Raw genomic sequence first — 225,980 nt, forward strand, 5'->3', positions numbered from 1 at the left:
CCAGATCCAGCAGCGCTTCGGCCCGGATGCCTGCCGTCGGTACGTCGTGTCGTTCACCCGCAACGCCGGCGACCTGGCCGCCGTCTACGAGCTGGCTGACGCCGCGCTGGACGGGCGTCCGATCGAGCTGGACGTCGTACCGCTGTTCGAGACCGGTGAGGACCTGCAGAACTCGGTGGAGGTGCTGGACAACGCGATCCAGCTCACCCGGGTGCGGCACCGGCTCACCGCGAACGACCGGCGCTTCGAGGTCATGCTCGGGTACTCCGACTCCGCCAAGGACGTCGGACCCGTCTCGGCCACGCTGGCGCTGTACGACGCGCAGGCGCGGATCACCGCGTGGGCGCAGCGCAACGCGATCCGGCTGACGCTCTTCCACGGTCGTGGTGGTGCGCTGGGTCGTGGCGGCGGTCCGGCGAACCGCGCCGTACTGGCGCAGGCTCCTGGGTCGGTGGCTGGTCGGTTCAAGCTGACTGAGCAGGGTGAGGCGATCCCGGCGCGGTACGGGAACGCACCGATCGCGCAGCGGCACATCGAGCAGGTGACCGCGGCGACGCTGCTGGCATCCACTCCCGCGATCGAGGAGCGGGCCACTGCGGCGGCGGAGCGGTTCGCGGTGATGGAGAAGACGCTCGACGAGGCGGCGCGTACGGCGTACCACGGGCTGGTGAAGGCGGACGGGTTCGCGGAGTGGTTCGGCCGGGTGACTCCGCTGGAGGAGCTCGGTCAGCTGCCGCTCGGGTCGCGGCCTGCTCGTCGCGGGGTGGCGGTGTCGTCGCTGGAGGACCTGCGAGCGATTCCGTGGGTGTTCGCCTGGTCGCAGGCCCGGGTGAACGCACCGGGTTGGTACGGCCTCGGTACTGCGCTGGCAGCCGTCGGGGACGTCGCACTGCTGCAGGACGCGAACCAGAACTGGCCGCTGTTCCAGGTGATGCTGGAGAACGCGGAGATGTCGCTGGCGAAGACGGACCGGCGGATCCTCGGCCGGTACCTGGAGCTGGGCGACCGGCCGGAGCTGACGCAGAAGATGCTCGACGAGCACGCGCTCACCACCGAGTGGGTGCTCAAGGTGCTCGGCGAGGAGCGTTTGCTCCAGGGGCGGCGCGTGCTGGGCCGTGCGGTCGAGCTGCGCAACCCGTACGTCGACGCGCTCAGCTACCTGCAGCTGCGGGCGCTGCGGACGCTCCGTACGGACGACTCGCTGGACGAGGAGCAGATCGTCCGGACCCGACGGCTGCTGTTGCTGACCGTCTCCGGCGTTGCCGCCGGTCTGCAGAACACCGGATGAGATTCAGCGACCTGGAGCGGCCTCCGCTGGACGAGAAGTTCCTGCGGGGCCGCTTGGTGCGTCCCGGTGCGCTGTGGACGCAGATCGACGTACTCGCGGAGACGCCGTCGACCAATGCGGTCGTGGCGGCCGCGGCCGCTGGTGGACAAGCCGAAGGGCTGGTTGTCGCTGCGGAGTACCAGTCGTCCGGTCGGGGGCGGCTGGGGCGGACATGGACGACACCACCTCGCTCTGCGCTGCTGATGTCGGTTTTGCTGCGTCCGGTGAGTGTGGAGGCGGCCCGGTGGCCTTGGCTCGGTTTGCTGGTGCCGCTGGCGGTTGCGGCTGCTGTGCGTGCGGTTGCTGAGGTGCCGGCGCAGGTGAAATGGCCGAACGACGTACTGATCGAGGACCGCAAGCTCGCCGGCATCCTGCTCGAGCGGATCGAGGGCCCGGCCGCGGTGGTCGGCATCGGCCTCAACGTGACGCTCCGCGCCGACGAGAAGCCGCACGAGGCTGCGACGTCACTGGCACTGGAGAAAGCAGTCACCACCGACCGCGCGACGGTCATGGCCGCCGTACTCCGCGAACTCGCGTCTCGCTATCAGGTCTGGGTCGACGCTGGCGGTGATCCGTCTGTGGTGCTTCCGGAGTACCGCGAACTGTCCGCGACCCTCGGGCGATCTGTCCGTGTGGAGCTACCGGACGGCACGTTTCTGGAAGGCGTCGCCCGGGACCTGGCGGACGACGGTCGGCTGATCGTCGACACCCCCGACGGCCCTCGCCCACTGGCCGCCGGCGACGTCACCCACCTGAGGACAGCTGACCAATAGTCCGGCCGTGCTCGGGTTGGTGCACGACCGTGATGCGGTTCCCTTCGCGCACCGAACCTGTCTCCAGCACCTTCAGATAGGCGCCCACGCGACCTGTCTTCGCGAACCGATGATGGAACCGGTGGATCCCCATCCGCCCGGACAAGTTCCCGCACGGCGTCCGCGGCGACCGTACCTCGACCAGGATCCCGTGCTTGGGCCCCCCGATCCGCCACCGCTCTCCAACCACCGCGCCGGTGACATCCAGCCCGACGGTCGTCAGGTTCTCCCCGAACAACCCCGGTGGGATGTCGCGACCCAGTTCACCCGACCACCAGTCGGCATCCTCCTCGGCGTACGCATAGAGCGCCTTGTCCGGCCCGCCGTGGTACCGCGTATCGCACTGCCGATCACCAACCAGCCCGAGCTCGCTGACCTCGATGGACCCGCGCACCGGCCGCTTGTCGATCGCCGTCCACCGTGTCGGCCCACGAATCACCTCGAACACAACGTTGACCGCCACCACCCGCGCCGTCATCGCCCGATCCACCGAATCGGATCGCCGCTGTCCAGGTCGTCGCATCCCGCATCGTGCAGAGCCCCGGCCACCAGCGTCCGCCGGTACGACCCGAACGTCAGCACATGCGCGATCATCCCGCCGGCCGTGTACACCTCGGCGTTCTCACCCGGACACACGATCAACTCATCAAGCCGATTCGCGCCGCACAGCTCGCCGACGTCGGCCGCGAACGCCGTACCCACGTCGGCCAGACGGTGGCGCATGCTCTGGACGCTTTCCCCTTGTTCTACAGAGAAGTCGTACTCCTGTTGTTCTACAGAGAAGTCGTACTCCTGACCGGTCAGGTTCGCATGCCACATACCGAGTTGGCCGACCAGCCGGGACAGCAGCGAGCGCAGCGTCGGGTGGTCATCGATTCCCTCGACCGAGATCTCGATCGGCCGGTCGAGTTGCTCGTCGGTCAGCGTCGCCGCCTGGCCGAGCATCTCGCCGAGCAACCAGACATGGTGATCAACCATCGTCCGCACCAGCTCCATCGAACTCACCTCGTCCCTGGCCGCCACCCGCAGCCCGTTCGGCGGGTGGAAATGGATGCCACTCGACGTCTCCAGCCGGATCCGGTCCGGCCGGCCACGCCACTCCGCAGGCGGTACGCCGTACGCCCGGGTGAAGGCACGCGTGAACGCCTCGTGCGACCCGTAGCCGGCCTCGACCGCGACATCGAGGATGTGCCCGGTCCCGGTCAGCAGTTGGTACGCCGATCGCTCGAGCAGGATCCGCCGTCGGAGCGCGCCCGGACTTTCACCTGCCGCGGCTGCGACCATCCGATCGAGATGCGACCGCGAGAGCTGGAGCCGGGCGGCCAGGTCGGCGCCGTTCGCGGCGTGGTCGTCGAGGGCGTCGGTGAGTACCGAGACGAAGGCGGCGAGCACGTCGGTCATGGGACCATCGTGCTCGCCGCCTTGGTGTTGTGCTTGATCGTTTTCGCTTTACTCGGTGAAGATTTTGACCGCGGTGATCAGGGTCTCGATGACGCCGTAGCCGAGGAGGACGGCGACCAGGAGCCAGGAGATCACCAGGCGTGGGGTCTGATTCATCGGGAAGCCTCCACGGTCGACTCGGACTGCTCGTGGAACCGTTCGGACACTGAGCGGATCAGCAGGTTGGCGATGAAGCCGACCGCCAGTACGCCGACCATCGTGAACAACGCCGGCCGGTACGCCGATGCGGTCAACGTGCCCGGTTTGCCTTCGTGGTCGAGGAATCCGTTGATGATGAGCGGCCCGGCGATACCCGCCGCCGACCACGCGGTCAGCAGTCGGCCGTGGATGGCGCCGACCTGGTACGTGCCGAACAGATCCCGCAGGTACGCCGGAACCGTCGCGAACCCGCCGCCGTAGAACGAGATGATGATCGCGGCGAGCAGCACGAAGACCACCGTGCTGGTGTGGCCGACGGTCGCGAGCAGGGCGTACGCGATGATCCCGACGCCGAGGTACATCGCGTAGATCGGCTTGCGGCCGATCACGTCCGACGTCGTCGACCAGCCGAACCGGCCGGCCATGTTGAAGATCGACAGCAGCCCGACGAATCCGGCTGCCGCCGCGACCGCGACGCTCGACTTGCCGCCGTCACCGCGGAAGAAGTCCTGGATCATCGGGCTCGCCTGCTCGAGGATGCCGATACCCGCGGTCACGTTGCAGAACAGCACCACCCAGAGGAACCAGAACTGCGGCGTCTTGATCGCGTTCGCCGCCGAGACGTTCGCAGTGGTGACAAGCGCCTTCTGCTGCACGGTCTTCGGGTCGAAACCGTCCGGTGTCCAGCCCTCGGCCGGCACCCGGATGTTGAAGACGCCGAACATCATGATGATGAAGTAGCCGATCCCCAGCGTGACGAACAGTCCGACCAGCGCGCTGCCGCCGGCAACCGACGTACTGACGTTGGGGTCGTAGTTGGAGTCGTACGCGCCGAGTAGTTGGCGCGACAGCGGGCTCGCGACGAGCGCGCCGCCGCCGAAGCCCATGATCGCCAGGCCGGTCGCGAGACCCGGGCGGTCCGGGAACCACTTGATCAGCGTGGAGACCGGCGAGATGTAGCCGATCCCGAGACCGATGCCGCCGATCACGCCGTACCCGAGATAGACCAGCCAGAGCTGGCCGGTGCCGATGCCCAGGGCGCCGACGAGGAAGCCGGTGGCCCAGAAACAAGCGGCGACGAACATCGCTTTCCGTGGGCCGTTGCGCTCGACCCAGGTGCCGCCGACCGCGGCGGACAGGCCGAGCATCACGATCGCGATGCTGAACACCACGCCGACGGCGGTCTGACTACTGTCGAAGTGTTTCACCATCGAGGTCTTGTAGACGCTGGTCGCGTACGCCTGCCCGATGCACAGGTGGACGGCCAGCGCGGCCGGCGGGATCAGCCAGCGGCTGTACCCGGGCGGCGCGATCGTGTGCTCCCGATCGAGTATCGACAAGACTGCCATCACGGCTCCTTCTCGTCCCCCAGTTGACTACCCCTCGCGCATCTTGGCTCACTGTATGCACTTTGTGAAGCGTTGAACCACTTTGTCGCCCGATAGGTACCCACCGGTTGCCCTCGGACGTGTCGGGACAGGACATTCGGACCCGGTAGCTGTGAGACTGGGGGTATGGCGATCTCGGCGAAGTTGTTGGGTGAGGACGAGTACGTCGTCGTCAGCACCCGGACGCACTGGAAGGCGCTGATCGGGCCGGTGCTTCTGCTGCTGGTGGTGGCGGGTGCGGGCGGTTTCCTGGCCGCGATCGTGCCGACCGGGTCGTTGCAGACCCCGGCGCGGATCGCGATCCTCGCCGTCGGTGTGGTGATCCTGGCGGCGTTCGCGCTGAAGCCGTTCCTGAACTGGTTCTTCTCGACGTACACGATCACGAACCGCCGGCTGATCACCCGGCACGGCATCCTCACCCGGACCGGCCGCGACATCCCGCTGATGCGGGTCAACGACGTGTCGTACGAACACGGCCTGATCGACCGCATCCTCGGCTGCGGCACCCTCCACATCGAGTCCGCCGGCGAGCGCGGTCAGGTGGTGCTCCCCGACGTACCGCACGTCGAGCACGTCCACCTGCAGATGTCAGACCTGCTGTTCGGCGGCCCCGACGGCAAACCCGGCGACGGCATCCTCGACGACGAGGAGCCGCCGGAGCACATGCGCCGCCGCCCGCAGCAGCAACAACAGCAGCAGTCGCCGCGAACCGACGACGGCGAAACCCTGTTCAGCTCGGACGACGACCGCTAGAAGACCTCGACGCTGACCGGCGCGAGCGGCGACCGGAAGGCTGCTGTGGCTTGGTTGAGCGCGCCTGTGGTGTGCTCGGTGACCCGGCCCGTGGCGGCGAACTCGGCGAGTGGGCGGCCGCCCAGGTAGGCGGCGCTCAACTCGGTGGTCGAGAGAGTCAGATCGGCCGGCGAATCGGTGGGTTCGCAGGTGACGCCTGAGTCGGACGCGGTCAGGCGGAAGGTGCCGGCGTTCTTCTCGATCAGGTCGTCGGTTACCTCCAGGACGACGTCGAGCGGGACGGTGTACTGGCGTTCCTGCAAGGCCCGTTGGACGTCGGTGATGCGGATCCAGAGGGACTCGCTGACTCGGCGGTCCAGCGCCGTCGGAGTGCTGACGAGTTGGAGGAGCGGCTCGTCGACGGCTGCGTAGCCGTAGCCGAGCTTGGCGCTCAGGTCCATCGTGAGCAGGTGCTGCCACAGCACCCGGTACGCCGTAGCCGTCGGCGCAACCAGCTCCTCGAGGTTCACCTCGTACGCCGGACCCGTCGGGCCCCAGATCATCTTGCCGCGCCACAGGGCATAGCCGTCCACGGTCCCGGTCTCGTCGCGGTGGACGGCAATGCGGAGTGCGGTCCGGCCGCCGCGGTCGTCCGGCTTGTCCTCCAGGCGCTTCTGCCAGCGCAGCTCCGAGCGGTCGGACACGCCGGCTCGCACCCGCTGCATCTCGCCGAGGATGCGGGGCAGCTCCTTGAGCGCCTCGTCCTTGGTCAGCTCGCCGAGCTCGCCCGGGCGGATCGGTCCGGTCGGGGGGCCGACGCGGTGCAGATCGACCTCGTACGACGTACCCCAGGCGGCCGCGGCGTACCCGAAGCGGCCGTAGATCGCCGGCTCGCTGGCCCACAGGACCGCGATCGCCTCCGGCACCTCGCGCAGCTGCCGGCTCATCAACCGGGACAGCACTCCGCGCCGCCGATGCGTCGCCCGGACGCCGACCCCGGTCACATGCGCCGCAGGCACGACGGCACCCGGGACGGACAAGTTCCGGGTCAAGGCCAGCGTGGTCCCGATCAACTCCCCGCCGTCGACCGCCACCAACGTCCGCTCCGGCTCGAACAGCTGCTGCGCGAGATCATCCGGCGTCACCTCGAACATCATCGCCGCGCTGAACACCCCCCGGACCGCGTCGAACTCTCCAGCCTCGGCCGCCCGCACCTCGATATCGGTCACGTACGGCATCTTCACATGCCCTTCCGACAACTTCAGCCCCTCCGCGAGCATCGAGCCTGCGAAAGGGGTGGTGCAGATGATCAAGATTCTCGGCACGACGTCAGCAGCATTGCTGATCGCAGCAGGCCTGATGCCTGGAACGGCCGCCGCCAAGCCCAGCGCCGTCGGAGGCTGTTCCGTCGCGGTGGGATCGGTGACGGCGGGCGGCGACCATCGCGAACAGGGCGTCTTCTCGGGCGTTCCGCCGACAGCGCCGGCCAGTCGGATCCTCGGGCTCAAGGTGTATCCCGCCGGAGGGGTTCGAGTCAGCTCGTCGATGTCGCGAGGCGATGACGGGATCAGCGTCGCGTTCGTGTCGGGCTACAGCATCCTGGGCGATGCGTTGTACTTCGCGAACTACTCGACCGGCGAGAACGGCGTCATCGACGGCGGGGTGAAGCGGGTCGGCGGCGGCTGGGGGACGTTCCTCTCCCTCAACGAGACGACGTACTACGACGGGGTGCTCCGGCACAACACGTACGGACTGCGCAACGACGGCACGCTGTTCCGCTGGACCGTCGACAAAGGCGGTGTCTGGCGGAGCAAGGCGTCCGCACCCGGGTTCGCGTCGGTGAAGTCGATGGCGTTGATCAGCTCCACCAAGACGTACGACACGTTCCTCGCGAACACCCGCGGCGGCGCGCTGTACACGATCCACATCCCGGCGAGCGCACCGATGAAACCGATCGTCAAGCAGGTCCGCAGTTCAACCTGGCAGGGTTTCGAGACGTTGCTCGCGCAGCAGTGCGGCCAGTACGGCACGCTCCTGCTCGGCATCGACCGCGACACCCACAACGGCTACCTGTACGCCGTCGGCCACGCCACTGGGACGACCACCGTCATCCAGTCGATCGGCAAGGTGCCCGCCACCTTCACGGACCCGGTCTACTTCCACTGGACCGACGGCAACGCAACCTTCAAACCGCCGTTCGGGGAGTGACCTCAGACAGCCTCGACGTTGTCGACGAGCCACTGGCCGGAGACCGACTGAAGGGTGAGTTGGACCCGGGTGCGCTGCACGCTCGGGGTCGACGCACCCTTCGTCGTGGTCGTGGTGTCGACGAACAGGAGGACGTGAGCCGTGGTGGCGGTCGCGTCCTTGACCGCGGCGTCCGTGACCTCGGCCTTGGCGACGGCCTGCTGGCTCAACTGTTGCGGACGGATTGCAGCCACGGTCTTCGCGAACTCGGCGCCGAACTTCTCCGTGGTGACCTTCTGGGTCGCCGCCGCGTAGTCGTCGAGCTTGCGGTAGTCGTAGCTGAAGAGAACGCCGACATGTGCCCGCGCGGCCGCCAGGACCTCCGTGCGTACCTGCTCGCCCGGCCCGGCGGCGTCGAGCTTGCGCTGCAGGTCGTCGGCGCGCTTCAACTGCGTGTTGGCGTCGGACCGCACGATGGCGACGGCCGCGATCCCGGCGCCGGCAACACCCACCAGCAACACGGCCAGAACGATGCTGACGACAACTGCCGGATGCAGCTTCTGCCGGGGTGGTGAAGGAGGAGTCATCGAGGTGCCGGGTCAGCGGACAGCCGGCAGATCTCCGGTCGAGTCGTCGAGGGCGGCCGGCGAGTCGGGGGCCGGGGTGTGCTCGGCCTCGTCGAGCTCGATCTCTTCCTTGAAGACGAACTTCCGGTACGACCAGAAGCGGAACAGCGTGCCGAGCCCGAGGCCGATGAAGTTCGCGGCGATGTTGTCGGACAGCCAGGTGTGCAGGTCCAGCACGTACCGCGAGAAGGCCAGACAGCCGGCCGCGATCAGCAGACCGATCCCGTTCAGCACGAAGAACAGCACGTACTCACGGTGCAGACCGCTGCGCTCGCGGTGCCGCCACGTCCAGTACCGGTTGCCGAAGTACGTCACGACCGTCGCGACCGTGGTCGAGATCAGCTTCGCGGTCAGCGGCTTGTGGTGCAGCATGCCCTCGCCGGAGTCGGCGAGCACCAGCGGGTTGCTGAACACGAGCCAGTTGTAGATCGGCAGGTCGACGACCAGACCGAGCAGACCGACCAGACCGAACTTGGCCACTTCGTGCACCAGATGCTGGAACTGGCGGTACAGCGTGGTGACGAGCTTCAACGGTCTTCGGAACCTTCTGTGATCGAACAGCGACGGGAGGGTCAGCCTCCCACGGTACCCGGCGACCGGTCCGAGCCCGAAATCGCCAGCGTGCCGCGGTGGCCGCCGACCGGCCGATGTTGTATGGACATTAGGCTCCGGTCTGTGAAGTTCGATCGCAAAGACCTCCCCGTCGGCACCCCGGTGGTCGGCATGGTCGGAGGCGGCCAGTTGGCCCGGATGACGCAGGAAACCGCAGTCGCCCTCGGCATCCAGCTCCGCGTGCTCGCCGAAGGCCCCACGGTGTCCGCCGCGCAGGCGGTCGCGGACGCGCCGGTCGGCGACTACAAGGACCTCGAGACGGTACGGCGGTTCGCCGCCGAGTGCGACGTGGTCACGTTCGACCACGAGCACGTGCCCACCGAGATCCTGCACACCCTCGAGGCGGACGGCCTGAAGGTCCACCCCGGCCCGAATGCGCTTGTGCACGCCCAGGACAAGGCCGTGATGCGCGCCCGGCTCGACACCTTCGACGCCCCGTCGCCGGCGCACCAGGTGGTCGCGACACCGGCCGAGGTCGAGGACTTCGCCAAGCGGGTCGGCGGGTTCCCGATCATCCTCAAGACCACCCGCGGCGGGTACGACGGCAAGGGCGTCTGGTTCGTCGACGGGCCGGACGACCCGCAGATCGCGACGGCGTTCGGCAGCGGCGTACCGATCCTGGCCGAGGAGAAGGTGGATTTCGTCCGCGAGCTGTCCGCGATCGTCGCGCGGTCGCCGCACGGGCAGGCAGTTGCGTACCCGATCGTCGAGTCGGTGCAGAAGGACGGCATCTGCGTGGAGGTCACCGCGCCCGCGCCCGGCCTGGCGCCGGAGAAGGCCGCGCAGGCGCAGCAGACCGCGCTGCGGATCGCCGGTGAGCTCGGCGTGGTCGGCGTACTCGCGGTGGAGATGTTCGAGGCCCGCGACGGGCGGCTGCTGGTCAACGAGCTGGCGATGCGCCCGCACAACACCGGGCACTGGTCGATCGACGGCGCGGTCACGTCCCAGTTCGAGAACCACCTGCGCGCAGTACTCGATCTGCCGCTCGGCTCGCCCGCCGCGCGAGCGCCATACACCGTGATGGTCAACGTGCTCGGCGGCGACGTCGAGGACATGCACCGCGGACTGCTGCACTGCATGGCGCGCGATCCGGGGCTGAAGGTCCACTTCTACGGGAAGTCGGTGAAGCCGGGCCGCAAGATCGGCCATGTCACGGCGTACGGCGACGACCTCGAAGAGACGCGCTCCCGCGCGCGGCACGCGGCCGCGTACCTGACCGGCACCATCGACGAGTAGGGAAGCGCATGATCGGGATTGTGATGGGGTCGGATTCGGACTGGCCGACGATGAAGGCGGCGGCCGAGGTGTGCGTGGAGTTCGATGTGCCTTTTGAGGCAGACGTCGTGTCGGCGCACCGGATGCCGACGGAGATGATCGACTACGGACGGTCAGCGCACGAGCGGGGCCTCAAGGTGCTGATCGCCGGCGCCGGCGGGGCCGCGCACCTGCCCGGCATGCTCGCGTCGGTGACACCGTTGCCGGTGATCGGCGTACCGGTTCCGCTGAAATACCTCGACGGAATGGACTCGCTGCTCTCGATCGTGCAGATGCCGGCCGGTGTCCCGGTTGCAACGGTGTCAATCGGGAACGCTCGGAATGCGGGGCTGCTCGCGGTCCGGATCCTGGCCGCGAGCGACGAGAAGTTGCGGGACAAGATGCTGGCGTTCCAGGAATCGCTGGCGGACGTGGCACGGGGGAAGGGCAGCACTGTGCGTGACGGGGCAGCAGAGTTGCGTAAAGGCTGAGGCAGTCGCTGGTTTCCACAGGATGGGGGCGGGTAGTCGTGAGATCCCATTGGTTGTCGTCTAAGGTCGTCGATCGTGACTCCGCCCACTGATTCGGACACGCAGCGCATACCAGGCCGTTTCTGGGTCTGGTTGTTCGGCGCCGCCGTGTCTCTCCTCGGCGACCTGACGATGGCATTCGCCATCGGCTGGTCCGCCACCCGCCACGGCGGCAGCGTTGCAGGGCTGATCCTGCTCCTCGCTGCTGCTCCGCGGGCCGTCCTGCTCCTGATCGGCGGCGCCATCGGCGACCGGTACGGCGCGCCCCGCGTGCTGCTGGTCAGCTGCACCGCGATGTTCCTGGTGACCGCGGCCCTGGTCCCCACGACGCGCGCCGTGGGGGAGCCCGTCTGGTTGCTGGTGATCCTGGCATTGGTGGTCGGAGTCATCGACGCGTTCTTCCTGCCCTCGTCCCGCTCGATGCCGCGTCTGCTCGTGCCGCCGGAGCAGGTGCCGCGGGCGCTGGCGAGCTTCCAGGTGACGGGAGTCGTCTTCGCTGTCTCCGGTACGGCGGTCGGCGGCGTGCTGGTCAACTGGGCTGGTCTGTCTGCGGCGGCCGCCTTCGATGCGATCACTTTCGGCGTGATGATCGTGGTGCTGTACCTGCTGCGCGGCACCACGGCCCCGCACGGGTCGAGGACGACCACCATGTTCCGATCGATCGTCGACGGTGTTCGCGCGGCGTTCGGCCGGCCGCTCACCCGGGCGCTGCTGATCACGATGACGGTCGCCGCCGGTCTGCTGATGCCGATGGATGCGCTGCTCCTGCCGCTGCTCGCCCGCCATCACCATTGGGACGCGAAGACGGCGGCCCTCCTGATCGCGACCCGGAGCATCGGTGTCGGCGTCGTGTCGATCCGGATCCTGATGCGTGGCGCGTTCCAGCGGCCGGGGATGGTGGCGATGCTCGGCCTGCTGGTCGCCGCGGTCGGGTTCATCGGCCTCTCGCAGGTGACTCCGCTGCCGCTGACCATCGCGTCCGCCGTACTCAGCGGCGTCGGTGTCGGCACCTTCACCGGACACGTGCTGCCGCTGCTGATGAACTCGGTCGAGCGCGAGTATCAGTCGCGGCTGCAGTCGGTCATCGTGCTCTGCCAGAGCCTCGCGCTCGTTGTGATGAACCCGGTCCTCGGCAGCCTGGCCGATGTCCAGAGCATCCAGATCACCGGGGTCTGCCTCGGAATCGGCGTTGCGATCGCGCTGATCGGCTTGGTCGCGCTCAGCCGGCCGGTCCTCCGCAACGCGCGGGTCGCGTAGCCGCTACGGCTTGCCCGGTGCGCGGTACGTCCAGCCTGCGGCGCGCCAGGCCTCGGCGTTCAGGTTGAGGCGGGCGTCGATGACGACCGGGTGGGCGACGAGGCCTCGCAGTGCGGCCGGGTCGAGTTCGCGGAACTCCGGCCACTCGGTGAGGTGCAGTACGGCGTGGGCGTCGCGGCAGGCCTCGACCGCGGTGGGGGCGTAGCGCAGCGTCGGGCGGACGCGGCGGGCGTTCTCCATCGCCTCCGGGTCGAAGACGGTGACGTTCGCGCCGTGCAGCTGGATCCGGCCGGCCACGTCGAGCGCGGGCGAGTCGCGGACGTCGTCAGTACCGGCCTTGAATGCGGCGCCGAGGACGGTGACGTTCTTGCCGACCCACTCGCCGCCGAGCATCTCGTGGGTGATGTCAACGATCCCGGCGCGGCGGCGCTGGTTGATGTCGTCGACCTCACGCAGGAACGTGATCACCTCTTCGACGCCGAGCTCGCCGGCCCGGTGCATGAACGCGCGCAGGTCCTTCGGCAGGCAGCCCCCGCCGTACCCGGGGCCGGCGTTCAGCATGCCGCGGCCGATCCGCTTGTCGTACCCGAGCGCGTCGGCGAGCAGCGTCACGTCCGCGCCGGTCGCGTCGGCCATCTCGGCGAGCGCGTTGATGAACGAGATCTTCGTGGCCAGGAAGGCGTTCGCGCCGCCCTTCACCAGCTCCGCGGTCGGGAGGTTGCACACGACCACCGGCGTACCTTCGCTGATCGGGGTCGCGAACACCTCGCGCAGGCGGGTCTCGGCGGCGTCGGTCTGTACGCCGAACACCAGCCGGTCCGGGTGCAGCGTGTCGTCGACGCCGTGCGCCTCGCGGAGGAACTCGGGCTGCCAGGCGATCTCGACCGCCGTACCGGCCGGGGCTTCGGCGTGGAAGCGGGCCTCGACGATCTTCGACGTACCGACCGGGACCGTGGAGCGGCCGACGATCAGGGCCGGCTTGGTCAGCAGCGGGGCGAGCATGGTGACGACCGAGTGCACCTGGGCCAGATCGGCCGCCTCGCTGCCCTCGAGCTGCGGCGTGCCGACGCAGATGAAGTGCACATCGGCCCAGTCCGCGATCTCGCGGTAGTCCTTGGTGAACCGCAGCCGGCCGGAGTCCACGTGCTTCTTCAGCAGCGGGTCCAGCCCGGGCTCGTACAGCGGCGCCTTGCCGTCGTTTAGCAGCTTCAGCCGGTGTTCGTCGATCTCGACCCCGATGACGTCGAAACCGAACTCGGCCATCCCGGCGGCGGTGTTCGCGCCGAGGTAATTGGTGCCGATCACGGCGATCCGCAGGGGGCGGGAGGTCGCTTCACTCATGTCGGGGACTCTACCCATCGTGGTTATCAGCGGGTGACCGGCTCATGTCTGCCGGTCTTCCATGGCGTGCGGACTTGATCACTTTCGGCGTACGACGCCCTCCTTTCGCGGATTGTTCGTCGTACTGTGTGACTCGTGAGTAACTCATTCGAGCTGTACGCGCTGTCCGAGGAGCACCAGGCGATCCGGGACGCCGTCCGGGACGTCTGCGATGCCAAGGTCGCCCCGCACGCCGGGGACGTGGACGAGCTGGCCGAGTTCCCCAAGGCGTCGTACGACGCGCTGAAGGCCTCGGACTTCCACGCGCCGCACATCCCGGAGCAGTACGGCGGTGCCGGCGCGGACGCGCTCGCGACGGTGATCGTGATCGAGGAGGTCGCGCGGGCCTGCGCCTCGACCTCGCTGATCCCGGCCGTGAACAAGCTCGGCTCGCTGCCGCTGCTGCTGTCCGCGTCCGCCGAGGTCAAGGAGCGGTACCTGCCGCCGGTGGCCGCGGGGGACGCGATGTTCTCGTACTGCTTGTCGGAGCCTGAGGCCGGCTCGGATGCCGCGTCGATGAAGACGCGGGCTGTTGCTGACGGCGACGGTTATGTGTTGAACGGCGTGAAGCGGTGGATCACCAACGCCGGGGTGTCGGACTTCTACACAGTCTTCGCGGTGACGGACCCGGACGCGCGGTCGCGCGGGATCTCGGCGTTCGTGGTCGAGAAGGCGGACGAGGGCGTGTCTTTCGGCGCGCCGGAGAAGAAGCTCGGGATCAAGGGCTCGCCGACGCGCGAGGTGTACTTCGACAACGTGCGCATCCCGGCGTCGCGGATGATCGGGGAGCCGGGGACCGGGTTCTCGACGGCGATGGCGACGCTGGACCACACGCGGGTGACGATCGCGGCGCAGGCGCTCGGGATCGCGCAGGGGGCGCTGGACTATGCGCTCGGGTACGTGAAGGAGCGCAAGCAGTTCGGGAAGGCGATCGCGGAGTTCCAGGGCTTGCAGTTCATGCTCGCCGACATGGGGATGAAGATCGAGGCGGCCCGCCAGTTGACGTACGCCGCAGCCGCACGCTCGGAGCGCGGCGACAGCGACCTCACATACTTCGGCGCCGCCGCCAAGTGCTTCGCCTCCGACGTCGCCATGGCCGTCACCACCGACGCAGTACAACTCCTCGGCGGCTACGGCTACACCCACGACTACCCGGTAGAACGCATGATGCGAGACGCCAAAATCACCCAAATCTACGAAGGCACCAACCAGGTCCAACGCATCGTCATGGCCCGCCAACTCCTGAAGGGTCTGGGCTAAACCACCCCCGCGGGGCTACGCGCGACTCGTCCGTCGCCGTGCTACGCGCCGCACCCACCCACCCCCGGGGCTTATCGCCCGGAGCATCCCTTCCGGCTATCGCCGGGGCTTCCGGCTGCCGCCGGGACCTTCCGGCTTTCGCCGGACTTGCGGGCTATCGCCCGGACCCGTGCGCGCTGCCGCGCGTGTGACTGCCCCGTGGTGCGGCGGGTTCGTGCTTGTGAGCTGGCTGCGGTCAGCCCTCGCGGTGCTACGCGCCCCCAGGCGGCGGCTCCGGAAGGTGACGGCAACCTCCCCCTGGTGGGGGTGTCTGCGGCGAGCGGTCTGTCGGCGGTGCTGCGGGCGAGTTAGCCGCCAACCGTGCAACGCGCTGCCCCCGGCCGGTGGACTTTGGGGTTGCTAACGTCGCCGCGTGGTTGTGCGGCGGCGGGTTTTGTTGGGGGCGGTTGTGGGGGCGCCTTTGTTGGTTGGGTGTGGGAAGACTGCGCGGGATGTGGCGCCGGAGTTGAAGCTTGAAACTGCCTGGCGGGTGCCTGTGCGGACTCGGGTTGAGGGGTTGCCGGGGCGGGTGCGGTTGGTGGGGGACTTGGTGGTGTTGTTTGACGGGACCGGGGTGGAGAAGGTTCGGGTTGCTTGTCTGAAGGCGGCCGACGGGAGCCAGGTCTGGGGGATCGATGACACCAAGCAGCTGTCGGTGCCTGGGCTCGGGGACGTTTGGCTTTGTGTTGTTGGGCGAGGGGTTTATGAGTCGCCTGATGTGATCCAGGAGCCGACCGTCGGTTGCGCCGGCGACATCCTGCCGATCAGTTTTGTTGCTGACCGCAACGCCAGGACGAGCAGCGGCATCGTCGGTGTCGATGTACGCGATGGTCGACCCGTTTGGGGCTTCCGTGCCGTTGCCGACGCATCCGCCGAGCGCACGATGGTCACGGCCGTTGCTGGTTGCGTCGTGCTGGCGACTGTGAGTGCGCCGTACGGTCCGCAGTGGCCGGATCGGGCGACGACGATCGCGCTCGACGCGCGGACCGGGCGCGAGTTGTGGCGTGGAGCCGGGGTGATCGGGCTGGCGGGGGACGGGGAGTCGGTCGTCGTCGCGAGGAAGACGGACGGTGGCTGGCGGCCGGAGGTGCGGGACGCGCAAACGGGTACGCCGCGGTGGACCGGCGAGCATTCGATCGACGGGCCGTATCAGCACGTCGCGACTGTCGCCGATCACACCGTGCTGAGTACCAAGGATCGAAGGGTCACCGACATAGTGCGCCTGTCGACCGGCGACCAGCTCGACTTCGAGGCTGACGCTCCGCCGGGGCTGGTGGGGTCCGAGCCGCCGATGCTCGTGTGGGACAGCGGTGTCGCCTGGTGGGCCAAGGGGCCGAATGGCTTCGTCACCCAGACCCTGCCGAAGGGCTCGCCGACAAAGGGGAAGAAGCGGCCGAAGGGTCTTGAGTTTCACGCCCTCCACGGCGCCGGACCGTACATCTGGGGCACGTACAAGACGACGCAGGAGAGCACCGAGCACGACGACCTCGCCGGGACCATCGCGGTGGACCGCACCGGACAGCCCCGGTCCGCTACCCAGCCCGGCGTCGTTCTTGCCGACGTCTCCGAGAAGTGGCTGGTCGTCGGCAAGAACGGGTACGTCGAGGTTCAGCGCATCAAGCCGTCCTAGGGAAGCGTGTGGCCCGCGGCCGTGTAGAGGTGGTACCACTCCTCGCGGCTGAGACGGATGGCCGCGCCGGCCGCAGATTCGATGACGCGACGAGGATTGGTCGTGCCGATGACGATCTGCATGTTGGCGGGGTGCCGCGCGATCCAGGCGATGGCGATTGCATCGGGAGTCACGGAGTACTTGCCGGCCAGGTCGTCCAGCGCCTCGTTCAGCGGGCCGTAGTTCTCGCGGTCGCCGAGGAAGACACCGCCGGGCGGTGGCTTCTGGACGGAGCCCCAGGTCTGGATCGTCATGTCGTTCAGGCGGCTGTAGTCGAGGACGCCCAGGTCGCGGTCGACGGACTGGTCTAGGCCCATGATGTTCGCGGCCAGACCCTGCGCGACCAGGGCGGCGTTCGCGAGGCTGAACTGCATCTGGTTGGCGACCAGCGGCTGGCGGACGGACCTGGCGAGGAGCTCGATCTGGCCGGGCGTGTGGTTCGAGACGCCGAACGCCGCGACCTTGCCGGCGGAGTGCAGTTCGTCGAAGGCCGCGGCGACCTCGTCGGGCTCCATCAGGGTGTCCGGGCGGTGCAGCAGCAGTACGTCGAGGTGGTCGGTCCGGAGCGCGGCCAGCGACTGCTCGACGCTCGAGACGATGTGCTCACGGGAAAAGTCGAAGTACCCGGGCCGGATCCCGACCTTGGACTGGATCACCACCTGGTCCCGTTCGGAGGCGGGGACCGGCTGCGCGTCGCCGTACCGCTGCTCGCAGCCGTGCGAACCGCCGTAGATGTCGGCGTGGTCGAACATCGTGACGCCGGCGTCGCGCGCCGTACCGACCAGCTCCCGGATCTCGCCGTCGCTGAGGTTCTTGATCCGCATCAGCCCCAGCACAACCCGTGACACGGACATCCCGGCTTTGGTCAACTCAACGGTCTCCATGACAGGTGGTTCTATCACCATGGCGAGTAAGCCAGGCGATTCCTGGGCACTTGACAAGGCAATCGGGGATTCTGTCTTGAGGAGCGGCCGTGACCACAACTGCAGACCCCGTCGCTTCGCCCCAGGACGAGTTCCAGCCCGCCGGTGGCAGGCTCGAGCGCGGGCTCATCTGGGTATTCATCGTGGTGCCCACGCTGGCGCTGCTGCCGGCGATCTACTTCGCCTGGGGCGGCTGGATCAGCTGGCGGGACGTCGTACTGCTGGTCGTGTTCTACGTACTCACCACCACCGGCATCGGCGTTGGCTACCACCGCCTGTTCACGCACAGCGCGTTCAAGAGCAAGCGCGGCCTGAAGATCGCCCTGGCGATCGCCGGCAGCATGGCACTCGAGGGTCCCGTCATCCGCTGGGTGGCCGACCACCGCAAGCACCACAAGTACGCCGACCGGGACGGCGACCCGCATTCGCCGTGGCGCTACGGCACCAGTGCTTGGGCGGTGACCAAAGGGTTCGTCTTCGCGCACGTCGGATGGGTCCTGTGGGGAGAGGAGCGCGCCGACCCGAAGCGCTACGCCCCGGACCTCCTGAACGACCGCGACATGGCGTCGATCTCGGGCATGTTCCGTCAGCTGGCGGTGCTGTCTCTGCTGGCGCCCGCGCTGATCGGTGGACTGTGGGACAGGTCGTGGCACGGTGCCGCGACCGGATTCTTCTGGGGCACGCTGGTCCGGATCGCGCTGATGCACCACGTGACGTTCTCGATCAACTCCATCTGTCACGTCACCGGACGCAAGCCGTTCGCCGCCCGCGACCGGTCCGGGAACGTGTGGTGGCTCGCCGTACTGAGCCAGGGCGAGTCCTGGCACAACCTCCACCACGCCGATCCGACGTGCGCACGCCACGGAGTCCTCCGCGGACAGGTCGACATCAACGCCTGGCTGATCAAACGCTTCGAACGGTTCGGCTGGGCGTACGACGTGAAGTGGCCCGACAAGGAACGGTTGAAGAAGAAGCGCACAGCCCTCGTCTGACGGACAAACCGGCGTACGCTGTAAGGACCTGACTGGTCGGGTCAGGCTGCCCCAGACACCGCGGCAGTGATCGTCGCTGAGATCCGGGGTGTTGTCATGAGTGTTCTACGGCCGGCGCCATGAGCGCCCCTGACGCGGACCGGTCCGCAGCCGCGCTGGCCATGCTCACCGGTGATCTCTACATGGCTCCGGATCTCGACACGCTGCTGGAGCAGACGCTGAGGTTCGTGTCCGTCGCCATCACCTGCGACTGCGCCGCCATCGTGCTGTGGCCGGGTCATGGCGTGGAGCGATGGCGGGTCACCGGTTCGGACTCGCGGGCGGCCAGGGCGGAGTACATCCGGTACGAGCCCGGCGAGGGCATGGCGACAGTTCGTTCCCAGCCGGTGATGGTCGGTGACACCGATGCGGAGGTTGCGACCGAGCTGGGTCTTCACAGCGTGATGAGCAGCGTCATCCGGGCCCGGAATCACGACATCGGAGTACTCGACGTCTACGCCTGCGAGCGCGACGCGTTCCGTCCGTCGGACCAGGCTCTTGCCGGTGCACTGGCCACGCACATCGCGGTCGCGATCAGCACGGTGACAACGGCTGACACCCTGGTCCGAGCGATCGATGCCCATACCGCGATCGGGCAGGCGGTGGGCATCTTGATGGAGCGGTTCGACATCGGGCCCGATGCCGCCATGGTGCTGTTACGGCGTCAGTCGCAGGACCACAACGTCAAGCTGCGGGCCGTTGCGGCGGACGTGGTGTCGGCGCACCGCCCCGCCGTGCGATGGTCGCAGCGCTCAGCCGGGCTGCCCGGCTGAGCAGGAGGCTGCGGTGAGCCCGGTGGACAGGGGACGCTTCGATGGGCAGAGTGGGAGCAGCGACGTCATGACCGGGATCGCCCGGTCGAGCGGCCCAAGGCGCGCGGCGACGTCCGAGGTGAGCTGATCCGTGGCATCACCGCGTGTGCGCCAGATTCTGCTCGAGGTCCTGACCGATCCGCCCGGCAGGGCGAGCACGGCCGCGCAGGTGATGCAGCGATTGGTCGCCGCGACGCTGGCGGCGGTGAAGGTCGACGGCGCGAGCGTTGCCTTGATGACGCCGGCCGGTCACGCCGGCCTGTTGGCCGCGACCGACGGTCCCTCCGCGGAGCTGGAGAACCTGCAACTCACTCTCGGAGAAGGTCCGTGCCTGGACGCGTCGCGCGCGGGCAGACCGGTGCTCCAGCCGGATCTCAGCAGCGGCGGTACTTCGCGCTGGCCGGGATTCACCTCGTCGGCGACCAATGCCGGCATCGCCGCTGTGTTCGCGTTCCCGCTGCAGGTGGGCGCGATCCGGTTGGGAGTGCTCGACCTGTACCGCACGATCACGGGATCGCTGGAGCCTTTGCAGCTCGCCGAGGCGCTCGATTTCGCTGCCGCCGCGACGACGATCCTGCTCGACCTGCAACACAGCGCGCCGATCGGCGAGCTGCACCCGCTCCTCGCCGTCGCCGCCGACGGGCATCGCGAGATCCATCAGGCCACCGGGATGATCTCGGTCCAGGCCGCGATCGGACTGACCGAGGCCCTGCTGCTTCTGCGCGCCCGCGCCTACGCCGCGGAGCGCCCGTTGCTCGAGGTCGCGAACGACGTTCTGAACCGGCGACTCACCTTTTACCCCGAGGACGATCATGATGAATAGGCACGGCGATCCGGAGATCGGACCACCGGCGCGGAAAGGAACCAGGTCATGACCAGGGAGCAACGCCTTGGGCGAGTCTTCGTCGAACTCGCCGACAGTCTCGTCGACGACTTCGATGTCATCGACCTTCTCCATTTGCTCTGCGATCGCAGCGTCGAGCTGCTCCAGGCCGACGCGGCCGGGCTGATCCTGGCTGACCAGCGCGGCCTGCTGCACGTGATGGCATCGACCACCGAGGAAGCCCGGCTGCTCGAACTGTTCGTCCTGCAGAACGACGAGGGCCCGTGTCTGGACTGCTACACCAGCGGGCAGCAGGTCGCGAACGTCGATCTCGACGAGGTCGGTCAGCGCTGGCCCAGTTTCTACGCCGCGGCCACGGCGGCCGGCTACCGGTCGACCCACGCGCTGCCGTTGCGGCTGCGTGGACAGACGATCGGTGCGATCAACCTGTTCTGTGAGCGGCGGTCGACGTTGAGCGAGGAAGACCTCGACCTGGGGCAGGCCCTGTGTGACATCGCCACGGTCGCGCTGCTGCAGGAGCGCGCGATCCGCTCCAGCGAGGTCCTGGCCGAACAGCTGCAGGGCGCGCTGAACAGCCGGATCGGGATCGAACAGGCGAAGGGTGTCCTGGCGGCACGAGCAGACATCCCGCTCGACGTCGCCTACGCCCTGATGCGTGACTACGCGCGCCAGAACCACTTGCGGCTGAGCTCGGTCGCAACGGACGTCACCACAGGCGCGATCCTGCCCGCCGATCTCCAACCCACAAAGAAGTCCTGACCTCGGGTCCGCACCCGCATGGAGTGGTCCGGCGGGGGCACCGGGGGATGAAATACCGGGACGGAAGAGGAGATGGCAATGGGTACGGACGACAAACTCCAGAACGCGGCCGAAGAGGCCAAGGGCAAGCTCAAGGAGAAGGCCGGCGACGCGACCGACGATCGCGACCTGGAAGCCGAAGGCAAGGCGGACCAGACGAAGGCCAACCTGAAGCAGGCCGGCGAGAAGGTCAAGGACGCCTTCAAGGACTGACGCCAGGCCCCTCAGGGGGTCGAACGTGGGGCTATCTGTTCGGCGGCCATCCATTCGGTGGTCTCGGTGTGATCCCGGTCCTGATGCTGGACCAGGCCACGCCAGCCGGACGGGTGGTTCTCGCAGGCGATGAGCCAACCCGGCTGCCAGCGACCGTGGATCCACAGATCCACGTGCGCCGGCAGCTGCAGGTGGTCCAGCCGGTAGTCGTCGAAGGTGTTCATCAGACGGACCGGTTCCAGGCCCGGTGCAGGCCCACGGCGGCGATGAGTTCGCTCGTGTAGGGCTTGGCGACCGTGTCGCCGAGGACGATGCCGGGTGCGGTCGTGTCGATACCGGCAGCTGTGAGTACGTCGACGCCGTCACCCCACGCGGCGATCACCTTGCAGTGCCGGAAGAGTTCGCCGAGCAGGACGGTCAGCCTCCCGTCGGTCAACGTCGGGTTGCCGGCGGCAACGACCACGGCGTCGTACTCGATCGATCGGGTGGTGAGGAACGTGCGCTCGACGGGCTGGGTCGTGCGGGCGCGCTTGATGGTCCCGCCGGACGGCGCGAGGAGTCGCAGTACGGCGCCCTTGGCCTCGACGGCTCGGCGCAGCTTGTTGATACCGGCGAGGTCGGCGCCGTCGGCCGCAACAACTCCGATCACGCGGCCGGCGATCGGCCCAGGCGTGTCGACGAGCTGGGACAGCGCGGGGGAGGGCGTCGGGTCGACCACGGGAGTTCCGCTGGGCGCGGGCATTCCGAGTCCGGCCGCGACCGCCGTACACAGATCTGTTGCGACGTTCGCGAGTACGCCGAGCATCCGTTCGCGGATCGGCTGTTCGTAGCATTTGCTGAGCTCGAAGGTGAAAGCCTCGACGATGTGGGCCTGTTCGATCGCCGTCATGCTCGCCCAGAACAGCGCGGCCTGGGAGAAGTGGTCGGCGAACGACGCCGGATTCGCCCGGACCTTCGGACCGCTGACCTCACGCGGGACATGCACGAAAGCGCCCTCGTCGGCGGGCACCGGCTCGCCTTCCTGGCCGAGGCTGTTCGGCAGGTACGGCGCAATGCCGCGATGTACTGCGGTCTGGTGCATCCCGTCGCGGAGGTTGTCGTTCACCCCGGCGTGCGGGCAGTTGATCGGCAACTGGGTGAAGTTCGGGCCGCCCAGACGGGTCAGCTGCGTGTCGAGGTACGAGAACAGCCGGGCCTGCATCAGCGGATCGTCGGTGACCTCGATCCCGGGCACCAGGTTCCCGGTGTGGAACGCGACCTGCTCGGTCTCGGCGAAGTAGTTCGTCGGATTGCGATCCAGGCTGAGCTTCCCGACCAACTGGACCTCGCACAGCTCCTCGGGAACGATCTTGGTCGGGTCGAGCAGATCGATCCCCTCGAAGGTCTGGTCGTCGGAGTCGGGCATGATCTGCAGCCCCAGCTCGAACTCCAGCGGTACGCCGGCATCGATGCCGTCGGCAAGGTCCCGCCGATGGAAGTCGGGATCGGCGCCGGCCGCGATCTGAGCTTCTTCCCAGACCAGCGAGTGGATCCCGGCGACCGGTTTCCAGTGGAACTTGACCAGACAGGTCTCGTCCTTGGCGTTCACCAGCCGGAACGTGTGGACGCCGAAGCCTTCCATCGTGCGGAATGAGCGCGGAATGCCGCGGTCGGACATCGCCCACATGACGTGGTGGGTCGCCTCGGTGTGCAGCGAGACGAAGTCCCAGAAGGTGTCGTGCGCGGTCTGCGCCTGCGGGATCTCGCGGTCCGGGTGCGGCTTGCCGGCGTGGATGATGTCGGGGAACTTGATCCCGTCCTGGATGAAGAACACCGGCATGTTGTTGCCGACGAGGTCGAAGTTCCCCTCGTCGGTGTAGAACTTCGTCGCGAACCCACGGACGTCGCGGACGGTGTCGGCCGAGCCGCGGGAGCCGAGCACGGTGGAGAACCGGACGAACACCGGCGTCTCCCGGCCGCGCTGCAGGAATCCCGCCCTGGTGACGGAGCCGGCATTCCCGTACGCCGTGAACGTTCCGTGAGCAGCCGCGCCGCGTGCGTGAACGACCCGCTCCGGAATCCGCTCATGGTCGAAGTGCGTGATCTTCTCGCGCAGATGGAAGTCGTCCATCAGACTCGGCCCGCGCGGACCGGCCTTCAATGAATGGTCGGTGTCAGCGAGTCGCACGCCCTGCGCGGTGGTCAGCAGCGAACTGGTCTGAAGCTTGCCCTCCGCCGCGTCGACCGGACGCTCGTCCGGCTGTTGTGCTTTGCGTTTCGGGGGCATGAGACTCCTCAAGAAAGATGCGGTCCACCCCCGGTACCCGCGGCTACGCCTGCTCCAGGTGGGCGATCGCGAGGAGTTCGCCGTCGACGGGACCGAAGTGGGCGAGGGCGTCGCGGTGGATGCTGGTCACCAGCGAGGTCATGGCGGCGGGAACCTCGTGCTGTCCGGCGAAGTCTTCGAGGGACTCGAGTTCCTCGACGATCCGATCCAGGCCGAAGGTCGCGAGCTGGTCACCGGTGAGCAGCCGGGGTACGACGTCCTCGATGAAGGCCGACGCGGCCGGACCGTTCAGCAGCAGCTCTCTCAGGCGCGCGGGGTCCAGACCACCGCTCCGGGCGAGCATCAGGACCTCACCGACGGCGACGACCTGGTTGAACCACAGGAGGTTGACCAGCAGCTTGGTCAGGTACCCGCTGCCGTGTGGACCGGTGTAGTGCACCTGCCGGGCGAACGTGCGCAGGATCGGCTCGACCCGGTCGAGGGTCGCTGATTCGCCGCCGGCATACAGAGTGAGCCCACCTGCTTCGGCCGCGTCCGGACCGCCGCCCACGGGAGTCTCGAGGTAGTCGATGCCATAGCGGCTCGCAGCCGCAGCCAGCTCTGCTCCGAGGGCCGGGGACGCGCTGGTCAGGTCGAGCCAGATCGTTCCTGGGCGGAGGCGTTCGAGCAGTCCGGGAATCGCCGACCGCAGCTCCGGACTCCCGGGTAGGACCGTGACGAGGACAGCGGTCTCCGGCAACGGCTCGCCCCAGGTCGCCCCGAAGCCCGTGACCAGCTGCTCGACTTCGGCACGTACGTCGTGAACCCGGACCGAGTGACCGGCGGCGACGAGATGCCGGGCAACCGGCAGCCCGATCCGGCCCGCACCGGCAAGCGCAATCTCAACCATGACGCCATTGTCAGCGGGGGATTGTGGACGCGCGAACCACGAGCTCCGGTGTGAAGGTCACCTGCCGGTGCGGGCGCGACGGGTCGTCGGCGGTCTCGAACAGGAGCCGAGCGGCGGATTCGCCGATGTCGTGCGCCGGCTGCCGGATCGTGGTCAGCGGTACGACGGCCAGCTGCGCCTCGCCGATGTCGTCGTACCCGACGACCGCGATGTCGCCCGGAACCGACCAGCCGTCCCGGATCAGCTTGTTGACGATCGCGATCGCGATCATGTCGTTGCCGCAGAGAACCGCCGTCGGTCGTGGTTGCATCGCGGTGATGAGGTCGGCCAGCTCGCTGCGTTCACGGATCGTCCGGCCGCCCGCGTCGGCGCGCTGCAGCAAAGCAGGGTCCTCGCCGGCCGCCTCGATCGCGAGCATCGCGCCCTCGTACCGCGCCTTCAGGACGAGATCGCCGCCCGGACCGCCGGCGAACAGCACCCGCCGGTGACCCAGGTCGAGCAGGTGCTTCATCGCCAGGAACCCGCCGCGATGCTGATCGACGATCACCGCGGACGATGTCAGCGCCATCCCCTCGTGCCCGAGTACGACGATCGGCGTGCCGATGGACTCGAGATCGCCCAGGTCCGGCGGCTCCGCGGTCGCCGACGCGATGATCAGCCCGCCGGCCCGCATCTCGGCGAGGTTGCGCACGTACACGCCCTGACGGACCGGATCGCCCGCGGTGTCGCAGTACACGAGTACGAAGCCGCGGCTGCGTGCCACGTCCTCGACCCCGCGGGCGATCTCGGTGAAATAAGGGTTCGCGGCGTCCGGCACGAGCAGCCCGAGCGTGTGCGTGCGGTTCCCCCGCAGCGTGCGTACGGCGCGGTTGGGGACGAACCGGGTCTCCTCGATCGCGCGGTCGATCCGCTCGCGGGTCGCCTCGGCCACCGTCTTGGTGCCGTTGATGTAGTTCGACACCGTGCCGATCGACACGCCCGCGAGCGCGGCGACGTCCTTGATCGTGACGTTCTTCGCCAATTCATCTCCACCTAGCCGAATACAGCCCGGATCATCTCGAGGAACCCGTAGCCATTGTGGCTGTCGGGGAGCAGTGCCGAGCCCTCCGTCCACTCGTTCCACGCGTTCACGGTGATGATCGGATGCGGTTGACCATGCCGTTCGAGGAACGACTTGGCCAGTAGCAGCCCCTCCTTGAACTCCTCGGGCGACGGATCGAACGTCGTAGTCCACGGGTACCGTCCGCGGATGAACTCCCGATCCTGAGCGGTCCGCGGCGACGCGTCCCACCCGACAGTCACATTCGGATAGAACGGTACGTCGAGCTCCGCGGCGTACCGCTCGTACTCCGCGAACGCTGCCGCCCGCAACGGGCCGACCTCCGCCTGCGGGAACTCGAACTTACCGAGATCGGCGTGATGCACCCATACGTACGACGTCGCGGACCGGAAACCGAGCTTCCGCACCAGCTCGGCCGGATCGTCGAGCGTGATCGCCGCGGGCAGTACGCCGACGCCCCAGATGACCGCATCCAGATGGAGCCCCTCGAAGCCCGCCTGACGCGTCTGCTCGTCGAACCACTGCAGCGCGTCCGCCGTCTCCGCGACGCCGCCGAGGCCGACGATGAGGTTGCCCAGCTCGTAGATCGTCAACCAGGGCCGGCCGTCGATGGTGAGGTAGTTCGGGCGTGCGAAGTACGTGTCGATGACGTGGCGGGCCAGCTTCTCGAAGGCGGCGCGATCGATCGCGCCGTTCTTGAGCCGCTGCGGCGATTCGTTGGCCGGATCGTCGTGCGGGAAGATGTTGACCAGTTCATGGTTCGCCCACATCAGCGCGAACTTGATGTCGTCGCTGTTCCGCGCGGCGAGCAGACCGTCGTCGAGGGCACCCTGCAGATACGGACCGTCGTCGTACCAGTAGTAGTCGACGAGAAAGCCGTCGACGCCGTACTCCTTGGCAAGACGGATCTGATGTTCCGCCGCGGCCGGGGTCGCCTCGTCGAAGCGCCCGTCAAGCGGAATGCGTGGTTGCCGGTGCCCGTCGAAGCGCGGCTTCGCGGCCTCGAGGAGTTTCCACTCGTCCCAGTCCTGGCCGAACCACTTCGCGTTCCGCGGATCGGTATGCCAATCCGGGAAGTAGTACGCGAGGATCTTCGGTCGGTCCATCAATGAGGCTCCTTGATTCATTTGACCGCACCGGCGGAGATGCCGGTACGGAAGGTCTTCTGCAGGACGATGAAAACCACCACGACGGGCAGCGAGATCAGAATGTTCGCGGCGAAGATCTTCGGGGTGTCGACCAGCCGCTCGCTCTGGAAGTACGTCGGCACCTGGGTCAGCAGCTGCAGATCGGTCGACTGGATGAACAGCAACGGCAGCAGATACTCGTTCCAGGCGGCGAGGAACGTGAAGATCGCGACGACGGACAGGATCGGCCGGCAGATCGGCACCAGGATCTGCCAGAAGAACTGCCACGAATTCGCGCCGTCGAGACGCCCGGCCTCGTAGAGCTCGGGCGGCAGCCCGCGAATGTAGTTGCTGCTGACAAGCACCCCGAACGGGATCGAGATCACCGTCAACGGGATGATCACCGACCAGTAGGTATCGAGCAGCCCGATCGCCTGGACGACGTAGTACAACGGAACAACGAGCGCGATCGCAGGCAGCGCGAGGCCGGTCAGGATGACGACGGCGCCGACCCTCGAACCACGCGGCCGCAGTACGGCGAAACCGTACGACGCGCTGAGTCCGAGGAACATGACGAGCAGGACGGTCGACACCGAGACGATCAGGCTGTTCGCGAAGAATCGCAGGAACGGTGTCGACGACAGGACGACCGTGTAGTTGGTGAATCCCTCGCCGCCCAGGGATTCCTTGACGATGAGCACGAGCGGGATGACGAGCACCACGAGCGCGATCAGCACGAGGAGCTGGCTGAGCACTCGCCCCGGCAGTCTCTGGAACTGGAACATGTCGCTACTGGCTTTCGCTGGTCGAGAGGCGAACCTGCAGGATCGAGAAGACGAGCGCGATCAGCACGAGCACGATCGACAGTGCGGCGCCGTACCCGGCGTGGAACTGCGCGATCACCTGCTTGTAGATGTAGCCGGTCAGCACCTGCGTCGTCGTACCCGGACCGCCGCCGGTGGTGAGGAAGACGAGATCGAACATCTTCAGCGAGCTGATGAAGCCGAGCACGATCAGGACGAGGTGAGACCCGCGCAGCATCGGCGCGACGACCGTCGTGTTCAGCTGCCAGGTCGTCGCGCCGTCGATGCGCGCGGCCTCGAACAAGCCGCGATCGATCTGCCCGATCGCGGCGTCGTAGATCAAGAAGCTGTAGCCGGTGTACTGCCAGACGTTGATCAGGATGATCGTGCCGAACGCCGTCTTCGGATCGGCCAGCCACGGCTGGTCGAAGCCGTGCAACCCGAGGCTCTGCAGCAGGTGGTTGAACCCGCCGTCCGGCGTGAGCAGGATGCGGTACGACGTGGCGACGACCGCCGGCGCGAGGACGACCGGGACGAAGACGAGCGTCCGGAGCAGGCCGCGCAGCCGTGTCTTCGTACGCACCAGGATCGCCAGCGCGAGGCCGAGGGTCAGCTGGATCGCGACCGTGGCCACCGCGAAGACGAGCGTGTTGCGCAACGCCTGCCAGAAGATCGGATCCTGCAGGAGCTTCGAATAGTTGGCGCCACCCACGAAGTCGGTCGGTGAACCCACACCGGACCAGTCGAACAGCGAGTAGAACGCGTTGGCTGCGATGCCCGCGTGGATCACGCCGACGACGAGGATCAGCGCGGGCAGCGCCCACAGGTAGTCCGACAGCGCCAGCGGGCGGTGACCCCGCACTAGCGGCTCACCGCTTTCGACGCGGACTCGACCTTCTTGAGTGCGTCCTCCGGGGACGACGTACCCGCTGCCACCGCCGACAAGGCGTCGCCGAGGGCCGTGGTCAGGTCGCTGTACGGGATCTGCCGCGCGCCGATCAGCTCGGTCAGCGACTGCTGCTGGCCTTCGATGTCCGCGACCTGTGCCGGGTTGATGACGTCGGTGGTCGCCACCTTCACCGAGGTGACCGCCGGGATGTTTCCGCCCGCCGCCTGGATCTTCTGGCCGTCACCAGCGGTCAGGAACTCGAGGAACTTGAACGCGGCGTCCTGCTTCGACGACTTCGCCGACACCGCGAACCCGTTGTCCGGGCCGCCGAACAGCTTCGTCGGTTGGCCGCCGGTGACCGGCGCGGGGAACGGAGCGGACAGGAACAGACCGTCGATCTTCTTCGTCACGGTCTTCTGCGCGTCGACCTGTCCGGTCTTCGTCATCGTCGCCGGCGTGTTCCAGGTGCCCAGGGCAATGAACGCCGCCTGGTCCGACAGGAACGTGGTCTGCGCATCGGGGTACTCCGTGGCCGCGGTCGCGCCGGCCGGGATGATCCCGCTGGTGAACAGGTCCTTCCAGGCGCTCATGGCCTGCACGAACTCCTGGTCCGTCCACGACGTCTTGCCCTGGATCGCGTCGTACACCTTGCCGGGCGCGATGCTGTTGATCAGCGACAGGTACACGTCGGTGTTGACCCACGCGTCCTTCGCGCCGTGCGCGAGGCACTTCACGTTGTGGGTCTTGAGTGTCGCGCAGACCTTCTTCCACTGCTCGAAGTCGGCCGGTACGCCGAGGCCGTACTGGTCGAGGATCTTCTTGTTGTAGTAGATGAGACCGGCCGCCGACATGTACGCCGGGAGCGCAACCTGCTTCTTGTCCAGCTGCAGCTGGCTGAGCCCCTCGGGGTTGAACTTGCTCGCCCAGTCCTTGCCGAGGTCCTTGGCAGCACGGTCCTCGACCGGGACCGCCAGCGGACCGAAGTTCGTGGTCAGGTCGCCGGGCTGGACCTGGAACACGTCCGGGCCCTTGTCGGAGGACAGCCCCGGCCGGAGCGCGGTGACGTAGTCGTTGTAGGCGTACTGCTTGTAAGTGACCTTGACCTGCGGGTTCGCGGCTTGGAAGTCCTTGATCGCCTGGGTGCTGTTGAAGGCGTTCCAGCCCCACCAGGTCAGCGACACCGGACCGCTCTGGGCCTGCTCCTTCGACCCTGAGCCGCAGGCGGCAAGACCGGCCGCGGCGAGGGCGATGACCGTCAGAACGGTGGCCCTCCTCGTTCCTGAGCGATACATCTCGAGCTCCTTGAGTGAAATGTTTCAATCGCCTGTGATCGTAGCCAGGCGTGATTTCACTGTCCAGAGGTCGACCGGATGCGGCCAATTAATGAATCATTTCACCCGCGGACCGGGTCGGCGCCGGCCGCCTTGCTGACCCGGTCGCCCACCTCGAGCTGCTTCCACAGGTCGCGCGGCACCTTGACCTTCTGCTTCTCGCCGCCGTCGAGCTCGACCTCGAGCCGGCGGTACAGATTCGAGCCGTCGAGCATCGCCCGCGACTTCTTCACGACAACCCCGCTCCACGCATCCTCGTTGGCCATGAGTACTCCTTCGATCACGGTGAGTGGTCGAGTCGAGCCTAGCTCGCGGCGAGGTTCAGGAATCGCTCCGGCCAACCGGGATCGGTGGCCTCGGCGATCGGGTAGCCAGAGGCCCACGGCCCCTCCCAGTGGACCTCGATGCCGGGGTTGTGGACCGAGCTCCCGTCCGGGAGGAACAGGTGCGGACTGCCTTGTACTGCGTCTGTGATCGCGACGGCGTGATCGGCCATGACTGCGCTGCGCGCTCGTCCGTCATCCAGGGCGGTGGCCAGCGCGGCGGCGTCGACGGAATCGACCTCCGCGGCGACCTCGAGGATCACCTGGCGGTGGCCGATCGTCCGGGACTCGAACCAGAACGCCCGCCGAAGCGCGGAGTCCAGATCCTCAGATGCCCGCAATCCTCGGGCTTTGGCCGCATGCACGGCCTCGGCGGCGAGCAGCACGGTGGAAGGGTAGGTCCAGTCCGGCTGCGTCCACAGCCGGAACCCGATCTCCGGCGCGAGCTGCCCGAGCCCGACCGCCTCGCTGTCCGTCCCCGGTCGCGAGTGCGGTCCGTTGAACAGCTCGAGCGCGAAGGTGTGGTGATCGAGCCGCACCACATCGTCCAACCCGAGCTTGGTCCGCGCCGCCCGGAGGCGGTAGATCGCCACATGCGCGAAGGGGCACAGCAGGTCCGACCACACCTGGATCGTGTTAGCCGCGACGTTCACGCGTCCTCCTGGTGGTCGGCGCCGGGTGGGTTGTTCGTGAAGTGCTCCGGGCGGATCAACACCGCCGTACGCCGGTCCGCGACCATCTCGCGGTCGTACTCGTCGAGATCCGGATGTACTCCGCCCGCCGCCGCGTAGATGTCGCGCAGCAACACCCGCAGGCGCTCCGCATCGATCCCAGGCAGCGGATCGTCCGGCCCGGCCAGCTCGACCGATCCGCTGACGCCGATCCACTGCCACCCCGCGCGGAACACCAGCGTCGCCTGCGGGGTCCGCCGCAGATGCTTCAGCTTCGCGGTGTGCCCGCGCGCGACGAACGCCACGATCGGCTCGCCGGTCAAGGGGTGGTCGAGCACGCCGGCGTTGACCACCGAGGCGGCCGGCTCGCCGGACCGTCGCTGCGTGATCGCCACCGCCAGAAAGTGATCCTGCCGTCCAAGCTCGTTGATTCGCTCGAGTCCTCGCATGCCACGAAGCTAACGGACCGCGGTCCGGTTATCAAGTGGCCAGAGCGTCGGCTGGATCGCCGGATCCGTGTAGTCCGGATCGGGATTCCGCCGTACGAGCGTGTCGTTGGGGTGAGCCGAACCGGGACGCCAGCGGTTGCTCGCCGGCTGCAGGTGAATGGCGATCGACCGGCGCGGCGCCGTACTCAGATTCGCCGAACTGCCGTGCACGGTCCGGCAGTGGTGGAAGCTGACCTGCCCCCGCTTCATCCGCGGTACGACGGGAGTCGGGTCGAACCCCTGCGCCGCGATCGACGCCTCCAGGCCGGCGTTGTCCTGCGAGAAGAAGTCCAGCCCGGTCACCGACCACCGATGACTGCCGGGGAGGAACCCGACCGCGCCGTTCACCTCATCCACGTCGTGGAACCCGACCCACGCGGTGAGCATGTCGTCCGACGTACACGACTGCCAGTACTGCCGATCCGTGTGCCACCCCACCCGCGCCGACCCACCCGGCGGCTTGAACAACAACTGGTCGTGCCACAGCCGGATCCCGTCCGCTCCGGAGAGCGCAGCCGCCGTCGCGCCAATTGCCGGGTGTCTTACCAACGTGCCCAGTTCGTCGACGCGCAAGGACGAGTAGTCGTTCTTCCGCAGTACGTCGCCATCCGCGGCCTGCCAGCCTCGTGTCGCGGGCAGATCGGGTAACGCGTGATCGTGGTCGCCGGCGTAGAACCGCTCCATCCCGCGCTCGGCCGCGTCGAGTACGTCGGACGGCACGATCACCGGCGAGATCCAGTAGCCGTGCTCGCGGTAGAAGGCGATGTCGTCTGCTCCAGGTAGCTCCATGCGGACAACCTAGGAATCGAGAGCCCGGTACGGCGTTGCCGATGTTCAGGCAACTGGACACAATCTTCAGGTGTCCTTGCATCGTCCCAGCGGCCTCCGCGCCGGATTCCATGCCGAAGGATTCGCGGGCGACAGCGGCCTCCTGCACGCGGGCGAGCAGTGGGTGCCGGAGCAGTTCCTGATCGAGCCGCACGAGCATCCGGTCTGGGAGGTCTACCTGCAGCAGCACGGCAGTACGCACTGGGTCGCCGGCGGCGAGAGCTACGTCCTCCACCCGGGGCACCTGTTCGCCGTACCGCCCGGTGTCACTCACCACCTGGCCGGCCGTTCCGGCAACCACCACTTCTACTTCGCCGCGATCGACCGCGAACCCGTCGTACGACGTCAGCCCGCGCTCGCGCTGCCCTGGCCGAAGACCGTCGTACATCGTGAGGCTGGTGAGCTCACCCACGCGTTCGCGCAACTGGTCCGCGAGGTCACCACGCGCTACGAGTACGCCGACACCGGGCTGACGCTTGCGGTCGACCATCTGATGCTCGCGGTGTCCCGGTGTCTGGCGCCGGCCGCCGTACCGCAGCTTGCGATGCACCCGGCGGTGCGGACCGTGAAACGCCTGCTGGACCAGGAGTTTCACGAGCGCTGGACCCTGCGGGAGTTTGGCGATCGCACCGGTCTCGCACCGGCGTACCTGGCCGAGCTGTTCACCACCGAGCTCGGCCAGCCGCCACATCGGTATTTGAACGAACGCCGGATCGACCGCGCCCGCCAACTCCTCGAGACCAGCGACATCACCATCACCGCGCTGGCCGTCAGCCTCGGGTTCAGCTCCAGCCAGCACTTCGCCCGCGTGTTCCGTCAGCTGACCGGGACCACTCCGACGGCGTTCAGATCGTCACCAGCGCAGTGACGCCCAACGCGAGCCCGACGAGATAGGTGCCCATGGCACCGACATCGCGCAGCGGGCCGTGGGTGGCGAGGCTGGGCGACCTGAGCATGCCGACCGCGTGAACGTAGCGGACGAACACGGCGGCGATCGCGAGCGCGTCGACCACCCAACTGTCGGACAGCACCGAACAGACGAGCAGCAGGACGATCATCGTCGGGATGTACTCGGCGGCGTTGCCGTGTGCGCGGACCGCGATCATCAGCCGGTCGGTGGGATCGGTGGGGAGTTGGTTCCCGGCGCCGCGGAGTGCGCGGTTCCGGGTGACGTTGGCGCCGAGCAGGAACAGCAGGATGCCCAGCAGCGCGATACAGACGATGGTGATGGTGTCGAGGCTCATACGAGTACTCCTTCGAACAAACGGCTCACGATGGTTTGACTGAGTTGGGTCCCGAGCAGGGCGTCGGTCTTGTGCATGCCGCCCGGGCAGGTGACGTTGACCTCGATCAGCCGGCCGCCGATCACATCGAGACCGGCGATGGCGAGACCGTGCTTCCGCAGTACGGGACCGAGGGCGGTGACGATCGCGCGATCGTCCTCGTCGGGCTCGGCCGGCGCGACCGGCGGTCCGATCCGGAAGTCGTCGACGGCGGGTCGGCGAAGTACGGCGCCGACTATTTCGCCGTCGAGCAGGAACAGGCGTTTGTTGCCGTGCGCAACAGCAGGCAGGTATTGCTGAGCGATCACCTGCTGTTGTCCGCCGTGGCTCGCGGACTCGAGCAGCGCGACCGCGCCCTGGTCGTCGTGCACGAGCCAGACGTCGAGACCTGCGAATCCGTCGACAGGCTTGACCACCGCGGTGCCGACACGTGCGACGAACCCTCGAAGTTCGGTCGGATCCGCGCCGACGTACGTCGGGGGACAGAGCTCGGGGAAGTGCAGCGCGACCAGCTTCTCGTGCATCGCGCGAATGCCTTCCGGGCGGTTGATCACGCGTGTGCCGGCGCACTCCACCAGATCGAGCAGGTACGTCGTGTGCAGGTACCGCGCGTCGACCGGCGGATCGATCCGCAGGTGGACGAGCCCGAGCGAGGCGACGTCGATGACCGCCGACCCGAGCTCGTCCCACCAGGTCGCGTCGACGATCCACCGATGGTCGCCGCCGGGCGCTTGCCGCGGCCGAAGCCGGATCCGCCGGGCATGAGCCCGCACCCGCCCCTCAACAACCGCCAGCTCCTCCGGCCCACAACACCAGACGTCGAGCCCGAGCTCCTGCGTCGCCCACATCAACCCGACACTGGCGTCGATGTCCCCAGCCAGCCCCGTCAGCGGATCAGTAACAAACAGCACGCCCCGCCCACCCCAATCCCTGCCCGCGGCGCTCATGCTGCGACCTCCTGCCAGTTGGATGCCAGTGAGGCTGTGGCGGCGGCTTGCCAGTGTTCCGGCAGGTTGGCTTGCTCGGGTTCCAGTGCGCGGAGGACCGCTCGGCGGTGGGCGTCGTCGTACATCAACTGGCTGAGTGCGGCGATCGCGCGTTCGACCCCGGCTGGTTCCTGCGCGTCGAGGAAGCGGACCTCCAGGTAGGTGCCGCGTGGACGCACCGGCGGGAACAACGTGGTGAGGTGTGCCCCCGCACCTTCCAAGAACTGTGTGGCCCCGAGAGCGAAGGCTGTGTAGGACCTGATCGGGTCGTCGCCCCGGAGCACCCGGTCGTCGAACCCGGTTCGCGTCGGGTCCACGTCCAGCCACGTGCTCAACCGCCCGCCGTCCCGCGCGAACGCCGCAGCGACGAACGGCCCGGCGAGATTCAACACCCGCCACTGCTCCAGACCGGCCGCCCCCGGCCACCAGTCCAGGCAGATCTGAGTCGACGCGGTACGCCGCATCATCCGTCGCCCGGCCGGTCCGATCGAGTCGAAGTGCCGTTGCATCGCGACGTACCGCGAGGACGTCAGCTGCAGCGGCACATCCATCCTCGGATCCACCGGGATCGTCAGCAACGTGATACCGACCTGGCCGAGCCGAGTCCGCAAATCCGCGGTCAGCGCCGCCAGGTCCCCGACCGGGTCGAGTGACGGCGGCAGGCTCAGCTCGAGCTGACCGCCCGGTTCGAACGTGACGTACGGCGCCGCCATCGCCCCCGCGGCCGCCCGCCGTACCCGCTCGATCGGGACCACGCCGCCATCCGCGTCGGCGACCACGTACTCCTGCTCGACCGCGACCCGGACCGTCCGCCGGCGCCCCCGCGCGAACAGGCCCGCAACCACTGGGTGAAGCTCCATGGCATCCATCGGGCCCTCCTGATACCGTAAGGTTTCCTGTCGAAATATTGGAAGGTATCCTTACGACATGTCAAGAGCTGAGGTGCCACGACCTGACGAGAAGCCGTTGATCGCGCTGGTCGAGCGGGCCAATCGCGCGCTGCAGTCCGACATGGTCCGGCGGGCTCATCTCGACGGGCACACCGAGGTGAAGATGGCGCACAACTCGGTCTTCGGCTTTCTGCACACGGATGGCGCCCGGGCCGCGGACATGGCGCTGCGGGCGGGGATCACCCGGCAGTCGATGGGTGAGGTGATCCGCGACATGGTCGCGCTCGACCTGCTCGAGATGCGCTCCGATCCGGACGACGGCCGGGCCAAGGTGGTCACCTACTCCGAGCACGGACTGGCCGTGGCCGGCGACGGCTACCAGTACCTGATCGACCTGGAGAAACGCTTCGCCGAGGAGTTCGGCGAGCAGGAGTACGCCGTTGCCCGCGATGTCCTCGCCCGCATCGTCGACGTCCTCGACCGCGTCTCAGCCGAACACGAGGCTCAGATCTCGTCGTCCGCCGGAGGCAAGGTCGGGTAGTCGACGATCGGGTAGAGACCGACGGTGAAGCCGTACGTCGTGTCGCCCGCCCGCGGGAGCTGGTCGAAGTCGTGGACCAGCGCGGCGACCTGCTGCCAGAACTCCTTCGCGCGGTCCGCCGGGATCCGGGCGTGCCGGATCAGCGAGAACATGTCACCCGCGTCGTACGCCGGTTTGGACTCCTCCGCCGCGACCTCGAAGTCGTTGAAATCATGCGGCAACTCGCCGCCCTGGCGGCCGAGCCCGACGTAGAACATCCGCGCCGCGCGGCCGTAGAAGCGCTCCTCGATCGCCCGCACCCGCCGGGTCCGGACCACCTGCAGGATGCCGGCGTCGGTCAGCACCTTCACGTGATGCGCGACCGTGCTCTTCGGCCGGCCGACCGCGGTGGCCAGCTCGGTCACCGTCGCGGCCCGCTCGTGCAACAGCCCGAGAATCGTCGTCCGCAACGGGTCGCTGATCGCCCGCACCTGCTCCGCGGTGGTCAGCTCGATGGTGTCCGCCAGCTCGTAGTCCGGCACCGACCTGTTGATTGACATGGTTCGAATAGACTAGCATCACGGATTGTTCGAGATATCTGGATCATTGGAGCCAAGATGGCCGAGATCGTGCTGTTCCACCACGCCCAGGGGCTGACCGAGGGGGTGAAGGCGTTCGCCGACGAGCTCCGGCAGGCGGGTCACACCGTGCACACGCCGGACGTCTACGAGGGCAACGCCTTCGCGACCCTCGACGAGGGCATCGGATATGCGAAGAAGACCGGCTTCGGCGTGCTCCTGGAGCGCGGCGTCGAAGCCGCGCAGAGCCTGCCCGAGAACATCGTGTACGCCGGATTCTCGCTCGGCGTGATGCCCGCGCAGCAGCTCACGCAGACCCGTCCGGGTGCCGTCGGTGCGCTCTTCTTCGACTCGTGCCTCCCGGTGGAGGAGTTCGGCACGTGGCCGGACGGTGTGCCGGTGCAGGTGCACGGCATGGACCAGGATCCGTGGTTCGCCGAGGAAGGCGGCGACCTGGACTCTGCCAAAGCCCTGGTCGCCGCCGTCGACACCGCGGAACTGTTCCTCTATCCCGGCAAGGAGCACCTCTTCGCCGACTCGTCGCTCCCCGGGTACGACGAGGGTGCCGCCAAGCTGCTGATGCAGCGCACCCTCGACTTCCTCAGCAAGCTCGCTTAAGCCTCGGCCGCTGCGGACTCCACTGCGACCGCGGCGGCCGGAGCCTCGGTCCGTCGCGTCGGGATGAAGGATGCGATCGCCAGCGCGGCGAGGGCGGCGCCCGCGCCGATGAGCAGGACAGTGCGGAAGCCGCTCTGCGAGGGCAGCGTGTAGCCGCCGAGGCGGATCGTCAGGTTGGCCAGGATCACGCCGGCGACCGCGCTGGAGACCGAGGTCCCGATCGAGCGCATCAGCGTGTTGAAGCTGTTCGCGGCCGCGGTCTCCGAGACCGGTACGGCGGCCATGATCAGCGCCGGCATCGCGCCGTACGCCAGGCCGATGCCGGCGCCGATCAGCAGCGAGACCAGCACGAGCTCCCAGACCGATCCCATCAGCACACTGCCCACGGCGTACCCGGCGGCGACCACGACCGCGCCGAGCATCAGCGTGACCTTCGGGCCGCGGGTCCTGGAGATCTTCGCCGAGAACGGCGCGGCGATCAGCATGACGAGGCCGGACGGGCCCATCACCAGACCGGATGCGAGCATCGACTGGCCGAGCCCGAAACCAGTTGCCTTAGGCATCTGCAGCAGCTGCGGCAGCACCAGCGACATGGCGAACATCGCGAACCCGAACACCATCGACGCCAGGTTGGTCAGCAACACCTGCGGACGAGCCGTCGTCCGCAGATCGACGAGCGGCTCGCTGGTACGGCGTTCCCACCAGCCCCAGGCGAGCAGCGCGACGACCGCAAGTGCGAACAGGCCGAGCGTCCGGCCACCGGTCCAGCCCCAGCTCGCGCCCTGAGAGATTGCCAGCAGCAACGAGATCAGGCCGATCGACAGTCCCAGCCCGCCGAGCAGGTCGAACCGGCCGCCGGAGCGTACGGACGACTCCGGGACGAACCGCAGTACCAACCCGAACACGATCACGCCGAGGCCGGCCGACAGCCAGAACAGCGTGTGCCAGTTGAAGTTCTCCGCGAGCAGCGCCGCGAGTGGCAGGCCGAGTGCGCCGCCGACGCCGAGCGAGGCGCTCATCTGCGCGACCGCGGTACCGACCTTCTCGGGTGGCAGTTCGTCGCGCATGATGCTGATGCCGAGCGGGATCACGCCCGCGGCCATGCCCTGGAGTGCGCGGCCGGCGATCATCGGCACGAGCGAGCTGCTCAGCGCGGCGACGACCGAGCCGGCCACCAGCATGCCGATGCTGATCAGCAGCATCCGGCGCTTGCCGTACATATCGCCGAGGCGGCCCATGATCGGGGTCGCGACCGCGGCCGCGAGCAGGGTCGCGGTGATCGCCCAGGCGGTTCCGGCGGCCGACGCGTTCAGCAGTTTCGGCAGCTCGGGGACCAGCGGGATCACCAGCGTCTGCATCAGCGCGACCGTGATACCGGCCGAGGCGAGCACCGGCACGACAGCGCCGGCCCGCACGGTGGGAGCAGCGGACATCAGCAGCCTCCTGGGCTGAACTAGATAGTTGGTTTCTGCAACCAAAGACTAAGTCAGGCAGTTGACTTAAACAAGTAGGCGAGGCAAGCTGGAAGAGCAACCACGCGGAGGTGATGTCCTGTGACCAAGAGTGATCAGACAGTCAGGGCTGCGCGGGTGAACGCGACCCGGGACCTGATCCTGGCGACGGCCGAGCGGATGTTCGCCGAGCGTGGCGTGCACGAGGTGTCGAACCGGCAGATCAGCGAGGCGGCCGGGCAGGGCAACAACACCGCGGTCGGGTACCACTTCGGGACCAAGACCGACCTGGTCCGGGAGATCGTCCGCAAGCACGCGGTGCCGGTCGAGGAGCGGCGCCGCGAGCTGATCGCGGAGCTCGGCGCGGATCCGTCCGTCCGGGACTGGGTGACGGTGCTGGTCCGGTCGGCGACCGACCACATGAGCAGTCTGGGTCCGCCCAGCTGGCTCGCGCGGTTCAGCGCCCAGCTGATGTACGACCCGTTGCTCCGCGACATCCAGCTCCAGGAGTCGCTGAACTCGCCGACCCTGCAACGCGTGGTCGAAGGGCTCGGCGAACACCTCGCGGACCTGCCGCCGGCGGTCCGGATGGAGCGTGGCGACATGGCCCGGCATCTGATCATCCAGATGACCGCGGAGTTCGAGCGAGCGCAGGCCGAGGGTACGCCGACGGCGCGGGCGACCTGGCAGGAGATGGCCGACGGTCTGATCGACGGAATCGTCGGGCTGCTGACCGCACCGGTGAGTTCGTGAGTGTGCTCGTGGTGGGTGCTTCCGCGGCCGGCCTGACAACCGTGGAAGCCCTGCGACGCAAGGGATATCGCGAGCCGATCACGGTCCTCGGCGCCGAGTGGCACCCGCCGTACGACCGGCCGCCGCTGTCGAAACAGTTCCTCTGCGGCGACTGGGACGAGGCACGGACCCGCCTGCGCCCGGACGCGATGCTGTCCGCGCTCGATGCCGACTTCGTCCTCGGCGATCCCGCAGTTGCCCTGGACGCCGAACGACGCGTTGTCCGAACCGCCGCCGACCGCGCCTTGACAGCTGACGCGGTGGTCATCGCAACCGGCCTGACCCCACGCCGCCTTCTGGGCCCCGAGCTCGAGGGCGTGCATGTACTGCGCACCCTCGATGACGCAGCCGCCCTGCGCAAAGACCTACTGGTAGCTGATCGGGTTGTTGTGGTCGGCGACGGAGTTCTCGGAGCCGAGATCGCCGCCACCGCCCGCAACCTCGGCCGCCAGGTCACGCTGGCCGGCCCGCAGACGTTCCTCCTGGAAAGCCAACTCGGCCCCGTAGTCGGTGCACTGCTAGGGGAACTGCACCGTGCCGAGGGTGTCGACCTTCGACTCGGCACGGCGGTGACCGGGTTGACCGGGTTGACCGGGTTGACCGGGTTGACCGGGTTGACCGGGGTGGATGGGCGTGTGCGCGGCGTGCAGCTGGCGGATGGTGAGGTGTTGCCGGCTGATGTGGTCGTCGTCGCGTTGGGTGCGGCCCCGGCGACCGGGTGGTTGGAGGGGAGTGGGCTCCGGCTCGACAACGGAGTCGTGTGTGATGCGCATTGTCGCGCCGCCGACGGGATCTATGCGGCCGGTGACGTCGCCCGGTGGCAGCATGATGATTCCCTTGTCCGGCTGGAGAATCGGACCAACGCGACCGAGCAGGCGCTGTGTGTCGCCGCCAACATCCTCGGCGACGAGCAGCCGTACCGGCCGATCCCGTACTTCTGGACCGACCAGTTCACCGTGAAGCTCCAGGTCCACGGTCGCCCGACGGCCGACGCCGAGGTGACCGTTGCTGAGGGCAACATCGCCGACGGCCGGTTCGTCGCCCACTACCGCCGCGGCGATCGTCTCGTCGCGGTGCTCGGTTGGAACATGCCGAAACAGACCCGCCTGCACCGGGAGCACCTGGTGTAACTCGAATACCTCTCTGGGGAAGGATTCGTATGACTACTCCGGTCTATCCGATGACCCGGGCACAAGGTTGCCCGTTCGACCCGCCGCCGCAGTTGCGCGAACTGCAGGACGAGGCGCCGTTGGTCAAGGTCCGGATCTTCGACACGACCGCCTGGCTGGTCACGCGGTACGACGACCAGCGCACCCTGCTCGCCGATCCGCGACTGAGCTCCGACGTCAACAAACCCGGCTACCCGAACACCGTCGCCCGGGCGATCCCGACCGGCGAGGACGCCGGGATCGGGTTCATCCTGATGGACGACCCGGAGCACGCGCGGCTGCGGCGGATGGTGACCGCGCCGTTCATGATCAAGCGGATCGAGGCGATGCGGCCGCAGGTGCAGGCGATCGTCGACGGGCTGGTGGACGATCTGCTCGCGGGTCCGAAGCCGGTCGACCTCGTCGAGGCGTTCGCGCTGCCGGTGCCGTCGCTGGTGATCTGCCGGCTGCTCGGGGTCCCGTACGACGACCACGAGTTCTTCCAGCAGAACAGCCGTATCCTGATCCGCACGACCGCGTCGGTCGAGGAGCGGACGCAGGCCCGGAACAACATCGGCCGCTACTTGAACGAGCTGATGGGCGAGAAGCTCGCGAACCCGCAGGACGACCTGCTGTCCGGCCTGGGCGAGCGCGTCAAGGCCGGTGAGCTGACTCGCCGGGACGCGGCCGGCATCGGCGTACTGCTGCTGATCGCCGGGCACGAGACCACCGCGAACATGATTGCCCTCGGCACCCTTGCGCTGCTGGAGCACCCGGAACAGCTGGCCGTACTGCGGGAGACCGACGACCCGAAGGTGGTTGCGGGCGCGGTCGAGGAGCTGTTGCGGTACCTGAACATCACGCACAACGGCCGTCGGCGGGCGGTGCTCGAGGACATCGAGCTGCACGGTCAGGTGATCAAGGTCGGCGAGGGTGTGATCCTTCCGAACGACATCGCGAACCGGGATCCGTCGATGTTCTCCGACCCGGACACGCTGGACGTGCACCGGGACGCGCGGCGGCATGTCGCGTTCGGGTTCGGCGTACATCAGTGCCTTGGGCAACCGTTGGCGCGGATGGAGTTGCAGGTCGTGTACAGCACGCTCTACCGCCGGATCCCGACGCTGCGCCGGGCCGTCGAGCTGGACGAGATCCCGTTCAAGCACGACGGCGCCGTGTACGGCGTCTACTCACTCCCCGTGACGTGGTGAAAGGACGACCTATGAAGATCATCGTTGACCAGGACAGGTGCGTCGCCTCCGGCCAGTGCGTGACCGCGGCCGGTGATGTGTTCGACCAGCGGGACGAGGACGGCATCGTCGTACTGCTCACCGACAACCCGCCGGAGGACCTCGCTGCCGACGTACACCAGGCTGCCGCCGTCTGCCCGGCGCTGGCCATCGTCGTCGAGGACTGATCACGTCTAGAGTGCTGTAGGTGATCAACGGAGCGCATGTGATCATCTACAGCACGGACGCCGAGGCGGACCGTGCGTTCTTCCGCGATGTGCTGGAGTATCCGTCGGTGGATGCCGGGCACGGGTGGCTGATCTTCAAGCTGCCACCGGCCGAGGTGGCTATGCATCCGGCCGAGGCCGCGTCACACGAGTTGCTGCTGATGTGTGACGACCTCGAGCAGACGATGGCCGAGCTGACCTCGCGTGGCGTCGAGTTCTCGCAGCCCGTGCAGCGGCAGCGGTGGGGTGTGCTGACGGCGTTCCGATTGCCGGGTGGGGGCGAGGTCGGGCTGTACGAGCCGCTGCACGAGCGGGCGCATGATCTCTGAGTTCCGCATCCAGGTGCCGGACGCGGACCTGGACGATCTGCGCGCCAGGCTGCAGCGAGTTCGTTGGTCTCGGCAACTACCCGGGGACGGGTGGGAGCGCGGGGTGCCGGTCGAGTATCTGCAGCGGGTCGCGGAGCGGTGGGCGGCGTACGACTGGCGGTTGTGGGAAGCGCGGCTCAACGAGTATCCGCAGTACACGACCGAGATCGACGGGCAGACGATTCATTTCCTGCAGGTGCGATCGCCGGAAGCGGATGCGTTGCCGTTGGTGCTGACGCATGGGTGGCCGGGGTCGGTGGCGGAGTTCCTCGAGGTGCTCGGCCCGCTGACGGATCCGGCGGCGTACGGCGGAGATCCGCGGGACGCCTTCCAGGTCGTCGCGCCGTCCGTGCCGGGGCATGGTTTCTCGCTGCAGTTGCAGGACGGCTGGAATCACGGGCGGATCGCGCGGGCCTGGGCGGAGTTGATGCGCCGGCTCGGATACGAGCGGTACGGCGCACAAGGTGGCGACACGGGATCGGTGGTGTCGCCGCTTCTCGGGCAGCTCGACCCGGACCACGTCGTCGGCGTACATATCAACGGCGGGCTGGCGTTTCCGCCCGTTGAGCCCGGTGATGTCCAGACCGAGGTGGAACGAGAGCGGTTGGCGGCGGCCGAGCGATTGCGTGCAGTCGGGACCGGGTACGCCGACCTGCAGGGGACGCGGCCGCAGACGGTGTCGTACGGGTTGAGCGATTCGCCCGTCGGGCAGTTGGCGTGGATCCTGGAGAAGTTCTGGGAGTGGACCGATCCGGAGCGCGCGCTGCCGGAGGATGCGGTCGACCTGGATCACCTGCTCACTGACGTCTCGATCTACTGGTTCACCAACACCAGCGCGACTTCCGCCAACCTGTACTACGAGAACCGCCGCGCCGCCGACGACATCCGGCCGAGTGTGCCGACCGGCATCGCCGTCTTCCCGACGGATCCAGCGATCCGCCGAGTACTAGACCGCCGGCACCACATCGTCCATTGGTCGGAGTTCACCCGCGGCGGGCATTTCGCGGCTCTCGAGGCTCCCGACCTGCTCGTCGACGACATCCGCGCGTTCTTCCGGCTGGTCCGGTAGCCGCGCCGGCGCGACGAACGTCAGCAGCGTGCCGTCACGTTCGACGGTCGCGTCCGGCCAACGGCGGCGGACCATCCGGATCGAACGTTCGTTGGCCGCACTCACGACGAACAGGAAATGCTTCGCGCCGGCGGCGATCGCATCCGCGGCCGCGATCGCCAGCATCCGGATCCCCAGCCCACGACGCTGATCGTCCTCACCGATGACGGCGGCGAGCTCGGCCGTCGCCTCGCCGGGCGCCCAGGCCCACATCGCGTGGCCGACGATCGTGTCATCGCGCGTTGCCACGAAGGCCGCGCCGGTGGGGCACAGCAGCCGTAGCAGCAACGCCGCTCGCGGCGGAGAACCGATCGCGGTCTGGAAGCGGAAGTAGCGGCTGAGGTCGGTCAGCCCCGACAGCATCGTGGCCAACTCGTCCGCGTCGGGTTCGCCGGCGCGACGGACGAGTGGCGGTCTCGCCTGAGTCTGGTTCACGGATTCAGCGTTCCCTGCTTGGCTGAGTCTGTCAAGCGGACTTATCATGAACCCATGAGTACGGTGATCGGTGAGCAGCTGCCCGAGGCGATGAACTGGTCCACGGAGAACTGCACGATCTCGCGGGTGATGGAGATCCTCGGTGACAAGTGGACTTTTCACGTCCTCCGCGAGATCTTCGTCGGCGTCCGCCGGTTCGAGGACATTCGCGCCCGGGCCGGCATTCCGCGCCAGGTCCTCACCGAGCGACTCGCGGCCCTGATCGAGCGCGGCCTGATCCGCCGCCATCCGTACCGGCTGCCCGGCCAGCGCGAGCGTTCGGAGTACCGGCTGACCGAGGCCGGGCTAGACCTCTACCCGGTGCTGGTGGCAATGATCCAGTGGGGCGACGAGTACCTCCCGCTCGCCGCGGGCGCGCCGATCGAGCCGCGTCACCGCGGCGACTGCGGCGAACGCGTCACCGTCACCATGCACTGCGAGAGCGGCCACGAGCCGACCCCGCGAGAAGTTGCCTTCCGCCCCGGTCCTGGAGCCCAACGACGCTAGACATCCAAACGTTCGATCGCCTGACGGATCAGCTTTTCGGTTTCGCGGGGCTGGGCTGCGGTGATCGAGACGGCGTCCATCGTGACGACGTACGTGTCGAGTTCTTCGCGCTTGTCGAGATAGACCGCACTGGTCAGGTGCTCGATGTAGACGATGTCCGGAAGGTCGGCGTCGTTGAAGCGGAGCAGGGTGAACGCGCCGCCGGTCGCGGTGTAGCCGCCCTTCGAGAACGGGATGATCTGCAGCGTGACGTTGTGCCGCCGGGACGCGTCGATCAGGTGCTCGAGCTGGGCTTTGAGGATTGCCGGGCTGCCGATCGGACGTCGCAGTACGGCCTCGTCGACGACCGCCCAGAGTCGCGCGGGTCGTTGCCGCGTCAGCACGTCCTGGCGGCTCATTCGCAACGAAACAAGGCGATCCTGCTCGGTCCGCGACAACGGAACGTCCTGCCGGCCGAGCTGCATGACGGCCCGCGCGTACTCCGGTGTCTGCAGCAGACCCGGGACGAACTGCAACTCGAACGTACGAATGAGATCCGCTGCCATCTCGAGCCCGAGATAGGAGTGGAACCACTGCGGCGTGAGGTCGTCGAACCGTTGCCACCAGCCCGGGCTGTTGGCCTCGCGGGCCAATGTCAGCAGGCGTTCGCGCTCGTCGTCGTCCTCGACCTTGTAGAGCGTGAGCAGGTCGTCGACGTCGCGCACCTTGAAGCCGACCCGGCCGAGCTCGAGCCGGCTGATCTTGGATTCGGAGCCGCGGATCGCCCAGCCCGCATCGGTCCGGCTGATCTGCGCTTCCTCGCGAAGCCGGCGCAGGTGCACGCCAAGCATGATGCGCAGGGCGGTCGGGCCGCCGTACGCGCCAGGCTCGGTCACCTCATGCCTCCCAGCCGCTGTCCCCGTGGTGTCCCGATGCAACAGCTGATCATTTCACAACAGATAGTGACCTCGTCCACCCCGACGCGCAGATACGGTGTGTCCAACGGGCCCTACGGTCAGTAGAGTCGGCCTCACAGATTTCCGACCACTCTCTGCGAGGTCCACCCGATGCCCGATGCCAAACAGGCACCCAGTTCGATCCCCGTCGGCGTCGACACCAGCCGGGCCAGCATCGCCCGGGTCTACGACGCCTTCTTGGGCGGCAAGGACAACTTCGAGGTCGACCGCGAGGTACTGCGTGGTGTGCAGGCCGCCGCGCCGCAGGCCCAGGACCTGGCCTGGTCGAACCGGAACTTCCTGATCCGCTCGTGCCGGTTCCTGGCCGGTCAGGCCGGTATCACGCAGTACCTGGACTGCGGATCCGGTCTGCCGACCGCCGAGAACACCCACCAGGTCGTGCAGCGGATCCAGCCCGAGGCCAAGGTGCTCTACATCGACAACGACCCGGTGGTGCTCGCGCACGGCCGCGCGCTGCTCGAGGAGAACGAGAACACGCTGTTCGTCAGCGCCGACATCTTCGAGCCGGACGAGGTGCTCAGCAGGCCCGAGGTGCGTGAGTTCCTCGACTTCAGCCAGCCGATCGCCGTGATCCAGGCCGGCACGCTGCACCACTACATCGGCACCGAGGGCGCGCAGATCATGCAGAAGTACGTCGACGCGGTGGTGCCCGGGTCGTACACGGTGATCTCGCACTTCTACGACCCGGAGACTCCGGAGCACACCGCGGTCGCCCAGAAGATGGAGGAGAAGTTCATCCACAGCCCGATGGGCAGCGGCCGGTTCCGCACCCGCAAGGAGCTGATGGAGTTCTTCCCGGACCAGGAGCTGGTGCCGCCGGGCCTGGTGCTCTGCGACGACTGGTGGCCGGACGGCCCGCGGCTCAAGCCGCTGAACCAGGTCGAGGAGTGCATCGTCGGCGGGGTCGGCCGCAAGCTCTGACCCAAGGTCATTGTGACGCCCGGGACCACCTCGGTCCCGGGCGTCATGTTCTTCAGAACGTCCAGCGCTGCGCCGCCGAATTGTTGCATGAGGCAACGGTTACCGGATTGCCGAGGGCACCTGGTGCGGTCAGACACAATCCGTTGGCGCGGATGGTGCCGTCGCCGGGCTGCGTCCACTGCTGGTTGGCGCCGCCGTGGCAGCTGTAGAGGATCACGGCGCCGGCTTGCGTCGCGCTCGAGTCGAGACAGCTGAACTGGGCGTGGAACGTCTTGTTCTCCGCGTGCACCCAGTTCTGGTTGTCGTTGCCGGTGCAGGAGTACAGCAGGATCGTCGTTCCGTCCGAGCCGGAGACGTCGAGGCAGCCGCCGCTGCCGCGGATGTCGCCGGAGGCCGAGTTGCCGATGCCGTTCTCCTGGACGGCTGTCGAACCGTTGAGTGTGACCTGGCTGTCGGCCGCGCAGCCGGTGCTTTCCGAGCTGCCGGTGAAGTGCGCGGTGAGACTCCCGCTGGTCGGCAGGTTCATCGTCAGCTTCGAGTACGGCTCGTCGTCGCAGGTGGCCTTGTCGTTGTTCCAGTCGAAGTACTCGGTCCAGCTGACCATTCCTGACGTACTGATCGTGTTGCCGGCGCCGGTCTGCAGGCTGCCGAGTTTGAACGACGTTCCGGCGGTGAGGTCGCGGACGGTCACGCCGTACCAGCCGCTGCCTTCGCTGGCGACGGCGAACGCATAGGTGTGGCCGGGCGTCGGGGCTCGGTCGAGGCGGCAGCTGCCGCCGGTGCCGTCCTCCTGGAACTTGATGCAGTACGTGCCGGCGTCGCCCACGCGCATGTCGGTCGAGTTCCAGAGCGAGTACAGGAACATGCCGCCGCCGTCGCGGTGGGTCTGCATGCCGGTGTACCCGCCGACGTCGCCGCCGGTGAAGTCGAACTGGTTGGACCAGTAGACGTTCGCGCGTCCGGGCGAGTTGTTGATCGTCATCCGGAACTCGGCCTGGGTGAGCGAGGCGGAGTCGAACGTGTAGTTGACGTACGTGCCGGGCGTGACGCCGATCGCGGACGCACTACCGGGGACGAGGGCGGCTGCGAGGCCGAGAAGGGCGCACAGCAGTAGGGATTTGAGTCTCATCGGGGGTGCTACCTCCAAGCGAAGTGGGGCGGACTTCGACCAGAGAGCTCTCTCGACTTGATGATGCGCAGACGTGCGCGGAGTTGTCCAGAGGTGAGCGGTTAACGTTACACATGCTCGGAAACGAGCGTGGCCGCTGTGCCTTCCTCGAGGGCTTGGAAGACATGCGGGAGGTCGCCGGGGTAGGCGATGTAGTCGCCGGGGAAAAGCTCGACCGGGTCGTCGGTCGGGCCGACGAGGGCGCGGCCGGAGCCGAGCACGACGTGTTCGACGACGCCGGGCATGTGGGGCTCGGACTTCCGGCCCGGGCCGGGGGAGGCGACGATGCGGTAGATGTCGCGGCGCGCGTTCGGTGGGCTGGACGCGACCAGCGTGGCGCTGTAGTCGGCCTGGTCGGAGTAGATGGCAGGGCCTTCGCCGGCACGGATGATCTGCACCTTCGGGCGTGGCGGATCAAGGAGCGCCGCGAACGGGGTATCGAGCGCAACGGCCAACGCCCACAGGGTTTCCACGCTGGGGTTGCCGGTGCCGGACTCCAGTTGCGACAGCGTGGACTTCGCGACGCCGGCGCGTTTCGCCACCTCGGTGAGGGAGAGGCCGGTCCGGGCGCGGTGCCGGCGCAGGGACGCGGCGATCACGTCCAGTGGTGCCCTGTTGTCCATCGCGTGTTCGCTCCATCGGTCTGGTTGTTCGGCTTGACGAACGGGCGGATCGTTGTTCATCATAATGCCCATGCGTTCGATTTGGCGAACACTCGATCGGGGACTCGCCCGCGATATTGCCTTGGTCTGCCTGGCCGACGGTGTCGTGGGCCTTTCGTACGGCGCGATCAGCGTCGGCGGCGGGCTGCCGTTGTGGGTGCCGATCCTGCTCTCGATCGTGGTCTTCGCGGGTGCGTCGCAGTTCCTGTTCGTCGGGATCGTCGCGGCCGGCGGCAGCCCGATCGCGGCGATGATCGCGGGGCTGCTGGTGAACAGCCGGCACGTCGCGTTCGGGCTGGCGGTCAGCGATGTGATCGGCAGCGGGTGGCGGCGGTTCCCCGGCAGTCACGTGATGACGGACGAGAACGTTGCGTTCGCGATGGGGCAGGACGAGTTGGAGCAGAAGCGGGCGGCGTACTGGGCCGGCGGCATCGGCATCTTCGTCTGCTGGAACATCGGCGTCGTGGTCGGTGGGCTGGCCGGGTCGGTGATCACCGATACCGATGTGTTCGGGCTGGACGCGGCGTTCCCCGCGGTCCTGCTTGCACTCGTACTGCCGTCCCTGCGCGACCGGTCGACGCGGACGGCGGCGCTCATCGGTGTCGTGGTGGCGCTGGCGGCAACTCCGTTCCTGCCGGCCGGTCTGCCTGTCCTCTTCGCCTTGGTCGGCCTGCTCTTCTACCGCGCCGAGAAGCCCGCCCTGGAGGTGGCCGGATGACCAACACCCCGCTCCTGCTGGTCGGTATCGGAGTACTTGCCGTAGGCACCTTTTCGCTCAGGTTCGCGGGCCCGGCGTTACGGAGCCGGTTCGAGATACCCGAACGGGCGCAGCAGTTGCTCGCGGCGGCCGCGATCGTCCTGCTGACTGCCCTGGTCGCGACCTCCGCGCTGACCGAAGGCCATGGGCCGGCTGGAATCGCGCGGCCCGCGGGGGTGCTCGTCGGTGGAGTGCTGGCTTGGCGGAAGGCGCCGTTCGTACTGGTCGTGGTCGCCGCCGCGGCAACCGCGGCCGGGCTCAGGCTGCTTGGCGTGCCGTAGCAGGTACCGTGCGGGCATGACCATGCAGCCCGGCATGCCGATGCCAGCGCCGAAGAAGTCGGTTCTTCCGATGATCGCCATCGCCTGTTTCGTCGTCGGCGCTCTGCTGGTCGGGTTCTTCGTCTGGCGGATCGTGGTGACGGCGCCGCACACGCCGCAGCCGATCGAGTCCGGGCGGGTCGAGCTGAAGGAGGAGGGGCTGACGATCTACTCGTCCGTCCCGGTGCTGACCCCGCCGTGCAAGGCGCAGGACGCCGACGGCAACGACGTACCGCTCAAGCGGGAGACGGGATCGGAGACGATCACGATCAACGGCAACAGCTGGTACGTCGTCGCCCGCTCGGCGCAGACCGTACCGGCCGGTGTCTACAGCATCTCGTGCACCGACGACGAGACCAGCGCGACGTACGCCGCCGGCCCGAAGTCCTCGGTCGTCGCGTTCGTGCTCTCGATCCTCGGCGCGATCTTCTCGTTCCTGGTCTTCGCCGGCCTCGGCATCGTCTTCCTGATCATCTGGGCGGTCCGCAGGAGCCGCCGCAACCGCCCCGCCCAACCAGGTGCCCCAGGCAACTATCCGCCACCGGGCCATCCCCAGCAGCCGAACTACAACTTCCCACCGCCCCAGCCGTACAACCCAGGTCCGAACCCCGACCGCCCGGAGGACCGGTGACCGCGATGGATCTCGACTGGGCCGGGTGCCGGAACGCTCGTGATGTCGGCGGGTTGCCGACTGCGGACGGGCGGGTGATTCGCGAAGGGGTGCTGATCCGGTCGGAGAGTTTGCAGTATCTGACCGATGAAGGCGTGGAGGCGGTACGGCGGGCCGGGGTCGGGCGGATCCTTGATCTGCGCGGGGATGGCGAGGTCGCGGCGTTCCCGACGCCGTTCACCGGTACGGCGTTGGCGGTGCGGCAGGCGTTGCAGGATCCCGCGGATCCGGATCACGGGCAGCCGACCATCGTCGAGGCATGTACGTGGATGCTCGATCGGCGGCCGGAGCTGTTCGCGGCCGCGGTGAAGGCGATCGCGGACGAGGAGGACGGCGCGGTGGTCGTGCACTGTCACGGCGGGAAGGACCGGACCGGGATGGTCGTCGCGCTGGCGCTCAGTGTGGCCGGCGTACCGGAGGAAGAGATCGTTGCCGACTACTTCCTGACCCAGGAGCGGCTCGCGCCGTGGCTGGAGGAGCAGCTGGCCGCGGAGCCCGATACGTCCAAGCATCCGGAGATGATCGAGTTCCGCGACACCCGGGCCGAGTCGATCGTCGCGATCCTGCGCCACCTCGACACGAAGTACGGCGGACCCGAGGCATACCTGCTGCATGGTGGTCTTACCGGCGAGGACCTCGCGAAGCTGAGAGCCCGCTTGGTCGACTGACCTGCGTCACGATCGGATCACACAGCGCAGTACATTGGCGCAATGCCGACCGCCGCAGAGCCGACCGGGGTAGACGACCCCGCGGCCTTGGCCGAACGCTACGGACTCTCCAAGAGCTCGATCCGCCCCCCGCTCAGCTCGTATCTCCGTGAGCTGTGGAGCCGTCGCCAGTTCGTCCTCAGTTACGCCACCGCACGCACCTACGCCATGTACGCCGGAGCGCGCCTCGGCTCGATCTGGCAGGTGCTGACGCCGTTGCTCAACGCCGGCGTGTACTACCTCGCCTTCGGTGTCCTGCTCGGCACCAAGAACGGGATCGACAACTACGTCGCGTTCCTGCTCAGCGGGATCTTCGTCTTCACGTTCACGCAGCGCTGCATGACCGAGGGCTCGCGCTCGCTCGCGCTGAACCTCTCGCTGATCCGTACGCTGCACTTCCCGCGTGCGACCCTCCCGCTCGCCTACGTGCTGAACGAGCTGAACCAGATGCTGGTCTCGCTCGCGATCCTGTTCGTGGTGGTCGGGTTCACCGACGGGCCGGCCTGGCGCTGGTTCCTGATCGCGCCGGCGATGGTGCTGCAGATGATGTTCAACATCGGCATCACGCTGGTCTTCGCGCGGATCGGCACGTTCGTCTCCGACATCACCCAGTTGCTGCCGTTCGTCACCCGGACCTGGCTGTACGCGTCCGGGATCTTCTTCTCGCTGCCGTCCAAGCTCGAGGAGTTGAACGCGCCGGCGTGGGTCGTCCAGGTGCTCGCGTTCAACCCGATCTCGGCGTACATCGACATCGTCCGGCGATCGCTGCTCCAGGAGCACAAGCAGAACGAGCTGCCGCACGCCTGGACGATCGCGATCGTCTGGTCGTTCGTGATGCTGGTCGCCGGGTTCTGGTACTTCTGGCAGGCGGAGGACCGTTATGGCCGCGGCTGAACCGACCGTCATCGCCGACAAGCTCGACATCATCTACAAGGTGATCGCCGGCCAGGGCGGCAAGGGTACGGCGGCGACCGCGCTGCGGCGGATCCTGAAACGGCAGGACCGGCCGACGATCCGCGAAGTACACGCGGTCAAGAGCGTCAGCTTCACCGCGAACAAGGGCGACGCGATCGGCGTGATCGGCCGCAACGGCTCGGGCAAGTCGACGCTGCTGCGCGCGATCGCCGGCCTGCTGCCGCCCGCGTCCGGCGCCGTCTACACCGGCGGCCGGCCGTCGCTGCTGGGCGTGAACGCGGCGATGATGAACGACCTCACCGGCGACCGCAACGTGGTCCTCGGCTGCCTCGCGATGGGCATGTCCCCGGCCGAGGTCCAGCGCCGGTACGACGAGATCGTGGAGTTCTCCGGGATCGGTGACTTCATCGACCTGCCGATGTCGACGTACTCGTCCGGGATGGCGGCGCGGCTCAAGTTCGCGATCGCGTCCGCGAAGACGCACGACATCCTGCTCGTCGACGAAGCGCTGGCCACCGGCGACGCCGAGTTCCGGGTGCGGTCCGAACGCAAGATCAAGGAGCTCCGGGACCAGGCCGGCACGGTGTTCCTGGTCAGCCACAGCCTCGAGGTGGTCCAGGAGACGTGCAACCGCGCGATCTGGCTGGACGCCGGCGTACTGCGCCTCGACGGCCCGGTCAACGAGGTCGTCGAGGCCTACATCAAGTCGACCCGGGCCGGCTAGACGGCCTTCGGCTTCTCCCGGAGGCCGATCAGGAAGCCCAGACCCCACGAGACGTGCATGGTCGCGCAGACCAGCGGCATCCAGAACAGGGCCTTCCAGGGCAGGTAGCGGCCTTCCATCGCCGACCCGAAGATCAGCAGCAGCGCGTAGCCCAGCGGCGCGATGAAGCCGAGGTCGAGCCAGCTGACGCCGGTGGCCAGGCCGACGATGCCGAGGATCGTGCCGACGGCCAGCAGGATGACCGCGACCGGCGGCGCCAGGTACCGCTTGTTGGCGGTCTCCGGGTGCCGGCGGATCACCTCGCGGCGCCACTGACCGGTGTGGAAGAACTGCTTCGCCACCGCGGACAGCGACGAGCGCGGCCGGTACGTGACCGAGAGGTCCGGGGTGAACCAGATCAGCCCACCGGTCTTGCGGATCCGGTAGTTGAGCTCCCAGTCCTGGGCCCGGTGCATGGTCTCGTCGAAGCCGCCGACCCGCTCCAGCGCGGCCCGCCGGAACACACCGAGGTACACGGTGTCGGCCGGCCCGGCCTTGCCGCCCTGGTGGAACGTGGACGCACCCAGACCCAGCCGCGATCGGTACGCGCAGGCGACCGCCATCTCGGTCGGGGTCCGGCCCTCGGCGGCCATCACGCCGCCGACGTTGTCCGCGCCGCTCTCGTCCAGCACCTCGACCGCGCGGGTGATGTACCCGTCGGTGAGCGCGCCGTGCCCGTCGACCCGGACCAGGATGTCGTGCTTGGCGTGGGCGATGCCGACGTTCAGCGCGGCCGGGGTCTTGCCGGTCGGGTTCGGCACGATGCTGATCCGGTGATCCTTCTCGGCCAGCTTGTCCGCGATCTCCTGGGTCCGGTCCTTGCTCGGGCCAATCGCGAGGACGACCTCCAGCTCACCGGGGTAGTCCTGCTCGAGGACGCGGCCGACCGCCTCCTCGAGATGGCGTTCCTCGTTCAGCACGGGCATCACGACGGATACGGGTGGCCAGTGGGACAGCGGCATATCAGGTCAGGCCTTACAGATCGATGCGACGTCGTCGACGCCGGTGGCGGGTGTGGTGGGTGAGGTGGTGGGTTTCTTCGTGGTGCCGGTGGTCGGCTTCTTGGTCGTGCCGGTGGTACTACGCGGAGTGGTCGAAGTCTTACCGTCTCCTCCCGAGCCGCCCTTGTCCAGCGATTCGGACTTGGCGATCGCCTCGGCGACCTTCGTCCGGATCAGCGCGAAGTCCGGGTCGCCGGTGTGGATCAACGGCGGGACCGCGGAGAAGCTTGACACCGGGAGCTTCTTCGCGTCCAGCGCGAGATCGGTGAAAGTGCCCAGCTCTCCGGCCGGAATGTCGGTCTTGACCACCTGTTTGCTGGCCGACGCGATGCCCTGGAACTTGGTCAGCACGGTCGACGGCGACAGCTGGTTCAGCATCGCGGACATCACGCACTTCTGCCGCGCCATCCGCTCGTAGTCCGACGACTCGGCCCGGGACCGGGCGAACCAGAGCGCGTGGTACCCGTCCAGGTGCTGGTTCTTGCCGGCCTCGATGTAGCCCTTGATCGGGGAGCTGCCGCCGCCGATCGGGACCCGTTTGCCGATGTCCAGCGTGATCCCGCCGACCGCGTTGAGCAGGTCGCGGAACCCGGCCAGGTCGATCAGCACGAAGTAGTTGATCTTCAGCCCGGTGACGGCCTCGATCGCCTGTGTGGTGGCGGTTTCGCCCGGGTTCGGGTCGCCGGGGAAGAGCGTCTTGTGGTTGGCGGCGTACGTGTAGACGGCGTTGAGCAGGCACTCGGCGGCGCACTTGTTCCACTGGAAGCCGTCGGGGAACTGCTTCGCCATCGCCGTACCGGCCGGGAACGGGACCTTGGCCAGGTTGCGCGGCAGGCCGATCAGCACGGTCCGGCCGGTGTCCGCGTTGATGCTGGCCACCGTCATGCTGTCCGGCCGGGTGCCGATCCGGTCCGCGCCGGAGTCGCCGCCCATCAGCAGCACGTTGTAGCGGCCCTTCTCGGCCTTCGACGACTTCCCGCTGCCGAACACGCTGGCGACGAAGTCCCGCTGGGTGTTCACGATCACACTCGCGTAGACCAGTGCGCCGACCACCACGAAGATCAATGCGCCGTCGAGGATGCTGGTGATCAGCCGGTGGTTGCGCTCCAGCGTCAGCGGCTGCGAGATCCGGTACGCGTCGATGAACAGTGCTGCCCAGCCGACCGCGAGCAGGATCAGGATGATCTGGACCAGCCGCAACGTCCCCGGCCGGGCCAGGAAGTTGATCGTCCCCGAGCGCCAGATCAGGCCGAGGACGACCAGGAACACGATGATCGCGATCAGCCCGAAGACGACCCGCCAGGCCCAGCGGCCCGCGCGCCGGCTGCCCGCGACGATCTGCGCCGACCCGGGCAGGATCAGCGTCATCAGCAACAGTGTCAGCGCCCGCTTGAACCGGACCGGCTCGCGGAGATTGCGCAGGTCTGGCTTCTCCTGCGGCATGACGTCCTTCCGTTCTCCAACCGGGCGGTCTCTTGCCGACCGTACCTTGTCCTCACTTGTCACTCGGTACGACGTGCCGCGCGACGAACTGGTTCGGGCGGAGGCGGATCCGGAGACGAAGAGTAGCAGCCCATTCACACAGCGCAGGAAAACCCGTGCACTCACCCTGCTTGACACAGTTGTGATGGTCGGCGGCGGACGGATGCGTTACGAAGTCCTCTAAGTACAACCAGTGAGGACACCGCCCCATGAAACTGTTCCGTACGTTCCTGGCCGCCACAGCGGTCGCGACTACCACCCTCCTCGGCACCAGTGCGGCCCAAGCCGCCGCACCCGGTACCGACTTCACCGGGATCGCCGCGCTGAGCAACTGCTCCGCATCCCTCGTCCGGTACGCCGAATCCGTCAGCACCGACAAGGCGCTCGTACTCACCAACGGGCACTGCTACGAAGGCGGGTTCCTGCAGCCCGGCCAGGTGCTGGTGAACAAGGCGTCGACGCGCTCGATCACGTTGCTCAAGCCGGACTCCAGCCGGGCCGGTACGGTCCGCGCCGACAAGATCCTGTTCGGCACGATGACCAAGACCGACATGATCGTGTACGAGGTCAACGAGACCTACGCATCGATCAAGAGCAGGCTGAACGTCACCCCGCTCACGCTGGCCAAGCAGGGCCCGGCAAACGGCGCCGGGATGGCGGTCGTGTCCGGTTACTGGAAGCGGATCTACACCTGCTCGGTGCAGGCGACGATCCCGCAGTTGCGCGAGGGCGACTGGACCTGGCAGAACTCGATCAAGTACCAGCAGCCCGGTTGCGAGACGATCGGCGGTACGTCGGGATCACCCGTCGTGAGCACGACGACCGGCGAGATGATCGGCATCAACAACACCGGTAACGAGGACGGCGAGCGCTGCACGGTGAACAACCCGTGCGAGGTCGACGCCAACGGCAACGTCACGGTCGAGCAGGGCGCGGCGTACGGCCAGCAGACCTGGTGGCTCTACACCTGCCTGACCGCGACTCGCAGCATCGATCTGAACAAGTCCGGCTGCGAACTGCCGAAGCCGACCCGCCGCCGCTGACCCTTTGTAACGGTTGCCCGCGGGGTGACGCACGCCACTCCGATATCCGGTAACGTCGCCCCGCATGGCAGTCGACTCCTCCACTGACCACGTCACGACCACCAACTGGCCGAGCCCGTTCGGAGTACGGACGCGGCTGGTTGCGGCCAGTGCGTTGATGCTCTTCACCGAGCTCGCGCTGATCCGGTGGACCGGCTCGAACGTGGTGCACCTGAGCTACTTCTCGAACTTCGTGCTGCTCGGTTCGTTCCTGGGCATCGGGATCGGCGTACTGCGATCCGGCCGCGCGAAGCGGCTGCCGTACTACTCGCCGATCATGCTCGGCCTGCTGGTGCTGGTGATCGCCTGGAAACCGGTGACGGTCAACCGGGGTAGCTCGTCGAGCGTCATCTACTTCACCAGCCTGAACACCACCGGTCCGCCGGTCTGGGTGATCCTGCCGATCATCTTCATCGCCGCCGCGGTGGTGCTGGCCGGTCCGGCCGAGCTGGTCGGTCGCTGCTTCGCCGAGTTGCCGCGGTTGACGGCGTACCGCTTCGACCTGATCGGCAGCCTGGCCGGGATCGTGACGTTCACCGGGCTGTCGTTCCTGGGCGCGCCGCCGATCTGGTGGGGGCTCATCGTCACGATCATGTTCGGGCTGCTGATGATCCCGCGGACGGCGGCGTCCGGTCGCCGGGCCGTGGCGATGGGGTTGAGCGCCGCGATGGTGCTCGCGCCGCTGCTGGTGATGCTCGGGGTGCTGTTCCACGAGTCGACCAAGGCGGACAACAGTTGGTCGCCGTACTACAAGGTGCAGACGAAGCAGTACACGTGGGAGGGCGTGCCGCTGCTGACGATCACGGTGAACGGCGTACCGCATCAGCAGGCGATCCCCGCGGACGCGCGGTTGCAGTGGGAGCCGCAGTACGGACTGCCGTACGAGCGGGCGAACGTCGGGAAGACGCCGAAGAACGTACTGATCATCGGTGCCGGCTCCGGGTCGGACGTCGCGATCGCGTTGAAGAAGGGCGCGACGCATGTGGACGCGGTCGAGATCGACCCGCGGATCCGCGATCTCGGCAAGGCGCTGCACCCGGATCGTCCGTACCAGGACCCGCGGGTGACGTCGCACATCGACGACGGGCGTGCGTACCTGTCGCGGACGGACAAGAAGTACGACCTGATCCTGCTGGCGCTGCCGGACTCGTTGACGCTGGTGAACGGCGCGAGTTCGCTGCGGCTGGAGAGCTACCTGTTCACGAAGCAGGCGTTCGAGAGCGCTCGCGACCACCTCAATCCGGGTGGGGCGTTCGCGATGTACAACTACTACCGCGAGACCTGGCTGATCGACCGGCTCGCGTCGACGGCGCAGCAGGCGTTCGGGCACAAGCCGTGTGTGGACAAGATCGGTGACGGTCTGCAGCAGGCGGTTGTGACGGTCGGTCTGACCGAGCAGGACCAGACGTGTGCGGCCGAGTGGCCCGGCCCGGCCGCGATCACGCCGCCGCCGGCCACGGACAACCGGCCGTTCCTGTATCTGTTCACGGACCGGATCCCTAGCTTGTATCTGGTGACGCTGGGACTGATCCTGGTCGCCGGTCTGGTCGGAGTAGGCATCGCGGGCGGCGGGTCGTCGTACCGGCGGATGCGGCCGTACGCGGACCTGTTCCTGCTGGGCGCGGGCTTCATGTTGCTGGAGACGAAGAGCATCACGGGGTTCGCGTTGCTGTTCGGTACGACGTGGGTCGTGAACGCGATCGTGTTCGCCGGCGTGCTGGTGGCGGTGTTGGCCGCGGTCGAAGTCACCAGACGGTTCAGGACACCACCGGTCAAGGTGATGTTCGCCGTACTGTTCGGCGGGCTCGCGTTGTCGTGGGTCTTCCCGGACAGCTGGCTGCTCAGCATGCCGGTCGGGTTACGCGTGATCGTCGCGGTCCTGATCGCGTTCACGCCGATCTTCGCCGCGAACGTCATCTTCGCCAAACGCTTCACCGACACCGCAGACGGCACAGCCTCCTTCGGCGCCAACCTCCTGGGCGCGATGCTCGGCGGCTGCCTCGAATACGCCGCCCTCATCATCGGCTTCCACGGCCTGCTCATCATCGCGGCGCTCCTGTACGCCGGAGCCTTCCTACTGACACCCAAAGCCCGCTCCCTAGCCCGATGAGCGAGCTGGTACGGGTTCGGCCCGTCTGCGCGGATCCTGCTGGGGTGTGATGGCAGGATCTGAGGTATGACGTGGCTCGTTACTGGTGGTGCCGGGTATATCGGGGCGCATGTGGTGCGTGCGTTCCGCAGCGACGGGATCGATGTGGTTGTGATCGACGACCTGTCGAGCGGGAAGGCGGAGTTCGTACCGGACGGTGTGCCGTTCGTGCGGGCGAATCTGCTCGACGGTACGGCGGTCCGGGAGGCGCTTGACGGCGTCGACGGCGTCGTACATCTCGCCGGGTTCAAGTACGCCGGGGTGTCGGTGGAGCGCCCGCTGCACACGTACACGCAGAACGTGACGGCGATGGTGTCGCTGCTCGAAGCGATGGCGGAGAAGTCGGTGCGCAACATCGTCTTCTCGTCGAGCGCCGGTGTGTACGGGACGCCTCGCGACGAAGAGGTCACCGAGGACACCACGCCGGACCCGCGGTCGCCGTACGGCGAGTCGAAGCTGATCGGTGAGTGGCTGCTCCGCGACCAGGCGGCCGCTACCGAGCTGCACCACACCTCGCTGCGCTACTTCAACGTGGTCGGCTCCGGCGATCCGACCGTGTACGACGCGAGCCCGTACAACCTGTTCCCGATCGTCTGCAACCTGCTGACGCAGGGGAAGGTGCCGCAGATCTACGGCACCGATCACCCGACCCCGGACGGTACGTCGGTCAAGGACTACGTGCACGTCGCCGACCTGGCCCGCGCCCACGTCGCCGCCGCTCGGGCACTCGAGTCCGGCAAGACGCTCGAGCGCGTCTACAACCTGGGCAGCGGCACGGGTACGTCGGTCCGCGAGATCATGGACGCCGCCCGTCGCGTGACCGGGATCGACTTCGCCCCGACCGAGGGACCGCGCCGACCGGGTGACCCGTCCCGCGTCGTCGCGAACGGCGACCTCGCCGCCCGCGACCTTGCCTGGAAGAACACCTACACGGTCGACGAGATGTTCGCGACCGCCTGGGAGGCCTGGCCGAAGGGCTAGTACTCCTTCTTGAAGGCTCCGCTCGTCGTCAGGTTGAGCACACCCGGCCCGGTGAGTACGCCGCCCTCGACCGGGAGGGTGTGGCCGGTGATCCAGGACGCGTCGTCGGAGGCGAGGAACGCGACCGCGGCGGCGATGTCCTCCGGCTCGCCGATGCGGCCGAGCGGGTACATCTTCCCGAACCGCTCGAGCGTGTCCGGCTGGTTGTCCCAGTTCGGCGTCCGGATGGTGCCTGGGGCAACGACATTGAAGCGGACGCCGAGGTTGCCGTACCGCGCTGCGTAGTTGACCGTCATCGCGACCTGGCCGGCCTTGGCGGCGGAGTACTCGATGTTGCCGAAGGCACTGAGTCCGTTGACCGAGCTGATCGTGACGACGTTGCCGCGGTTCTTGACCAGCTGCGGGAGCGCCGCCTGGATGCATCGCGACGCGCCGACCAGGGTCAGGTCGAGCTGGGCGTGCCACTCCTCCGGGGTCGTGTCCTCCGGGACCGTCGACACGATGCAGCCGCCGGCGTTGTTCACGACCACGTCGAGGCGGCCGAACCGCTCGACCGCGGCGGCGACCGCCGCGTCCACGTCGTCGCGGTTCGTCACGTCGACGCGCAGCGGGAGCGCCTGCTCACCGATCTCGGCCGCGACCTCGCCGACTTTCTCCACCTGGAGATCGGTCACCACCACCGACGCGCCCTCGTCGGCCAGCCGCCGCGCGACCGCGGACCCGATGCCCTGCGCCGCCGCCGTGACCAGCGCGACCTTTCCCTCGAATCGCCGCACGCTACCCCTCCAGAATTCGGTCGACCTTCTCGTCCGCGACCCGGCGCTCCAGCTTGGCGGCGTCCAGGTTGCGGCAGAGCACGATCGAACCACCTCCGGAGATCACCCCGACCAGCAGTCCCAGACCGTCCCGGTCCGTGAGCGTCCGCTGGACCAGAATGCGATCGCTGATCGGTTCCGCCGTACCGATCAGGTCCGCGTGCGTGAGATCGTCGTACGCCGGGGAGTCGGGTGTCGGCGGGTCGAACGGGACGAAGACGTCGGGGTGGTTGTAGACCTCGGCGCCGTAGTCCTGGATACCGTCCGGGATCGGCTCGCGGAAGCGGCCGCCGAGCGGGAGCAGGGCGGAGGCGACGGTCTCGCGGTCGCCGCGGACGCCGAAGTCGGGGCCGGTGATCGCGAGGGCGCCGGTCTTGCTGGTCAGGGACGCGCCGACCGACCAGGTGGAGAGCGCCCAGACGACGCCGAGCCAGTGCGGCGGGAGGCCGATCGCGACGGTCTCGCCGGCCTCCAGGTCGTACTCGTCGACCAGCAGGTTCGCGGTCTTCGCGACCCAGTTCGCGGTGGTGACCGCGCTCAGCTCGATCCGTTCGCCGGTCGAGTCGTCGTAGTAGGTCAGGAACGGGGCGCCGCCGTCCCGGCGGACCGCGGCCGCGAACAGCTCGGGGAGGACTCGTGACATATGGCCCACCCTACGGTTCGGTTCCCGGCGTACCGTGGTGGGGGATTTTGTCGAAAGAAGGCTTGTCATGGTGCCACTGCTCGCGCTGCCCGAAGGCGGCGAATGGATCGTCATCCTGGTCATCGTGGTCCTGTTGTTCGGCGCGAAGAAACTGCCCGAACTGACCAAGAACGCCGCCCGCGCAATGAAAGAATTCGAAAAAGTCCGCAACGGCGACGACGACGAGACCCCCGCCCAGGTAACAGCACCCCCACAAGCCCAGCCCCAAGCCCCCGCCCAGCCGGTGCAGACGCAGGCGCCCCAGGCCCCAGCGGCGCCGCCCCAGGCGGCCCCGGCCCAGCCGACCGACGTCCAACCGACCCGCCCCACGGACACCGAGGGCGGCACCGCTCAGTAGCAGACTTGGGTCAGCTTGGTGGGTTGACTTCGAGGGCGGCTGTGCGGAGGGCGGTGGCTAGTACGCGGGTTGGTTCGGGGGGTCGGCCGGGGAGGCGGGCCAGGATGGTGCGGCGGAGTTCTTGGGGGCCGCCGCGGACGGTGACTACTCGGACACCGGGTGGTACTGCGGTCGCCATCGACGCGGAGATTGTGGTGAGGCCGGCGCCGGCTGCGACCAGGTGGAGTTTGGCGAGCCAGTCACGGACCGTGTGGGCGATGACCGGGCGTTCGTCGAGGCCGGGCCAGACGCCCATCCAGAGTTCGGTGGAGGATGCGGGGCCGGCGATCCAGCGTTGGCCGCGGAGGTCAGCCACGTCGACCGAGTCGTGCGCCGCGAGCGGGTGCCCGGTCGGCACGGCCAGGCGGAGGGTTCGCTCGGCGAGGGTCTCGAGCTTCAGCGCGGGCGACTCGGCATCCGGCGGACGGAACGGCGGTGCGGACGCGATCAGCGCGAGATCGATCGTCCCGGCCCGCAGTGCCCGAACCAGGTTGGGTGTCGACCCTTCTCTGGTCGTCACGGTGATCGCCGGGTGCGTACGCCGTACCGCGCTGATTGCTCTCGGCAACAAGACCGCACCGGCACTCGGGAACCAGCCGAGCCGTACGGTCCCGCCGTCGATCGGGAGGCCGGCGAGCTCGCGCGCGGTCGCGTCGAGCTGATCGAGCACGACGGCGGCGTTCCGGAGTACAACCTGACCGGCTGCCGTCAACACAACCCCTTCACGACGCCGCTCCAGCAGTTGGTTGCCAGCAGCCCGCTCGAGCGAGGCGATCTGCCGGGAGACCGCGGACTGCGTGTAGCCGAGCGCGGAGGCGGCTGCGGTGAAGGTCCCCCGCTCAGCCACCTCCCGGAACACGCGCAAAGCAACCAGCGAGACGTCGGAGAAGTCCATGACGTCTACGCATACCACCTGTGCTGAAGTTTCGCTGGAGTCATACCACCCACAGACCTACGTTGGCCGTATGACACAACCACGCGTAGCAGTAGTAACCGGAGCCAACCAAGGCATCGGATATGCCCTAGTAGAAGAGCTCGCACGCAGGATGAACCCACAAGACCTGGTCCTCCTGACCGGCAGAAACCCAGAGCGAGTCGCCGCCGCGGTAGAACAGTTGAACCGCCGCGCCGACGCCTCCGGCGCCGGCGCGGCGGGAGTTGAGACGAGAGCCGACGGCGGTGGTGATGTGAGCGCCGCACCTGATCCGGTTTCCACCGCAGGCGGCGCGGGTGACGTAGCTCAACCTGCGTCCGCCCCAGGCGGCGTACTTCAACCTGCGTCCGCCCCAGGTGGCGTGATCCGCGCACCCCATCAGTCATCCGCCGCAGGCGGGGCTCGGGTTGAGGGGTGGGTTTTGGATGTGACGGATGAGGGGGCTGTTCGGGGGTTGGCTGAGGAGTTGGGGGAGGTGGATTTGGTGGTGTCTAACGCGGTGGGGCCGTTGGAGCCGGGGAAGGGACCGGCGGAGCAGGTGGATGAGTTTGTGGATGTGGCGAATTTGGGGGCGCAGTACGTTCTGCGGGCGTTTGGGCCGCGCGTCCGGGCCGGCGGGCGGTTGGTGGTGGTGGCTAGTTCTTTGGGGACGTTGGGGCAGTTGCCTCAGGAGTTGTGGGGGCGGTTTGACGGCGCTTCGTTGGAGGACGTCGAGAAGGTTGTGGAGGAGTGGCGGGCTGCTGTGCATGACGGGACGGCGGGGGAGCTCGGGTGGCCGGAGTGGGTGAATGTTCCGTCGAAGGTTGCGCAGGTGGCGGCGGTTCGGGCGGTGGCGGCGGAGCGGCGGGAGAAGGATCTGCGGGAGGACACCCTGGTCGCGTCCGTCTGCCCGGGGCTGGTGGATACCCGCGCATCCCGCCCGTGGTTCGACGACTTCAGTGAGGCCAAGTCGCCGCAGGACGCCGTCCAACCGATCGTCGACCTGCTGCTGGCCGAGCACGTCGACCCGGCGCTGTACGGCGAACTGATCCGCGACGGCAAGGTCGTCGAGTGGAAGCCGTCCACCCCTCGGTAGACCCCTCGCCCACGAAGAGTAGTTAGGTTAGCCTAACTTCGTGAGGGGTACGACGATACGCGGTGAGATCAGGCGCTTGACGCGATCCGGCGACTCCCGGGTGATCTGCCCGGTGCGGGTGGAGGCGATCGAGCAGCTGACACCACGGTTCAGCCGGGTGATCATGCAGGGCGACGGACTCGCGGCGTACCGCACGATCCGGCCGGCGGACGCGTTCAAGCTGGTCATCCCGCCGGACGGCATCGGCAGCGTGCGGATGCCGAAGATCAGCCCGGCCGGCGCGCCCGTCTGGTCCGAGGACCGCCCGACGCCCCTCACGCGCGGGTTCACGGTCCGCACGTTCGACCCGGACACCCGGCGGCTCGCGTTCGACGTCGCGCTCCACGGCGACGGTCCGGCGATCAACTGGCTGACGCACACCCGCCCCGGCGAGACCGCCGTACTGCTCGGCATGCGGCGCGAATTCCACGCCGGAGACGTCGACCACCACCTGCTGATCGGCGACTCCACCTCCCTGCCGGCGATCGCGAGCATCGTCGAGAGCCTCGACGTACCGTCGACCGTCTATCTGCAGTCCGAGACGCCGGCCGAGCGGGCGCTGGTGAAGGGCGACGTGCAGTGGATCCACTCACCGCCCGTGATCGGCCCGGACAGCGCGCTGGAGCAGGCGGTCCGGGCCTTTCGGCGCCCGCCCGGTCGGCTACAGGCCTGGTGCGCGGCCGAGGCGGGCGTGGTTCGGGCGATCCGTCCGTACCTCGTCAACGAGCTCGGGGTGCATCGCGACGATCTGCACACGGTCGCCTACTGGATCGCCGGTGAGACCTCGGAGCGCGGGGACGCCGTGCGGATGCAGGCATTCGCGAAGGCCAGTGAGAAAGGCCTCGACGTCACGGACCCCGCAGTACTGCAATCGCTGGAGTTCTCATAAGGTCGTCCCATGCTGATTCTGGTCGGCCTGGGCCTGATCCTGGTGCTGACCGTTGCCACCGGCTACTTCGTCTCCCAGGAATTCGCGTACGTCGCCGTCGACCGGAGCCGCCTGCGCACGCTGGCCGAGGACGGTGACGCGGCCGCCGCGCGGGCGCTGAAGGTCACCTCGCGGCTGTCGTTCGTACTGTCCGGGGCACAGGTCGGCATCACGATCACCGCGTTGCTGGCCGGGTACTTCGCTGAGCCGTACCTCGGCCGGGGCCTGCAGCAGCTGCTCGGTTCGGCCGGCGTACCGAATGCCGTCAGCATGTCGATCTCGGTCATCCTGGCGTTGCTATTGGCAACAATCATCCAGATGGTGCTCGGCGAGCTGGCACCGAAGAACCTCGCGATCGCGAAGGCCGAGGCGATCGCGCTGCGGCTGTCCTGGTCGACGCTGTGGTACCTGCGGCTCGCCGGTCCGGTCATCCACCTGTTCGACTCGGCCTCGAACCGGATCCTGCGCCGGGTCGGGATCGAGCCGGTCGAGGAGCTGCCGCAGGGCGCGACGCCGAAGGAGCTCGACCGGATCATCGAGACGTCGTACGAGCAGGGCCTGCTCGACCAGGACACCATGCGGCTGCTCGATCGCGGCCTCGACTTCCGCGGCCGGACCGCGGGCGAGGCGATGGTCCCGCGGGTCGATGTGGTGACGATGCATCGCGACGAGCCGCTGACCCGCGTGGTCGAGCTGCAGGACACCGGCCACAGCCGGTTCCCGGTGATCGGCGACTCGGTCGACGAGGTGGTCGGCGTGGTCGCGATCGGCGATGTCGTCGAGCTGGAGCCGGCCGACCGGGCCGCGATCGCCGTCGGATCGTTGGCGTCACCCGCGGTCGCGGTACCGACGACGCTGCCGCTGCCCGGCGTACTCGAGCGGCTCCGGGTCGCGCGCCGCCAGCTCGCGATCGTCGTCGACGAGTACGGCGGGTTCGCCGGGATCGTGTCGCTCGAGGACATAGCCGAGGAACTGGTCGGCGAGATCCGCGACGAGGACGACCTGCCGGAGACCGGGCTGGTGCAGGGCGGTGACGGGTCGTGGGTCGTGCCGGCCCGCTGGCGGCTCGATCAGGTCGAGGAGGCAACCGGGGTACAACTGCCTGAGGGCGACGACTACGAGACGGTCTCCGGTCTGGTGATGGCGCGGCTCGGTCGCATCCCGCTGGTCGGCGATGAGGTTGCGGTCGAGCTGCCGCAGCGGATCGATCACGACGGCCGGCCGATCCCGGCGGAGTACGTTCGGCTGACCGTGCAGACGATCGAACGTCGCGTGCCCGGCATCGTCGTGATGGAGCGAATGGCATGAGTACGACGTGGGCGCTGATCATCTCCGCCGTACTGCTCGCGTTGAACGGGTTCTTCGTCGCCGCCGAATTCTCCCTGGTCGCGTCGAAGCGGCACCGGCTCGAGGAAGCGGCCGCGTCCGGCAGCCTGGCTGCCCGGGCTGCGCTCGCCGGGATCAGCGAGCTGTCATTGATGCTTGCGGGCGCGCAGCTCGGGATCACCTTGTGCACGTTGGGGCTCGGTTCGCTGAGTGAGCCGGCGGTCGCGCATCTGCTGCACCCGCTGTTCGAACTGGCGAACGTCCCCGAGGGCGTCGGGCATGTGATCGCGTTGATCATTGCGGTCGGCGGGATCGGTCTGCTGCACGTGCTACTTGGCGAGATGGCACCGAAGTCGTGGGCGATCAGCGATCCCGAGCGGTCGGCGCTGGTGCTGGCGATGCCGTTCCGCGCGTTCACGTGGGTCTTCCGGCCGCTGCTGATCGCGCTCAACTGGCTCGCCAACCTGTGCCTGCGGCTGGTCAAGGTCACGCCGCAGAACGAGATCGCCAACGCCCACGGCCCGGACGAGCTCCGGCTGCTGATCGAGTCATCGCGCGAGCACGGCACGCTCGAGGAACCCGAGCACGAGTTGCTGACCGCGATGCTCGCGCTGCAGAACACGACGGTCGGGCAGGTGATGACACCGATCGCCGAGCTGTCGACGGTTCCCGCGTCCGCGACGGCCCGCGAGGTGGAGCTGACCAGCCGGCGTGAGGGCCATTCCCGGCTTGCGGTGGTCAGTTCCGGTACGACGATCTGCGGCATCGTGCACGTCCGCGACGCCGCCCGCGCGACCACAGCGGGCGACACGAACGCGCGTGCATCGGACCTGATGATGGCGGCGCTCGAGCTCGGTGACCGTACGCCGGTCGCGAAGGCGATCCGCACGATGCGCGACGAACGCTCCCAGCTGGCGGTCGTCTGCGGCGGCGACGTGGCGATCGGCGTGGTCGCGCTCGAGGACCTCCTGGAAGAGGTCATCGGCGAGTTCGACGACGAGACCGACCCGATCATCAACGCGGCCAAGCGTGACTAGTACGGCTACCTTGTAGGCAGAAACTGTCCGGAGGAGGGGTGGCGTGGCGATCAGCCGGATTGGGCTTGTGGTTCACCAGGGTCGGCCGGTTGCGGTGGAGACTGCCGGGACCGTGCGGAAATGGGCGGCCGACCACGGGATCGGCTGCACCGACATCGACGTCTGGAAGGACCACCAGGAGCGGCGCAGCGGTACGGACGAGCTGCACCACGCCGGCGACCCGGATCTCGTTGTCACGCTCGGCGGCGACGGGACGTTCCTGCGCGGGGCGCGGATCGCGGCGAAGAACAACGCCGCCGTACTCGGGGTCGATCTCGGCAAGGTCGGGTTCCTGACCGAGGTGGCGTGCCGCGACGTCGAGGCCGCGCTGGAGGCGGTACATCACGGCGGAGCGACGTACGAGGAACGGATGACGCTGACCATGCGCGCGTCGCGGCCGCTGGAGATCCCGCAGGGGATCGAGTCGTTGCTGCGGTACGGGCACGGGCCGGCGCTGCCGCCACCGCCGGTACGGCACGAGATGGCCGAGGGCGACGGCTGGGGGATGGCGCTCGACGTGACCGCATTGAACGACGTGGTGGTGGAGAAGCTGGCGCGCGACCATCAGGTGGCGCTCGGCGTGTACCTGTCTGGGCGGCTGCTGGCGTCGTACTCCGCAGATGCGGTGATCGTGGCGACGCCGACCGGGTCGACGGCGTACAGCTTCGCCGCCGGCGGGCCGATCCTGTCGCCGAACACCGAGGCGATCGTGTTCACACCGGTCGCACCGCACATGACCTTCAACCGAACGGTTATCGCAGCGCCGGACGAGCCGATCGCGCTGCGCGTACTGCCGCATTCGGGGCAGGCCGCGGTGAGCATCGACGGGCAGCTGCGCGGCGTACTCGACCCGGGGGACTGGATCGGCGTGTACGGCTCGCCGCAGCGACTGCGGCTCGTGCGGCTCCGGCCGACCGACTTCTACGGGCGGCTGCGCGACCGCTTCAACCTCACCGACGCACCGGCGACCGCCCTCGACGGAGAGGCCGAGCTGTTCTGGCAGCCCGCGGATTCACCGATCCCACCCGACCTGAAGCACCTACGGATTCCGCTAGCACCTGGTGACGACCGGTAGGGTCTTTCCTCATGCGAAACGTGGTGATCCTGGCGGGTGGTTCAGGGACGCGGTTGTGGCCGATGTCCAGAGACGACAGGCCGAAGCAGGTACTGCCGTTGGCAGCGGGACAATCGCTGCTGCGGGTGGCGTTCAACCGGCTCCATGGACTGGTCGAGCCGGAGAACATCTACGTCTGCACGGTCGGTGCGTACACGGACGTCGTACGCCAGGAGTTGCCGGAGCTCGGTCCGCACAACATCATCGGCGAGCCGGCGCGGCGCGACACCGCGAACGCTGTCGGGCTCGCGTCTGCTGTGGTGGCGCGGAATGATCCCGATGCGGTGGTCGCCTTTGTCGGTTCGGATCACCTGATCAGCCCGGAGGACGAGTTCCGGGCCGCGATCGAGCACGGGTTCGAGGTCGTCGAGGCACGTGGGCGGTCGTTGGTGACGTTCGGGATCGAGCCGACGCATCCGCACACCGGGCTCGGGTACATCGAGCGGGGCGAGGCGATCGAGGGGACGCGCGCGTTCGTGGTCGATCGGTTCCGGGAGAAGCCGGACCGGGCGACGGCGGAGGAGTACCTGGCGACCGGGCGGTTCTGGTGGAACTCCGGGATGTTCGTGTGGCAGGCGTCGACGGTGCTCTCCGTACTCGATGCACTGTTGCCTGAGTCAGCCGCTCGGTTGCGCGAAGTCGCCGCGGTGTGGGACACGCCTGCGCGGGACGAAACGCTCGCGGAGATCTACCCGAACCTGCAGAAGATCTCGGTCGACTACGCCGTGATGGAGCCGGCCTCGCAAGGCAAGGTCGACGCGGACGTGGTCGTCGTACCGATGCCTGTGCATTGGTTGGACGTGGGCTCGTGGGCGGCACTGGCCGACACGTACGAAGCCGACGCCAACGGAAACAGGACCGACAGCATCACGTTGAGCTGCCTGCTGGATTCCCACGACAACATTATCGTCACGGACGACCCGGATCATTTGGTCGCGGCGGTGGGCCTGCAGGGCCACATCATCGTCCACACCCAGGACGTGACGATGGTGTGCCCGTTGTCGGATGGCGAGCGCGTGAAGGATTTGGTGGCACGGGTGCAGTCGGACCACGCCAACTACATCTGAGTACAGCCCATCGCGGTGCTACGCGCGGCTCCTTCGTCGCCGTGCTACGCGCCGCACCCACCCACCCCCGGGCTTATCGCCCGGAGCATCCTTTCCGGCTATCGCCGGAGTTGCGGGCTGTCGCCCGGACCCGTGCGCGCTGCCGCGCGAGCGACCGCCCCGTGGTGACGCCCGGTCCGCGTTCGTCGAGGCGGATCGTGGGGCGGCGTTCCGTCGTGGGCGATCGAGGCCATCGCCGCAGCACGCTTCAGTTGCCGCACCACGAGCCGTACACGAGCACAGCTCGCCCCGTTGCCCGTGCTGCGCCTAACACCCGCCTGCAGGCGAGTAGCGCGCCGCGTGGCCTACAACCACATCCACCCACCACCACAGCTCGCTCAAACCCACGGGCCCGCGCCTAGCACTCACCCGCGGGCGGCAGCCCGCCACCCCCGGCGACAGCCGGAAGGTCCCGGCGGAAGCCGGAAGTCCCCGGCGATAGCCGGAAGGTCCCGGCGGTAGCCGGAAGGGTTGCTCCGGGCGATAAGCCCCGGGGGTGGGCGGGTGCGGCGCGGAGCACGGCGAGGAACGAGCCGCGCGTAGCCCCGCGATGGGCTGACCACATCCACCCACCACCACAGCTCGCCCCGACCCACAGGCCCCGCCTAGTACTCACCCGCGGGCGGCAGCCCGCCACTCCCGGCGGAAGCCGGAAACCCCCGGCGAGAGCCGGAAGCCCCGGCGGTAGCCGGAAGATCCCGGCGATAGCCGGAATGGATGCTCCGGGCGATAAGCCCGGGGGTGGGCGGGTGCGGCGCGGAGCACGGCGAGGAACGAGCCGCGCGTAGCCCCGCGATGGGCTGACCACACCCGCACGAGCACCGCGATGGGCTTACGGCATCAGCCGCCGTTGGGCTCCTGGGCGTCGGTGGCTGGGTACTTCTCCATGAACTGCTTCAGGGCATCTCCGCTGACAGACCCGCAGAACTGCCGATGGCCGAAGGACTTCTGGTCGGCGCCGGGGCCGCTCCAGTGGGCGAAGGCGAGGTTCTTGCCGTCGGGCCAGCCCTTGCCCTCCGACTGCTTGTACGGGGCCGCGATGAACTTGCCGATCGAGCTGTCGGGGAGCTTCGACTTCGACAGCTTCTCGATCTGGTCGATCTGGTCCTTGGGCATGGTGTCGCGGTACCAGAGGATCGTGTAGCCGTGCTCCAGGTTGTGGACCAGGTTCTCCACCGGCGGGCGGTCGCTGCTCGAGTAGAACTTCTTGTCGAACGGCGCCCAGACCGCGTAGTGCGGGCCGGAGGAGGGCGGGGAGACGGAGTACAGGATCTTCTCGCCGTCGGGGCGGTGGTCCTGGGTGCCGCCGGCCGCGTCGTTGGTGGCCGGGTCGCAGGAGGCCGCGGAGGCGGCCACGCCGAAGTCGGTGAGGGCCTGGTTCTTGGTCCGAGAGTCCTGCACCAGCTTGATCGCCGGGTAGGCGATGATCGCCAGGCCGACCACGATCGAGCACACCACGATGATGATGGTGCGGCGGCGGTCCGACCGGGACTGCTCGCGCTGCATCCTCTCGATCATCTCGCGGCGCGACTGCTTCTGCGACGACGCTTTACCCACAGTGTTGGTCTTCCCGGCTAAGGGCGGCCACCGCGCCGCCATGCGAAGGCAGTGTACGAGGCAACCCTAAGAAGTTGCCTAGAAAACTAGCGCGACCGTGAGCCGAACGTGACCGTCGCCTCAGCGCCCGGCCCCGGCCGCACCGTCACGCCGTACCCCTCCGCGTGCAGCAGTACGGCGAGCTTCTCCGCGATCACCCCGACCGTCACCGGCTCCGCACCAAAGATCGTGACAGCGTTGTCACCCAACTCGAGCCGTACGTCGTCGACGTCGCGCAGCAACCCGGCCCACACCGCCGGATCCACCTCGCGTGGACCGGACGGCTCCTGCCGGGACAGTACGGCGGCCCGCGCCGCCTCCCGCGTACCCAGGCTGAACATGTCGAACTCGGCGTCCCGCACCAGCGCCCGCGCGCCCGGCCCGTGCTCGCCGACCGGCAGTACGACGTCCTCCAGCCCACGCAGTACGGCGACGGGCACCCCGTCCGCCTTGCCCTTGACCAGCTCACCCGCACTGGCGATCTCGTCCGCCAGCGCCGGTTCCGTCACAGCCAGGACGTTGCCGTGGCTGTCGGTGGTACCGCGCAGGTCCTCGATGACCCGCACACCCGCGGCACCGATGGCCAGGTCGATCTGTCCGTTGCGCCACGGGCGGCCCAGTGTGTCGGTGATCACGATGCCGACGTTGACGTCGTACCGCTCCTTCAACGCGGTCCGCAGTACCCGCGCCGACTCGTCCGGGTCGACCGGGAGCAGCAGGACCGTGCCGGGTGCTGTGTTCGACGTGTCAGTGCCCGCGGCGGCCATAACGAGGCCGTGCCGGGTCTGCACGATCCGGGTCTCGCCGCGTTGCGCGACGACCCGCACCAGCTCGGCGTCAATGGCCTCCTGGCGGGTGCCGTGCGTGAGCCGGCCCTCCGCCTTGCTGACGATCTTCGACGTGACCGCGACGACGTCGCCGTCGCGCAGGTCGGTGCCGTCGGCGATCAGCGCCGCCAGGTCCGCCCCGGCCGCCACCTCCGGCAGTCCGGTCACCGGGAAGATCTCCAGGTGCTTCCTCATTGCCGCACGGCCTCCGCGAGGTTCAGTGCCGCGTCAGCCATCGCGGCGGTCTTGGTCTCGTCCGTCATCCACAACGGCACGGCCTGGACATGAATTCCGGCGCCGGCGATCGAATCCGCCTGCATCGCGTCCGACGTGTCGATCAGCCAGCCGTCGAGTACGCCGCCGGTCGCGCGCGAACCGTAGTACCGCGCGACTGCCGACGCTGTGGACGCTACACCGACCGTGGCGAGCACCTTGTCGGCCATTCCGCGGACCGGACCGCTGCCGATGATCGGCGACAGCCCGATGACCGGGGCCTTGGTCTCCCGGACCGCGTCCCGGACACCGGGTACGCCGAGGATCGTGCCGACCGACACCACCGGGTTGGACGGCGGGATGATCAGTACGTCGCAGTCCGCGATCGCCTCGAGTACGCCGGGCGCCGGCTTGGCCTTGTCCGCGCCGACCGCGACGATCTGGTGCGCGGTGATCTCCGCCTGCCAGCGGACCCAGTACTCCTGGAAGTGGATGGCCTTGCGCCGCCCCGGCTGGTCCGGGTCCTCCACCACCACATGCGTCTCGATCCGGTCGTCACTCATCGGCAGCAGCCGCACCGGAAGCTTCCAGCGCGTGCACAGCGCCTCGGTGACCGCACTGAGGGTGTAGCCGGCGTCCAGCATCTGCGTCCGCACCAGGTGCGTCGCGACGTCCCGGTCGCCGAGCCCGAACCAGGTGGGCTCGACGCCGTACGCCGCGAGCTCCTCCTTGATCACCCAGGTCTCGTCCTCGCGGCCCCACTTACGTTCCTCCGAGATGCCACCGCCGAGCGTGTACATCACGGTGTCCAGGTCGGGGCAGACCCGCAGCCCGAACAGGGTGATGTCGTCCGCGGTGTTCCCCACGACGGTGATCTCGGCGTCCGGCCGGGCCTGGAGCAGCCCGCGCAGGAAGGTGGAACCGCCGATGCCACCGGCCAGCACTGTCAATCGCATGGGAAGAGTCTGCACGAGTCGTCAATCGGTCGAACCACCGCGGGACTATGCTGCGGGGGGTCCGAACCATCCGCACAGCTCAGTTGTACGGCCCCCCAACATCCGAGGAGCCCTCGTGGTCACCGACGCAACCAAGAAGCTCAGAGAGCCGGTCGCGTACATCCTGCTCGCATTCGCCGGCCTGCTCGCGCTGGCCTCGCTGATCCGGCTGTTCGTCGGCGGAGCCGGCTTCACGGCCGCCGCAGGCACAGTGCAAGGCGTAGTCACCCCACCCTCGATCTCCGGGCTGGTGATTCTCCTCGTCCTGGTCGGTGCCGTCTGGCTGGTCAACGAAGATGAGCGGACCCCGAACGCGCGCACCGTCGCTCTCGCGGCGCTCGTCATCATCGGCGTCACCGGGCTGATCGGTCTGATCACCGCGTTCGCCGGTTTCAACGAGACCAGCACGGCCGGCATGAAGATCGTCGGCTTCATCTACGCGCTCGGCGGCCTGGCGCTGTACGGCGCTGCCGGTCTCTACATCCTGAAGACCTTCCAGTCGCTGCCCGCGCCGGTGCGGGCGCCGAAGCCGGGCCAGTTCCAGCAGCAGGGCCAGCAGTACGGCCAGACCGCGCCGTACGGCCAGCAGGGCTATCCGCAGCAGGGCCAGCCGGGCTACCCCCAGCAGGGCCAGCAGTACGGCGGACAGTACGACCAGAGCCAGGGCCAGTACGGCGGATACGCCGCTGCCGGTGCCGCCGGTGGGTACGCCGCGGGCCAGGGCGAGCAGCAGCAGTGGCCGCAGGAGCAGGGCTGGAACCAGGGCGAGCAGCAGGCGTGGTCGGCCGGTGAGGCCGAGGCGCAGCACTCCGCGCAGCACGCTGCCGGTCAGCCGCAGGGCGAGCAGCAAGCCTGGTCCGCTGAGGGCCAGGGCGCCGAGCCGACGCAGCCGTGGAGCGCCGAAGGCCAGCAGCAGTGGGGCGGCCAGGACCAGGCCCAGCAGGGCCAGCAGTGGCCGCAGGAGCAGCAGTGGGGCGGCGCAGAGGCCGGCCAGCAGCAGTGGGCCGGTCAGGAGTACGGGCAGGCCCAGCCGGCTCAGCCTGGTCAGCAGGAGTGGGGCCAGCCGGAGCACCCGGTGGCCGAGGAAGGGTCGCACGAGCAGTCCGACGCCCAGCCGCAGGCGTGGCAGCAGGAGCAGGCCTGGCAGGCCGACGAGACCCCGGCCGCCGAGCAGCAGCCGGCCGCGTCGGAGCCCGCGCAGACGGAGCCCGCCGACGAGACCCGGGTCGACCCGCGCGTCGAGCCGGACAAGAACGACCCGAACCAGCAGGGCCAGGGCCAGCAGGGCTGGTGGTCCCAGCCTTCCTGACAGGGAAGGGATCTGGGCGGCAAGCCCTTGCCCAGCTAGTAGAAAAATCCCGGCGCGACGAGGTTTGAGCCCGGGCACACAGCGCGAGAGGCCTGTATCCACAGGCCTCTCGTTCTTTTGCGGCCATGTTGCGGATGATCCCAATAGCAGAGCACGGCTTGACTTTCGTGGATTGCAGGAATGTAATTTCAACCGTGTCGTTCGTTGGACACTCGGTATCGGGGACCGTTGCAGAGCGCAGGACGGACGAGGTCAGGCATGTGGACCGCAAACCCACATGTACAGGGGAACGAACAGGGTCGAGGAGGTCGTACCGTGACAGAGCTGATGGCGATTGTCGACGGTGAGGCGATCGAGGAGGAGCCGAACTGGCAGGAAAGGGCGCTGTGCGCCCAGACCGATCCAGAGGCTTTCTTCCCGGAGAAGGGCGGTTCCACCCGCGAAGCCAAGAAGGTGTGCCTCGGCTGCGACGTCCGGGGCGAATGCCTCGAGTACGCGCTGCAGAACGACGAGCGCTTCGGGATCTGGGGCGGCCTGTCGGAGCGGGAACGCCGCAAGCTGAAGAAGAAGGCCGTCTGACCGTCGGTAACCAGAGCACAACAACATCAGGACTTCCGCGAGGCCCCGGGCGAACGTCGCCCGGGGCCCGCGGCTTTCCGTGCACTCGATCGGCGGCTGTATGGTGAGTCCTCGCCGGGACCTGCGGGTCACGGTGACCGTCCGCAAGCATCGAGGTGTCACAGCTCCGCATGGAACAAGAAGCTCCGGCCGGCTGGGAATTCTTCGACTCCGTCGACTTCCCGACCGATCACATCGACGACCCGATGGGTCGACCGCGGGTCCGGCATGTCGTCACCGCGGTGGTGGTGGGTCACGAGGGCGCGGCCTGGCTGCCGCGACTGTCCGAGGCACTGTGGGCGCTCAACCCGCGGCCGGACCGGCTGATCGCGGTCGACACCGGATCCACCGACGAGACCGCTGAACTGCTCGCCGCGATGCCCGGCGTCGAGCCGGTCGTCAGCGTCTCGGCCCGCACCGGTTTCGGTATGGCGGTTGCCCGCGGCCTCGAGGCACACGGCTTCGCGCCGATCCCGAGCGCCGTCGGTCCGTACGGCGATGACGGGCACATGCCCGTGGTCGAGTGGCTGTGGCTGTTGCACGACGACTGCGCGCCGGCCCCGAAGGCCCTGGAGAAATTGTTGCTTCAGGCCACAATGTCGCCGGCCACCGGCGTCTGGGGCCCGAAGCTGCGACTGTGGCCGCGGGATCGCGAGCTGCTCGAGGTCGGCGTCACCACGTCGCTCGGCGGCCGCCGCGACACCGGCATCGAGGCCGGCGAGCTCGACCAGGGCCAGCACGACCAGCCCCGCAACGTGCTCGCGGTCAGCTCGGCCGGCATGCTCGTCCGTCGCGACGTCTGGGAGGCGCTGCACGGGTTCGACCCGCGGCTGCCGATGTTCCGCGACGACATCGACTTCGGCTGGCGCGCCAGCCGCGCGGGGTACCACGTCGGCGTCGCGCCCGACGCGGTCATCTACCACGCACAGGCCGCTGCGACCGGCGAGCGTGCGCTGGCCGGCACCAGGCGGCACGCGTACCAGCTGGACCGCGCGCATGCCTACTACACCGTTCTCGCGAACGCACCGGGCAAGCTGCTGCCGCTGCTGATCCTGCGGTTCCTGTTCGGCACTGTGCTTCGCTCGATCTGGTTCCTGATCGGCAAGACGCCGTCAGGTGCTGTCGACGAGTGGACTGCGTTGCTGGGCACGCTGCTCGCCGGTGGCTGGACGCAGGCCCGCAAGAGCAGGCGAAATCTCGACCAGGTCCCGTACGACAGCATCAAGAGCCTGTTCTCCCGGTCGGTGCACGCATTGCGGCACAACCTGGAGGAAACGACCAGCACGATCTCCGAGCGGATCCGCGAAGCCTGGGCGGACGAGCCGGAAGAGCAGGTCGTCACCACTGCCCGGCGAGCGAAGTCCACGGCCCGCGTGGCGGTCGACCAGCCGCGCTGGCGCCGTCAGCTGATTCGCAGGCCGTTCCTCGTCGCGTGGGTCGTGTTGGCGATCGGTGCGTTGATTGCTGCGCGCGATCTGATCGGCGGCGGGTTCCTCAGGTCCAACCTGTTGCTCCCGGCCCACGAGAACATCGCAGCGCTGTGGCATGCCGCAGCTTCTGCTCCGCCCGGTGTGACTCCGCCTGCTTGGCTGGCTCAGCTCTGGGCGTTCTCGACGGTGATGTTCGGTCCGTCCGGCGCGACCAACCTGCTTCTGCTGGGCGCGGTTCCGCTGGCCGGTCTGGCTGCGTGGGCGATGCTGCGGTCGTTCGTCGTCGACCGCGTCGCACGTGCCTGGGGCGCAACGGCGTACGGGCTGGCGGTGTTCACGAACGGCGCTATCTCGCAGGGGCGGCTCGGGACGTGTGTGGCGGCGATCGTGCTGCCGCTGCTCGGTGCCGCCGTACACACTGTTGCTCGGCGTCGGCGTGTCTACGTTCAGGGCAGCTGGCGGGCCGCGTGGTTCGCGGGTATCTGCCTGGCCGTGCTGTTCGCGTTCACGCCGGCTCTTGGTCTGCTGATTGCGATCATCCTCGTGCTCGGCGCAGTGTTCGGGCTCGGCTGGCGTCGACAGGGCCGGCAGCTGGTGTTCTCCGTCGTACTGGGTCTGCTGCTCGTTCTGCCGTGGACGATCGACCTGATCCAGCACCCGTCCAAGCTGGGGCAGGAGGCGGGCGGTCCGCCGACCGCTGCGGTCGGTCCGGGCGACAGCCTGCAGCATCTGCTGACCGGTACGCCGGTTGGTGCGCCGGCGCCGTGGTGGTTCGCCGTACCGCTGATTCTGGTGGCGTTGGTCAGTCTGCTGCGTGAGTCTCGCCAGCGGTACGAGCTGCTCGGTTGGTTTGCCGCACTGGCCGGTCTGGCCGGGACGCTGGTTGCCAGCCGGCTCGGCGGTGGCAGTGGGCCGTTGATGTTCCTGATGACTGCCGGCTGGATCATCGCCGTGACGGTCGCCTGGGACTCGGTCGGCAAGTCCACCGAGATCATCGTGCAAGGCGTGCTCGGCATCGTGTTGCTGACGACCGTCGTGACAGCAGGCTTCTGGCTGGTGCGTGGGACCGACGGTCCGTTGTGGAGCGGGCCTGCTCAGGACCTCCCGGCGTACCTGGTGTCCTCGCAGGATCCGCCGGAAAACCAGTCGATCCTGGTGGTGCGGAAGGCGCCGGCCGGCCAGATGCGGTTCTCGCTGGTCAAGGACGGCGGACCGCGGATGGGTGCGCTGGAGGCGGCGCCGACCGCTGCGCAGACCAAGCCGATCACTGATGTGCTGGCGACCCTCGGCGGTGGCGGCAGTGGTGAGGAAGGTCGGCAGTTGGCCGGCCTTGCGATCGACTACGTGTACCTGCCCGGTCCGGTGGATCCGACGCTGGCGTCCACACTCGACTCGTTGCCCGGCCTGACCAGGGCCAGCGCGAACGACGGTGACGCGTCGTGGCTGGTGGACCGGTCGAAGATCGAGGGCAAGACGCCGTTGAACGACCAGACGCACACGGTCTGGCGCATCCTCGGTCTGATCGGCTGGATCATCGCACTGGTGTTCTGCCTGCCGACAGTTCGCCGGACGGTCGCCGTGCCGCATGGCACGCACGCAAGGAGGGACCCGCGGTGAGCCGGTTGCTGTCCGACCCGCGTCTCCGGCTCGGGGCCGTCATCCTTGCGATGGCGGTGCTGGCCGGGCTCGCCGTGGTCACGCATCCCAAGCAGCCGGACACCAGTCCGGCGGCCGCTACGACCGAGCCGGCCCGCACAGTGGTGAACCGTACGGCGCTGTCGTGCCCGGTGCTCGCAGCCGGCGGCAAGATGGCCAGCGTGGTGAACGGTGTGTCGCCGACGCTGCCCGAAGGTACGCCGACCGCGGCCGGCAGTGCACAACCCTTGACGATCGCGCCGCTCCCGGCCACGTCCAACCCGGTCGGCTCGATCCTCAGGCGCGGCTTCATCGGTTCGAGCGCTGTGGTGGTGAAGCCGGAACCGCTGTCGATCCAGGGCGCCGGCCCACTCGCCGCCGGTACGGTCGGCACGAGCACGACGACCTCTGAGGACGGTGTGAACGCCGGTATGGCGAGCGTGCCGTGCCAGCAGCCCGGATCGGACTTCTGGTTCGTCGGTGCGTCCGGTGCGAGTGATCGACGCGACGTATTGGTGCTGACGAACCTGGACAGTGTCAACGCCGAGGTGAACGTCACCGTGTACGCGCGGTCCGGTCAGCAGGACCTGCCTGCCGCGCGCGGCATCGTTGTACCTGCCCGCGGCACGTTCCCGTTGTTCCTCAAGCAGATCGCTCCGAACCTTCGCGACATCGCCATGCACGTGGAGTCGACCGGTGGTCGCGTGTCGGCCGCCGTACGCTCCAATGCCTTGACCGGGGACAACGTGCCTGCCGGAGTGGACTGGCTGAACACGTCGGCCGCGCCCGCAACCAAGGTCTTCGTGCCTGCGGTCGCGCCCGGTGGCGGACTGCGGATTCTGTCGATCGCCAACCCGTCGGACCTCCAGGCGACCGCAAGCCTCAGCATCAACGGGCCGAACGGGTCGTTCAAGCCGGCTGGTCTGGAGACCGTGCAGGTCGCGGCCGGCTCTGTGAAGACGATCATGCTTGACCCGGTGCTGCACGGTGACCCCAGTGCGATCACCGTGACGTCGGATCAGCCGGTGACCGCGTCGATGCGGATGACGGATGCGGCGCGGACCGAGTTCGCGTCGATCGGGTCGGCCGATGCGCTGACCGGTCCGGCGTACCTCGTGCTGCCGGCGCACAAGCAGCCGGCCGTGCTGCAGGTGACCGCGCCGGGGAAGACCGGGAGCGTGAAGTTCGAGCTGCGCGATGTGGCCGGGCGGGCGCTGATGACGCGGGCGCTCGATGTGGTCGGGGGTGCGACGACGCAGGTGTCGCTCCCGGCGCAACCGCGACCGACGTACCTGATGGTGCAGCAGACGCGGGGGACTGTTGTCGCCGGCGTCACGCTGATGCCGGCAGCAAAGCCGGCGAAGGATGACGTGGCGCAGGTGGCTGCGTGGCCGTTGACGACCTCGCTGGTGTTCCGGGCTCAGCTGGGTGCGCAGCCGGACATCAGCGCCGCGCTGCGGTAGGTCAGCCTTCGGAGGTGTTGGCGCCGGGGTCCTGCAGCATTCGCAGGTGGCCTCGGCGGGCTACCTCGACAGGTGCTCCCGGAGTACCCGCGCCTGGCTCACGACGCGGCAACGGACGCGCTGCTTCCCGTACTGCGTTCGCCAGCGCTTCCAGGTCGTCGGACGACGGGCCGGCGGCCGCGGGGTCCGGAGCGAGCCGGATGACTTCCCAGCCGTTCGGGGCGGTCAGACGGTCGGCGTGGTCGGCGCAGAGGTCGTAGCAGTGCGGCTCGGCGTACGTGGCCAGTGGACCGATGACGCAGGTCGAGTCGGCGTACACGTAGGTGAGCGTCGATACGGCAGGCTTCTGGCACCCGGCGCGCGAACAGATCCTGGCGATGCTCACGACCAGACATTACGCCCACTAGGCTGAGGGTGTGACCGAGGCTCGCCGTCATCGCAGGCACATCGACCGCCACGGACGTGGAATGCTCGGCCCGATCAGCCGGCCGAGCAAGTTCGCGCCGCGCGGTCTGCCCTTGCAGCGGTCCGGCTCGGCCCAGTTCGACGAGGTGGTCGCGATCGAGGTGACCCGGCTGGAGAAGCGGCTGCCGCAGGTGGTCGCGCGGGTCGAGTTCGCGATCGAGGACGTGCCGAACCTGGAGCTCGACGCCACCGAGATCCCGCTCACCCACGCCACCGGCGGGACGTCGCACGAGCCGTACCGGATCGTCGTCTTCCGCCGCCCGATCGAGCTCCGCGCCGAACGCTCCGGCTCCGCCCTGTCCTGGCTGGTCCGCAGCGCCCTCGTCCTCGAACTGGCCGACGTACTGGCCCTCTCCCCGGAACAGATCGACCCGGACTTCGACGCCGACGACGACTAGGACACCCCGCTCCCGGCGGTGTTCGAACGTGTTCCGTACTGTGGGAAGGGGTTTGTGTCCGTCGTTGTCATCGGGAGAGGATCGTAGTTGTGAACGATCAAAGACTGCGGGTCGGAGTTGTCGGGCTGGGCTTCGCCGGGCGGACGGCGCTGGAGGCGTTCTCCGAGCTGCCCGATGTCGAGGTGGTCGCGCTGGCGGGCCTCGAGAAGGACATCCTGACCAGCCTGGGCGAGAAGCACGGCGTACCGCATCTCTACGAGAAGTGGGAGGACCTGCTCGAGACCGAGGGCCTGGAAGCGGTCAGCATCGGTACGCCGACGCAGCTGCACGCCCCGATCGCGCTGAAGGCGCTCGAGAAGGGCCTGCATGTCCTGTCCGAGAAGCCGCTGGCGCGGACGGTTGCCGAAGGTACGGCGATGGTCGAGGCCTCGAAGAAGGCCGGCCGGGTGCTGAAGGTCGTGTTCAACCACCGCGAGCGCGGTGACGTCGCGGCGCTGAAGCACCAGATCGACGAGGGCCAGCTCGGCCGGATCTACTACGCGAAGGCGCACTGGATGCGCCGCAACGGCATCCCGGGCATGGGCGGCTGGTTCACCAACCGCGAGCTGTCCGGTGGCGGTCCGCTGATCGACCTCGGCGTCCACATCCTCGACATGGCGCTGCACCTGCTGGGCGAGCCGCAGGTGACGACGGTGTCGGCGAATACGTTCGCCGAGCTCGGTCCGCGCGGCAAGGGCAGCTCGAGCACCCCGGACCGGCCGACCGTCGACACGCTCGGCTCGAAGTTCGAGGTCGAGGACCTGGCGACGGCGTACCTGCGGCTGAAGGGCGGCGGCGCGCTGCAGCTGGAGACCAGCTGGGCGACGTTCCGGGCACCGGGCGACAACTTCGGCATCGAGCTGTTCGGCACCGAGGGCGGCGCGAAGATCGACGTACAGAACTACACCACCGTGGACACGCTGCGGATCTTCACCGATGTGGCCGGGGTGCCGGCCGAGGTGAAGCCCGCGACCGGGGCCGGGCTCGGCCACCGTGCGGTGGTGCGGGAGTTCGTCCGGATCGTCAAGAGCGGCGACTGGGACGGTCAGAACGGGTCCGAGGCGCTGCTGCGGACCGAGGTCATCGACGCCTGCTACGCCTCGGCGAAGGCGGGACGAGAGGTTGTGCTGCATGACTGATCCGATTCGCGTCACCGTCTGGGGCGAGAACGTCCACGAAGGCCGGGACGAGTCCGTCCGCAAGGTGTACCCGGACACGATGCACGGGACGATCGCCGCCGCGCTGCGCGCCAAGCTGGGCGAGGACGTCGTCGTACGGACCGCCACGTTGCAGGACCCGGAGCACGGCCTGACCGAGGAGGTGCTCGCGGACACCGACGTACTCACCTGGTGGGGGCACGCCGCACACGGTGACGTCGACGACGCGATCGTCGAGCGGGTCCAGCAGCACGTGCTGTCCGGCATGGGCCTGATCGCGCTGCACTCCGCGCACTTCAGCAAGATCTTCATCAAGCTGATGGGTACGACGTGCTCGCTCGACTGGCGCGCCGAGAACGACCGCGAGCTGATCTGGACGGTCGCGGCCGGCCACCCGATCGCGCAGGGCATCCCGCACCCGCTGGTGATCGAGCGGGAGGAGATGTACGGCGAGCTGTTCGACATCCCGCAGCCGGACGAACTGGTCTTCGTCAGCTCGTTCACCGGCGGCGAGGTGTTCCGCTCCGGCTGCTGCTACCGCCGCGGCCAGGGCCGGGTCTTCTACTTCCGCCCCGGCGACCAGGAGTACCCGACGTACCACCAGCCCGAGGTCCAGCAGATCCTCGCCAACGCCGCGAAGTGGGCCGCCCCGGTCGTCCCGCGCCAGCTGCCGACGGTGCACCACCGCAAGGACATCGGCTGGTTCGAGAAGGCCTGAAATACAGGATCGTGCGTGGGCCGGATAGGGTCCACGCATGGTTGACGTTGCGGCGATCTTCAAGGCGTACGACGTGCGTGGGGTCGTCCCGGACCAGTTGGACGAATCAGTGGCCCGGGCGACCGGCGCCGCGTTCGTCGAGGTCCTGGACGTCCTCGCGGGTCCGGGGGCGGTCGTGATCGGGTACGACATGCGACCGTCCAGCCCGGGCCTGGCAGCTGCCTTCGCCGAGGGGGTGACCAGCACCGGAGCGGATGTGATCGACATCGGCCTGGCCTCCACCGACCAGCTGTACTTCGCGTCCGGCCGGCTCGACCTGCCCGGCGCGATGTTCACCGCGAGCCACAACCCGGCGAAGTACAACGGCATCAAGATGTGCCGCCCGGGTGCCGCGCCGGTCGGTGCCGACTCGGGTCTGCGGGATATCGCCGACCTGGTCGCGAAGGCCCTGACCGAAGGCCCGGCAACGAGCTCGGCAACGGGACATGTCACCCACAAGGACCTGCTCACGGCGTACGCCGACCACTTGCACGACCTGGTCGACCTGAACGGCATCCGCCCGCTCACCGTGGTCGTCGACGCGGGTAACGGCATGGGCGGTCACACCGTCCCGGCCGTGTTCGCCAAGGGCCCGGTGACGATCATCCCGATGTACTTCGAGCTCGACGGCAACTTCCCGAACCACGAGGCCAACCCGCTCGACCCGAAGAACCTGGTCGACCTGCAGGCCAAGGTCCGCGAGACCGGCGCCGACCTCGGGCTCGCGTTCGACGGCGACGCCGACCGCTGCTTCGTGGTCGACGAGAAGGGCGACCCGATCTCGCCCAGCGCGATCACCGGCGCGGTCGCCGTACGGGAGCTGGCCAAGCACCCCGGCTCGACGATCCTGCACAACCTGATCACCTCCAAGGCGGTCCCGGAGCTGATCACCGAGCACGGCGGCGTCCCGGTCCGGACCCGGGTCGGGCACTCGAACATCAAGCAGAAGATGGCCGAGACCGACGCGGTGTTCGGCGGCGAGCACTCCGCGCACTACTACTTCCGCGACTTCTGGCGGGCCGACACCGGCATGCTGGCCGCGCTGCACGTGCTGGCCGCGCTGGGTGAGCAGGACAAGCCGGCCAGCGAGCTGTTCGCCGAGTACGAGCGGTACGTCGCGTCCGGCGAGATCAACAACAAGGTCGCGGACGCGGCGGCGACGGTCGCGGCGATCGAAGATACGTATTCTGGCGGCAGCAACATGGACGGCGTGACCGTCGACCATCTGGACGGGTTGACCGTGTCGGCGGGACAGTGGTGGTTCAACGTCCGTGCGTCGAACACGGAACCGTTGCTGCGGCTGAACGTCGAGGCCGCGGACCGGTCCGAGATGGAGCGTGTCCGTGACGAAGTACTGGCCCTGATCACCGGCGCATCGGTGGAGGAGAACTGAATGGCAGTCAATCTGGACCCGGACCTGTTGAGCATCCTGGTCTGCCCGAAGTGCCGGTCGGAGTTCCGCGTGGACGACGAGGCGAACGAGCTGGTCTGCACCAACGCCGGCTGCGCGCTGGCCTACCCGGTGCGTGACGACATCCCGGTGCTGCTGATCGACGAAGCCCGGGACACCAGGGAAACGGCCGCGACAGAGAGCTGACGGAGAGCTATGAGCGTCTTCGACGACACCCGACTGGACGACCCGGCCACCCTCCGGGCGGCCGACCACCTGCTCCGCCGCCTGGCCATGGCCGGTGCTCGCGTCCGCGCCGAGCTGGAAGCGTCCGAGGACGTGCTGTCCAACCTGACGTCGGACGGCTTCCGCCCGCGCGCGGTGGTGGCCGCCGGTCGCGACGCCCGCCTGGTCCGCGCCGTGCTGGAGCCGGTCTGCCCGGTCCCGTTCCTCGCCTGGCCCGGTCCGGGGCTGCCCGGCTGGGCCGGTCCGCTCGACATGGTCGTCGTACTCGGCGGAGCCAACGAGGACGCTGACGCGGTCTCGGCGGCAGCCGAAGCGGTACGGCGTGGTTGTGGCCTGCTGGTGGCTGCGCCGGAGGACTCGCCGGTGGCGATCGCCTCGGCCGGTCTGCGGCACGCGATCCGGCTGCCGTCCCAGTCCGACGACCAGCTCGCGTCGGCGGTCGCGGTACTGCAGGCGCTGCACCAGCTGGAGCTCGGTCCGGAGGTGGACCACAAGTCCGTCGCGTCGATGCTGGACGACGTCGCGATCGAATGCTCGCCGAACAACGACGTAGCCTCCAACCCCGCCAAGGACCTCGCGCTGATCCTCGCGGACGCGCTGCCGCTGGTGTGGGGCGGTTCTGTCCTCGCAGCGCGTGCAGCTCGTCGCGTGGTCGAGGCGCTGCGGCTGGCGAGCGGCCGGCCCGCACTGGCCGCTGACACAGGCCATCTGCTGCCGGTGCTCAACCAGCCGCCGCGGGATCTGTTCGCGGACCCGTTCGACAAGCCTGCGGAGCTTCGGCCCGCGCTGGTCATCCTGGACGACGGCGTGGAGGACGAAGGCGTCGCCGAGCACCACCGCAAGCTCGAGCGGAAGGCCGAGGCGCACGACGTCCGCGTGTTCACGGTGCGGCAGGCCAGCGGCACGGACATCGCGCGGTACGCCGCTCTGACCCAGCACGGTCGCTACGCCGCGGCGTACCTCGGCATCGGCCTCGGCCGCTACGGTACGGCGACCGACACCGACCCGGTCGAGCCAGGGATCCCCTCGGAGGACCCGGCGTGGTAGTCCCGCTGCAGAACACGATCCGCGACTACGCCTGGGGCTCGGCGACCGCGCTCCCCGAGCTGCTCGGCGTGGCGCCGGACGGCAACCCGCAGGCCGAGATGTGGATGGGCGCGCACGAATCCGCGCCGTCGGTCCTGCCGAACGGCGACACGCTGTACGACGTGGTGTCGGACGACCCGGCCGCGGTGCTGGGCGAGGAGACGGCCGAGCGGTTCGAGGGCCGGTTCCCGTTCCTGGCCAAGCTGCTGGCGGCCGGGCAGCCGTTGTCGATCCAGGCGCATCCCTCGCGGGACCAGGCCATCGACGGGTACGAGCGGGACGAGGCGGCCGGGATTCCGCGCGACGCCGGAGACCGCAACTACAAGGACGCCTGGCCGAAGCCGGAGATCCTGATCGCTCTCGAGCCGTTCGACGCGCTGGTGGGCTTCCGTCCGCTGGACCGGACGATCGCGTTGCTCGAGGCGCTGGGGCCGGCCGGCTTCGGTGAGCTGACCGACCGGCTGCGGGACGGGAAGCTGCGGGAGGCGTTCACCGATTTCATGAGCGCCGACCGGGACGCGATCCGTCCGCTGGTCGGTGCGCTCGGCGAGGCGGTTGCGCAGTACGACGGGGAAGCCTTCCCGCTGGAGCGGGAGACGCTGTCGAAGTTGTGCGCGGACTTCCCGGACGATCCCGGCGTACTCGCGGCGTTGCTGCTGAACCGGGTTCGTCTGGAGCGGTTCGACGCGGTGTACCTGCCGGCCGGGAATGTGCACGCGTACCTGCACGGCCTCGGGTTCGAGGTGATGGCGAACTCCGACAACGTGTTGCGTGGTGGACTGACGAGCAAGCACGTCGACGTACCGGAGCTCGTCTCGGTGGTCGACTTCGAGCCGCTGGCGGACCCGGTGCTGACCGCTGACGGCGAGGGTGTCTACGAGACAGGGTGCGAGTACTTCGCGGTCCACCGGGTCGAGCTGGATGGTGGCGAGCAGACCGTCGAGGGTGTCGGGCCGCGGATCATCTGCTGTGTCGCGGGCACGATCGATGCTGCGGGCAAAGAATCCGTTGTGACCCCGGTGACACTGTCCGCGGGGCAGTCCGCGTTCGCCGCGGGACCCGAAGGACCCTGTATCTTGCGTGGTTCTGGCACGGCGTTCGTCGTGTCGGCCCGCTGATCTCTGCAGTTTTCCTTGGGAGGACCTGAACACCATGGCTGGTGGCGGAAACAAGGCCGTTGTCGCGGCTTTGCTGGCGAACACCGGGATCGCGGTCACCAAGTTCGCCGCCTGGGCCCTGACCCAGTCGGCGTCGATGCTGGCCGAGGCGATCCACTCGCTCGCCGACGCGGGCAACCAGGTGTTGCTGCTGGTCGGCGGCCAACGCGCCAAGCGGGCCGCGGACGAGCTGCACCAGTTCGGGTTCGGCCGGGAGCGGTACGTCTACTCGTTCATCGTGTCGATCGTGCTGTTCAGCGTCGGTGGTCTGTTCGCGCTGTACGAGGGCTACCACAAGGTGCACGACCCGCACGGGATCGACAACTGGAAGTGGGTCCCGGTCGCGGTGCTGGTGCTCGCGATCGCGATGGAGAGCTTCTCGTTCCGGACCGCGATCGTCGAGGCGAACAAGCTGCGCGGGAAGGTTCCGTGGGTCCGGTTCGTCCGCAACGCGCGGGCGCCGGAGCTGCCGGTCATCCTGCTGGAGGACTTCGCCGCGCTCACCGGTCTGGTGCTGGCGCTGATCGGCGTCGTACTGACCCTTGTCACCGGCAACGGTGTGTTCGACGGTCTGGGCTCGATGGCGATCGGCGCGCTGCTGGTCTGTGTGGCGATCTTCCTCGCGATCGAGATGAAGTCGCTGCTGCTCGGTGAGTCCGCGACCCGCGAGTCCCAGGACCGCATCGTCGCCGCGATCGAGAACACGCCCGGCGTCCAGCGGCTGATCCACATCAAGACGCTGCACCTCGGCCCGGAGGAGGTGCTGGTCGCTGCCAAGGTCGGGGTCGAGCCGACCACCGACGCGGCCGTCGTCGCCGAGACCATCGACGCCGCCGAGCGCGCCATCCGCGCGGCCGAGCCGATGAGCCAGCACATCTACCTCGAGCCCGACGTCTTCGACGAGAACCACGTCCCCGACGAACGCCCCGCCGTACCCGAGGCTCCCTCGCACTAGCGCTGCTTGGGTGGGAGCACACCCGACCTACCAAGCCATCTGAGGGCGCGGTCGCGGTCGATCTGGGCCTGGGTCGGGGGTGCGGTGAGGCGGCCGGTGCGGTAGCCGAGGTTGCGGATGTCGGCGGCCACGGACGGCTCGGCGAGGGCCCGGAGCGCGAACGCCAGCGCCGCCGGCGTCACGTCGTACCGGCGTTCGAGGTCGAGCGCGAGCTGCACGGCGGCCAGGTCGCGGTCGTCGTACTGGCGCTGGGCCGTGTGTTCGGACCGGGACCGCGGGAGCAGCCCGAGCGCCTCCCGGTAGCGCAGCATGCGTGGAGTGGTACCCAGCTGGCGAGCGGCCTCGGTGATGCGCATATCTCAATCTTGACATTTCGGTGTCAAAATCGCGCCCGGAGCGATCAAACCGCGTGCCTCGCCCCTCTAGGCTCGTGCGAGTACCAATCACAGTCTTCAGGGGAGCGGCATGACCTTCGACTACAAGGTGGCGGATCTCGGCCTGGCCGAGTTCGGGCGCAAGGAGATCCGGCTGGCCGAGCACGAGATGCCCGGCCTGATGGCGATGCGCGAGCAGTACGGCGACAGCAAGCCGCTGTCCGGGGCCCGGATCATGGGTTCGTTGCACATGACGATCCAGACCGCGGTGCTGATCGAGACGCTGGTGGCGCTCGGCGCCCAGGTGCGCTGGGTCTCCTGCAACATCTTCTCCACCCAGGACCACGCCGCGGCCGCGGTCGTCGTCGGCCCGGACGGTTCGGCCGACGCCCCCGCCGGTGTCCCGGTGTTCGCCTGGAAGGGCGAGACGCTGGAGGAGTACTGGTGGTGCACCGAGCAGGCGCTGAAGTGGCCCGGTGAAGAGGGTCCGAACATGATCCTCGACGACGGCGGCGACGCCACGATGCTCGTCCACAAGGGCACCGAGTTCGAGAAGGCCGGCGCCGTACCGGACCCGTCGACCGCGGACTCCGAGGAGTACGCCGTCGTGCTGTCGCTGCTGACCCGCACGCTGCGCGAGGAGCCGCAGCTGTGGACCACCATCGGCCAGGGCATCAAGGGTGTCACCGAGGAGACCACCACCGGCGTGCACCGGCTGTACGAGATGCACAAGGCCGGCGCGCTGCTGTTCCCGGCGATCAACGTGAACGACTCGGTGACCAAGTCGAAGTTCGACAACAAGTACGGCTGCCGGCACTCGCTGATCGACGGCATCAACCGCGCCACCGACGTACTGATCGGCGGCAAGGTCGCGGTCGTCTGCGGATACGGCGATGTCGGCAAGGGCTGCTCGGAGTCGCTGCGCGGCCAGGGCGCCCGGGTGATCGTGACCGAGATCGACCCGATCTGCGCGCTGCAGGCCGCGATGGACGGCTACCAGGTGAGCACGATGGACGACGTCGTCGGCATCGGTGACATCTTCGTCACCACCACCGGCAACAAGGACGTCATCACCGCCGACCACATGGCCGCGATGAAGCACCAGGCGATCGTCGGCAACATCGGCCACTTCGACAACGAGATCGACATGGCCGGCCTGTACAAGACCGCCGGTGTCGAGCGGGTCAACATCAAGCCGCAGGTCGACGAGTTCCGGTTCCCGGACGGCCACACGATCATCGTCCTGTCCGAGGGCCGCCTGCTGAACCTGGGCAACGCGACCGGCCACCCGTCGTTCGTGATGTCGAACTCGTTCACCAACCAGGTCCTGGCCCAGATCGAGCTCTTCGTGAAGACCGCGGAGTACCCGACCGACGTCTACGTCCTGCCGAAGCACCTGGACGAGATGGTCGCCCGCCTCCACCTCGACGCCCTCGGCGTCAAGCTGACCGAACTCTCCAAGGAGCAGGCCGCCTACCTCGGCGTCCCGGTCGAAGGCCCGTACAAGTCCGAGCACTACCGCTACTGATTCCCCCCACAGCAAACGCCCCGCAGGTTCCTGCGGGGCGTTTTGCTGTTCTCAGGACCACTGGGATTCGTTGCTGCCGGGGGTGGCCCAGCCTTGGGGGTTGAGGGTGGGCGGGCGGGGGCCTGGGGGTGGTGGGGGTGGGATGAACGGGGTCGGCGCGGGGACGGGGGCCTGGGCGCCGTACGGGCTGGGTGGGGTGAAGGGGCCGGCGGGGATCGCGTAGGACGGGGCGAACGGGCCGGTGGGGGTGGGGCGGTGGGTGGAGAGGCGGATGAGTTCTCGGCGGCGGCGTTCGGCGAGGATGGCGGAGAGGTACGCGGGGGCGATGATCGGGGTCGGCGGGGCCGGGGCCGTGACGGCGGCCATCTTGGCGGCGAGGGCTTCGCCGAGGGCGATCTGCGGGCCGGGGAGGAGATCGGTGTAGCGGGCGAGGTAGTCGCGGGCCGCGTTGGCCAGGTCGTCGGACAGGCGCGAGAGCTCCAGCGACTGGGCCCACTGGACCAGGTGGCCGGGGACGAACAGCGGCGGTGACGCCATCGCCTGGTGCCGCTCGCGGATGACGACCGTACCGGCGACCATGTCACCGATCCGCTTGCCCTGTTTGTTCATCAGGCTCGCCACGATCCCCGGACACGCCGCGAACCACGGCGCGAAGTCGACGAAGAACCACATCAGCGTCCGCACCAGCGCGTGCCGGAACCGGATCGAGCTGCCGTCGTCGCGCACCACCTTCAGCCCGAGCACCATCTTGCCGACGGTCCGCCCGCGGGTCAGCGTCTCCATCACGACCCGGTAGCCGACCGCCACCAGCAGTACGACGATGAAGATCAGCGCGAACGCCAGCGCCTCACTGGACTCGCTCCCGAGCAGGAATCCGGCCAGCAACGAGATCAGCACGACCAGTACGACGCCCTGCAGCGCCACGTCGATCGCGCACGCCAGCGCCCGCGTCGGCATCCGCGCGATCCGCACCTGGAGGACGACCGCTTCGCCGGTGACCAGCTGAGACACGTCGTCGCCCCCTCCTGACTAGACACTGCGTCCGGCTAGTCTGCCAGCAGTCGGGTGGAGGAAGGGGGTAGCTGTGGACGTCGAAGCGTTCGTATCGGTGCACCAGCCGCAGTGGGACCGCCTCGCCTACCTGACCCGTCGCCAGCGCCGCCTGTCCGGTGCAGAGGCCGAAGAGCTCGTGGTCCTCTACCAGCGCGTCGGCACACACCTGGCCGCGCTGCGAGCCGCCGGCGCCGATCCGGTGTCGATCGGTCGCCTGTCCGGCCTGATCGCCGACGCCCGCGGTGCGGTGACCGGTGCGCAGGCACCCGTCTGGCGCGACATCTCGAAGTACTTCCTGGTGAGCTTCCCGGCCGCGCTGTATGCCTCCAGACGTTGGTGGCTCACTATCGGTCTGCTGTTCTATCTGGTCGCGGCCTGGACGGCGTGGCGAGTGCTGGCTCACCCAGAGGTGATCGACTCGATCGGTACGCCGGACCAGGTCAAGCAGCTGGTCGAGCACGATTTCGAGTCGTACTACTCGGACAACCCGGCACAGGACTTCGCACTCCGTGTCTGGATCAACAACGCGACTATCAGTGCCGCCGTGCTGGCACTGGGGATCCTGCTGGTGCCGTCTGTCTTCATCCTGTGGGACAACGCGGTCAACCTCGGTCTGAGCGCCGGTCTGATGATCGGCCACGACAGAGGCGGCCTGTTCTTCAGCCTGATCACGCCGCACGGTCTGCTCGAGCTGACCGCGGTATTCGTCGCCACCGCGGCCGGACTGCGCCTCGGCTGGTCCTGGATCGCTCCTGGCCCCCGCACTCGTATGCAGGCCATCGCCCAGACCGGACGCGCCACGATCGGCATGGCGATCGGACTGGCCGCAGTACTCCTGGTGACCGGCCTGATCGAGGGCTTCGTGACACCGTTCCTGCCGGCACCGGTCCGCGTGACGATCGGCATCCTCGCCGAGCTGGCCTTCTTCACCTACGTCTGGACTCTCGGTCGCCGCGCCTACCGTCACGGTGAGTACGGCGACATCGACGAGGCGGACCGGGAAGCCAGCGCACCTGTCTCCGCCTGATCGGTTTCCGGTGTGGGAACCGGGTCAGGGTGAGGATGGACCAGGAAGTGAGGCACAGCCGTGCGTACGGCGTGGCGATCACTGTCGGCCTGATGGCCTACGGAGTCGTCTATCTGCTGATCGCATGGATCGCTCTGCAGCTCGCCTGGGGGAAGTCGTCCCAGGAAGCGTCGCAGAAGGGCGCGCTGGAGGAGCTGGCGAGCAAACCGCTCGGCGGCGTCCTGCTGTGGGTCGTCGCGATCGGGTTGTTCGCGCTGGTGATCTGGCGCGCCCTGCAGCTCATCTACGGGCACCTGGACATGGAGCACAAGCTCTCCGCGATCGGCCGCGCCGCGGTCTACCTCGTGGTCGGCATCAGCGCGGTCAAGATCGCCGTCGGATCCGGCGGCGGTTCCAGCACCAGCCAGCAGCAGTCGATGTCCGGCCGGGTCATGCAACACGGAGCGGGCCGGGTGCTGATCATCGTGGTCGGCATCGCGATCATCGCCATCGGTGCACGCCAGATCCACAAGGGCATCACGAAGAAGTTCACCGAGGACCTGGTCGGCGGCGTCTCCGAGACGACGATCCTGTTGGGCCGGATCGGGTACGTCGCGAAGGGGATCGCGTTCGCCGTGGTCGGCGTGCTGTTCGCGTGGGCCGCGATCAGCTATGACCCGAAGAAGGCCGGCGGACTCGACACTGCGCTGCGCACGATCAAGGACCAGCCGTTCGGTTCCGTCCTGCTGACCGTGCTGGCGCTCGGCGTCGCCGCGTTCGGCCTGTACTGCTTCAGCTGGTCGCGCAACGCTAAGAAGTGAGGCGTCCCGCTTCGATTCGTGACCACTGGGCGATCGGCCGACCGTCGATGACCTTCGGGAGTACTGGGTCCTCCGTCGCCCACTGCTTCGGCCAACCGTCCGGTGAGTCCTCGAACGGCTCCTGCCGTCCGTAGACGGTGAGGTCCATCAGCGCGTAGTTGTTGTCCATCACCTCGACGCCGCGCATGGTCGTCCAGTACGTCTCGAAGACGCGGTCGCCCTGGCGCACATACGAGATCAGGTACATCTGGCCGATGTTGCGTCCGACGAGCAAGCGCTCGAGTGACCCGACACCGGAGTACCACGGCATCGTCCAACCCATGAAGTCGCGGTACGCACGGCTCTCGGCGTACGGGCCCTGGGCGAAGACGGCGAAGGTGATGTCGCGCGAGTGCAGGTACGAGATCTCCTGCACCTGACCTGTGCACCAGGTGCAGCCCTGGCATTGTTCTTCTGCTGGGTGTCCGGTGTGCCACATGTAGTAGTAGGCGAGGAGTTGCGTGCGCCCTTCGAAGGCTTCGAGCAGGGTGACCGGACCGTCAGGTCCGGTCACCGGGATGCTCGCGTCGACCTCGACCATCGGCAACCTCTTGCGCTGTGCCGTGATCTCGTCACCCTCGCGGGTGTGGGCTTTCTCCCTGGCGCGCAGGTGATTCAGATCCGCGTCGAACGTTGCCCGATCGACCACCGGCGGGAGGGCAGTTCTTTCCGGTACGGCTCGTTCGTGCTTTCTCATACTGGCCACGTCGGAGCCGGTACCCCGTTCTCGACATCGTCAGGCAGGAAGATCGCGCCTGCGCAGTCCCACCAGGCCTGCGAAGCCGACGACCACGGCGATCGCGAGCAGGGCGATCAGTGGACCTGCGGACACCGTCCCGCCTGGTAGTGAGGGGAGATGGCTGAACGGCGAGATGTCGCGGATCCAGCCCGCCGTCGCGACCCCGGCGCTCACCAGGCCGATCAGAATGCAGACAGTTGGTCCGGCCCACGAGATCATCGAGGCCTGCGGGAAGAATCCGAAGATCGCGATCGCAATCGCGGCCAGCACCCATACCGCCGGGAGTTGCGCCAGCGCTGCACCGATGAGTCTCGGGACCTGTCCGCCCACATCGCCGATCGCGACGCCGTACGCAAGCCCTTCGGCCACACCAGCCGCCAGCAACGCGACCGCCGGCCCGAGCAGGCTGAAGACGAGATGGCTCGCGGCCCACTGCCAACGACTCGTCGCGGTCGCCAGCACGGGCTCGGCCCGCCCGCTGCTCTCCTCCACGCGCATCCGCAGTGTTGCCTGTACGGCGTACGCCGAGGCGACCCGACCAGTGTCATGACTCCGGCCAGGAACGAGTCGATCAGCCCGGCCGATCCGCCCATTCGCTGGAACATCTCCTGGATGGTCGGATCGTCCTTCATCATGTCGCCGACGCCCTTGGCGACGCCGCCGAACAGTAAGCCCAGCAAGGCGAATCCGACTGTCCACGCTAGGAGCAGACCACGGTGCAACCGCCAGGCCAGCGCGAATGGCGAGCCGAGCGTCCCGTCCGCCGGGCCGAGCTTGTCGGGTAGCAGTCCGGCGCCGATGTCCCGTTTGGTAGCGAGAATGACGGCGGTGACGACCAAGCCGATGGTTGCTACCAGCAACACGGCGGCGAGCCACCAGCGGTTCTCGGCGTACGGGTGGATCTGTTGTGCCCAGCCGATCGGCGAGAGGTAAGACAACCAGGCGAGCGGGCCGTCCGTGTGTGCGCTGGTGTCGCCTGCGGCGCGCAGTACGTAGGACGCACCGAGAACGCCGATCGCGATCCCGCGCGCGGTGCCGGCGCTCGCGGTCAACTGCGCCGCGACTGCGCCTACTGCTGCGAAGAACCAGCCGGTGCCGGCGTAAACCATGCCGATGGCAACGGATCCTGCTACCGGGAGATCTTGGCTGTGCATGCCCAAGGCAAGGAGAACGGCCAGTGTCAGGTTGGCGCCGAAGACTGTGATCAGCGCCGCCGCCAGTTGTGCGTGCCGGCCGATGACGGTTGCCCCGAGCAACTCACGACGGCCGGTCTCTTCCTCGACCCGGGTGTGCCGGATCACCGTGAGCAGGCTGATCAGTCCGACCATCACCGGCACGAACCCGAGTCGCCAGGTGACGAATTCGCCCAGGCTGGAGCCGGACAGTTCGCCGTACAAGGTGATGAAGCCGGCGTTGCTCGCGTACTTGATGCGGGAGTCCGGCGTCGGGAACAGATCGCCGTACTCCTTCACGTAGCTGACCGAGATCGCCACCAGCAGCACGATCCACAACGGCAGGACGATCCGGTCGCGGCGCAGGATCAGCCGGATCAGCCCGCCGGTCCCCGCGAGGCTTTTCATTTCACCGCCTCGGGTTCGTACAGCCGCAGGAACAACTCCTCCAACGAGGGCGGCTGGCTCACGAGACTCCGTACGCCGATCTCCGTCAACCGTCGCAGGACCGGGTTGATCTCGTCGGTGTCGACGTCGAACTGGACGCGCCCGTCGGCCTCCTTGAGATCGTGTACGCCGGACAGCTGGGCCAGGCCGTTCATCGGTCCGACCAGCTCGGCCTGGATCGACGTACGCGTGAGGTGCCGCAGCTCGGACAGTGTGCCGCTCTCGACCGCACGGCCGGCCCGGATGATCGTGACGCGATCGCACAGCGCTTCGACCTCGGACAGGATGTGGCTGGACAGCAGCACGGTCCGGCCGTCGCGGTCGCTGATCTCCTGCACGACCTCGCGGAAGACCTCTTCCATCAACGGGTCAAGGCCGCTCGTCGGCTCGTCGAGCAGCAGGAGCTCGACGTCGGAGGCGAACGCGGCGACCAGCGCGACCTTCTGGCGGTTGCCCTTCGAGTACGCACGGGCCTTCTTGCGCGGGTCGAGATCGAACCGCTCGAGCAGCTCGGCCTTGCGCTTCTTGTCGATACCGCCGCGCATCCGACCGAGCAGGTCGATCGCCTCGCCGCCGGACAGATTCGGCCAGAGCGTCACGTCACCGGGGACGTAGGCCAGGCGGCGATGCAGGTCGGTCGCGTCCGACCAGGGGTCGCCGTCGAGGACCCGCGCGGTGCCCTCGTCCGCGCGCGTCAGTCCCAACAGGATGCGAATGGTGGTGGTCTTCCCCGCGCCGTTCGGGCCGAGGAACCCGTGCACCTCACCGGTTCGCACCGTGAGGTCGAGACCGTCCAGGGCAAAGGTCCGCCCGAACGACTTGACCAGACCTTCCGTGCTGATCGCAGCCGGCATGATCACTTCTCCTCAGAGCGTTGCTGGAGTTTTTCGATTTGTTCGGGGGAGATGAGCGGGATCGTGAAGACCTCCATCAAGGCCTGGCCGATCCGGTTGTAGCCCGCCGGGGTGGTGATGTCCTCGCCGAGCGCCTTCGAGACCTGGTCCCGCAGGATGAAGACGCTCAGCTTGATCGCGGCCAGCGCGGCGGCGTACCCGCGGGGGTCCTTCGGTTTGATGCCGTAACCACTGGCCCATTCCTCGACCGCGTCGACCCCTTCCAGGAACAGCGCGGTCGCGGTCTCGGAGCCGTCCATCATCGAGCGAACGATGTACAACTGCAGCGGAAACGCGATCGGATGCAGCACCAGCGGATCGAGCCCGGTGAGATCACCGTCCTGCGTCAGCTCGGCCCCGATCTGCAGCATCCGATCCTTCGCGTACCGGTCGCAGGCGTCCCGCAACGCCTCCTTCGACCCGAAGTGATGCCGGACAAGCCCCGACGACACCCCCGCCTCGGCAGCAATATCCCGGATCGAGGCCCCCTCGATCCCACGCTCCCCGAACAACCTGATCGCCGCATCCCGAATCCGAGCCCGCGCCGTCAGGTCCTCTGCCGCTCGATCCATCACCCACTCCTCTCCCTACACACAAAAGCAAACTACTACACGATCGTGTAGTCAAGTGCTTTGAGGTGGGTACTGCGGTCAGCCCCGCGTTCTCCGCAGCTGCTTTCTTCGTCGCTACGCTCCTCAGCGCACCCGCTCCGCCCGCACCCGCCCACCCCCGGCTCATCGCCGTACATCCCCTTCCGGCTATCGCCGGGTCTTCCGGCTATCGCCGGACCGTGCCGGCTATCGCCGGAGTGGGCGGCTGCCGCCGCGAGTCGCTCGCTGCGCTCGCGGTGACTGCTGGCCGGGTCAATCGATGACTGGACCGTGGAGGCTGGCGGGTGTCGACTCCTGCTGTCATGACGCGAATGGGTGCGATCGGCCCCGGCGTGCTACGCAGCTGCTTTCTTCGTCGCTTCGCTCCTCAGCGCAGCTGCTCCGCGCGCACCCCCACCCACCCCCGGCTCAGCGCCGGAGCATCCCTTGCGGCTATCGCCGGAGTGGCGGCTGCCGCCGCGGATCGCTCGCCGTGACCGCTCAGGCCGGGACTGGCCGATGACATGGACCGTGGAGGCGGCGGGTGTCGACTCGTGCTGTCCCGACGCGGGCGAGTGTGAGCCGCCCGCGCGCCGGGGCTCAGCGTCGCGCATCCTTTCCGGCTATCACCATATCTGCCAGACGCCGCTGGCGATTTGCGCGGCCGATTGCGCATTCGGGCTGTCCGGCGCGCTTTGCGGCGGGCCGTGGTGGACCTCATTCTGCTCTGGCCGAGACGACCTAGTGTTAGCTCCTCCGAACGCGAAATCACCTGATCGAGTGCTCGGGCCTCGTGATGTGAGACCGGTCACTAGACGCCAGTCGCGCACGGCCTGGGATGCTTCTCGAATGAGATCAAACGGCGCATTAGGTCGCGCGCGGAGCGTCCTCCGCGACGGAGCCAGATTTGAACAGCCGCTTCTGAATCAACCGGCACGCTGGCTTTTGCGAGCTATCTTGATGGGCGCGTGGTCCGCCGTTTGCGGTGCGCTAGCCTTCCTCATCCTGCTCGGCATGACGGTCGGTCGGTTCCTGTTCCACGGCTCTGAGCGCTTAGGCCATCTACTTGAGGTCGGGGCGCTAGCACTCGGCATCTTGGCGCTTGTGACCCTCGTTCTGGTGGTGTGGAAGGTGGACCGACCAACGCCGATGTCGGCTGTATCCACGAGCGAGGTAGGACGGGAGCAGTGAAGCACTCTGCCCTAGTCGTCCTCGTAGTCATCTTGTTCGCAGTCCTCGTGGCATCGGCCTTCTGGGCCGGTCGAGAGTCAGTCCGGGCGATCCGCAGGTGGCGTGCAGGACTCCGGCAGCCGCTGATTTCTCTCGATCGAGTTACCGCCGCGACTCTTCCGCCTCATTGGCCAGTGAACGCCACGAGGTGGCCGAAACCATTTGCCGACGGCGAACGGCAGTTGACGCGCGACATCTGTGCAATCTACGCGCATGAGGCGTGGCGTATGCATGGAAGGACCCGAGCTACTTCGGAGATGGCGCTGGTGGTCGGCGGCGCCTGGCTCGGCACGACTCTGCCTAACACGCTTCAGACGTTGTTTGCAGGGGAGCGGACCTTGCTGCTCGGATTCTTTTCGAGCGTGTTCCTCGATCCTCACTGGTGGAACGTGGTGTTGCCCGGAGCAGTCATCGCCGTAGGTCTGAATCTGCAAAGCGAGGCAGACGGCATTGAACTCGTGAAGGCTGCATACGCTGACGCAGCTCAGGTGCCGGTCAGGCCGCCAGGGACTGCGCAAAAACTGAGTGAGCAACCGTTGGCCGCTCGTCCGAGACTCGGTCTTCTGGATCGAGTTCGGCAGGCCTGGAGTAATCGGAGATGATCCCCGAACGCCCCGCCGATCACCAGATGCTCGTGACGCCGGTCCCGCGTTCCGGACAGCGCTGTGCCGCTGCCGCGGTCGGACTTTCCCGCTCCTGCATGAGAAGCGGAGGGCTGTGGCCAGCGATTGGCCGGGAATAGTTGGCGACAAGGCATCGACGGCGCCGTGACTGGGGCTGTCGCCTCCGCAGGCGAGATCGTCACTCGGCTCTGAGCCAGGGGCGGCGGAGTCGGGCGAGTCTCGCGCAGCACATGCCTGGGCGGATCGTGAGACACCTGACGCCACGGCTCGCCTGGACGACCACGGCACGCCGTGGACCGCGGGCGGCAGCCCGCAGATTCCGGCGATAGCCGGAAAAGTCCGGCGATAGCCGGATGACCCGGCGATAGCCGGAAGGGGATGCACCGCGCTGAGCGGGGGTGGGCGGGTGCGGGCGGAGCGGGTGCGCTGAGGAGCGTAGCGACGAAGAAAGCGGCCGCGTAGCCCGCGGGGTAGACCGCATTCCGACCGGTAAGAAGGTTACTTCAGTGTGACAAAGGGTCGTAGTTTGTTGACAGAGGGGTGTCTGCTGGTGTGGGTTCTTCCCCAAACACCAACACCAGCTGGGGAAGGTTGGCGGCCATGAGGAAGTTGTTGGCGGTGCTGGGGGCCTTGTGTTTGGCGGTGGTTCCGGGTGCGGCGTACGCGGCTGATCCGGTGAAGGATCCGGCCAAGAAGGTGATCAAGATCGGGGTGACCCAGTCGGTCGACTCGATGAATCCGTTCTTGGCTGTGCGGCTGGTGACCGGGTCGATCCAGCGGATGATCTACGGCTTCCTCACGGTGCCGGACTCGAAGACCCTGCAACCCAGTCCGGATCTCGCCGAGTCCTGGACAACGTCGCCGGACGGGCTGACGTGGACGTTCAAGATCCGGCAGGCGAAGTGGTCGGACGGGCAGCCGATCACGGCGGACGATGCGGCTTGGACGTTCAACAAGATGATCACCGACGACGGCGCCAAGACCGGCAACGGTCCGGCCGTCGCGAACTTCCAGAGCGTCACCGCGAACGGCCAGGAGCTGACCATCAAGCTCAAGACCCCGCAGGCGTCGATGCTCGACAACCCCGTCCCGATCATGCCCAAGCACGTCTGGGAGAAGGTCAAGAACATCTCGGAGTACGACGCTGAGGTGTACCCGACCGTCGGCAGCGGACCGTACGTCGCGGTCGAGCACAAGAAGGACCAGTTCGTGCGGCTCGAGGCGAACCCGCAGTACTGGCGTGGGCGGCCGAAGGTCGACGAACTGCAGGTGATCTTCTACGACAACCCGGCCGCCTCGATCGTCGGGCTGAAGAAGGGTGACATCGACCTGATCGGGCGGCTGAACCCGCCGGACTTCGAGTCACTGAAGGGCGATGACAACATCGTCCAGTGGAACACGCAGGGCCGGCGGGCGGCGTACCTGCAGATCAACCACGGCGCGACGACCAGCGACAACAAGCCGATCGGCGACGGCCACCCGGCCCTGAAGGATCCGAAGGTACGGACCGCGCTGCACTACGCGATCGACAAGCAGAAGCTGGTCGACGAGGTCCAGGGCGGGCTCGCGAAACCGGCCGACGGATCGATCATTCCGCCGCTGTACAAGGACTTCTTCTGGGAGGCGAGCGGCGCCGAGAAGGTGACGTTCGACCTCGCGAAGGCCAACAAGATCCTCGACGACGCCGGGTACAAGAAGGGACCTGACGGCGTACGGACGATGCCGGACGGGTCGCGGAAGCTGCAGTTCCGGTTCAGCATCCACACGGACACGCCGATCGAGGACAAGCTCGCGGAGTACCTGACCGGCTGGTTCAAGGAGATCGGCATCACGCTGACGACCAAGCGGCTCGACTCGAGCAAGTTCACCGAGGAGACCGGTACGACGGCGCTCTTCGACATCGCGATCAGCGGCTGGTCGGTGAACCCGGACCCGGAGGAGGTGCTCGGCACGCATCTCTGCAGCCGGCGTCCGACCGCGTCCGGGCAGGGCGGCGGGACCGAGTCGTTCTACTGCGACCCGCAGTACGAAAGCCTGTATCTGCAGCAGCAGAAGGAGCTCGACCGGACCAAGCGCGCCGACACCATCAAGAAGATGGAGGAGCGGCTCTACACCGACGCGCCGGTGATCGCGTTGTACTACCCGAACGATCTCGAGGGCTACCGCAAGGACCGGATCGCCAGCATCACGCCGATCCCGGAGGACAAGGGCCTGCTGTACGGCGGGTCCGGGTACTGGCCGTTCTACACGCTCGAGGCGGTGTCGAAGGACGGAGTCACGGCCGAGAGCGGTGGGATGAGCGGCGGCGTGATCGCGGGCATCGCGGCGGCCGTGGTCGTCGTACTGATCGGTGGGTTCTTCGTACTGCGACGCCGTCAGGGCGCGGCCGATGAGCGCGAATGACGGTCACGGTCGAAGCTCCTGAGCAGAGCCCTGCTCGCCACGGTCTGCTGCGCTATGCGGCGACCAAGGCGGGCGGGGCCCTGCTCAGCATCGCGATGGTGATCGTCGCGACGTTCTTCCTGTTCCGCCTGCTGCCCGGCGATCCGGTCCGCGCGCTGGCGCAGGGGCGGAACATGACGCCGGAACAGCTCGACCTGGAGCGGGCCCGGCTCGGTCTCGACAAGCCGATCCCTGAACAGTTCCTGCACTTCGTGAAGCAGACGCTGCAGTTCGATCTCGGCGTGTCGTACGAGTACAAGCGGCCGGTGGTCGACCTGATCGGCGAGCGGATCGGGTCGACGCTGTTGCTCACCGGTACGGCGTTGGTGATCGCGGTCAGTCTCGGCCTCTGGCAGGGTGCGCGCGCCGGGTGGAAGCCGGGCAGCCGGTTCGACAAGGTGTCGACCGCGATCTCGCTGGTGCTGTGGTCGGTGCCGACGTTCTGGCTCGGGCTGTTGCTGCTGATGGTGTTCGCGGCCGGGATCGGGCCGATTCCGGGGATCTTCCCGACGCGTGGCAGCTCGAGCGTCGACAAGCCGGACGGGTTCGCCGGCGTGCTGGATGTCGGCGTACACATGGTGCTGCCGTGTCTGACGCTCGTCGCGGTGGTCTATGCGCAGTACCTGCTGGTGATGCGGTCGTCCGTGCTCGACGAGGTCGGGCAGGACTACATCACGACGGCTCGGGCGAAGGGTTTGCGCGATGACGACGTACGGCGGAAGCACGCCGTACCGAACGCGCTGCTGCCGACGGTGACGCTGGTGTTCATGCGGATCGGGTTCGTGGTCGGGGGTGCCGTGACGGTCGAGGCGATCTTCAGCTGGCCGGGGCTCGGGCAGCTGTTCTACGAGGCGATCCGGGTGCCGGACTTCACGTTGATGCAGGGGACGTTCCTGCTGATCACGGTGTCGGTGATCCTGATGAACACGTTGGCGGACGTCATCTATCACCTCTTGGACCCGCGGGTGAGGTCGGCATGAGCAACGTGACCTGGGTACGCCGTCGTCGTGCCGCCGGGCGGTTCTGGGCGGATTTCCGGACGCACCGGGCCGGCGTTGCCGGCTTGGTGATTCTCGCGGTTGCCGTCGTACTGGCGTTGATCGCACCGTTGTTCATCGACGCCGGCGTGACGAACGTGGTGTCCGGCACCGGCGCGAAGCTGGCGCCGCCGAGCCTCGACGATCCGCTCGGGACCGACGAGTCGGGACGGTCGGTGCTGCTGATGATCTGGTGGGGTTCGCGGACGTCGCTGCTGATCGGATTCCTGGCGGCGCTGCTCAGCATGGTGATCGGGACGGTGCTCGGGATCGCGGCCGGGCACTTCCGGGGGTGGGTCGGTGCGGTGATCCTGCGGGTGACCGACTGGTTCCTGGTGCTGCCGTCGCTGGTGACCGCGTTGGTGCTGGCGGCGATCCTGGGTGGTTCGACGGCGACGATCATCGTGGCGATCGGGGTGACGTCCTGGCCGTCGACGGCGCGATTGATCCGCGCGCAGACGCTGGCCGTCGAGGCACGCCCGTACATCGAGAGATCGCTGGCGCTCGGCGGCGGCCACTGGCACATCACGACGCGCCACGTGCTGCCGAACGTCGCGCCGTTGCTGTTGGCAAGTACGACGCTGGAGGTCGCGAGCGCGATCGTGACGGAGTCGACGCTGGCGTTCCTCGGCGTGAGTGCGAACAAGACGTCGTGGGGGACGATGCTGCGCGGGGCTTATGACTGGGGTGCGGCGACGGCCGGCGCCTGGTGGTACATCTTGTTGCCGGGTCTCTGCATCGTCATCGTGGTGATGGCTTTCACCTTGTGTGGAAGGGCTTTGGAGTCGGTCTTGAATCCTCGCCTGCGGACCGGGGGTGCCTGATGCTTGAACTCGACAACTTGTCCGTGACCTATAAGGCAGGTGGCGACATCCCTGCCGTCCGCGGCGTGTCCTTGTCGTTGGCGGCCGGGGAGGCGGTTGGTCTGGCCGGCGAGTCGGGCTCGGGCAAGTCCTCGGTCGCGCTTGCTTTGTTGCGGCTGCTGCCCCGGTCGGCTGTCGTGGGTGGACGGGTCCTGCTCGACGGCGAGGACGTGCTGACGATGAAGTGGGGCCGGTTACGCGCCGTACGCTGGTCGTCGGCATCGATCGTGTTCCAGGGCGCGCAGCACGGGTTGAATCCTGTGCAGCGGATCGGGGAGCAGATCGCAGAGCCTCTCGTCGTACATCGACAGGCATCGGGATCTGCTGCTGACGCGCGGGTGCGGGAGCTGCTCGAACAGGTCGGACTGCCGGCCTGGCGAGCCCGGAGCTATCCGCATGAGCTGAGTGGTGGCCAACGGCAACGAGTAATGATCGCGATGGCACTTGCTTGCTCACCGCAACTGATCATCGCCGACGAACCGACGACAGCACTCGACCTGATGGTCCAGGCGCAAGTGCTCACGCTCATCCGCGACCTGATCGCCTTGCACGGGATCTCGCTGCTGATGATCTCGCACGACCTGTCGGTCCTGGCCGACGTGTGCGATCGCCTCGCTGTCATGTACGCCGGACGCTTGGTGGAGCTCGGTCCGTCGTCGGGGGACTTTCGCCACCCGTACAGCCAGGCGCTCGCGGCGGCGTTCCCGACCGTCGGCGATCCCGCTTCACGGCTGGCGCCACGCGGTCTGGCCGGTGATCCGCCGGATCCGCAGCAGCTTCCAGGTGGGTGTTCGTTCCATCCGCGTTGCCCGGTCGCGATCGAGTCGTGCGCGACGTCCGACGTACAACTGCGTCCGGTCGGCGATCGAACCGCCGCCTGCATCCTGGTAGGGGAGTGACTCTTGCTAGAGGCAACTGATCTGCACGTCGAGTTCTCCGGCCGCGGCGGACGGCGAGCCCGGGCCGTCGACGGCGTCAACCTCGCCATCGGCGCCGGCGAGATCGTCGCCCTCGTTGGCGAGTCCGGCTGCGGCAAGACCACCCTTGCGCGCACCCTGCTCGGTCTGGAACGCCCCACCGCGGGTCAGATCGTGTACGACGGCACGCCGCTGAGCTACTCGGGCCGCGCCCTGAAGGCCTTCCGCCGTCAGGTCCAGCTCGTCCTCCAGGACCCGATGGGCTCCCTCAATCCCCGCCACACCGTCCACGAAGCGGTTGCCGAAGGCCCCAGAATCCACAACCTTCCCGACGAGGAATCCGTCGTCTCCTCGGCCCTCTCGCGCGCCGGCCTGCGCCCACCCGAGCGATTCCTCCATCGCTACCCCCACGAACTCTCCGGCGGCCAACGCCAACGCGTCGTCATCGCCGGCGCACTCGCCCTCGACCCCAAGGTCCTCATCGCCGACGAACCCGTCGCCTCCCTGGACGCCTCGGTCCGCGGCGAGATCCTCTCCCTAATCCTCCGCCTCCGCGACGACCTGGGCCTGTCCGCCCTCGTCGTCACCCACGACCTGGGCCTCGCCTGGAACATCGCCGACCGAGTAGCCGTCATGTACCTGGGCCGCATCGTCGAATCCGGCCCCACCGAAGCCATCCTCACCAACCCCCAACACCCCTACACCCAAGCCCTGCTCTCCGTCCTCCCCGATTCCCCCCAACGCATCATCCTCACCGGCGAACCCCCCGACCCCACCCAAATCCCCACCGGCTGCCGCTTCCACCCCCGCTGCCAACTCATCCCCACCACCCCAGACACCACCGCCTGCACCTCAAAGCCCCTCCCAATCCTCCCCACCACAACCCACCCCCAGGTCGCCTGCCACCTGGCCACCTCCTAACTCGGTTCCACGCACAGTCACCCGGTACACGACCTTGTGGCCCTCGCGCACCCCGACGATCAGCCCGGCGTCGCGAAGGATCCGCAGATGGCGCCCGACCGTGCCCAGCGACAACCCCAGCTCTTCGGCCAATTCACTCGCCGTCCCCGGACGGGACAGACGCAACAACAACTCGGCGCGGCCGCGTCCGATCAGCCGCTCGAGCGCGACCCGACCGTCGGCTGGGAACTCGACTGCAACACGACGGGCGGGGTACACCAACGCATAGCCCGCCGTCTCGCTCTCACACAGCCAGGTGCCGCCTTGCAACGTCACCGGGACGAACTGGAGCCCTTCGTCCCCGACGTGCCGATCAACGCCCGGACGATTGCTGAATTGGATGCTGTCGGCACCAATCCACCGGCTTCGTCGGCTCATCCCCTCCAGTGCCTTCGGCCAGCCGAACGCTGCGAGCAGACCGGCCCGGTATATCACCTCACGCTCAAGGGCCTCACGCCGACGCGGCCAATCCGGCGCCACATGACGCGACCAGACCGTGCGTACGGCGGAAGCCAGCGACCGCCCCAGGTCGGAGCTCTCCAGCCACCGAAGATCGTGTTCGAGCCAGCTGTGCTGCAGCGATACCTTGAAAGCAGCCCGGATCTCGGCGTCGTTCATCGCGGCGACTTGCTCGAGCTCGGCCGATAACGACGTACCCATCCCTCCGGTCGGTGGTAGGGCGACCACATCGGGAAGCCATTTGGTCGAGCTGAGCAGGTCGGCCAGGCCGCGCAGGAACGGGTCGCGGCGGAGGCGCCGGTCGAACGACTTCTGGTGGTTTGCGTACCACGCCGACATCCACGGATCCGGTCGCGCCCGGCGGAGGCTGATGATCGCGCCGACCGTCTCCGCGAGCGGCGACAACGCGAATCTCGACCTCGAGAGCGCCAGCGGACTGAGCTTGAGGAGTGTCAACTTTCGCCTCCTCGCGAAAGACTTCGCCGTGCGGATGAGCTGCCCGCATTGTCGCGCAGTGAATTCTCCCCTTCGTCGCCCGGCCTTCCGCTACTTCATGGCCGGCCGACTGGTCTCGCTGCTGGGCAGTTCGATGGCGCCTGTCGCCCTTGCCTTCGCAGTCCTGGATGCGTCCGGCGATCCGTCGCAGCTCGGGGTCGTGCTGACTGCGCGGATGGTTCCTATGTTGTGCTTCGTCCTGGTCGGTGGTGCGGTCGCCGATCGGGTTTCCCGGCGTACGGTGCTAGACGCCACGAACGCGGGCGGGGCGGCGGCGCAGGGTGCGGTCGCAGTACTGCTGCTGACGCACAACTACAGCTTGCTGCTGATCAGCGTGCTGAGTGCGGCGAACGGGATCTTGGATGCGTTCACCTCGCCGGCCCTTCGCGGGCTGGTGCCCGAGCTGGTCGAGAAGGATGAGCTTCGGAGGGCCAACGCGCTGCTCAGCTCGGTTCGCAACGGCACGAAGATCGTCGGGCCGGCCGTGGCGGGCGTACTCGTCGCGGTCGTTGGCAGCGGACCGACCATTGCTGTCGACGCGGTCAGTTATCTGGCGGCCGCAGTACTGCTCGGTCGGTTGCGGGCTGGGTCGCCGACGGCCCTCGTCGTACGCCGTGGCTGGCGGGAGTTCCGGAGCATCCGCTGGGTGTGGGCGGTGACGCTTTCGTCTGCGCTGATGAACCTCGCCCAGACGGGCGCGTGGCAGGTGCTTGGACCGCCGCTGGCTGGCGCGAAGCTGTGGGGTTTCGCGCTCAGCGTTCGCGGGCTGGGGCTGCTGGTGATGAGCGCGCTGATGTATCGCCTGGTAGTCCGTCACCTTCTGCGGACTGGCCAGCTCCTCAGTGCCCTCGGTGCGTTGCCTCTCCTCGCACTCGGCGTCGGCTGGGAGCCGATCTGGCTACTGCTCGCTGCCTTCGCTGCCGGGGTCGGTTTCTCCATCTCCGGCATCAGCTGGGACACCTCGCTGCAGGAGCACATCGACCGCGGCGTACTGTCGCGGCTCGCGTCGATCGACGACCTCCTCTCGTACGTCGCCATCCCGGTCGGCCTGCTCGTTGCCGGGCCGTTGGCTGACCGCTTCGGAGCGCGGCTGGTCACCCTCGTTGCCGCGATCGTCTACACGGCTGCCGCGTGGAGCGCTCTGCTCTTCAAGGAGGTTCGCGAGCTTCCGCATGGTTCGGGTGGTTGACAATAGTTAACAGGAAGTAGAACTATTGCGGCATGGTGGAAGATGCGGTGGATCGGTTTTTTGAGGTGTTGGCGGATCCGACGCGGCGGCAGGTGGTGCGGTTGTTGGGGGAGGGGCCGCGGCGGGCGGGGCAGTTGGCGGTGGCGACGGGGGCGTCTTCGCCGGCGATGAGTCGGCATCTGCGGATCCTGTTGGAGGCCGGGCTGGTTGCCGATGAGCGGGTGCCGGACGATGCCCGCGTTCGTGTCTTCCGGCTCAATCCCGAGCCCGTGGTCGCCGTACAAGCCTGGCTGGATCAGGTCCAGGCGCACTGGCGTGACCAGTTGGGCGCGTTCAAACGCCACGTCGAGCAGAAGGAGTCCTGATGACCGAGCAGTCCGTCGAGGTCGCAGTCGAGGTCCCCGTTGCGCCGCCCACGGCGTTCAAGATCTTCACCGAGGAGATCGACCTGTGGTGGGTACGCGGGCCGATCAACTTCTGGGACTCGGCCCGCGCGATCGAGGTGCGCATCGAGCCGGGCGTCGGTGGTCGGATCCTGGAGGTGTACGCCGATGACGCGCTCGAGCGTGGCGTGATCACGGCCTGGGAGCCGGGCGAGCGTCTCGAGTACCGCAGTTCGGTCGACGACACCGAAACGACGATCACGTTCGATCCGATCGACGGCGGTACTCGCGTCACCGTGGTCGAAGCGCTGATCGAGGGCGGCACCAGGGCCGACTACGCGTGGCAGAACGTCCTGTACTGGTTCCCGGCCTGGGTCACCCGCCGCGACTCGGCGCCGTCGACGCCGCGCGAGGTCGGGCGGCTCGCGATCGCCTTGTACTACGAGGATCCGGCCGCTGCGGCCCGGTGGCTGCACTCGGTGTTTGGCCTCGAGACATGGGACCGCATCCCGGAGGAAGGCCGCCAGCCGAGCTGGATCGAGCTGCATGCCGGCGCGTCGTCGATCATCCTCCTCAAGCGGACGGAGCCGGGCGCGCCGGCCGCGGATCACGCTGCCTGGGTGTACGTCGATGATCTCGACGCGCACTTCGCGCACAGCCAGGAGAACGGCGCGAAGATCTTGCAGGAGATCCATCAGTACGGCTTCCGCTCCTACGAAGTCGAGGATGTCGAGGGCCACCGCTGGACCTTCCTTCAAGCCCGGCCCACGCAGCCATGACCGAACTGTCAGCCACCGCATCCATCGAGGTCGCGGTCGATCCGGCGACCGCATTCAAGGTCTTCACCGAGGAGATCGACCTGTGGTGGGTCCGCGGCCCCATCAACTTCTTCGACGCGTCCCGCGCGACTGCGATGCAGATCGAGCCCGGGGTCGGCGGACGGATCCTCGAGGTCTACTCGCCGCCCGACGACGTACTCGAAATCGGCAAGATCACTGACTGGCAACCCGGCGCCCGGTTCGCGTACCGCAGTTCGGTAGACGACACCGAGACCCGGATCGCCTTCGACGCAACCAGCGCGGGCTGCCGCGTCACCGTCGTACAGTCCCTGCTCCCCGGCGGCTCCCAGGCCTTCTACTTCTGGCGAAACGTCATCCACTGGATCCCCGAGTGGCTCAGCCGGCGGTGAGCGCGGTGGGGACGCTGCGGCCGCGAGGTAGGGCGACGGTGTGCTGAGAACGTCGCGGGGTGGGGTGGCGGACGCCGGTAGTCGACGCACCATCCCGCGACCACGGTCCGCCTCGGCGACGGCGGTACGCACTCAACCGGGCGATAAGCCCGCACCCGTCGACGGCAGCCGACAGATCCCGGCGATAGCCGGAAGACTCTCCGGCGATAGCCGGCAACGCCCGGCGGCGGCCGGCACACCCCGGCGATAGCCGGCAAACCCGGCGATAGCCGGAAGAGCCCGGCGGTAGCCGGATGGGATGCTCCGGTGGTAGCCGGGGGTGGGTGGGGTGCGGGCGTAGTGGGCGCGGGGAGGAGCGGAGCGACGAGGGTAGCGACCGCGTAGCACGCGGGGTGGACCACACTCGTCCGCATCGCGGGCTTCTACAGGCGGCCGGCTTTCTTTAGGGATAGGTAGGTGTCGGCTAGGGCGGGGGCTATTTGGTCGGGGTTTTCGTCGACTACGGTGACGCCGGCTCGGGTGAGGGTGGCGGTTAGGCGGTCTCGGTCTAGGCGGGTGCGGGCGGCGGAGGCGGCGGCGTAGACCTCGACGAGGTCGGATCTGGTGGACTCGAGTTCGGTTAGACGGGGGTCGGCGACGGAGGCCAAGACGACGACGTGGCGGCGGAGGAGGGGGCCGATGACGGGGAGGAGGGACTCCTCGATGACGGCGGGATCCAGGCCGGTCAGCAGCACGACCAGAGAGCGTTGGCCAAGGCGCTCCAGGACCTGGGAGACGACGATGCGGAAGTCCGTCTGGACCAGCTCGGCCTCGACGTTCGCCAGGGCGTTCACGAATGACGGCAGCACATCCTGCGGCGCAGGGCGTCGTACGTCGGCACGTACTGCCGAATCGCAAGCCAGCAAGGAAACCCGGTCCCCGGCCCGCGTGGCCAACGCAGCCAGCAACAACGCAGCGTCCATCGCATGGTCCAGCCGCGGCGCATCGCCGACCCGGCCGGCGGACAGCCGCCCGGAGTCGATCACGATGACTACCTGGCGATCCCGCTCCGGGCGCCAGGTCCGCAGTACGACGTTCCCGCGGCGAGCCGTCGCCCGCCAGTCGATGCTGCGTACGTCGTCCCCAGGCACGTAGTCCCGCAGCGAGTCGAACTCCGTCCCCTGCCCGCGCACCAGCAGCGCCGTCCGCCCGTCGAGCTCGCGCAACCGCGCCAACCGCGACGGCAGGTGCTTGCGGCTCTTGAACGGCGGCAGAGCCCGCACCGTCCACGGCACCTGGTGGGAGCTCTGGCGGCCAGCGAAGCCCAGCGGACCGACAGAGCGGACTGTGACCCGAGAGGCGTGCCTGTCGCCGCGGCGGGTTGGGATCAAGTGTGTTGTCACGCGGCGGCGTTCGCCTGACGGGATGTCCAGTCGGTGCGGTGAGTCTTGTACACCAGCTGACGGGGGCCACGCATCACGCAAGAGCCCGCGGATCCGCCGGCCAGGGTTGGCGACGACCATCTGCACCACAGCCTGCTCACCAAGCCGTACGGCGTTGTCCCCGTCCCGGCTGAACTGCAGCCGCCGTGGCGACCCAGCCAGCAGCATGTCGACCATACACATCACCAGCACAACAGCCACGACCACGCCGACCCCGGCCCACGACGGCATCACCAGGGCAACGAACACCACGCCGGCCGCAGCCAGCACCCCAGCCCGTCCGGTGAGCACCATCAGCGCGGTACCGGCACCGTAGCGAGCACGCTCTCCAGTACGGCGTCCGCACTCACACCCTCGAGCTCCGCCTCCGGCCGTACCTGGACTCGATGCCGAAGGCAAGGACGCGCCATCGCCTTCACATCATCCGGAATCACGTAGTCCCGCCCGGAAAGCCAAGCCCACGCCCGCGACACCGCCAGCAACGCCGTAGCCCCACGAGGCGAAACCCCGAGCTGCAACGAAGGAGACTGCCGCGTAGCCCGGCACAGGTCCACGACATACGCCAGTACGTCGTCCCGCACCGCCACTCGCCGTACTGCGTTCTGCCCAGCCAGCAAGTCCTCCGGCCCAGCAACCGGCCGCAGCCCAGCTGCCTCCAGATCGCGCGGATCGAACCCCTGTGCATGCCGGGCGAGTACTGCGATCTCAGCGTCCCGCGGCGGGATGTCCAGCGTCACCTTCAACAGGAACCGGTCCAGCTGGGCCTCCGGCAACGGATAGGTGCCCTCGTACTCCACCGGGTTCTGCGTCGCCGCCACGACAAACGGAACCGGCAGCTTCCGCGGCTCACCATCCACGGTCACCTGCCGCTCTTCCATTGCCTCGAGCAACGCCGCCTGTGTCTTCGGCGGCGTCCGGTTGATCTCGTCCGCCAGCAGGATGTTCGTGAACACAGGGCCAGGACGGAACTCGAACTCCGACGTCTTCGCGTCGTACACCAGCGACCCGGTGACATCACCAGGCATCAGATCCGGCGTGAACTGCACCCGCTTGGTGTTCAGCCGCATCGCCGTCGACAGCGCCCGGACCATCAGCGTCTTCGCCGTACCAGGTACGCCTTCCAGCAGTACGTGGCCGCGGCAGAGCAGGGCGAGCACCAAGGCGGTCACCGCGGTGTCCTGGCCGACCACCGCCTTGCCGATCTCGGTCCGCAGCGCAACCAGCGCCTGCCGGGCCTGTTCGGCGGTGACTTCGGTAGTCGTCACGGGTGTCGTACCTCCTGGGTCAGTACGTCGAGCTCGAAAGACAAGGACATCAGAGCGGCGTCAGACAGTGGCGGCATGCCGTAGAGCAGTTCGTACAGCATGACCGGGTCCCTGCCGGTACGTGCAGCCACAGTCGCGACCACCGCCGACGGCTCGGCCCGCCGCGGGATGCCGTGCGCCTTGTGCAGCTGGCCGAGCGCCGACTCCCGCAGCGCCGCCGCAGCGCGGTCCCGGGCACGTGAACGTCGGTAGAGCCTCGCCCGGCCCTCAGTGGTCTCGGCCGCATGCACGATCACCGGCAACCGCTCAGCCACGACCGGACCGAGCCGCCGCCCACGCCAGATCGCCACAACGAGTACGGCGAACGCCAGCGCCCACCCGATGTAGCGAACATCCGGCGGAATCAGCGGCGCACCACCGGTGCTCTCCGTGCCGGTATCGGTCGACTCGAACTGCGGCAGGTACCAGGTCAGGTCCTGATGCGTACCGATCAGGTTGAGCGCCAGCGCCGCGTTGCCGTCGTCAGCCAGCTGCGCATTGGTGAACGACGCCGGCGTACCGACGACATCGACGATCCGGTCGCCGACCTCCAGCCGGATCACCGTGTTGTTGATGCCATCGCCGTAGCAGGCGACAGCCGCAGACGGTGCGCTGTACGTCGGCCCGCTGACAGTCACCGTGCCCGCTCGAACCGCAGCCGGCAGGTCGCACTGGGCCTCCCGGCTACGGGAGGACAACACATCGCCAGTCTGTTGCACACCGGGCGCCAGGATCTCCAGCGCCCGGCTGCCGGGCCGGATGAGCACCAGGTGGCTCCAGCGAGCCTGAGCGATCCGCTCCAAGTCAGGGCGACCGAGTGATCCGGCCGGGCCGATGATGAGCGCCTTACCCTCACCCGGCTGTACGGCGTCGTCCAGCGTCTCCGTGCTGTGCACAGAAACCCCATGGTTCTTCAGCAACGCAGCCAGCGCCCGTGCCCCGTCCGAGTCCGTGGAGTCCGGGCTGAACGGCCCTGACGTCCGCGCCGAGGTAGCGATCAGGATGACGATCGCAGCCAGCACAATCAGCCCAGTGACGAGCAGCGGCGTCCGCAGTGCCCGCCAGCTCTCACCAGCGCTCCGCCCGAGCGGCGTACTCATACAGCCACCCGTGCAGTCCGTGCAGCGTCATCAGCAGCCACTACAGCGGCGTACCGTTCCGGCGTCCCAGGACGGTTGCCGTAGACAACCTCTGTGAACACCAGTGCGGCCGGCTGCAGCGGTTCACGCAGTACTGGCGCGATCCGCGAGGCATCGGCAACCACCTCGTACGCCGTACGCCCTGGCCGCTCGTCCAGCACGGTCCGCTCGGTCAGCTCCGAGACGCACGCCCGGAACCGGCTGCGGATCGCGAGCGCGTGGTCGCCGGACGCAGCCTCCCGCTCCGCCAACGCGCGGTACTCCGCCGCGCTGGCGGGCCGGGCGGTGTCGAAAACGGCCTGCGACTTCACCCTGCGGCTCGTCCGCAGTACTCCGGCTCGCCAGAGGACCACGAGCACGACCAGCACGAGCAGGGCGATCAGCATGGCCAGACCGGCGTGGCCGTTGGGAGACGAGCCGGTCAGGCTGTTCAGGAGGTCGCCGATCCAGTCCAGCACCTTGCCGATCGCCTTCTCGATCAGCGAACCGCCCGAGTCCCGGTACGTCGACTTGGACAGCTCCTCGGCGGCCTCGCGAGCGGCCTGCTCCCGGTCGATGTCGACGGGAGGCTCCTGCAGGAAGAGGATCACGCAGTCTCCTCGTAGCGCAGGGCCGGACGCATCCAGAGGTCGAGACCTTCCCGCCGTACCCGGAGGTCCAGGTAGATCAGGGCCTGTACGGCGGACATGAAGGCCAGGCTCGCGATCAGCGTCATCACCGTGAAGATCCCCACGGCGACACTGACGACGACGGCCACCACCGTGGCCCCGTTGCTGTCGGCCCACGAGCCGAGCGTGAGCACCAGCGCGGTGATCCCGAACTGCAGCGCGTACCCGATGATCTGCACGACCAGCCCGCCGAACAGCAGAATCCCGAACACCCGCCAGAACTTGCCCTTCACCAGCTGCCAGGACCGCCGCAGCGCTCCCCAGACCCCGACCCGGACCGGTATGTAGAGCCCGATGTCCGGCGCGTGCCGGCCCTCCATCAGGACGACGGTCCCGGCCAGCACCAGCCTGATCCCGAAGATCAGCACGAGTACGCCGCCGACCAGCATCATCACCACGGCCACCGCACCGGCCGCGTCGGAGGAGATGGCAGCGTCCGTACCGGCGCCGATCCCGAGTACTGCGAGCCCCCAGCCGCCGATCAGCAGCATGAACGACAGCGACTGCAACAGACCGACAACAGCCAGTGCAGGCAGCGCAGGTCGTACCAGCCGCATCAGCTCACGCGGACCGACCCGATGCGCCAGCTGACTCCGGACCGCGGCCAGAGCGATGATCCCGGACAGCATGCTCGACACGACCGAGAACAGCACCACCTGGACGCCGTACGTGAGCAACAGCGCCGCACCGGCCTGCTCGAACGGGTCGTTCGCGCCGAAGAACCCAGGAATTCCACCCGGTACGGCGACCTCGGTCAGCACGGCCTGCACCGCGACCAGGGCGATTCCGGCCAGCACCGGTAGGCCCAGCATGATCGTCTTGTTGTCGGAGATCGTCCGGGCGGCGTTGTCGAGCAGATCCGCCGGCAGCCACGGCCGCAGCGGCTCAGTAGCCACGTCGTCGTGCAGCTGCATGTTCTGGTCGGCCACTGCGCGCCCCCTCCTCCCCGAAGCCCGGTCTGAACAGTCTGAACCGCCGTGCGGTCAGGCACGTGAGTTGTGGTGAACCCTCGAAGTGCACCATGATCCCGGATGATCACAGCCCAACTCGGGGTCACACGGCGATCCGGCGTGTGCACTACCGGGGGAATGGGACACTATCCGTAGTGCGTACGGCCTGCACCCGCCGGCCGCACACCGATCGGACGGCAAGGAGTAGGGCGTGGCAGACGGTAACCGGACGATGCGGGGCCGCATCCTCATCGTCGACGACGACACCGCGTTGTCGGAGATGCTCAGCATCGTGCTGCGCAACGAGGGCTACGACACCTATCTGGTCGCAACCGGTGACAAGGCGGTGCCGGCCTTCCGGGAGTTCAAACCCGATCTGCTGCTGCTCGACCTGATGCTGCCCGGGATGGACGGGATCGACGTCTGCCGGGCGATCCGGGCCGAGTCCGGTGTGCCGATCGTGATGCTGACCGCCAAGAGCGACACCGTCGACGTGGTGCTCGGCCTGGAGTCGGGTGCCGACGACTACGTCGTGAAGCCGTTCAAGCCGAAGGAGCTGGTGGCCCGGATCCGGGCCCGGCTGCGCCGGATGGACGAGCCCGGTCCGGAGTCGCTGACGATCGGCGACCTGACCATCGACGTGGCCGGCCACTCGGTGAAGCGGGCCGGCGAGACGATCCAGCTGACGCCGCTGGAGTTCGACCTGCTGGTCTGCCTGGCGTCGAAGCCCTGGCAGGTGTTCACCCGCGAGGTGCTGCTGGAGCAGGTCTGGGGCTACCGCCACGCGGCCGACACCCGGCTGGTGAACGTGCATGTCCAGCGGCTGCGCTCCAAGATCGAGAAGGACCCTGAGCACCCGGAGATCGTGGTCACGGTCCGTGGGGTCGGATACAAGGCGGGTGCGGACTGATCGAGTACGGACGCGGCCAAGAGTCGCAGGCTGCCTCTGGTGACCCGGCAACCGACCCGGTAGCCGAGGAGCACACCGGGCAACACTCCGGGCAGCAGACCGGTCGTCAGACCGGGCAACAGCAGGGGCAGTCGACGGCACCTCCGGAGCAGGAGGTGCCGGAGTCCCGCGGGACGGAGCTGGAACTGACCGTCACCGCGGCGGACTGGTCTGCCCAGCCGCAGCCGATCTGGCGGACGCACCCCAAGCACTGGCCGGACATCTGGCGTCGCTCCATCCAGGCCCGGATCGTCACCGGGACCCTGCTGATGTCGACGCTGGTCCTGATCCTGGTCGGCTGGGTGATGATGAGCCAGGTCACCGACGGCGTCCTGGAGTCCCGTCGTACCAGCGCGCAGGCCGAGGTGCGGGCCCAGCTGGCCCAGCTGTCGATCACGATCGATGCCGCGAACCGCAACACGATCAACCAGCAGCTGTCCGAGCTGGTCCTCGGCTCCAACCGCCCTGGCCTGTACGACGTCCTGCTGGTGCCGACCGACCAGGCGGCGTCGAACGCGATCCGCTACACCGGTCTGGTCGACAGCGACTCGATCCCGGAGGCGCTGGCGTCCTCGGTGATGAGCGACGACTCCAAGCTGTGGGACACCTATACCGAGATCAACTACCGCGACGCCCCCGGTGTGCCAGGGCTGGTGATCGGGTCGCAGATCCGGATCAACTCCACCGGCGACCGGTACGCAATCTACTTCCTGTTCCCGCTCACAGCGCAGCAGGAGACGCTCGACGTCGTACAGCGTGCTCTGGTGACCGCAGGTCTGTTGCTGATCGTTCTGCTCGGTGCTGTGGCCTGGCTGGTCACGCGACAGGTCGTCACGCCGGTCCGGATGGCACGGCGGATCGCCGAGCGGCTAGCTGCCGGCAAGCTCGAGGAGCGGATGCAGGTCCGGGGTACGGACGACCTGGCCCGCCTGGCGGTGTCGTTCAACAAGATGGCCTCCAACCTGCAGCGCCAGATCCGTCGGCTGGAGGAGCTGTCCCGGCTGCAGCGCCGGTTCGTCTCGGACGTCTCCCACGAGCTACGTACGCCGCTGACCACCGTCCGCATGGCCGCTGACCTGCTGCACGAGAGCCGCGACCAGTTCGACCCGATTAGCCGCCGCTCCGTGGAACTGCTGCAGAACGAGCTCAACCGGTTCGAAGAGCTGCTCGCCGACCTGCTGGAGATCAGCCGGTTCGACGCCGGAGCTGCTGCGCTCGACCTGGAGGACGTCGACCTCCGCGACATCGTCAGCCGGGTACTGGAGAACCACGAGACTCTGCTGCACCGCAAGGGCTGCGAGGTCCAGCTGGACATGCCGGAGCCCTGCCGCGCCAAGGTCGACTCACGCCGCATCGAGCGGATCCTGCGCAACCTGATCGGCAACGCCATCGAGCACAGCGAGGGCCTGCCGATCCGGATCAGCACGGCGTACGACGAGGACGCTGCCGCCGTGGCCGTCCGCGACCACGGCGTCGGGTTCCGCGCCGAGGAAGCCGAGATGGTGTTCAGCCGGTTCTGGCGGGCCGACCCGGCCCGGGCCCGGACCACCGGTGGCACCGGCCTCGGCTTGTCGATCGCGCTCGAGGACGCCCGGCTGCACGGCGGCCGGCTGGACGCCTGGGGTTCGCCCGGCGACGGTGCGTACTTCCGGCTCACACTGCCGCGCCGGCCGGACACGGCGCTGACTGGTTCGCCGCTGCCGCCCCGCCCGCCCGACGCGTCCCGGGTCGTCACCGAGCTCGTCGACGTCGGGGCGCCGTACCAGAAGCTGAGCGGCGGTGAGGACCGGTGAAGCGCAGGTTGCTTGTGGTCCTGCTGGCTGCCGTAGTACTGCTCGCCGGCTGCGCCGCCGTACCGACCAAGGGCACCATCCGCAGCGGGGAGCGGCAGGGGCGTGCGCAGGACCTGGGCGGTGTCGGTGTCGAGGCGAAGCCGCCGCGGGCGAACGTCGGCGAGATGGCCATCGTCAGCGGGTTCCTGGAGGCCATGTCGGACTCGCAGGCGTTCGACGTCGCCCGGCAGTACATGACGCCGGAGGCCGCGGCGAAGTGGCAGCCCGAGGCGCGGACCGTGGTGTACGACCAGAGTCCCGAGTCACTCACCCGCGTGGGCGACGGGGTCCAGCTGACCGCCCTGAAGATCGCCACCATCGGGGAGCGTGGAGAGTGGATCCCCGCCGCGGCGACCGAGCGGGCCGACTTCTTCTTCAAGCTGAAGAGGATCGACGGGCAGTTCCGGGTCGACTCGGTCCCGCCCGGTGCGTACCTCGGCAGCAACCAGGTCGACCTGAAGCTCGCGCCGCGCGACCTGTACTTCTTCAACCAGAGCCGCAACATCCTGGTGCCGGACCCGGTCTACCTGCCGCAGAACCTCTCACCGGGCCAGGGCGCGACGCAGCTGATCCAGGAGCTGCTGAAGGGCCCGACCACCCGCCTTGGCAACGGCGTGGTCACCCTGGCCCCACCGGGCACCGAAGTACAGGTGTCTGTGCCGGTCGACTTCGGCGTGGCCACAGTGGCGCTCAACGACAGCGCAGGTGCATTGCGAGATCCGGACCGGCGGCTGCTGGCCGCACAGATCGTGTGGACGCTCAACCAGCTCAATCTCCGGGCCAAGATCACCGTCGGCGGCGCACCGCTGCTGCCGGACGACCCGGACGTGCTGCCGTTCGCGAACTTCAGCCAGTTCGACCCGCAGGTGTCGGCCGGATCCCAGACCAAGCTCTACGGCCTGCAGCACCAGAAGGTGCAGCGGATCGCCGGCCTTGACGGGGCCACGGAGATCGCCGCCCAGCCGCTCAACTCCAGTCCGCTCTGGGCACACAAGGCCCAGTCGTTCGCGGTCAGCCTGCGCGGCGAGGCGGGAGCGATCGTCACTGCCGCCGGGAACGAGGTGCTGTACGGGCCGCTGGACACGACGGACAAGGACGCTGACGCCGTCCCGATCAAGGTCGAGGGGACGACGCGGCAGCCGAGCTTCGACAACCAGGACAACCTGTGGATCCTGGACCGGGCCGACACTCCTCATCCGCGGCTGCGGGTCCGCGATCACGACGGCCGGCTGACCCTGGTGGCCGTCGACTTCAAGGGCGACATCCCGCTCGACCTGCGGATGGCGCCTGACGGTGTCCGGGCACTGCTGGTGATGAAGCCGAAGTCCGGCGGCCAGACGTACGTGCAGACCGGCACGATCCAGACCACCGGCAGTGGTAAGCAGCTGGTGCTCGCACAGCTCCGTCCGCTCCGACTGGCGCTGAACAACATCACCGACGCGGCCTGGAACAAACAAGGCATCGTGGTCATCGGCGCGAGCAGCGCGGTCAGCAACTCGGCCCGGCAGGCCTGGCTGGTCAACACCGACGGTTCCAGCCTGCAGTTGCTGCCCGGATCGACGCCCGACTTCCGGCCGCAGTACGTCGCCTCGAACCCGAACAAGGACACCCTGCCGGTGATCGAGGACGACGCCGGCCGCATCCACTGGCTCAGCCGGGACCTGATCTGGGTCTCGCCGGACTCTGTCGGCGGCGGCCCGGCGGCGATCACCCCGACGTACCCCGGCTGACAGTTGTCCACAGGCCGGCGACCGGGTGGTTGCGGTCGGCGGCCGGTTCGCGGATGGTGGTGCGGTGCCGGTCCGGGACGCGTTCGTGGATCTCGTCCTGGGCGGCCGGTGCGCGGGCTGCGACCGGCCCGGCGTAACTCTCTGTGATGGTTGCCGGGGGCTACTGACGACGCTGACTCCGTTCCGTGCATGGCCCGACCCGCGCCCGCCCGGACTCCGTACGCCGACCGCCGCCGCGCCGTACGCCGGGGAGCTCCGTGCGCTGATCCTGGCCCACAAGGAGCACGCCCGGTACGCCCTCGCGAAGCCGCTCGGCCGGCTGCTGGCAAGCGTCGTCCGGACCGCGCTGGAGGACCGGCGGGCGGCGTGGTTGTGCCCGGTGCCGTCGTCGCCGGCAACGGTCCGGCAGCGCGGGCACGATCCGCTCCGGCGGATTACGAAGGCTGCCGTCAGATCCCTGCGCAGACAGGGAATCGACGCCCGGCCGGCCGACGCGCTGCGCGTCGTACGGCGTCCCGAGGACCAGGCCGGGCTGTCCGCGGAACGCCGTACCGCCAACCTGGACGGGGCTTTCGGGCTGCGTTCGCGCTGGGCTGAAACCCTGATCGATCAACCGGTCCTGCTGGTCGACGACGTGATCACCACCGGTTCCACGCTCAGCGAAGCCTGCCGTGCCTTGGAATCCCGGGGGATTCCGGTGCTCGGCTGTGCCGTTCTGGCCGCGACGCAACGGCTTTCGGCGTCTGGTTCATGAGAACTTCCCTACCGGTTTTCGCCGAAGCCGACTAGCGTTGGCCTATGACACCCGCAGGGGCTTGTCGGGCAGTGGAGTGGCGCAGGACCGGATCAGCCGGATTCCTGGCCGCGGAGTCCGACCGGCTCGTCCGCGGGTGTTCTCGTTTCGGGCGCCCCAATCGCCACCGACAGAGCGAGGACACGAAAGATGGGGGCCCGCTGACGTAACAGAGAGTCGCCGATCGATGGAGGTTTCCGTGGACGTCGTTGTCAAGGGTCATCACTGCGAGGTCAGTGACCGCTTCCGGCAGTACGTCGAGGAAAAACTCGAGCGGATCGAGAAGGTCGATCACCGGGTACTGCGTTGCGAGGTGGAAGTCAGCCAGGAAAAGAACCCGCGACAGCACGATCGAGCGATGCGTGTCGAGCTCACCATGTACACCAAGGGTCCGGTGGTCCGCGCAGAAGCCTGCGGCGAGACCAAGCAGGCGGCGTTCGACGTCTGCCTGGACCGACTCCGGTCCCAGGTCCGCAAGGCGGCCGATCGCCGCCGGGTGCACCGCGGTGAGCGTGGTCCGGAAGGCCTGCGACACGTGAACGCGAAGCAGCCGCTCAACGGCAATGCACCCGTAGTGGAGGAACCAGTCGCCGAGGAAGAGGTGGCGACACACAAGTACGGATCTGTCCTCGTGACCGGCGACGGACCGCTGGTGATGCGGGAGAAGACCCACACCGCCAAGCCGATGACCCTGGACCAGGCGCTCTACGAGCTCGAACTGGTCGGGCACGACTTCTACCTGTTCGTCGACGCGGACGAGAACCAGCCGAGTGTCGTCTACCGCCGCCGCGGCTACGACTACGGCGTGATCCGTCTGGCCAACTAGACCTCGGGAGGAACGACGGAGGGGCCGGGCGATCGCCCGGCCCCTCCGCTGTTCCCCGATGGATCAGCTGTCGATCTGTGCCTGCAGCTCAGAGGCGTACGTCGCGACCTCCGCGTACACGCCGGGGTTGCCGGCGTCCGCGCAGCCGACACCCCAGGAGACGACGCCGAACAGGCGGCCGTTGAGGACCAGCGGGCCGCCGGAGTCGCCCTGGCAGGAGTCCTTGCCGCCGTCCTCGTAACCGGCGCAGATCTCGCCGTCGGGGGTGTAGCCCTCGCTCGCGTAGACGTCGGAGCAGTACGAGTCACCGAGCACCGGCACGTCGACCTTCTGGAAGGTGTCCGCCGGACCGGTGTCCTCCGTGTCGCCCCAGCCGTAGACGATCGAGGCCGCGCCCACCGCATCCGCGGCCTTGTCGGTCTCCAGCGGCAGCGTCGGTACGCCGTCGAACGGCGTGGCCAGCGTCAGTACGGCGACGTCGTGGCCCGGCGACTTGCCGTACTCCGGGTCCACCCAGATGTTGCTGATCTTGGATTCCTTGCCGGTGGACTTGTCGCTCAGCACATCCCGGCCCTGGATCGCGGTGTAGGTCGACGCCGGCTCGGTGGTGCAGTGTGCCGCGGTGACGATCTTGTTCGCCGCCACCAGCGTCGACCCGCAGTACTCACCGGTCGGGTCGGGGGAGCCGCTGTTCGAGAGCTGGATGGCCCAGGGGGTGTCTGCGGTGTGGGCGATGGTGCCGCCGACGATCCGGGTCTTGGGTCCGTCGGGCAACTGCGCGGCCGATGCGGAGCCGGCTACGGCTACCGCACCGAGGGACGCCGCGGTCAGTACGCCGGCCGCCAGGGCAGCGCGGACCACATGCTTCTTTCCTGTCATGCCTCACTCCAGGGAGATAGGGGCCACGCGGGCGGGTGGCCTGCTCGCAGGTTCTCCCGAACACCATCCGTAGCGCACCTCCCACTTTCGGTAACTTCAGAGTTATGTCGGTGCCCTCCGGCAGAATTCCGCGTATGACGACGCAGTTACAGCTCTCGACCGCTCAGGCGCGCCGGGTGGCGCTTGCGGCGCAGGGGTTCATCGATCCCCGGCCGAAGGGCGTTCCGGACATGCGAGCCTTGGGCCGGGTGCTGGGTCGCATCGGGCTGATCCAGATCGACTCGGTCAACGTGCTGAGCCGGACGCAGTACCTGCCGCTCTACTCCCGCCTCGGGCCGTATCCGCGCGACCTGCTCGATCGGGCAGCGGGGAAGGCCCCGCGCCGCCTGGTGGAGTACTGGGCGCACGAGGCGTCGCTGATCCCGGTCGACACCCACCCGCTGATGCGCTGGCGGATGGCGCGTGCGACGACCGAGGCCTGGGGCGGCCCGCGGTCGATCGCGAAGGAGCGGCCGGATCTGGTCAAGCAGGTGCTGGCCGACGTCCGCGACCACGGGCCGTTGACCGCCCGCGAGATCGACGACGACGTCGAGCGCACCAAGGACAACTGGGGCTGGAACTGGTCCGATGTGAAGCGGGCGCTCGAGTTCCTGTTCTTCGCGGGCGAGATCACCGTCGCGCGCCGCAACCAGCAGTTCGAGCGGATGTACGACGTACCCGAGCGGGTGCTGCCCCGCGATGTCGTGGAGACGCCGACCCCGTCGTTCGACGAGGCGCACCGCGGGCTGATCTCGATCGCGGCCCGGGCGCACGGCGTCGCGACGGCGCAGTGCCTGCGGGACTACTTCCGGACCGCGGTGGAGCCGACCCAGCAGGCGATCTCCGAGCTGGTCGAGGAGGGCGAGCTGGTCCCGGTCCGGATCGACGGCTGGAAGCGCCCGGCGTACCTGCACAAGGACGCACGGCTGCCGCGCCGGGTGAACACTCGGGCACTGGTCAGCCCGTTCGACTCGCTGGTGTTCGAGCGCACCCGGACCGAGGCGCTGTTCGACTTCCGGTACCGGATCGAGATCTACGTCCCGGCCGAGAAGCGCCTCTACGGGTACTACGTGCTGCCGTTCCTGCTCGGTGATCGACTCGTCGCCCGCGTGGACCTCAAGGCCGACCGCACCGGCGGCGTACTGCTGGTCCAGTCGGCGCACGCGGAGCCGAAGGCGCCGGTGGAGACCGCCGAGGAGCTGGCCGCCGAGCTCGTCCAGCTGGCCGGCTGGCTCGGGCTGGACCAGGTCCGGGTGGCCGGTGGTGGTGACCTGTCGCCAGCGCTCAGTGACGCGCTGCGAGGTTTCTGAAAGACTGCTGGGAACTTTCCGGCCCGCCCGAGCGTGGGTCGGATAACGCTGCGGGCGTGGCTTGGCACACCCGGCCCCGTACGATGGGGGACGCACGCCTTCCCACTGGGTCGGCCGTGCCATGCGGCGTCGCCCGCTTCCAGGCAGCAGCAGCAAGGAGAGAACTCCCCACCATGAAGGTTGTCGACAAGGTCCTGCGGATCGGCGAGGGCAAGATCCTCCGCCAGCTCCAAGGCATCGCGAAGATGGTCAACTCCATCGAGGACGACTTCGTCGCCATGTCCGACGAGGAGCTGCGCGGCCAGACCGCGGACTTCAAGCAACGCCACGAGAACGGGGAGTCCCTCGACGCGCTGCTGCCGGAGGCCTTCGCGGTGGTCCGGGAGGCGGCGAAGCGGACGCTGCACCAGCGCCACTACGACGTCCAGATCATGGGTGGCGCGGCGCTCCACCTGGGCAACATCGCGGAGATGAAGACCGGTGAGGGCAAGACCCTGGTCGGCACCCTCCCGACGTACCTGAACGCGCTGTCCGGCAAGGGCGTGCACGTGGTCACGGTGAACGACTACCTGGCCAAGTACCAGGCCGAGTGGATGGGCCGGGTGTACCACTTCCTCGGCCTCGACTACGGCGTGATCCTGCCGGAGATGACGCCGGCCGAGCGCCGGATCGCGTACAACAAGGACATCACCTACGGCACCAACAACGAGTTCGGCTTCGACTACCTGCGCGACAACATGGCGCAGAGCATCGAGGACTGCGTCCAGCGCGAGTACAACTACGCGATCGTGGACGAGGTGGACTCGATCCTGGTCGACGAGGCGCGGACCCCGCTGATCATCTCCGGCCCGGCCGAGGACTCCAAGCGCTGGTACGTCGAGATGGCCCGGATCGCGAACCAGCTGAAGGCCTGGACGCTGGCCGACGAGGCGGAGCTGAAGCGGAAGAACCCCCGCGTCACCGACCTGGAGATCGACGAGACCAAGCGCCGGGTCGCCGACTACGACGTCGACGAGAAGAAGCGCACGGTCGCCATCCTCGAGCGCGGTATCGAGAAGGTCGAGGACCGGCTCGGTATCGACAACCTGTACGAATCGGCGAACACCCCGCTGATCAGCTACCTGAACAACGCGCTGAAGGCGAAGGACCTGTTCCACCGGGACAAGGACTACGTGGTGGTCGGCGGCCAGGGCGAGGAAGAGGTCCTGATCGTCGACGAGCACACCGGCCGCACGCTGCACGGCCGCCGCTACAACGAGGGTCTCCACCAGGCGATCGAGGCCAAGGAAGACGTCGACATCAAAGAGGAGTACCAGACCCTCGCGACGATCACCCTGCAGAACTTCTTCCGGCTGTACGACAAGCTCGCCGGCATGACCGGTACGGCGATGACCGAGGCGAACGAGTTCTCCAAGGTCTACAAGCTCGGCGTGGTGCCGATCCCGACCAACAAGCCGATGATCCGGGTCGAGGAGCGGGACCTGATCTACCGCACCGAGGACGCCAAGTTCGACGCCGTGGTCAAGGACATCGTCGAGGTGCACGCCTCCGGTCAGCCGATCCTGGTCGGCACCACCTCGGTGGAGAAGTCCGAGCGCCTGTCCCGGCAGCTGCTCAAGGAGAACGTCAAGCACGAGGTGCTGAACGCGAAGCAGCACGCGCGTGAGGCGGCGATCGTCGCCGAGGCCGGTCGCAAGGGTGCGGTCACGGTGGCCACCAACATGGCCGGCCGTGGTACGGACATCATCCTCGGCGGCAACCCGGAGTTCCTGGCCGACAAGGAGCTGCGCGCCCGCGGCATCGACCCGGTCGAGGACATCGAGCTGTACGAGTCGGAGTACCCGGCGCTGCTGGAGCGGTTCGAGAAGCAGGTGAAGGAGGAGCAGGAAGAGGTCCGCGAGCTCGGCGGCCTCTACGTCCTCGGCACCGAGCGGCACGAGTCCCGCCGGATCGACAACCAGCTGCGTGGTCGCGCCGGCCGCCAGGGCGACCCGGGCAAGTCCCGGTTCTACCTGTCGCTCGAGGACGACCTGATGCGGCTGTTCAAGCGCGAGATGGTCGACTGGGCGATGTCGCGCAACAACGACGACACCCAGCCGCTGGAGAACAAGGTCGTCACCAAGGCGATCGCGTCCGCGCAGGGCCAGGTCGAGGCGCAGAACTTCGAGACCCGGAAGAACATCCTCAAGTACGACGACGTGATGAACCGTCAGCGCCACGTGGTGTACGACGAGCGCCGTCGCGTGCTCGAGGGCGCCGATCTGCGCGACCAGGTGCAGGACATGCTCGAGGAGACCGTCACCGGGTACGTGCAGGGTGCGACCGCGGACGGCTTCGCCGAGGACTGGGACCTCGACGCGCTGTTCACCGCGATGCGGACGCTGTACCAGACCGAGCTGACAGAGGAAGACCTGATCGAGGAGGCCGGCGGCGAGAAGGCCGGTCTGACCCAGGACTTCCTGATCGAGCGGTTCATCGAGGACGCGACCGCGGCGTACGAACGGCGCGAGGAGCTGCTCGGCGAGGAGGCGATGCGTGAGCTGGAGCGGCGCGTCGTGCTGAGCGTGCTGGACCGCAAGTGGCGCGAGCACCTGTACGAGATGGACTACCTGCGCGAGGGCATCGGCCTGCGCGCGATGGCGCAGCGCGACCCGCTGGTCGAGTACCAGCGCGAGGGCTACGACATGTTCGCGTCGATGATGGAGTCGATCAAGGAAGAGTCGGTCGGGTTCATCTTCAACGTCGAGGTCGACATCGAGGCGATGCGTGCCGAGATCGAGCTCGCCAACGAGGCCCAGCTGGCCGACGAGGAGAACCTGACCGGCCGCCGGATCGAGGACATCCTCACCCCGGGTGCGCCGGTCGCGGAGTTCCCCGGCCGGACCGAGGGCGAGGAGCGGCCGCAGGATGCGCCGCGTCCGCGGGACACGCCGCGTCTGCGCGCGAAGGGTCTGACCACCGAGAGCCGCCCGCAGCGGCTGTCGTACTCCGCGCCGACGATCGACGGTGACGACGAGGTCGCGATGCACGAGGACGCGGTCGAGAACGGCAAGCTCGAGTACGCCGGGACTCCGCGCAACGCGGCCTGCCCGTGCGGCTCGGGCAAGAAGTACAAGCGCTGCCACGGCGACCCGCAGTCGGACGTCTACAAGTTCTGAAGCACCAGATAGCCAAGGCCCGGTCCGCAAGGACCGGGCCTTGGTCTTTCAGAGCGTCTTGAGATCGACGGCGTCGGCCATCACTCGGTAGCCGGCCTCGTTGGGGTGCAGGTGATCGCCGCTGTCGTACTTCGGCGCCAGCCGAGTCGGATCGGCCGGGTCAGCGAGTGCCGCGGCGAAGTCGGCGACCGCGTCGAACTCGCCGCTCGTCGCGATCCACGTGTTGACCGCCGTCCGGAGTTGCGCGCTGTGTGCGGTGTAGACCGAGGCGCCGCGGAACGGCGTCAGCGTCACTCCGACGATGCGGATCCCGCGCGAGTGCGCCGCCTGGATCAGCGTGCGGTAGCCCGCGATGAGCTGAGCAGGCGTGATCGGCGGGTTCGGCGTCGTACAGGAGGTCGGTGCGATCTCGGGGTACCCGAGGTCGTTGATGCCGATGAGGACGATCGCGGTCCTGACACCGGGCTGGTCCAGCACGTCGCGATCGAACCGGGTCAGACCGCTCTCGCCGTAGCAGGCGGAGTCGTTCAGCAGCCGGTTGCCGCCGAGCCCGGCGTTGAGGACCGGCCGGCCAGAGCGTGCGGCCAGCAGATCCGGGTACCGCTGCCCGGGCGGCGCGGCATAGCCGTTGGTGATCGAGTCCCCGAAAGCGACCACCGAACCAGTCCCCGCCGGGGTCACGTCCACGCCCGCCAGGAAGTACCAGCCGCCACTCGTCTCCCGGTACGCCGCCCCACCAGCCTCGAGCTGGTCACCGACCGCCCGGTACGACGCCCCAGCCGCGCCGAACTCGTGGAAAGTAGCCGGACCGGTCGAGTGAGCGAAGTACAGCGTGACCGCGAGCTGCGTTCCACTCGTCAGCCCAGGCAAAGCCACCGCGTCGCCCACGACCTGCCCGCCTGCCGGCACACTGACCGTCGAAGCGCCTCCGAATCGCACCGACTGAACCGATCCCGGAACGACCGCCGAGCCCTTAGCAGCCCTAGCGACGGTCGCCCCGGTCAGCTCGAGCGGCTGTACGCCGTACTGGTTGCTGATCCTGATCCGTACCTCAGCCCCGCCCGCGCTCAGCCGGATCACCTGACGCACCGACTGGTTGGTGAATCCCTGCCGGGACCAGTTCTGGTTCGCGTTGGGCGGCTGCAGCGCCGTCATCCACGCCGTACGCCACGCCGGTGCCGCAGGGGGTGTCTGCCGAGCCGTGGCCGGCACGAGCGAGGTATGCGCCGCTACCACCAGCAGCACAGCCAGCACTCCCGCGAGAGCACACCAACTCCGCAAAAACCGCACGTCAGGTTCCTTTCGTCACTCCCTCGATGCGCAGAGCAGTGCCGAGGTTGTGATGGGTGATGATGAGCACATGTGGCTGACGGAGACGTTCGGGCTGTCCGTGCCGGCGATCGGCGCGCCGATGGCGAATGTGAGTGGTGGCCGACTGACCGCGGCGATCTCGACTGCGGGCGGGCTCGGGATGCTCGGCGCCGGCTCGGCGGTGACGGCCGACTGGATCCGGACCGAGGGCGCGATCGCAGCGGCGAGCGGGACGCCGTACGGGATCGGTCTGATGGCGTGGTCCGTGCAGGAGCGCCCGGACCACCTCGAAGCTGTCCTGGAATTGAAGCCCGCGCTCGTCTCGCTCAGCTTCGGCGACTACAAGCCGTATGTCGCACCCCTCCAACAGGCCGGCATCGTCGTCGCGACCCAGGCCGGGACGGTCGCGGACGCACGCGAGGCGATCGACGCCGGCGTTGACGTGATCGTCGCCCGCGGCGCCGAGGCAGGTGGCCACGGGCGGAACGCAGTCGGCACGCTGCCGCTCCTCCAGGCGATCCTCGAGCTGACGGATCTGCCCGTACTCGCCGGCGGCGGGATCTCCGGCCCGCGCGGCCTGGCCGCTGTCATGGCGGCGGGTGCGGCCGGCGGCTGGATCGGTACGGCGTTCCTCACCTGCGTCGAGGCGCAGACCAAGGAGCCGGCGCGGCAGGCGATCATCGCGGCCGACGAGACGGCCACCGTCTACGGCACCGTCTTCGACGCGGCGTCGCGGGCCGGCTGGCCGGACGAGTTCGGCGGCCGGGCGCTCCGCAACGCGTACTTCGACGCGTGGGAGGGCCGTGAGCAGGAGCTCAAGTCCGACGACGACGGGCATGCGGAGTACGTGGAAGGCAGCAAGGCCGCCGACCCCGCCCGCGCGTCGATCTACGCGGGCGAGGGCGTTGGCGCCTTGACCGGTGAGTCGACCGCGGCCGAGGTGCTGGCCGGCTTCGCGTCGTACCGCGACTACTTGAGGGCCGCCCTCAGCGACGGGTCCAAGTAGTTGTTGTGAGCAACGACCAGGTCGTTGCACAGGGCCCAGATCTGTTCGACCGGTAGCGTCCCGGCCGTCGCCGGGTCGACCATGACAGCCTGGCGGATCGCGCGGGGATCCTGGTTGATCGCGGCGTGGACGGTGAGTTCGGCGACGTTGAGGTACGAGCGGTTGAGGGCGGCGCACTGCGGTGGAAGTTCGCCGACCGCGGTCGGCTGGACGCCCGAGGCGTCGACCAGGCTGGGGACCTCGACGGTGGCTCCGGACTGCAGGTTGGGGATCAGGCCGGTGTTGGGGACGTTCGCGTAGACAGTGCGCGGGGTGCCCGTGACCATGCTGTGGATGATTTGCGGGGCGTACTCCATCGTGGGGTCGACCTCGAGAGGCTCGCCGGCTTTCAGGGCGCTGCGGGTCTGTTCGTAGGACGCGAGGTTCTCCGCGACGATCTCCAGGTACGCGCCGATCGGTAGCCGCAGGCGGTCGACTTCCGAGGCGTGGCCGAGGTACCACGGCACGTACTCCGAGGAATGCTCACTCGTCTCGGTCGGGTAGAACCCGAGCCGCCGGTACATGTCGACGCGGACCCGCCGCAGCAGCTCCGGGTCCCCCGCGATCGCCTCGTCCAGCCGGTCGTACAGGTTCTCGCCGCCGCGTTCGAAACGCAGTACCCAGGACTGGTGGTTCACGCCGGCCGCCTGGTACGTGACCTCCTCGTAGGGAACGCCGACGAGCTCGGACAGGCCCTGCATCGTCCAGTAGACCGAGTGGCAGAGGCCGACGACGTTCTTCACGCCGAGCGCCTTCAGGTACCAGACGTTCATCACCATCGGGTTGGTGTAGTTCAGCAGCCACGCGTCCGGGCAGACCTCGGCGATGTCCTGCGCGAGCCCGCGCAGTACGGGGAAGGTCCGGAGCGCGCGGAACACGCCGCCGACGCCGAGCGTGTCGCCGATCGTCTGCCGGATCCCGTACCGCGCGGGGAGCTCGAAGTCGATCTTCGTCGCCTCGCTCATCCCGACCTGGACGATGTTGATCACGAAGTCGGCTCCGTCGAGCGCGGCCCGCCGCTCGAGGTGTGCGGTGATCTCCACCGGCCGGTCCTGAGCGAGGTACGACGCGGCCGCTGCCGCCGTGTCGAGCCGCTCGGGGTCGATGTCGTGCAGCGCGATCTGCAGCGGACCCAGGTCGAGCCCGAACAGATCGGAGAGCAGTCCTTGGGTGAAGACGACACTGCCTGCACCGATGAAAGCGATCTTCGTCATGCTGTGGCTTCTTCCCAGGTCGGTTGGGCCGCGGTGCCGCCGGCGGCTCTCGTGGACAGCGAGCCGCAGGCCGCCGCGATGGTCAGTGCGCGGTCCGGTTTCATGCCGTTGAGTACGGCGGCGACCCAGCCCGCGTCGAAGCTGTCACCCGCGCCGATCGCGTCGACTGTCTCGACCTTCAGCGCCGGCGCGGTGATGACTTTGGAGCCGTTGTGAGCGAGCGCGCCCTCAGCACCGTTCTTCACCACGACCAGCGGGCCGCGACGGGCGAGGATGCCGGCGGCGTCGACGACCGAATGGTGGCCGGTCAACGCGAGCGCTTCTGCCGCATTGGGGAGGAAGTAGTCGGTGACGCGGAGGATCGGGTCGAGCGTGACCCGGTCCCACTTGCCGGCCGGGTCGTCGTTCGGATCCAGCGAAGTGGTCGCCTTGGCGGCCTTCGCCTCCTTGAACAGTCCGGCAAGCCCGATCGCCAACTCCGGCAGGAGGTAGAACGACCCCGCATGCACATGCCGCACCGACCGCAGCAACGAACGGGGCACATCCTCCGCAGCGGTGCTGGGCATGCATCCCGGTGACGTCAGGATCGCGCGATCGTCCCCCGAGGTGAGGATCGTGGTGAGCGGCGTGGGGAGCGTGGGATCGGTGACCAGAGCATCAACGTTGACGCCCCGGTCCGACAGCGCCGTACGCACGAACGCCCCGGCCGGATCGTCACCGACCCGGCCGGCGAAGGCGACCCGCAGCCCGAGCCGCGCGGCGCCGCACGCCATGATCGAGGCCGAACCGCCGAGCACGAGCGAGCCGGAAGGAACGAGCCGCTCCTTCTGCCCGAAGAGGATCGGCTGAGCGACCGGCCCGACGACGACGTCGGGGTTCGCATCACCGATCACGAGAAGATCGAAAGTCATATCAGCCCTTGAGTCCGGTGGAGGCCAGAGAGCGGATGAACGCCTTCTGGGCAAGGAGGAAACCGAGCAGTACGGGCAGCACAGTGATCACGTTGCCGGCCATCACCGCGGCCCATTGCGTGTGGTGCTGGCCCTGGAACGTGGTCAGGCCGAGCTGGAGGGTGTACGTCGAGTCGCTGTTGATCGCGATCAGCGGCCAGGTCAGGTCGTTCCAGGTCGCGAGGAACGTCAGTACGGCGACCGTGCTCAACGCTGGCCGCGCCAACGGCAGCACGATCGAGATCAGGATCCGCAGCCGACCGCAGCCGTCGATCCACGCCGCCTCCTCGAGCTCGCGCGGGAGCGAGACGAAGAACTGGCGGAACAGGAACACCGACAGCGGCGTGACCAGCGACGGCACGATCAGCGCGCCGAGCGTGTCGATCAGCCCGAGCTCCTTCATCACCAGGAACGTCGGGATCATCGTCAGCTGGAACGGGATCACCATCGTCGTCAGCATCAGCCCGAGCACGACCTTCGACCCGGCGAACCGGATCCGCGCGAACGCGTACCCGCCGAGCGACCCGAGCACCAGGTTCGCCGTCACCGCGACCGCCGAGACGATGAACGAGTTCAGGAACCACCGCGGGAACAACGCGTTCCCGAGCACGTACCGGTACCCGCCGAGGTTGATCCCGTGCGGCCACAACGCCGGCGGGAACCGGTTGATCTCGGCGTTGCTCATCACCGAGCTCACCAGCAGCCACATCAACGGCAACGCGAACAGCAACGCCAGCGGCGCAAGGACGAAATGCCAAGCACTGAAGGGCAAACGCTTCATCGGGAAGCCACCCTCCGCCGATAGATCTGCAAGGCAACGCCGATCACCAGCAAGGCGACCGCCAAGGTGTACGCCGCCGCCGCGCTGTAGCCGGCCGTGAACGTCTTGAACGCCTTCTCCCAGATGAAGTACACAATCACCGTCGTCGAGCCCAGCGGTCCGCCCTTGGTGGTCACGAAGACCAGGTCGAACACCTGCAAGGCGTTGATCGTCTGGAACAGCACCAGGAAGATCGTCACCGGCGTCAACGCGGGCAGCGTGACGTGCCGCAGTACGCCCCACCGTCCGGCGCCGTCGATCCGCGCCGCCTCGACCAGCTCGCTCGAAACCCCTTGCAGGCCGGCCAGATAGACGATCACGCAGAACCCGGTACCGCTCCACAACGAGATCGCGACCAGCAGGTACAGCGCCTGACCCGGATCGCTGAAGAATCCCTGCGCCGGCAGCCCGAGCTTGTGCAGCACCGAGTTCGCGACGCCGAACTCCGGGTCGAGTACGAACGAGAACAGCACGCCCTGCGCCGCCGCCGACACCACGAACGGCACGAACACCAGCGTCCGGTACAACCCGATGAACGCGATCTTCCGATCCAGCGCGATCGCGATCGCCAACCCCGCGACCACACTCAACGGCACATACAGAACCGTGTAGATGAGCGTGTGCGACACCGCCGACCCGAACGTCGGATCCTTCAGCAACGCCTTGTAGTTGGCCAGCCCGACCCACTCCGACGGCGACACCAGATCGTTGACCTGGAACGACAACAGCAACGACCACAACACCGGTACGACGCTGAGCCCGAGGATGATCACCACCGACGGGCTGACGAACGCCCACCCGGTCGCCCCCTCGTTCCGGGCCCGCCGTTTCGCGGCCGCCCGGCTCCGCGGGTCGACCGTGAACGTGCCGACCACGCTGGCCATCAGTTCGGCACCGCCAGTACCTGGTTGCACTGATCAACGGCCTGCTTCAACGCGTCCGCCGGGCTCAGCTTCCCGAGCAGTACGGCGGCGATCGCCTCGCCGACGTGCTGCGAGATCTGCGGGTACGTCGTGATCGTCGGCCGCACCTTCGCCGTGTCGAGCGCCTTGACGAACACGTCCAGCCCGTTCGTCTCGGTCGAATGCTTCTTCCACTGCGGCAGGTCCGCGGTGGCCTTCGTGATCGGCAGGCTGCCACCCTTCATGTCCCACTGGATGTCCTGCGCCGGCTCAGCCAGCCAGGCGACGAACTCGGTCGCCGCCTTCACCTTCGCCTTGCCGTTGTCGAAGATCGTCCAGGTGTCCGGCCCCGAGATCGTCAGCGGCTTCCCGGAGTACGACGGCAGCGGTACGACGCCGTAGTCGAGGCCGGCATCCTTCAGCTCCGGGAGCTGCCAGGGGCCGGTGGCAACCATTCCCATCCGTCCGCCGAGGAAGACCTGGTACAGCTGCTCGCTGCCGGGCTTCGGGTCGACGTACAGCGACTTGTCGGTGCGGAGCTTGTCCAGTGTGCCCAGCGCCTGTGCGCCGACCGAGTCGAAGCCGACCTTCTTGCCGTCGCCGCTGACGACGTCGCCGCCGAGATCCCAGATCATCGGCCAGATCCGCCAGACGGTGTCCTCGTCGCCGACGCCCGGCCAGCCGGTGCCGAAGATGCCCTTCGCCGGGTTCGTCAGTTGCTTCGAGGTGGCAACGAAGTCGTCCCAGGTCCAGCCGTCCTTGGGCGCTGCGACGCCGGCCGCGGCGAACAGTTTCTTGTTGTAGACCACGCAGAGCGAGTCGAGCAGGGCCGGCGCGGCCCGGACCTTGCCCTTCACGCTGACCGCGTCCTTCGCGGCCGGCCAGTAGTCGTCGATCTTCAGCTGGCCGGTGAGGTCGGCGACCTTCGGGCTCTTGGTCAGGCTGGCGAGGTCCGATCCGAAGATGTACGCGATATCCGGGTAGGACCCCGCCGCCAGACCGGCGGTGACCTTCTGCAGCATGCTGTCCGCGGTGACCCCACCACCGCCGCCGACCACCTTGATCTTCGGGTGACTGCTGTTGAACGCGGTGATCAAGGAGTCGATCGCGGCCTTGCCGGTGTCGACCTGACCGTGCCAGAGGTCGAGCGTGACGACGCCGTTCGCGTCGGCTCCCTCGTCGTCGTTCTTGCCGCACGCGGCGAGGGAGCCGGCCAGGGTGGCGGCGGCCGCGGCCCGGAGGACGTCGCGGCGGGACAGGTTACGAGCATGCATGAGGGTCTCCAGAGCGATGGAGGAGGGATTCAGCAGGTCTTACGGACGTATCCGGACTGACCCGGAGTCGAGACGTCGACGTCGCGCTGCACGATCGTCAACGTCCCGCCGTACTGCGAGCAGGCCGTGGCGCGGCCGCTGTTGGTGTACTCGATCACGATCACGTTGTTGCCAAAGGCATCGACGTAGTCGCCGCACTCGTCGTACTGGCCGCACTCCTCGGCGACCGCGAAGTCCAGGCCGACCGCCTGCCGGGAACCGGCCAGCTCGACCGTGTTCTTCTGCGCGATGGCCAGGTTCTTCGAGTGCGCATGCGTGGCGAGCAGTGTCAGGTACGCCTTCGCGTTGGCCGCCGTGAGCAGCTTCTTCGAGCGGGTGTAGCTGTCGTAGTTGTCCGGCTCGATCGCCTGGTACCCCTTGGCGGCACAGCCGTCGATCCAGCCGTTGACCTTGGCGGCGATCCGGTTCCGCTTGTCCGCCGTACGGAGGTCGAGCAGCGGTTCGCTCCAGTCCTGGTCGATCACGAGTCTGCCCTTGGCATCGCGGAGCAGCAGGTCGGAATCCCACTGTCCTTGTTCGCCGGGCTGGACCTGGAAGGCGTTGACGTAGCAGATGTTGTAGAGCCCGGCCGCCGGTGCGGCGGTCCGGTCGCGGGTGACCACCTGGACGCCGGCGGGCGGCGTGTAGGCCCCGCCGATCTGGTAGTCGAACTTGGCGTGCGTCGGCGGCAGGGTGACGGCCGCGTCGGCGGAGGTCCGGGTGAGGACGGTTGCGGTGACTGCTAGGGCGGTGGCCGCCATACCGGCGAGGAGGCGGCGAGAGAGTCTGGACACGATTTGCTCCATCGGTCCCGGGGACGCGACCCCGCCTCGGGCCTCACCTGAACCCTGGCGCCGGAAAACCGGACTTCAGGCCCTCGGCCTGCTACCGGCTGGGTGCGTCACTGCCGAACCAGTTAAGCGACGAGATGACCGTGCGGTCAAGAGAAACTTGCAAACAAGTGCGCGAATTCCGCCTGATAGTGCGGCACTGCGCATGGGAAGAGCGAGGGAAGAGTCAGGGAAGGTCGCCCTCCTAGCGTCCTCGGCAGACACCACTCACCGAGGAGGGGACCATGACCACCGCAACCGAGAGTCCGCGCCGCAACGGCGTCGACACCGCAACGCTGTTCGCGACGATCGACGCCGTCAAGGGCCAGAACGAGATCGCCAAGTTCCAGTTCCGGGCCAGCAACACCTGGGTGTCCGGGACGCACAGTCGCTCGACCGCGTCGGACTTCTTCGGCGCCATGCAGGAGCTCCGGCACAAGTCCGACACCGTCGTCGAGTTCGACCACCCCGAGGTTCTTGTCGGCACGGACCACGGGCCGACGCCGGTGGAGTACCTGCTGCATGCGATCGCGGCCTGCCTGACGGCCGGCGTCGCCAACATCGCCGCCGCGCGGGGTGTCGAGCTCACGAATGTCACCTCGACCGTCACCGGCGACATCGACCTGCTCGGGATCCTCGGTCTGTCCGACGGCTCCGTCCGCAACGGCTACGAGCAGATCCGGGTCGCGTTCTCGATCGAGGGTGACGCGGACGAGGAGACCCTGCGCGGCATCGTCGAGCAGTCCCGGCGCCGGTCCGCCGTGTACGACGTCCTCGTCAACGCGACGCCCGTCGCCATCGACGTCACCTGCCCCTGACCAACGCCGTACGAGCCGAGGGGGACCGGGATGACCACCATCGACACCGTTGTGATCGGCGCCGGCCATGCCGGTCTGGCTGTCAGCCGGCTGCTGACCCGGGCGGGTCGCGATCACGCGGTCATCGACCGCGGCCGGATCGGCGAGAGCTGGCGCAGTGCGCGCTGGGACTCGCTGCGGCTGCTCTCGCCGAACTGGATGATGCGCCTCCCGGACTGGAACTACCAGGGGCCGGACATCGACGGGTTCCTGCCGGCCGGTCGATTCGTCCGGCACCTGGAGCTGTACGCGGAGTCGTTCGGCGCGCCAGTCGTGTCCGGCGCCACGGTGCTCGAGCTGTCCGCTGCAGGGTGCGGTGAGTATTGGCTCGTCACGGACCGAGGCACCTGGCGTAGCCGGCACGTCGTCATCGCGACCGGACCGGGAGTGCCGCGGGCACCGGCCGGGCTGCGTGAGGTCGTCACTGCTGCCACCTACCGCAACCCGGCGCAGCTCGCGGCGGGAGGTGTTCTGGTGATCGGAGCCTCGGCTTCCGGCGTACAGATCGCCGACGAGCTCAACCGGGCGGGCCGTGAGGTGTATCTGTCGGTCGGCCGGCACACCCGAGTACCGCGCTCGTACCGCGGCAAGGATGTGTTCTGGTGGCTGGAGCGGACCGGGCGGCTGGCCCGCACCATCGACGAGGTTCGTGATCCGGCGTCGGCTCGGCGTGAACCGTCGATGCAGCTCGCCGGCCGGGCCGGGGAGCTCGACCTGGTCACGCTGCAGTCCGACGGCGTCCGGCTGCTCGGCCGCTTCGACGGCATGGAAGGGACCCGCGCACGCTTCCGGGCGGACCTCGCCGAGACTGCTGCCGCAGCCGATGCGCGCATGTACCGCCTGCTCGACTCGTTCGATGACTCACGTGGGGAACGGCCACGTGCGCTCGTGCCGCCGACGACCCCGAGCAGTGTGGATCTGCACCGTGCATGCATCAGCACTGTGCTCGTCGCCACCGGCTACCGACCCGACTACCCCTGGCTCCGGTTGCCGATAACGGGTCCGGACGGTCAGATCCAGCAGGTCCGCGGCATCACCGCAGCACCTGGTGTGTACGTCGTCGGTCAGCGCTTCCAGCATCGACGCGACTCGGCCTTCATCGACGGAGCCCGTCACGACGCGGCGTACGTCGTACAGCACCTGCTGGCGTGCAGGGCGGAGCCGGCCGCATGAGCGCGCAGTACGACGTACTCGTCGTGGGCGGTCGGGTTGCGGGCGCGTCGACCGCGATGCTGCTGGCGCGAGCCGGCGCCAGGGTCGCTCTGGTTGAGCGGTCCGCCTATGGCAGCGACACCGTCTCGACCCATGGCCTGATGCGGACCGGCGTGATGCAGTTGTCGCGGTGGGGGTTGCTCGACCGGCTCACCGGTACGCCACCGATCCGGTGTACGACGTTCCACTACAGCGACCGCGAGCCAGAGCAGGTGCCGATCCGTGCTCTGTACGCACCACGGCGTCACCTCCTCGATCGAGTCCTCGTCGATGCTGCCGCCGAGGCGGGAGCGGAGGTCCGGCACGGAGTGGCCGTCACCTCGTTGCTTCGCGACGACGGCGGCCGGGTAACCGGCGTTCGCACGCGGGACGGTTCAGAGCTCACCGCCGGGATCACGATCGGGGCCGACGGCATTCGATCGACCATCGCATCGGCGACCGGCGCTCCCGTCGTACGCCGGGGGCGATCGCGCAGCGCAGTCCTCTACCGGTACTACGCCGGCGTGGAGTCGACAGGCTACGAGTGGGCGTACGCACCGGGCCGGGGCGCGGGGCTGCTGCCCACGACCGATGGCGCGACCTGTGTTTTCGTCGCGACCACGCCGGCGCGGATGCGATCGCTGCGCCGCGGCGGGACCGAGCAGGCCTTCACGACCCTGCTGGCGGACATGGCGCCGAGCCTGACCGACCTGTTGAGCCCGGCGACGCCGGTGGATCGGATGCACGGCTGGGCCGGCGCAGCTGGATTCTTCCGGCAGGCGTGGGGACCGGGCTGGGCGCTGGTCGGGGACGCGGGCTACTACAAGGACCCGATCACCACGCACGGAATGACCGATGCCCTGCGCGACGCCGAGCTGCTGAGCGACGCCTTGACCGGAGCGGGACCCGAGTCCGCGGCGCTGGCGAAGTACCAGGCCACTCGCGATGAGCTCTCGACCGCGCTGTTCGAGGTGACCGAGTCGGTTGCGTCGTACGCCTGGAGTCTCGACGAGCTGCGCGTGCTGTTACGGAAGGTCAGCTCGGCGATGAAAGCCGAGGTCGCGCAGTTCGCGCTGTAGAAGGGGATTCCGCTGACGCCTACGATCCGAGATGTGCAGGTCAGCGTGCAGCTGCTGGGCGGCTTCGTCGTCGTCGTGAACGGTGCGCCGATCACCGCGGACCGGTGGACCCGGCGGGGTGCGGCCGCGCTGGTCAAACTGCTGGCCCTTGCGCCTGACGGCCGGCTCCACCGGGACCGGGTTGTCGACGCCCTGTGGCCGGACCTCACGCTGGATGTCGCATTGCCACGGCTGCACAAGGCCGCGCACTATGCGCGCGGCGTTCTCGGCGATCGGGATGCGGTCGTACTGAAGGGCGAGGTGATCGCGCTGTTCCCGGGCGCGCGGCTCGAGGTCGACGCGACCACCTTCGAAGCAGCGGCCGAGGAGGCCCTCGCCGCCGAAACGCCCGTACCCGAATCCTGCGCCGAGGCCCTGAAGCTGGCCGGCGACCTGCTGCCCGACGACCTGTCCGAGCCGTGGCTGGACGAACCCCGCGAGCGTCTGCGTCTCCGGGTCCTGCGACTGCTCCGTTGCGCCGGTCGATGGGAGGAGCTCCTGGCGCTGGACCCCGCGAACGAAGAGGCACACGTCGAACTCCTCCGCGAATCTGTCGTCGCCGGAGATCGCACGAACGGGCTGCGGCGCTACGCCCGGATGGAACGAGTCCTGCACACCGAGCTCGGTCTGGCGCCAGGGCCCGAAGCCGTCGTACTCCGTGATCGCTTGCTGGCCGTCGATCCTGGACCGCAGCCTTCCCCGGTCGCCGCAGCGCCGCGGGCGGCGGGTCGGACGCACTTGGTCGAGCGCGACGCGGAGTTGGCGCAGCTCGGTGCGGCGTGCGATCTGGCCGTCGACGAGGGGCGTGGTGTCGTCGTACTGGTCTCGGGTGAGGCGGGTGCGGGGAAGTCTGCTTTGGTTCGGGCCTTCCTCGACGGGCTGAATCCTGCGATCCGGGTGGCGGTCGGTGGGTGCGACGACCTGTTGGCACCGCGCAGTCTCGGGCCGTTCCGCGACATGGCCGAGAACGATGCCGAGCTGGCGGCGGCGCTGTCCGGCGATCGGCCGGCTGCCCTCTTGCGGGTGTTCTCCGAGCGTCCGTCGGTCGTGGTGGTCGAGGACATCCACTGGGCCGATGACGCCACCCTGGATGCGATCCGCTTCCTCGCGCGCAGATTCCCGGGCATCCCCGCGGTGCTGGTGCTGACGTTCCGCGACACCGGGATCGATGCCGGTCATCCACTCCGGCAGTTGCTCGGCAGTCTGACCGGTCCGTCGGTCAAGCGAGTGCTCCTGCCACCGCTGAGCGTGGAGGCGGTACGGCGACTCGGGGCCGTGGCTCCGGGCGAGGCCGTCGAGATTCATCGCGTGACGCAGGGGAATCCATTCTTCGTCACGGAGGTGCTCGCCGGCGGCGGAACCGGCGTACCGCACACCGTCCTCGACGCCGTTCTCGCGCGGCTGGGCACGTTGTCGGTTCCGGCGCGGACGCTGGTTGAACGGTTGTCCGTCATCCCGACCCGGACCGAGCGATGGCTGGCCGAGAACCTCGCGGATCACGGCGTGCTGCTCGAGGTCGAGCGGTCAGGGATCGTCACCGGGACCGACGCGACCGTTGCCTTCCGCCACGAGCTTGCCAGGCAGGCGATCGAGTCCGCGCTGACCGCAGGGGAGCGGATCCAGGCCAACAAGGAAGTGGTCGATGTACTCCTCGGGCGACCCGAGGTGGAGCCGTCCCGGTTGGTGCACCACGCCGAGCGGTCCGGCCGCATCGACGTCATCCTCGAGTACGGTCCGGACGCGGCACGCGAGGCCGCGCGGCTCGGTGCGCATCGCCAGGCGGTCGGCGTACTGGACGTCGTACTGCGGCATCGCGAGCTGCTCGCCCCGCGCCTTGCGGCCGAGCTGCTCACCCGACGGGCGTATTCGCTGTACGTCGTCAACCGGTTCGCGGCTGGGCTGGAATCCGCCGAGGCGGCCGTCCGGGCTGCCGCAGAAGCCGGCGATCAGGTACTGCGGGCCGAGGCGTTGCTGGTGCTGGCCCGCGTGGCGATGTTCGCGCGTGGTCCGATGCGGGGGAGGCAGGCGGCGGACCAGGCCGTCGAGGTACTCGAACCGCTCGGTGACGATGCCCGGCTCGCGGCCGCGCTGATCGAGGTGGGCCGCGCGCACAGCAACCTGGCGACGGTCGGCATCGTCGCCGAGCCCAGCGAGCGCGCAGAGGCAGCGGCCGAGCGGGCGCTGCAGATCGGGCAGCGTCTCGGCCGGCCCGAACTGGAGGCACAGGCCAGTTGCTATCTCGGCGATGCCCGCCTGGCGCGCGGAGACCCGCGCGGCGAGGCGGACCTGCAGCTCGCCATCTCGCTGGCCGGCGCGGACAGCAGGACCGAGACGCTCGTGCGGTGCTACGTCAACGCGGCGGGCGGCGCCTATCGCAGTGGCCGCCTGGACGACGCCGAGAAGTACGTCGCCGGTGGACTCCGGGCTGCGGCCGACGGGGAGTTCTTCGCGGGGCAGTACCGCTTGCGCCTCACCACGGCGGCGGTGCAGGGGAGCCGCGGGAACTGGGACCGCGCCATCGCCGAGCTTCGAGACCTGCTGGACACGCCGGGCGAACCAGGCGCGATGGCGGCGCTCGCTCGGAGCCTCCTCGCCCGGCTGCTCGCGCGGCGCGGCGACCCGGAGGCCGGTGAGGTCCTCGCGACCGCTCTGGCCGACGAGGCATTTGCGGACGACAGCTTCGTGGTGACACGACTGGCAGTGGCGCAGGTCGAACTCGGCTGGCTGGACGGCTCGCTCGGTTCACTCACCGATGAGGTACGGCGGGCGCTCGCGCTGGCCGCCGGACACCGATCTGTGCACGCCGAGCTGGCTGCGTATCTGCGCCGCGCCGGGATCGACGTACCGGCTCCGATCGACCCGCCCGGGCCGTGGGCACCGACGCTGGCCGGCGACTGGGAGAAGGCCGCCGATGAGTGGGGCCGCCTCGGTGAGCGGTACGAACAGGCGGTGGTGCTGGCGACCGCTCCCGACCGTACGGCGCGAGCGCGGGGACTGCGCCAGCTCCGCGAACTGGGTGCGGTCAGCACGATCCTCGCAGTCTGAGCCCATGCCTTGACGGATGGATTTAAACCGGTTTAAGTTCTGTTTAAACCGGTTTAAATGGAGGATCGAGTGAGCAAGCGGCCGACGATCGCGGATGTGGCTCGCCGGGCCGGCGTGTCGAAGGGATCGGTGTCGTTCGCGCTCAACGGGCGGCCCGGGCTGGCGCAGGCAACCGTTGACAAGATCCTCGCGGCCGCCGACGAGCTCGGCTGGCGGCCCAGCAACCGCGCCCGGTCGCTGTCGGTCTCGAAGGCGTTCGCGCTCGGCCTGGTGATCACCCGGGACCCGGCCGTGCTGTCCTCGGACCCGTTCTTCCCCGCGTTCATCGCCGGGGTCGAGAGCGTCCTGTCGACGCGTGGTCAGGCGCTGGTGCTGCAGGTCGTCATGGCCGGCGAGTCCGAGGAGGACGGGTACCGGCGGCTGGCGCAGGATGCTCGGGTCGACGGAGTGTTCCTGTCGGACCTCCGGCACGACGATCCGCGGATCGACCTGCTGGTCGAGCTCGGTCTCCCCGCGGTCACGCTGAACCGGCCGGACGGGGAGTCGCCGTTCCCGGCGGTCATCCTGGACGACCGGCCCGGAACGCGCGCTGTCGTCGAGCACCTGGTCGAGCTCGGCCACACCCGGATCGCCCAGGTCGCCGGGCCTTCTGCCTTCGTACACGCGACCGCCCGGGCGACTGCCTTCGTCGAGACCCTGACTGCGGCCGGCCTCGAGCCGTTGACCGAGACCGGTGACTTCACTGCCGCCGGTGGGATCGAGGCCACGCGTCGGCTGCTCGCGCTCCCGGAGCCGCCGACCGCGATCTTCTACGCCAACGACCGGATGGCGATCGCCGGTCTCGGTGCCGCACAGGCCGCCGGACTGACCGTGCCGGACGACCTGAGCATCGCAGGCTTCGACGACAGCGAGCTCGCCGAGTACGTCCATCCCGGTCTGACCACTGTCCGCGCCGACCCGTACCGCTTCGGCGAGGCAGCGGCCCTCACTCTCAACCAGCTCGTCGACGGTGCCGCCGACGTACCTGACACCGAGCTCCCGCCCGCGCAGCTCGTCGTACGCGGCTCCACCGCCTCGCCCCCTGTGTAGTCCCCTGGAGGAAACATGAAGTTGCAAGCTGGACTGCTGGCCGTGGTCATGGCCGGCTCGCTCGTCGCGTGTGGCGACAGTGGCGGCGGCTCTGGTGACGCCGACGCCGCGGCCAAGGCACGCGGACCGATCACGATCTGGTACTCGAACAACGCCGAAGAAGTGGCCTGGGGCAAGCAAATGGTCACGGCCTGGAACGCCCAGCACGCGGACCAGAAGATCACCGCGCAGGAGATTCCGACCGGCAAGAGCTCGGAGGAGGTCATCGGCGCGGCGATCACCGCGGGCAATGCGCCGTGCCTGATCTTCAACACCTCGCCGGCCTCGGTGTCGCAGTTCCAGAAGCAGGGGGGTCTGGTGCCGCTCGACAGCTTCAGTGACGGCAAGTCCTATATCGAGGACCGGTCCAGAGACGTCGCGCAGCAGTACAAGTCGGCCGACGGCAAGTACTACCAGCTGCCGTGGAAGTCGAACCCGGTGATGATCTTCTACAACAAGAAGGCGTTCGCGAAGGCGGGGATCGACACCACCAACCCACCGTTGAAGACGTACGACGAGTTCCTCGCGACGTCGCGCAAGGTGGTCGCGGCAAAGGCCGCGAAGGTGGCGATCTACCCGGCGCCGAGCAACGAGTTCTACCAGTCCTGGTTCGACTTCTACCCGCTGTACGCCGCTGAGAGCGGCGGCAAGCAGTTGGTTGCCGATGGCAAGTCGACGTTCGCGTCGGACGAGGGCAAGAAGGTTGCTACGTTCTGGCGGACGATGTATCAGGACAAGCTGGCCTCGCCGGAGAAGTACACCGGTGACGCGTTCGTCGACGGGACGTCCGCGATGGCCGTGGTCGGTCCGTGGGCGATCGCGACGTACAAGGGCAAGGTCGACTGGGGCGTCGTACCCGTGCCGACCTCGTCCGGTAAGCCGGCCAACGAGATCCACACCTTCAGCGATGCGAAGAACGTCGCGATGTACTCCGCGTGCAAGAACCGCGGCACGGCCTGGGATGTGCTGAAGTTCGCGACCAGCCAGGAGCAGGACGGCAAGTTCCTCACCGCGACCGGGCAGATGCCGCTGCGCAAGGACGTGTCCTCGACGTACGCGGACTACTTCACCAAGAACCCCGACTACAAGGTGTTCGCCGACCAGGCCTCGCGCACGGTCGAGGTGCCGAACGTGCCGAACTCGATCACGATCTGGCAGACCTTCCGCGACGCCTACTCCAAGTCGGTCATCTTCGGTCAGCAAGACCCAGGTCAGGCATTGGACGAGGCCGCACAGAAGGTCGATCAGCTCGTCAAGCAGTCATGAGGCGCGGACCGCTCACCCGCGTGATGGGTGAGCATCCGATCGGCTCAGCGTTCGTGACGCCGTACGTCGTGTTCCTGGCCGCGGTGTTCGCGTATCCGCTCGGGTTCGCCGTGTACATGTCGTTCCACGACTACTTCTTCGCGGCACCGGGCGCGATCGTGGACCGCCCGTTCGTGGGGTTCGACAACTACGTCGCAGTGTTGTCGGATCCCGCGGTCCGGCGGGCGTTCGTGAACGTGCTGATCTTCCTGGTCATCAACGTCCCGCTCACCGTCATCCTGTCGCTCGGACTGGCGAACGCACTGAACGCAGCGATCCGTTGGCGTACGTTCTTCCGGGTCTCGTACTACGTCCCGTACGTGACCGCGAGCGTTGCCGTCGTCGGAGTCTGGCTGTTCTTGTTCAACTCCAACGGCCTGGTCAACTCGATCCTCGGACCGCTCGCACCGGATCCGTCCTGGCTGGTGAACTCCAAGCTCGCGATGCCGACGGTCGCGATCTACGTGACCTGGAAACAGCTCGGCTTCTTCATCCTGCTGTATCTGGCCGCGCTGCAGAACGTGTCCAAGGACCTGTACGAAGCGGCGTCGATGGATGGCGCCGGGCGGTGGAAGTCGTTCCTCAACGTGACGGTGCCCGGTGTGCGGCCGGCGACCACCCTGGTCGTGTTGCTCGCGACGGTGACCGGCGCGAACCTCTTCACCGAGCCCTATCTGTTGACCGGAGGCGGCGGACCGGACGGAGCATCTGCCTCGCCGGTTCTGATCATGTACCAGCGCGGCATCGAGCAAGGCAACCCGGACGTGGGGTCCGCGATCGGAGTGCTGCTGGTGATCGGCGTACTGCTGCTTGCACTGATCGAACGGCGATTCGTCGGGAGGGAGGAGGACTGATGAAGCTCAAGTTCGTCGGGCTGCTCGCCGGCGCCTTCGTGTTCCTGTTTCCCTTCTACTACATGCTGATCGGCTCGCTGCAGACCGAGCCGGACCCGTCGGTGGCCGGCGCACTGCCGAACCCCGACAACCTCACGCTGCACAACTACAGCGAGATCAACAAGTCGATCCATCTTGGCCGATCCCTGATCAACTCCGGCATCTTCACCGGCGGCGTGATCCTCGGAACGCTCGTCTTCGGAGTGCTCGCGGGCTATGCCTTGGCGCGTTTGCAGTTCCGCGGTCGCGGCCTCGTCTTCAACCTGATGCTGCTGATCCAGGTCGTGCCGTTCCAGCTGCTGACGATTCCTTTGTATGTGCTGATCGTCCGCAGCTACGGCCTCGCCGACTCGTATATGGGGATGATCCTGCCGTTCCTGATCAACTCGACCGCGGTCTTCGTGTTCCGGCAGTACTTCCTGCAGTTGCCGGCCGAGCTGTTCGACGCGGCCCGGATCGACGGTGCGTCCGAGTTGAGCATCCTGTGGCGCGTCGCCGTGCCGCTCGTTCGGCCGGCGCTGCTGACCGGCGTACTGCTCACGTTCATCGGGCCGTGGAACGAGTTCCTGTGGCCGTTCCTGATCACCAAACAACAGGACCTGCAGCCGTTGGCGGTTTCGCTGTCCAACTACCTGACCACGGTGTCGGCGCGGGCGGCCAACCCGTTCGGTGCGGTGCTGGCCGGGGCGTGTGTGCTCGCGGCGCCGGCGGTCACCTTGTTCATCATCTTCCAGCGCCGGTTCATCTCGACGAACATCTCGTCCGGCGTCAAAGGCTAGAAAGGCTTCTCGTGACTGTTCCCTACACCCTCACTCGCGTCGGCGTGCTCATGACCGCCGAGCCGGGCAACGAGCTCGAGGCCGAGGGCGTGCTGAACCCGGCGACCGGACACACTCCGGACGGTGCGCTCTACCTGCTTCCCCGTCTGGTTGCTACTGGCAACATCTCCCGTGTCGGCCTGGCTCGCGTCGAGCTCGAGGACGGGGTGCCGGTAGGCGTCGAACGCGAAGGCGTGGTCCTCGCGCCGGACGAAGGCTGGGAGCGAGGCAAGAACAACGCCGGCGTGGAGGACCCCCGCGTCACCTTCATCCCGTCCCTCGGCCTCCACGTGATGACGTACGTCGCCTACGGCCCGCTCGGCCCCAAGCCCGCGCTCGCGGTCTCGTCGGACCTGCGGGAGTGGCGCCGCCTCGGTCCGCTGCACTTCGAGTACCAGCCCGATCTCGACACGGACCTGAACCTGTTCCCGAACAAGGACACGGTCTTCTTCCCCGAGCCCGTGCCCGGCCCGGACGGCGAACCGTCGTACGCGATGCTGCACCGGCCGATGTGGGACCTCGGCTGGTTCCGTGAAGGCGAAGGCGTGCACCTGCCCGCCGGCGTGACCGATGACCGGCCGGGGATCTGGGTCTCGTTCGTGCCTGTGGCCGACGTCGAGGCCGACCTGCGGAACCTCGTCCACCTGCGTAATCACCGGCTGGTCGCGATGTCGGAGTACCCGTTCGAGGAGCTGAAGATCGGCGCCGGACCGGCACCGCTGCGGATCCCCGAGGGCTGGCTTGTGATCCACCACGGCGTCACCGGCGAGCAGCCGGAAGGCTTCGACCCGACCACGCAGAAGGTCTGCTACGCCGCCGGTGCGCTCATCCTCGACGCGGAGGACGTCACCCGCGTCATCACCCGTACCACCGAACCCCTCATGGTCCCCGAGACCGACGAGGAGAAGATCGGCACGGTCGGCAACGTCGTCTTCCCGACTGCGATCGAGCAGGTCAACGGCACCCAGTACGTCTTCTACGGTATGGCCGACGCCGCCATCGGCGTGGCCAGATTGGACCGTCTGCCATGAACCCGACCCGCCGCACCGTCATCGGCGGAGCCATCGCAGTAGCCGCCGCCTCAAGCGTCACCCTCCCCGCCTCAGCAGCATCCACCCGGCTCTCCAACCTCGCGCACCTCGACTTCCTCCGCGCGTCCGTCACCCCTCCGGCCACGCCCGGTCACACCACCTTCGGCAGCGGCCCGGTCGGCGTGCTGTGGACGTACGCCGACCGCCAGCCGGACGGCTCGTACAAGCGGATCGGCGGGGGCAGCTATGACGCGTCGACGAACACCTATGGGCAGGGTGCGTTCAACGCCGACGACATCGCTCGGGCCGCCGTCGTCTACCTGCGGCATTGGAAGCAGTTCCACGAGACGGCGTCGCTGGACGCGGCCCGTGGGCTTCTGCGCAGTCTCACGTTCCTTCAGTCTGGGAGCGGCAACGTCGTTCTCTGGATGCAGCCGGACGGCACGCTGAACCCGAGCGCCGACCCGGTCGAGCTCCCGGACCCGTCCGACTCCGGCCCGTCGTACTGGCTGGCCCGAACGGTCTGGGCGCTGGGGGAGGGGTACGCCGTCTTCCGCAAGACCGACCGTGCTTTCGCCAGCTTCCTGCGCGACCGTCTCGAGTTGGCGATCGGGGCGCTGGAGCGGCAGGTCCTGGTCCGCTACGGCCAGTACAACGTGGTCGACGGCCGCCGCCTCCCGGCCTGGCTGATCGTCAACGGCGCGGATGCGACCAGCGAGGCAGTGCTCGGACTGTCGGCTTATGTGGAAGTGGGCGGCTCACCCCGGGCTCGGCGTGCGCTGACGCAGTTCGCGAACGGCATCGCGGCGATGGCGGCCGGGTCCACCCGCGAGTGGCCGTTCCGTGCGCTGATGCCGTGGGGCGAGTCGATCTCCGACTGGCATGCGTGGGGCGCGCAGATGCCCTCCGCCCTCGCTGCCGCTTCTCACGCTCTCGGCTCACGGAAGCTGCTGGCGCCGGCGCTCGGCGACGCCGCAGGCTTCACGCCGCTCCTGATGACGGCCGGCGGTCCCGACAACGGCTGGCTGCCGGTGCCGATCGACCGCACCCAGATCGCGTACGGCGTCGACGCCCGCCTGCAGGGCGTACTGTCCGTCGGGCTGAAGCACGTCGCTGCCTTCGTCGCCGCCTGGTACTTCGGAGCCAACCGCGCCGGCCAGCCCATGTACGACGCCGGCACCGGTCGCACGTACGACGGCATCTCCGGCGACGGCACGATCAACCGCAACTCCGGGGCCGAGTCCAGCATCCACGGCCAGCTCTCGATGCTCGCCCTCGACGCCCACCCGGACGTGGCCCGCCTGACGGGCACTCCGTCGTACGACGGGCTCCAGATCGTCGAGGCCGAATCCGGCAGCGGCGGTCAGGTCGTCACACCGCCTTCGGCCTGGACCGGCGAATCCCAATGGAGCAACGGCTCTTACCTGTCCCTCGACGGTACGGCGACCTGGACCGTGCCGGCGTCGTCGCAGCCGCGGCTCGTGCTTCCGGTCGTCAACCTCATCGACACTCCGACTCCGGCTCGCACGACGTGGACTGCCGGCAGTAGGGGGCTTGGCACTCTCACGCACGTCTGCGGCCCGCAAGGTATCTCCGCCGCCGCGGGGGCTCTCCTGCCGCTGACGCTCGGCAATCCTCTGCCGGCCGGCGCCACCTCGCTCACCGCCAAGTCGCAAGGCACGGCGCAGCTGGATGCGCTGCTGCTTCTGCCGACCGTCAGCAGTCTGCGCATCGGGGACGCTGTGTTGCTCGCCAGTGTGGACACGCACGCTCGCGTCGTGAGTGTCTCGGGCAAGCATTCCTACAGCTACGATCCGTCCGGCAAACTAGTTGCTCGGGGCAACGCTTCGCGGGCGCTCGTCGTACCGGGTGGTTTTACCGTCGTGCTCGGTTGAGCGCCTCGGCACACCAGTCGGCAACGAACATCAGCGCCTGACCGCGCTGGTGGAACAGTCGCCGGCTGTCGACCTGGCGGTGATAGGCGTTGTGGGCGGGATCGGACGCGCGGCCGAGCAGGCCCGGCAGCAGCCACGCGTACTTGACCCCGGACGCCATCACCGCCAGTCGCACCTGATCGGGGTCGCCGCGCCAACCCGCTTCGTGCAGGCCGTCGAGATAGTTGGCGATGCAGGTCTCGGCGAGCTCGGGCAGGCGCTCGACCGGCCAGAACATGTCGAAGACCGCGTCCGGGATGTAGTTGCCGATGTCCTCGCCGAGCGCGCCGTCACCGGTGAACGCCCAGTCGAACAGGGCGAGGTCACCGGTCGGGCGCTGGATCACGTTCGAGACCCAGAAGTCCAGGTGGCAGGTGGCGCGGGGGAGACTCGCGACGAGATCGAGCAGTGCGTCGCGATGAACCATCAGCTGGTTCCAGGCCTGGCGCAGTTGACTCGGCCAGGTCTCGCGGATGAGCGGCTGCTGCCAGGCCGCGTCGTCGGTCAGCACCTGCCACGGCACCTCGCGGGTCGTCGAGTAGTCGCGCAGGAATCCTGTCGAGGTCCACGGCCTGTTGGTTGCGGGCTGCGCCTGCCAGCGCCCGAAGGCCCGGGTGAGTGCCGCGTGCTCGGCGAGGCTGAACTGGGTGCCGGACGTGCCGCCGATGTCTTCCATCAGCAGTACGGCGCCGTCCGGCCACTCCTCGACCTGCGCCTCGGGCAGCACCAGCCCGGCGTCGGCGAGCCTTTGGCGGAGCTCGTCGTCCCGGTACACCTCGAGTTCGCGGCGCCAGTAGTTCCAGTGCCGCGGGTCGGTCGACGCAGCCCACGGACCGGTCGAGTCGCCCGGGCTCTGGAGCTGCTTGCGTACGGCGGTGCGGCCGTCGGCGTACGTGATGCGCTCGACGGTCGCCGTCACCGCATTGAGCGGATTGTGCCGCAGAGTCGCCGTACCGACTTCCGGGTGACCGGTCATGAAGAGCAATGCTGACATGCAGCGGTGGCTCAGCCCAGCAGCGTCTTAGGTGGTAGACCGGTCAGCGCTTTGACGTCGCGGGTGAAGTGGGCCTGATCGGCGTACCCGGTGAGGGTGGCGACGTCGGCGAGGGCCAGACCGGTGCGGGCATGGTCGAGGGCGACGTTCATCCAGAGCACTCTGTCGAGCATCTTCGGCCCGTACCCGAATGCGTCCAGGCAGCGTCGGTGCAACTGCCGCTCGCTCAGGCCGATCGTCCCTGCCAACTTGGAGACGCCGGCGCTGCCTCGGAGCAGTCCGCCGCGGACATTGCGCAGTACGTAACTGATCAAACGGTCCGGCGGCTCATCGACCAGGTTGGCGACCTCTACGTCCAACGCGACGGCCGGGTCGGGTGACGATCTGATCCGGTCCAGTAGTTGTCTGCTGCGGGTCGGTGACCACAGGTCGGCCAGCGGGACCCGCTCGTTGAGCAACTCGCGAGCCGGTACGCCGAGGAAGCCCGGCGCGGCACCGGGCGCGAACCGGATCCCGGCGTACTGCGTCCCGCGTGCGGCGCTGCCCGTCCAGGCGTGACTGTCCGGCCCGGCGACCATCAGATCACCGTCGACCAGCAGGATGTCCATGCAGCCGTCGGGCAGGATCCGGTACTCCCCGCCCTCAGCGGTGCGCGTCCACAGGTCGGCGTCCGGAACGCGTGCAGGACGCTCCCGGTACGGCTCGACCGTGACTGTCATACCGCCAGTCTGCTACGGCCCGCCGACAGTTTCTTGTTCAGCGTGGCAGCACGACGTCGAGCACCGGTACATCGACCGGGAGGTACTTGACCAGGGCAACGTTCTCGCGGATCAGCTCGTCGCGGAGCGGTGTGCCGGTGCGGCGGTCGATGACCGTCCGCCAGATCTCGTTACGGCGGAAATAGTCCGCGCCGACGCGGAGGAACCGCTCGTTCTTCGCGAACACGCGGTACGACTCCTGGCCGGCGACGTCGGCCAGGATCTCGCCCTCGAGGTAGCGGTCGCCGACGTCGACGTGCAGCTGGAAGGTCTGGTCGGTGTCGTTGCGGAACTGCAGGTCCACGTAGTTGTAGACGATGCTGCAGCCCACGCCCCACGGCAGCACCCGGCCGTTGTCCGGGAACGGATCGAAGCTGTGCGTGGACCGCTGCGTCACGGTCAGCGGTGAATGCAGCACCATCCAGTGCAGCAGGTTGGCGAGCTGGCAGATGCCGCCGCCGATACCCGGCCGGGCCTGCCCGTTGGACAGCCGCATGCCCTTCACGTAACCCTTGCGACGGGTCGCGTTGCCGACCACCTTGTTGAAGGAGAACGTCTCACCCGGGCGGATCAGCAGTCCGTCGACCTGCGCGCAGGCAAGCTTCAGGTTGGTCACCTTGTTGTGCTGCATCCACATCTCGGTCTCACCGAGCTGGCGCAGCAGCAGCGACTTGTGCCGCTTCACCCGCACCGGAAGATCGCCAGCCTGCCGGGTCTCGGCGTACGGCGTGCTGGACCTGATCCACTCGAGCCGCTTGAGCGCACGGTGGTACCGCACCGCCAACGGGTAGAGCAGCGGCATCCGCTCGCTCCACCGGCGATGGTGCACCGCGGGCAGAACCCGCGCCCGCTCCGCGTCACTCAGCTGGCGCACCTCGACCCGCCACGGCGTACCCGGCGTCGCCCCAGTTGACTCCGGCGCGCGCAGTGATGTGGCGATGGTGGTCTCGGACATCATTCCCCCGAACGAGTTGGCCGGCCCCGCGGCCGACCTCGGTTACCGTACGCCGCCGCGAGCCCATTCAGATGACAGCAACCGCACGATCCGATTGCGCTCGATATGACGCTTCCTGCGTCCGAAGAGTTCGGTCCTCAGCCGATCTCGAGCGCGGTGCAGACCCAGCGGTGACGCCGGATCTCCATCCGCAACGCAATCGCCCGCGAGCGATCACCCCGCCGTACATGCGCAGCCACCTCGGCGACGAACGGCTCCGGCATGAACACCCGCACCGACTGCACACTGCTCTTCTCTTTAGCCCCGCGGGTCGTGGCAGTCGTGTTCAACCCCAACAGCCGAACCCGCCGATTCAACTCCATAAAAACTTCATCATCGGTAAACCGCACCAACTGCGAAATCGGCCGATCCCCCGCCAAAACCTCAGAAACCGCCTGAGCCAACCGCCCACCCCAAACCCGAGCCCCCGGCACCCGAGGCGCAACCTCACCGGCCCGCGCCTGCCCACCTCGCGCTACGCCCGCGCCGGTCCGCGCCTCCGGCACCCGCGGTGCCCCCTCACCGATCCGCGCTTGCGCACCTCGCGCTGCGCCCTCGCCGGCCTGCGCTTCGGTCGCGCGGGGCACGCCCGCGTTGGTCCGCGCTGCGTGGGCAGCGCTGGTCCGGGCCTCGGGAACCCGGGCCGCGCCCGCGCTGGTCCGCCCCTCGGGCACCTGCTGTGCAACCTCGTTGGACTGGGCCTGGGGGAGCCGGGGTGCGACCTCGCTGGTCCGCCCCTCCGGCACACGCGCGATGTCGTTCGTCTGCGCTTCGGGGGTCGTGCTGGTGTGGGCGGGCTTGGTGGCGTGCGGCGGCTGGGCTCCGTCAGGTTGCCCGGCCGCCTGCTTGTCGGTGGCCGGCACGACGGTGAGCTTGCGGGCCGGCGGCTGGTGAGTGGTGAGCGCCGTGATGCTCGACGACCGCCGCGGCGCGGAGCCGACGCCGAGCCGGGTGATCGCCTGCAGCCGCATGGCCAGCGCGCCATCCGTCAGATCAGCCGCGTACCGAGCCGTCGCCGGGACGGTGTGCTCGCCGCGCACCGACCGCAGCCGCGGGCGGGCAACAGACGCAAGTACGTCCGGGTTCGCGGTGGGTTCGTTCGCCGCGGACGTCGGGTTGGTGACGGCCATGAGAGCCTCCATCGGTTCCGGTGCTGAGGTCGCGTTCGTGCTGGCGAGGTTCTGGGACTGGCTCATGTCACGGCTCCTGATGAGTGGGCGGGAGGTGGCCGGTGGACGCGGGCAGCACACGAAGTACCTGCCCGGGAAGAATCAGGTCGGGGTCATCCCCGATCACATGCCGGTTCACGGCGTACCACTCAGGCCACCGCGCGGCGATCGCCTCATCCGAGGCCCCCGCCCCCAGCTCCCGAGCAGCCAGACCCCACAACGAGTCCCCGTCCCGCACCACAACCCGGACGGCACCCCCGGCCCGCACCTCGGTATACCGAGTAGGAGCCCCATCAGTAGGCCGATCCGGCACCCCCACCCGCACCCGCCCACCTTCCGCCGCCCGCCCAGCCGCGGCCGGGCGCTCGCCGCCCGCCCCCAACCCACCAACCCGCAACTCCGACCCCGGCTCAACAGCCCGCCAAGCGTCGACAGACTCCCGCTGAGCCTGAGCGCTGCCGGACTCCTGCCGAGAGTTGCTGGTCGCGGAGTCCTGCTCGGACCTGGCGGCAGGCGGCTGGGCTCCAGCTGTCCGGTGTACGTCGGCGCCGCCAAGTTGCAGCTCCGAGGCGGGCTCCATGGCCCGCCAGGCGCTGGCGGACTCCTGCTGGGACCTGGTGATGGCGTTGTCCTGTTGGGACTTGGTGGTGGCGTTGCCCTGCTCGGACTTGTTGGTGGGCGGCTGTGCCGCAGTTGTCCGGTGCGCGTCGGCGCCGCCGATCTGCACCCGGGACGCGGGCTCGGTGGAGCGCCAGTTGTTGGCGGTCTCCTGCCGTGGGCCGGTGGTGGTGTCTTGCTGGGTCTTGCTGGTGTGTGGCTGTGCTGCGGCTGTCGGGTGGGCGTCGGCGCCGCCGAGTTGCAGCTCCGAGGCGGGCTCCGTGGCGCGCCACCTGTCGGCGGACTCCTGCTGGAGCTTGCTGACGGCAGTGCCGTGCTCGGGCTTGGCGGTCTTGTCCTGCTTGGCGGTCTTGTCCTGCTTGGCCTCGGTGGTCGGCGGCTGGGCCGCGGCGGTCCGGTGCGCGTCGGCGCTGCCGATCTGCACTCGGGACGCGGGCTCGGTGGAACGCCAGGTGTCGGCGGACTCGTGCTGCGAGTTGGTGGTGGCGGCGTCCTGCTCGACCCCGATGGCGGAGTCCCGCTGGGTCTTGGCAGTACGTGGCTGGGTCGCGGCTGACTGGTGGGCGTCGGTGGCGCCGAGTTGGACCCGGGATGCGGGTTCGGTGGGGCGCCAGTTGGAGTCGGTTAGCTGGAGGGGGGAGGTGGGGGCGGGTTGGTTCACGTGGAGGACTTGGGAGCTGGGGGTGGGCGTGGCTTGGGCGGCGCCGACGGTGAGGGGGGTTACGGCGGCGACGCCGAGGCCGGAGCGGAGTAGGGCTCGGGCTGTCTTCGTGGTGATCCGGCCGGCGACGACCCCGGCGAGCTCGCCGACGACGCCGGGGATCTGCTCGAGCACCGTGCTGAGGACTGCCAGCACCAGCCACGCGTACGCGATCCACGCGACCGTCCCGACTGCGAGCACGGTCAGCGAGTCCAGGTCGTACGTCCGCACCCCGTCGATCGACCCGGCGGTCATCCACCGCAGCAGCAGGCCGAGACCGACCAGCGCGAGCACCGCGAGAGTGCCTTTCAGCCCCCGGATCATCGCGTTCATCCCGCTTCGCTCCCGACCTATGAGTTTGCGTTAGTTTGCTTTGCCTTGACCACTATAGACCGGTTCTAGGTGCACTTTGCAAGTCCTTAACGCACACAGCGTCGTTTTCCCGTGCGGAGCGTGACCGCCGACCGGCGGCTCGGCACCCGGGACCGGTAGGTTCGCGGTCATGCGGTGGGATGCGTTGTTCGCGGACCTGGAGTCGCAGTTCGAGGCGCTCCAGGAGACAGATCTGTACGGCGAGGTGGCCGATCGGATCCGCACCGAGGTCGGGAAGATCACCGTCCTCGACCGGCTCCGCGGCGCGGTGAACACCGTCGTACGCGTCGAACTGAACGACGCCGAGCCCGTCCGCGGCATGCTGAGCCGGGTCGGGAAGGACTGTCTGCTGCTCGAGACCGAGCGCTACGAGGAGTGGCTGATCCCGGTCACCGCGCTGGTCGCCGTACACCGGCTGGGGCCTTGGGCCGAACCGGCCGGCGCCGTCGAGGGCAAGCTCGGGCTCGCGCACCTGCTCCGGGGAATCGCCCGTGACCGCTCACCGGTCACCCTGTTCTGCAGCGGCGGCGGCCCCGTCACCGGCACCATCGACCGCGTCGGCGCCGACTTCCTGGAACTCGCCGAACATCCCCTCGACGCCCCCCGCCGCCGCTCCGAGGTCTACAACGTCCGCCTGGTCCCCACCCAATCCCTCCGAGCCCTCCGCCGCCGCTAACCCTGCCATCCCGGCAGCAGCCGCCCTCCGCCGCCGATGACCCCCGCCTCCAGCCCGGGGCGGGTGTGATGTGGCTTGTCTGTCCCGGCGCCAGCTCGTCGGGGCAGACGGGGGCTAGAGCTGGGCGTCCTCGGGGGTTTCGGCTTCTTCGCCGAAGGGGTGGGTGTTGATGAAGTCCTTGGTTTCGGTGTAGAGCCGCTCGATGTACTTCTCCAGCTCGGTTGCCTCGACCCGCCACTGACCGCGGCCGCCGATCTTCACCGCGGGGATGTCGCCGCGGCGGACCAGCGCGTAGACCTGGTTGGCGGAGATGTTGAGCACCTCGGCGACGTCGGCGAGCTGGAGGAAGCGGGGACCCGGCATCCGTCGGACTCCTTCACATAGTGGCTGGTTGTTTCAGTTTGCCACGGTTGGCGGATGGATGACCGGGTTTGTCCCCAGCCTGTGACTGCCTGTGGATGACCGTTCACGCCGCGAGCGCGAACCAGGCAGAATGTCGCCCGAGAACGATCGATTGACTGGGGAGACGATGTGGTCGAGACAGCCGTGCGAAGTGGATTCGGGGCGCCGTCCGCCCCGGCCCAGCGCAACCGCAAGGCCCGGTGGAAGGACAGCCGCCTGGTCCTCGGCGTGCTGCTCGTCGCCGTCACCGCGCTGGCCGGCGCCAAGCTGCTGTCGTCCGCCGACGACACCACCACGATCTGGGCCGCCAAACACGACCTCAAGGTCGGAGTCCCGCTGACGGACGACGACCTGACCACGGTCCGGGTCCGCTTCACCAGCAGCAGCGACGCCGAGCGCTACCTCGCCGCCGACGCCAACGTGAAGGGCTTGGTCGTCGGCCGCGCCGTCGACGAGGGCGAGTTCCTGCCGAAGGACGCAGCGGTCGCCAAATCCGACCAGGACCGCACCGAGCTCCCGCTCTCGGTCGCGACCGGCCGCCTACCGTCCGACACCGCGATCGGCGACATCGTCGACGTCTGGGTGGTGCCGAAGGAGGAGGGCCAGCCGGCCAGACCGCTGTGGAGCAGCGTCCGCGTCCTGCAGATCGATTCGGTCAAGGGCGTCTCGGGCAGCACCGCGCGACGACAGGTTCTGATCGGGCTCACCACGGCCGACCTGCCCCGCATCCCGGCCGCGCTGACCGCGATCGGCGCCGGCGAGCCGACCCTGGTCCGGAAGGCCGGCTGATGTCGATCCCGGTCCTGCTCGCCGTCACCGGCGCGCCCTGGGAGGCCGACGTCGTCCAGCGGACCGAGCGCGCGCCAGGGATCAAGGTCGTACGGCGCTGTGTCGACATCGCCGACGTGATGGCCGCCGCCGCGAGCGGTCAGGCCCGCGCCGTCCTGCTCGCCGACGCCCTGGCGAGGCTCTCGTCCGACGCGGTCGCCGCGTTGCACGCGCGCGGAATCGCCGTGCTCGCCCTGGTCGACCCGACGGAGAACGGCGCACCGTTCGGCCCGGAAGACCGGCTCAGCCGGATGGGCATCGAACGGATCCTGCCCGCCGACGTGAGCCCGACCGACCTCGGGCGCGCGGTCACCGAAGCCGTCGAGTCCGGCCCGGAGATCTCGACGGCTCACTTTGCGGGCGGATTCGTGCCGATCACCCCGGAAACAGCCGCCAACTACGAACCACCGCCGTACTCCCAAGGCGCCGGTCGGCTGATCGCCGTCTGGGGTCCGACCGGCGCGCCGGGCCGGACGACGGTCGCGGTCAACCTCGCCTCCGAGCTGGCCGCGAAGCGCGTCCCGACCCTGCTCGCCGACGCGGATGTGTACGGCGGGACCGTGGCGCAGATGCTCGGGATGCTCGACGAGACCTCCGGCCTGGCCGCCGCGGCACGCTCAGCGTCGAACGGTTCGCTCGACATGATCACGCTCGCGAAGCACGCCCGGCAGGTCGCGCCGCACATGCTCGTGCTCACCGGTCTCAGCCGCGCCGACCGCTGGACGGAGCTGCGTCCCGCGGCGATCGAGGCGATCTGGTCAACGGCCCGGGAGCTCGCCCCGGTCACGGTGGTGGACGTCGGCTTCTGCATCGAGACCGACGAGGAGATCTCGTTCGACTCGCTCGCCCCGCGGCGCAACGGCGCGACCGTCGCGACGCTCGAGCAGGCCGACGAGGTGATGATCGTCGGTACGGCGGATCCCGTCGGCCTGACGCGGTTGATCCGGGCCGTCCACGAGGTCCGCGCCGTCGTACCGTCGACGAACGTCCGCGTCGTCATGAACCGCCTCCGCTCCGGAGCGTTAGGCGGCTCACCCGGAGACGCCGCCGCGGAGGCCCTGGGTCAGTACGCCGGAATCGAGCCGGCCGCCCTCCTGCCGTACGACTTGAACGCGGTCGACGCCGCCATGTCCCACGGCCGCAGCCTCGCGGAGGCCGCCAAGTCCAGCAAGCTCCGCAAGTCCTTCCAGCAACTGGCCACCACGGTCGTCAAGGAGCTCGTGCCTGCCTGACCGAGCCGATAGAAGTCAGGGTCGGATCGGTGGGGAACCAGGGGATAACCCCGCCGACAGCCCGCCGACGATGTGCCAGGGTTGGCAGTACTTCGACCCGCAGGGAGTGTCATGTCCGATGTCCAGGGCCGGCCGTCGAGCTCGATGAGCACGAACCGTCGGTACGGGATTGCCATCTCCGTCGCCCTCATCCTCGGTGGCGCGTACTGGGCGCTCACCGGGCTGACCGAGGGCACCAAGAGCGGTCAGGAGTCCTACTCGGTCGGCGGCGACTCGCTGCTGGTCAAGAGCGGCGCCGCGACGCTCGAAGTACGGCCCGGGGACGGCACCGAGCTGAAGGTCGAGCGGCAGTCCGAGCGGAACGTGTTCGGCTCGGATCCGAAGGAGAAGTACGACGAGGGCGGCGGCAAGCTCGAGCTGAACAGCGGCGGATGCGGGTTCCTCTCGTTCGGGTGCAAGACCAGATACGTGCTGACCGTGCCGCGGGACCTCAAGCTGACGGTCGAGAGCAGCAGCGGGGACGTGACGGTTTCCGGGTTCACCGGCGGGGCAGAGGTGAAGTCCAGCTCCGGCGACATCGAGGTGCACGATGTCGGCGGGCCGTTGCGGATGGAGTCCAGCTCGGGTGATGTCGAGGCGGACGGCCTGACCGCGACGTCCGTGATCACGCGCAGCAGCTCCGGCAGCGCGACCCTGGACTTCACTGTCGCGCCGCAGTCGGTCGATGCGAAGACGAGTTCGGGTGACCTGTCGATCCAGATCCCGTCCGGCGACGAGTCGTACAAGGTCGACACCAAGACCTCGTCCGGCGACGAATCCGCCAACGTGAAGATCGACCCGAACGCCACCCGCACCATCCAGGCCAAGACCTCCTCCGGTGACGTCACCATCGAGTACAACCACTGACCACGGGGAGTGAGGGCCGGGGCCGGAAGCGTGATGACGGCCCCGGTCTGAGTAGGCTTGCGGGCATGGTTGAGGTGCAGGTGGTGCCGCGTGGTCTGTTGGTGGACTGGGGCGGCGTACTCACCTCCGGGCTGGAACCGGCGCTGCGGCGCTGGGCCGAGGTCGACGATTTCGACTTCGACTCCTACCTCGAAGCAGTGCTGAAGTGGCTGCCTGCGCCGTCGCCCGAGGACGCGGCCGCGGAGGCCGAGCTCAACCCGGTGCACGCGCTCGAACGCGGCCAGATCGCCGTACCCGACTTCGAGCGGAAGCTCGCCTCGATGCTCGTCCGCCGCGACGGTACGCCGGTGCCGGCCGAGGGCCTGATCGAGCGGATGTTCGCGCACTTCGAGCACCAGCCCGCGATGTCCGGACTGGTCCGTCGCGCCAACCAGCGCGGGATCAAGACCGCCCTGCTGTCGAACTCCTGGGGCAACACCTACCCGCGCGACACCTGGGACGGGATGTTCGACGACATCGTCATCTCCGGCGAGGTCGGTCTGCGCAAGCCCGAGCCGGAGATCTTCCTGCTCGCCGCCCGCCGGCTGAACTTGGAACCGGCCGAGTGCGTCTTCATCGACGACCTGCAACTCAACGTCGACGGCGCCCGCGCGGTCGGCATGACCGCGATTCTTCACACCGAGTACGACGAGACCCGGCGAGCGCTGGAAACCCTGTTCGGAGCCGACCTGACGTGACCGTGACCACCCCTCCCTCCTCCCCGACTCGTCCGGCCGGCCGCCGCAGCATCGTCATCGGCGTTCTCGCCTGCGCCGCGCTGGTCGCCCTCGGCGCCTGGATCGCGCACCTGTACGGCGGCATGATCGACCTGCGTGTCTACCGAATGGGCGGCTCGGTCCTCCTGCACGGCGACTCGCTGTACGACGCGAAACTCCCCGGCGGCTCGAACCTCCCGTTCACGTACCCGCCGTTCGCCGCGATCGCGATGGTCCCGCTGGCCGCCGTACCGTGGGGTGTCGCGCTGGTGGCGTGGACGACGATCTCGGTGCTCTGCATCGCCGCGCTGTGGCGGGCCAGCCTGACCAAGACGTTCTGGTCGTTCTTCACCCAGCGGAAGCGGACGGCGGTGCTGATCGCGCTGACCGCGCTGTCGCTGCTGCTCGAGCCGGTCTGGCAGACGATCCAGTTCGGCCAGATCAACCTGTTGCTGACCGCAATGATCCTGCTGGACCTGGTCCGGCCGAACAACACCCGGTTGCGGGGCTTCTGGCTCGGAGTGACGATCGGCGTCAAGCTGACCCCGCTGCCGTTCCTCGCGCTGCTGATCGTGACGAAGCAGTGGCGGGCGCTACGCAACGCCGTACTGGGCCTGCTGGCGACGATGGCGATCGGGTTCGCGATCGTGCCGCACCAGTCGTGGCGGTACTGGACCGACGTGATCCTGGACGCCAACCGCGTCGGCGGGATCGCGTACACCGGCAACCAGTCGTTCAACGGGTTCCTGCACCGGATCGGTGACGACGCGAGCTGGGTGCAGCCGACCTGGTTCGTGGTCTCTGTGGTGTTCGGGCTGCTCGTGCTGTGGCTGGCTCGTCGCTACTGGCTGGCGGACGAGCGTGTCACGGCGATCTCGGTGATGGCGCTGGCGGTCCTGTACGCGTCGCCGATCTCGTGGAGCCACCACTGGGTCTGGATCATCCCGCTCGGCGTCAGCCTGATCCGCGGCGTCAACCGCGTCTGGGGCCTCAACCCGGCCGTGATCACCGGCGTACTGTTCTACGGCCTGTTCGTACTGCGCTCGATCTGGTGGGTCCCGTACCGCGACGACCGTGAGTTGAGCTGGTCCTTCTGGCAGTCGATCCCGGGCAACTCGCACCTGATCGTCGGCATGATCGCGTTCATCTTGCTCGCGATCACCAGCCGCAGCCTGCCTAAGCCGTCAGCTCCCGCAACGTCCGAGTCAGCCTGACCGCCAGCTCGCCGTCGACCTCACCCATCTCGGCCAGCAGTACGTCGACACTCGCACGGAACGCCCGCTTCAACTCGGCGGCGTCGAGAGACCGCACCAGCGTCGGCTCAACCGCCCAGGTGGTAGCCCCAGGCAACAAATGCAGCCCGCGACCCTGCGCATGCGGTACGCCGTGGCGCAAGCACATCAGCATCAGTACGTGATCCCGCACGCCGCTGATCATGTACTCCGCCTGCCACACCTTGCCCCGCGCGATACTCGACCGCGCGTGCAACGCGTAGAGCCAGCCCATGCCGATCAGGTCGACGGGATCGGGCGCACCGCGCGAGGGTTGCTCGACTGCCTCGCCGAAGAGCAACTGGAAGGTAGGACCCAGGGCGCCGAACGCTTCGGCCGGGGCGAACGCGATGTCCACCTGGAGGGTGGAGGGCAGGAGGAAGACACGGTAGATGGTTGGTCCCGCCCACATGTCCGTGTGATGGATGGCGCCATGCGAGGCATACATCGCCGCCGTCCAGTCGGCCAGGACGGTGTCCTGGACGGCTGACGATCCCAGGCCAAGTGCCAGATCGATGTCCGACCACTCGTCCTCCCCGCCGACCGCGGCCGATCCGGTCAGGGCGGCACCGGCAATTCGCGCATCTCCTCGGGCCCGCGCGACCAGTTCATCGCGCAGGGCCGAGCGCTCGGCAGGCGTGTACATCAGGACGAGAACAGCAGGAGCAGGCCGCCGCACGTGTAACCGACCATGACGACGAGCAATGGGATCTGTCCTGCCAGCGCCTTCGCGCGCGGGAACAGCGCGACCGCGCGGTCATGGGCCGAGATGACGCCGAGGAGGTGGCCGCAGACCACGGCGAGCACCTGGATGACCGCGATCGCCGTGCTGTGGTTGGTGATGCCGGTGTTCACCGCGAGGAGACCGGTGCCGAAGATGTTCGCGCCGTTGCTGAGCGGGTCGCTCAGGTAGATCAGCGTCCGCTGCCCTTCCAGGATGAACAGCGTCAGGTAGTGCGCGACGACGTACCCGAAGGCGATCGGTACGACGGAGTGGGCGAACAGGCCCGGCAGTGAGGTCCGCGAACTGTCGGACAGCCGGCCCGCGAGGACGGTGGCGCCGGAGAACGTGCCCAGCACGACGAGGATGAAGACGATCAGTGCGGCCGTGCCGAGCCACGTCATCGAGATGTCCTGGTTCTGCGCCCAGCCGATCCAGGTCGACGAGTTCGAGAACCCGTCGTACGCCGTCGAGCCGAGCAGGGCCGCGACCATGCCGACGAGGCCCGGCTGCGGCTTCAGTCCGTCGAGGTTCTCCAGCGGACGTCGTACGACGAGGGCGCCGTCCGTACGCCGACCCCACGGGGACAGCCGGGACATCAGCGTCGCGTAGACCTCAAACGGATCGCCCTGCGAGAACCAACGGTCGCCGAACAGGATCGCCCCGAACATCGTGATCACGACGTACAGCGCGATCCAGGCCTGCAGCACCGGGATCGTCGCGCGGTCCGGTGCGACCAGCTCGAGCCAGGTGAACGCGAAGATGCCGAGCGCGGCCGGCCACAGGCCCACCCACGCGGGGAGCTCGAGCAGGCCCTTCGACGGCGGTTGGCGAAGCAGCTTCGAGAGCAGGAGGTGGATGGTGCGCAGCGGGTTCAGCGTCCGCCAGACCGGGCCGAGCGCGATCGAGATCGGTACCAGCCCGACCCAGACCAGGATGTAGATGAACCCGAAGATCGGGTTCGTCAGCCGGTCCACGCCGAACATCAGCGACACCATCGCGTACAGGAAGGTCGCCAGCCCGACCACGCGGACGATCCACCGGAACCAGCCGGCGTCGACAGTCCGGGTGATTGCGGCAGGCAACGGCTTCCCGGACGCGTTCCCGCGGTACTTCGGACTCCGCCACGCCAGCCCGAGGACGACGAAGGACAGCGCGACCGCAACCGCGGCCCCACCCACCGCCAGGCCGAACGGAATCGGCAGATCCTGCCGACCCCCGATCCCGTGAAGCGGGATCATCACGAAACGACGAGCTTGGCGACCAGCTTGCCGCTCTTGTGCGTCTCGACCTCGAAGGTGCCCTTCATGTTCGCGGTGAACTTGACCGAGGCGGGCTTGCCCGGGCTCAGCTCGAGCTCCTTGTCGTACCCGTGGATGTGCAGCTCGTCGTCGGCGTCGCTGATCACCTTGACCAGCACGGTCTGGCCGGCCTTCACCTTGATCGTCGCGCCGCTCGGGTTGACCTTGCCGTTGGCAACGGTGACGTCGATGGTCACGTCGGCCTGCTCGCCGGACGGGTCCGCGGTGTTCGACGGGGAGCTGGTGTTCGGCGAGCCCGGGGTCGGGGTATTGGTCGGGAGGGTCGACGTCGGCGTACCGGCCGGGGCGCTCGGGGACGGGGTGCTCGAGCCGCTGTTCGAGTCGCCTCCACCACAGCCGGCCAGGACCAGCATGCCGAGGGTGGGCAGGAGAGCGGTGGCGGCACCGCGAGTGAGCGTCGAACGCATCGGACCAGAAGCCTTTCGAGGGGTGGTGAACTTCTCAGGGTGCGGGACACACCCTCTTGCCTGACGAACACGGATAGCTCAGTGTTCCCGTACAAGCAGTGTCGCAGCCCACTGTCGGACCCGGCCGCTAGGGTGACAAGACGGTAATCCAGTAGAGAGAGGAAGGTGACGGTGATGCCCGATCGGCTGACGTCGCTCGATCTCACCTTCCTGAAGGCAGAGTCGCCGGCGACCCCGATGCACGTCGGGACGGTCGACATCTTCGAGCCGCCGGTGCACGGCGACGAGGGGTTCGACTACGAGAGCCTGGTCGCCCTGATCCGGGACCGGATCGCGTTCGTCCCGCGGTACCGGCAGCGCGTGCAGCAGGTGCCCGGCCGGTTCGCCGGTCCGGTCTGGGTGGACGACGAAGAGTTCGACATCACCTTCCATGTACGGCGCTCCGCCCTGCCCCGCCCCGGCACCCACGCGCAGCTGCTCGAGCTGGTCGCGCGGATCATGTCCCGGCGGCTCGACCGCGCCCGCCCGCTGTGGGAGATGTACCTGGTCGAGGGCCTCCAGGGCGACCGGTTCGCGATCATCTCGAAGTCCCACCAGGCGCTTGTCGACGGCAACAGCACGGTCGACATCGGCCAGGTCGTGCTGGACTCGACCGCGCACCCGCGCGACACCCCGACCGACACCTGGCAGCCGGAGCACCCGCCGTCCGCGCTCGAGCTGCTCGCCGGTGTGTTCTCCGACGCGACCAAGCATCCGACCGCGGTCCTGGAGCTGGCCCGCGCCGAGATGGCCAGCCTGACCGGCTCCACCTCGGTCCGCGAGGTGCTCGGTGACGTGGTCGGCTCGCTGGTCGCGCAGCGGCACGCGCAGGAGAGCTCACTGCACGTGAAGACGTCCGGCCAGCGCCGGTTCACCACCGTGCAGACCGACCTGGAGGACTACCGGACCGTCCGCGCAGCCCACGGCGGCACGGTGAACGACGTGATCCTGGCCGTGGTCGCCGGTTCGTTCCGGGCCTGGATGATGACCCGCGGCGAAGGCGTCGGGCCGACCCGCAGCGTGCGCGCGGTGATCCCGGTCAGCATCCGCGACGACGAGGACGACGAGCCGACCTCGCTCGGCTCCCGCGTGATCGCCTCGACCGTGAACCTCCCGGTCGGCGAGAACTCGCCGGTCATGCGGCTGCACCAGATCTCGTACCAGACCAAGGTCCACAAGGACACCGGTCGCGCCGTCAGCGCCCGCTCGCTGGTCGGCATCGCCGGGTTCGCGCCGACCACGCTGCACGCGCTGGCCGCCCGGGTCGCGACCACCACGGTCCGCCCGATCGACGACGTCGTGATCACCAACGTCCCGGGTCCGCAGTTCCCGCTGTACGCGCAGGGTGCGCCGATGCTCGCGTCGTACCCGGTGGTCCCGTTGATGCCGGGGCAGGGCCTGTCCGTCGGCGTCACGTCGTACGACGGGAAGGTGTACTACGGTCTGAATGCGGACCGGACCGCGATGCCGGACCTCGCTGTTTTCGCCCAATGTGTGACCGACGCGCTCGACGAATTACTGGACACCACCAAGGGCAGCCGGAACCGGGCCTCCCGGGGCCGGAAGAAGACCCGCGGCCAGACACAGAAGAAGGCGGGTTCATGAGGGTCTACATCCCATCCACGCTGCGGTTGCTCAGCGTGGCCTGCAACGCGGGGGAGATCGGGCCGGCCCCGCTGACGGCGTACGCCGTGACGCCGGCCTTGCGGGAGTGGTACTCCGAGGGCGACGACGAGGAGCTGGAGTACGCCGCGATGGCGCAGGCGGCTCGCGCCTCGGTCGGACTGCTCGCCGATGATCCCGGGATCGCGCGGAGGCGGGTGGTGATCGCGGCCGAGGTGAGTGCGGTGCCGCCGGCGGACGGATCGGTGGAGCTCGGCGACGCCCGGCTGGAGCTGCACGTGGTGATTCCGTGGCGGTCGGTGGCAGCTGTCCACATGGATGCGACCGACGCGATCCCGGTGGTCAGGAAGGCGGCCGACCGCTGGGAAGCCGCACAGAACGGTGATGACGACGCGGTGTTCGCCCTGGATTCGTGCGAGGGTGAAGACCTGCTGTGGTACGCGACGCAAGAGATTCCCGACCTGCTCGCGGCGGAGGGGCCGCGGGGGCGCAACGGGTCGAACGGATCGAACTGACGGGAGCTGATGGCGATGCAGGCGATCTGGAAGGGGGCCATCTCGTTCGGGATGGTGACGATCCCGATCAAGGTGTTCTCCGCGACCGAGGAGAAGGACATCTCGTTCCGTCAGGTGCATGTCGCCGACGGCGGTCGGATCAAGTACAAGCGGATCTGCTCGGTCGATGGCGAAGAGGTGCCGTACTCCGATATCGGCAAGGGCTACGAGATGCCCGACGGCCGGATGATCGTGCTGGACTCCGACGACTTCGCCGACCTGCCGCTGTCCAGCAAGAAGGTCATCGACGTCCTCGAGTTCGTGCCCGCGGACCAGGTCGACCCGCTGTACCTGGGCAAGTCGTACTACCTCGCCGCTGACGGCGGACCGGGCGCCAAGCCGTACGTGCTGCTCCGGGACGCGCTCGATGGCTCCGAGCTGTACGCGCTGGTGAAGGTCGCGCTGCGGTCGCGGGAGAGCCTCGGGCTGCTGCGGACGGTCGACGACGTACTCGTGCTGCAGGTGATGCTGTGGCCGGACGAGATCCGGGACAAGTCGTTCGCGGCGCCGCCGGAGGACGTCGAGATCCGGACGCAGGAGAAGGCGATGGCGTCGTCGTACATCGACACGCTGCGCGGTGAGTTCGACCCGGAGCAGTACCACGACGACTACCGCGAGGCGCTGGAGAAGGTCGTCCAGGCGAAGGCCGAGGGCGTGCCGCTGCCGGAGTCCGAGGACGAAGAGACCGAGGGCGCCGAGGTCGTCGATCTGGTGGCTGCGCTGCGTGCGTCCGTCGAGGCGGCGAAGGCCCGGCGCGCGGGCGGTGGCTCGGCCGAGTCCGAGCCGGCCAAGAAGGCGCCGGCGAAGAAGGCTGCCGCGGCGAAGAAGGCTCCGGCCAAGAAGGCTGCCGCGGCCAAGAAGGCTCCCGCCAAGAAGACGGCCAAAAAAGCCGCGAAGAAGTCCGCATGACCGAGCGCACCGATATCCCGGCCGACGAGTCGGAGATCCCGGTCGACCCGGGGCATGCGCTGGTCACACCGGGCTCGTACCTGCTCGAGCTGATCCCGATCCCGGTCGCCGACCTCGACCGGGCCAAGCAGTTCTACGTGGAGCAGTGCGGGTTCGTGGCGGACGTCGATGTGAGCCCGGCCGACGGCGTTCGGATCGTGCAGCTGACGCCACCCGGTTCGTACTGCTCGATCAGCCTCACCACGGGCCTGGACCAGATGGCGATGGAGCCCGGCTCCCAGCGCGGTCTGCACCTGGTCGTCAAGGACATCGAGGCGTCCCGCGCCGAGCTCATCGGCCGGGGCGTCGAGGTCAGCGAGACCGCGGACATGGGCGGTGTCTTCTACGCCTGGTTCGCGGACCCGGACGGCAACACCTGGGCCCTCCAACACATGCCCTGGCGGAAGTAGCTGGCTACCCGTGGGTCGCCGGCGCATGCCATCCAGCAGCGTCAGCGACCCAGCGGGCGGCGTCGCAGGACCACCTTCCGGCGGCTGATGAGCCAGCCGTCCGGCGTACGCACCACGACGTCCTCGTAGACGAGGCTGGCGCAGCTGCCGGCAGCCGTGATCCCGATCGCCTTGGACCGAGCGGTCACCTCGTCGGGCCCGACCTCGGTCAGCACGATGTTGGTGACGTGATGCCCGTGCAGATTGATCAGATCGGTAATCGCAATCCGGTCGGCCACGTCCATCGTCAGTTGATCGAGCCTACTCGGGTGGCGGGTTCGGGGGTGGACCAGTGGGTCGGGTGGTCGGGTGGTGGTCAGGTTCGTTTCCGGCGGTGAGTCATGGCACCATGCTTGTGTCATCAATGGGCAGGCCGCCCACCCGCACCGGCCCCACCCCCAGAAGAGGAGCTTCGCCACCATGGATGCCGTCACCGACGTTCCGACGCCTGCCAACGAGCCCGTCAAGGGGTATGCGCCCGGTTCGGCCGAGCGTGCGAGTGTGGAGGCGAAGCTCAAGGAGTTCAACGCGGCGGGCGCGATCGACCTGACCTGCACGATCGGCGGTGAGCAGAAGCTGGGCGGCGGCGCGCCGGTCGACGTGGTGCAGCCGCACAAGCACGGGCACGTGCTCGGCACGCTCGGCAACGCGACCGAGGCGGACGGCCGCGCGGCGGTCGTCGCGGCGCTCGCGGCGGCTCCGTCCTGGCGCTCGCTGTCGTTCGACGACCGCGCCGCGATCTTCCTGAAGGCCGCCGACCTGCTGGCCGGCCCGTGGCGCGACACCCTCAACGCAGCCACCATGCTCGGTCAGTCGAAGACGATCCAGCAGGCCGAGATCGACGCCGCCTGCGAGCTGATCGACTTCCTCCGGTTCAACGTGGCGTTCGCGCGGCAGATCGTCAGTGACCAGCCGATCTCGTCGCCGGGCGTGTGGAACCGGGTCGACTACCGGCCGCTCGAGGGCTTCGTCTACGCGATCACGCCGTTCAACTTCACCGCGATCGCCGGCAACCTGCCGACCGCGCCCGCGTTGATGGGCAACACCGTGGTCTGGAAGCCGTCGCCGACGCAGCAGTTCGCAGCGCACTGGACGATGCGGCTGCTCGAGGCCGCGGGTCTGCCGGCCGGCGTCATCAACCTCGTCACCGGCGACGGCATCGAGGTCAGCAAGGCCGCGCTCACCCACCCGGACCTGGCCGGCATCCACTTCACCGGCTCGACCAAGACCTTCCAGTCCCTGTGGGGCACGGTCGGCACGAACATCTCGGCGTACAAGACCTATCCGCGGCTGGTCGGCGAGACCGGCGGCAAGGACTTCATCCTCGCGCACCCGTCGGCGGACCCGGCGGTGCTGAAGACGGCGATGGTCCGCGGCGCGTTCGAGTACCAGGGCCAGAAGTGCTCGGCCGCTTCCCGGGCGTACGTCGCTCGCTCGGTCTGGGACCGGATCCGTGACGACCTGGTGGCCGAGACCGACTCGCTGACCATGGGCGACGTCAGCGACCTGTCGAACTTCATCGGCGCCGTGATCGACGACCGCGCGTTCGCCAAGCACAAGGCCGCGCTGGACCGGGCCAACGCGACGGACTCGATCGAGGTCGTTGCCGGTGGCACCTATGACGACAGCGAGGGGTACTTCGTCCGCCCGACCCTGCTGGTCTCCGACGACCCGACCGACGAGATCTTCACGACGGAGTACTTCGGCCCGATCCTCGGCGTCCACGTGTACGACGACGCGGACTACGACGCGGTGATGCGGGGGATGGAGCACTCGGCGCCGTACGGGCTGACCGGTGCGGTCATCGCGCAGGACCGGCACGCGGTCGCGGAGGCCTCGGAGTACCTGCGGTTCGCCGCCGGCAACTTCTATGTCAACGACAAGCCGACCGGCGCGGTCGTCGGGCAGCAGCCGTTCGGTGGGGCGCGCGCGTCCGGCACGAACGACAAGGCCGGCTCGATGTGGAACCTCATCCGCTGGGCGTCCCCGAGATCCATGAAGGAGACCTTCGCCCCGCCGACCGACTACAGGTACCCGCACCAGGGCTAGCGGACCAGGCCTCGGCGGACGGTGATGTAGAAGGTCGTCAGGTCGTCGACCAGGGCCTCGATCTGGTCCTGGTCGGACAGGTTCGCCTCCAGCAGCCAGTCCGAGATCAGGTCGAACATGCCGCCGACCAGCCCGATCGCGACACTGTGCCGGACGGCGCGCTGCTCCTCCGGCTGCGGCCCGTCGTACCGGTCCCAGAGCTGCACCAGGAAACCGGCGGCCCAGCGGCGGTTCGTACGGCGTTGCCGCTCGACCGCTGCCGAGATGCCCGACGCCATGCCAAAGGTGACCTTGGTGATCCGTGGGTCGTCGACCAGCGCATGCACGAAGGTCGCCAGCAGCCGCGGCGCTTCCTGCCGCTCGTTGCCGGTGGCCTGCGCGGCGGCGCCGGCCACCTGTTCCTCCAGACGTTCGGAGGTGCGCTGGAGTAGGGCGAGATAGCACTCCTCCCGGCTGGCGAAGAGCTCGTAGAAGCTCTTCGTCCCGATGAACGCGGTACTGCAGATCTGCTCGATCGACGTGCCGAGATAGCCCTCGGCGGCGAACAACTTGAGCGCCGCATCCAGCAGCTGCTCGCGTCGTTCCGCCCGGCGTTGGTCGGCGTCGAGTCCCCGTATGGTCCTGCTCATGCGCTGGACACTACCCCGGGTGCCGGGATCGTAACCGAGGGGAACTTGTTTCGAACCCGAGCCCTTGTTTGTAACCAGCGAGCATGTTCCACTAACCGTGGTCTACTGGTCACCGACTGAAACCATCACGGGGAGCTTGTCATGCGCAATCGCTTCCGGCGGACGGCTGCCGGCCTGTTCGCCGCCGTCCTGCTGGCCGCCTCGGTCACGTCCGCGAGTACGGCGAGTGCCGCGCCGTCGTCCGGGTTCGACAACTGGTCCTGCAAGCCGTCGGCCGCCCATCCCAACCCGCTCGTCCTGCTGCACGGACTCGGCGGCAACGGCCCCGGCAACTACTCGTACCTCGGCCCGTTCCTGGCCGCGAAGGGGTACTGCGCCTTCACGCTCACGTACGGCCAGGCCGACCCGAACATCCCAGTCGGCGGCACGGTCTCGATCGCCCGGTCGTCGGTCGAGATCGCATCGTTCGTGCAGCGCGTCCGCGCCGCGACCGGCGCCGCGAAGGTCGACCTCGTCGGTCATTCCGAAGGCGCGTTCCAGAGCCTCTACGGTCCGAAGGTCCGCGGGTACTCCGGTCAGGTCGGCAAGGTGGTCGCGCTGGCGCCGCCGACGCACGGTACGACGTTCGCGGGGCTCGTGAGCGTGGGGGATTACCTCGGGCTCGGACCGCTCGTCGACCAGGTGCTGCAGCGGTTCGGCTGCGCGGCGTGCGACGAGTTGATCGTCGGCGGGTCAGCGGTGAAGACGTTGACGACCGGGCCGATCGCGCAGTCCGGGACGAAGTACACGGTGATCGCGTCGCGCTTCGACGCGCTCGTGACTCCGCACGAGACGTCGTTCATCCGGGAGCCTGGCGTGACGAACGAGTACGTCCAGGACACGTGCCCGCTGGATCCGGTCGGGCATGTCGGGCTGGCCTTCGACCCGACAGTCGCTCAGCTGGTCGCGAATGCCCTCGACCCGGCCCACGCGAGCCGGGTGGTCTGCGCGTTCGGGCCGCCGCTGTAGGTCAGGCGGTCTGGCTCGTCTGGAGCGGTGGGTCGACGAGGAGGGCGTATCCGCACTTGATGCAGATCCACTCGTCCGGCTCGTCGACCAGGTGGTCCGGGGCCTCGATGCACTCGAACGGCATCGTGGTCGCGCAGAACACGCAGAACTGCTCGACCTCCGTGGCAGGCGGGGTCTTCTTCCGTTTGGAACTTCGCATGGAACGAGTCACCTCCGGGTGCAACCTTGTTCTCAGGTTGCCACCGGAGGTGATCCGCTCAGTGCAGCGACACGGTTACTTCGCGGCCCACTCGCGGCCGAGGTCGTGTTCCTTGACCAGGCCGGCGCGGATCGCGTCGACGACGGTCGGCTCGAGCTTCTTGCCGATCAGCGGTACGGCGACCTTCACGTCCAGGTCGATCGCCTGGACGGTCTGAGCCCCGTTCTTGGCGATACTCGCCTTGCCCTTCAGCGTGACCGGCGTGTTGGCGATCTCGCCCGACACATCCGCCGTCCGCGAACCGTCGGCCGCGGCGGCGTGCCAGGTCTCGGTCTGTACGACGGTCAGCGTGTCCCCGACGAACTTCTTCGCCATGTCGGGGATGTCGACGGCGGGCATCTTCCGGCTGACCCGGACGATCGTGTCGCCGCCGGACGTGTTCACCTGGACGTCGTACGACAGCGCCTTGGTCTTCTCGCACGCCTGCTCGCGGAAGGCGGTGTCCGTGACGATCGCGAACACTTCCTCGGGGGTGGCGTCGTACGACGCCGACAGCTTCAGTTCCATGCGTTCATCATGGCATTACTCATCGGTCACCGGCGTGAAGGTCACGGGGCGGCGTTGAGGAGGTCGAGGACGGATTGCTGGCGGGCGGCGTCCAGTTTGTCGACGGGGCCGGACCAGCGCAGGCCGTACTGGTCCATCGGGGTGCGGTCGGCGGTGAAGGCGCGGTCGGCCTGGCGTTGCAGGTAGGACGTGTAGGGGTGGTCCGGGAGGGCTGCGTTGAGTTTGCCGAGCCCGCGGACGTGGGCGCCCTTGAACGACGGGCCGTCGCCGCCGCAGTCGCCGGTTTCGCAGGGCTCGCGGAGGATGCCGTCGGTGGTGTGGAGAGATGCCGCGGTGGTCGATGCGTCGGCGAGCTGGCGGGCGGAGGTCAGGTACGCCGAGTTGTTCGTTGCCTTGGACAACTCGGTGAGCGCGCCGATCAGCACGCCCTGGTTGTACGTCCACGCGGTGTCGCCGTTGTTCCTGCAGGTGGACAGGTCGATGCCGTCGTTGACAGGTTCGAGCCGTTGATCATCCCGGTCTGCTGGAACCAGGTCCAGCCCGCCTGCGCGCGTTGCAGGTACGTCGTGTCGCCCGCGACCCGCGTGTGCAGTTGCGCGTTGAGCTGGATGTAGAGCGAGTTCGAGATCGCGTTCTTGTACGTCTTCGCCTCGCTCCACCAGACCCCGCCGCCGCAGGTGTTGTCCCAGTACGCCGCCATGTGGTCGGCGTCGGCACGTGCCGTCTGGAGGTAGCGGGCGTCACCGGTCAGGTCGTACGCCGCGACCCAGGCGAGACCCCACCAGCCGGTGTCGTCGATGTAGTCGTTGCGGAACTGACCTTCGGCCGCGTTGAGGTTGAGGTCGTACGTGCGCGCGATCGCGTACTCGTAGCTGTGCATGCCGCTGATCCGGATGTTGTCGATCAGGGCGTTGAGCGCGTTGGCCGAGTTCCACCAGCCGGTGGTGTCGAACAGGCCGGTCGACAAGTTGTAGTCCTGCATGAGCGCGGTCGCGGCCGCAGTACGACGGTCCCAGGCGTTCCAGGTTGTCCGTGCCCACGGCGTACATGCGATGTCGGCGCGGTCGCCGGCCTTGCCGCAGGCGCGGAGGGCGCCGACTCCTAGGTTGCTCCAGTCGTCGACGTTGTACATCAGCGTGCGCCAGCCGCGTTGTCCGGCAGGGACCGCGGTGTTGCCGAGGCGGCTGCCGCCGGCCCAGGTGCGGCCGCCGTCCATCGAACGGTCGAGCCAGATCTCGTCGCCGGGGTTGCCGTTGTCGATCGAGGCCCAGCCCATCGCGTCGTCATCGTCGATGTGCAGCGTGATCGTGCGGCCGAACAGGGTGGTGGAGACCGGCGTGCGATCCTTCGGCGCGAGTCCGGGGTCGCGGGCATCGCAGTACTTGTTGCAGATCGTTGCCTGGGTGGACATATTCACCTCCGGCGTAGCTGGCGCCGGTGGGGGCGCGCCGAGGGGTGCGACGAGCAGGGCAAGGCTGGAAACGATTCCAACTGACATCACGAATCTCCCTGGGGCGGTAGGAAGAGAGCGGTGTCACCGAAGGTAGGTGGCCGGATTCAGTCCGTCAAGATGTCAGCAGGGCGACCATGATGCCGGCGGTCAGCAGCAGCGTGGCGGCGATCGCCAGCCGGCGGCCGCGGGCGCACCGGCGGATCGCCGTACGGTCCGGGCGGATCGTGCACGGGTCGAACTCGAGGCCGTCGGCCGGCGCGATCGCGCTGCCGAGGCGCGCGAGCAGCGAACGGTCGGCCGCCTGCCGGGTCGCTTCCTGTACGACGCGATGCCGCAGGAACTCGCGGTGCCGGGTGGCCGGGGCGGTGGGGCTGTACGGGAGCGTGAGGTCCGGCGGGAGCGCCCGCTGGACCACGGCGTGCGCCGCCGCCACCCGCCTCGCCCGGCTGATCGCAGGCGGGAGGATCAGATAGGCGAGGTGGACGAGCGAGCGATAGTCGTCGAGCAGCAGCGCCTCGATCAACGGCTCTTCCCTGGTGGGCCCCTGAATAGGCCCCGGGACGATCGGTGTCTCGATCGTGGCGGTCATACGGCTCCTCAACTCGGCGTACCTACGTTCCAACGAACGAATCTCTGACCCGTCACGGACAAAGGGAGGGGCTGGCGGCCCCGCGCCTACTGCGCGGCACTCGGCACGGCACCTCGCCGCACGGGTGCAAAGGGAACGATGCTCCGCATCGACCCCTTCGCCCCCGCGCGCCGATGCACCGCACCGAGCACCTGCTCGCTACGGCGCGGAGCCGCCAGCCCCTCCCTGGTCGGTTAGTCTCCGTGTCATGAGCACTGGTGACGGGGTTGCGGGGCAGTGGGGCGGGACCGACGTACATTTCGGTGAAGAGGGCGGCCGGCTCACCTACGGCAGCTACCTGCGCCTGCCCCAGCTCCTGGACCAGCAGCGCCTCGAGTCGGATCCGCCGGCGCATGACGAGTTGCTGTTCATCACGATCCACCAGGTGTACGAGCTGTGGTTCAAGCAGGTGCTGCACGAGCTGACCGCGTCCCGCGACGCGATGCTCGCCGGAGAGCTGTGGCTGGCCGAGCACCTGCTGCGACGGGTGCACACGATCGAGCGGGTGCAGACGCAGCAGGTCGACATCCTGGAGACGATGACGCCGCAGGACTTCGGCGAGTTCCGGCACCGGTTGTCGCCGGCGTCCGGGTTCCAGTCGGTGCAGTTCCGCGAGATCGAGTTCCTGTCCGGGGCGAAGGATCCCTCGTTCGTACGGCGCTTCCGCGGCCTGACCGAGGCGGAAACCGCCCGCCTGCACCGCCGGTTGGACGAGCCGACGTTGTGGGACGCGTACCTCGAAGTACTCCGGAAGGCCGGCTTCGACACCGACACCGAGGACGCGATCCGGCACGCGCTCCGCAAGGTCGCCGGCGACCGCTCGCAGTACGCCGCGATCTGGGAGCTGGCCGAAGCCCTCCTCCAGCACGACGAACTGGCCGCCGCCTGGCGAGCCCGCCACGTAGTCATGGTCGAACGCATGATCGGCACCAAACCAGGCACCGGCGGCTCCTCCGGCGCCAACTACCTCCGAAGCCGCCTCGACCTCCGATACTACCCCCTCCTCTGGAACCTCCGCACCGCTCTCTGACCTTTCTTTCCGGAAGGGCTCGTGAGTCGTCACCTCCAGCGCTAGGGTCGCCACGCACGGTTGTGCTTGATCGGCGTGAGGAAGGGTCTGGGGTGTGAAGCTCTACTCGGATGTGGGCGTGCGGCGGGTTGGGCAAGTGGTGGGGGATCTGCTGTTCGTGGTCTGGGTCTGGGCTTGTGTCGAGCTTGGGCTGATCGTCTTCAAGATCACCAATGCGTTGGGGCTTCCGGGGCGGAAGGCTGCGTCGGCGGGGGACGGGTTGGAGGGGCAGCTGCGGCGGTTGTCGGAGCCGATCGGGAAGGTGCCGGCGGTGGGGGACCAGCTGCGCTCGCCGATCGACGGGGCCGCGGGTGCGGCGGCGCAGATGGCGCAGGCGGGGCGGGACATGTCGCACGCCGTGGAGCAGTTGGCGTACCTGCTCGCCGGCGTGACGATCGCGCTGCCCGTCCTGTTCGCCGTACTGATCTGGCTTCCGCCGCGGATCCGGTTCTCGCGGCGGGCGACGGCGGCGCAGCGGTTCATCGACAGTGCGGCCGACCTGGACCTGTTCGCCCTCCGCGCGATGGCCAATCAGCCGATGCACAAACTCGCGAAGATCTCCGACGACCCCGTCACCGCCTGGCGCGAACGCGACCAGGCCGTCATCGCCCAGCTGGCCAGACTCGAGCTGCGCTCCAACGGCATCAAACCACCCGCTTAACCGCCGCTTGACGCTCCCTTGACGAGGCTGAAGCTACGCTCAGATGCATGGCGCGGGTGCTGTTGATCGAGGACGATGACGCGATTCGTACGTCGTTGGGGAAGGCCCTGACGGCGGCCGGACATGTCGTCTCGGCAGTCGCGGCCGGCGCCGACGGGGTGGCTGCCGTCGCCCGCGACAAGCCTGAGGTGTTGTTGCTCGATCTCGGCCTGCCGGATCTCGACGGGCGGGACGTGCTCGCGATGGTGCGGTCCGTCAGCGACGTACCGGTGATCGTGGCGACCGCGCGGGATGACGACGCGAGCGTGGTGCGGCTGCTCGACGCAGGCGCGGACGATTATGTGATCAAGCCGTTCAGTGCGGCGCAGATGGACGCGCGGATTCGCGCTGTACTGCGACGTCTCGGGCAGGACCAGCAGGGTGAGTCGACCGTCGAGGTCGGCGGGTTGCGGATCGATCCGCGGAGCCGGGAGGTGACCGTGGACGGGGCCGCGGTCGAGCTGACCCGGAAGGAGTTCGATCTGCTGCTGGCGTTGTCGCGGCGACCCGGTGCGGTGGTGACGAAGCGCGAGCTGCTCGCGGAGGTCTGGGGGTTGCCGTGGGGCGGCGGTGACCGGACTGTCGACGTACACCTGTCGTGGTTGCGTCGGAAGCTCGGCGAGACGGCGGCCGAGCCGCGGTTCCTGCACAGCGTTCGCGGGGTCGGGATCAAGCTCGCGGCGGACGGCTGAGCATGCGCCGTCGGATTCTGCTGCTGTCGGTGGGCATGACTACGTTGGTCGTGCTCGCGTTTGCGGTGCCGCTGGTGATTCTGCTCCGGAGTACGACGGCCAGCGAGGCGAAGGACAAGGCGCTGTACCGGGCCGAGACAGTCGCGTACTACGTCGGCGACAGGGATCACACGGCGGACGACATCACGGCGTACATCGACGGGTTGAAGGACGGGCCGGGCAACATCTCGGTGCGGATGCCGGACGGTACGACGCTGGGCAATCCGCCGCCGGGCGGCGTACCGGCGCCGAAGTCGATGCCGGCTGAGTATCGCGACGGGGACGGGGATGACAAGGGGCCGCCGAAGCTGGGCGACGCGGACTATCGCGATGTCAACGGCGGGATGGCTGTTGATGTCGCCGTCGATACGCCTACCGGGCCGGCTTCTGTTTGTCTCTATCTGACCGCGGAGGAGCTGTACGACGGGTTGGTGCCGCGGCTGCTGATCCTCATCGGCGGGAGTCTGCTCGTGTTGTTGCTCAGCATCGTCGGCGCGGAGCTGGTGTCGCGGCGGTTGGCACGGCCGTTGGAGGAGACGGCGAGTACGGCGGAACGCCTGGCCCTTGGCGATATGGAAGCGCGTGCGCCGACGACCGGTCCGGCGGAGGTGGCGAAGGTCGGATCTGCGCTGAACGGGCTCGCGGACCGGATCGACGAGGTGATCGCGGTTGAGCGGGAGGCAGTGGCGGATTTGTCGCATCGGTTGCGTACGCCGTTGACCGCGCTGCGGCTGCAGGTCGAGGCTCTCGGCGATCGTGAGAGTGCCGAGGAACTGAACACGCAGGTCACGAACTTGGAGCGCACGCTGACCGCCGTCATCAGTGCCGCGCGACGACCACAACGTGAAGGTCGCGTCCCCCACTGCGACGCCGTCGAGGTGACCCGCGCCCGAGCGGCTTTCTGGGAGCCCCTCTTCGAGGACCAAGGCCGGGAGCTGACGTTGGACCTGCCAACGACTGCTGCGACGGTCCGCTCGTCATCCGAGGACCTCGCCGCTGCGCTCGATGCTCTGGTCGAGAACGTCGTCGCCCACACTCCCGACGGCACACCCGCCCACATCACCCTCACCCGCGACACCTCCCACATCCACATCACCGTCGCCGACGAAGGCCCCGGAATCCCCCTAGGCGCAGGCGAACGAGGCCGCTCCGACCGAGGCTCCACCGGCCTAGGCCTGGACATAGCCCGCCGCTACGCCGAATCCACCGGCGGCCACCTAACCATCCACCGCAACCAAGTACAACTAACCCTCGCCTCGAGCTAGACGAGGTAGTCAGCCCTCGCGGTGCTACGCGCGACTCCTTCGTCGCCGTGCTACGCGCCGCCCCACCCACCCCCCGCTCATCGCGGTGCACCCCTTCCGGCTATCGCCGGGACCTTCCGGCTGCCGCCGGGACCTTCCGGCTGCCGCCGGGACCTTCCGGCTATCGCCGGTGCCGGGCTGCCGCCCGGGTGGCGAGCTGCCGCTCGCGGGTGATTGCTTGGCCGGCGCCGCCGTTCGGGCGAACTGCACTGGGCGGCAACCGACCGGCGGACTGCACCTGGGCAGCAACTGGGGCGCTGCTCAGCCGAGGTTCCAGACCGTTACGTCTACATACATGTCGTACGGGTCTCCCTTGGTCGAGATGATGTGGACGGCTGCCAACCGCGCACCCGCAGGATTGTTCGCGGGGTCCTCCTTGACGCAGAACGTCTTGCCCGTCAGGACCTGGAAGTCGTCCTTCGTGTGGTTCGTGTTGATGGCATCGACGCATTCGTCGTGGCTAGGGGACGACGAGGAGGCCATCCCCGCGGCTGTGCTGTGCAGTTGGACGAACGGATACTCGCCTCCGTAAAACATCCCCGTCGAGAACTCGCTGCCGATGCCGTCGACGACGTTGGGCTGGGCCTGGTCGATGTCGAGCGCAAATCTGTCCGGGATGTGGAGCTTCCGATGCCAGATGACGTCCTGAGGGCCGGCAACCGGGGTGGTCGGGCCGTCGGTTGCTGCTGTGGTTGTGGCGGAGCTGGTCACGGTAGCGGTCGCGGTGGTGGTGACCGTGGTAGTCGGTGGTGCTGGGTTGATGGCTTGGGGTAGGGCTCCGGCTTGGCCTAAGACGATGGTCAGGATCGAGCCGATGATGGCGGCGGCTGCTGGGATGCCGGCTATGAAGGCCGGGTGGCGGTGCCAGGCGTAGTCGCGGTTGTCGTTGGGCGTGTTTGTGCTGGTCGTGCTCATGTGGTTCCCCCCACGCGTGCTTACGATCGGTCAACCATGACGCAGGTGTGGGGGCTAGTCCATAGCAGAGAGTGACTAGATCTTTGAAGGGTGTGTGGCCAGCGGAGTGACGTGGACTTTCATGTACGGGAAGAGCGGCAGGCTCGACAAGATGTCGTGGAGCTCGTCGTTGGTGGGGACGTTGAAGATGCTGTAGTTGGCGTATTCGCCGACTATTCGCCAGAGGTGGGTCCACTCGCCTGACTGTTGGAGTTCGATGGCGCGGGCTTTTTCCTGTGCGACCAGGGGAGCTGCGTCGACGTCGGGTGGTAGGTGGACGTCCATGCGGACGTGGAAGAGCATCAGGGTTCCTTGGTGAGGTGGGGGCGGCGGAGGGCGTGGACTGCGTCTAGGTCTAGGTCTACGCCGAGGCCGGGGCCGTCGGGGAGATGTAGGGAGCCGTCGGTGTAGGACAGGGGTGTGCGGAGGATGTCCTCGGTGAAGAGCAGCGGGCCGAAGAGTTCGCTGCCCCAGTTGACGCCCGGTGCCGCGCAGGCTAGTTGCAGCGAAGCGGCGGTGCCTATGCTGGTTTCGATGGAGGTGCCGGCGTGGCACGGGATGGCGGCGGCTGCTGCGATGGCGGTGATGTCGCGGGAGCGGCGGAGGCCGCCTAGCTTGGTGGTTTTGATCGACCAGATGTCGGCGGCGCGAGTCGAGGCCAGGCGGAGTGCGTCGACGGGAGTGCGCAGGGACTCGTCGGCCATCACCGGGATGGGCAGGAGACGGTTCAGCTCGGCGAGGGCCTCGACCTGTTCGCCGGGGACAGGTTGCTCGACGAGTTCTACTCCGGCCGCAGCGAGCCGGGGCAGATAGGTCTGCGCGGTCAAGAAATCCCAGCGGGCGTTGAGATCCACGCGCACCCCGGCCGCGCCCACGAGCTTCTCGGCGATCGCGCACACCCGGCGTGTGTCTTCCTCCGGAGGCAGCGCACCCATCTTCAGCTTGAACGAACGGTGCCCCTCGCGCAGCTTCGCCAGTGCTTCCTCGACGACAACCTCCTCGGGCTCAGCGCCCAAAGCCCACGTGACGTCGACCGACGTACGCGCAACTCCGCCCAGCAACACATGCACAGGTACGCCGAGCGACCGCGCCCACGCATCATGCAGCGCGACCTCGACCGCGCACTTCGCGTACAGGTTTGCGTTGACGTGATCCGAGATGTCCTGCCACAACCCCGCTATGTCCGAGACCTGACGACCGGGCAGCAGCGGAGCGACGTACGTGTCGAGGGTGACCTTCATCGACTCGACCGACTCGCCACCCCACCACGGCCCGCCCGGGACCACGCCCTCGCCCACCCCCACGACGCCGTCGCGGGTGTGGACGAAGGCCAGCAGGACCGGCTGGGCGGTCATCGTGACGCGGGCGAACCGGTGCGGTCGCCGGAGCGGTACGTCGATGATCACCGTCTCCAGCCGGTCGATGGTGAGATCCATCAGCCCTGCTCGAGCTCGAAGTCGTACGACGCCCGCCGTACGCCGCTGCCGTCGTCGACCGGGTCGAGGACCAGCTCGGGCTTCGTCGCCTCGGCGACGTCCGAGTCGAGCCACTCACCACCGGCGAAGTACAGCTGCGTCGTGATCGTGCGATGCCCGTCGGCCCGCACCATCAGGTGCAGGTGCGCCGGCCGCCACGGATGCCACCCGGCCGCCTCGATCAGCTTGCCGGTCGGCCCGTCGGTCGGGATCTGGTACGGCGCGGGCTGCACCGTCCTGATCTCGAAGTTGCCCTCGGCATCTGTTGTCACGACACCGCGCAGGTTGCCGAGCGGGATGTCCGGCGCGAAGCCGGAATAGTAGCCGTCGGCATCGGCATGCCAGATGTCCACGTCCGCGCCGGCCAACGGCGTACCGTCGACATCCCGCACCTGCCCCGACAGGCCCAGCGGCTCACCCTTCTCGTCCGCGCGGTGCGGGAGTTCGCATGGGGATGACAACCGCACCTGGTCCGGGAGGTAGTACGGCCCGAGGATCGAGCCCTTGGTGCCCTGCTGCTGGTCGGCCGCGACCTCCTCGACGACATGCTCGACGAACACGTCCATGAACAGCGGCCACTCGCCGACTTCACCGACCTCCATCAGCCACGCCTTCGCGGCCTGGAACTCGGGGTAGGTGACGCCGTGCTGCCGGATCGCTGCGTGCACGCCCTGGAGCACGGCCGTCACGACCGCGCTGACGCGTTCGGGCGAGACGTCCGGGCCGGATCGCTCGGCGGACTTGAAGTTCGAGCTCGCATTCGCGCCGGAGCCCGCAGCGGTGGGAGAGTCCTGCACAGTAGTCATCATGCGCTCCTTCAGCGGTTCAGGATCCGGCTGACGTCGGTCGGGTTGATCAGGTCGGGGACGGTCCAGCCGTCCAGGTCGTACTCCGCGAGCATGGTCTCGGCGAAGCCCTTCATCGCCGCCGTCTCGCCCTGGGCCTCGGCGGCGAACAGGATCTCGGCCTTCACGTTCTCGTGGTTGCCGGAGTAGTTCCGCTCGTACAGCTCGTGCCGGCCGCCGAACTCGGTGCCGACCGAGTCCCACAGCGCCTTCATCAGCTTGGTCCGCTCGACCGCGTCGTACCCGTTGGATCCACGCACGAAGCGGTCCAGGTAGGGCCGGACCTCGGGCGTCTTGAAGTCGACCGCGCTGGAGTTGAGGTAAATGAGGCCGGAGGCAACATCCTGCTGGATGATCTCCTTCACCCGCGGGTACCCGGTGATCATGAACTGCCGGTAGATCAGGCCGTAGTCGAGCTTCGGCAGCACGGTGCCGTTCGGTCCCGGGTCCGGGTTCAGTGCCATCGCGTCGGCCATGCAGCGGAACAGGTTGCGCCAGCCGATCACCTCGCCGACCCGGGTCTGCACGCCGCGGAAGTCCTTGCTGCCCGTGCATTCGAGGGCCTTGAGCAACAATCCGGCGATGAAGTCGAGCTTCACCGACAACCGGATGCAACCGTGGAAGGTGAACCGCGGGATGAACCCGGACTGCGGGAAGAACCCGTTGATCTTGTCGACATCGCCGTACAGGAAGATGTTCTCCCACGGCACCAGCACCTTGTCGAAGACGAAGATCGTGTCGTTCTCGTCCAGCCGGCTCGACAACGGGTAGTCGAACGGGCTGCCCATCACGTCGGCCTGCATGGTGTACGACGGCCGGCAGATGAGCTTCACACCAGGAGCGCTCATCGGGACCGTGCAGATCAGCGCGTACTCCTTCTTCTTGATCGGCAGACCGTAGTGCGCGATGAAGTTGTAGTTGGTGATCGCCGAACCGGTCGCCACCACCTTCGCGCCGGACACGATCACGCCCGCGTCGGTCTCCTTCTCGACCCGCATGAAGATGTCACCGGCCTCGTCCGGCGGCAGGTTGCGGTCGACCGGCGGGTTGATGATCGCGTGGTTCCAGTACAGTACCTTCTCCTGCGACTCCTTGTACCAGCGCTTCGCGTTCTCCTCGTACGGCGCGTAGAAGTCGGTGTTGCCGCCGAGCGTGCCGAGGAAGCTGGCCTTGTAATCAGGGCTGCGGCCCATCCAGCCCCACGTCTGCCGGGCCCAGTGCTCGATCGCGCGGCGTGAGCTCTGCAGGTCCTCGACGCTGTGCGGAGTGCGGAAGAATGCGTGCGTGTACCCGCCGTTGCCGGTGTCAGTCGGCACGGTGATCTCGTCCTTGGTCGCGGGATCGTGCAACGCGTCGTACAGCCGGGCGGTCATCCGGGCCGGGTTGCGGAACGCCGGGTGTTCGGTGACGTCCTTGACGCGTTCGCCGTAGATCCAGATCTCGCGGTCGTCGCGGATCGAGTCGAGGTACTCGGCACCCGTCATCGGGCGCTTGGTCGTCGTCTGTGGCTCGACGGTGGTGGTCATGAGAAGTCCTTTCAGGCAAGGGCAAGGGGTGTGAAGACGGCAGCGGCGTCGAACCAGCCGCGCTCAGGGCAGTCCAGCGATCCCGACCAATGGGTCTCGACCGGACCGAGGTTGCGGAACCGGCCGCCGTGGAACAGCAGCGGGTCCCGGGCGGTGATCTCGACCGCGGCCACCTCACCGATCACGATCAGGTGGTCGCCGCCGTCGTACGTCCGCCACGGCCGGCACGAGATCGTCGTGGCCGCGCCTTCGAGCAGCGGTGCGATGGGACCGTCTATCCAGCCGGGTACGCGGTCCGCGGGTCGCCCGGCGAAATGCCAGGCGACGTCGAGCTGGTCGTCGGCGAGCACGTTGATCGCGAACGGCTTGCCGTCCAGGTACTGGCACGCCTTCGACGTCCGGCCCAGGGTCACCTGCGCGAGTGCGGGCTCGAGCGAGACGGCGGTGAAGGCGTTCACGGTCGCGCCGTGCGGCCGGCCTTCCTCGCTGGTGCAGGTCACCACGGTCACGCCGGTGGCGAACTGGCCGAACGCGTTCCGGAGTTCTCGCGAGTCCATCTGCGTCACCTCTTTCAGATGTACGCTCTGCGTACAGTAGGTACGCTTGGCGTACGACAAGACCATGAAGTCCTCGACGGCGACTGTCAAGGGCTCAACAACTTTTCGTGGAAGGATGACCGGCATGGTCGGTGAGGGGAGCGAGCGCGATTACGTGCAGAGCATCGAGCGCGGGTTCGCCGTACTGCTCGCGTTCGACGCCGACCGGCCGAGCCCGACGCTCGCCGAGGTCGCGACCGCGACCGGGCTGTCGCGTCCCGCCGTACGCCGGATCCTGCTGACGCTGCAGAAGCTGGGGTACGTCGCGGCCGTCGGGAGCCGGTGGACGCTGACGCCGCGGGTGCTGACGATCGGGCAGCACTACGCCGCGACGCACAGCTTCGTGGAGACGGCGCAGCCGCATCTGCTCCGGTTGGCCGAGGAGACGCAGGAGTCGGCGTCGCTGGCGCAGCTCGACGGGACGGATGTCGTGTACGTCGCGCGCGTTCAGGTGCGGCGGATCATGGCGGTGTCTGTGGATGTGGGGAGTCGGGTGCCGGCGTACGCGACGTCGATGGGGCGGGTGCTGACTGCTTGGGCCGATGCGTCGGTGGTTGATGCGGTGCTGGCGGCTGGGTTGCCGCGGTTGGCGCAGCGGACGATCACCGATCCGACGGTGTTCCGGGATGCGCTGCATCGAGTGCGGCAGGACGGGTACGCGGTTGTGGAGTCGGAGCTCGAGGACGGGCTGTTGTCCGCGGCGGTGCCGGTGCGTACGCCGGATGGCGGGGTGCTCGCGGCTCTTGCGTACTCGACGACCGTCGGGCGGCGGACCGAGGAGCAGATCGTCGAGAAGGTGATCCCGCTGATGCAGGAGACGGCGGCGGCGATCGGCGAGGACCTCAGGTTGCTCGGCGGCACCCGGCGTCTCGATGCGCCGGCCCGCGACGGCTTCTACTGAGCCCTCGCGGAACAGCCTTGGGCTGGACGGGCGCGGCGGACCAGCCTTGGGCTGGTCGGGCGTGGCGACTGGATCGGCCTGGCTAGACCAGGGCGCTGACGACTGCCAGGGCGCGGCGGAGGTGGGGGGCCTCGTCGTCGGCTCGGGTTGCGGCGGCCAGCTCGACGGCGGCCTGGCCGGTCAGTGGCCGGTAGGCCACGCCCGGGACCATCAGCTCCGCCACCGGCGCTGGGACCACCGCGATCCCGAGCCCGGCCGCCACGAACGTCACCAGCGTCGACGTCTCCGCCACCTCGTGCCGAATCCGCGGCTCGAATCCGGCCGCGCGGCACCTCGCCAGCACGGTGTCGTGCATGACCGACCGCCCACCGCCGGCGTGGATCACGAAGTCCTCGCCGGCCAGGTCCTTCAGCCGCACCCGCCGCCGCTCGGCCAGCCGATGCCCGTCCGGCACCGCCACGATCAGTCGATCGGACCGCAGTACGTGGACCTGCAGCGACTCTTCGTCGACCGGCGGCCGGAGCAGCCCGAGATCGATCCGCCCCTCGACCAGCGCCTGCGCCTGATCGGGCGCCAGCATCTCGCCCTGCACCGCCACCTCGACATCCGGCAGTTCCTCGCGCAACGTGCGCACCAGCTGCGGCAGCAGGCTGTACGTCGCCGAGCCGACGCAGCCGATGACCAGCCGCCCTTGCAGCCCCGCCGCGACCCGCTGCGCCTCGCCGGTCGCCGACGAGACCGCCGCGAGGATCTGCTGCGCCCGCACCAGGTACGCCTCGCCGGCCGGGGTCAGCTCGACCCGGCGCGTCGTACGGCGGAGCAGTTGCAGGCCGAGCTCGCTCTCCAGCTGACGGATCTGCTGCGAGAGCGGCGGCTGGGCCATGTGCAGGCGGGCCGCCGCGCGCCCGAAGTGCCGCTCCTCGGCGACGGCGACGAAGTACCGCAGGTGACGCAGCTCCACGAACTCATACTCTCAGAGTCTGAATCGAGCGTAAATGAGTATTTCTCCATATCGGTCCGTACGGCCTACCGTCGAGGGCATGAGCGATGTGGTGATCTGCGAACCGATCCGTACTCCGGTGGGCCGCTTCGGCGGGGCACTGTCCACGCTGTCGGCCGCCGATCTCGCCACCGCCGCTCTGGCCGAGCTGGTACGGCGTACCGGTCTGGGCGAAGGTGATGTCGACGACGTCATCCTCGGCCAGTGCTACCCGAACGGCGAAGCCCCCGCGATCGGGCGCATCGCCGCGCTCGATGCGGGCCTCGGGGTCTCGGTGCCCGGTGTCCAGATCGACCGCCGGTGCGGCTCAGGTCTACAGGCGGTGCTGTACGCCGCGGGCATGGTCGCCACCGGCGCGGCCCGCGTGGTCGTTGCCGGAGGCACCGAGTCGATGTCGCAGGTGGAGCATTACGCGCTCGGCCTACGCACCGGCGTCCGCGGCAACGTCGAGCTGAACGACCGACTCATCCGAGCCCGCGAAACCGCCGGCGGCAAGTACCACCCGGTCCCCGGCGGGATGGTCGAGACAGCGGAGAACGTACGCCGCACGTACGGCATCACCCGCTCCGAGCAGGACGAGTTCGCCCTGCAATCCCACCAGCGGGCGGTGGCCGCCCAAACCGCAGGCCGCTTCGCGGACGAACTCGTTCCCGTCGAGGTCCCGAGCAGTCGCCGAGGCACCCCCTCAACACCCCGCGGCGCCTCCGCGCCTCGCCCCGGCGCGGCCCAGGCCGCGACCACACTCGTCTCCGTGGACGAGCACCCGCGTGCTGACACCTCTCTCGATGGGCTTGCCGCTCTTCGTCCGGTGATGTCGAAGAGCGACCCTGAAGCAACCGTCACCGCCGGCAACGCGAGTGGTCAGAACGACGGTGCCGCGGTCTGCGTCGTCACCACCCGCGACGAAGCCGAGCGCCGCGGCCTCCGACCGCTCGTTGCCCTCCGCTCGTGGGCTGTCGCCGGCGTCGGCCCCGAGGTGATGGGCATCGGCCCGGTCCCCGCCACCGCGGCGGCCCTCGCCCGCGCCGACCTCACCCTCGACGACCTCGACCTGATCGAACTCAACGAAGCCTTCGCCGCCCAGGTCCTCGCCTGCCTGCGCGAATGGAAGCTCGACCCCACCGACGACCGTCTCAACCCCAACGGCTCAGGCATCTCCCTCGGCCACCCGCTGGGCGCCACCGGCGCCCGCATCCTCGCCACCCTCTCCCGCGAACTCCACCGCCGCAACGGCCGCTACGCCCTCGAAACGATCTGCATCGGCGGCGGCCAAGGCATCGCCGCAATCTTCGAGGTCGTCAGATGACTCCCGCGTACGTCGTCACCGGGCAACCCGACGCCCCACCCGTCGTACTCGCGAACTCCCTCGGCTCCACCTGGGAGATGTGGGACGCGAACCTCGCCGACCTCGAGCAGCATTTCCGGGTCGTCCGCTTCGACACCCGCGGCCACGGACGTTCCCCGGTCCCGCCAGGCCCGTACACGATCGACGATCTCGCCGATGATGTCGTTGCCCTCCTCAACGAACTCGCGATCCAACGCACCCACTTCGTCGGACTCTCACTCGGCGGCATGACGGGCCTCCGCCTCGCCGCGCGCAACCCGTCCCGCGTCGACCGCCTCGTCGTACTCTGCACCGGCGCTCGCCTCGATCCTTTGAGCGGCTGGACCGATCGCGCCGAGCTCGTCCGCGCGAAAGGTGCGGCGGCTGTGGCGGAGTCCGTCGTACGGCGGTGGTACACGCCGACCTGGTTGGCCGAGCATCCCGAAGTTCGCGTTGCGTCCGAGGAGATGGTTGCCTCGACATCGGCCGAGGGGTACGCCGGGTGCTGCGAGGCGATCGCCACGATGGACCTGATCGACGACCTCCCCGCGATTACCGCGCCGACGCTGGCGATCGCGGGCGCCGACGATCCCGCCACCCCGCCGTGGCAGCTGTCGCGTATCGCGAGTGCAGTTGCTAGCGGCAAGCTTCTCGTCGTACCCGACGCCGCCCACCTGGCTGCCGCCGAACGACCCGACCTGGTGACGCCGGCCGTCATCGCCCACCTTCTGGAGGACCACATATGAGTGTGGACAAGGTCTTCGCGACACCGGCCGACGCGGTCGCCGACATCCCGGACGGGAGCAGTCTGGCGGTCGGCGGGTTCGGTCTGGCCGGGATCCCTTGGTTCCTGATCGGGGCGTTGCTCGAGCAGGGCGCGCGGGATCTGACCGTGGTCTCGAACAACTGCGGCGTCGATGGCGCGGGACTCGGGCTGCTCCTGGAACAAGGGCGGATCAGTCGGGTGGTCGCGTCGTACGTGGGGGAGAACAAGGAGTTCGCGCGTCAGTACCTGGCGGGGGAGTTGACCGTTGAGCTGACGCCGCAGGGGACGTTGGCTGAGCGGTTGCGGGCCGGCGGTGCTGGGATCGGTGCGTTCTTCACTCCTACCGGGGTCGGCACGTTGGTGTCTGAGGGCGGGTTGCCTTGGCGATATGCGCCGGATGGCAGTGTCGCGGTCGCGTCGGAGCCCAAGGAAGTCCGCACGATCCAGGGGCGGGAGATGGTGCTCGAGGAAGCGATCGTCACCGACGTCGCGCTGGTCCGGGCTGCGGTGGCGGATCGCGCTGGGAACTGCGTGTTCCACGCCGCCGCGCGCAATTTCAACCCGGTCGCGGCGATGGCCGGCCGACTGACGATCGTCGAGGCCGAGCGGGTGGTTGAGGTGGGTGCGCTTGATCCCGATGCGGTTCATCTGCCGGGGGTGTTTGTGCAGCGCGTCGTACCGCTGACTCCTGAGCAGGCCGAGCGCAAGAGCATCGAGAAGCGCACGACCCGCCCGCGACCCGTGCCGTCACCGGAGGCCTGACATGCCTTGGACCCGAGACGAGGAGGGCTGAGATGGCTTGGTCCCGAGATGAGATGGCTGCTCGTGCGGCGGCGGAGCTGAACGGCGGCGAGTACGTGAACCTCGGCATCGGGCTGCCGACGCTCGTCCCGAACCACTTGCCGGCCGGCTCGTCCGTCACGCTGCAGGCGGAGAACGGGGTGCTGGGCGTGGGGCCGTTCCCGTACGACGATGAGGTGGACCCGGATCTGATCGACGCGGGGAAGCAGACGGTCACCGTCGTACCGGGCGCGTCGTACTTCGACTCGGCGCTGAGCTTCGCGATGATCCGCGGCGGGCATGTGGACGTGGCGATCCTGGGCGGGATGCAGGTCTCCGCGTACGGCGACCTGGCGAACTGGATGGTGCCGGGAGCCGTCGTGAAGGGGATGGGCGGCGCGATGGATCTGGTCTCGGGCGCCCGCCGGGTGGTCGTCCTGATGGAACACCGAACCCGCAAAGGCGACCCCAAACTCCTCACCTCCTGCACGCTCCCCCTCACCGGTCGGGCTGTCGTCCACCGAGTCATCACCGACCTGGCCGTCCTAGATGTTGCCAACGGCACCTTCCGCCTGATCGACCTGGCCCCCGGCGTAACCCGCGCCGACCTCGAACAGTCCACGGCAGCACCCATCGTGTGAGAACCCCCGCGTGCTACGCGGGCGCTTTCTTCGTCGCTTCGCTCCTCAGCGCACCCGCTCCGCACGCTACCCACCCACCCCCGGCTCAGCGCCGTGCATCCCTTCCGGCTATCGCCGGACCGTGCCGGCTATCGCCGGATCTGCCGGCTGCCGCCGGCGTAGTGCGGGCTTATCGCCCGTGGTGCGCGGCTATCGCCGCGGGTGGCGGGCTGCCGCCCGCGTTGTGCGCGCTGCCGCGCGGGTGAGTGCAGTGTGGTGCGGCGCAGCCGTGATGGTTGAGTGGAGGAGCCGCACCGACGCCTCTGGCCGGTCATGTCGGCGAGCCGCTGGGCACGCCTGACGGCGCTGGCACCACCTCCCGCCGGTGATCTGCGGGGGCTAATGGCCACGTTTGCGTTATCGCCGGGGGAGGCGCGCGGACGCTCGTGTTCACCGCCCCACCGCGCAGACGCTTTCGTTTACCGCGCCACCGCGCGTGCAACTCCCTCGGGGTGCGTCTGCGCGTGATGGTCGAGCGGGTCGTGTCGGCGCTGGACGAGGCCGGACGGGTGCCGGGGGCTGTCGCGCAGGATCGAGAGGTTGCGCGAGGAGCAAGCGTCCGCACTTCCGCTGGGTATGGTCGATCCGCGGGCTCGATTGGTTGCTCGGGTCAACTGTCTGTTGACGGGCGGCCCCGGCTGGAGGCCACTCGCACCACGGTCCCGCTCGCCGTGACCAGTCCGCCTCGACCCAGGTCGGTCACCCGCGGGCGGCAGCCCGCAATCCCCGGCGGCAGCCGGAAACACCCGGCGATAGCCGGAAACACCCGGCGATAGCCGGAAACACCCGGCGGCAGCCGCGCACCACGGGCGACAAGCCCGCACTACGCAGTCCGGCGGCAGCCGGAACACACCGGCGACAGCCGGAAACGCCCGGCGATAGCCGGAAAGGATGCACCGGCGGTAGCCGGGGGGTGGGTGGGGCGGCGCGTAGCACGGCGACGGAGGAGTCGCGCGTAGCACCGCGATGGGCCGACGCATCCCACGGAACTACGTGCCATTGGCAACAGTTGTTTGCAACACTTGGTAGTTGGTTGGTTACTCTGGGGTGCTTCATGTGGTATGCCTTGCGGGCGACTGTCAATAGAAACGGGGACTTCGGGATGGCCGCTGGTGGGTTGCGGGTCGGGGGATTGCGGGGCCTGATCGCGTTGGTGCTCGTGGTGGTCAGCGGTTTGGTGCTGCCGGCAACTGCTCGGGCGGAGACTGTCCGTGACTTCGGGAAGGTCTTCGGGGCGCAGACGAACGGTGCGATCCGGATCACCGGCAACAGTTTGTTGACGTGCGACCGGACGTCCGCCGCCTGCCGCGCGGCGCTCGCCGGTGGGAGTTCCAGCGCGAACAACAACGACTGGACGATGGAGCTCCTCGACACGGACTCCGATCCGTCCACGAAGTCCTCCTCCGGTGCGACGGTCGATCTGCCGTCCGGCGCTCAGGTTCTGTACGCCGGCCTGTTCTGGGGCGCGGCCCGCGGAGCCGGCCGAGGCGGTACGGCCAGCACCGAAGACGGTACGACGATGAAGCTCCGGCTGCCCGGCGAGACGGCGTACCGCAATGTGACAGCGACGAAGACCGACCTGCTGAACACGGGCTCGAAGAACGACTACTCGTCGTACCTCGACGTCACCGATCTGGTGCGTGCCGGGGGCAACGGTGAGTACTGGGGCGCCGACGTGCCGACTGGCACCGGGGCCGACCGGTACGCCGGATGGAGTCTGGTGATCGCGTACGAGCAGGCGAGTGAGCCGCTGCGCGATCTGAGCGTGTTCAACGGGTACGCCAAGGTCAGCAGCGGTGAGCCCGTGCGGACCAGCATCTCCGGCTTCCTCGCGCCGCCCAGCGGCGCGGTCAACGCGCGATTCGGCAGTGTCACGTACGAAGGTGACGCCGGCATCAGCGGCGACTACTTCGCCGTCAACGGCACCCGCCTCGCCGACGCCCAGAGCCCGTCGGCGAACTTCTACGGCAGCCGCATCACCGACTCCGGCGCGAACCTCACCAACCGGACGCCCGCCGCCCTCAACAACCTGGGCATGGACGCCAAGGTCGTGGACGCGGCCGGCATCGTGCCCAACAACGCGACCAAAGCCGACCTGACCTTCGCCAGCACCGGCGACGTGTACTACCCGGCCGCGCTGACCACGCAGATCGACCTCTACGCCCCGACCATCGTCGGCACGAAGACGGTACGGAACCTGGCGGGCAACGATCCGGCGAAGGTTGGTGACACCCTCGAGTACACGCTGAGCTACAGCAACACCGGCGACGACGATGCGCTCCGCTCGACCGTCCGCGATCCGCTGCCGCCGAACACGACGTACGTCCCCGGCTCGCTCAGCATCGTGTCGGGCGCGGGATCCGGCGCGAAGACGGACCGTCCGGGCGACGATCAGGCGGAGTACGACGGCAACGCGCGCCTGGTCCGGGTCCGCATCGGCACCGGCGCGAACGCCACGACCGGCGGTCGGTTGAAGAAGAACCAGAGCAGCACGATCCGCTTCCGCGTGACCGTCGACCAAGCGGCTGCCGGTACGACGATCGACAACACCGGTCTGCTCGACTACACGGCCGAGACGCTGAACAAGCAGTACACGTACCGCACCGACGAGGTGCACACGCCGGTCGCCGCGTCGGCCGACGTGTCGATCACCAAGACCGCCAAGCCCGACCCGGTCCCCGCCGGCGGTGAACTGACCTACACGTTGGTTGCCCGCAACAACGGTCCGAGTCCGGCGCAGGACGTGACGGTCACGGACACGCTGCCGGATGGCGTCGAGCTCGTCTCGGCGACACCGACCCAAGGCAGCTGCAAATCCACCACCTGCACCCTCGGCACGATCGCGTCCGGCGCGACCGCCACGATCACCGTCGTGGTCCGCGTCCCCGCCGCGAGTACGGCGACCAGCCTGACCAACGTGGCGACTGTCACCACCTCGACCTCCGACCCGAACCCGGATAACAACACGTCGTCGGTCACCACTGACGTGACCCGGACCGCGGACCTCTCGATCGAGAAGACCGTCGAGCCCACGACTCCAGCCCCGGGACAGCCGGTCGTGTTCACGCTTGCCATCCGCAACAATGGCCCGTCCGACGCTGTCAACGTCCGGGCCGCCGATTCGATCCCGGTCGGCTTCGCGATCACCGGCGTACAGTCCGCGGCCAGTTGTACGACGGCCGGCCAGGACGTCAGCTGCTCACTACCGAAGCTGGCGGCCGGGTCCAGCGTCGCCGTCAAGATCGCGGCGACCCTCGACTCCGGCTATCAGGGTGATGCGCTGACCAACACCGCGAAGGTCAGCAGCGACACCCCGGACCCGGACGCGTCGAACAACACCGACACCGTGAAGGTGACGCCAGGCGCGGCGAAGGCCGACCTCGTCGTCACGAAGGAGACGCTGACCAAGCCGGTGGTTGCCGGCCAGCCGATCACGTACAAGATCAGCGTGCGGAACGACGGCCCGTCCGACGCTCGCAAGGTCCAGCTGACCGACGACGTACCCAGTGCCGTGACCGGCGTGACCGCGGACTCGTCCGCCGGGACCTGCACGGTCAGCTCGGCGCAGGTCACGTGCGCGCTCGGCGATCTGACGGCAGGATCGACCGCGACGATCACGGTCACGGGGACCGTGTCGGCCAAGGCGATTGGCGACCTCACCAACTCTGCAACAGCCACGAGTACGACGCCCGACCCGGACAGCAGCAACAACACCGGACGGACCACGGACGACCTGACGGCCAGCGCCGATCTGGCGATCACGAAGACCGCTCAGCCGACCCCGGTCCAGGCGGGCCGACCGGTCACCTACACGCTGACCGTGACGAACAACGGCCCGTCCGCGGCGCAATCCGTGACCATCACCGACCCGGTCCCAGCGCCGCTGCAGTACGTCTCGGCCACGCCCTCGACCGGGTCGTGCACCGAGGCCGCCGGCACGGTCAAGTGCGAGGTCGGCACGGTGGCGCCGGGCGATGTCGTCACCGTGAGCGTGGTCGCGAGCGTCCCGTCCGGCGCTCCGCCGAACCAGCTCGACAACACGGCGACCGTCAAGTCGCCCACACCCGATCCGGTCGACGACAACAACTCGGCGACGTACACGCTGATGACCGGTGCCCAGGCCAACCTCACGATCACCAAGACGGCCTCTCCCGACCCGGTGGTGGCCGGTAAGGCGATCACCTACAAGCTCACGGTCAGGAACGCCGGTCCGTCGGATGCGCAGGGCGTCACCGTGGTCGACGACGTACCCGACGCCGTGACCGGGATCTCGGCAAGCGACCGGGGGCGCCACTTGTACGACGGCCAACGGCCAGGTGCGCTGCCTGGCCGCGACGCTCGCCGCCGGGGACAGCCTGGTCGTCACGGTGAGCGGGACCGTCGCGGCCTCGACCACGCCTGGCGAGCTGCGGAACTCCGCGACAGCCACCGCCACCACGCCGGAGGATCCGACCAGGTCCGACAACACCTCGACCACGACACCAACCGTCGAGGCTCAGGCCGACCTCTCCGTGACCAAGACGGCCGCGGCAACGGTTGTCGCAGGCAATGAACTCACCTACACCCTGGCCGTCCACAACGCCGGTCCCTCCGACGCCGTCGGCGCGATCGTCTCCGACACCCTTCCGGCAGGTACGACGTTCGTCCGCGGAACTGGACCCGATGGCGACTGCACGCAGAACCCAGCGCTCTCCGAGCCCGTCGTCACCTGTCCGGTCGGACAGCTGGCCCCGGGCGACGATGCGACTGCCATCATCGTCGTGAAGGTCTCGCCGGACCAGCCCGCCGGGACGCTCGTCAACACGGCGACGACGAGCTCGCAGACTCCGGACCCGAACGACCAGAACAACAAGGACACCGCCGACACCAAGGTGACCACGGCCGCCGATCTGTCGATCGTGAAGACCGTGCAGCCGTCACCGTTGACTGCCGGAGCAGAGGCGGTCTACACGCTCACCGTCCACAACGCCGGTCCCTCAACCGCACAGGCCGTGAAGGTCTCGGACGACGTACCAGCCGGCCTCAAGGTGCTGGAGGCAACGACTGCCGACGGCACCTGCACGGTCTCCGGTGCCAACGTGAGCTGTGCGCTCGGGACTGTCGCCGCCGGCGGCAACGCGGTGGTCGTGATTCGGGTTGCGGTCGCGGCATCGCAGACGGCGGCGGTCACCAACGCCGGTTCGGTGACCAGTACGACGACAGATCCGGATCCGTCGAACAACGACGACTCGGTGACGACCGACGTCCAGCAGGTCGCGGACATCGAGGTCATCAAGACGAGCGACGACGCATCCGCAGTGGCGGGTGGTGGCTTGACCTACCGGCTGACGGTCGTGAACCACGGCCCGTCGGATGCGACCACGGTGACCGCGACCGACACCCTGCCGACGGGCCTGACCCTAATCAAGGCCGATCCCACGCAGGGCCAATGCACGCCGACTGGTCAGACCGTCAACTGTGCGCTCGGGACGATTGCCGCGGGCAACACTGCGACCGTAGTCATCACGGCAGCGCTGGATCCGGCGTACGAAGGGAAGTCGTTGGCGAATACGGCCACGGCGACTTCACCGGTGACCGATCCGGATCAGAGCAACAACAGCTCCACGGTGACGATCCCGGTCGAGACTCGTGCTGATCTGAGCGTCACGAAGACCTCGGATCCGGCCGGCGTCACGCCCGGCAGCACCTTCGACTACACGATCCTCGTGACGAACGCCGGTCCGTCGACGGCCCGTGCGGTCGTGGTGTCCGACACCGTGCCCGCCGGGTTGACTGTCAGTTCGGCGTCGAACGGCTGCACGATCAACGGTCAGAGCGTGCGCTGCGACCTGGGCGATCTGCCGATCGGGCAGTCGATCGTCTCGCTCCGCGTCCGGCTGGCCTCCGGGTACGACGGCGCGAACGTCACGAACAGCGCGACGGAGACGTCCTCGACACCCGACCCGAACCCGGACAACAACACGGACACCGCCGTGTCGCCGGTGACCGCGCTGGCGGATCTGGCGATCACCAAGACCATGGCCCCGGCCGAGCCGGTGTCCGGTCAGACAGTGAAATACACGCTGACCGTGAAGAACAACGGCCCGTCCGATGCCCGCCTGGTCGAGATCATCGACGAACTGCCACGCGGTCTGACCAAGGTGAGCACGAACAGCGGCTCCTGCAAGCTCCTACCGCCGGTAGCCCAAGGAGCACCGGACGCGCCCGAGGCCGGCAGAGTCGAGTGCGGTACGCCGTTGCTCGCCGAAGGCGCCACGATCACTGTCACGATCACCGCGACCGTCGTCCCCGGCTTCAGCGGCACGCTGGAGAACATCGCCCGCGTCAGCTCGGCCACCCCGGACCCGGTGATCGCGAACAACGAGGCGAAGGTCAGCGGCCGTACGACGCAGTCCGCGAACCTCAGCGTCCACAAGACCGCGTCCGCGACCACGGTCATCGCCGGAAACAAGCTGCGCTACGTGATAGCGGTACACAACACCGGACCGTCGTCAGCGGTCGGCGTGACGATCACCGACGAGCTGCCCGCCGGGCTCCGCCTGGTCAGCAAGCCGGATCGTTGCACTAACGGGCAGAAAATCACCTGTGCGGTAGGCCGGATCGATCCGGATACGACCGCAAAGGTCACGCTGGAAGTCGTTGTGGACCCCAATTACCGGAACTCGTCCGTGACGAACGTTGCCAAGGCCGACTCGACCACGCCGGACCCGGATCCGAGTGACAACTCGAGTTCGGTCACCGTCAAGGTCACCCCGCACCAGCCGGCCCGTCCGACCCCGCCGCCCAGCAAGCCAGGCGGCGAACTCGGCGACACCGGCAGCCCGGTCGGCCCCGGCCTGCTGCTGGCCGCGATAGGCCTGATCGCGGCAGGCATCGGCCTCATCGCGGCCGCCCGTTCGCGTCGCCGGACGAGGGCCTGACAAGCTCCGGCGCCCTCCAGCTGACGGGCTGGAGGGCGTCGGGCTCACGGATTTGCATCAACCGACGATCTATGCACTACTGATCCTCTCCCTCCGCTATAGTCGGCCCGACCTCGAGTTGATCGAGTCAAAATGGAGGGGGAACTCCTATGAACGTGAAGCGCTATGCGCTCGCCCTGGCCGGATTAGGCCTCATCGCCGCATCTGTCTCGTCGGTTCCGGCTATCGCCGGAAAGACGGACCCGAAGCCGTACACGTCGGACAAGGTCGCCCACCCGTCGCCGGTGAAGGCACTGGCCGCCGGCGGTCCGTGCATCAACTACGTGGGTGTGCCGACCGCCGCCGGCACCATGCAGGAGATCGACGTCACCCCGGGCACCAGCCCGACGGCGGTGGCGTTCGAACCGTTCGGCTACGTCGCTACCCGCGCCAACGCGACCTGGTACGGCGCCGTGAACGCGTCGCAAACGCAGACCTATTACTACGGCCTGCTGCTGCAGGGGGCGAACCTCTACCGCCACACGACCTACGTGCCGGACGAGAAGCCGCCGGTGCCCACCTTCACGAAGGTCGGTAACGGGTGGAGCGGCTTCAAGGCGATCGCTACCTCCAACTACAGCGTCGCGCAGCCCCGGCACGCGTACCTGTACGGCCTGAACACCAACAACAGCCTGTACCGGTACCAGATCGTCGGCGCGGGCTTCAAGGCGCTCGGTCCGATCCCGGGCTTCAAGGGGTTCAAGACGCTGACGGTGGTCAGCGAGTCCGCGACGTACGACACGCTGCTGATGACCACCACCGCCGGTGCGCTCTGGACCGCGCACATCCCGATCGCGGCCGGCGCGAAGCCGGTGATGAAGCTGATCCGCTCCTCGGGCTTCGCGGACTACGAATCCCTGGTCGCGCAGGGCTGCGGCACCCGCGGCGGCACCCTGGTGACCGCCGTCGACAACGCCACGCAGTCCGGGTTCCAGTACGCGTTCAGCAAGTTCAACGGCTCCGCGACCGCCATGACGGCGTACGGCAAGATCCCGGCCGTGTTCAACGGTGTGGACCACGTCTCGATCACCACGCACTACGACCAGCTGGTCGGCGAGTAGTAGTTCCATCACGGCGCGAGGCCCCAGTGTTGCGAGTTCGCTGGGGCCTCGACTCGCCACGGCGGTGGGGTCGTCGGGTACACGCGGGTGCTGAGCACCCGACCCGCACTGGTGAAGGCCTCGACCACCGAACCATCGATGAAGATCCGCACCGCCGGCCGGCCCGACGCCGGATCGAAGGCGTCCGTCACCTCCATCCGCCCGCCGTGAGCGAACGGCGAAAGGCTGGCGTGACTGCGGTCGATCGCGAAGGTATCGGCGTCCAGCTCAAAGATCAGGTACTCCTCGTCGCTGAAGTGGACGACGACGCGGCCTGAGCCTTCCGATACGACGATCTCGCACTGGGCACCGGGGGAGTCCATACGCAACGTATCGATCGTGGGTACGGGCGCGCTGCGCAACGACGAGTCAGCGCCGAGCCAGACGACGCGGGGGAGTGAGATGACCCCCGCCCAGCCGTCGGTCCAGCCGGGCCGGTCGCGTCCTTCGGTCAGCCAGCCGAACAGCAACGGCCCGAATCGACTCTCGCGTACGGCGGACGCCGCGTAGAAGTTCGTCCCGTGGTCCACGCGCTGTGGGACCGGTGGGGCGTCGGAGTCGAACGACAACACCTCCCCGGGTCCGCCTTCGGGCGACCACGACGCCACCACGGCGATCCGCCGGCCGTCGATCGTGAGCACCTGTGGGCATTCCCAGGCCGATCCCGTGTCGTGCTCGCCTGTGCGGCTGCGCGGGAGCTCGGCCAGCGGGCCGGCGGCGGTCCAGTTCTCCAGATCGTCCGACCGGTAGAGCGCGATGCTCGCGCCGCGGTCGACGTACCCGGCTCCGACTGCCATCCACCAGGTCCCGTTCTCCTTCCAGACAAAGGGATCCCGGAACATGACCGCCTCAGCTGGATCCGGCACTACCTGCCGCGCAGGCCCGAAGGACGCGCCGCCGTCGTCCGACACAGCCGTGAGGACGGATTGGTACGGGCGGCCCTCCACTCGCCCGGAGTAGAAGGCCCGGATCCGGCCGTCGTCGAGCACGGTGTTGCCGGACCAGCAGCCATCGGTGTCGAGCCCGCCCGGCATCGGCGCCATCGCCGGCCGGTGCAGGGTCCAGCGCACGTAGTCGGTCGAGGTGGCGTGCCCCCATTCGACCGGTACGTGCAGATCGAGCGTCGGCCGCGACTGGAAGAACAGGTGTACGTCGCTGCCGTGTTCGATCGGCCCGTTCGGGTCGTTGAGGTATCCGCTGGGCGGCCGGACGTGGTACGCGGGACGGAGGTGTGCCACCGTTCCGGCCGACCGGTGTGCGGACTGGGTCTGGGTCACCGTGAAGCTCCTGCCGTGATGCCTGCGATGAAGTATCTCTGGGCGAAGATGAACAGCACTACGCTCGGCAGGATCGCCAGTACGACGCCGGCCAGCACCACCGAGATCGAACCGGTGCCGAGGTTTCCCTGCAGACCGACCAGGCCCAGCGGCAGCGTGAAGTTGTCCTGGGTCTGCAGGAAGATCAGCGGCCGGTAGAACTCCGCCCAGAAGCCGGAGAAGTTCAGGATCGCGAGTGTGGCGATCGCCGGACCGGCCATCTTGGCGTAGATCAGCAGGAAGGTGTGGAAGTGGCCGGCGCCGTCGATCCTGGCCGCCTCTCCCAGTTCCTTCGGCATCTGCATGAAGTACTGGCGCATCAGGAACGTGCCGAACGCACTGCCCAGCGCCGAGACCACCAGCGACAACGGGCTGTCCGACAGACCGAGGTACCGGATGATCACGAACACCGGGATGATGATCGTCTGCAGCGGCACCATCATCGTGGCCAGGAAGATCCCGAAGATCACCGAACGGCCCGGGAAGTCGATCATCGCGAACGCGTAGCCGGACAGCGTGCAGGTGATGGTCTGGCCGATCACGATCAACCCGGTCACGATCACGCTGTTGAAGAAGAACCGGCCGATCGGGATCCGGTCGAACACCGCGCTGTAGTTGGAGAAGTCCGGGTGCAACGGGATCCATTGCGGTGGATTGCTGAACGCCTCGGCCGGTGTCCGCAGCGACGTGGTGACCGTCCAGAGAAGCGGGCCGAGGGCAACCATTGCGGCGAGGACCAGGACCAGGATGCCGATGATCCGGCCGATCCGGGCGAGGGTTCCGGTGGAGTATGTCATTGGTAGAACACCAACTTCCGTGCCGCCAGGAACTGCAGTCCGGTGATGATCAGGATCGCCACCAACAGCACGATCGCGATCGCCGAGCCGTAGCCGAACTGCAGGTTCTGGAAGCCCTTCTGGTACATGGAGATCGTCACCGTCGTGGTCGCCGACCCCGGGCCGCCCTTGGTCATGATGTACGGCTGGTCGAACAGCTGCATCGCGTTGATCAAGGCAACGACCGCGGCGAACAGGATGGTCGGGCTGATCAGCGGGACCTTGATCCGGAACAGCGTCCGCAACGGTCCGGCGCCGTCGATCTGCGCGGCCTCGAGGACGTCCGTGGGCACCGACATCAGTGAGGCGACGAACAGCACGAACGTGAACCCGACCTGCTGCCAGACCGCGATCAGCACGATTGTGGTGGCTGCGCCGATACCGCTCGTCAACCACGGCACGTTCGGGATGCCGAGCAGGCCGAGGTAGTAGTTCACGACGCCGAACTTGTAGTCGAACAGGTAGCCCATGAAGATCGACACGGCGGCCGTCGATGCGAGCAGCGGCAGGTAGAACGCAGTACGGAAGATCGTTCGGATCCACACCAGCTTGCGTTGGTTGACCAGTACTGCGAGCGCGAGGCCGAGCGTCAGTTGGAGTACGACGATCGCCAGCGCCATGCCGAGCGTCACCGCGAACGACTTGAGGACGGGGCCGTCGGTGAACAGCCGCTGGTAGTTCTCCACCCCGACGAACTGCGGACTCGAGATGACGTCCCAGGAGAAGAACGACAACCCCAGCGACGCGAGGATCGGGATCGCCGTGAAGACCGCGACGAACAGACACGACAGCCCGATCATCGCGAAGCCGAACGGAGCCTCCCGATGCGACGACGGATGCCGGCGGCGCTTGGTGATGGCAGCCGGCACCTCAGCGGCGGCGGCCGACATCAGCTCGCCCCCGCTGCCTTCTCGAGGTCCGACTGCAATCCGTCCAGCGCGGCCTTCGCGTTCCCGGAGGAGATCGCCTGCGTTGTGCGCTGGTTGAGGGCGGTCGCGAGTGCGTTGTAGTACGGCGGGGCCGGGATCGGAGCCGTCTCCGGGTGCTTGGTCAGCGTGTCGTAGAAGACCGACCAGTGCTTCGGCCCGGTCTTCGCGTACCGCGCGGCCGTCACCAGGGACTTGCGGCCGGGCGTGGTCACGTTGCCCGGGAAGACCAGGTCGAACGTGTCCGGCTTGACCAGCAGCTTCAGGACCTCCCAGGCGAGGTCCTTCTTCTTCGACGACTTGAAGATCGCGTACCCGCCCGCGCCGAACAGGTGCCGCTGGCTCTTCCACTTCGGGAACAGCTGGACGTCGAAGCTGCCGTTCTTCATCCCGGCGTTCGTCAGACCGCCGGCCCAGAACCCGCCGCCGATCGACATGCCGATCCGGTTCGAGGCGAACAAGCCTTGGAGCGTGCCGCCACCGCCGACGTCAGGGGACGGCGAGAGGCCCTTCTTGGTCAGCTCGATCATGTAGTTCAGGGCCTCGACGGTGCCGTCGGAGTTCGCGGTCGGCGCACCCCACTTCCAGCCGCCCTTACGGCCCGCGGCGGCCGGGTCACCGGCGTACGCCTTGTTCCACAGCCAGTCGCCGCCGTCGTACTTGCCTTCCTCGAGCAGGTTGGCGTTGTTGGCGTACATGAACGACGTCCAGCTGCCCCAGAGGCGGACCACCCAGCCGAAGGCGTTGATGCCCTTGAACTTGGCGATCTTCGTCGCCGCGGTCTCGAAGTCGTCCATCGTCCAGCCCTCGCTCGGCGGCACGACGCCGGCGCGCTGGAACAGCTCGGTGCTGTAGAACATGTTCCCGGCATTGAAGCTGTCCGGCAGCTCCCACAGGTGGCCCTGGTACATCATCGACTCGACCAGCGCGGGGTGGATGTCGGCGAAGTACTCCTTCAGCGCGGCGAGGTCCTTGGTGACGTAGTCGTCGAGCGGGACCGCGAGCTCCTTGGACGCCATCAGTTGCAGGCCCTCGGTGGCGACGCTGATGATGTCCGGCGGCGTTCCGGCCGCGATCTGGGTCAGCACCTTGGCGAGGAAGTCGTTCCAGTCGGTGCCGTTGATGGCCGAGATCTCGAACTTGATGCTCGGGTCGAGCTTGGTGATCTGCGGCTGCAACCGGTTCTGCAGCTGGGTCGCTGCCGCCTGCTCTCCGAAGTACAGCATCTTGAGTGACTTCGACGACGAGCCGCCGCCGCTGTTGCCGCAGGCGGCCAGATCGGCCAGCGCTGCCAGCCCGAGTCCACCGGCCGCCCCGGCCTTCAGCACGGTACGGCGAGCGATCGGGCCACTGGGGGGATGGATGCCTGTCATGGGTTCCTCCTTGGCCGCTCAGGTGGCCCGGCGAGCCACCCAATACGTATTGACCCGGGACGGTAGCAGTGGTGTACGGTGGGGCGCAATACGTATTGGGTCCAGCTGTGATAGTAAATTGACGGCGGCGACGAGGCCGTCGATCGTTAAGGGGGACCATGGCGAAGCAGCCGGCCGATCGGCCGAAGCGCGTGACGATGACCGATGTCGCGCGGCGCGCCGGGGTGTCCCAGCCGACCGTGTCGTTCGTCCTCAACGACCGCCGCGACGTCGCGGTGGCCGAGGAGACGCGGCGGCGCGTGCTCGAGGCCGCAGCCGAGCTCCACTTCGTGCCGAACCGGGCAGCCCAGTCGCTGCGGTCGAACAAGTCGTTCACGGTCGGCGTCGTGACGAGCGGGATCGTCTCCCAGCCGTACGCCGGCCTGATCGTGCTCGGCCTGCAACAGGTCGTCCAACCGGCTGGCTACGTCTGCATGGTCGTCGACACGACCGGCGACCCGGGCGAGGGCGACGACGCTGTGGCGAGCCTGGTAGGGCAGGGCGTTGCCGCGATCGTGTACGCATCGCTCGAGCCCAAGCCGCTGCATCGCAGCCCACGGCTCGACGGGATCCGGACGATCTTCGTCAACTGCTGGCCCGAGGAGGGCAAGGCCGACACAGTCCTGCTGGCCGACGAGTACGCCGGTGGTCGCGCTGCGGCCGCGTCCGTGTTCGACCGCGGGCATCGCGAGGTGGCCTTCCTGGGTGGCCCGCGCAATGACTACGCCTGCAAGGAACGTCGGCGTGGTTTCGATGACGCTGCTCGCGCGGCCGACCTGCGTCCGGCCGATCTTGTGCATCGGTACGGCAACTACCAGATCGGGTCGGGGTACGACCTGGCGACCGAGGTGGTGACCGAGCACAAGCCGACCGCTCTGGTCTGCGGGAACGACCGAATGGCGATCGGCGCGCTGCTCGCCCTGCACGCTCTCGGGCTGGACTGCCCGCAGGACGTCAGCATCGTCGGCTTCGACGATCAGCCTGATGTCGCCGACCAGGTCCGTCCGGGTTTGACCACGGCGGCGTTGCCGCACCTGATGCTCGGCCGCCGCGCCGGTGAACTGGTGCTTGGTGACCCCAACGATGCGCCGGAGCGGATCATCGTCGACTGTGAACTGATCGAGCGCGACTCGGTCGGCGCCCCACCGAAGAGGCGCAGATGAGCGGGTACGTCGGCGACGTCATCCCGTTCAGCTATGACGGCCGGATCTGGCTGTTCTACTTGCTGGACGAGCGATCCGACGCTCCCGCCGGCATGCCGTGGGCGCTCGTATCCACGACCGACTTCGTGGAGTACACCGACCATGGCGTCGTACTGCCCGGCGGTGACCGCGATGCGGAGGACTTCGACTGCTACACGGGAAGCGTGGTCGCGGACGGGTCGCGGCTGCATCTGTTCTATACGGGGCACAATCCGCGGCGGGACGGCGTACAACTGGTTTGTCATGCTGTCAGCGACGGGGATCCGACGCGCTGGACCAAGCTGCCCGACCTGACCTTCGGTGCGCCTGATGGTTATGTGCCACAGGACTGGCGCGATCCCTTCGTCTATCGGGTGGCGCCGGATCAGCCGTGGCAGATGGTGCTCGCGGCACGGTACGCCGACCGGCCGGATCGCCGGTCTGGTGTCGTTGCTCGGCTGACCTCGACCGACCTCGAGCGATGGACTCTGGCGGAACCGCTGTGGGAGCCGCACCGATACATCACCCAGGAGTGCCCGGACGTCTTCCAATGGGGCGATTGGTGGTACCTGGTGTACTCCGAGTTCAGCGACGCCTTCCAGACCCGCTACCGGATCTCGCGCGACCCGGACGGGCCGTGGCTGGCACCCGCCCGCGATACCGTCGACGGGCGCGCGTTCTACGCAGCAAAGTCGGTCGAGCACAACGGGCGACGCTTCTTCATCGGCTGGATCCCCACAAAACAAGACGATGCATGGCAGTGGGCCGGCGACCTCGCCGTACTCGAAGCCCATCAGTCGGCTGACGGCTCGCTCGCCTTCACGCTGCCGGAGGAGCTGCGCGCGGTGTACTCCGACGTACAGCACGTCTCACTCAAACCGGTCGACGGCGCCGCAACCGAGCCTGGTCAGGGTGCGACCGATCGGTACGCCGCGTGGATGGGCGACCCGATCCCCGCCGACTGCCTCGTCGAGCTGATCGTAGACGTTGCCCCAGGCACCCAATCCCTGGGCCTCCTGCTGCACGCTTCGCCCGACGGCGAACAGGCAACCATCCTCCGACTGGAACCCCAGCAGAACCGCGTAGTCCTGGACACCTGGCCCCGAGCTCGCACCGGCCCTGCCCAGTGGCAGGTCAGCGGCGACGTCCCCCACGCCGTCGAACTGGAACGCCCCTGCCCCCTTCCGCCCGGCCGCCACACCATCCAGGTCCTCTTACGAGGGACCACCGGCCAGGCGATCGTCGACGACCAAGTAGCCCTGTCCTTCCGCCGTTACGACCAAGGGCGACGCCACCTCGGCTTCTTCGTCGCCGACGGCCACGCCGACGTCCGCAGCCTCACGGTCGCCCGCCGCTGAGGTATCACGCCCGGCGGCCCTGCGGTCCGAGATAGCGAGCACTTTTCTCGACCGCAGGAGGCAACGTGAACACTCACGAGCCGGCTCCGACCGATCCTCGGAAAGAGGGTCTGTGGAGCCGGATGGGGACACTTGGCCAGGTCCTGGCCGCGGTGCTGGGCCTGGTGACCGCATTGGTGCCGGTGCTGGTGGCGACCGATGCGTTCGACGCGGGGGGCGGCAGCGACAAGATCATCCGGGTCCTACCGACCCAGCCGCCAACACAACCGACGACCCAGCCGACGACCGCGCCGACGTCGCCGACGAGCTCGTCGTCGGAGCCGGTGGACGGGGACATCGTTCTCACCGTCTCCGACCAGCTCACGGAAGGCGCGCTGGAGGAGCGGATCGACGTCGTCCTCGAGGGATCGAAGGTCGCGTCGCTGTATGCGAGCATCGACGACCCGACCGTGACGCAGCAGGTGACGGCCACGACGCCCGGGAACTACGACTACGTCCTCGACGGCAGGATCGCCTGGCTCGACGACTACGGCGTCCGGCAGGAAGCAAGCGCCAGCGGCCACGGCAGCGTGTACGTCGACGACGGTATGCGGCTCGACGTCTATGTGCAGTTCGAGAGCGGCGGCGGTATGAGCCTCTCCCTCCGATCCGCCAAGCAGTCCTGAGCTAGTCGACGGACGTGGCGGTGAGCCTGACGCCTCCGTTCGAGCTTTGATGCAACGCGCTTCGGTCGCCGTGGTCGATGATCGTGAGTTCTCCACTCACCCCGTCGACCACGACGCGCCGGCCACAACCGTCAACACACTCGAAGAGCAAGCCGGCCGGGCTCGCTGTGCACTCCATCCGATGCGTTCTAGCCATCCTTCATGACAGCACCGCACACCTGGTGAGGCAACAGAGCCGGTCCGACTCCGGGGATTGCCTGGCTGAGGGCGAACCGCAGTAGAACGTCTGCCGCCTGCGGTGCGTCCTCGCCGGTCGCGGACATCCGCGCCGCGATCATCCCGGCCACCAACGGCGTCGAGAACGACGTACCGCTCCAGCTGGCGATCCCGTCGAAGTGCCGGCGCTGCTTGGGATCGTGGATCGTGTTGTAGTCGCCGATCGCGAAAGCGTTGACCAGATCCTCGCCGGGCGCGTACAGGTCGACCCAGCCACCGTGGTTGGAGAAGTCCGCCCGCTGGGTCCCGTTCGCCGACAAGGCGCCGACGCCGACGACCCACGAGTACGCCGCCGGGTACGTCGGCAGCCGGCTCGTGTCGTTGCCGGCCGGAGCGACAACGACGATGTCGAGGTGCCGCAAAACGTCGTCGTAGAAGGCGCCGAAGGAGAGCATCGGCAGCCGCAGCCGGGAGTACCCGGCGAACTCGCAGACGATGATGTCCGCGCCGCCGTCGATGGCGTCGCTCATCGCCCGGACGACGTCGTCCTCGTAGATCAGCCCGGCGATCTCCTCGGCCCGCCTGACGTACACCTCGGCGCGGGGCGCGACGGCCCGGACGCAGCCGGCCACGAAGGTCCCGTGACCCGCGTACGGCCTGATCATGTTGGATCCGTCGAGCGGGTTGTCCCGATCGCCGTACACACCCGCCATCCACGGCCACATCCCCGGCGCGTAGTCGATCAGCCCGCCGTCGACGACGCCGACGACGACACCGTCACCGTCCCAGCCGTGCGTCCCGCAGCGGATCCCGTCGCTCACCGGCGGCACCGGACCGAAGGAGTTGGACGGTACGACGGCCGGATCGGTCGCCGGGCAGGGGTGCCCGCTGTTGGGGGACAACGACAGCCCGTGCACCGGGGTCGCCGTCCCGACGCCGTACTCCGCGTCGAGCAGGTCGAGAACCCCAGGCGTCCCCACCGCATTGCCGGACCATTCGAACTTGACGACTCCGGAGACCACCGACGAACGTTCGCTCCGGGGCCTGTCGGTCTCCTGGTCGCCCTGGTTGCCCTGGTCTCGCCGGTCTCCCTGGGCCTGATCGAGAATGGATCGCAGCGATACTTCGACCCGATCCGCGTCCCTCGTGCGGACGAGGATGCTGTTGCGCCGGTAGAAGTACTGGACACGTCCGTCCTCCCGCCATTTCGGCGGGTAGGCGACTGCGCGGGGGTCCTGTTGCAGGATGAGGTCGACAGCTTCCTCGAGGCGTTGTTGCTCAGACACGATGTTCCCTCCCTAGCACTGGAAATTGCCGTACTACGATCGGAATGGTCCGCGTGAGGGGAGGGCTGCCGTGGATGCCGACGAGCTGCACGCGCTTGCATTGTCGCGGCCCGCTGACGCCTTGAGAATCGCACGTGACGTGCTCGCGGGAACACCCTCCGACGCCGAGGCTGCTGCAGCCCACCATGCGGCGGGTCTGGTCCATCGGGATTTCGGCGATATCCGTGAGGCGGTGGCCGAGCTGAGAGCGGCGTACCGCTCGATCCGCAGGACCGCGGATCGCGATCGGGAGGCGGAGATTCTGGCGACTCTCGGGGTGGCTCTGGTGATGGGCGGTCAGACCCGCCGTGGACTGGCCGTGCTCGATGCCGTCGTACCCGGCCAGACCGGGGTTCTCGCCGGCAGGTTGTTCATCCGCCGGGGATGGGTGCTCGGAGCGGTCTTCGCGCGGTTCCCCGAAGCACTCGCAGACTTCGAGCGCGCGGTCGACGCGCTGAGCGGTACCGGCGACCTGGTCTGGGAGGCTCGCGCGTTCGGCATGCGAGCCATGGCGCTGCTGGCGATGGGAATGATCGATCCTGCCGACGACGACTACGCACGCAGCGAGGAGCTCTTCGCGAAGGCCGGTCAGGAGGTCGAGTACGCCGACGCGCGACAGGCGCGCGGCGCCGTAGCCCTCGCCCGCGGTGATCTTCCTGCCGCCTTGCAGTTCCTGGACGATGCGCAACGGATCGTCGAGGACCTCGGCGTGCTGGAGCCCGATCTGTACGCCAACAAATGCTTGGTGCTGCTGGCGGCCGGTCTGACTCGCGAGGCCCTGCTGGAGGTCAACAGCGCACTCGAGCGGAGCGAGCAGCAGGGCGGTTCGCGTGCGCGGCATGCGGAGCTGTTGATGTGTGCGGGCCTGGCGGCGCACGCGGCCGGCGCGTTCGAGCTGGCCGAGCGGCGTGACCGTGACGCGATGAGGCTGTTCGAGCGACAGCAGCGTCCGTGGTGGGCAGCAAAGGCAGAGTTGGCTCTGCTGGAGACTCGCTTCGCGAACGGCGGCCGGACTGCGCCGTTGCTTCGGGGCGGCCAACGGATCAGCGCCGTGCTCGACGAGCTCGATCGGGACCTCGCTGCCGAGGCACACCTGCTGACCGGCCGGATCGCGCTGGCACGGAAGGACAGCGCCGAAGCAGTACGCCACCTGAGCATCGCGGCCCGTGCGCGACGTGGTGGATTGCGAACTCGCGGTGCCGGCTGGCTTGCTCAAGCGCTGCTGCATCAGGACGGCGGACGGTCGCGCGGCATGCTTGGCGCGTGCCGGCAGGGCTTGAGCCTGATCGAGATCTACGTGCGGACCCTCGGCGCCACCGAGCTGCGCGCACTCGCAACAGCCCAAGGTGCGGAGCTTGCCGCCATGGCGCTTCGGTACGCCGTGGAGCGCGGCAGCGGACGTCAAGTGCTCGAGTGGAGTGAGCGTTGGCGTGCGACGGTTCTCGCGATTCCGCCGGTGCGGCCGCAAGCTGATGACGGGCTCGTCGCGGACCTGGCCGCGTTGCGTGATCTCACCCAGCGCATGGTGTCGAGCCGCGATCGCGGGCCGGGCACCAGTCAGCAACAACGCGAACGGCAACGGCTCGAGTCCGCCGTACGACAGCGGGTCCTGCTGACACCTGGGCAATTCGACGAACGGCGCGAGCGGCTCCGGATCACGGAGCTGCTGGAGAAGCTGGGTGACCGGACTCTGGTGGAGCTCGTCGACCTCGAAGACCAGTTGTACGCCGTGATCGCAGCGCACGGGCAGGTCCGGCTGCGGCCGATCGGCCCGACCGCCGTGGCCACACATGCCCTGTCTCATGCGTTGTTCGCACTCCGCCGCGAGAACGCCAGGCGTGGTCGGCACGAGCTCAAGCTCGACACCATCGGAGCCCGGCTCGAGTCAGCGTTGCTCGGCGACACGCTGCAGCATCTCGGCGACGGCGCTGTGGTCGTCGTACCGACAGGCCGGCTGCACGCGGTTCCCTGGAGCCTTCTGCCTTCGCTGCGGACCCGACCGACTTCGGTGGTTCCGTCCGCAGCGGCATGGGTACGCGCGATGCGGGCCGAGCCTCCTGCGGTGGACAGGGTCGTACTGGTCGGCGGACCGCACCTGTCGGCCGGACGAGAGGAGGTACGGCGGCTTGCCGAGCTGTACCCGGATGCCGTCGTACTCGCGGACGGCAGCGCGACGGCGGACGCCGTACTCGAAGCGATCGACGGGGCATCGCTCGTACATGTGGCGGCGCACGGCACCTTCCGCGCTGACAGTCCGCTGTTCTCCGCGATCGAACTCGATGACGGTCCGCTGACGGTGTACGACTTCGAACGCTTGAAGCGGGCGCCACACCGGATGGTGTTGTCCAGCTGCAGTTCGGCGCTCGGTGGGCCGAGTGGTGCCGACGAACTGGTGGGCCTGGTCAGTGCGCTGGTGGCGCTGGGATCAGCGGGTGTGGTGGCGAGCGTCGTACCGGTGTCCGACCCTGCGACGGTCCCGCTGATGTTGCGGCTGCACGAGCAGTTGCGGGCGGGCGACGGGCTCGCCGAAGCGCTGGCCCGGACCCATGATTCGGCCGACGCGACCTCGCAATCCTTCATCGCCCTGGGTGCGTGAGCGCCGGTCACAACTGGACCCAGTCCGTGACGACGCGTCCGGTGGCTGTGTCACAGCGCAACCGCATCGCGCCGGCGGGCAGCGCAGGCAGCTCGAAGAAGCCCGATTCGTCGACGACAACGGTCAGCGTCGTACCCTCCGCGGTTTCGACCCGTATCTCGCCTGCACTCGGCGGCAGGATCTGACCGAAGACTTCGGAGTGCACCACCTCCAGCTCCACGGACAGCGGGGTCGAGGTGAACACCAGTACGCGGTCCGCGTTCGACTCGGCCCGGACCTCGGCCAGGGCCGGGTCGGACGAGGCCATCGACGAGTCGAAGGTCAGGCTCGCCAGCAGCAGATCGTCGTCGATCGTGCGCCAGGACAGGGCGCCTTCGGCGTGCTCGGCAATCGTGTGTGCCAACGGTTCGGTGGCACGGACGGCCGCCGCGAGATCTTCGAGGAGATGGTCATCGTCATCCCAACGATGCCGTGTCATGCCGATCACCTCCTGACGGGTCGGATGCGACGTACCCTCTGACTGCTGGAGTTCTGCGGAGCCGCTCGAGCGCACGGGCCCGCGTCGGACCGATGCTGCCGACCGGGATCCCGGTGCGCCGCCGGATTTCGTCGTACGACGGTTGCGGGTCGGACATCAGCAGCAACAGCAGCTGACGTTGCCGGCTCGGCAGTTCGGCCAGCCCGGCGAGCAGCACCTGGTGTCGCTCGGACCGGACGAGTCCTTCGTCCGGATCGGGGACCTCGGCCGCGACCGGAAGCTGATCGTCGTTCAACGGGTCACTCATCCTCCGGTTGCGTTGGGAGGACAGGTAGCGGATCGACTCCCGTCGCGCGGTCGTGACCAGCCAGCCGGGGATGGCTCGCGGCTCCTGGAGGCTGTCCAGGTGCTCGACGAGCCGCAGCCAGACCGTCTGGGCCACGTCCTCGGTCTCGGCCGGCGTCAGCCGGAACCCGCGAATGACCGATACGAGCAAGGGTGCGTAGCGGTCGACGAGCTCCCGCCACGCCTGCTGATCGCCCGTGGCGGCGGCGACGACAAGTGCGGTGACTGGTGAGACATCCTGTTCCATTCCCGCTCCCGGGTTGGTACGTGATGCAGTGCGCGAGGGGTGCACGCCACCGATCCCCCCATCGATGGCGTGCGTCCGTGGGTGCCGGTTCCGCAGGCTCAGGGCTCGCGGAGCAGGAACGTCGGACCCTCGCTGAAGGCGGCCATCTCCGTCAGCACGTTCAGTGCGGTGCGGTAGGTGATGACGACGACGAGCTTGTACACGCCGGAGTCCGGCGCCTTGTCCGGCGGCAGCGTGTTCGCCGGGACGGTGATCGTCGCGGCGTACGCCGGACCGCCGTTGGCCGGCACGACCTTGCTGCCGATGAGCACCTCGGGACCGGGGCCCATCGATTCGGCGTACGCCTTGACGGTCCAGTTGCCGTCGAGCAGTACGGCGGTTGCCGGCGGCTCGACCGTCCAGTTGATCGTGACGTCGAACGGGAACTCGTCGTCGAGGACGCGGTTCGGGTTGCCGTCGTGATCGATGATCGCCACCGCGGTCACCGAGCCTTCGAGGCCGGCCAGGCCGTCGAAGTTGGGATCTGCTGTCATTTCGGGTTCCCCCCAAGTCGGCGCCCCACTCACCAGGGCGCTTCTACTTGGTCGGACCGCAGCCGGGGGCCGCCAGATACATCAATTCGCCGGGGCGAGCAGTTCAGCGGATCGCGTAGCGGCCGAGTGAGGGTTCGAGCTGGTCGAATGCCTGCTCAGCGAGGCCGGTGAGCTCGTCGATCGACTCGGCCCGGCTCTTGCCTTCGAGAGTCATCCGTAGCGCTCGCCGGAAGAGGACGCGGACCACCGCGGCGAGTTGTGCGGCGGCGACCGCGAGGCCGATCTCGTCGGGCGACGAGCCGGCCTCGGCGGCCAGCGTGTCGGCGATGGCCGCTTCCCGCTGTTCGTCGATCTCGCGGAGCCGGGCCAGCAGCGCGGGGCTGCCGGTCACCATCGTGACGAATCCGGCGCTTGCCAGCCCGACCGCCGCGTCCCGGCCGTCGAGCGCCGCGAAGTACGCACGACGGAGAGCGGCCAGCGCCGACTCTCCGCTCTCGCGCTCGGCGATCGCGACAGCCGCGAACGAGACGAGCTCGAGGTGCTGGTCGAAGACCAGGTCCTCCTTGCGCGCGAAGTAGTTGGTGACCGTCATCTTGGCGACTCCGGCCGCGTCCGCGACCTCGGCGATCGTCACCTCGTCGAAGCCGCGCTCCAGGAACAACCCCGTCGCCACGTCCGAGATCTGCCGCCTGGCCAGCTGCTTCTTCCGCTCCCGCAGTCCGGACATGAACCGCAGCTTAGCTTACTTGGGATCGACCTATAAATAGGTTTGACATAAAATTAGGTCGAGCATAGCGTTTGGCCGTACCTAGAGGGAGGAGTTTGCGATGTCTTACGAGGTGATCGTGGTCGGAGCCGGTCCGGTCGGGCTGGTGCTTGCGATCGAGCTCGAGCTCGCCGGTATCAAGCCCGTCGTCCTGGAGCGGCTGGCCGAGCCCGCTCCGCAGCGCAAGTCCCGCGGCGTCGGCCCGCTGGCCTTCGAGGCGCTCCAGCGGCGCGGGTTCGGCCCGGCCCTCGAGGCCTGCCAGCCCGAGCGGCAGGACGAGAAGAAGCGCGACCACGGCAGCGCGAAGAACCACTTCGCCTGGATCCACAAGATCGACCCGGATCTGCCGGAGGAGCCCGACCGGACCGGGCGGCTGATCTGGCAGCCGGACCTGGAGCGCATCCTCGCCGAGCGAGTCGTTGCCCTCGGCATCGACGTACGGCGTGAGTCCACGGTGACCGGACTCGTTCAGACAGCAGGGCAGGTCGCGCTCACGGTCTCCACGCCCGATGGCGAGCGGCAGCTCGAGGCGGCGTACGTCGTGGGCTGCGACGGCGGCCACAGTGCGGTCCGCAGGCTGGCCGGATTCGACTTCCCGGGCACGGATCCGATCATGACGGCCCGTCAGGCGCAGGTGCAGTTCGAGGATCCGGAGAAGCTCCCGCCGTCCGGCCGGCTCGAAGGCGGCATGCTGATCCATGGTCCGGGCGTGCTGGGCGCGTTCGACTTTCTGGAAGGGCCGGACGTTCCGCGAGGTCCGGTCACGCCTGAGGAACTGCAGGCCAGCGTACGGCGGGTCGCCGGCGTGGAGGTGACGATCACCGAGGTCAGCGACGCGCTCCGGTTCACCGACAACGCACGGCAGGCCGGCACGTACCGGATCGGCCGGGTCCTTCTCGCCGGAGACGCAGCGCACGTCCACTCGCCCAACGGCGGGCAGGGGCTCAACCTCGGCCTCACCGACGCCGTCAATCTCGACTGGAAGCTGGCGGCCGAAGTACGAGGCGATGCGCCGGAAGGGCTTCTCGACAGCTACTCCGAAGAGCGGCACCCAGCCGGCGCCGCCGTACTCGACAACACGCGTGCGCAGTCGGCCTTGATGCGTCCCGGCCCGCACGCCGACGCCCTGCGCGAGATCGTGTCCGAGCTCATGGACATCCGCGAGGTCAATCAGTACTTCGGGCGGCTCCTCGGCGGCCTCGCGACCCATTACCCGTTCTCGTACGTCAAACCCGACGACCACCAGCTGATCGGCTGCTACTGCCCCGATCTCGCCTTCGTCACGAACGGTCCGTCCCGACTCAGCAACGTCACCACCACCGGCCGCGCCGTACTCGTCACCTCGGCCGTGCCGGAGGCTGCGAACGGCTGGCGGGATCGCCTCGAGCTCGTCGAGGTCGATTCGATCGGGGACGACCGCCTGTCCGCCGTCCTGGTCCGCCCGGACGGTGTCATCGCCTGGGCCTGCGCTCCTGGCGAATCCCCGGACGAGGCCCAACTCCGGACGGCCCTGACCACTTGGCTGGGCGCCCAGGCCTGACCGGTCGCCGAGCTACCCCAGGTTGATTTCTTGCAGAGATCGATCGAGATATTGCGTGGATGTATCTGCTGCGTTACGGTCTGGCCACCCACCGTCCTATTCGGGCTGTGCGATCGACTATCCGCCCCCGTCGAGAGTGAGCAGCGCATGTTCCGGTCAATCAAGTCCTGGAGGGCTCGCGTCGGCGTGTTCGCCGCTGCCGGTGGGCTGGTCGCCGCCGGTCTTGCGGTGATCGCGCCCGTGACAGCGTGGGCAGCCGCGTCCGGCGGGGTCGGCGCGAGTTTGCCGTACGTCGAGGTGCAGGCGGAGAACGCTGCTACGAACGGGACGGTTATCGGCCCGAGTGCGGCGTACAACACGCTGGCGGCCGAGGCGTCGTACCGCAAGGCCGTCACGTTGCAGGGCACGGGCAAGTTCGTCGAGTTCACGACGCCGGCGGCGACGAACTCGATCGTCTTCCGCTACAGCATCCCGGACACCGGATCTGGGTCGGTCTACACGCCGCAGCTGTCTCTCTACGTCAACGGGACCAAGCAGCCCAACTTCACGCTGACCAACGCCTACAGCTGGTACTACGGCGGCTATCCGTTCACGAACTCGCCGGGGAGCAACCCGCACCACTTCTACGACGAGGTGCACCGGCTGTTCACGACCACCTATCCGGCGGGGACGAAGTTCCGGTTGCAGGTCGACGCCGAGGACACGGCGTCGTCGTACACGATCGACTTCGCCGACTTCGAGAACGTTGCGGGCGCGCTCAGCCAGCCGGCCGGGTCGGTCTCCGTGACGAGTCAGGGCGCGGACCCGACGGGTGCCGCGGACTCCACGAACGCGTTCAACTCGGCGATGGCCGCGGCCGGCGCGGGCGGCACCGTGTGGATCCCGGAGGGGACGTTCAAGATCCCGGGTCACCTGATCCTGAACAACATCACCTTCAAGGGCGCGGGCATGTGGCGCTCGACGGTCGTCGGCGCGGCGCCGGGTTTCTACGGCAACTACGCGCCGAACGCGAGCAGCGGCGTACATCTGTCGGACTTCGCGATCTTCGGTGACGTCCAGGAACGCAACGACGGCGCGCAGGTGAACGGCATCGGCGGCGCGCTGAACAACTCGACCGTGGACCGGGTGTGGATCGAGCACGAGAAGGTCGGCGCCTGGATGGACGGGCCGTTCACCAACCTGGTGATGAGCGGGCTGCGGATCCGGAACGTCACCGCCGACGGCGTGAACTTCCACAACGGCGTCACGAACTCCAAGGTCACCAACAGCGATCTGCGCAACCTCGGTGACGACGGCCTCGCGACCTGGGCGGAGCAGAACGCCGACGCGAACGACTCGTTCGACCACAACACCGTGCAGTACCCGATCCTCGCCAACGGCATCGCCATCTACGGCGGCCACGACAACTTCGTCACCGACAACCGGGTGATCGACGCCGGCCTCACCCAGGGCGGCGGGATCCACGTCGCGCAGCGCTTCGGTTCGACAACGCTCGGGCGGACCGACGTACTGCGGAACACGATCATCCGCTCCGGGAGCCTCGACCCGAACTGGCAGTTCGGGGTCGGCGCGCTGTGGTTCGACGCGCGCGACGGGGCGATGTCGGGCCTGACCAACGTCGACAACATCCTGATCCAGCAGAGCCCGTACGAGGCGATCCAGTTCGTGTCCGGCTCGAACATCAGCAACGTCAAGATCAACAACGCGACGATCCAGAACACCGGGACCTGGGTGGTCCAGGAACAGGTCGGCGGCTCGGCGACCATCACCAACAGCATCGCGACGGGGACACAAGCACCTGGACCGATCTACAGCTGTGGAGTCGGTTTCACCCTCACCGACGGCGGCGGCAACTCGGGCATCTTCGCGCCCGGTCAGTGCCAGAACATCACCTCGCCGGCGTTCCCGCCGTACCTGCCGGACAACGGGTCGCAGATCTCGATCAGCCCGACTGCGTTGAGCTTCGGCTCGGTCGCGACCGGCTCGACGAGTGCGGCGCAGGCGGTCACCGTGACGAACAGCGGTACAGCGGCGGCGCCCGTCAGCTCGGTCGCGGTCACCGGTGACTTCAGCCAGACCAACAACTGCGGGTCGAGCATCGCGGCCGGTGGGTCGTGCACGGTCAACGTGACCTTCAGCCCGACCGCGGCCGGCGGCCGGAACGGCAACCTGACGGTGACCGCTGCCGGGGTCGCCAGCACCGTCTCGCTCTCGGGTACGGGCGTCGCACCCGGGCCGATCCTCAACCCGAACCCGGGCAGCCTGTCCTTCCCGGACACCGTGGTCGGCAGCTCTTCGGCGACCAAGACTGCGACGATCACCAACTCCGGTACGGCGTCGGCGTCGGTCTCGGGTGTGTCCGCCACGGGCGACTACAGCCAGACCAACAACTGCTCGACACTCGCCGTCGGCGCATCCTGCACGGTCACGGTCACCTTCCGCCCGACCGCGTCCGGAGCACGGGCCGGCTCCGTGGCAGTGACCAGCAACGCGAACAACAGCCCGACGACGATTTCCCTTACCGGTAACGGCATCGGGACCGACACCAACCTCGCGCGCGGCAAGCCGGCCACGGCCAGCAGCCAGGTCAACGGCACGCAAACCCCGGCCACGGCGACCGACGGCGACGCGAACACCTATTGGGAGAGCACGAACAACGCCTTCCCGCAGTGGTTGCAGGTCGACCTCGGTACGGCGCAGAGCATCGGCAAGGTCACGCTGAAGCTGCCGCCTTCGAGCGCGTGGGGCACGCGGACGCAGACGCTGTCGGTGCAGACGAGCACGGACGGGTCGTCGTTCAGTACGCCGGTCGCGTCGGCGACGTACACCTTCACCTCGCCGGCCAACGTCGTGAACATCACCGTCCCGGCGACCAACGCCCGGTATGTGCGGGTCAACATCACCGGCAACAGCGGGTGGCCGGCCGGGCAGGTGTCGGAGTTCGAGGTGTACCCGAGCGGTGGGAGCCCGATCAACACTCCGATCCTGAGCACGAGCCCGTCGTCGCTCACCTTCGCGTCGCAGGCGCTCAACACCACAAGTGCCGCCCAGGCGGTCACCGTGACCAACACCGGCAGCCTGTCAGCCTCGGTCTCCGGCGTCACTGTCTCGGGCGACTACAGCCAGACCAACAACTGCTCGACGATCGCCGTGGGCGCGTCGTGCACGGTCAATGTCAGCTTCCGTCCGACCGCGTCCGGGAGCCGCCCGGGCACGCTGACGATCAACAGCAACGCGACCAACAGCCCGACCACGGTCACCCTGTCCGGCACCGGCGCCGGGTCCACGAACACCAACCTCGCCGCCGGCAAGCCGACCAGCGAGTCCAGCCACAACGACGTCTACCCGTCGAGCAACGTGACCGATGGCAACCAGTCGACGTACTGGGAGAGCGCGAACAACGCCTTCCCGCAGTGGGTCCAGGTTGACCTCGGCTCCGCCACCACCGCCGGCCGCATCGTCCTCCAACTCCCCGCCACCTGGGGAGCCCGCACCGAAACCCTCTCGGTCCAAGGCAGCACCAACGGCACCACCTTCACCACCGTCGCCAACTCTGCCACCTACACCCTTGCCCCCAGCAACAACAACACCGCCACCATCACCTTCACCCCCACCACCCAGCGCTACTTCCGCCTCAACCTCACCGCCAACTCCGGCTGGCCCGCCGCCCAACTCTCTGAGTTCCAGATCTGGAACTCATAGCTCAGGTCCTCCGGCTGGTTCCTCGCGAACCAGCCGGAGGAAGGCTTTGAGCCCGGCGATGACTTCCTGGTTGTCGGTGAGGCGGGTGAGGGAGTGTTCGAACTGCCGGGCATGGGCGTCTACCTTGGCGTTCAGCGCCCGGTCTCGGTCGGTCGCGCGAGTGTCGGCGACGGCCAAGGTTTGTTCTAGGTGGGTGAGCCGCTGGGCTTGTTCCGCCGACTCGTCGTTGAGGACCTCGACGTCGGACTTCAGTGTCTCCAGGCGGTGGAGTGTCTCGATCAGGTCGTCGCGGGGATGCTTGACGTCGCGCAGCATGCTGGTCATGCGGTCGCGCAGGTAGGCGAAGTACGCACCGGCCGGCCGGAAGAACGTGCTGACGAGGTAGAGCCCGGCGAGGTAGTACCCGATGGCGCCGCCCGACACCGCCGTGATGAGGGCGACGATTCCCGCGGACACGAGATGGGCGCCGATCGCGAACCAGCGCATCCGGACGGCGATACGCCGGGCTTCCGGTTCCCGTTCCGGCGGTACGTCGATACCGCGCGCGCGGCTCGTCCGGATCTCGTGGATCAGCGCCTGCGCCTGGAACGACAGGTTCCACGGCACGGTCAGCAGCAGGACCAGCCAGAGCAGGCACAGTACGGCGAGGAACAACGACAGGATCTCCTGCAGGGACACGCCGGTAACCACAACGAGCACGACGGCGACGACCGTGACCACCACTGCTCCGCACAACACCCAGACCTTCGACATGCCTGCAGCCTGCCGCCGACGGTCGCCGCGCCGGATCTGTACAACTACTCAGTCGCCGACTGTGTCCGGGGCGCATGGCAGACTGGCGATGCTTTCCGGTGCGACGGGCGAGGGGAGAGATCAGGTGCCAAGGACGAGTAGGTCGACCGCTTTCGGGGTCGATATCGGCGGCAGCGGGATCAAGGGAGCCGTCGTCGACCTGGAGAAAGGCGACCTGGCCACGGAGCGGATCAAGTACCTGACGCCCAATCCGTCCAGCCCTCGGCTTGTCGCCGAGGTCGTGGCGCGGCTGGTCGAGCAAGCCGGGTGGACCGGTGAGCTGGGTGCGACGTTCCCGGCCGTGATCCAGCACGGGGTCGCCAAGACCGCCGCGAACGTCGACAAGAGCTGGATCGGGACCGACGTCGACAAGGTCCTCACCGACAGCACCCACTGCGACGTGACCGTGCTCAACGATGCGGACGCGGCCGGCATCGCCGAGGCCCGGTTCGGCGCGGCCAAGGACGTCGACGGCGTGGTTATCCTGCTGACGTTCGGCACCGGTATCGGCAGCGCGCTGCTGCTCGACGGTCAGCTCGTGCCCAACACCGAGCTCGGTCACCTCGAGCTGGACGGGCACGACGCGGAGACGAAGGCCTCCTCGGCGGCGAAGGACAACGAGGGCCTGTCGTACAAACACTGGGCCAAGCGGGTGCAGCGCTACCTTCGGCACGTGGAGAACCTGTTCACCCCCGACCTGTTCGTGGTCGGCGGCGGGGTCAGCAGGAACGCCGAGAAGTGGGTGCCGCTGCTCGAGCTCAACACCCCGGTGAAGCCGGCCCAGCTGCTCAACAACGCCGGCATCGTCGGCGCAGCGATGGCCGCCCACGAGAAGTTCACCGAGTAGGCCGACCCCGGTCTCTCACCTGGAGAGGATGCGCAGCAGGTCTTCCAGGGCGCGACGGCGATCGTCCTCGGCCGTGGCCGCCGGAGTCGGTTCGGCGGGCGGGTCGGTCAGGGCCCACGGCGCCGGCGGCGTCTCGGGCTCCTCCGAGTCGTACCCCGGCGCCCACCGCTCATCCTCCGGATCCGGTGTCGAGTAGCCCGAATCGTCGGCGGGCACTTCTGGATAAGCGGCCGGCGGTACGGCGACCGGCTGCTCGCCGCCGAGACCCGTGTCGGCCTCCAGCGGCGTGTCCTCCCGGGAGATGCCCCGCGATCGGCGCCCCACCGGTCCGCGCTCGACGGTACGCCGGTCGACCTGTTCGAGCACGCCGCGCTCGACGAGCCGCCGTACGACGGTCTCGTCCGCGCCGGCGTCGAGCAGCTGCGGCGCGCCTCCGAACGCGGTCGCGATCAGCTTCCACTCCTCGAAGTCCAGGATCACGAAGTGGTCGGGCGTGTCCGCGCGCAGCTGGTACGGCAGCCTGGCGCCGCCCGCATCGTGATCGTCGTGCACGTGCCCCTCCTGGTGGTTCGCGGCCGGGTCAGGCGGCCAGCGCGTCGTTGTAGCGGGCCATGCCGGCACGCACGATCGCGAGGTTTGCCTGCGACCGGTCCGCGGCGAGGTAGACGAACGACGTCGGGCTGACCAGCCGGATCAGATGGATCTGGTCGGTGAGCGTGATCAGCATGTCCTCGAGCTGCATGTCGAGGTTCAGCGCGGCCATGATCTTGCGCTTCTGCTTGACCATCTCGCTGTTGTAGGCGCTCGCCGCCGACAGGTCGAAACCGTCGTTCTTCGAGTACATGCCGATCGTCATTCCCGAGTCGAGGTCGACGAGTGCCGCGGCGATGAAGCCGGGCATCGAGGCGCCGAGGTCGGCCAGGATCTGGATCGTCTGCTGCTCCGAGAGCATCGGTTCTCCTTGCGGTTGTCACGCCGGCAGCACGGTGCGGCCGGCATCGTTCGGAAGGCCCGGCTGGTGGATCAGTCGGGTTCGGTCGGGTCGGGCACGGTCTCGCCGGTGAGCTCCTGACGCAGGTCCCGGCAGGCGAGATGGATGCGCGCGATGTTCGCGCTCGCGACGGTCATGATCATCAGCACGTGCCGGTCGCCGACCGCATAGAGCAGCACGTACCCGTCGGGGCTGCGGACGGTGAGCTCGCTCAGCCGGCCCGGGCCGACGAAGTCGGCGAGCCGCTGGCCGAGCGACACCGAGGCCGCGCACACCGCCGCGGCCGCGTTGGCCTGCTCCGGGTCGAGGACATGGGCGACCGGGCGGCCGTCGGCCCCGGCCAGCAGCAGGCCGGTCACACCGGTGATCGAGCGCAGCTTGGCGTCCAGCAGATTCCGCACGGTAGCGGTGTCGCCGATGTACGGCGTGAAGGATTCGGCACTCATGCGCAGGAGCGGCTCTCGCTCCGCGCCAGCGACGTCAGCAGCGACACCAGCAGGTGCCGCGCGGAACGCTCGTCGATGACGTTGCACGGCACGACGGTGACGTCGGTCGCCAGGAATTCGCGCAGCATGTCGACCGCCACCGGTATCTCGACCCCGCGGTTGGCGCCGACGGCGAGCGCGGTGATCGGCTTGTCGTGGAAGAACGAAAGGATCCGCGCCGCGTCCGGCCAGGTCGAGGGGTTCGCGACGTCGACCAGCACCACACAGGCATCGGCGCCCTCGGCAACCACGTCCCACATGAACCGGAACCGGTCCTGGCCGGGGGTGCCGTACAGCAGCAGCCGGGTCGACAGTTGATCACCGTGTACGTCGAAATGCCCGTGCTCCAGCCCGACGGTCGTCGTCGGTTTCAGCTCTGCCTCGTCGCCCGTCGTCGCCTCCTCGGTGCCGACGACGGGGACGCCGGAGATGTGCTGGATAAAAGTCGTCTTGCCTACCCCGAAGGGGCCGGTGACAACAACTTTGAACTCGACGTCTGGGTCGCGCACCGACGAATCCCTCCCCCTGCTCCGCGGCCCGACGACGGCCGTCCAGAGTTTCCCCCACCTGCCCCGCAAAACCCCTGACACGACGGAGAGGTTAACCGCTGTACCCGGGTACGACCAGACGCCTCCACGATGTCTCGCACGAATTTCTGGTTAATCGAATCAATCGATTACTCGACGCCGATCGCGCTCGTACCGGCAGTGATAAATAGCAGAACGGAACCGTCTCGGAATAGCTCTGAATATCACCTAGGGTGAGCCGGGGAATACATTTCCTATTACTCCGGCTTTTGTTATTTTTGCGCGGCGTAGGACAGAAACATGTTGGATATTTCCGGGCTCGTCCCGGCTTCGTCGAGGCGTACGGCGATGTGGTCGTCCCACCTGTCGTCGGGGTGCGGATGGTCGGAGCGCCAGTGGCAGCCGCGGCTGTCCTGCCGGGCCGTTGCCGCCGCGACGACGGATCGTGCCACCGTCGCGAGCGGCCCGGTGCCCGCGGACCCGAGCTCGTCCGCGGCGGCGTTCAGACCGGCGCCGTCGCGACGGATACCGGCGTACTTGGTCAGGATCGTGCGGATCCGCTCCGGGTCGCGATCCTCGCCGAGTGCGAGCTCGTGCGTACGACCGCGGTCCCGCGCGGGGAGGTCGAGGGTCAGGGCCGTTGCGACCCGCCGACCGAAGACCAGACCCTCCAGCAGGCTGTTCGACGCGAGCCGGTTGGCCCCGTGTACGCCGGTCGCCGCGACCTCGCCGACGGCGTACAGGCCCGGTACCTCGGTGGCTCCGTTGCGGTCGGTCCGGACGCCGCCGCAGAGGAAGTGCTCAGCCGGCGCGACCGGAATCTGCTCGGTCAGCAGGTCCACGCCGATGCGTGCGCAGGAGGCCAGCACGGTCGGGAACCGCCGGCGCAGTACGTCGGGCGCGACCGCAGTCGCATCCAGCCAGACGTGATTGGATCCGTCCCGCCGCATCGTCGACTCGATCGCCCGCGCGACGATGTCCCGCGGGGCCAGGTCGGCCCGCGGGTGCAGTCCGTCCATGATCCGGCGGCCGTGGATGTCGCGCAGTACGGCGCCCTCGCCCCGGACCGCCTCGGTGACCAACGGCAGCTGCCCGCTGGTCTCGCCGGTGTAGAGCACGGTCGGGTGGAACTGGACGAACTCCATGTCCACCAGCGACGCGCCCGCCTGCAGCGCCAGGGCGATGCCGTCCCCGCGCACCGTCGACGGATTGGTGCTGGCCAGGTACGCGTTGCCGATACCGCCGGTGGCCAGTACGACGGCGCGCGCGTCGATCTGCTCGGTCTGCGCGCCGGTGTCGACCAGCACGCCGACGATGCTTCCGGACTCCGACTGGACCAGCCCGACGGTCCGTCCGGTCATCGTCCGTACGCCGGTCCGCTCGAGGGCGCTACGGAGCGCCCGATGCACCTCCGCACCGGTGGCGTCACCGCCGGCATGCACGATCCGAGGACGGCTGTGACCGCCCTCCAACGTCCTCGACAGCGACCCGTCCGCGTTGCGGTCGAAGCGAGCCCCGTGGGCGATCAGCTCGGCAACCCGCTGCGGTCCTTCCTCGACCAGCGCCCGGACGTTGCGGGGATCGCAGAAGCCCGCGCCGGCGACGTCGGTGTCGTGAGCGTGATCGAGCGGATCGTCCTCGCCGTACGCCGCCGAGACGCCGCCCTGCGCCCAGGGGGTGCTGCCGTCGCCCACGCTGAGCAGCAGCACCTCGCGGGTCGCCGCGAGCCCGAGCGCGGTCGACAGGCCCGCGACGCCGGAGCCGATGACGACGACGTCCACGGCGCGCGTCATCGGGCACCCGCAGGCTTGCCGATGGCAACCATCCGCTCGACCGAACGCCGGGCCCGCTCGATGGTCTCGGGCGGGAGCTGGATCTCGTCGCGTCCTTCGCGCAGGCACCGCACCAACAGCTCCGGGGTGATCATCTTCATGAACCGGCACGAGGCCTTCGGGTTCACCGGCAGGAAGTTCGTCTGCTGGTTGACCTTGCGAAGCTGGTGGAGCATGCCGATCTCGGTCGCGATCAGGGCCGTCTTCGAGGTCAGTTCGCGAGCGGTGTCCAGCATGCCGGCGGTGGACAGGATGTGGGTCCGCTCGGCCGGCAGGTCACCGACGCCCGCGAGCCAGACCGCCGACGACGCGCAGCCGCACTCGGGATGGATGAGGACCTCGGCCTCGGGATCGGCCGCCACCTGAGCGCGCAGGTCGGCCGCGGTGATGCCGGCGTGCACATGGCACTCGCCCATCCACACCTCGATGTTGTCCCGGCCGGTCTGCCGCCGGACGTGCGCGCCGAGGAACTGGTCGGGCAGGAACAGGATCGGCTGGTCGGCCGGGATCGAGTTCACCACCTCGACCGCGTTGGACGACGTACAGCAGACGTCGGCCTCGGCCTTCACCGCGGCGGTGGTGTTGACATAGGCGACGACCGCGGCGTCGGGGTGCTCGGCCTTCCAGGCCCGCAGTTGGTCGGCGTCGATGGTGTCCGCGAGCGAGCAGCCCGCTTGGGCGGTCGGAATCAGCACGGTCTTGTCCGGGCTGAGCAGTTTGGCGGTCTCCGCCATGAAGTGCACGCCGCAGAACACGATCGTGGACGCGTCCGTACTCGCCGCGATCCGCGACAGCGCGAGGGAATCGCCGACGTGGTCGGCGACGTCCTGGATCGCCGGTTCCTGGTAGTTGTGGGCGAGTACGACGGCATCCCGCTCGCGGGCGAGGCGGCGTACCTCTTCCTGCCATGTGATTGCTGTGCCAACGGTCACAACAGGTCCTTCTCTCGAGAGATTTCGCTTGGTAGGCGATAACTGGGGACGACTAAGCCACGAGCAGGCTGATGTCGAGTGCGGCGGGGGAGTGGGTCAGGGCGCCGACCGAGACGGCGTCGACACCGGTGGCGGCGACGCCGGCGATGGTGTCGAGCGTGACGGTGCCGGAGGCCTCGAGTCGTGCGTCGGAGCCGGAGGCGTTGCGCCGCTCGACGATCTGGACCATTTCCTCGGCCGACATGTTGTCGAGCAGGATCCACTCGACCCGGCAGTCCAGCGCCTGGCGGGCTTCCTCGGCGGTGGTGACCTCGACCTCGATCGCCATCGTCCGGCCTTCCGCGGTCATGCCGTCGCGCACTCGGCGGACCGCCGGGAGGACGCCGCCGGCCGCGGCGAGATGGTTCTCCTTCAGCAGCACCATCGCGGCCAGGTCGAGGCGGTGATTCGTGCCGCCTCCGCAGCCCACGGCGTACTTGTCCGTGGCCCGGAGGCCGGGCGCGGTCTTGCGGGTGTCGAGGAGCCGGACCGGGCGCGCCCCGATCGCAGCCACGAAGGCCGCCGTGAGGGTCGCGATACCGGACATCCGCTGGACGAAGTTCAGCGCCACTCGCTCGCCGGTGAGGATCGACCGTGCCGACCCGCTCAACCTTGCCAGCAGTTGCCCCGGGACGACCGGATCGCCGTCCGCGACCACGAGTTCCACCGAGACGTCGGGGTCGACGGCCGCGAACACGCCTTCTACCAGCGGAAGTCCGGCCACGCGGCCCGACTGCTTGGCGATCATGGTGGCCTCGACCCGCAGGTCTGCCGGGACACTCCATCGCGTGGTGACGTCGTCCGCCGCCTGATCCTCGGCCAGTGCGGCGAGTACTGCGGTCCGGATCGTCTCTGTCGTCAGTTGCACGGGTTCATCTCCGTCTGCGTCAGCCATGTTTTCGCCTGACAGGCGATAACTAGGTGCACGCTACCATCGGCGGCGTGCCCGCAGCCAAGAAAGGTGATCCGGTTAACTTCCCCAGTTACCCGCACGAAGCGCTCGCCATCGTTCTGTCGGTCCGCGACGGCAGGTTGTGCGTCCTGCTGTGGAAGCGCGCCCGGAGCCCGTTCCGCGGCCGCTGGGCGCTTCCCGGCGGTGGGGTCGAGCCCGCGCAGCGGCTGCGGGAGGCAATCACCGCGCACCTCGCGGCGAAGGTCGACGTACGCGACGTCGCACACCTCGAGCAGGTGGCGACGCACAGCGCGATCGACCGTGATCCGCGGGCCCGCGTGCTGGCGACGGGTTATCTCGGCCTGGTCCCGTCCGACGTACGCCCGGTACTGCCGGCCGACACGGTCTGGCACGCGGTCGACGAGCTGCCGCCGACCGCGTTCGACCATCACTTCTTCATCGAGGCCGCGGTTGCGCGGCTGCGCGCCAAGCTGTCGTACACCAACATCGGGTTCGCGCTGGCTCCGCTGGAGTTCACCATCGCCGAGCTGCGCGACCTCTTCGGCGCCGCCCTGGGCTACGAGCTCGGCGCCACCAACCTCACCCGGGTCCTGACCCGGCGGCACGTAATAGCCCCCACGAACCGCCGAGCCACCCCCGGCCAAAGCGGCGGCCGCCCCGCCACCGTCTACAAATTCGCTGCCCGCGAACTAACCGTCACAGACCCCTTCGCCGTACTCCGCCCACCCCGCTGACCTCAGCCCTGCGAAGCCTTCAACTCATCCCGATGCTTGTCGAGCCAGTCGGCGAACGACTCGAGCTCGCGGACCTTCGTCATGTCGCGGTCACCGGTGAAGCGTTGGTGGTCTTCCGCAGAGAACCGGAACATGTACGCCCTGGGCCGCTGGCGTACTCGGAATAGGTCTCTGCGGCGAGAGGTCCACGAGGGCTGTTTCCGCAGGTCAGAGGCCTAGTTCGTGGCATGGGTCGGCCCAGTTGTTCGGCGAGGTCAGCTGAGTACGATTTCGGCGTCTGCTCCGTCGCTGCTCCGTGAGTCGCGAGCGAGAAGAGCCGGCCGAGCCGCGAGTCGATGGCCGTGCGAGCGCGCTCATGCGAGGAGGGCAGGGCCGATCAGGTTTGCGCTTCGTGAGAAACGCATCGTTGAGGCACCACTGACCAGCCGGGAGTTCGAGCAGTACTTCGTCGCCAGGACAGTGCGCCTTCGCGGATTGATCAAGGAAGTCACTCTCGGCGCCCACGCCATGACGTGAACTCGACGATTACAGCAGAACGGACGATCTAGACTCCGAGGATGAGGCATCACGATGTGGTTGTCATCGGGGCCGGGTCCGGGAACATGGTTATCGGGGACTCTTTTGCCGGGCTCGATGTCGCCGTCGTGGAGGAGCGTCGGTTCGGTGGGACCTGTTTGAACTTCGGGTGTATCCCGTCCAAGATGCTTGCCTATGCGGCCGAGGTCGCAGATACCGTCCGCGGGGCAACGCGGTACGACGTCGATGCCGAGCTGCTGGGATTGCGCTGGACCGAGCTCCGGGACCGCGTCTTCAAGCGGATCGATGCGGATGAGGCGAGGGGGCGTGCTGGTCGCGAGGCGAGCGACTTCGTGACCGTGTATCCGGGACACGCTCGCTTCCTGGGGCCGAGAAGGTTGCAGATCGAGCTGGGTGCGGAGTCGGTCTCGGTGGAGGCCGATCAGATCGTGATCGCGGCCGGCGGGCGTCCGTTGGTACCGCCGCCCGTTGCGGCGTCGGGTCTGCCGTACGAGACGTCGGACACGATCATGCGGATCGACACTCCGCCGCGGCGGCTGGCGATCCTCGGAGGCGGCTACATCGCGGCCGAGTTCGCGCACGTCTTCGCTGCTGCGGGCAGCGAGATCGTCATCATCGAGCAGGCGGACCAGCTGCTCGGACCGCAGGACGAATCCGTGGCGCAGGCCTACACCGATCTTGCGCGGCATCGTTTCGAGCTGCACCTTGGTCGCGAACTGACCAAGCTGGACGGCGAACCCGGCGCGCTACTGCTGCACCTTGACGACGGTACGACGCTGACCGCGGATGCTCTCCTCGTCGCCGTGGGCCGTACGCCGAACTCGGACAAGCTGGAGCTGGCCGAGGCCGGGATCAGCACGCACGACGACGGCCGCATCGTGGTGGACAAGTACCAGCGCACCACGGTCGACGGGGTCTACGCGCTGGGCGACGTCTGCTCGGCGTACCCGCTCAAGCATGTCGCGAACCGGGAGGCCGAGGTGGTTGCGCACAACCTGCGTCATCCCGACGATCTGCGTGCGACCGACCATGAGGTAGTACCGGCGGCCGTGTTCACCGATCCGCAGGTCGCGTCGGTCGGTTCGACGGAGCAGGATCTTCGCGACGCGGGAAGAAGTTATGTTGCCGCAAGCACCCGGTTTGCCGATGTCGCGTACGGGTGGGCGATGGAGGACACGACCAGCTTCTGCAAGCTGCTCGCCGACCGTTCCACGGGCCGCCTGCTCGGCGCACACATCATTGGTCCACAGGCGGCGACGCTGATCCAGCCGCTCGTCGTGGCGATGGCACTCGACATCGATACAAAGACCCTTGCCGAGCGCCCCTATTGGATCCACCCAGCCCTCACCGAGGTGGTGAAGGAGACTCTCCGCCAACTCCCGGCTTGATGCGACTGGTGGGCACCGGATGTGAGTGAGTTCGCTCTGGGCAACGGCGTTCATCGAGAGCCACGGCGCCGAGACCGGCGCTTGGCGCGGCGAGACCGGCCATGCAGGCTCGCTGACGGCGAGCGGCTCGATTGCGTCCAGGACCTCGACGACGGACCCGCGCCAGCCGTGGGTGAGGATGCGACCGCGCGACGTCGATTCTCAGGCGTGGTCGCCGTCGAGGAGTTCGTGGATCCTTTCCAGAGCCTGCTGGATTTCGGGGTGTTTGTACTGCGCGGCGCGGAATTCGGCGCTGATCACACCGCAGCGGTGGACGCGGCGGAAGTCACCGTACGGGAACTCGTAGTGCCCCTTGGTCTCTACGTCCATGTCGTCGTCGACCCCGCGGTGGTGGTGCGGACGCGGTTGCCGGGCATCGACAGCAGGTGGTAGCCGCGGGTGACGACCTTCGCGGGGAGGCCGGCCAACGGTACGTGCAGGGGGTTGGCGGCTGCCTGGGTGCCGCCGAGGTCGACGACGAAGCCGAGGTCTTCGTGGCGGTAAGGCTGCGGGATTCCGGTGCCGAAGCTTGCCGCGATGTTGTCGGCGGCCTGTTTGCCTTGTCGTTGGGCGTGCTGGGCTGTCATCGGGGTGACCTCACCGGGCCGGGTCAGGTCCGGTACGGCGGCCGCGTCACCGCTCGCGAACACCTCAGGATGCCCGGGCACCTCGAGGTACTCATCCACGACCAGCCGACCCTTGTCGGTCTTCAAGTCGGTCAAATGTGGATGAGGCTTGTCTGAGTCTGGCTCAGACGACATGGTGTGTAGATGGATAGGTCAGATGAGGACCGTGCAATCACCGAGGTGATCGACCGGCTGGCCAAGCAGTTCCCGCGGGTGTCCGTGGATGAGGTCGCCGAGGTCGTCAGTCAGTCGCGCCCCGAGTTCGACGATGTTCCGATTCGGGACTTTGTGCCGTTGTTCGTCGAGAGGGGAGCCAAGTCGCGGCTACGCGCGATGGCTTAGTCACAATTCGTGTACGACGTGGTAGAGCGCTTGTCAGTCCGACCACCGATCTGATGCCGTTGCTGCCTCGTAGCTCGGCGGCGTGTTCGGTGTCGACGGAGGGAGGGCAGCCGGGTGTTCGGTAGTGCGGAGGAGTCGCTGCAGGAGGCGGGTGCAGCGTTGCGGCACGCTGTGGATGTACTGCGCCGTCGACCGGCGGACGACGTGGCGGCGAAGTACCTGGTGGCCGAGTTTCATGAGCTGCGGACGGTGATGTCGACCGCGGCCATTTTGATGAAGGCGTTCGAGCTCTCGCGATTCGCCGTCCTGGCCCATCAACAGCAGAGCTCAGGTCTTGCAGTGATGCTGGATGAGGCCGATGCCGACCTGCTGGCAGGCTCGGACCACCTGAACAGCGCGGCTGTGTGTCTGACGAGCGCCAGGCAGAGGCTCGACGTACCCCGCTAAGCGGCGGGAGGATTGTCCCTCGGCGAAAGCGAGGCGCTAGGCGTGACCGTTGTTCCATCGCTTCCAGTTCGTGGCCGGGACGATCAACTCGCCGTGCTCGACCAGGCGTTGTCCGATGCCGTGTCCGGGCGTGGTTCGGTGACCGTGATCGAGGGCGGTCCTGGCATGGGTAAGACCCGGCTGCTGCAGGCCGCGTGGGTCCGGGCCGCCGCCCGGGGGTTCCGCATGGGGCGCGGTATGGCCGACCCGACCCAGCGGGTGGTCGAACTCGCGCCGTTGTTCGAGGCGTTGTTCGAGCACGATGCGCCGTTGCTCGACCGGTCGAGCCTCCGACAGGTGTACGCCGCTCCCGAACAACGGTTCTGGCTGCTCCAAGAGATTCAGACGCTGCTCGAGGAAGTGGCCACATCGGCGCCGGTGCTGATCGTGCTCGACGACCTGCAGTGGGCCGACTCGGGTACGGCGGCGGCTCTGAGAGTGCTGTCCGCTCGACTCGCGGGTACGCCGATCGCCTGGGTACTCACGCTACGGCCCGGCCAGGAGTCGGCGTCCCTTCAATCCACGATCGTAGCCCTCGTGGACGCCGGCGCCACCACCCTTCATCTGGGCCCTCTCGACTACGACGCGATCGCCTCCATCGCCGCAGACCTCCTGGACGCCACGCCGGACGACGCGCTGCTGAAGTTGCTGCGGTCGGTCAACGGAAACCCGTTCCTTCTGGTCGACGTCGTCCGTGGATTGGCTGCCGAGGGCAACCTTTCGACCGCGGAGGGGCAGGTGACTCTGCTCGAGGACCGGCTGCCGAGCCGCGTCAGTGACGGCATGCGACTCCGACTGGCGAGGATGTCCGAGGTCTCCGAGCGGATTGCGACCTGCGCCGCGGCCCTGGGGCGCCGGTTCACGGTGGCCGACATCGCGGCGATGACGGGTATGTCCGTTCCCGACCTGGTGACGCCGATCCGGGTTCTCATGGAGGCCGACATCCTCGCCGAGAGCGACGACCGGCTGTCGTTCGTGCACGACCTGGTGCGTGACGCCGTACGCGCGAGCGTGCCTACCGCCGTCAGGCGAGCCTTGGATCGTGAAGGCGCCGACGTCCTCCTTCGCCGCGGAGCGCTTCCGGTGGAAGTGGCGGCGCAGGTGGCTGAGAGCGCCTCTTTCGGAGACTCAGTTGCGATCGGAGTGCTGGCCGATGCAGCTGAAGCATTGGGGATCACCGACCCCGCGATGTCGGCTGAGCTGGCCGAGCGCGCATTGCTGCTCATGCCAGAGCGCCATGAACTCCGAGGACCGTTGGTAGGGCGGCGCGCTGTCTCGCTGTTCGCCGCCGGCATCCGCGACGAGGCGAAGCGCTACGTCGACACCGTGCTGCGACAAACCTTTCCACCCGCTCAGCAGGCCCAGATGCGGCTGCGGATTGCGAGCATGTTCGGGCTGGCGCCGGACATTCGGGTGGAGAACGCACGGCACGGCCTGGCGCTCCCCGACCTGCCCAGCGACCTCCGTGCCGAGCTGATGGCCGCAGAGGTGCACAACCTGGTGGTTGGTGGCCGAGTCGCCGAGGCGGTCGGCAAGCTGTCTGCGGCGGAGGCGGCAGCGCGAGAATGCGGCAGCCAGGAAGCCGAGTTCGCGATGGATCTGGCCAGTGCAGGCTTGGACTACCAGCAGCTCGAGTTCTCCAGAGGGCTGGCCCGGCTCGATGCGGCGATCGCGCGTGGTACTTCGGAGGATGTCCGGGCACGGCTCGCGGCGTACTTCCGTGGCTGGTTGCTGGCAGCGATGGACCGATTCGACGAAGCGATCGCCGTCGCTGAGGAGGGTGCGCGCGCTGCCCGTCGCGATCGGCAGCACTGGGCCTTGTCCACGTTCGAGACCCTGACGGGCATCGTCAAGCTTCAGTCAGGCCGGCTGCCGGACGCCGTCGCGGCTCTCGAGGGCCATGTCTCGCTGGTCGACGGAGCCGTTGTCGGCGGCGTCATCGATGCGGCCAACCTGTCCAGTCTGGCCTTTCTCCGGGTCCACACCGCCGACGAGTGGGGCAGCCGCGAAACGGTCCGCATGTGCGAGGCGATGATCAACTCGACCTCGCCGGCGATCCGCGCTCACGCGGCGTGGGGCCTCGCCGCGCACGCGAACGCTCACGGGCAGATCGGACAAGCCCACAAGTGGCTGAGGCTGGTCTGGGACGCCGAGGCGCCGTACTCCCGACGTCTGTACCCGCACGACATCGCGAGTGACGCGGAGGTCGTGAGGGTCGGACTCGCTGTCGGCGATCACGAGCTCGTGTCCGAAACGCTGGCCGGCGCGATCGAACGCCTGCGCCTCAACCCCGATGTCAGCTCGATCGCCGCCTGCGTTCACCACCTGCAAGGACTGATCACCCATTCGTCGGCCGAGCTGGCCAAGGCCGTGCCGCTGATGCGTTCCGCGGGAAGACCGCTGGCCGTTGCCAGCCTGCTGGAGGACTACGCGTGCTCGCTGCTCGCAGAGGGCTCGACCGCGGACGGCATCGAGATGCTCGACGAAGCACTCGACCTCGCGGTCGGGATCGGCGCGACCCGGCTCGCCGGGCGGGTCCGCGGTCGCCTGCGCGAACACGGAGTACGGCGTCGCGTCTTGCTGTCGACAGGTGTGCACAGCGGATGGGACGCGCTCACTCCCACGGAGTCCCAGGTCGCTCAACTGGTGGTCGACGGCTGCACCAATCGAGAGATCGCCGAGCAACTGTTCGTCTCTCTGCACACGGTGAACACCCACGTTCGGCACATCTTCGAGAAGGTGCAGGTTCGTTCACGGTTCGAACTGGCCCGGCTCGCCAACCGGCACGACAACGGAACCTAGAACAAGAGATCGCATACCTGTGCGATGTGCCGGGCAACGCTCGAGGACGACTTTCGAAGGGTGCGGCATCCGCCGCGACATCCCGAAGGAGAGTCGGCATGGCAAGCAACGTAAGCATCGTGTTCGCTCATGGTCTGTGGGCCGATGGCTCGTGCTTCAGCAAGGTGATGGGGCCGCTCCAGGC

The 225,980-nt window shown here is 68.2% G+C and carries 220 protein-coding genes and 4 pseudogenes (2 of these 224 running past the window's edge); 122 read left to right on the top strand and 102 right to left on the bottom strand.

Features of this window, described 5'->3' with window-relative positions; all coding sequences use genetic code 11:
• A protein-coding gene (locus tag FDA38_RS05165) for a phosphoenolpyruvate carboxylase (protein WP_137252899.1) crosses the window boundary here: on the top strand, positions 1-1,288 show its 3' end. 1,340 nt of this gene lie to the left of the window's left edge; only the last 1,288 of its 2,628 coding nucleotides appear in the window; its start codon lies beyond the left edge, outside the window; its stop codon occupies positions 1,286-1,288.
• On the top strand, positions 1,285-2,100 hold the full coding sequence (locus tag FDA38_RS05170; protein ID WP_137252900.1) for a biotin--[acetyl-CoA-carboxylase] ligase: 816 nt from the start codon (positions 1,285-1,287) through the stop codon (positions 2,098-2,100). The genes FDA38_RS05165 and FDA38_RS05170 overlap by 4 nt, the downstream gene beginning before the upstream one ends.
• On the opposite strand, the gene FDA38_RS05175 is transcribed toward FDA38_RS05170, so the two are convergent.
• The 4 genes from FDA38_RS05175 to FDA38_RS05185 are packed head-to-tail and all read right to left on the bottom strand — an operon-like array spanning position 2,072 to position 5,087.
• Positions 2,072-2,617 carry an MOSC domain-containing protein gene (locus FDA38_RS05175; protein WP_137252901.1) on the bottom strand — a complete coding sequence of 182 codons (546 nt, stop codon included), beginning with the start codon at positions 2,615-2,617 and terminating at the stop codon, positions 2,072-2,074. The genes FDA38_RS05170 and FDA38_RS05175 overlap by 29 nt on opposite strands.
• Entirely contained in the window at positions 2,614-3,540 is a 927-nt protein-coding gene (locus tag FDA38_RS05180; RefSeq protein ID WP_137252902.1) for a helix-turn-helix domain-containing protein, read from the bottom strand. The genes FDA38_RS05175 and FDA38_RS05180 overlap by 4 nt, the downstream gene beginning before the upstream one ends.
• Positions 3,541-3,588: 48 nt before the next feature.
• On the bottom strand, positions 3,589-3,696 hold the full coding sequence (locus FDA38_RS43750; RefSeq protein ID WP_417466407.1) for an MFS transporter small subunit: 108 nt from the start codon (positions 3,694-3,696) through the stop codon (positions 3,589-3,591).
• Positions 3,693-5,087 (bottom strand): OFA family MFS transporter, encoded by a 1,395-nt coding sequence (locus FDA38_RS05185; RefSeq protein WP_137252903.1) that lies wholly within the window; start codon positions 5,085-5,087, stop codon positions 3,693-3,695. The genes FDA38_RS43750 and FDA38_RS05185 overlap by 4 nt, the downstream gene beginning before the upstream one ends.
• A 165-nt stretch (positions 5,088-5,252) precedes the next feature.
• Here FDA38_RS05185 and FDA38_RS05190 point away from each other — a divergent pair, with 165 nt between their 5' ends.
• Complete coding sequence (locus FDA38_RS05190) at positions 5,253-5,879, top strand: PH domain-containing protein (RefSeq protein WP_137252904.1); 627 nt, start codon at positions 5,253-5,255, stop codon at positions 5,877-5,879.
• On the opposite strand, the gene FDA38_RS05195 is transcribed toward FDA38_RS05190, so the two are convergent.
• Positions 5,876-7,183, bottom strand: coding sequence for a GNAT family N-acetyltransferase (locus FDA38_RS05195; RefSeq protein WP_233714530.1), 1,308 nt, complete (start codon positions 7,181-7,183; stop codon positions 5,876-5,878). The two genes, FDA38_RS05190 and FDA38_RS05195, sit on opposite strands and share 4 nt — an antisense overlap.
• On the opposite strand from FDA38_RS05195, the gene FDA38_RS05200 reads away from it, so the two are divergent.
• A complete protein-coding gene (locus FDA38_RS05200) occupies positions 7,164-8,066 on the top strand; it encodes a hypothetical protein (RefSeq protein ID WP_170989583.1) in 903 nt (300 codons plus the stop codon). The two genes, FDA38_RS05195 and FDA38_RS05200, sit on opposite strands and share 20 nt — an antisense overlap.
• 2 nt (positions 8,067-8,068) lie before the next feature.
• Here FDA38_RS05200 and FDA38_RS05205 read toward each other — a convergent pair whose 3' ends face one another.
• Both FDA38_RS05205 and FDA38_RS05210 read right to left on the bottom strand, forming a co-directional pair.
• Complete coding sequence (locus tag FDA38_RS05205; protein WP_137252905.1) at positions 8,069-8,632, bottom strand: hypothetical protein; 564 nt, start codon at positions 8,630-8,632, stop codon at positions 8,069-8,071.
• Positions 8,633-8,644: 12 nt separating this feature from the next.
• A complete protein-coding gene (locus tag FDA38_RS05210) occupies positions 8,645-9,202 on the bottom strand; it encodes a GtrA family protein (protein ID WP_137252906.1) in 558 nt (185 codons plus the stop codon).
• 123 nt (positions 9,203-9,325) lie between these two features.
• On the opposite strand from FDA38_RS05210, the gene FDA38_RS05215 reads away from it, so the two are divergent.
• From FDA38_RS05215 to FDA38_RS05225, 3 genes are all read left to right on the top strand, one after another.
• Positions 9,326-10,519, top strand: a complete 1,194-nt coding sequence (locus tag FDA38_RS05215; RefSeq protein ID WP_137252907.1) for a 5-(carboxyamino)imidazole ribonucleotide synthase — start codon at positions 9,326-9,328, stop codon at positions 10,517-10,519.
• 8 nt (positions 10,520-10,527) lie between these two features.
• Positions 10,528-11,028, top strand: coding sequence for a 5-(carboxyamino)imidazole ribonucleotide mutase (gene purE / locus FDA38_RS05220; RefSeq protein WP_137252908.1), 501 nt, complete (start codon positions 10,528-10,530; stop codon positions 11,026-11,028).
• 75 nt (positions 11,029-11,103) lie between these two features.
• The gene (locus FDA38_RS05225) at positions 11,104-12,324 is read left to right on the top strand and encodes an MFS transporter (protein ID WP_137252909.1); all 1,221 of its coding nucleotides are present in this window, start codon (positions 11,104-11,106) and stop codon (positions 12,322-12,324) included.
• A 3-nt stretch (positions 12,325-12,327) separates the two neighbouring features.
• On the opposite strand, the gene FDA38_RS05230 is transcribed toward FDA38_RS05225, so the two are convergent.
• Complete coding sequence (locus FDA38_RS05230; RefSeq protein WP_170989584.1) at positions 12,328-13,665, bottom strand: UDP-glucose dehydrogenase family protein; 1,338 nt, start codon at positions 13,663-13,665, stop codon at positions 12,328-12,330.
• A 135-nt stretch (positions 13,666-13,800) separates the two neighbouring features.
• On the opposite strand from FDA38_RS05230, the gene FDA38_RS05235 reads away from it, so the two are divergent.
• Together FDA38_RS05235 and FDA38_RS05240 are read left to right on the top strand one after the other, a co-directional pair.
• Positions 13,801-14,964 (top strand): acyl-CoA dehydrogenase family protein, encoded by a 1,164-nt coding sequence (locus FDA38_RS05235; RefSeq protein WP_137252910.1) that lies wholly within the window; start codon positions 13,801-13,803, stop codon positions 14,962-14,964.
• Between the two features lie 577 nt (positions 14,965-15,541).
• Positions 15,542-16,633: a PQQ-binding-like beta-propeller repeat protein gene (locus tag FDA38_RS05240; protein ID WP_170989585.1), complete on the top strand. Its 1,092-nt coding sequence runs from the start codon at positions 15,542-15,544 to the stop codon at positions 16,631-16,633.
• On the opposite strand, the gene FDA38_RS05245 is transcribed toward FDA38_RS05240, so the two are convergent.
• Positions 16,630-17,556 (bottom strand): aldo/keto reductase, encoded by a 927-nt coding sequence (locus tag FDA38_RS05245; protein ID WP_137252912.1) that lies wholly within the window; start codon positions 17,554-17,556, stop codon positions 16,630-16,632. The genes FDA38_RS05240 and FDA38_RS05245 overlap by 4 nt on opposite strands.
• A gap of 89 nt (positions 17,557-17,645) precedes the next feature.
• Here FDA38_RS05245 and FDA38_RS05250 point away from each other — a divergent pair, with 89 nt between their 5' ends.
• From FDA38_RS05250 to FDA38_RS05270, 5 genes are all read left to right on the top strand, one after another.
• Positions 17,646-18,587, top strand: a complete 942-nt coding sequence (locus FDA38_RS05250) for an acyl-CoA desaturase (RefSeq protein WP_137252913.1) — start codon at positions 17,646-17,648, stop codon at positions 18,585-18,587.
• Between the two features lie 119 nt (positions 18,588-18,706).
• A complete protein-coding gene (locus FDA38_RS05255) occupies positions 18,707-19,399 on the top strand; it encodes a GAF and ANTAR domain-containing protein (RefSeq protein WP_137252914.1) in 693 nt (230 codons plus the stop codon).
• A gap of 130 nt (positions 19,400-19,529) precedes the next feature.
• Positions 19,530-20,261, top strand: a complete 732-nt coding sequence (locus FDA38_RS05260) for a GAF and ANTAR domain-containing protein (protein WP_137252915.1) — start codon at positions 19,530-19,532, stop codon at positions 20,259-20,261.
• Positions 20,262-20,309: 48 nt separating this feature from the next.
• Positions 20,310-21,041: a GAF and ANTAR domain-containing protein gene (locus FDA38_RS05265; protein ID WP_137252916.1), complete on the top strand. Its 732-nt coding sequence runs from the start codon at positions 20,310-20,312 to the stop codon at positions 21,039-21,041.
• Positions 21,042-21,119: 78 nt separating this feature from the next.
• A complete protein-coding gene (locus tag FDA38_RS05270) occupies positions 21,120-21,293 on the top strand; it encodes a CsbD family protein (RefSeq protein ID WP_137252917.1) in 174 nt (57 codons plus the stop codon).
• Positions 21,294-21,304: 11 nt separating this feature from the next.
• Here the strand turns inward: FDA38_RS05270 and FDA38_RS05275 are convergent, their stop codons facing one another.
• From FDA38_RS05275 to FDA38_RS05330, 12 genes are all read right to left on the bottom strand, one after another.
• Positions 21,305-21,517 (bottom strand): hypothetical protein, encoded by a 213-nt coding sequence (locus FDA38_RS05275; RefSeq protein ID WP_137252918.1) that lies wholly within the window; start codon positions 21,515-21,517, stop codon positions 21,305-21,307.
• Positions 21,517-23,559: a catalase gene (locus tag FDA38_RS05280; protein ID WP_137252919.1), complete on the bottom strand. Its 2,043-nt coding sequence runs from the start codon at positions 23,557-23,559 to the stop codon at positions 21,517-21,519. Before FDA38_RS05280 ends, FDA38_RS05275 begins: the two co-directional genes overlap by 1 nt.
• Before the next feature lie 43 nt (positions 23,560-23,602).
• A complete protein-coding gene (locus FDA38_RS05285) occupies positions 23,603-24,448 on the bottom strand; it encodes an NAD(P)-dependent oxidoreductase (protein ID WP_137252920.1) in 846 nt (281 codons plus the stop codon).
• Between the two features lie 10 nt (positions 24,449-24,458).
• Entirely contained in the window at positions 24,459-25,469 is a 1,011-nt protein-coding gene (locus FDA38_RS05290) for a LacI family DNA-binding transcriptional regulator (RefSeq protein WP_170989586.1), read from the bottom strand.
• Positions 25,470-25,480: 11 nt separating this feature from the next.
• Positions 25,481-26,614: a glycoside hydrolase family 99-like domain-containing protein gene (locus FDA38_RS05295; RefSeq protein WP_170989587.1), complete on the bottom strand. Its 1,134-nt coding sequence runs from the start codon at positions 26,612-26,614 to the stop codon at positions 25,481-25,483.
• Positions 26,615-26,631: 17 nt separating this feature from the next.
• On the bottom strand, positions 26,632-27,420 hold the full coding sequence (locus tag FDA38_RS05300; protein ID WP_137252923.1) for a carbohydrate ABC transporter permease: 789 nt from the start codon (positions 27,418-27,420) through the stop codon (positions 26,632-26,634).
• Positions 27,421-27,424: 4 nt separating this feature from the next.
• Entirely contained in the window at positions 27,425-28,300 is an 876-nt protein-coding gene (locus FDA38_RS05305) for a carbohydrate ABC transporter permease (protein WP_137252924.1), read from the bottom strand.
• Positions 28,300-29,619: an ABC transporter substrate-binding protein gene (locus tag FDA38_RS05310; protein WP_137252925.1), complete on the bottom strand. Its 1,320-nt coding sequence runs from the start codon at positions 29,617-29,619 to the stop codon at positions 28,300-28,302. The genes FDA38_RS05305 and FDA38_RS05310 overlap by 1 nt, the downstream gene beginning before the upstream one ends.
• A 101-nt stretch (positions 29,620-29,720) precedes the next feature.
• Positions 29,721-29,924 carry a DUF7489 domain-containing protein gene (locus FDA38_RS05315; RefSeq protein WP_137252926.1) on the bottom strand — a complete coding sequence of 68 codons (204 nt, stop codon included), beginning with the start codon at positions 29,922-29,924 and terminating at the stop codon, positions 29,721-29,723.
• A 38-nt stretch (positions 29,925-29,962) separates the two neighbouring features.
• Positions 29,963-30,634, bottom strand: coding sequence for a DsbA family oxidoreductase (locus FDA38_RS05320; RefSeq protein WP_137252927.1), 672 nt, complete (start codon positions 30,632-30,634; stop codon positions 29,963-29,965).
• The gene (locus FDA38_RS05325; protein WP_233714532.1) at positions 30,631-31,047 is read right to left on the bottom strand and encodes a pyridoxamine 5'-phosphate oxidase family protein; all 417 of its coding nucleotides are present in this window, start codon (positions 31,045-31,047) and stop codon (positions 30,631-30,633) included. Before FDA38_RS05325 ends, FDA38_RS05320 begins: the two co-directional genes overlap by 4 nt.
• A 63-nt stretch (positions 31,048-31,110) precedes the next feature.
• Complete coding sequence (locus FDA38_RS05330; RefSeq protein WP_137252929.1) at positions 31,111-31,929, bottom strand: phytanoyl-CoA dioxygenase family protein; 819 nt, start codon at positions 31,927-31,929, stop codon at positions 31,111-31,113.
• A 70-nt stretch (positions 31,930-31,999) separates the two neighbouring features.
• Here FDA38_RS05330 and FDA38_RS05335 point away from each other — a divergent pair, with 70 nt between their 5' ends.
• Positions 32,000-32,836, top strand: coding sequence for a helix-turn-helix transcriptional regulator (locus FDA38_RS05335; protein WP_137252930.1), 837 nt, complete (start codon positions 32,000-32,002; stop codon positions 32,834-32,836).
• Here FDA38_RS05335 and FDA38_RS05340 read toward each other — a convergent pair.
• The 3 genes from FDA38_RS05340 to FDA38_RS05350 are packed head-to-tail and all read right to left on the bottom strand — an operon-like array spanning position 32,814 to position 35,106.
• On the bottom strand, positions 32,814-33,212 hold the full coding sequence (locus FDA38_RS05340) for an MAPEG family protein (RefSeq protein ID WP_137252931.1): 399 nt from the start codon (positions 33,210-33,212) through the stop codon (positions 32,814-32,816). The two genes, FDA38_RS05335 and FDA38_RS05340, sit on opposite strands and share 23 nt — an antisense overlap.
• Complete coding sequence (locus FDA38_RS05345) at positions 33,209-34,162, bottom strand: ATP-grasp domain-containing protein (RefSeq protein WP_170989588.1); 954 nt, start codon at positions 34,160-34,162, stop codon at positions 33,209-33,211. Before FDA38_RS05345 ends, FDA38_RS05340 begins: the two co-directional genes overlap by 4 nt.
• Positions 34,163-34,194: 32 nt before the next feature.
• Complete coding sequence (locus FDA38_RS05350) at positions 34,195-35,106, bottom strand: glutamate-cysteine ligase family protein (protein WP_137252933.1); 912 nt, start codon at positions 35,104-35,106, stop codon at positions 34,195-34,197.
• A 58-nt stretch (positions 35,107-35,164) separates the two neighbouring features.
• Here FDA38_RS05350 and FDA38_RS05355 point away from each other — a divergent pair, with 58 nt between their 5' ends.
• Positions 35,165-35,668 (top strand): MarR family winged helix-turn-helix transcriptional regulator, encoded by a 504-nt coding sequence (locus FDA38_RS05355; RefSeq protein ID WP_137252934.1) that lies wholly within the window; start codon positions 35,165-35,167, stop codon positions 35,666-35,668.
• Here FDA38_RS05355 and FDA38_RS05360 read toward each other — a convergent pair.
• The gene (locus tag FDA38_RS05360) at positions 35,632-36,207 is read right to left on the bottom strand and encodes an ArsR/SmtB family transcription factor (RefSeq protein WP_137252935.1); all 576 of its coding nucleotides are present in this window, start codon (positions 36,205-36,207) and stop codon (positions 35,632-35,634) included. The genes FDA38_RS05355 and FDA38_RS05360 overlap by 37 nt on opposite strands.
• 57 nt (positions 36,208-36,264) lie before the next feature.
• Here FDA38_RS05360 and FDA38_RS05365 point away from each other — a divergent pair, with 57 nt between their 5' ends.
• On the top strand, positions 36,265-36,843 hold the full coding sequence (locus FDA38_RS05365) for a dienelactone hydrolase family protein (protein WP_137252936.1): 579 nt from the start codon (positions 36,265-36,267) through the stop codon (positions 36,841-36,843).
• Here FDA38_RS05365 and FDA38_RS05370 read toward each other — a convergent pair.
• Positions 36,840-38,276, bottom strand: a complete 1,437-nt coding sequence (locus FDA38_RS05370) for an MFS transporter (protein WP_137252937.1) — start codon at positions 38,274-38,276, stop codon at positions 36,840-36,842. The two genes, FDA38_RS05365 and FDA38_RS05370, sit on opposite strands and share 4 nt — an antisense overlap.
• A 120-nt stretch (positions 38,277-38,396) precedes the next feature.
• Between FDA38_RS05370 and FDA38_RS05375 the strand changes: the two genes are divergently transcribed.
• From FDA38_RS05375 to FDA38_RS05400, 6 genes are read left to right on the top strand one after another with little or no spacing between them, the layout of a single operon-like run.
• Positions 38,397-39,047 (top strand): TetR/AcrR family transcriptional regulator, encoded by a 651-nt coding sequence (locus FDA38_RS05375; protein WP_233714533.1) that lies wholly within the window; start codon positions 38,397-38,399, stop codon positions 39,045-39,047.
• On the top strand, positions 39,044-40,216 hold the full coding sequence (locus FDA38_RS05380) for an NAD(P)/FAD-dependent oxidoreductase (protein WP_202877560.1): 1,173 nt from the start codon (positions 39,044-39,046) through the stop codon (positions 40,214-40,216). Before FDA38_RS05375 ends, FDA38_RS05380 begins: the two co-directional genes overlap by 4 nt.
• A gap of 29 nt (positions 40,217-40,245) precedes the next feature.
• Positions 40,246-41,445: a cytochrome P450 gene (locus FDA38_RS05385; RefSeq protein WP_137252938.1), complete on the top strand. Its 1,200-nt coding sequence runs from the start codon at positions 40,246-40,248 to the stop codon at positions 41,443-41,445.
• A gap of 11 nt (positions 41,446-41,456) precedes the next feature.
• Positions 41,457-41,651 carry a ferredoxin gene (locus FDA38_RS05390; RefSeq protein ID WP_137252939.1) on the top strand — a complete coding sequence of 65 codons (195 nt, stop codon included), beginning with the start codon at positions 41,457-41,459 and terminating at the stop codon, positions 41,649-41,651.
• Between the two features lie 20 nt (positions 41,652-41,671).
• A complete protein-coding gene (locus FDA38_RS05395; protein ID WP_137252940.1) occupies positions 41,672-42,019 on the top strand; it encodes a VOC family protein in 348 nt (115 codons plus the stop codon).
• Positions 42,009-43,127 (top strand): epoxide hydrolase family protein, encoded by a 1,119-nt coding sequence (locus tag FDA38_RS05400; protein ID WP_137252941.1) that lies wholly within the window; start codon positions 42,009-42,011, stop codon positions 43,125-43,127. Before FDA38_RS05395 ends, FDA38_RS05400 begins: the two co-directional genes overlap by 11 nt.
• A 78-nt stretch (positions 43,128-43,205) precedes the next feature.
• Here FDA38_RS05400 and FDA38_RS43360 read toward each other — a convergent pair.
• Positions 43,206-43,649 (bottom strand): annotated as a pseudogene (locus FDA38_RS43360) (GNAT family N-acetyltransferase); the annotation flags it as partial.
• 6 nt (positions 43,650-43,655) lie between these two features.
• Between FDA38_RS43360 and FDA38_RS05410 the strand changes: the two are divergent.
• Positions 43,656-44,147 (top strand): winged helix-turn-helix transcriptional regulator, encoded by a 492-nt coding sequence (locus FDA38_RS05410; protein ID WP_202877561.1) that lies wholly within the window; start codon positions 43,656-43,658, stop codon positions 44,145-44,147.
• Here FDA38_RS05410 and FDA38_RS05415 read toward each other — a convergent pair.
• Positions 44,144-45,022: a helix-turn-helix domain-containing protein gene (locus FDA38_RS05415; RefSeq protein ID WP_233714534.1), complete on the bottom strand. Its 879-nt coding sequence runs from the start codon at positions 45,020-45,022 to the stop codon at positions 44,144-44,146. The two genes, FDA38_RS05410 and FDA38_RS05415, sit on opposite strands and share 4 nt — an antisense overlap.
• A gap of 171 nt (positions 45,023-45,193) precedes the next feature.
• Between FDA38_RS05415 and FDA38_RS05420 the strand changes: the two genes are divergently transcribed.
• Positions 45,194-46,024, top strand: coding sequence for an SAM-dependent methyltransferase (locus FDA38_RS05420; protein ID WP_137252943.1), 831 nt, complete (start codon positions 45,194-45,196; stop codon positions 46,022-46,024).
• 52 nt (positions 46,025-46,076) lie between these two features.
• Here the strand turns inward: FDA38_RS05420 and FDA38_RS05425 are convergent, their stop codons facing one another.
• Together FDA38_RS05425 and FDA38_RS05430 are read right to left on the bottom strand one after the other, a co-directional pair.
• A complete protein-coding gene (locus FDA38_RS05425; protein ID WP_137252944.1) occupies positions 46,077-47,153 on the bottom strand; it encodes an RICIN domain-containing protein in 1,077 nt (358 codons plus the stop codon).
• A 107-nt stretch (positions 47,154-47,260) separates the two neighbouring features.
• Positions 47,261-47,815, bottom strand: a complete 555-nt coding sequence (locus FDA38_RS05430; RefSeq protein ID WP_137252945.1) for a helix-turn-helix domain-containing protein — start codon at positions 47,813-47,815, stop codon at positions 47,261-47,263.
• A gap of 70 nt (positions 47,816-47,885) precedes the next feature.
• Here FDA38_RS05430 and FDA38_RS05435 point away from each other — a divergent pair, with 70 nt between their 5' ends.
• The 6 genes from FDA38_RS05435 to FDA38_RS05460 are packed head-to-tail and all read left to right on the top strand — an operon-like array spanning position 47,886 to position 51,947.
• On the top strand, positions 47,886-48,572 hold the full coding sequence (locus FDA38_RS05435; protein ID WP_137252946.1) for an AzlC family ABC transporter permease: 687 nt from the start codon (positions 47,886-47,888) through the stop codon (positions 48,570-48,572).
• Positions 48,569-48,892, top strand: coding sequence for an AzlD domain-containing protein (locus FDA38_RS05440; protein ID WP_137252947.1), 324 nt, complete (start codon positions 48,569-48,571; stop codon positions 48,890-48,892). Before FDA38_RS05435 ends, FDA38_RS05440 begins: the two co-directional genes overlap by 4 nt.
• Before the next feature lie 16 nt (positions 48,893-48,908).
• The gene (locus tag FDA38_RS05445) at positions 48,909-49,562 is read left to right on the top strand and encodes a hypothetical protein (protein WP_137252948.1); all 654 of its coding nucleotides are present in this window, start codon (positions 48,909-48,911) and stop codon (positions 49,560-49,562) included.
• Positions 49,563-49,567: 5 nt separating this feature from the next.
• The gene (locus tag FDA38_RS05450) at positions 49,568-50,269 is read left to right on the top strand and encodes a tyrosine-protein phosphatase (RefSeq protein WP_137254135.1); all 702 of its coding nucleotides are present in this window, start codon (positions 49,568-49,570) and stop codon (positions 50,267-50,269) included.
• Positions 50,270-50,311: 42 nt separating this feature from the next.
• A complete protein-coding gene (locus FDA38_RS05455; protein ID WP_137252949.1) occupies positions 50,312-51,202 on the top strand; it encodes an ABC transporter permease in 891 nt (296 codons plus the stop codon).
• Positions 51,189-51,947 (top strand): ABC transporter ATP-binding protein, encoded by a 759-nt coding sequence (locus tag FDA38_RS05460; RefSeq protein ID WP_137252950.1) that lies wholly within the window; start codon positions 51,189-51,191, stop codon positions 51,945-51,947. The genes FDA38_RS05455 and FDA38_RS05460 overlap by 14 nt, the downstream gene beginning before the upstream one ends.
• Here FDA38_RS05460 and FDA38_RS05465 read toward each other — a convergent pair.
• Together FDA38_RS05465 and FDA38_RS05470 are read right to left on the bottom strand one after the other, a co-directional pair.
• Positions 51,944-52,948 (bottom strand): glycosyltransferase family 2 protein, encoded by a 1,005-nt coding sequence (locus FDA38_RS05465; protein ID WP_137252951.1) that lies wholly within the window; start codon positions 52,946-52,948, stop codon positions 51,944-51,946. The two genes, FDA38_RS05460 and FDA38_RS05465, sit on opposite strands and share 4 nt — an antisense overlap.
• A gap of 6 nt (positions 52,949-52,954) precedes the next feature.
• Positions 52,955-54,430 (bottom strand): LCP family protein, encoded by a 1,476-nt coding sequence (locus FDA38_RS05470; RefSeq protein WP_137252952.1) that lies wholly within the window; start codon positions 54,428-54,430, stop codon positions 52,955-52,957.
• Between the two features lie 248 nt (positions 54,431-54,678).
• On the opposite strand from FDA38_RS05470, the gene FDA38_RS05475 reads away from it, so the two are divergent.
• The 3 genes from FDA38_RS05475 (at position 54,679) to galE (ending at position 58,681) form a co-directional block, all read left to right on the top strand.
• A complete protein-coding gene (locus FDA38_RS05475) occupies positions 54,679-55,512 on the top strand; it encodes a S1 family peptidase (protein ID WP_137252953.1) in 834 nt (277 codons plus the stop codon).
• A 64-nt stretch (positions 55,513-55,576) separates the two neighbouring features.
• Positions 55,577-57,661 carry a spermine/spermidine synthase domain-containing protein gene (locus FDA38_RS05480; protein ID WP_137252954.1) on the top strand — a complete coding sequence of 695 codons (2,085 nt, stop codon included), beginning with the start codon at positions 55,577-55,579 and terminating at the stop codon, positions 57,659-57,661.
• Between the two features lie 66 nt (positions 57,662-57,727).
• The gene (galE, locus tag FDA38_RS05485) at positions 57,728-58,681 is read left to right on the top strand and encodes a UDP-glucose 4-epimerase GalE (protein ID WP_137252955.1); all 954 of its coding nucleotides are present in this window, start codon (positions 57,728-57,730) and stop codon (positions 58,679-58,681) included.
• Here the strand turns inward: galE and FDA38_RS05490 are convergent.
• Positions 58,678-59,457, bottom strand: coding sequence for an SDR family NAD(P)-dependent oxidoreductase (locus FDA38_RS05490; RefSeq protein ID WP_137252956.1), 780 nt, complete (start codon positions 59,455-59,457; stop codon positions 58,678-58,680). The two genes, galE and FDA38_RS05490, sit on opposite strands and share 4 nt — an antisense overlap.
• Position 59,458: 1 nt before the next feature.
• Positions 59,459-60,139, bottom strand: coding sequence for a TIGR03089 family protein (locus FDA38_RS05495; protein ID WP_137252957.1), 681 nt, complete (start codon positions 60,137-60,139; stop codon positions 59,459-59,461).
• A gap of 67 nt (positions 60,140-60,206) precedes the next feature.
• On the opposite strand from FDA38_RS05495, the gene FDA38_RS43365 reads away from it, so the two are divergent.
• Positions 60,207-60,536: a twin-arginine translocase TatA/TatE family subunit gene (locus FDA38_RS43365; RefSeq protein WP_137252958.1), complete on the top strand. Its 330-nt coding sequence runs from the start codon at positions 60,207-60,209 to the stop codon at positions 60,534-60,536.
• A gap of 10 nt (positions 60,537-60,546) precedes the next feature.
• On the opposite strand, the gene FDA38_RS05505 is transcribed toward FDA38_RS43365, so the two are convergent.
• A complete protein-coding gene (locus FDA38_RS05505) occupies positions 60,547-61,470 on the bottom strand; it encodes a LysR family transcriptional regulator (RefSeq protein WP_137252959.1) in 924 nt (307 codons plus the stop codon).
• A gap of 70 nt (positions 61,471-61,540) precedes the next feature.
• Between FDA38_RS05505 and FDA38_RS43605 the strand changes: the two are divergent.
• The 7 genes and pseudogenes from FDA38_RS43605 to FDA38_RS05535 form a co-directional block, all read left to right on the top strand.
• Positions 61,541-61,690: pseudogene (locus FDA38_RS43605) on the top strand (hypothetical protein); the annotation flags it as partial.
• Between the two features lie 306 nt (positions 61,691-61,996).
• A complete protein-coding gene (locus FDA38_RS42900) occupies positions 61,997-62,584 on the top strand; it encodes a Rossmann-fold NAD(P)-binding domain-containing protein (RefSeq protein ID WP_170989527.1) in 588 nt (195 codons plus the stop codon).
• 40 nt (positions 62,585-62,624) lie between these two features.
• Positions 62,625-63,512, top strand: coding sequence for a siderophore-interacting protein (locus tag FDA38_RS05515; RefSeq protein ID WP_137252960.1), 888 nt, complete (start codon positions 62,625-62,627; stop codon positions 63,510-63,512).
• Between the two features lie 9 nt (positions 63,513-63,521).
• A complete protein-coding gene (locus FDA38_RS05520; protein WP_137252961.1) occupies positions 63,522-64,859 on the top strand; it encodes a hemolysin family protein in 1,338 nt (445 codons plus the stop codon).
• Entirely contained in the window at positions 64,856-65,914 is a 1,059-nt protein-coding gene (locus FDA38_RS05525) for a hemolysin family protein (protein WP_137252962.1), read from the top strand. The genes FDA38_RS05520 and FDA38_RS05525 overlap by 4 nt, the downstream gene beginning before the upstream one ends.
• 43 nt (positions 65,915-65,957) lie before the next feature.
• On the top strand, positions 65,958-67,028 hold the full coding sequence (locus FDA38_RS05530) for an NAD(+)/NADH kinase (protein ID WP_137252963.1): 1,071 nt from the start codon (positions 65,958-65,960) through the stop codon (positions 67,026-67,028).
• Positions 67,029-67,039: 11 nt separating this feature from the next.
• Entirely contained in the window at positions 67,040-68,134 is a 1,095-nt protein-coding gene (locus FDA38_RS05535) for a mannose-1-phosphate guanylyltransferase (RefSeq protein ID WP_137252964.1), read from the top strand.
• Positions 68,135-69,013: 879 nt separating this feature from the next.
• On the opposite strand, the gene FDA38_RS05540 is transcribed toward FDA38_RS05535, so the two are convergent.
• From FDA38_RS05540 to cofD, 3 genes are read right to left on the bottom strand one after another with little or no spacing between them, the layout of a single operon-like run.
• Complete coding sequence (locus tag FDA38_RS05540; RefSeq protein ID WP_233714536.1) at positions 69,014-69,772, bottom strand: DUF3105 domain-containing protein; 759 nt, start codon at positions 69,770-69,772, stop codon at positions 69,014-69,016.
• Positions 69,773-69,816: 44 nt separating this feature from the next.
• A complete protein-coding gene (locus tag FDA38_RS05545) occupies positions 69,817-70,791 on the bottom strand; it encodes a coenzyme F420-0:L-glutamate ligase (RefSeq protein ID WP_137252965.1) in 975 nt (324 codons plus the stop codon).
• Positions 70,788-71,765 carry a 2-phospho-L-lactate transferase gene (gene cofD, locus FDA38_RS05550; protein ID WP_137252966.1) on the bottom strand — a complete coding sequence of 326 codons (978 nt, stop codon included), beginning with the start codon at positions 71,763-71,765 and terminating at the stop codon, positions 70,788-70,790. The genes FDA38_RS05545 and cofD overlap by 4 nt, the downstream gene beginning before the upstream one ends.
• Positions 71,766-71,880: 115 nt before the next feature.
• On the opposite strand from cofD, the gene FDA38_RS05555 reads away from it, so the two are divergent.
• The 4 genes from FDA38_RS05555 (at position 71,881) to FDA38_RS05570 (ending at position 78,259) form a co-directional block, all read left to right on the top strand.
• Positions 71,881-73,113 (top strand): hypothetical protein, encoded by a 1,233-nt coding sequence (locus tag FDA38_RS05555; protein ID WP_137252967.1) that lies wholly within the window; start codon positions 71,881-71,883, stop codon positions 73,111-73,113.
• A gap of 327 nt (positions 73,114-73,440) precedes the next feature.
• Complete coding sequence (locus tag FDA38_RS05560) at positions 73,441-73,692, top strand: WhiB family transcriptional regulator (protein WP_020389877.1); 252 nt, start codon at positions 73,441-73,443, stop codon at positions 73,690-73,692.
• Positions 73,693-73,862: 170 nt separating this feature from the next.
• Entirely contained in the window at positions 73,863-76,778 is a 2,916-nt protein-coding gene (locus FDA38_RS05565; protein ID WP_137252968.1) for a glycosyltransferase family 2 protein, read from the top strand.
• Positions 76,775-78,259 (top strand): DUF5719 family protein, encoded by a 1,485-nt coding sequence (locus FDA38_RS05570; protein WP_137252969.1) that lies wholly within the window; start codon positions 76,775-76,777, stop codon positions 78,257-78,259. Before FDA38_RS05565 ends, FDA38_RS05570 begins: the two co-directional genes overlap by 4 nt.
• Before the next feature lies 1 nt (position 78,260).
• Here FDA38_RS05570 and FDA38_RS05575 read toward each other — a convergent pair whose 3' ends face one another.
• On the bottom strand, positions 78,261-78,644 hold the full coding sequence (locus FDA38_RS05575; protein WP_137252970.1) for a DUF3499 domain-containing protein: 384 nt from the start codon (positions 78,642-78,644) through the stop codon (positions 78,261-78,263).
• Between the two features lie 31 nt (positions 78,645-78,675).
• Between FDA38_RS05575 and FDA38_RS05580 the strand changes: the two genes are divergently transcribed.
• The 8 genes from FDA38_RS05580 (at position 78,676) to FDA38_RS05615 (ending at position 85,909) form a co-directional block, all read left to right on the top strand.
• Positions 78,676-79,122: a metallopeptidase family protein gene (locus FDA38_RS05580; RefSeq protein ID WP_233714537.1), complete on the top strand. Its 447-nt coding sequence runs from the start codon at positions 78,676-78,678 to the stop codon at positions 79,120-79,122.
• Between the two features lie 89 nt (positions 79,123-79,211).
• Complete coding sequence (locus FDA38_RS05585; protein WP_137252971.1) at positions 79,212-80,300, top strand: Gfo/Idh/MocA family protein; 1,089 nt, start codon at positions 79,212-79,214, stop codon at positions 80,298-80,300.
• Positions 80,293-81,036: a ThuA domain-containing protein gene (locus FDA38_RS05590; RefSeq protein WP_137252972.1), complete on the top strand. Its 744-nt coding sequence runs from the start codon at positions 80,293-80,295 to the stop codon at positions 81,034-81,036. Before FDA38_RS05585 ends, FDA38_RS05590 begins: the two co-directional genes overlap by 8 nt.
• 37 nt (positions 81,037-81,073) lie before the next feature.
• Complete coding sequence (locus FDA38_RS05595; RefSeq protein ID WP_137252973.1) at positions 81,074-82,468, top strand: phosphomannomutase/phosphoglucomutase; 1,395 nt, start codon at positions 81,074-81,076, stop codon at positions 82,466-82,468.
• Entirely contained in the window at positions 82,469-82,672 is a 204-nt protein-coding gene (locus FDA38_RS05600; protein ID WP_137252974.1) for a Trm112 family protein, read from the top strand.
• Positions 82,673-82,681: 9 nt separating this feature from the next.
• Positions 82,682-83,758, top strand: coding sequence for an SIS domain-containing protein (locus tag FDA38_RS05605; protein WP_137252975.1), 1,077 nt, complete (start codon positions 82,682-82,684; stop codon positions 83,756-83,758).
• Complete coding sequence (gene manA, locus FDA38_RS05610; protein WP_137252976.1) at positions 83,752-84,915, top strand: mannose-6-phosphate isomerase, class I; 1,164 nt, start codon at positions 83,752-83,754, stop codon at positions 84,913-84,915. Before FDA38_RS05605 ends, manA begins: the two co-directional genes overlap by 7 nt.
• A gap of 34 nt (positions 84,916-84,949) precedes the next feature.
• The gene (locus FDA38_RS05615; protein ID WP_137252977.1) at positions 84,950-85,909 is read left to right on the top strand and encodes a cation diffusion facilitator family transporter; all 960 of its coding nucleotides are present in this window, start codon (positions 84,950-84,952) and stop codon (positions 85,907-85,909) included.
• Here the strand turns inward: FDA38_RS05615 and FDA38_RS05620 are convergent.
• Positions 85,906-86,265 carry a MerR family transcriptional regulator gene (locus FDA38_RS05620; protein ID WP_137252978.1) on the bottom strand — a complete coding sequence of 120 codons (360 nt, stop codon included), beginning with the start codon at positions 86,263-86,265 and terminating at the stop codon, positions 85,906-85,908. The genes FDA38_RS05615 and FDA38_RS05620 overlap by 4 nt on opposite strands.
• A 109-nt stretch (positions 86,266-86,374) precedes the next feature.
• Between FDA38_RS05620 and ahcY the strand changes: the two genes are divergently transcribed.
• Positions 86,375-87,811 carry an adenosylhomocysteinase gene (gene ahcY / locus FDA38_RS05625; RefSeq protein ID WP_137252979.1) on the top strand — a complete coding sequence of 479 codons (1,437 nt, stop codon included), beginning with the start codon at positions 86,375-86,377 and terminating at the stop codon, positions 87,809-87,811.
• Positions 87,812-87,862: 51 nt separating this feature from the next.
• Here the strand turns inward: ahcY and FDA38_RS05630 are convergent, their stop codons facing one another.
• Positions 87,863-88,822, bottom strand: coding sequence for an RDD family protein (locus tag FDA38_RS05630; RefSeq protein WP_233714538.1), 960 nt, complete (start codon positions 88,820-88,822; stop codon positions 87,863-87,865).
• A 73-nt stretch (positions 88,823-88,895) separates the two neighbouring features.
• On the opposite strand from FDA38_RS05630, the gene FDA38_RS05635 reads away from it, so the two are divergent.
• Positions 88,896-89,891, top strand: a complete 996-nt coding sequence (locus FDA38_RS05635; protein WP_137252980.1) for a stage II sporulation protein M — start codon at positions 88,896-88,898, stop codon at positions 89,889-89,891.
• Positions 89,892-89,938: 47 nt separating this feature from the next.
• Entirely contained in the window at positions 89,939-90,691 is a 753-nt protein-coding gene (locus FDA38_RS05640; protein ID WP_233714539.1) for a DUF1206 domain-containing protein, read from the top strand.
• Here FDA38_RS05640 and FDA38_RS05645 read toward each other — a convergent pair.
• Genes FDA38_RS05645 through FDA38_RS05660 form a run of 5 tightly spaced genes read right to left on the bottom strand, consistent with a single transcriptional unit; the run spans position 90,681 to position 94,553 of the window.
• Positions 90,681-91,427, bottom strand: a complete 747-nt coding sequence (locus tag FDA38_RS05645; RefSeq protein ID WP_137252982.1) for a DUF899 family protein — start codon at positions 91,425-91,427, stop codon at positions 90,681-90,683. The two genes, FDA38_RS05640 and FDA38_RS05645, sit on opposite strands and share 11 nt — an antisense overlap.
• A 39-nt stretch (positions 91,428-91,466) precedes the next feature.
• The gene (locus FDA38_RS42905) at positions 91,467-91,739 is read right to left on the bottom strand and encodes a hypothetical protein (protein WP_233714540.1); all 273 of its coding nucleotides are present in this window, start codon (positions 91,737-91,739) and stop codon (positions 91,467-91,469) included.
• Positions 91,685-93,049, bottom strand: a complete 1,365-nt coding sequence (locus tag FDA38_RS05650; protein ID WP_233714541.1) for an ABC transporter permease — start codon at positions 93,047-93,049, stop codon at positions 91,685-91,687. The genes FDA38_RS42905 and FDA38_RS05650 overlap by 55 nt, the downstream gene beginning before the upstream one ends.
• Complete coding sequence (locus FDA38_RS05655) at positions 93,046-93,942, bottom strand: ABC transporter ATP-binding protein (RefSeq protein WP_137252983.1); 897 nt, start codon at positions 93,940-93,942, stop codon at positions 93,046-93,048. Before FDA38_RS05655 ends, FDA38_RS05650 begins: the two co-directional genes overlap by 4 nt.
• Positions 93,943-93,944: 2 nt before the next feature.
• The gene (locus FDA38_RS05660; RefSeq protein ID WP_137252984.1) at positions 93,945-94,553 is read right to left on the bottom strand and encodes a TetR/AcrR family transcriptional regulator; all 609 of its coding nucleotides are present in this window, start codon (positions 94,551-94,553) and stop codon (positions 93,945-93,947) included.
• A 1,505-nt stretch (positions 94,554-96,058) separates the two neighbouring features.
• Here FDA38_RS05660 and FDA38_RS05665 point away from each other — a divergent pair.
• The 6 genes from FDA38_RS05665 to FDA38_RS05690 all read left to right on the top strand — a co-directional run bounded on the left by FDA38_RS05665 (position 96,059) and on the right by FDA38_RS05690 (position 102,604).
• The gene (locus tag FDA38_RS05665) at positions 96,059-96,403 is read left to right on the top strand and encodes a hypothetical protein (protein ID WP_137252985.1); all 345 of its coding nucleotides are present in this window, start codon (positions 96,059-96,061) and stop codon (positions 96,401-96,403) included.
• A 621-nt stretch (positions 96,404-97,024) separates the two neighbouring features.
• The gene (locus FDA38_RS05670) at positions 97,025-98,827 is read left to right on the top strand and encodes an ABC transporter substrate-binding protein (protein ID WP_137252986.1); all 1,803 of its coding nucleotides are present in this window, start codon (positions 97,025-97,027) and stop codon (positions 98,825-98,827) included.
• A complete protein-coding gene (locus tag FDA38_RS05675; protein WP_137252987.1) occupies positions 98,824-99,846 on the top strand; it encodes an ABC transporter permease in 1,023 nt (340 codons plus the stop codon). Before FDA38_RS05670 ends, FDA38_RS05675 begins: the two co-directional genes overlap by 4 nt.
• Positions 99,843-100,727, top strand: a complete 885-nt coding sequence (locus FDA38_RS05680) for an ABC transporter permease (protein WP_137252988.1) — start codon at positions 99,843-99,845, stop codon at positions 100,725-100,727. Before FDA38_RS05675 ends, FDA38_RS05680 begins: the two co-directional genes overlap by 4 nt.
• Positions 100,727-101,665 (top strand): ABC transporter ATP-binding protein, encoded by a 939-nt coding sequence (locus tag FDA38_RS05685; protein ID WP_137252989.1) that lies wholly within the window; start codon positions 100,727-100,729, stop codon positions 101,663-101,665. Before FDA38_RS05680 ends, FDA38_RS05685 begins: the two co-directional genes overlap by 1 nt.
• A 3-nt stretch (positions 101,666-101,668) precedes the next feature.
• Positions 101,669-102,604: an ABC transporter ATP-binding protein gene (locus FDA38_RS05690; protein WP_137252990.1), complete on the top strand. Its 936-nt coding sequence runs from the start codon at positions 101,669-101,671 to the stop codon at positions 102,602-102,604.
• Here the strand turns inward: FDA38_RS05690 and FDA38_RS05695 are convergent.
• The gene (locus FDA38_RS05695; RefSeq protein WP_137252991.1) at positions 102,536-103,558 is read right to left on the bottom strand and encodes a winged helix-turn-helix domain-containing protein; all 1,023 of its coding nucleotides are present in this window, start codon (positions 103,556-103,558) and stop codon (positions 102,536-102,538) included. The genes FDA38_RS05690 and FDA38_RS05695 overlap by 69 nt on opposite strands.
• Positions 103,559-103,616: 58 nt before the next feature.
• Between FDA38_RS05695 and FDA38_RS05700 the strand changes: the two genes are divergently transcribed.
• Genes FDA38_RS05700 through FDA38_RS05715 form a run of 4 tightly spaced genes read left to right on the top strand, consistent with a single transcriptional unit; the run spans position 103,617 to position 106,358 of the window.
• A complete protein-coding gene (locus FDA38_RS05700; RefSeq protein WP_137252992.1) occupies positions 103,617-104,786 on the top strand; it encodes an MFS transporter in 1,170 nt (389 codons plus the stop codon).
• Positions 104,787-104,818: 32 nt separating this feature from the next.
• A complete protein-coding gene (locus FDA38_RS05705) occupies positions 104,819-105,151 on the top strand; it encodes an ArsR/SmtB family transcription factor (protein ID WP_137252993.1) in 333 nt (110 codons plus the stop codon).
• Positions 105,151-105,948: a VOC family protein gene (locus FDA38_RS05710; RefSeq protein ID WP_137252994.1), complete on the top strand. Its 798-nt coding sequence runs from the start codon at positions 105,151-105,153 to the stop codon at positions 105,946-105,948. The genes FDA38_RS05705 and FDA38_RS05710 overlap by 1 nt, the downstream gene beginning before the upstream one ends.
• Complete coding sequence (locus FDA38_RS05715) at positions 105,945-106,358, top strand: SRPBCC family protein (protein ID WP_202877563.1); 414 nt, start codon at positions 105,945-105,947, stop codon at positions 106,356-106,358. Before FDA38_RS05710 ends, FDA38_RS05715 begins: the two co-directional genes overlap by 4 nt.
• Positions 106,359-106,780: 422 nt before the next feature.
• Here the strand turns inward: FDA38_RS05715 and FDA38_RS05720 are convergent, their stop codons facing one another.
• Genes FDA38_RS05720 through FDA38_RS05740 form a run of 5 tightly spaced genes read right to left on the bottom strand, consistent with a single transcriptional unit; the run spans position 106,781 to position 111,819 of the window.
• Positions 106,781-108,073 carry a DUF58 domain-containing protein gene (locus FDA38_RS05720; protein ID WP_137252995.1) on the bottom strand — a complete coding sequence of 431 codons (1,293 nt, stop codon included), beginning with the start codon at positions 108,071-108,073 and terminating at the stop codon, positions 106,781-106,783.
• Entirely contained in the window at positions 108,073-109,044 is a 972-nt protein-coding gene (locus FDA38_RS05725; RefSeq protein ID WP_137252996.1) for an AAA family ATPase, read from the bottom strand. The genes FDA38_RS05720 and FDA38_RS05725 overlap by 1 nt, the downstream gene beginning before the upstream one ends.
• On the bottom strand, positions 109,041-110,183 hold the full coding sequence (locus tag FDA38_RS05730; protein WP_137252997.1) for a DUF4350 domain-containing protein: 1,143 nt from the start codon (positions 110,181-110,183) through the stop codon (positions 109,041-109,043). The genes FDA38_RS05725 and FDA38_RS05730 overlap by 4 nt, the downstream gene beginning before the upstream one ends.
• Positions 110,180-110,812, bottom strand: a complete 633-nt coding sequence (locus FDA38_RS05735) for a DUF4129 domain-containing protein (RefSeq protein ID WP_233714542.1) — start codon at positions 110,810-110,812, stop codon at positions 110,180-110,182. Before FDA38_RS05735 ends, FDA38_RS05730 begins: the two co-directional genes overlap by 4 nt.
• The gene (locus FDA38_RS05740; RefSeq protein ID WP_233714543.1) at positions 110,809-111,819 is read right to left on the bottom strand and encodes a hypothetical protein; all 1,011 of its coding nucleotides are present in this window, start codon (positions 111,817-111,819) and stop codon (positions 110,809-110,811) included. Before FDA38_RS05740 ends, FDA38_RS05735 begins: the two co-directional genes overlap by 4 nt.
• 253 nt (positions 111,820-112,072) lie before the next feature.
• Here FDA38_RS05740 and mtrA point away from each other — a divergent pair, with 253 nt between their 5' ends.
• The 5 genes from mtrA to hpf all read left to right on the top strand — a co-directional run bounded on the left by mtrA (position 112,073) and on the right by hpf (position 117,970).
• Positions 112,073-112,750 carry an MtrAB system response regulator MtrA gene (gene mtrA / locus FDA38_RS05745; RefSeq protein WP_130445425.1) on the top strand — a complete coding sequence of 226 codons (678 nt, stop codon included), beginning with the start codon at positions 112,073-112,075 and terminating at the stop codon, positions 112,748-112,750.
• Between the two features lie 155 nt (positions 112,751-112,905).
• Positions 112,906-114,582 (top strand): MtrAB system histidine kinase MtrB, encoded by a 1,677-nt coding sequence (mtrB, locus tag FDA38_RS05750; RefSeq protein ID WP_233714544.1) that lies wholly within the window; start codon positions 112,906-112,908, stop codon positions 114,580-114,582.
• On the top strand, positions 114,579-116,351 hold the full coding sequence (locus tag FDA38_RS05755) for an LpqB family beta-propeller domain-containing protein (RefSeq protein WP_137252998.1): 1,773 nt from the start codon (positions 114,579-114,581) through the stop codon (positions 116,349-116,351). The genes mtrB and FDA38_RS05755 overlap by 4 nt, the downstream gene beginning before the upstream one ends.
• Before the next feature lie 64 nt (positions 116,352-116,415).
• Positions 116,416-117,105 carry a ComF family protein gene (locus FDA38_RS05760; RefSeq protein ID WP_233714545.1) on the top strand — a complete coding sequence of 230 codons (690 nt, stop codon included), beginning with the start codon at positions 116,416-116,418 and terminating at the stop codon, positions 117,103-117,105.
• 238 nt (positions 117,106-117,343) lie between these two features.
• On the top strand, positions 117,344-117,970 hold the full coding sequence (gene hpf / locus FDA38_RS05765) for a ribosome hibernation-promoting factor, HPF/YfiA family (protein WP_170989589.1): 627 nt from the start codon (positions 117,344-117,346) through the stop codon (positions 117,968-117,970).
• 63 nt (positions 117,971-118,033) lie between these two features.
• Here hpf and FDA38_RS05770 read toward each other — a convergent pair whose 3' ends face one another.
• The gene (locus FDA38_RS05770; protein WP_137253001.1) at positions 118,034-118,849 is read right to left on the bottom strand and encodes a S1 family peptidase; all 816 of its coding nucleotides are present in this window, start codon (positions 118,847-118,849) and stop codon (positions 118,034-118,036) included.
• 134 nt (positions 118,850-118,983) lie between these two features.
• On the opposite strand from FDA38_RS05770, the gene FDA38_RS05775 reads away from it, so the two are divergent.
• Both FDA38_RS05775 and secA read left to right on the top strand, forming a co-directional pair.
• Positions 118,984-120,198, top strand: a complete 1,215-nt coding sequence (locus tag FDA38_RS05775; RefSeq protein ID WP_137253002.1) for a winged helix-turn-helix domain-containing protein — start codon at positions 118,984-118,986, stop codon at positions 120,196-120,198.
• Between the two features lie 173 nt (positions 120,199-120,371).
• On the top strand, positions 120,372-123,356 hold the full coding sequence (secA, locus tag FDA38_RS05780) for a preprotein translocase subunit SecA (protein WP_137253003.1): 2,985 nt from the start codon (positions 120,372-120,374) through the stop codon (positions 123,354-123,356).
• 48 nt (positions 123,357-123,404) lie between these two features.
• Here the strand turns inward: secA and FDA38_RS05785 are convergent, their stop codons facing one another.
• Complete coding sequence (locus FDA38_RS05785; RefSeq protein ID WP_202877564.1) at positions 123,405-124,601, bottom strand: SGNH/GDSL hydrolase family protein; 1,197 nt, start codon at positions 124,599-124,601, stop codon at positions 123,405-123,407.
• A gap of 115 nt (positions 124,602-124,716) precedes the next feature.
• On the opposite strand from FDA38_RS05785, the gene FDA38_RS05790 reads away from it, so the two are divergent.
• On the top strand, positions 124,717-125,673 hold the full coding sequence (locus FDA38_RS05790; protein ID WP_137253004.1) for an NAD(P)H-dependent flavin oxidoreductase: 957 nt from the start codon (positions 124,717-124,719) through the stop codon (positions 125,671-125,673).
• Here FDA38_RS05790 and melA read toward each other — a convergent pair.
• The 6 genes from melA to FDA38_RS05820 are packed head-to-tail and all read right to left on the bottom strand — an operon-like array spanning position 125,637 to position 131,705.
• Positions 125,637-126,926: an alpha-glucosidase/alpha-galactosidase gene (gene melA / locus FDA38_RS05795; protein WP_137253005.1), complete on the bottom strand. Its 1,290-nt coding sequence runs from the start codon at positions 126,924-126,926 to the stop codon at positions 125,637-125,639. The two genes, FDA38_RS05790 and melA, sit on opposite strands and share 37 nt — an antisense overlap.
• Positions 126,923-127,837, bottom strand: a complete 915-nt coding sequence (locus FDA38_RS05800) for a carbohydrate kinase family protein (RefSeq protein WP_137253006.1) — start codon at positions 127,835-127,837, stop codon at positions 126,923-126,925. The genes melA and FDA38_RS05800 overlap by 4 nt, the downstream gene beginning before the upstream one ends.
• 1 nt (position 127,838) lies before the next feature.
• The gene (locus tag FDA38_RS05805) at positions 127,839-128,657 is read right to left on the bottom strand and encodes a carbohydrate ABC transporter permease (RefSeq protein WP_137253007.1); all 819 of its coding nucleotides are present in this window, start codon (positions 128,655-128,657) and stop codon (positions 127,839-127,841) included.
• Positions 128,654-129,580, bottom strand: a complete 927-nt coding sequence (locus FDA38_RS05810) for a carbohydrate ABC transporter permease (protein WP_137253008.1) — start codon at positions 129,578-129,580, stop codon at positions 128,654-128,656. The genes FDA38_RS05805 and FDA38_RS05810 overlap by 4 nt, the downstream gene beginning before the upstream one ends.
• Positions 129,580-130,872 (bottom strand): ABC transporter substrate-binding protein, encoded by a 1,293-nt coding sequence (locus FDA38_RS05815; RefSeq protein ID WP_137253009.1) that lies wholly within the window; start codon positions 130,870-130,872, stop codon positions 129,580-129,582. Before FDA38_RS05815 ends, FDA38_RS05810 begins: the two co-directional genes overlap by 1 nt.
• 29 nt (positions 130,873-130,901) lie before the next feature.
• Positions 130,902-131,705: an endo alpha-1,4 polygalactosaminidase gene (locus FDA38_RS05820; protein WP_233714546.1), complete on the bottom strand. Its 804-nt coding sequence runs from the start codon at positions 131,703-131,705 to the stop codon at positions 130,902-130,904.
• Positions 131,706-131,986: 281 nt separating this feature from the next.
• On the opposite strand from FDA38_RS05820, the gene FDA38_RS05825 reads away from it, so the two are divergent.
• The 10 genes from FDA38_RS05825 (at position 131,987) to FDA38_RS05870 (ending at position 145,022) form a co-directional block, all read left to right on the top strand.
• Complete coding sequence (locus FDA38_RS05825) at positions 131,987-132,559, top strand: OsmC family protein (protein WP_137253011.1); 573 nt, start codon at positions 131,987-131,989, stop codon at positions 132,557-132,559.
• A 30-nt stretch (positions 132,560-132,589) separates the two neighbouring features.
• A complete protein-coding gene (locus FDA38_RS05830; RefSeq protein ID WP_137253012.1) occupies positions 132,590-133,771 on the top strand; it encodes an NAD(P)-binding domain-containing protein in 1,182 nt (393 codons plus the stop codon).
• Positions 133,768-134,868: an NAD(P)/FAD-dependent oxidoreductase gene (locus FDA38_RS05835; RefSeq protein WP_137253013.1), complete on the top strand. Its 1,101-nt coding sequence runs from the start codon at positions 133,768-133,770 to the stop codon at positions 134,866-134,868. Before FDA38_RS05830 ends, FDA38_RS05835 begins: the two co-directional genes overlap by 4 nt.
• A 33-nt stretch (positions 134,869-134,901) precedes the next feature.
• A complete protein-coding gene (locus FDA38_RS05840) occupies positions 134,902-137,952 on the top strand; it encodes an ATP-binding protein (RefSeq protein ID WP_137253014.1) in 3,051 nt (1,016 codons plus the stop codon).
• 69 nt (positions 137,953-138,021) lie between these two features.
• On the top strand, positions 138,022-139,041 hold the full coding sequence (locus FDA38_RS05845) for a LacI family DNA-binding transcriptional regulator (protein WP_233714547.1): 1,020 nt from the start codon (positions 138,022-138,024) through the stop codon (positions 139,039-139,041).
• 15 nt (positions 139,042-139,056) lie between these two features.
• The gene (locus tag FDA38_RS05850) at positions 139,057-140,346 is read left to right on the top strand and encodes an extracellular solute-binding protein (protein ID WP_137253016.1); all 1,290 of its coding nucleotides are present in this window, start codon (positions 139,057-139,059) and stop codon (positions 140,344-140,346) included.
• The gene (locus FDA38_RS05855) at positions 140,343-141,239 is read left to right on the top strand and encodes a carbohydrate ABC transporter permease (protein ID WP_170989590.1); all 897 of its coding nucleotides are present in this window, start codon (positions 140,343-140,345) and stop codon (positions 141,237-141,239) included. Before FDA38_RS05850 ends, FDA38_RS05855 begins: the two co-directional genes overlap by 4 nt.
• The gene (locus FDA38_RS05860; protein ID WP_137253017.1) at positions 141,239-142,057 is read left to right on the top strand and encodes a carbohydrate ABC transporter permease; all 819 of its coding nucleotides are present in this window, start codon (positions 141,239-141,241) and stop codon (positions 142,055-142,057) included. The genes FDA38_RS05855 and FDA38_RS05860 overlap by 1 nt, the downstream gene beginning before the upstream one ends.
• Before the next feature lie 11 nt (positions 142,058-142,068).
• Positions 142,069-143,127, top strand: coding sequence for a glycoside hydrolase family 130 protein (locus FDA38_RS05865; RefSeq protein ID WP_233714548.1), 1,059 nt, complete (start codon positions 142,069-142,071; stop codon positions 143,125-143,127).
• On the top strand, positions 143,124-145,022 hold the full coding sequence (locus FDA38_RS05870) for a hypothetical protein (RefSeq protein ID WP_137253018.1): 1,899 nt from the start codon (positions 143,124-143,126) through the stop codon (positions 145,020-145,022). The genes FDA38_RS05865 and FDA38_RS05870 overlap by 4 nt, the downstream gene beginning before the upstream one ends.
• Here FDA38_RS05870 and FDA38_RS05875 read toward each other — a convergent pair.
• The 5 genes from FDA38_RS05875 to FDA38_RS05895 all read right to left on the bottom strand — a co-directional run bounded on the left by FDA38_RS05875 (position 145,003) and on the right by FDA38_RS05895 (position 150,627).
• On the bottom strand, positions 145,003-146,037 hold the full coding sequence (locus tag FDA38_RS05875; RefSeq protein WP_137253019.1) for an aminoglycoside phosphotransferase family protein: 1,035 nt from the start codon (positions 146,035-146,037) through the stop codon (positions 145,003-145,005). The genes FDA38_RS05870 and FDA38_RS05875 overlap by 20 nt on opposite strands.
• Positions 146,038-146,066: 29 nt before the next feature.
• Positions 146,067-146,774 carry a helix-turn-helix domain-containing protein gene (locus tag FDA38_RS05880; protein WP_233714549.1) on the bottom strand — a complete coding sequence of 236 codons (708 nt, stop codon included), beginning with the start codon at positions 146,772-146,774 and terminating at the stop codon, positions 146,067-146,069.
• A gap of 37 nt (positions 146,775-146,811) precedes the next feature.
• Positions 146,812-147,768, bottom strand: coding sequence for a VanW family protein (locus FDA38_RS05885; protein ID WP_170989591.1), 957 nt, complete (start codon positions 147,766-147,768; stop codon positions 146,812-146,814).
• A 137-nt stretch (positions 147,769-147,905) separates the two neighbouring features.
• On the bottom strand, positions 147,906-149,003 hold the full coding sequence (locus FDA38_RS05890; RefSeq protein WP_137253020.1) for an Rv3235 family protein: 1,098 nt from the start codon (positions 149,001-149,003) through the stop codon (positions 147,906-147,908).
• Between the two features lies 1 nt (position 149,004).
• Complete coding sequence (locus FDA38_RS05895) at positions 149,005-150,627, bottom strand: hypothetical protein (protein ID WP_137253021.1); 1,623 nt, start codon at positions 150,625-150,627, stop codon at positions 149,005-149,007.
• A gap of 169 nt (positions 150,628-150,796) precedes the next feature.
• Between FDA38_RS05895 and FDA38_RS05900 the strand changes: the two genes are divergently transcribed.
• On the top strand, positions 150,797-151,342 hold the full coding sequence (locus FDA38_RS05900; protein ID WP_137253022.1) for a hypothetical protein: 546 nt from the start codon (positions 150,797-150,799) through the stop codon (positions 151,340-151,342).
• 114 nt (positions 151,343-151,456) lie between these two features.
• Here FDA38_RS05900 and FDA38_RS05905 read toward each other — a convergent pair whose 3' ends face one another.
• A complete protein-coding gene (locus FDA38_RS05905; protein ID WP_137253023.1) occupies positions 151,457-151,705 on the bottom strand; it encodes a helix-turn-helix domain-containing protein in 249 nt (82 codons plus the stop codon).
• Positions 151,706-151,873: 168 nt separating this feature from the next.
• On the opposite strand from FDA38_RS05905, the gene FDA38_RS05910 reads away from it, so the two are divergent.
• The 5 genes from FDA38_RS05910 (at position 151,874) to FDA38_RS05930 (ending at position 156,679) form a co-directional block, all read left to right on the top strand.
• Positions 151,874-152,533: a CpaB family protein gene (locus FDA38_RS05910; protein WP_137253024.1), complete on the top strand. Its 660-nt coding sequence runs from the start codon at positions 151,874-151,876 to the stop codon at positions 152,531-152,533.
• Positions 152,533-153,804 carry an AAA family ATPase gene (locus FDA38_RS05915; protein WP_137253025.1) on the top strand — a complete coding sequence of 424 codons (1,272 nt, stop codon included), beginning with the start codon at positions 152,533-152,535 and terminating at the stop codon, positions 153,802-153,804. The genes FDA38_RS05910 and FDA38_RS05915 overlap by 1 nt, the downstream gene beginning before the upstream one ends.
• Positions 153,805-153,915: 111 nt before the next feature.
• Entirely contained in the window at positions 153,916-154,710 is a 795-nt protein-coding gene (locus tag FDA38_RS05920) for a DUF4097 family beta strand repeat-containing protein (RefSeq protein ID WP_137253026.1), read from the top strand.
• A gap of 65 nt (positions 154,711-154,775) precedes the next feature.
• Positions 154,776-155,447 carry an HAD family hydrolase gene (locus FDA38_RS05925; RefSeq protein ID WP_137253027.1) on the top strand — a complete coding sequence of 224 codons (672 nt, stop codon included), beginning with the start codon at positions 154,776-154,778 and terminating at the stop codon, positions 155,445-155,447.
• Positions 155,444-156,679, top strand: coding sequence for a glycosyltransferase 87 family protein (locus FDA38_RS05930; RefSeq protein ID WP_233714550.1), 1,236 nt, complete (start codon positions 155,444-155,446; stop codon positions 156,677-156,679). Before FDA38_RS05925 ends, FDA38_RS05930 begins: the two co-directional genes overlap by 4 nt.
• Here the strand turns inward: FDA38_RS05930 and FDA38_RS05935 are convergent.
• Genes FDA38_RS05935 through FDA38_RS05945 form a run of 3 tightly spaced genes read right to left on the bottom strand, consistent with a single transcriptional unit; the run spans position 156,642 to position 159,186 of the window.
• Positions 156,642-157,382 (bottom strand): nucleotidyltransferase domain-containing protein, encoded by a 741-nt coding sequence (locus tag FDA38_RS05935; RefSeq protein ID WP_137253028.1) that lies wholly within the window; start codon positions 157,380-157,382, stop codon positions 156,642-156,644. The genes FDA38_RS05930 and FDA38_RS05935 overlap by 38 nt on opposite strands.
• Positions 157,382-158,698: a hypothetical protein gene (locus FDA38_RS05940; RefSeq protein ID WP_137253029.1), complete on the bottom strand. Its 1,317-nt coding sequence runs from the start codon at positions 158,696-158,698 to the stop codon at positions 157,382-157,384. The genes FDA38_RS05935 and FDA38_RS05940 overlap by 1 nt, the downstream gene beginning before the upstream one ends.
• A complete protein-coding gene (locus FDA38_RS05945) occupies positions 158,698-159,186 on the bottom strand; it encodes a cupredoxin domain-containing protein (RefSeq protein WP_137253030.1) in 489 nt (162 codons plus the stop codon). Before FDA38_RS05945 ends, FDA38_RS05940 begins: the two co-directional genes overlap by 1 nt.
• A gap of 174 nt (positions 159,187-159,360) precedes the next feature.
• On the opposite strand from FDA38_RS05945, the gene FDA38_RS05950 reads away from it, so the two are divergent.
• The 4 genes from FDA38_RS05950 to FDA38_RS05965 are packed head-to-tail and all read left to right on the top strand — an operon-like array spanning position 159,361 to position 162,760.
• Entirely contained in the window at positions 159,361-160,830 is a 1,470-nt protein-coding gene (locus FDA38_RS05950; RefSeq protein WP_137253031.1) for a WS/DGAT/MGAT family O-acyltransferase, read from the top strand.
• On the top strand, positions 160,827-161,363 hold the full coding sequence (locus FDA38_RS05955) for a DUF6912 family protein (RefSeq protein ID WP_137253032.1): 537 nt from the start codon (positions 160,827-160,829) through the stop codon (positions 161,361-161,363). Before FDA38_RS05950 ends, FDA38_RS05955 begins: the two co-directional genes overlap by 4 nt.
• 15 nt (positions 161,364-161,378) lie before the next feature.
• On the top strand, positions 161,379-162,311 hold the full coding sequence (ku, locus tag FDA38_RS05960; RefSeq protein ID WP_137253033.1) for a non-homologous end joining protein Ku: 933 nt from the start codon (positions 161,379-161,381) through the stop codon (positions 162,309-162,311).
• Positions 162,308-162,760 carry a VOC family protein gene (locus FDA38_RS05965; RefSeq protein ID WP_233714551.1) on the top strand — a complete coding sequence of 151 codons (453 nt, stop codon included), beginning with the start codon at positions 162,308-162,310 and terminating at the stop codon, positions 162,758-162,760. Before ku ends, FDA38_RS05965 begins: the two co-directional genes overlap by 4 nt.
• A gap of 41 nt (positions 162,761-162,801) precedes the next feature.
• On the opposite strand, the gene FDA38_RS05970 is transcribed toward FDA38_RS05965, so the two are convergent.
• Positions 162,802-163,038: a nuclear transport factor 2 family protein gene (locus FDA38_RS05970; RefSeq protein ID WP_202877565.1), complete on the bottom strand. Its 237-nt coding sequence runs from the start codon at positions 163,036-163,038 to the stop codon at positions 162,802-162,804.
• A 181-nt stretch (positions 163,039-163,219) separates the two neighbouring features.
• On the opposite strand from FDA38_RS05970, the gene pruA reads away from it, so the two are divergent.
• A complete protein-coding gene (gene pruA, locus FDA38_RS05975; protein WP_137253034.1) occupies positions 163,220-164,848 on the top strand; it encodes an L-glutamate gamma-semialdehyde dehydrogenase in 1,629 nt (542 codons plus the stop codon).
• On the opposite strand, the gene FDA38_RS05980 is transcribed toward pruA, so the two are convergent.
• Positions 164,845-165,477: a TetR/AcrR family transcriptional regulator gene (locus tag FDA38_RS05980; RefSeq protein WP_137253035.1), complete on the bottom strand. Its 633-nt coding sequence runs from the start codon at positions 165,475-165,477 to the stop codon at positions 164,845-164,847. The two genes, pruA and FDA38_RS05980, sit on opposite strands and share 4 nt — an antisense overlap.
• A gap of 141 nt (positions 165,478-165,618) precedes the next feature.
• Here FDA38_RS05980 and FDA38_RS05985 point away from each other — a divergent pair, with 141 nt between their 5' ends.
• Positions 165,619-166,485 carry an alpha/beta fold hydrolase gene (locus tag FDA38_RS05985; RefSeq protein WP_137253036.1) on the top strand — a complete coding sequence of 289 codons (867 nt, stop codon included), beginning with the start codon at positions 165,619-165,621 and terminating at the stop codon, positions 166,483-166,485.
• 1 nt (position 166,486) lies between these two features.
• On the opposite strand, the gene FDA38_RS05990 is transcribed toward FDA38_RS05985, so the two are convergent.
• The 4 genes and pseudogenes from FDA38_RS05990 to FDA38_RS06005 form a co-directional block, all read right to left on the bottom strand.
• Positions 166,487-166,684: a hypothetical protein gene (locus FDA38_RS05990; protein ID WP_137253037.1), complete on the bottom strand. Its 198-nt coding sequence runs from the start codon at positions 166,682-166,684 to the stop codon at positions 166,487-166,489.
• 75 nt (positions 166,685-166,759) lie between these two features.
• Positions 166,760-167,251, bottom strand: a complete 492-nt coding sequence (locus tag FDA38_RS05995; protein ID WP_137253038.1) for a DUF2505 domain-containing protein — start codon at positions 167,249-167,251, stop codon at positions 166,760-166,762.
• Positions 167,252-167,292: 41 nt separating this feature from the next.
• Positions 167,293-168,749: pseudogene (locus tag FDA38_RS43540) on the bottom strand (glycoside hydrolase family 76 protein).
• Between the two features lie 67 nt (positions 168,750-168,816).
• Positions 168,817-169,293, bottom strand: coding sequence for a hypothetical protein (locus tag FDA38_RS06005; RefSeq protein WP_137253039.1), 477 nt, complete (start codon positions 169,291-169,293; stop codon positions 168,817-168,819).
• Positions 169,294-169,540: 247 nt separating this feature from the next.
• Here FDA38_RS06005 and FDA38_RS06010 point away from each other — a divergent pair, with 247 nt between their 5' ends.
• From FDA38_RS06010 to FDA38_RS06025, 4 genes are all read left to right on the top strand, one after another.
• Complete coding sequence (locus tag FDA38_RS06010; RefSeq protein ID WP_137253040.1) at positions 169,541-170,362, top strand: tryptophan 2,3-dioxygenase; 822 nt, start codon at positions 169,541-169,543, stop codon at positions 170,360-170,362.
• A gap of 94 nt (positions 170,363-170,456) precedes the next feature.
• Positions 170,457-171,062 (top strand): hypothetical protein, encoded by a 606-nt coding sequence (locus FDA38_RS06015; RefSeq protein ID WP_137253041.1) that lies wholly within the window; start codon positions 170,457-170,459, stop codon positions 171,060-171,062.
• A 47-nt stretch (positions 171,063-171,109) separates the two neighbouring features.
• Positions 171,110-171,793, top strand: a complete 684-nt coding sequence (locus FDA38_RS06020; protein ID WP_130444600.1) for a response regulator transcription factor — start codon at positions 171,110-171,112, stop codon at positions 171,791-171,793.
• Positions 171,794-171,828: 35 nt separating this feature from the next.
• On the top strand, positions 171,829-173,097 hold the full coding sequence (locus tag FDA38_RS06025) for a sensor histidine kinase (RefSeq protein ID WP_170989592.1): 1,269 nt from the start codon (positions 171,829-171,831) through the stop codon (positions 173,095-173,097).
• Positions 173,098-173,397: 300 nt separating this feature from the next.
• On the opposite strand, the gene FDA38_RS06030 is transcribed toward FDA38_RS06025, so the two are convergent.
• The 6 genes from FDA38_RS06030 to FDA38_RS06055 all read right to left on the bottom strand — a co-directional run bounded on the left by FDA38_RS06030 (position 173,398) and on the right by FDA38_RS06055 (position 178,493).
• Positions 173,398-174,051, bottom strand: coding sequence for a hypothetical protein (locus tag FDA38_RS06030; protein WP_137253043.1), 654 nt, complete (start codon positions 174,049-174,051; stop codon positions 173,398-173,400).
• A 75-nt stretch (positions 174,052-174,126) separates the two neighbouring features.
• The gene (catC, locus tag FDA38_RS06035; RefSeq protein WP_137253044.1) at positions 174,127-174,393 is read right to left on the bottom strand and encodes a muconolactone Delta-isomerase; all 267 of its coding nucleotides are present in this window, start codon (positions 174,391-174,393) and stop codon (positions 174,127-174,129) included.
• Positions 174,393-175,526: a muconate/chloromuconate family cycloisomerase gene (locus FDA38_RS06040; RefSeq protein WP_202877566.1), complete on the bottom strand. Its 1,134-nt coding sequence runs from the start codon at positions 175,524-175,526 to the stop codon at positions 174,393-174,395. The genes catC and FDA38_RS06040 overlap by 1 nt, the downstream gene beginning before the upstream one ends.
• Entirely contained in the window at positions 175,526-176,371 is an 846-nt protein-coding gene (catA, locus tag FDA38_RS06045) for a catechol 1,2-dioxygenase (protein WP_137253045.1), read from the bottom strand. Before catA ends, FDA38_RS06040 begins: the two co-directional genes overlap by 1 nt.
• An 11-nt stretch (positions 176,372-176,382) precedes the next feature.
• Positions 176,383-177,936 (bottom strand): 4-hydroxyphenylacetate 3-hydroxylase family protein, encoded by a 1,554-nt coding sequence (locus FDA38_RS06050; protein ID WP_137253046.1) that lies wholly within the window; start codon positions 177,934-177,936, stop codon positions 176,383-176,385.
• 11 nt (positions 177,937-177,947) lie between these two features.
• On the bottom strand, positions 177,948-178,493 hold the full coding sequence (locus FDA38_RS06055; RefSeq protein ID WP_137253047.1) for a flavin reductase family protein: 546 nt from the start codon (positions 178,491-178,493) through the stop codon (positions 177,948-177,950).
• A 124-nt stretch (positions 178,494-178,617) separates the two neighbouring features.
• On the opposite strand from FDA38_RS06055, the gene FDA38_RS06060 reads away from it, so the two are divergent.
• On the top strand, positions 178,618-179,433 hold the full coding sequence (locus FDA38_RS06060; protein WP_137253048.1) for an IclR family transcriptional regulator domain-containing protein: 816 nt from the start codon (positions 178,618-178,620) through the stop codon (positions 179,431-179,433).
• Positions 179,434-179,515: 82 nt separating this feature from the next.
• Here FDA38_RS06060 and FDA38_RS06065 read toward each other — a convergent pair whose 3' ends face one another.
• Positions 179,516-180,394 (bottom strand): LysR family transcriptional regulator, encoded by an 879-nt coding sequence (locus FDA38_RS06065; RefSeq protein ID WP_137253049.1) that lies wholly within the window; start codon positions 180,392-180,394, stop codon positions 179,516-179,518.
• Between the two features lie 79 nt (positions 180,395-180,473).
• Between FDA38_RS06065 and FDA38_RS06070 the strand changes: the two genes are divergently transcribed.
• The 7 genes and pseudogenes from FDA38_RS06070 to FDA38_RS06100 all read left to right on the top strand — a co-directional run bounded on the left by FDA38_RS06070 (position 180,474) and on the right by FDA38_RS06100 (position 192,003).
• A complete protein-coding gene (locus FDA38_RS06070) occupies positions 180,474-181,739 on the top strand; it encodes an acetyl-CoA C-acetyltransferase (RefSeq protein WP_137253050.1) in 1,266 nt (421 codons plus the stop codon).
• Positions 181,736-182,503, top strand: coding sequence for a 3-oxoadipate enol-lactonase (gene pcaD / locus FDA38_RS06075; RefSeq protein WP_137253051.1), 768 nt, complete (start codon positions 181,736-181,738; stop codon positions 182,501-182,503). The genes FDA38_RS06070 and pcaD overlap by 4 nt, the downstream gene beginning before the upstream one ends.
• The gene (locus FDA38_RS06080; RefSeq protein ID WP_137253052.1) at positions 182,500-183,285 is read left to right on the top strand and encodes a CoA transferase subunit A; all 786 of its coding nucleotides are present in this window, start codon (positions 182,500-182,502) and stop codon (positions 183,283-183,285) included. Before pcaD ends, FDA38_RS06080 begins: the two co-directional genes overlap by 4 nt.
• A 32-nt stretch (positions 183,286-183,317) precedes the next feature.
• Positions 183,318-183,944 carry a 3-oxoacid CoA-transferase subunit B gene (locus FDA38_RS06085; RefSeq protein ID WP_137253053.1) on the top strand — a complete coding sequence of 209 codons (627 nt, stop codon included), beginning with the start codon at positions 183,318-183,320 and terminating at the stop codon, positions 183,942-183,944.
• 2,074 nt (positions 183,945-186,018) lie between these two features.
• Positions 186,019-188,250 (top strand): annotated as a pseudogene (locus FDA38_RS42595) (hypothetical protein); the annotation flags it as partial.
• A 49-nt stretch (positions 188,251-188,299) separates the two neighbouring features.
• Positions 188,300-190,903, top strand: coding sequence for a DUF11 domain-containing protein (locus tag FDA38_RS43610; protein WP_137253055.1), 2,604 nt, complete (start codon positions 188,300-188,302; stop codon positions 190,901-190,903).
• A 149-nt stretch (positions 190,904-191,052) separates the two neighbouring features.
• Complete coding sequence (locus FDA38_RS06100) at positions 191,053-192,003, top strand: hypothetical protein (RefSeq protein WP_137253056.1); 951 nt, start codon at positions 191,053-191,055, stop codon at positions 192,001-192,003.
• Between the two features lie 8 nt (positions 192,004-192,011).
• Here FDA38_RS06100 and FDA38_RS06110 read toward each other — a convergent pair whose 3' ends face one another.
• The 4 genes from FDA38_RS06110 to FDA38_RS06125 are packed head-to-tail and all read right to left on the bottom strand — an operon-like array spanning position 192,012 to position 196,493.
• Complete coding sequence (locus FDA38_RS06110; RefSeq protein ID WP_170989595.1) at positions 192,012-193,319, bottom strand: glycoside hydrolase family 32 protein; 1,308 nt, start codon at positions 193,317-193,319, stop codon at positions 192,012-192,014.
• The gene (locus FDA38_RS06115) at positions 193,316-194,155 is read right to left on the bottom strand and encodes a carbohydrate ABC transporter permease (RefSeq protein ID WP_137253057.1); all 840 of its coding nucleotides are present in this window, start codon (positions 194,153-194,155) and stop codon (positions 193,316-193,318) included. Before FDA38_RS06115 ends, FDA38_RS06110 begins: the two co-directional genes overlap by 4 nt.
• Positions 194,152-195,084, bottom strand: a complete 933-nt coding sequence (locus FDA38_RS06120) for a carbohydrate ABC transporter permease (protein ID WP_233714552.1) — start codon at positions 195,082-195,084, stop codon at positions 194,152-194,154. The genes FDA38_RS06115 and FDA38_RS06120 overlap by 4 nt, the downstream gene beginning before the upstream one ends.
• Positions 195,084-196,493, bottom strand: a complete 1,410-nt coding sequence (locus tag FDA38_RS06125) for an ABC transporter substrate-binding protein (protein WP_137253058.1) — start codon at positions 196,491-196,493, stop codon at positions 195,084-195,086. The genes FDA38_RS06120 and FDA38_RS06125 overlap by 1 nt, the downstream gene beginning before the upstream one ends.
• A 158-nt stretch (positions 196,494-196,651) precedes the next feature.
• Between FDA38_RS06125 and FDA38_RS06130 the strand changes: the two genes are divergently transcribed.
• The 3 genes from FDA38_RS06130 (at position 196,652) to FDA38_RS06140 (ending at position 199,736) form a co-directional block, all read left to right on the top strand.
• Positions 196,652-197,695: a LacI family DNA-binding transcriptional regulator gene (locus FDA38_RS06130; protein WP_233714553.1), complete on the top strand. Its 1,044-nt coding sequence runs from the start codon at positions 196,652-196,654 to the stop codon at positions 197,693-197,695.
• A complete protein-coding gene (locus tag FDA38_RS06135) occupies positions 197,692-199,071 on the top strand; it encodes a glycoside hydrolase family protein (RefSeq protein WP_137253059.1) in 1,380 nt (459 codons plus the stop codon). The genes FDA38_RS06130 and FDA38_RS06135 overlap by 4 nt, the downstream gene beginning before the upstream one ends.
• A 122-nt stretch (positions 199,072-199,193) precedes the next feature.
• On the top strand, positions 199,194-199,736 hold the full coding sequence (locus FDA38_RS06140) for a hypothetical protein (RefSeq protein WP_137253060.1): 543 nt from the start codon (positions 199,194-199,196) through the stop codon (positions 199,734-199,736).
• Positions 199,737-199,924: 188 nt separating this feature from the next.
• On the opposite strand, the gene FDA38_RS06145 is transcribed toward FDA38_RS06140, so the two are convergent.
• Positions 199,925-201,238 carry a S8 family peptidase gene (locus FDA38_RS06145; protein ID WP_170989596.1) on the bottom strand — a complete coding sequence of 438 codons (1,314 nt, stop codon included), beginning with the start codon at positions 201,236-201,238 and terminating at the stop codon, positions 199,925-199,927.
• Between the two features lie 70 nt (positions 201,239-201,308).
• On the opposite strand from FDA38_RS06145, the gene FDA38_RS06150 reads away from it, so the two are divergent.
• Complete coding sequence (locus FDA38_RS06150; RefSeq protein ID WP_137253062.1) at positions 201,309-203,873, top strand: CHAT domain-containing protein; 2,565 nt, start codon at positions 201,309-201,311, stop codon at positions 203,871-203,873.
• 7 nt (positions 203,874-203,880) lie between these two features.
• Here FDA38_RS06150 and FDA38_RS06155 read toward each other — a convergent pair whose 3' ends face one another.
• From FDA38_RS06155 to FDA38_RS06170, 4 genes are all read right to left on the bottom strand, one after another.
• Entirely contained in the window at positions 203,881-204,351 is a 471-nt protein-coding gene (locus FDA38_RS06155) for a hypothetical protein (protein WP_137253063.1), read from the bottom strand.
• Positions 204,329-204,943 carry an RNA polymerase sigma factor gene (locus tag FDA38_RS06160; protein WP_137253064.1) on the bottom strand — a complete coding sequence of 205 codons (615 nt, stop codon included), beginning with the start codon at positions 204,941-204,943 and terminating at the stop codon, positions 204,329-204,331. Before FDA38_RS06160 ends, FDA38_RS06155 begins: the two co-directional genes overlap by 23 nt.
• Before the next feature lie 98 nt (positions 204,944-205,041).
• Entirely contained in the window at positions 205,042-205,476 is a 435-nt protein-coding gene (locus tag FDA38_RS06165; RefSeq protein WP_137253065.1) for a hypothetical protein, read from the bottom strand.
• A 103-nt stretch (positions 205,477-205,579) separates the two neighbouring features.
• Entirely contained in the window at positions 205,580-206,203 is a 624-nt protein-coding gene (locus FDA38_RS06170; RefSeq protein ID WP_137253066.1) for a TetR/AcrR family transcriptional regulator, read from the bottom strand.
• A gap of 100 nt (positions 206,204-206,303) precedes the next feature.
• Here FDA38_RS06170 and FDA38_RS06175 point away from each other — a divergent pair, with 100 nt between their 5' ends.
• Entirely contained in the window at positions 206,304-207,782 is a 1,479-nt protein-coding gene (locus tag FDA38_RS06175) for an FAD-dependent monooxygenase (protein ID WP_137253067.1), read from the top strand.
• Between the two features lie 147 nt (positions 207,783-207,929).
• Entirely contained in the window at positions 207,930-211,484 is a 3,555-nt protein-coding gene (locus tag FDA38_RS06180; protein WP_137253068.1) for a choice-of-anchor D domain-containing protein, read from the top strand.
• On the opposite strand, the gene FDA38_RS06185 is transcribed toward FDA38_RS06180, so the two are convergent.
• Positions 211,479-212,237 (bottom strand): hypothetical protein, encoded by a 759-nt coding sequence (locus FDA38_RS06185; RefSeq protein WP_137253069.1) that lies wholly within the window; start codon positions 212,235-212,237, stop codon positions 211,479-211,481. The two genes, FDA38_RS06180 and FDA38_RS06185, sit on opposite strands and share 6 nt — an antisense overlap.
• Before the next feature lie 124 nt (positions 212,238-212,361).
• On the opposite strand from FDA38_RS06185, the gene ppgK reads away from it, so the two are divergent.
• The gene (gene ppgK, locus FDA38_RS06190; RefSeq protein WP_233714554.1) at positions 212,362-213,123 is read left to right on the top strand and encodes a polyphosphate--glucose phosphotransferase; all 762 of its coding nucleotides are present in this window, start codon (positions 212,362-212,364) and stop codon (positions 213,121-213,123) included.
• Positions 213,124-213,138: 15 nt separating this feature from the next.
• Here ppgK and FDA38_RS06195 read toward each other — a convergent pair whose 3' ends face one another.
• From FDA38_RS06195 to nadC, 7 genes are all read right to left on the bottom strand, one after another.
• Entirely contained in the window at positions 213,139-213,675 is a 537-nt protein-coding gene (locus FDA38_RS06195; protein WP_137253071.1) for a hypothetical protein, read from the bottom strand.
• 28 nt (positions 213,676-213,703) lie between these two features.
• Complete coding sequence (locus tag FDA38_RS06200) at positions 213,704-214,075, bottom strand: roadblock/LC7 domain-containing protein (protein WP_137253072.1); 372 nt, start codon at positions 214,073-214,075, stop codon at positions 213,704-213,706.
• A gap of 71 nt (positions 214,076-214,146) precedes the next feature.
• Positions 214,147-214,560, bottom strand: a complete 414-nt coding sequence (locus FDA38_RS06205) for a roadblock/LC7 domain-containing protein (protein WP_137253073.1) — start codon at positions 214,558-214,560, stop codon at positions 214,147-214,149.
• Positions 214,557-215,108: a GTP-binding protein gene (locus tag FDA38_RS06210; protein WP_170989597.1), complete on the bottom strand. Its 552-nt coding sequence runs from the start codon at positions 215,106-215,108 to the stop codon at positions 214,557-214,559. The genes FDA38_RS06205 and FDA38_RS06210 overlap by 4 nt, the downstream gene beginning before the upstream one ends.
• 290 nt (positions 215,109-215,398) lie before the next feature.
• Positions 215,399-216,919, bottom strand: a complete 1,521-nt coding sequence (gene nadB, locus FDA38_RS06215; RefSeq protein ID WP_137253075.1) for an L-aspartate oxidase — start codon at positions 216,917-216,919, stop codon at positions 215,399-215,401.
• Positions 216,916-217,890 carry a quinolinate synthase NadA gene (gene nadA, locus FDA38_RS06220; protein WP_137253076.1) on the bottom strand — a complete coding sequence of 325 codons (975 nt, stop codon included), beginning with the start codon at positions 217,888-217,890 and terminating at the stop codon, positions 216,916-216,918. Before nadA ends, nadB begins: the two co-directional genes overlap by 4 nt.
• A gap of 52 nt (positions 217,891-217,942) precedes the next feature.
• On the bottom strand, positions 217,943-218,797 hold the full coding sequence (gene nadC / locus FDA38_RS06225) for a carboxylating nicotinate-nucleotide diphosphorylase (RefSeq protein WP_202877568.1): 855 nt from the start codon (positions 218,795-218,797) through the stop codon (positions 217,943-217,945).
• Between the two features lie 74 nt (positions 218,798-218,871).
• Between nadC and FDA38_RS06230 the strand changes: the two genes are divergently transcribed.
• Positions 218,872-219,576 carry an NUDIX hydrolase gene (locus tag FDA38_RS06230; RefSeq protein ID WP_137253078.1) on the top strand — a complete coding sequence of 235 codons (705 nt, stop codon included), beginning with the start codon at positions 218,872-218,874 and terminating at the stop codon, positions 219,574-219,576.
• Between the two features lie 2 nt (positions 219,577-219,578).
• On the opposite strand, the gene FDA38_RS43370 is transcribed toward FDA38_RS06230, so the two are convergent.
• The gene (locus FDA38_RS43370) at positions 219,579-219,710 is read right to left on the bottom strand and encodes a hypothetical protein (RefSeq protein ID WP_267901735.1); all 132 of its coding nucleotides are present in this window, start codon (positions 219,708-219,710) and stop codon (positions 219,579-219,581) included.
• Positions 219,711-220,133: 423 nt separating this feature from the next.
• Between FDA38_RS43370 and FDA38_RS06235 the strand changes: the two genes are divergently transcribed.
• Positions 220,134-221,501, top strand: coding sequence for a mycothione reductase (locus tag FDA38_RS06235; protein WP_137253079.1), 1,368 nt, complete (start codon positions 220,134-220,136; stop codon positions 221,499-221,501).
• A 201-nt stretch (positions 221,502-221,702) separates the two neighbouring features.
• Here the strand turns inward: FDA38_RS06235 and FDA38_RS42085 are convergent, their stop codons facing one another.
• Together FDA38_RS42085 and FDA38_RS06240 are read right to left on the bottom strand one after the other, a co-directional pair.
• A complete protein-coding gene (locus FDA38_RS42085; RefSeq protein WP_170989598.1) occupies positions 221,703-221,870 on the bottom strand; it encodes a hypothetical protein in 168 nt (55 codons plus the stop codon).
• Positions 221,861-222,253 (bottom strand): FAD-dependent oxidoreductase, encoded by a 393-nt coding sequence (locus FDA38_RS06240; protein ID WP_233714555.1) that lies wholly within the window; start codon positions 222,251-222,253, stop codon positions 221,861-221,863. The genes FDA38_RS42085 and FDA38_RS06240 overlap by 10 nt, the downstream gene beginning before the upstream one ends.
• A gap of 57 nt (positions 222,254-222,310) precedes the next feature.
• Between FDA38_RS06240 and FDA38_RS06245 the strand changes: the two genes are divergently transcribed.
• The 4 genes from FDA38_RS06245 to FDA38_RS06260 all read left to right on the top strand — a co-directional run.
• The gene (locus tag FDA38_RS06245; protein WP_137253081.1) at positions 222,311-222,508 is read left to right on the top strand and encodes a three-helix bundle dimerization domain-containing protein; all 198 of its coding nucleotides are present in this window, start codon (positions 222,311-222,313) and stop codon (positions 222,506-222,508) included.
• A gap of 114 nt (positions 222,509-222,622) precedes the next feature.
• Positions 222,623-222,955: a hypothetical protein gene (locus FDA38_RS06250; RefSeq protein ID WP_137253082.1), complete on the top strand. Its 333-nt coding sequence runs from the start codon at positions 222,623-222,625 to the stop codon at positions 222,953-222,955.
• Positions 222,956-222,997: 42 nt separating this feature from the next.
• Entirely contained in the window at positions 222,998-225,796 is a 2,799-nt protein-coding gene (locus FDA38_RS06255; protein ID WP_170989599.1) for a helix-turn-helix transcriptional regulator, read from the top strand.
• Between the two features lie 98 nt (positions 225,797-225,894).
• Positions 225,895-225,980: the 5' portion of an alpha/beta fold hydrolase gene (locus FDA38_RS06260; RefSeq protein WP_137253084.1), read on the top strand. The gene runs 595 nt beyond the window's last position; only the first 86 of its 681 coding nucleotides appear in the window; the start codon lies at positions 225,895-225,897; its stop codon lies off the right edge, out of view.

This window comes from Kribbella jiaozuonensis (genome assembly GCF_005233875.1).
In the GTDB taxonomy this organism is placed as follows: domain Bacteria; phylum Actinomycetota; class Actinomycetes; order Propionibacteriales; family Kribbellaceae; genus Kribbella; species Kribbella jiaozuonensis.

Coding starts and splice junctions, on each gene's coding strand:
- FDA38_RS05170 (WP_137252900.1), top strand. CDS start 1,285: ATGAGATTCAGCGACCTGGAGCGGCCTCCGCTGGACGAGAAGTTCCTG.
- FDA38_RS05175 (WP_137252901.1), bottom strand. CDS start 2,617: ATGACGGCGCGGGTGGTGGCGGTCAACGTTGTGTTCGAGGTGATTCGT.
- FDA38_RS05180 (WP_137252902.1), bottom strand. CDS start 3,540: ATGACCGACGTGCTCGCCGCCTTCGTCTCGGTACTCACCGACGCCCTC.
- FDA38_RS43750 (WP_417466407.1), bottom strand. CDS start 3,696: ATGAATCAGACCCCACGCCTGGTGATCTCCTGGCTCCTGGTCGCCGTC.
- FDA38_RS05185 (WP_137252903.1), bottom strand. CDS start 5,087: ATGGCAGTCTTGTCGATACTCGATCGGGAGCACACGATCGCGCCGCCC.
- FDA38_RS05190 (WP_137252904.1), top strand. CDS start 5,253: ATGGCGATCTCGGCGAAGTTGTTGGGTGAGGACGAGTACGTCGTCGTC.
- FDA38_RS05200 (WP_170989583.1), top strand. CDS start 7,164: ATGATCAAGATTCTCGGCACGACGTCAGCAGCATTGCTGATCGCAGCA.
- FDA38_RS05205 (WP_137252905.1), bottom strand. CDS start 8,632: ATGACTCCTCCTTCACCACCCCGGCAGAAGCTGCATCCGGCAGTTGTC.
- FDA38_RS05215 (WP_137252907.1), top strand. CDS start 9,326: ATGGACATTAGGCTCCGGTCTGTGAAGTTCGATCGCAAAGACCTCCCC.
- purE (WP_137252908.1), top strand. CDS start 10,528: ATGATCGGGATTGTGATGGGGTCGGATTCGGACTGGCCGACGATGAAG.
- FDA38_RS05230 (WP_170989584.1), bottom strand. CDS start 13,665: ATGAGTGAAGCGACCTCCCGCCCCCTGCGGATCGCCGTGATCGGCACC.
- FDA38_RS05245 (WP_137252912.1), bottom strand. CDS start 17,556: ATGGAGACCGTTGAGTTGACCAAAGCCGGGATGTCCGTGTCACGGGTT.
- FDA38_RS05255 (WP_137252914.1), top strand. CDS start 18,707: ATGAGCGCCCCTGACGCGGACCGGTCCGCAGCCGCGCTGGCCATGCTC.
- FDA38_RS05265 (WP_137252916.1), top strand. CDS start 20,310: ATGACCAGGGAGCAACGCCTTGGGCGAGTCTTCGTCGAACTCGCCGAC.
- FDA38_RS05270 (WP_137252917.1), top strand. CDS start 21,120: ATGGGTACGGACGACAAACTCCAGAACGCGGCCGAAGAGGCCAAGGGC.
- FDA38_RS05275 (WP_137252918.1), bottom strand. CDS start 21,517: ATGAACACCTTCGACGACTACCGGCTGGACCACCTGCAGCTGCCGGCG.
- FDA38_RS05280 (WP_137252919.1), bottom strand. CDS start 23,559: ATGCCCCCGAAACGCAAAGCACAACAGCCGGACGAGCGTCCGGTCGAC.
- FDA38_RS05285 (WP_137252920.1), bottom strand. CDS start 24,448: ATGGTTGAGATTGCGCTTGCCGGTGCGGGCCGGATCGGGCTGCCGGTT.
- FDA38_RS05295 (WP_170989587.1), bottom strand. CDS start 26,614: ATGGACCGACCGAAGATCCTCGCGTACTACTTCCCGGATTGGCATACC.
- FDA38_RS05300 (WP_137252923.1), bottom strand. CDS start 27,420: ATGTTCCAGTTCCAGAGACTGCCGGGGCGAGTGCTCAGCCAGCTCCTC.
- FDA38_RS05310 (WP_137252925.1), bottom strand. CDS start 29,619: ATGTATCGCTCAGGAACGAGGAGGGCCACCGTTCTGACGGTCATCGCC.
- FDA38_RS05315 (WP_137252926.1), bottom strand. CDS start 29,924: ATGGCCAACGAGGATGCGTGGAGCGGGGTTGTCGTGAAGAAGTCGCGG.
- FDA38_RS05330 (WP_137252929.1), bottom strand. CDS start 31,929: ATGGAGCTACCTGGAGCAGACGACATCGCCTTCTACCGCGAGCACGGC.
- FDA38_RS05340 (WP_137252931.1), bottom strand. CDS start 33,212: ATGAGCCTCGACACCATCACCATCGTCTGTATCGCGCTGCTGGGCATC.
- FDA38_RS05350 (WP_137252933.1), bottom strand. CDS start 35,106: ATGGATGCCATGGAGCTTCACCCAGTGGTTGCGGGCCTGTTCGCGCGG.
- FDA38_RS05355 (WP_137252934.1), top strand. CDS start 35,165: ATGTCAAGAGCTGAGGTGCCACGACCTGACGAGAAGCCGTTGATCGCG.
- FDA38_RS05360 (WP_137252935.1), bottom strand. CDS start 36,207: ATGTCAATCAACAGGTCGGTGCCGGACTACGAGCTGGCGGACACCATC.
- FDA38_RS05365 (WP_137252936.1), top strand. CDS start 36,265: ATGGCCGAGATCGTGCTGTTCCACCACGCCCAGGGGCTGACCGAGGGG.
- FDA38_RS05370 (WP_137252937.1), bottom strand. CDS start 38,276: ATGTCCGCTGCTCCCACCGTGCGGGCCGGCGCTGTCGTGCCGGTGCTC.
- FDA38_RS05385 (WP_137252938.1), top strand. CDS start 40,246: ATGACTACTCCGGTCTATCCGATGACCCGGGCACAAGGTTGCCCGTTC.
- FDA38_RS05390 (WP_137252939.1), top strand. CDS start 41,457: ATGAAGATCATCGTTGACCAGGACAGGTGCGTCGCCTCCGGCCAGTGC.
- FDA38_RS05400 (WP_137252941.1), top strand. CDS start 42,009: ATGATCTCTGAGTTCCGCATCCAGGTGCCGGACGCGGACCTGGACGAT.
- FDA38_RS05410 (WP_202877561.1), top strand. CDS start 43,656: ATGAGTACGGTGATCGGTGAGCAGCTGCCCGAGGCGATGAACTGGTCC.
- FDA38_RS05420 (WP_137252943.1), top strand. CDS start 45,194: ATGCCCGATGCCAAACAGGCACCCAGTTCGATCCCCGTCGGCGTCGAC.
- FDA38_RS05425 (WP_137252944.1), bottom strand. CDS start 47,153: ATGAGACTCAAATCCCTACTGCTGTGCGCCCTTCTCGGCCTCGCAGCC.
- FDA38_RS05430 (WP_137252945.1), bottom strand. CDS start 47,815: ATGGACAACAGGGCACCACTGGACGTGATCGCCGCGTCCCTGCGCCGG.
- FDA38_RS05435 (WP_137252946.1), top strand. CDS start 47,886: ATGCGTTCGATTTGGCGAACACTCGATCGGGGACTCGCCCGCGATATT.
- FDA38_RS05440 (WP_137252947.1), top strand. CDS start 48,569: ATGACCAACACCCCGCTCCTGCTGGTCGGTATCGGAGTACTTGCCGTA.
- FDA38_RS05445 (WP_137252948.1), top strand. CDS start 48,909: ATGACCATGCAGCCCGGCATGCCGATGCCAGCGCCGAAGAAGTCGGTT.
- FDA38_RS05450 (WP_137254135.1), top strand. CDS start 49,568: ATGGATCTCGACTGGGCCGGGTGCCGGAACGCTCGTGATGTCGGCGGG.
- FDA38_RS05455 (WP_137252949.1), top strand. CDS start 50,312: ATGCCGACCGCCGCAGAGCCGACCGGGGTAGACGACCCCGCGGCCTTG.
- FDA38_RS05460 (WP_137252950.1), top strand. CDS start 51,189: ATGGCCGCGGCTGAACCGACCGTCATCGCCGACAAGCTCGACATCATC.
- FDA38_RS05465 (WP_137252951.1), bottom strand. CDS start 52,948: ATGCCGCTGTCCCACTGGCCACCCGTATCCGTCGTGATGCCCGTGCTG.
- FDA38_RS05470 (WP_137252952.1), bottom strand. CDS start 54,430: ATGCCGCAGGAGAAGCCAGACCTGCGCAATCTCCGCGAGCCGGTCCGG.
- FDA38_RS05475 (WP_137252953.1), top strand. CDS start 54,679: ATGAAACTGTTCCGTACGTTCCTGGCCGCCACAGCGGTCGCGACTACC.
- FDA38_RS05480 (WP_137252954.1), top strand. CDS start 55,577: ATGGCAGTCGACTCCTCCACTGACCACGTCACGACCACCAACTGGCCG.
- galE (WP_137252955.1), top strand. CDS start 57,728: ATGACGTGGCTCGTTACTGGTGGTGCCGGGTATATCGGGGCGCATGTG.
- FDA38_RS05495 (WP_137252957.1), bottom strand. CDS start 60,139: ATGTCACGAGTCCTCCCCGAGCTGTTCGCGGCCGCGGTCCGCCGGGAC.
- FDA38_RS43365 (WP_137252958.1), top strand. CDS start 60,207: ATGGTGCCACTGCTCGCGCTGCCCGAAGGCGGCGAATGGATCGTCATC.
- FDA38_RS05505 (WP_137252959.1), bottom strand. CDS start 61,470: ATGGACTTCTCCGACGTCTCGCTGGTTGCTTTGCGCGTGTTCCGGGAG.
- FDA38_RS05520 (WP_137252961.1), top strand. CDS start 63,522: ATGCTGATTCTGGTCGGCCTGGGCCTGATCCTGGTGCTGACCGTTGCC.
- FDA38_RS05525 (WP_137252962.1), top strand. CDS start 64,856: ATGAGTACGACGTGGGCGCTGATCATCTCCGCCGTACTGCTCGCGTTG.
- FDA38_RS05535 (WP_137252964.1), top strand. CDS start 67,040: ATGCGAAACGTGGTGATCCTGGCGGGTGGTTCAGGGACGCGGTTGTGG.
- FDA38_RS05540 (WP_233714536.1), bottom strand. CDS start 69,772: ATGGCGGCGCGGTGGCCGCCCTTAGCCGGGAAGACCAACACTGTGGGT.
- FDA38_RS05545 (WP_137252965.1), bottom strand. CDS start 70,791: ATGAGGAAGCACCTGGAGATCTTCCCGGTGACCGGACTGCCGGAGGTG.
- cofD (WP_137252966.1), bottom strand. CDS start 71,765: ATGCGATTGACAGTGCTGGCCGGTGGCATCGGCGGTTCCACCTTCCTG.
- FDA38_RS05560 (WP_020389877.1), top strand. CDS start 73,441: ATGGCGATTGTCGACGGTGAGGCGATCGAGGAGGAGCCGAACTGGCAG.
- FDA38_RS05565 (WP_137252968.1), top strand. CDS start 73,863: ATGGAACAAGAAGCTCCGGCCGGCTGGGAATTCTTCGACTCCGTCGAC.
- FDA38_RS05590 (WP_137252972.1), top strand. CDS start 80,293: ATGACTGATCCGATTCGCGTCACCGTCTGGGGCGAGAACGTCCACGAA.
- FDA38_RS05595 (WP_137252973.1), top strand. CDS start 81,074: ATGGTTGACGTTGCGGCGATCTTCAAGGCGTACGACGTGCGTGGGGTC.
- FDA38_RS05600 (WP_137252974.1), top strand. CDS start 82,469: ATGGCAGTCAATCTGGACCCGGACCTGTTGAGCATCCTGGTCTGCCCG.
- FDA38_RS05605 (WP_137252975.1), top strand. CDS start 82,682: ATGAGCGTCTTCGACGACACCCGACTGGACGACCCGGCCACCCTCCGG.
- FDA38_RS05615 (WP_137252977.1), top strand. CDS start 84,950: ATGGCTGGTGGCGGAAACAAGGCCGTTGTCGCGGCTTTGCTGGCGAAC.
- FDA38_RS05620 (WP_137252978.1), bottom strand. CDS start 86,265: ATGCGCATCACCGAGGCCGCTCGCCAGCTGGGTACCACTCCACGCATG.
- ahcY (WP_137252979.1), top strand. CDS start 86,375: ATGACCTTCGACTACAAGGTGGCGGATCTCGGCCTGGCCGAGTTCGGG.
- FDA38_RS05645 (WP_137252982.1), bottom strand. CDS start 91,427: ATGAGAAAGCACGAACGAGCCGTACCGGAAAGAACTGCCCTCCCGCCG.
- FDA38_RS05650 (WP_233714541.1), bottom strand. CDS start 93,049: ATGAAAAGCCTCGCGGGGACCGGCGGGCTGATCCGGCTGATCCTGCGC.
- FDA38_RS05655 (WP_137252983.1), bottom strand. CDS start 93,942: ATGCCGGCTGCGATCAGCACGGAAGGTCTGGTCAAGTCGTTCGGGCGG.
- FDA38_RS05660 (WP_137252984.1), bottom strand. CDS start 94,553: ATGGATCGAGCGGCAGAGGACCTGACGGCGCGGGCTCGGATTCGGGAT.
- FDA38_RS05665 (WP_137252985.1), top strand. CDS start 96,059: ATGGCGCTGGTGGTCGGCGGCGCCTGGCTCGGCACGACTCTGCCTAAC.
- FDA38_RS05670 (WP_137252986.1), top strand. CDS start 97,025: ATGAGGAAGTTGTTGGCGGTGCTGGGGGCCTTGTGTTTGGCGGTGGTT.
- FDA38_RS05675 (WP_137252987.1), top strand. CDS start 98,824: ATGACGGTCACGGTCGAAGCTCCTGAGCAGAGCCCTGCTCGCCACGGT.
- FDA38_RS05680 (WP_137252988.1), top strand. CDS start 99,843: ATGAGCAACGTGACCTGGGTACGCCGTCGTCGTGCCGCCGGGCGGTTC.
- FDA38_RS05685 (WP_137252989.1), top strand. CDS start 100,727: ATGCTTGAACTCGACAACTTGTCCGTGACCTATAAGGCAGGTGGCGAC.
- FDA38_RS05705 (WP_137252993.1), top strand. CDS start 104,819: ATGGTGGAAGATGCGGTGGATCGGTTTTTTGAGGTGTTGGCGGATCCG.
- FDA38_RS05710 (WP_137252994.1), top strand. CDS start 105,151: ATGACCGAGCAGTCCGTCGAGGTCGCAGTCGAGGTCCCCGTTGCGCCG.
- FDA38_RS05715 (WP_202877563.1), top strand. CDS start 105,945: ATGACCGAACTGTCAGCCACCGCATCCATCGAGGTCGCGGTCGATCCG.
- FDA38_RS05720 (WP_137252995.1), bottom strand. CDS start 108,073: ATGGTGCTCACCGGACGGGCTGGGGTGCTGGCTGCGGCCGGCGTGGTG.
- FDA38_RS05730 (WP_137252997.1), bottom strand. CDS start 110,183: ATGAGTACGCCGCTCGGGCGGAGCGCTGGTGAGAGCTGGCGGGCACTG.
- mtrA (WP_130445425.1), top strand. CDS start 112,073: ATGCGGGGCCGCATCCTCATCGTCGACGACGACACCGCGTTGTCGGAG.
- FDA38_RS05770 (WP_137253001.1), bottom strand. CDS start 118,849: ATGACAGGAAAGAAGCATGTGGTCCGCGCTGCCCTGGCGGCCGGCGTA.
- FDA38_RS05775 (WP_137253002.1), top strand. CDS start 118,984: ATGACGACGCAGTTACAGCTCTCGACCGCTCAGGCGCGCCGGGTGGCG.
- secA (WP_137253003.1), top strand. CDS start 120,372: ATGAAGGTTGTCGACAAGGTCCTGCGGATCGGCGAGGGCAAGATCCTC.
- FDA38_RS05790 (WP_137253004.1), top strand. CDS start 124,717: ATGTGGCTGACGGAGACGTTCGGGCTGTCCGTGCCGGCGATCGGCGCG.
- melA (WP_137253005.1), bottom strand. CDS start 126,926: ATGACGAAGATCGCTTTCATCGGTGCAGGCAGTGTCGTCTTCACCCAA.
- FDA38_RS05800 (WP_137253006.1), bottom strand. CDS start 127,837: ATGACTTTCGATCTTCTCGTGATCGGTGATGCGAACCCCGACGTCGTC.
- FDA38_RS05805 (WP_137253007.1), bottom strand. CDS start 128,657: ATGAAGCGTTTGCCCTTCAGTGCTTGGCATTTCGTCCTTGCGCCGCTG.
- FDA38_RS05810 (WP_137253008.1), bottom strand. CDS start 129,580: ATGGCCAGCGTGGTCGGCACGTTCACGGTCGACCCGCGGAGCCGGGCG.
- FDA38_RS05815 (WP_137253009.1), bottom strand. CDS start 130,872: ATGCATGCTCGTAACCTGTCCCGCCGCGACGTCCTCCGGGCCGCGGCC.
- FDA38_RS05825 (WP_137253011.1), top strand. CDS start 131,987: ATGACCACCGCAACCGAGAGTCCGCGCCGCAACGGCGTCGACACCGCA.
- FDA38_RS05830 (WP_137253012.1), top strand. CDS start 132,590: ATGACCACCATCGACACCGTTGTGATCGGCGCCGGCCATGCCGGTCTG.
- FDA38_RS05835 (WP_137253013.1), top strand. CDS start 133,768: ATGAGCGCGCAGTACGACGTACTCGTCGTGGGCGGTCGGGTTGCGGGC.
- FDA38_RS05850 (WP_137253016.1), top strand. CDS start 139,057: ATGAAGTTGCAAGCTGGACTGCTGGCCGTGGTCATGGCCGGCTCGCTC.
- FDA38_RS05855 (WP_170989590.1), top strand. CDS start 140,343: ATGAGGCGCGGACCGCTCACCCGCGTGATGGGTGAGCATCCGATCGGC.
- FDA38_RS05860 (WP_137253017.1), top strand. CDS start 141,239: ATGAAGCTCAAGTTCGTCGGGCTGCTCGCCGGCGCCTTCGTGTTCCTG.
- FDA38_RS05870 (WP_137253018.1), top strand. CDS start 143,124: ATGAACCCGACCCGCCGCACCGTCATCGGCGGAGCCATCGCAGTAGCC.
- FDA38_RS05875 (WP_137253019.1), bottom strand. CDS start 146,037: ATGACCGGTCACCCGGAAGTCGGTACGGCGACTCTGCGGCACAATCCG.
- FDA38_RS05880 (WP_233714549.1), bottom strand. CDS start 146,774: ATGACAGTCACGGTCGAGCCGTACCGGGAGCGTCCTGCACGCGTTCCG.
- FDA38_RS05885 (WP_170989591.1), bottom strand. CDS start 147,768: ATGTCCGAGACCACCATCGCCACATCACTGCGCGCGCCGGAGTCAACT.
- FDA38_RS05890 (WP_137253020.1), bottom strand. CDS start 149,003: ATGAGCCAGTCCCAGAACCTCGCCAGCACGAACGCGACCTCAGCACCG.
- FDA38_RS05895 (WP_137253021.1), bottom strand. CDS start 150,627: ATGAACGCGATGATCCGGGGGCTGAAAGGCACTCTCGCGGTGCTCGCG.
- FDA38_RS05900 (WP_137253022.1), top strand. CDS start 150,797: ATGCGGTGGGATGCGTTGTTCGCGGACCTGGAGTCGCAGTTCGAGGCG.
- FDA38_RS05905 (WP_137253023.1), bottom strand. CDS start 151,705: ATGCCGGGTCCCCGCTTCCTCCAGCTCGCCGACGTCGCCGAGGTGCTC.
- FDA38_RS05915 (WP_137253025.1), top strand. CDS start 152,533: ATGTCGATCCCGGTCCTGCTCGCCGTCACCGGCGCGCCCTGGGAGGCC.
- FDA38_RS05920 (WP_137253026.1), top strand. CDS start 153,916: ATGTCCGATGTCCAGGGCCGGCCGTCGAGCTCGATGAGCACGAACCGT.
- FDA38_RS05925 (WP_137253027.1), top strand. CDS start 154,776: ATGGTTGAGGTGCAGGTGGTGCCGCGTGGTCTGTTGGTGGACTGGGGC.
- FDA38_RS05935 (WP_137253028.1), bottom strand. CDS start 157,382: ATGTACACGCCTGCCGAGCGCTCGGCCCTGCGCGATGAACTGGTCGCG.
- FDA38_RS05940 (WP_137253029.1), bottom strand. CDS start 158,698: ATGATCCCGCTTCACGGGATCGGGGGTCGGCAGGATCTGCCGATTCCG.
- FDA38_RS05945 (WP_137253030.1), bottom strand. CDS start 159,186: ATGCGTTCGACGCTCACTCGCGGTGCCGCCACCGCTCTCCTGCCCACC.
- FDA38_RS05950 (WP_137253031.1), top strand. CDS start 159,361: ATGCCCGATCGGCTGACGTCGCTCGATCTCACCTTCCTGAAGGCAGAG.
- FDA38_RS05955 (WP_137253032.1), top strand. CDS start 160,827: ATGAGGGTCTACATCCCATCCACGCTGCGGTTGCTCAGCGTGGCCTGC.
- ku (WP_137253033.1), top strand. CDS start 161,379: ATGCAGGCGATCTGGAAGGGGGCCATCTCGTTCGGGATGGTGACGATC.
- FDA38_RS05965 (WP_233714551.1), top strand. CDS start 162,308: ATGACCGAGCGCACCGATATCCCGGCCGACGAGTCGGAGATCCCGGTC.
- pruA (WP_137253034.1), top strand. CDS start 163,220: ATGGATGCCGTCACCGACGTTCCGACGCCTGCCAACGAGCCCGTCAAG.
- FDA38_RS05980 (WP_137253035.1), bottom strand. CDS start 165,477: ATGAGCAGGACCATACGGGGACTCGACGCCGACCAACGCCGGGCGGAA.
- FDA38_RS05985 (WP_137253036.1), top strand. CDS start 165,619: ATGCGCAATCGCTTCCGGCGGACGGCTGCCGGCCTGTTCGCCGCCGTC.
- FDA38_RS05990 (WP_137253037.1), bottom strand. CDS start 166,684: ATGCGAAGTTCCAAACGGAAGAAGACCCCGCCTGCCACGGAGGTCGAG.
- FDA38_RS05995 (WP_137253038.1), bottom strand. CDS start 167,251: ATGGAACTGAAGCTGTCGGCGTCGTACGACGCCACCCCCGAGGAAGTG.
- FDA38_RS06005 (WP_137253039.1), bottom strand. CDS start 169,293: ATGACCGCCACGATCGAGACACCGATCGTCCCGGGGCCTATTCAGGGG.
- FDA38_RS06010 (WP_137253040.1), top strand. CDS start 169,541: ATGAGCACTGGTGACGGGGTTGCGGGGCAGTGGGGCGGGACCGACGTA.
- FDA38_RS06020 (WP_130444600.1), top strand. CDS start 171,110: ATGGCGCGGGTGCTGTTGATCGAGGACGATGACGCGATTCGTACGTCG.
- FDA38_RS06025 (WP_170989592.1), top strand. CDS start 171,829: ATGACTACGTTGGTCGTGCTCGCGTTTGCGGTGCCGCTGGTGATTCTG.
- FDA38_RS06030 (WP_137253043.1), bottom strand. CDS start 174,051: ATGAGCACGACCAGCACAAACACGCCCAACGACAACCGCGACTACGCC.
- catC (WP_137253044.1), bottom strand. CDS start 174,393: ATGCTCTTCCACGTCCGCATGGACGTCCACCTACCACCCGACGTCGAC.
- FDA38_RS06040 (WP_202877566.1), bottom strand. CDS start 175,526: ATGGATCTCACCATCGACCGGCTGGAGACGGTGATCATCGACGTACCG.
- catA (WP_137253045.1), bottom strand. CDS start 176,371: ATGACTACTGTGCAGGACTCTCCCACCGCTGCGGGCTCCGGCGCGAAT.
- FDA38_RS06050 (WP_137253046.1), bottom strand. CDS start 177,936: ATGACCACCACCGTCGAGCCACAGACGACGACCAAGCGCCCGATGACG.
- FDA38_RS06055 (WP_137253047.1), bottom strand. CDS start 178,493: ATGGACTCGCGAGAACTCCGGAACGCGTTCGGCCAGTTCGCCACCGGC.
- FDA38_RS06060 (WP_137253048.1), top strand. CDS start 178,618: ATGGTCGGTGAGGGGAGCGAGCGCGATTACGTGCAGAGCATCGAGCGC.
- FDA38_RS06070 (WP_137253050.1), top strand. CDS start 180,474: ATGAGCGATGTGGTGATCTGCGAACCGATCCGTACTCCGGTGGGCCGC.
- pcaD (WP_137253051.1), top strand. CDS start 181,736: ATGACTCCCGCGTACGTCGTCACCGGGCAACCCGACGCCCCACCCGTC.
- FDA38_RS06080 (WP_137253052.1), top strand. CDS start 182,500: ATGAGTGTGGACAAGGTCTTCGCGACACCGGCCGACGCGGTCGCCGAC.
- FDA38_RS06085 (WP_137253053.1), top strand. CDS start 183,318: ATGGCTTGGTCCCGAGATGAGATGGCTGCTCGTGCGGCGGCGGAGCTG.
- FDA38_RS06100 (WP_137253056.1), top strand. CDS start 191,053: ATGAACGTGAAGCGCTATGCGCTCGCCCTGGCCGGATTAGGCCTCATC.
- FDA38_RS06115 (WP_137253057.1), bottom strand. CDS start 194,155: ATGACATACTCCACCGGAACCCTCGCCCGGATCGGCCGGATCATCGGC.
- FDA38_RS06120 (WP_233714552.1), bottom strand. CDS start 195,084: ATGTCGGCCGCCGCCGCTGAGGTGCCGGCTGCCATCACCAAGCGCCGC.
- FDA38_RS06125 (WP_137253058.1), bottom strand. CDS start 196,493: ATGACAGGCATCCATCCCCCCAGTGGCCCGATCGCTCGCCGTACCGTG.
- FDA38_RS06130 (WP_233714553.1), top strand. CDS start 196,652: ATGGCGAAGCAGCCGGCCGATCGGCCGAAGCGCGTGACGATGACCGAT.
- FDA38_RS06135 (WP_137253059.1), top strand. CDS start 197,692: ATGAGCGGGTACGTCGGCGACGTCATCCCGTTCAGCTATGACGGCCGG.
- FDA38_RS06140 (WP_137253060.1), top strand. CDS start 199,194: ATGGGGACACTTGGCCAGGTCCTGGCCGCGGTGCTGGGCCTGGTGACC.
- FDA38_RS06155 (WP_137253063.1), bottom strand. CDS start 204,351: ATGACACGGCATCGTTGGGATGACGATGACCATCTCCTCGAAGATCTC.
- FDA38_RS06160 (WP_137253064.1), bottom strand. CDS start 204,943: ATGGAACAGGATGTCTCACCAGTCACCGCACTTGTCGTCGCCGCCGCC.
- FDA38_RS06165 (WP_137253065.1), bottom strand. CDS start 205,476: ATGACAGCAGATCCCAACTTCGACGGCCTGGCCGGCCTCGAAGGCTCG.
- FDA38_RS06170 (WP_137253066.1), bottom strand. CDS start 206,203: ATGTCCGGACTGCGGGAGCGGAAGAAGCAGCTGGCCAGGCGGCAGATC.
- FDA38_RS06175 (WP_137253067.1), top strand. CDS start 206,304: ATGTCTTACGAGGTGATCGTGGTCGGAGCCGGTCCGGTCGGGCTGGTG.
- FDA38_RS06180 (WP_137253068.1), top strand. CDS start 207,930: ATGTTCCGGTCAATCAAGTCCTGGAGGGCTCGCGTCGGCGTGTTCGCC.
- FDA38_RS06185 (WP_137253069.1), bottom strand. CDS start 212,237: ATGTCGAAGGTCTGGGTGTTGTGCGGAGCAGTGGTGGTCACGGTCGTC.
- FDA38_RS06200 (WP_137253072.1), bottom strand. CDS start 214,075: ATGCTCTCGGAGCAGCAGACGATCCAGATCCTGGCCGACCTCGGCGCC.
- FDA38_RS06205 (WP_137253073.1), bottom strand. CDS start 214,560: ATGAGTGCCGAATCCTTCACGCCGTACATCGGCGACACCGCTACCGTG.
- nadB (WP_137253075.1), bottom strand. CDS start 216,919: ATGACGCGCGCCGTGGACGTCGTCGTCATCGGCTCCGGCGTCGCGGGC.
- FDA38_RS43370 (WP_267901735.1), bottom strand. CDS start 219,710: ATGTTCCGGTTCTCTGCGGAAGACCACCAACGCTTCACCGGTGACCGC.
- FDA38_RS06235 (WP_137253079.1), top strand. CDS start 220,134: ATGAGGCATCACGATGTGGTTGTCATCGGGGCCGGGTCCGGGAACATG.
- FDA38_RS42085 (WP_170989598.1), bottom strand. CDS start 221,870: ATGGACGTAGAGACCAAGGGGCACTACGAGTTCCCGTACGGTGACTTC.
- FDA38_RS06245 (WP_137253081.1), top strand. CDS start 222,311: ATGGATAGGTCAGATGAGGACCGTGCAATCACCGAGGTGATCGACCGG.